Genomic DNA, 230,686 nt, shown 5'->3' on the forward strand with positions numbered 1-230,686 from the left:
CGATCCAGACGGCGCTGTCCCGGCTGGCGGCCGGGCGTACGGTCCTGGTGGTCGCCCACCGGCTGTCGACGGTGACCCGCGCCGATCAGATCGTCGTCCTGGACCGGGGCCGGATCGTCCAGCGGGGCCGCCACGCGGAACTCCTCGCGCGCGGTGGGGTGTACCGGGAGCTGTGGCGGGCTCTTGAGGGCGATCCGCCGGCCGGGCCGGTCCCCGCGGCCGGCCGTCCCGCGTCCGCCGCCGCCACGGGCGGGGTGACCCGGTGATCCGCGACCTGTTCGCCGTCCTCGACGCGCGGACCGTCCGGGCCAACCGCCGCCAGCTGGCGCGGATCACCGTCCTGGCACTGCTGGAGGGCCTGTCGTACGGGCTCGCGCTGCCGGTCCTCGCGGCGCTGCTGCGCGGCGACACGGCCGGGGCCGGCCGCTGGCTGGCCGTGCTCGCGGGAGTGACCGTCCTGACGATGCTGGCACGCCGACGTCAGATCACCTGGGGCGCGGCGACCGCGATCGGGACGATCCACGCGCTCCAGCGGCGGCTCGTCTCGCATCTGGCCGTACTGCCCGTCGACTGGTTCACGGCGCGCCGGTCGGCGGCGCTGCCGCAGATCGTCACGGCCGGGGCCATCGGCGCCGGGCGCGGGGTGCCGTACCAGTTCATCTCGCTGGTGGGCGGGGTGGTGACCCCGGCCGTGGTGCTGGGGGTGGCGGCGCTGGTGGACTGGCGGCCCGCTCTGGTGATGCTGCTGACCGCGCCGCTGCTGTACGCGGTGCACCGGCGGACGACGGCCGTGGTGGACCGGGTCGAGGAGCGGACCCACGCGGCGGACGCCGAGGCGTCGGCGCGGGTGGTGGAGTTCGCCGAGGCGCAGGCCACCTTGCGGGCGTCGGGCAACGAGGGGCTGGGCCGGGCTCTGCTGACCGACGCGCTGGACGCGGCGGGGGCGGCGCGGCGGGCCGATGTGCGGCGGGAGATCACGGCCCGGGTCGGTTTCGGGGTGGCCGTGCATCTCGCGGTCGGCGCGGTGGTCGCGGCGGTGGCGTGGCTGCTGCTGCGTGAGCCGTCGGACAGCGCGCTGCTGGTGGCGCTGCTGGTGCTGGCGGTGCGGTTCGCGGAGCCGGTCTCGGCCCTCGGGGACGTGGCGCGGGACATGCGCTCGGGCCGTAAGCAGGTGGCGCGGATCGGTGAGTTGCTGGCGGCCGGGCCGCTGCCCGTGCCGGACGAGCCGCTCGGGCTGCCGGACGGCGGACTCGATCTGGAGTTCCGGGCCGTCGGTCTCGCCCACGGGGAGCGGAGCGTCCTGGACGGGTTCACCCTGCGGGTCCCAGCGGGGACGACGACGGCGCTGGTGGGGCCGTCGGGCGCGGGCAAGACGACCGCGCTGCGGCTGGCGGCCCGGTTCGCCGACCCGGACACCGGACAGGTTCTCGTCGGCGGCACCGATGTACGCGACCTGGCGCCGGACACGCTGTACGGGGCGTTGTCGGTGGTGCTCCAGGACGTGGCGCTCACCGAGGGCACCGTACGGGAGAACGTGCTCGCGGGGCGGCCGGACGCCGACGCGGAGCAGTTGGCGCGGGCCGCCGCGCTGGCCGGGGTGGACGAGATGGTGGCGCGGCTGCCGCGCGGCTGGGACACCCCGGTCGGGGACCGGGGCGTGGCGCTGTCGGGCGGTGAGCGGCAGCGGGTGGCGCTGGCGCGGGCCGCGCTGCGTCAGGGGCGGGTGGTGCTCCTCGACGAGGCGACGTCCGCGCTGGACCCGGTCAACGAACGGATCGTCGCGCGCTGGGTGGCGGGGCTCGCGGGCCGCGCGACGCTGCTGGTGGTCGCCCATCAGCTGCACACCATCGCGTCCGCCGACCAGATCGTCGTCCTCGGTGACGACCCCGCGGGCCGGGTGGTGGAACGCGGTACGCACGACGAACTGCTGGCTCTCGACGGGCGGTACGCCCGGATGTGGCGGACCCGGTCCGCGGCCGAGGGCTGGCGGCTGGGCCCTGTGGAACAGCCCGATCCCCTGGAAGAGGAAGGTGCACTGTCATGATCTACGCCGAGCTGCGGGTGACCGCCGTGGCCGATGTCACCCCGGCCATGCGGAGGATCACGCTCAGCGGGGAGGGGCTGGCGGACTTCGTGCCGCTCGCCCCGGACCAGCAGATCAAGCTGTTCTTCGCCCGGGACGGCGGGGTGCCCCGGGTGCCGCCGCCGCCCGCCGACGGGGACGTCGCCACCTGGTACCAGCGGTATCTGGCGATCCCCGAGCCCGAACGGCCCTGGATGCGGACCTACTCGGTGCGCCACCACCGGCCGGGTCGGCGGGAGATCGATGTGGACTTCGCGCTGCACGGGCCGGGCGGCGGCGAAGGCCCCGCGTCCCGCTGGGCGTTCACGGCGCGGCCCGGCGCGGTGGTGGGGCTGGTCGGCCCTGCGGCCAGCACCCTGCGCAGAGCGGATGCCCCGGACTGGCGGCTGTTCGCCGGTGACGAGACGGCGCTGCCGGCCATCGGGGCCCTCGTCGAGTCGCTGGAACCGGGCGCGCGGGCGCTGGTCTTCGCGGAGGTCGCGGGGCCCGGTGAGGAGCAGGGCTGGACGAGCGCGGGTCTGGTGGAGACGCACTGGCTGCACCGGGGTCCGGTCGCGCCGGGCCGGTCCACGGCACTGGTGGACGCGTTGCGCGCGGCCCCGTTCCCGTCCGGTGAGGTCTTCGCCTGGGTGGCCGGGGAGGCGTCGGCGGTGCGCGCGGTCCGCCGTCATCTGGTGAACGAGCGGGGCATCGACAAACGTCAGGTCGCCTTCACCGGCTACTGGCGGCTGCGGCTCGCCCAGGACGACGCGCCGACCGCCGAGGACGCGGCCGACCGGACGGAGGCCCTGGCGGATCTCGCCGAGGCCCAGGCCCGGCAGGGCGCCTGACCCGCGTTCCAGGGGCCGGTCCCGGCCCGACCCTGTCAGCTCAGTACACGCACCCGCACACGCACACGCAAGAGATCGAGGAACCGCCATGCCCAGACTCCCCCGTACCCTCGTCGCCGCCGCGCTGGCCGCTGTGACGGGGCTGGCCCTGTCCGGCTGCGGGGGTGGCGGGTCGCCCACGGTGTCGAAGCAGTCGGGGCAGCAGGCCGAGGGCTCCGGCGCGTTCCCGGTGACGGTGACCCACGCGCAGGGGACGGTGACCGTGCCCAGCAAGCCCGAGCGGGTCGTCGTCCTCGGCTTCGCGGACGCCCAGATAGCCGCCGCGCTGGACGCCCCGGTGGTCGGCGCCGCCCGCAACACCTCCTCGCCGGACGGCAACTGGCCGGGGGTGAAGCCCGCGTTCGCGTCGGACATCGTCACGCTGGACTCGCTGAACCCGAATCTGGAGAAGATCGCCGCGCTGGACCCCGATCTGATCCTGATGACGACGGCGCAGCCCGCGTTCGGCAACGCGTACGACAAGCTGTCGGAGTTCGCGCCGGTGATCTCGTACAAGGAGAAGCTCCTGCACGACTCCGGCGACGAGTTGACGACACTGATCGGGGCGGCGCTCGGGAAGAAGGAGAAGGCGGCGGAGCTGATCGCCTCCTCCCGGGCGGCTCTCGCCGGTTTCGCGAAGGAGCATCCGGGGCTGAAGGGCAAGGAGTACGCGTTCGGTCAGCAGTACGACGGCACGGTGTACGCGGTGGTGGCGCCCGGCGGGCCCACGGTGGCGTTCTTCGGGGCGCTGGGGATGCGGCTGCCGAAGGAACTCGCGGCGCTGCCCGTCACCCTGGGCGGTTCCACGGCGATCGCGCCGGAGCGGCTGGATCTGCTGGACAGCGCGGATGTCGCCTTCTTCGGGGTGTACGGCGCGAAGGAGCGCGGTGCCTTCGTGAAGCGGCCCCTGGTGTCCGGGCTCGATCTGACGAAGAGCGGGAACCTGAACTTCCTGGAGATCAACGAGGCGGCCATGCTGCTGGGTCCGAACCCCGCGGTCACCGGTGAACTGCTGGCGCGGCTCGGTCCGGCGCTGAAGAAGATCGCGTCCTGATGGGCCGTCTCACCCTGGATCTGACACCGCTGCGCGGACGCGGCTTCCGCGCGGTGTTCGTGGGCCGGACGGTCGCGGTGTTCGGGATCGGTTTCGCGCTGGTGGCGGTGCCGCTCCAGGTGTACGCGCTGACCGGCTCGACGGCGCGGGTCGCGACGGTCACCGTGGCGGTGGGCGCGGCGGCGTTCACGGGCACCCTGCTCGGCGGGGTGCTCGCGGACCGCTTCGACCGGGGCCGGGTCATCGTGGTGGCGCGGGCGTCCGTGGGGGTGGTGTTCGCCGTCCTCGCCGTGAACGCGGCGGCACCGGAGCCGCGGTTATGGGTCATCCATGTGTGCGGGATGGCCGAGGGCATCGCGGACGGGGTGTCGGGGACGGCGCTGATGGCGGCGACACCGAGCCTGGTGCCGAAGGACCGGCTGGCGGCGGCGGGTGCGCTGATGGCGGTGACCGTCGATCTCGGGTCGGTCGCGGCCCCCGCCCTCGGCGGGCTGCTGGTGACGGCCACCGGGTTCTGGGGCAACTACGCGGTGTGCGCGGCCCTCGCGGTCGTCACCACGGCCGCCCTCAGCAGGCTGCCGCCGCTGCCGCCACCCGGGGCGGTGCCCGGTGAGACGGCCGCCAGGGCGGTCGTGGCGGGCACCCGGTTCGCCGTCCGGGACCGGATCGTGGGGCCCACGCTGCTGGTCGGGCTCGCCGCGATGGTGCTGTCCGGCTGGCATGTCCTGCTGCCGGAGTACGGGAGCCGGGTACTCGGTATCGGGCCCGGCGCCCTGGGGGTGCTGTACGCGGCCCCGGCGGCGGGGGCCTTGCTGACCTCGCTGACCAGCGGCTGGACCGGGCGGGTCCGGCGGCCCGGGGCGGTGGCGATCGGCGCGCTGCTGGTGTCCGGGGCGGGGCTCGCCGTCACGGGGCTCGCGGGCGGGGTGGTCCTCGCGGTCGCCGGTCTGGCGCTGTTCGGGGCGGGCCGGGTCGCCGGTGACGTGCTGCGGTACGCGCTGGTGCAGCGGCACACCCCGGACCGGTTCCGGGGGCGGGTCGCGGCGCTGTGGACGGCGCAGATCACGACGGGGGTCGCGGTCGGCGGGGCGGTGGCGGGCGGGGTGGCCCTGCTGATGTCCCCGGCGGGCGCGTTCCTGGTGTACGGCGCGGTGGGTGTGGTCTGCGCGGTGACTCTCGCGCTGGGCGCGCCGACGTTACGCGGCGTCGGTCCGGACGCCTGAGCCGAGCGGTGCGGCCGGGTCCTCGAAGCGGGGTCCGCCCAGCCGGTGCAGGGTGAAGGTGTCGGCGCCCCAGCGGACGTTGCGGCGGCACTCCAGGCCCTGGCGGGCGAGGTGCGGGGCGAGCCGCTCGACCCGGGCGCGCAGCGCGCGCAGACTCATCGGGCGGGACGGGTCCCCGAGCAGCCAGCGCAGATCGTGGCAGCAGAGCGGGGAGCGGGCGCCGAGCAGGATCTCCAGCAGCAGCGACTGGCTGCGGTAGGGCCGCAGCGGTTCGCCCCCTCGGCCCCGCGCGGGTCCGGGGGCGCGCCGCAGCCAGCGCAGGTCCGCCTCGATCCGGGCGGCGATCGCGCTCTCCGCGGTGTTCCTGCACAGGACGTTGACCGCTCCGGCGGCGAGCAGCGCGGCGCAGTCGACCCGGCCCGGGGTGGACACGGCGACCGGGGCGAGCAGCCGTAACGCGCGTACGCGGCGGACGAGTTCGGCGGTGGGCTCGGGGCGCGGGGTGTCGAGCAGGGCGAGCACTCCGGGGGCGCGGCGCAGATACTCGTAGCCGCGCTGGTCGCCCCAGCGGCGGACGACGAAGCGCGGCGGGCCCGCGCGGTGCAGTCGCTTGGCCCAGGCGACGCTGGCCTCGATGTCCGGCGAGACGATCACCACGAGTGGGCCCGCGCCGCCGCGCGGGGCCCGGGGCCTGCCGCGGGGCGCTGCCGTGGTGCGGGGCTGCTCGATGGTCAGCATCCGGTCGTCCTCCGTTCGGGCCTCGGGCCCGGCTCCCCACGGTCCGCGGTGAGGAACCGCCTCGGAGCGGCCTACCTACATGTTAGGTACCCGTCGCGGAGCACCGTCAAGCCCGGACGGCTCGACTCCCTTGCGGAAGAGCCCGCTTGAAATCCTTCACGCGAGGAAGATCGACGGGCGTCCTCGCAGGTCGGCGGCGTACGGCCGCCGGAAGGCGTTCCGAAGGAAGGCTACTTAACATGTAACTAAGTGATCGTCACGAAGGGGACGGCGGGACGCGAGGGGCGGACGGGTCAGCGGCCGAGGATGTCGCCGAGTTCCCGGTCGAGCCGGAGCAGGGCTTCCTCGGGCGGGACCCGCTGGGTCAACGCGCCGTGCGTCACGGCGGCCACGGCCAGACTGACCTGCTCGTAGTGGACGCTGGTGAGCCGCACCCGGGCCGACCGTACGCCGCGCGCCAGTTCCGGCAGATACGGGAAGCGTCGTACCAGCGCGGGGTCGCTGTACAGCGAGGCGCGTACCGGTGGCAGCGCGCCTTCCGTGAGCACCTGCCGCTGCGCCTTCTCACCGAGGAGGTGGGCGAGCAGGTCGGCGGCGGAACGCGGGTGCGGGGAGCGGGCGTTGACGGCGAGGTTGGAGCCGCCGAGGACGCCCGCGCCGGGGCCGTCCCGGCCGGGCAGCGGCACCGCCCCGACCTTGCCGGCGACCGGGGAGCCGGGCGCGGAGGCCAGTGCGTACACATAGGGCCAGTTCCGCAGGAACAACAGCTCACCGGACTGGAACGCCAGCCGTGAGGTCTCCTCCTTGTAGGTCAGGGCCTGTTCGGGTATCCAGCCCTCGCGCAGCCCGTCGGTGAGGAACCGGAGTCCTTCGAGGGCCGCGGGCGAGGCCACCGTGATCTCACCGTCGGGTCCGGTGAGCGAGCCGCCCGCCGACTGGATCGCCTCGGTGACGTTCACCGTCAGCCCCTCGTACGGCAGGAGCTGGCCCGCGTAGCCCTGCATGCCGTACTCGGCGGACAGGGTGGCGGCCTGGTCGGCGAGTTCGTCCCAGGTGCGCGGCGGGCCGAGCCCTTCCCGGGCGAGGATGTCCTTGCGGTAGTAGAGCAGGCCCGCGTTGGTGACATACGGCGCCGCGTACAGGCGGCCCCGGTAGGTGCCGGTGTCCAGGACGGGCGGCAGCAGGGAGTCGAGGGGCAGTGCGGAGCGGTCGAGGGGGGCGATCCAGCCGTGCCCGGCGAACTCCGCGGTCCACGCCACGTCGATGTTCAGGACGTCGAAACGGGTGCTGCCCGCGCGCAGGCTGTCCCGCATCTGGGCGTGGACCTCGTCGGCGGCCTCGGGCAGTTCGACGAGTTCGACCCGCTCGGCGGGGCGTGCCCGGTTCCAGTCGTCGAGGACGCGGTGGAGGTAGCGGGTCAGGTCGCGGCCGGTGACCATGGTCAGCGGGCCCCGCCCGTCGGACGCGGCGCCGACCGGGTCCCGTTCGGCGCCGGACGCGGTCAGCGCGGTCAGCAGCAGTGCCGTGGCCAGGGCCGCCCGCCCGGTCAGGCGGAGCCGCCGAACCAGGTCGTCACCGACGCCGCGCATCGCTTCCCGCCCTCCCCCGGCCGCCCGGGAGCGGTCCTCCCATGACGGTCACGTCCTTCCGAGTGCCGCACCAGGCATCATGTATACCTGCGGAACGGTGCGACACCCATCGGCACGGATCGTTGTCCGACCGTACGTGTCGAGATACGAACCGGCGGTTCGCGGCGGAGCGTCCGCCCTGTTGTCCTAGGAGGGACCCGGCACCGTGCGTCTTCACCTGCTGGCGCTGCTCGCCGGTGGTCCCGCCCACGGTTACGAGCTGAAACAGGCTCTGGAGAAACTTCTGGGCGGGGCGTACCCTCAGCCGAACATCGGGCAGATCTACGTCACACTCGGCAGGCTGGAGCAGGCGGGGCTCATCGAGGGGAAGCATGTGAGCCAGTCGGACCGGCCCGACAAGAAGATCTACGAGATCACGGCGGCCGGCCGGGAAGCGGTCGACGCCTGGTACGAGACGCCCTCGGAGACCCCGCGGGTGCGCGACGACTTCTTCATGAAGCTCGCTCTCGCCCATCTCACCGGTGCGGCCGACCAGATCAACCTCATCAACAAGCAGCGGCGCCACTACCTCACCCTGATGCGGGCCCTGTCCCGGCTGGAGCGCGGGGACGGCGAGCCCACCGGCCGGATCGCCCGGCTCCTGGCCGAGGGGGCGTCACTGCATCTCCAGGCCGATCTCGACTGGCTGGAGCGCTGCCAGGAGGAACTCGAATGAGTGCCGACCCCACCGCCGCGGACGGCCCGGACACCCCGCCGACCCACGAGGGCGACGGTCCGCTGCTCTCCGTACGCGGTCTGACGAAGAGTCATTCCGGGGACGGGGGTCCCGTGCACGCGGTGCGGGGCATCGATCTCGACGTGGCGCGCGGGCAGTTCGTGGCGATCACCGGTACCTCAGGGGCGGGCAAGTCGACGCTGCTGCATCTGCTGGGCGGTCTGGAGCGGCCCGACAGCGGCACGATCCGGCTGGCGGGACGGCGCGTCGACGGGCTGAGCGAGGCCCGCTGGGCCGTGCTGCGCCGCCGTCGGCTGGGTATCGTCTTCCAGTTCTTCAATCTGGTGTCCACCCTGACCGTCGCCGACAACGTCGAGATGCCCGCGCTGCTCGCGGGGCGCGGCGCCCGCTCCGGCCGGTCCGATGTACGCGAACTGCTCGTCAGGCTCGGGCTGGACGGCAAACGGGACAGTCTGCCGGGCGATCTGTCCGGCGGTGAGCAGCAGCGGGTGGCGCTGGCGCGGGCGCTGGTGAACCGGCCCGACCTGCTGCTGGCCGACGAACCGACGGGCAGCCTCGACAGCCGGGGCACACGTGAGGTGGTCAACCTGCTGAGCGAGTTCCACGCGCGAGGCCAGACGATCGTCCTGGTCACCCATGACGCCCGGGTGGCGAGCGCGGCCGAGCGGGTCCTGACGGTCAGCGACGGCCGGATCGTCGACGACATCGACCTGACCGACGGGAACGGGAGCGCGGCGGGCGCCGCCGGACTCGTCGAACTGGCGGAGTGAGCCGGTGCGGGCCATCCTGCGCTGGGCGCTCGCCGATCTGCGGACCCATCGCGGCCAGGCCGCGTCGCTGGCACTGGCGACGGCGGGGGTGACGGCGGCGCTGCTGTTGTCGGCGGCGCTGTTCCAGTTCGCGGCAAGCCCCTGGCAGCGGGTGTTCACGGAGACCCGGGGCAGTCATGTGTGGCTGCGGGTCACCGCCACCGCCGAGACCGGGGGCCTGCGGGAACTGCCGGGCGTGGCAGGTGTGTCGGGCCCGTACGGCACGGCCCCGCTCACCGCGACGAGCGCCACGTCGACGGCGGCCGTGGATCTGCGGGCGGTGCGCCCCGACGGGCCGACGGCCCGGGAGCGGCGGTTCCTCACCGGCCGCTGGCTGTCCGGCGCGGGCGACGAGGTGGTCCTCGACCGCGCGACCGCGCAGGCCCTGTGGGTGGGCCCCGGTGACGAACTTCCCGTCCGCGCCGCCCCTTCCCGGCGGGGCACCCTGAAGGTGGTCGGGGTACTGGCGACCGCCGAGGCGGGCTACGCGCCCGGTGAGCGTCCGGGCACGGGCTGGGCCGGTGCGGGCACGGTCACCCGGTACGTCACCGGGGACGCCCCGGGCCGGACGGTGGGGCTGCGGCTCGCGAACGCGTCGGACACCGACTTCGTGCTCCAGCAGGCGATCGCGGCCGTGGGTCCCGAGCATGTGGTGCGCGTGTCGACCTGGCGTCAGGCACGGTCGGCGGTCGGCGAGGACGACCGGCTGCTGGGGCGGTTGCTGCGGGTGTTCGGGCTGGGCGCGCTGCTCGCGGCGGCGCTCGCGGTCACCGGCGGGGTGGGCGGCCGGGTCCGGGGCCAGGTACGGGACATCGCGGTGCTCAAGGCGATCGGGATGACCCCGCGCCAGATCGCGGTGATGTTCTTCGCCCAGCACGCGGCCCTCGCGCTCGCCGGGGCGGCGCTCGGCACACTCGTGGTGCGGACGGCGGGCTCGTACGTGCCCGGGTCGATCGGTGAGGCGGTGCCGCACGGGCTCGCCCTGCCGGAGGCGGTCCCGGTCGCCGCGGCGGTCGCGGGGGCGACGGTGGTGGTCATCGCCGCGGCGACCGCGCTGGCCGCGTGGCGGGCGGCGCGGGTCCCGCCGAGCCCGATGGCCCGGGTGGCCCGGCCCCGGGTGCGGCGGATGTCACGGACGGCCCGGTGCGCGCTGCGCTGGGGGGTGCCCCCGCCGCTGGTGCTGGGCTGGCGGGAGGCGACGCACCGGCGCTCACGGTTCGCCGGGGCGGTGGCCAGGCTCGCGGTGCCGGTGCTGATGGCGACGGTGGCGCTGGCCGCGCTCACCACCCTGGGCGTGCTGCGCGGCGGCGACGGCGAGGTGAACCCGGCGGCGCCGCTCACCCTGCGCCAGGACGGCGCGGGACTGGACGCCACGGATCTGGCGCGGGTCGGGGCGGACCCCCGGGTCCGGGCGGTGTACCCGGCGGCGGAGGTCACCGCGCTGATCCCGGGCCAGACCCGGTCGGTCACCCTGCGGGGGCTGGGCTCCCAGGGACACCCGTACCCGTTCGTGGTGGTGGCGGGCCGCACCCCGGCCGCGCCGAACGAGGCGGTGGCCGGGCAGGGGCTGCTCGACGCGACGGGCGTACGGGTCGGCGAGTGGGTGCGCCTCACCGTGGGCGGCACCCCGCACATCCTGCATGTCGTGGGCCGTTCCATCGAGCCGGAGCACGGCGGGCAGGTCGTCACGACGACGCTGGACACGCTGCGCGCGGGCGGCACGGTGAATGGCCCTCCGGCGTACGCGGTGATGCTGCGCCCCGGCGCCGACCAAGGCGTGACGGCGCGGGCCCTGGCGGAGGCGCTGCCGGACGCCGATGTACGCGGCGCCCCGCCGACGGTCGCCTCGGCGGTGCTGGTGAGCCGGGTACTGACGGGACTGATCGGGGTCCTCGCGCTGATCGCGGTCGTGGAGCTGGCCGGGTCGGTGAGTTCCGCCGTACGCCAGCACACCCGTGAGCTGCCGGCGCTGCGGGCCATGGGGCTCACCCCCCGGCAGTGGATCGGGGTGGTGGTGACGCACTGCGCGGTGACGGCCGCGGGGGCGGCGGCCCTGGGGATCGCCGCGGGGCTGCTGGTCGCGCGACCGCTGATCGATCTGGAGGCGCACGGGAGCGGGGTGGGGGCCGGGATAGCGCGGTTGCCTCCGGCGTCGTCGTTGGTGGTGACGGCGGTCGGGCTGGTGCTGGTCGCTGTGGCGCTGGCGGTGGTGCCGTCCGCACGCGCGAAACGTGACCTGACGGTCGTCCGGGGGTGAGGCGGCGGCGGGTCGGTCACCGCCGCCTCGGCTCCCCGCCCGCGCCTGAGCCCCGGCTGTCCCGTACGGGGCGTTCCGGCGGCCCTGCGTGCTCGCCGGTGGGCCTACGGGTGCCCGTGCGGGTCGCTCGCGGGGGTGCGGTTCCCCGCACCCCTGGGTCTCCGCCGTTGGACGTACTTGATCCTGTGCGGGTCGCTCGTGGGTGCGCGGTTCCCCGCGCCCCTGGGTTCGTACCGGTGAGCGAACTTGTTCCTGCGCCCGTATCCCGGGGGCGCGCGGTTCCCCACGCCCCTGGGTCCGTACCCCTCAAGTGGTTGTCCGCAGGACCTGTTCCAACCAATCCCAGAGCACGCCTTCGCGGTCGGTGTCATAGGACTCGGCGGATGACGGCGTGACCTTCGTCCGGTGGATGTAGGCACCGGACGCGGCAGGTGTGACTCCGAGGATGGTGTCGGCGAATTTCCTTCCCGCGGGGACCGGGGTGTCCACGAGAGGTGTGACCGCGAGCAGCGGGATGATTTTGCTCATCAGGAAGGGGAAAGCTCCCCCCGCTTCGCGCGCGAGCCCGGTGCCGACCACAAGGCTGGGGTTGTACGAGACGATGTCGACACCTTCGGGCAGTCGTCGGGCCCATTCGTGGACCAGGTGGACGCCGCCGAGTTTGCTCGTCACGTAAGCACGACGGCCGGCCCGGACATTCCCGGAACGGTCGAATGCTCCGGGTCGGGAGATCTCCGGGATCGCCCAACGGGGTGCGGGCATGGTCCCCCCGGTATGCCGCAGATCACCGAAGTGCGCGTCGCTGACCGTGACGACGATGCGTGCCGGCGCCAGGATGTGGGGGTGCAGTCGCCTGAGAAGCTGGTGGGTGGACATCACGTTCACCGCGAAGGTTCTCTCGTATCCGTCGACCGTGGTCTGCAACGCGTCGGAGAGGTGGACACCCGCGTTGAACACGAGTCCCCGCAACGGAGGCAACTCGCCGGAATCAAGAAGGTCTTCCAACTGCAAACCGGCGGCGTCGACACTCGCCTTGCTCGACAGGTCGATGTCGACGGTCGAGACGTGCGGAGAGATTTTCCGCAGGCCCGGCAGTACCTCGGCGGCAGAGGAGCCCCGGCCGAGAACCACAAGGTGGGTATCGGGGCTGCGTCCGAGGATGTCTCGCGCGGCTTCCAGGCCGATCCCCCGAGTGGCCCCGGTCATGATCAGGGTTCGGTTCGCTGCGTTCACGTGTGGACCTCCTGGTGGGATCGTGCGAGTGCTGGTGTGCGTCGACGTATCGCTCTTCGCCGCCGTCGACGCTGCCGGAGTGCTCGACGACCAGGAAGACTTCGTCGAGCCTGGTATCCGCAGGGCCACGCTCCCGGCCCGGCGACTGCCACCGGTGAGGGACAATGAAGTCATGGCGGGAGACGAGCGGTCAGGTCTGGGCGAGTACCTGCGCCACCATCGCTCGGAAATGGCACCCCGGAACCGACCCGGGGCGTCCCCTCTGTCCCATAGACGTGTGCCGGGCCTGCGACGCCAGGAGCTCGCCGACATCGCGGGTATCTCGGTCGAGTACTACACCCGTCTCGAACAAGGGCGCGCGTCCCGCCCTTCGCGGGAGATCCTCACCGCGCTGGCGCGGGCCTTTCAGCTCTCGAACGCCGAGCGGGACCATTTGTTCCGACTCGCCGACGAGCGGACTCCGCGGCCGCCCGCACCGGCCGCGGACATCCGACCGGGGCTCCAGCACCTGCTCGACAGCCTGGACGACACCATGCCGGTCACCATTCACGACGGCCGGCTCGACATGCTGGCATTCAATGTCGCCGCGGCGGATCTGTTCGGGCCCGTCTTCGACGACGGACCGTACGGCCACAACATCGTCCACCAGGCCTTCACATCGGCGGGACTCCGCGAGGTGCTCGGGAACGAGGGAGCGGAGCAACTGTCCCGGGTGGCCGCCGCCGAACTTCGCAAAGCGCTCGGTCTCTACCCGGAGGACGAGCGTCTTCGTTCTCTGTTCCGCGAACTGTCGGCGAGCGGTACCGAGTTCGGCCGACAGTGGGAGCGGGGAGAGATCGGGACATGGAGGTCCGCGATGAAGCGCGTCAACCATCCGACGAAAGGTCTGCTCGCGTTCGACAGCGAGATGCTGCACGACCCCGAGAACGACCACTGGGTCATGCTCTTCACCCCCCGTCGCGCATGATCTCCCGATCGGGCCGCGGACGCGTCCGCGCCGATGGCGACAGGGAGACCTGCGGCAAGGTGTCCGACGGTACCCACCAGCGTCGGTCCGACCGGGGAACGGCGATCGTGGCTGCGGGCCTCCCGAGGACCGGGAGCAGTGATCTTCTCGGTGGCGGTCACGACAGCATGCGGCTGATGGTTCGGCAACGAACCTCAGGGCGCCGCCAAGGCCGGGTGTGACGGCGTCACTGCCGCAGACCTGTGCTGGATGCCTTTTCGATCCGGGCGATCAGACGGCTGTTGTGCACCGCGTGGGCGAATCCCGGGGTGTGGTGGGTTCCGTGTGTGATGTCGCGTGCCAGGCCGGCGTACACCTCGCCCACGTTGATGGACGCACCGGCCCAGACATCGGCGGCGGTCGGTCCGGCACCGCCCGAGACGGGGCGGTCAGGTGCCGCGAAGTCCACGTTTGAGGTGAGGACGAGATCTCCGACCTGAACGCCCGCGGGGTGATCGCCGGTCAGCCTCAGCCAGCCGTCCGAACCGCGGATCTCCAGAACGAAGCGGGCGTCGGGCGCGGGCACTCCTGCCAGGATCTGCACGCCGACCGGTGCGCCCGACGCGGTCTTGGCGATGGCGTCGAGGTGATCAGGTACCTCCCGGGCCGACAACTCCCCGGTGTCCACCAGGTTCACCCGTGGCCAGAGGAGTTCCGTGCGCGCATCGATCTCGGTGATGTCGCCGAGGACCGCCTCGACCACATCCAGCACATGGCCCGCGGCGATGGGCAGGAAACCGGCTCCCGCGGCCGCCTTGTCGAAGTATGCGTACGCGCTCACCGATTCCGGGCCGTTCCCGAACGTCGTCGCGATGACTCGCGCCGACAGCAGCCGCCCGAGCCTTCCCTGTGCGACGATCTGCGCCGCGCGGCGCACAGAGGGGTTGTGCCGGCCCTGGAGGCCGATCGCCGTGTGCAGTGACCCCGCCGCGGCGGCCATCTCCTCCGCCTGCGCGACACTCACACCCAGCGGAGACTCGGCGTACACGGCCTTGTTCGCCGCGAGGGCCGCCAGCACGAGGTCGCGGTGAGCCGGGACCTTGACGGCCACGGTGACGAGATCGACCGACGGGTCGCGGATCAGCTCGAAGGGATCGGCGAACCAGCGCTCGGCGCCGAAGGTCTCGGCCGCGCTTCGAGCGCTTTCCTCGTGCCGTGTGGCCACCGCCGACAACTGGAACGCCGGCTGCGCGGCCAGCGCGGGGATGTGTGACGCCCCCGCCCAACTCGCCCTCGTGTCCGCGCCGATGATGCCCACACGGATGACGTCGCTTCTCATGAGGTGTACTGCTCCATTCGTTGTGCTTCGATCGCGGTACGCCGCTGCGCACCGGCCGTGCCGACTCCCCGTTCGGAGAGCGGGTCGCCTGCGCCCGGCTCGTCCGGGCACTGACGCCCGGTGCCTGGCGGTGGCCCTTCTCAGTGGTCGATGGACGCCATGTCGGGTTCGGCGTGGCGTTCGCCGGACGCGGGCGGCACCTTGTTCAGCCGGGTGATCTGGTCGGCGCTCAGCCCGATTCCGTCGGCGGCGCAGTTCTCCTCCACCCGGTCGGCCCGCGTGGTCCCGGGAATGGGCGCGACGCCCTCACCCTGTGCGAGCAGCCAGGCGAGGGCGATCTGCGCGGGCGTCGCCCCGGCCTCGTCGGCCACGCCGCGCACCTCGTCGAGGATGCGCAGGTTGCGCGCGAGGTTTCCGCCGGTGAACCGCGGGTTGGTGCGACGCCAGTCGGTGGCGTCCAGGCCGTCCAGGGTGCGGACGCCACCGGCAAGGAATCCGTGCCCCAGCGGCGCGTAGGGGACCAGCCCGATCCCGAGCTCCCGCAGGGTGGGCAGCACCTCGGCCTCCAGGTCACGCGTCCACAGTGAGTACTCGGACTGCACGGCGGACACGGGATGCACCGCGTGTGCCCGGCGGATCGTCCGCGCGGCGGCCTCCGACAGCCCGATGTGGCGCACCTTGCCCGCGGTCACGAGTTCGCTCAGCGCCCCCACCGTCTCCTCGATGGGTACGTCGGGGTCGACCCGGTGCTGGTAGTACAGGTCGACGCGGTCGGTTCCGAGCCGCCGCAAGGACCCTTCGACGGCGGCGCGGACGCCCGCCGGGGTACTGTCCGGCCCCGGTCGGCCGGTAGGAGAGACGAGGCCGAACTTGGTGGCGATGACGACTTCGTCCCGGCGGCCCTTGACCGCGCGGCCCACCAGTTCCTCGTTGACGTAGGGGCCGTACACCTCGGCGGTGTCCAGGTGCGTGACACCGAGGTCCAGGGCGCGCCGAACGGTGCGGATCGACTCGGCGTCGTCCCTGCCGGCTCCCGTGTAGAACGCCGACATCCCCATGGCTCCGAGCCCGATGCGTGAGACCTGAAGTGTCCCCAGTGACGTGATGTGCACGAGGTGTTCCCTTTCTGGACCGACGGGCGAACCTGCTCCGCGCGTCGGGGTGCTCGCCCGGTCCCGTTGTCGGAACAGGGTCGACCAGCACTCCGGCGGTACGGCCGGACGGCGACGGAGCGAACTTGACGCATCAAGAACTACACGGGAGAACTTGACGTGTCAATAAGTGGGTCTAGGGTGGTCCCCATGACTGGGACTGCGACGGGCAGGGACGATCAGCGTCCTCGGCATCCGTCGGACGGAGCGAAGGGCAACGCCTCCGCGCGAGGCGAAGCGGACACCGGTGAGGGGAAACCCTCCGGCCCGGACCGCGGGACGCCGTGGCTGAACGGCGAGGAGCGGGAGGCATGGCTGGCCAACTCGGCGATCATGATCAGCCTGCCGGCCGCCCTGGACGCGCGGATGCAGCGCGAGTCCGGCATGACCTTCTTCGAGTACATGGTGCTCTCGGTCCTGTCCGAACAGCCCGCTCGCACTTTGCAGATGAGCGATCTGGCCGCACGGACATCGGCGTCGCTGTCGCGGCTGTCGCATGTCGCCGGGCGACTGGAGAAGCGGGGACTGCTGTCGCGGTCCCGCATCCCCGGCTCAGGCAGACGCACCAGCGCGACGCTGTCCGAGGCCGGATACGCAGAAGTCGTGCAAGCGGCGCCGGGACACGTCGCGGCGGTCCGGGAATACCTGATCGACGGACTCAAGCCTCACGAGCTGGCAACACTGCGCCGCATCGGCTCCGCGGTCGACGCCGCCATCAAGCGCCAGATGCCCGATACGGGACCCACGGCATCGGATCCGGCCGGCACGCCGACGGACACCGGCCTCCGATCCTGACGACACCCTGCGCGGCCACGGCGGCGTCTGCGTCTGCCATCAGATGAGAATCACGCTCCTGACGCACAGGTCGGCATAGGGCTCCATCGACAAGGACCTCTGGCCATTCCCGTGCGGGCCACTCGTGGGTGCGCAGCTGCGGTCCGGCGAACGCGGGCACAGGAAGCGGTTCCCCGCCCCAAAGGGCGCGGGGAACCGCGCGACACCACCGAGTACCTGTGCGGGGACAAGCGCGCCCACCCGGGGGCACGGGGAACCGCGCACCCCCGGACGCCCCGCACGGGACGACTGCGCCCACCGACACGGACCAGGAGCGCGAGGAACCCCGCGACGAACCGCTACGCGGGGTTCTCCGTGCGCGCCCGCAGGGCGGCGAGCGTTGCCTCCAGCGCACCCGCGTCCGAGCGATTGTGCGGCAGCCGGGACAGCACCTGGGCCATCCCGCAGGTGTTCGTGACGGCGGAGAAGACGAGACCGCCCGCGATCCCGGCGGAGATCCACCGGGCCGCGTTCCACCGCTGCCCCGCGACCAGCCCGGTCAGCACCACGGACCCCGCGGTGAACCGCACCTGCCGCTCCATCGCCCAGACCGCACGACCCCGCGCGGGCGTGTCCAGCGGATGGCCGAGCCGCGCCCACTCGGTCGTACCCCCGGTCAGGGTGGTGGCCGTCACCCCCTGCTCGGCGAGGGTCCCGCACGCCTGCGCGGAGCGGGTCCCCGAGGCGCACACGACCAGCAGGTCCGTGCGCCCGGCGGCGTCCCGCAGCGCGGGCAGCGCGGTGCGGAGCTCGTCCAGCGGGATGTTCAGCGCGTCCGGGAGGTGCCCGGAGGCGAACTCGCCCGGCGTACGGACGTCGATCACGGTCATCGTGGCGAGCCGCTGGGCGGCCTGCTGGGGGGCGAGGGCGGGAGATGTGGTCACAGGATCGTCCTTACTCTTCAGTGGTCCACGCCTCCGGTAGGATACCCGTAGGGGTATACCGAAGGAGTGTGCTGTGGAACTGGCTTTGGCTGCTGAGGAATTGAAGACCGTGGTCAACCGGCTGCGCCGGGCGCAGGGCCAGATCACGGGCGTGATCAAGATGATCGAGGAGGGCCGGGACTGTGGCGACGTGGTCACCCAGCTCGCCGCCGCGTCACGCGCGCTCGACCGGGCGGGTTTCGCGATCATCGCGACGGGCCTGGAGCACTGTCTGACCAGCGAGGACATGGCCGATCCGGAGGACCGGGACCAGATGCGGGCCCGGCTGGAGAAGCTGTTCCTCTCCCTGGCGTAGCCCTTCCCGGGCTGTACTGCCCGGGTCCGGCCCGGACCCCGACAGGTACCGGCGGTGCGCAGGCAGCGCCGGGCGCCGACCGCGGGCGCGTGCTCATCGGACGGCGTCCACGAGCATCAGCACCGCGACGGCGAGCAGCACGCCCGCGAACACCCGCCGGAGCATGGCGTCCGGCATCTTCGCCGCGAGGCGCTTGCCGTCCCAGGCGGCCAGGACCGCGGCGGCCGTGAACGGGGCGACGACCGCCCAGTCGACGCCCGTGCCCGAGCCGCCCCGGACGGCCAGGGACACGACCGAGTTCACCGACACGACGAGCAGTCCCGTGGCGACGGCGGCCCGTAGTTCGAACGCCAGCACACCCACCAGCGCCGGTACGGCGAGGAATCCGCCGCCGACACCGAGCAGCCCGGTCAGCGCACCGAGCCCGGCCCCCGTACCGGCGGCCTTCAGCGGCCGTACGGTGGCGGGCTCCGGGGTGTCCGGACGCAGCATCCGCAGGGCCGCGAGGCCCGCGACCCCGGCGAACGCCGCGGTGAGCAGCGCGCCGGGCAGCCGGTCCGCCAGGCTCGCCGTCGCCGCGGCGGGGAGCACCCCCGCCGCGGCGAAGAGCGCACCGCTCCGCCAGCGGACGGCCCCGGCGCGCGCGTGGGCGTACAGCGCGGTCAGCGAGGTCACGGTGACGATCAGCAGGCTCGCGGTGGTCGCCTCGACGGGTGTGAAGCCGAGCAGGTAGATCAGCGCGGGCACCGCGAGGACTCCCCCGCCACCGCCCAGTGCCCCGAGCGCGAGGCCCACGACGCCTCCGGCGGTGAGGGCGAGTATCAGTTCGCTCATGTCGGGCCACCCGGACCCGACACCCGGGGGCGACATCGCTCCCGGCGGTGACCGGGGGCGCGGCAAGGGCAACACATGGTGCACTCCGTACGGGGACTCCGGCCGGGCCCGGTCACGGGCACGGCGGGGAAAGGGAAGGAAGGAAAGGGAACTGACGGCAGGGCGGCGTGAGCGGACCGGGGCGGTCGCTCGGCGCCGTGTTCGTACGGCTAGACCCGGGCCCCGGCCGGTCCGGCGACGGTGAGCCCGGCGCGTTCCGCCGCGTCGAAGCCGTCGTCGACGGCGACGACCCGCCGCCCCGCCGCGTCCAGCAGCGACGCGGCGATCGCCGCGCGCATCCCGCCCGCGCAGTGCACCCACACCGCCCCGGGCGGCACCTGCGCGATCCGGTCGCGCAGCTCATGGACCGGGATGTGCACCGATCCGGCGACATACCCGGCGGCGCGCTCGGAGTCGCGGCGTACGTCGAGGACGACGACATCCTCGTCCGTGTTCCCGGAGTCCTCCCCGTCCGCCGCGCGTGCGGCGGCGAGGCCGGCGAAGGTCGCGCGGGGGAAGGCGGCCAGGGTCTCGCCCTCGCGGACCCAGGTCCGAGGGTCGCCGGTGGCCGCCGCGGCGGGCCGGTCGATACCGACCCGGGCCAGCTCCCGCTGTGCCCGTGTGATCTGCTCGGGGGTGCTGCCGAGCAGGGTGACGGGCTTGCCCCAGGGGATCAGCCAGGCGAGGTAGGTGGCGAGCTTGCCCTCCTCCTCGAAGTTCAGCGATCCCGCCAGATGCCCCCGCGCGAAGGCGACCCGGTCCCGCAGATCGACCACCCACTCCCCCGCGGCGAGCCGGGCGGCGAGCTCCCCGGCGTCGGCAGGACGCGGCGGGGTGAGGTCCAAGGGTGCGGGACCGGCCGCGTTCGCGGGTCCCATGTGCGCGTAGTACGCGGGTACGTCGTCGAGTCCGGCGAGCAGTTCGGTGACGAAGCTGTCGACGTCCCGGGTCAGCGCGGCGTTCATCAGACGTTCGGCGCCTATCGTGCTCGCCCCGCCGCCCGCACCGGAACCGGACGAGCAGAAGCTTCCGAAGCCGTGCGTCGGGAGGACCGGCACCTCGTCCGCGAGGGTGTCCGCGAGCCGGTGCGCCGAGGCGTGCTGAGCGCGGGCGAGCTGTTCCGTGAGCCGGGGTTCGACCAGGTCGGGGCGGCCGACCCCGCCTATGAGAAGTGATCCGCCGGTGAACGCGGCGACGCCCCGCCCGTCCTCCTCAAGGATGTACGAGGTGTGATGGGGCGTGTGCCCGGGGGTGGCCAGGGCACGCAGGGCCAGACCCTCGTCCACCTGAACGGTGTCACCGTCGGTGACCGGGGTACGCGCGAAGGAGACGGCCGCGGCGGCCGGGACGAGGTAGTGGGCACCGGTGAGGCGCGCCAGCTCCAGTCCGCCGGTGACGTAGTCGTTGTGGAGGTGGGTCTCGGCGACATGGGTGATCCGGACGCCCCGGCGGGCCGCCGCGGCGATGACCTGGTCGATGTCCCGAGGGGGGTCCACGGCTACCGCCGTGGCGTCGCCCCCGGCCAGGTAGCTGCGGTTTCCCAGACCCTCGAACTCCAGGGTGTCGACGAAGAACACGGCTCCACACTCCTCACACGCATGTACCCCCCGGGGTATTTTCAGCCACCCTAACATCTATACCCTGGGGGGTATGGAGAGGAGTCATCCGTACACCCTGGGTCACCACACCCGGGCACTCCGGAGCGGCCTGGGCGACGCAAGAGGTACGCAGGAGGTCACCGCGGGCCGGAGGGGTCGCCGCAGGCCAGAGGGATCGGCGCATGCCAGTGGGTCGGCGCACGCCGGAGGTGGCCGCGGGGGCCGCTACAGCTCGAAGACCACACGCGCGGCCACCCGCCCCGCCATCACGTCCTCGATGGACTCGTTGACGGACCCCAGCGGACGGGCCTCGTGGATCACCCGTGTCCGTCCCGCCGCGTGCAGGCGGAACACCTCGTCCAGGTCCAGCCGCGTACCCACGATCGAGCCGATGACGGACGTCCCGTCGAGCACCGTCCTGAAGATGGGCACCGCGATCGTGCCGCCCGCGGGCATCGCGACCATCACGAGCTTCCCGCCCCGCCGCAGCCCCGCGTACACCGAGGTGAACGCCGCCTCGTTCACGGCGAGGGCGAGTGCCGCGTGCGCGCCGCCGTGCTCCCGCAGCACGGCCGCCGGATCGTCCTTCGCCGCGTTGACGAGGATGTCCGCGCCGAGCGACGCGGCGAGCGCCAGCTTCTCCTCCGTCACGTCGATCGCCGCGACCGTGGCCCCCGCGATCTTCGCGTACTGCACCGCGAGATGACCGAGCCCGCCGACACCCGACACGGCCACGAGCTGCGCGGGCCGCACCCCCGCGACCTTGAGCGCCTTGTACGTGGTGACCCCCGCGCACGTCAGCGGGGCGGCGTCCAGCGGGGTGACCCCGTCCGGCACCGGCCGGGCGAAGTCGGCCCAGGCCAGCATCCTCTCCGCGTACCCGCCGTCCGTGCCGTAGCCGGTGTTGATCTGCCGCTCGCAGAGGGTCTCCCAGCCTGACAGACAGTGCTCGCACCGCCCGCAGGCCCAGCCGAGCCAGGGCACCGCGACCCGCTCCCCCACCGCGAGGTGGGTCACCCCGTCACCCAGCGCCTCCACCAGCCCCACGCCCTCATGGCCCGGGACGAACGGCGGCCGGGGCTTCACCGGCCAGTCGCCGCGCGCCGCGTGGATGTCGGTGTGGCACAGCCCGCACGCCTCGACCCGGATACTGACCTGTCCGGCGCCCGGCTCGGGATCGGGCCGCTCCTCGATCACCAGCGGCTCACGGAACGCGCGGACGACGGCTGCTCTCATGACGGCCTCCCGCCTCCCATGGTGCGCGGCGGACCCCGATCGGGCATCCGGGCCCCTGCCGGGCGGGCCCGCCGAGCGCCCGCCCCACGACCGGGGCGGCCAAGCGCGCGGAACGCCTGACCGGCGGCCCTCCACCCCCGTACGATGCGGTGACCCGGTCCTGACCGGGCGTCACAACTGAATGCGGGGACGACTGGGGGAAGCCGGTGGGAATCCGGCGCTGACCTGCAACCGTGTGCGGCACGAGGCCGCGAGTCGGAGCACCCGGCGTCCCACGCGCGCCGCTTCTCCCTGTCACGGTCCGCAGTGCGAAGCCCCGGGTGCCGGTCCTCACCGCCCCGCCGCACTTGCCCTCCGCACACGGACGGGAAACGGCGGGCGGGCGATGCCCCGGTGCGGGGCCCGTGCCGCGGGCCCCGTAACCGCCAGGAGGCACCCGCCATGAACCGCACCCTGACCAGGGCCGTCGTCACCACGGCCGCCCTCGGACTCGCGCTCACCAGCGCGCCCGCCGTCGCCGGACCGGGCACGCACCCGAGCACGGCCGTGGCCACGGCCACGAACACCAACGCGCCGATCAAGGTCAAGCTCACGGTGCAGGGCCCGGACGGGCTCCTGTTCAAGGGCAAGGTCAGAACGAAGGGCCACCACGTCACCCCGGCGACCGGTGGCTCCTACAAGTGCGACGGCACCAACGGCGGCGCCCACCCCAGCGCGGTGCCCACCCCGACCGCCGCCCTGGACGACGCGGCCCGCAAGCGGGGCTTCAGCTGGGACGGCACCTGGTACCCGTCGTTCGAGGACTACTTCGTGGAGAGCGTCAAGAACGTCAGCGGCGGCGGTGTCGCGTACTGGAACATCTCCGTCAACGGCGTGCCGACCCCGGTCGGCGGCTGCCAGTTCAAGCTGAACGCGGGCGACCAGGTCGCGTTCACCTGGACCGCCTTCTAGGAATGCCCTGCCGACCCCGTCGGATCGTGCGCGGTGACGTGCCCGTTCGGCGGGTCGGTGGACCCGTTCGGGGATCGTGGCCTTGATCCCCCGTCGGCGGAGGTGGGCCGAGCATGCGCGGTCCAAGCAGCCCTCGCCGACGCCCACATGGCGGGTAGCCGGGTCCGGGTCCTCCCGGACCCGGCTGCCCACCGCCGAAGCCGTCCAGCGGTGGGAGGACCGGCCGTGGGCGACGCGGCCGTGCGGGTACCGGTCCCGGCAGACCGCACCCGTGGAGGCCACGCCGAACTCGGCTCGGTCGGCGGCCCTGTTGAGGCACGGGTCTCACGCGGCGGCGGAGACTCGGCGGCGGTAGTAGGCGATCGCGAGGGCGATGGTGATGGGTCCCCATGCGGCGATGGGGGTGACGCACACCGTCGCGAGCGTCTGCCAGGCGGTGTTGGTGTACTCGACGGATTCCGCGATGCCGTACAGGGTGAGATTTCGACCGCCGCCGATCGGGACGGCGGTGAACAGAAGAGTGAGGATCAGCCCGCCGAGGACCGCGGGGGCGACCGCCGCCATCGGCCGGACGCGTCTGCCGCCGATGACCGGTATCCAGGCGGGCGCCACTTCTCCCCAGCCCCGGACCAGCCCGATGGTCAGGATCGCGATCACTTCCGACAACACGCTGAGCCCGAGGACGTACGGGACGCTCACCCAGTAACCCGGCATCCCGGCCTCCTGCATCTGCCCCATGTCGAAGTGCAGGGCGAAGGGCAGCCGCCACAAGCAGCTCGGCAGCAGGAGCAGCGGGAGCGCGTAGGCGAGGCGCGTCGCCCAGCGGGGAACGGGCCGCTCGGTGTCACCGACGGTCGGGGGCCTGTGCAGGATGTTCAGCGTCATGGCTCCACCCTGAGGGAGCGGGGACGACGGGGAATCATCCATGGGAACCGAACCGCTAGCCCTCGCGGGGGAGTCGTACCGAGCAGCCTCCCTCCCGAGAGGTAGCGTTCCGATGCGCGGTCAGCTCCGCTCGCCGTTACCGCGTCCGGGCCGGCCCCGGGCGGAGGAGGGCGCGGTGCCCGTCGGTGCGGCCGGGGGCCCGTAGCGCTCGTAGTAGTCCTGGAGCAGTCCCGATTCCTCCAGCACGGTGTCCGCCCAGGACGGGTCGAGCCGGCCGGGGCGGGATCGGTCGCGACGGCGCACGCTCCGGTGAGCATCCCGGCGTAGACGAGGTCGGAGTGGAGATTGCTGATGCTGTCCGTCTCATGGAAGTTGACGGGACGGCCGTCGGCCAGCACGGTGACCTCGACGCCTCCGCGGAGGGTGTGCGTACGGGAGCAGGCCGGGAGCGCCGGGCGCGTGGCCGCGTCCTGGACGGCGAGCGCTTCGAGGGCGGGAAGGTCGAACTCGCAGACACAGACGCAGCAGAGACGTTCGGGGGATCGAATTCCCTGCTCCCACCGTCGATGATCAGTCGCACGACCGCAGGAGGACACCGTGCTCACGGCACGCTATTGGATCGACGCCCTCGGCCTGGAGGCCCATGTGGAGGGCGGATACTTCCGTCGTACCTTCCAGGCGGACCACCGCCCCACCACCCGTACACCCGACGGTGACCGCTACACCCTGACCTCCATCCACTATCTCCTCACCCATTGGACACCGATCGGGCACTGGCACCTGAACCGTTCCGACGTCCTCCACTTCCACCAGCACGGCGAACCCGTCACCTACCATCTGCTCCACCCCGACGGCCGTCACAGCACCGTCGTCCTCGGCCAGGACCCCCGGCAAGGACACACCCTCACCCTCGCCGTGCCCGGAGGTGTCTGGAAGGCCTCCCATCTCACCGCCGGGGACCACGCCCTCATCGGCGAAGCCGTCGCACCCGGATTCGACTGGGCCGACATGACCCTCGGCCGGTACGAGGAACTCACGGCCCGCTTTCCCGGCCACAGCGAACTCGTCCACCGCTACTGCCGCCCCGACGGCCACCCGTCCCGTCCCACGAGTTCACCGGGCGCCCCGGCCGCCGGAACCCATGCTCATGAGCAACCCTTGACACCTCCGGCTCCGCCCTGACCGGACGGCGTCGCCGCGGGAGCGCCGGACGCGCGCGTACCGGCGCGGGCCGGGGTCGGCCGTCCGCGCGGTGCCCGGTGTCCCGGACCGCGAGGGCCGGGACACCGGTACAGGTGCGGGTCAGACGCCCCAGCGCAGCGCGATCGTGTCGCCGACCTGGACGACCCGGTCACGGGTCGCGGCGGCGGGCGCTGAACCGTCGACGCTCACCTTCCATGTCGAAGTGCCGCTGTTGGCCTTGCCGTTGACGGCCGTGATGGTGCCCGTCGCCCCGCTCGCCGGGGTGACGGACGTGACACAGCCCGCCGGGGTCGCCGCGCCCGTGGCGGCGGTCAGCACCTCGCCGAGGGTGGTCGTGGTGCCGGTCGGGGTGAACGCCACCGAGCACACCGACAGACCGCCCGCGCCGTCATCGACGGACAGGGCGAGTTCGGTGGCCGTCCCCGGGGTGAACGCGCTCTGCGCGACCCACTGCGGAGCACCCGCGGTCACCGGCACCGGAGGCGCGGCGGTGAAACCGCCGCCTGCGACGGCGCGGAGCGCGTCGATCGACGCGTACGCCGACGGAGTGGTGTTGGCGGGCTGGTACTTGAAGCCGCCGCCGGGGTTGAACTGCTGGGCGATCAGGAAGTCGATCGGGGTGCGGCCGGCCGGGGTGAGGAAGTCACCGGTCTGCGGGTTGATCCCGCAGGCGTTCAGCCCGGAGACGGCCCAGCCGTTGGAGTTGGTGTTGACGCCGTACATCGCGTTGAACGCGCCCGACGTGCTGACCAGTTTGCTCTTCAGGAACGCCTTGGCCTGGACGATGTCCGGGTCGGTCGCGGGCACCCCCGCCGAGCAGAGTGCCGCCATGGAGGCTCCCGTCATATCGATGTCGGACGCCGCGCCGAGCTGCGCGGGGTTGCCCTCGGCCTTGCTGTAGTTCCAGCCGCCGTCGTTGTGCTGGTTGGCGCGGACCCGGGTGACGATCCGGTCCAGCAGCGCCTGCGGCACGCGCTGCGCGCCGGACTGGGTGCGCGCGCCCGCGAGGGAGAGCCCCGCGAAGACGGTGCCGTTGTAGTTGGCGGACGGACCGAAGTACCCGGCCTCGGCGGTCTGCCAGTAGCCGTAGATATCGGCGATGAGGTTGCGGGACGCGGATATCCGGGCGGGGTCGATGCCCGCGGCGTACGCGTTGAGCGTGCCGCGCTCGTAGTCGGTGACCACGGGGGTCGCGGACGGCCAGCCGGAGGTGGCGAGCAGATCGCGGTACACCTTGCGGGCGTTCTTGGTGGCATCGCCGCCGGGCGTCACATCGACCGCGGCGGTCCCCGCCGCGGCGAACGCGCTGAACGCCCACTCGTTGGACAGCCCGGAACCGGCGTACGAACCGTCCGCGGCCTGAAGGGACTTGAGGTAGCTGACACCGTTGGTCTTCGAGGTGGCGATCTGCGCGGGGGTCGAGGTCGCCGAGGCGGGCGGCGCGGTGAGCGCGGCGACCGCGCCGAAGGTGGCGAGAGCGGCGGGCACCGTGACGGCGAAACGGGCACGGCGGGAGGTACGGGGTCTGGACATGACCGGCTCCTGGGGGTGGGGGACGCCGGCCCCGCCGCGTCCGGCCGGGTGCGGGCACGCCGGTGGGACGGGTGGCCGCCGTCCCATCGCGTGATACGGCTTCCTGATCGGTGCACCACCGTGCGGGCATTCGGGCTCGGGACGGCCCCCTGCCGTCCCACACCGCTGCGCGTCAGCCCCGGACTCCCACCGGGTTCCCCCACACGGCGGTCCCGGACGCTACCCGAGGCGGCGGGGGCGCGCCAGCGGTCCCGCCATGGAGGCCGCCGCGGGGAAGGGCCGCGGTCCGGGTCACCTTGACGCTCCGTTCGCAGCCGTGTTCCAATCCGGCTGATACACACTCAAGTTCAGGGGAAGCCGGTCGAACTCCGGCGCTGACCCGCAACCGTAGGCCCGTCGCACCGCGGACGGGCGAGCCGGACTGCCTGGACTTGGCTCTACGCAGCGAGAGGCGCCGTCGCGGACTACGGCGTGGTTCGGAACGGCCTCCCCGGCGCACGCCGCCCAGGAGGGGAGCCGCCTGCCACGCACTGCTCCACACGCACGGCACGACCGACGACATGACCGGACGGACACGTCCGGCGACGTGAGGGGCCGTGGTGGGGACCGGAGACAGATCCGAACGGCGGGCGCGGCCGGGGAAGTTGCCCGCGTTGCTGACCGCGCTGCTGCTGGCGGTGGGTACGGGCGTGGCGTTCGTCACGGTGGCGCCCGCCGCCGCCGATCCGGTGGAGGACTGCACGCCGACGCGAGGCGCGGTCGTCGCCGTCGACTTCGCCCCGTTCGGCGGCGGGGTGGTCCGTGGCTGCGACCTGACCCCGACCACGGGCTACGAGCTGCTGCGCGAGGGCGGGTTCACCACCACCGGCACCCAGCACGACGGCCCCGGGTTCCTGTGCCGGATCGGGCACAGGTCGTACGCGTCGGGCACCGAGTACCCGACACCGGACCGTGAGGACTGCGTCCTCACCCCGCAGGCCACCGCCTACTGGTCGTACTGGATCGCCTCACCCGGGCAGAGCCGTTGGCGGTACAGCCCGTTGGGTGCCATGAGCCGTACCCCGAAGGACGGTGACGTGGACGCCTGGGTGTTCGGCGGCACCGATGTCGGCGGTTCCACCGGACGGCCCTCGTTCACCCCGGACGAGGTCCGCGCGGGCGGCGGTGTCACCCCCGGCCCCTCGGTGACACCGTCAGCGACACCATCGGCGTCCCCCTCCCCGACCGGGCCGTCCGGGTCGGTCGATCTGGACGCCGCCGCCGAGTGGGTGCGCGGCAGACTCACCGACGGTGACCACATCGCCGTCGACGGGAGCGACGCGCCGGACCATATGCTCACCACGGAGGCCGCGTTCGCGCTGACCGCCGCCGACGGCCCGGGCACCGCGCTCGACAAGGTCACCGCGTTCATGGCGGGCCGTACCGACGCCTACGCCTATCCGGGCGGCGCCGGCGAGGCACCGGACACCAACGCGGCGGCACGGCTCGCGCTCCTGGCGTCGGCGACCGGCGGCGACCCCCGTGACATGGGCGGGCACGACCTGGTGGGCGATCTCGCGAAGCACGTCTGCGACAAGGGACCCGACGACGGCGCGGGACCCGAATGCACCGCCGTGGGCGACTTCCGCTCCGCCGGGTACGCCGACGGGCAGGCCCTCGCGGTCCTCGCCCTGCTGCGCGCCGGGCTCGAACCGCCCGCCGCGAGCGTGTCCCGGCTGGCCGCGCTCCAGTGCGAGGACGGCGGGGTGACCAGCGTCCTGATCCGGCCCGGTGAGAACTGCGACGGCGATCCCGGGACGACGGGCCTGGTCGCGCTGGTCCTGGACCGGGCGGGCGGCCACACCGGCACCGTCGACCGGGCGAAGCGGTACCTGCTCGGCGCACAACTGGCGTCCGGCGCGTTCCCCGGGTACACGGGGTCGACGACCGGCACGGCGTGGACCACCGGCTACGCGGCGCAGGCGCTGCGCGCGCTGGGCGAGACCGGTCCGGCCGACGCGGCCGTGGGCTGGCTCGGCACCCAGCAGTTGCCGGACGGCGGCTTCGCCTTCGAGGAGGGCGGTACGGACGCCGCCGTGTACGCCACGTCCCCCGCGGTTCTCGCGGGCGCCGGAACGAGTCTGCTGACCCTCACCCGTGAGGCACCGCAGCCGACCGGCACGCCGACGGGCCCCTCACCCACGCCCCCTACAAGTCCCCCGCCGTCGCCCACCGGACCGTCGTCCCCCACCCCGACCGGCCCCACACCCACACCCACCGGACCCTCACCCACACCTCCGACGAGCCCGCCCCCGTCGCCCACGGGTCCGTCACCCACGGGTCCGACGACGACACCGCCGCCCAGGCCGCCCGGTACGACCCCCGATCTGCGCAAGGGCGTCGCGTATCTCACCGGCCGGGCGAACCTCGTGGGCGGCCGCTACTACGAGTCGGCCGGCGGCGGTGGCCGCGCGGACTTCGGGCTCACCATCGACGGTGCGTACGCCCTGGCCGCGACCGGTCTCGACAACGACGCGCTAAGCGGGGTCGTGGACTTCCTCGACACCGGCGAGGACGTCACCGGGCGCGCGGTGCACGACTGGACCGGGGTCGGCCGCGGCGCTGTGGTGGGCGGCGCGCTCGGCAAGACCGCGCTGCTCGCCGTGGCCGTGGGACGGGACCCGAGGGACTTCGGCGGCCAGGACCTGGTCGCGGCGCTGAAGGACGCGGTGTGCAAGGCACCGAGCACGGCACCGGACCGTTCGTGCGCGGCCAAGGGCGCCTACACCTACGCCCAGTCGGTGTTCTCGCAGTCCCTCGGTGTGATCGCGCAGATCAGGGCCGGGGACGAGGAAGCGGCCCGGGAGCCGCTCGGGTATCTGCGGGGCCTCCAGCGGGACTCGGGCGCCTGGCCGAGCCTGATCCCCGCGACCGGCGACGCGGACGTGGACTCCACCGCGATGGCCGCGATGGCGGTGGACACCGCGGACGGCGGCGACCCGGATCGCGTCGTCTCCAAGGCGCTGGCCTGGATCGCGGACCAGCAGCTCCCGGACGGGGGTTTCCCCGGGGCGGCCGGGAACTCGGTCAACTCGGCGGCGCTCGCCGTACAGGGGCTGTCACTGGCTCCCGCGACCTACGAGGCCGAGATCACCAAGGCTCTCAAGTTCCTGGCGTCGCAGCAGAACCGGGACGGCGGATTCAACGTCGCCAAGGGCGGTCAGCCCGGTTCCGATCTGCGGGCCTCGACGCAGGCGGTCGGCGGGGCGACCGGGACGCCCTTCGGGGAGCTGACCCGGGATCTCACCGACACGTCCCCGCAGCCCACCCGGCCCGGTCCCGGGCCCACGTCGTCACCCGGCCCGGACCCCTCGCCCTCCACCCCGGGGATCGTCACCCCGGGCGACCCGGGCGGAGCCACCGGCTCCGGCGGAGCGAACGGCTCGAACGGGACCGGCGGTTCAGGCGGATCGGGGAACGCGGCCGGGTCCACCGGTGCGACGGGCTCCGGCGGCTCCGGCTCCGCTACGGGCGGTGGTTCGGGAACCGACGGCGGCACGGGCGCCCATGGGGCGGCCGGGGACGGCGGGGCGCTCGCGAGCACCGGCGCCCAGGTGGGGCTGTTCGCCCTGCTCGCCACCGGACTCGTCCTCGCGGGATGGCGGACCGTCGTCGTGGCCAGGCGCCGCACGGCGGCGGACGGAGGAACACGATGAACGGCTGGACGACACGGCGTACCGGGCCGGCGGGACCGAGGGCGGCGGGGGTGCCCGCTCCGACCGGGGCCCGCCGGGCGGTACGGGCACTGGCCCGGCTGGGGGGCGCGCTGGCCCTGACGGTCACCGCCCATACGGTCGGCGCCGGTCAGGCGACGGCCGCGCCGAAGCCGATCGGCCACTGCACGACCTCCCAAGGGGTCGTCCTCGCCGTCGACTTCAGCGACTGGGGCGGTCCGGTGTACCGCTCGTGCGGGACCACCCCGACCACGGGGTACGAGCTGCTGAACCAGGGCGGCTGGCGGACCACCGGTACGGGTCATGACGGTCCCGCGTTCATCTGCCGGATCGGGTACAGCGGTCACCAGAGCGGCAAGCAGTTCCCGCCGCCCCGGCAGGAGGACTGCGTCCTCACCCCGCCCGCCTCCGCGTACTGGTCGTACTGGCACGCGGACCCCGGGGAGAACACCTGGGAGTACAGCCAGCTCGGCGCGATGAGCTACCGGCCGAAGCCGGGCAGTGTCGATCTGTGGATCTTCGGCGGCACCGACATCGAGGGCACGCGGGGCCGCCCGACGATCTCCCCCGACCAGCTGCGCGCCCACAACGTCCGTTCCACGGGCAGCAGTTCGGGCGGCGGCTCGGGAAGCTCCTCCGGCGGCGGTTCGGGTGGTCGGGGCGGCTCCGGTGGCGGTTCCGGCTCCAGCGGCGGTTCGGTGGGGAGTCCGGGCGGCGGCTCCGGTGGAGGCGCGCCCGCGCCGGAGCGGACCGGCGGCGGAACGTCCGGCGCCCGGAACGGCGGACAGCCGACCGCGCGGGACGACGGGCCAGGGCAGCCGCGGCGTACGGACGGTACGGAGCGCGGGCGGGAGGCGCAGCCGCGGCCGTCGCGGACCACGAAGCCGCCGAAGTCCCCCCGGTCGGGGTCCCCGTCGGCCGGCCGTCCGGCGAAGCCGAGCCCTACGGCGAGCCCGACCGTGGGCGGCTCACCATCCGCGACCGGTTCGAGCGGTTCGGCCGGCGCTGTGGCCGCCCCGGCGACCAGCAACGAGGTCGTCGACGCGCCGATCGCCAAGGCCGCCCGGCACGACAACGGGTCGGTGCTTCCGGTGGTCGTGACCGTGGTCCTGGTCGTACTGATCGGCGCGGCGGCGATCATCGCGAAACGGCGCCGCGCCGGATAGCGGCGGATGCCGGTGGGCAGCGATACGGTTCGCCGCCCACCGCCATCCCTGAGCACCCGAACCGGACGGGCTGTCCGTCCGGGGCAGGTGGCCGGTCGTGGTCGGGTGGTCAGTCGTGGTCGGGTGGTCAGTCGTGGTCGGTGTGGCTGGAAGTGGTGTCGGCGGGGGGTTCTGCACGGCCTCCGTCGCGGCCGGTGATCAGTACGGCCAGCAGTACGCCGAGGACGGCGACCGCGGTGATCCGTACGGTCAGCCGCAGGGCCCAGACGGTACGGGACCCGGCGGCGCGGGCCGCGGCGAGACGCTCCGAGCGCCGGGCGGGGCTCAGCATCCGGATCAGGAACAGCGCGGCGATGGGGAGTTGGAGCAGCCAGACGGTGGTGCGGAACCAGCCGTCGTACCAGACGTTGGTGCCGTACAGCAGGGTGTGCCAGACGCTCAGCACATAGATGACGAGGATGCAGCGGTGCAGGACGCGCCAGGTCTTCGGGCCGACGCGGTGGCGGACGTAGAAGAGCAGCCCGAGCGGGATCGCGAGATAGAGGGCGGCCTGGCCGACGGGGATGGCCACGGCGCCGGTACCGGAGTCGTAGCCGCCGGGGACGAAGGTCTCCACGAAGGCGGTCCAGGTGCGGCCGTACCAGCTGTCGGTGTCGTGCCGGATCAGCTCGGCGGCGAAGAACAGCGCGTGGGCGGCGATCAGGGCGATCGTGTTGAGGCTGGTGGTGCGGTGCAGCCGTTCGAGACGGGGACCGGTGAGCGGCAGCCATCGGGGCCGGGGTCCGGACATGAGGAGTCCGAGCACGACGGTGCCCCAGGCCCACAGCAGCGCGGACCAGCCGAACGCCTGGCTGACGAAGTACAGCCAGAAGGCGCCCGCGTCGGCCATGAACGGCATGACGGTGAGGGTGGACGAGGTCTTCGCCCTGATCCGGAGGTAGATGACGACGAAGACCACGGCGGTGATGGCGAGGGCGACCAGCCCGTCGTAGAGGCTCGCGCGCAGGTCGGAGCGGAGGGTGATCCGGGGCGGCCCGGTACGGCGCGGGGCGGTTCCCGGACCGCCGGGTCCGCCCGGGGCGGAGGAGGGCTGGGCGGGCGACGGGACCGTGGGGGGCGGTCCTGTCCGGGTGCCGGGGCCTGGGGTGGGTTCCTGGCCTGGCACGGCGGGGTCGGTGGGGGGCTGCATGGCGGGCGGCTCCGCTGCGTTCGGGTGGGACCCCCGCCGGGGGGCGGGGCATGACCTGAAGGTCGTCGGACGCGGGGCCCGGACGGTTCCCGGCACCCCGAGTGACACGAGTCACACCACTTTGCGTAGCGATGTGTCACCGGTACCGGGAGCCTCTTCCCGGCGGCCCCCTGGGGGCGGAACGGACCACCCGTGGCGGGACGACCCCCTCGCGGGCAGGACAGCCCTCGCGGAGGATCATGGCACCCGGACCATCGACACCCTCGGCAGGGAAGTGACCATGAGCGACCAGCCCGAAGGCATCCCCCACGACCGCGGCGCTGCCGACGGCGTGGCCCGGATCACCGTTCCCCTGGCATCGGAACTCATCCGCGGCGCGCTCGAACTGGAGCGGACCGCCCAAGGAGTGCTGCCGCACCGGCTCCCCGCGCGGGCCCGCGCCCAGTGCTCCGACGGACAGCTGGCGATGGCGGAGGCCCAGCCGTCAGGGGTCCGGCTCGTGTTCCGTACCCGGGCCACCACGGTCGAACTGGACACGCTGCCCACGAAGACGCGCTACGTGGGTGCCCCGCCGCGACCCGACGGTGTGTACGACCTGCTCGTCGACGGGCAGCTGACCGATCAGGGCAGTGCGACCGGGGGCAACGCCTTCATCGTGGACATGCTCAAGGGCACCACCGAGTCCAGGTCCGGACCGGTCGGCACGCTCCGGTTCACGGGCCTGCCCGACCGGGTCAAGGAGGTCGAGATCTGGCTCCCGCACAACGAGGTCACCCAGCTGGTCGCCCTGCGCGCCGACGCTCCCGTCGAGGCGGTGCCGTGGGAGGGCCGCCGGGTCTGGCTGCACCACGGCAGTTCGATCAGCCAGGGGTCCGACGCAGCGAGTCCGTCCACGACCTGGCCGGCGCTGGCCGCGTCGCTCGGTGGCGCGGAGCTGGTCAACCTCGGTCTGGGCGGCGGCGCCCTGCTCGATCCGTTCACCGCCCGCGCCCTGCGGGACACCCCCGCGGATCTGATCAGCGTCAAGATCGGCATCAACCTCGTCAACACCGATCTGATGCGTCTGCGTGCCTTCGTCCCGGCGGTGCACGGTTTCCTCGACACCGTCCGCGAAGGGCATCCGACCGCGCCCCTGCTGGTCGTCTCGCCCCTGCTCTGCCCCGTCCACGAGGACACTCCCGGCCCCAGCGTCCCGGACTTCGGCGATCTCGGCGCGGGCAGGCTGCGGTTCCGTGCCGAGGGCGACCCGGCGGAGCGCGCCGAAGGGAAGCTGACGCTCGCCGTCGTCCGGGAGCAGCTCGCCGGTCTGGTGGAGCGGCGGGCCGTCGACGACCCGCATCTGCACTACGTCGACGGCCGCGAGCTCTACGGCACGGCGGACTTCGACGAACTCCCGCTGCCCGACCAGCTCCACCCGGACGCCGCCACGCACCGCCGCGTCGGGGAACGCTTCGCCGCGCTCGCCTTCGGCCCCGGCAGACCCTTTGCCGCCGGACGTACCCGGGCGTCCTGACCCGGGCCGGCCGGTCGCGTCCCCTCCGGATGGCCGCGTGGATCCGGTCCCCCGGCGAAGGGCGTCATGTGAGCAGGCGACGGCGGTAGCCCTCGGCCACCGCCGCGGCTCGATCGCGAACGCCGAGTTTGCCGTAGATATGTTGCAGATGGGTCTTGATGCTCGCTTCGCCGATGAACAACGCGGTAGCGGCCTCCCGGTTCGAGTTGCCGTTCGCGACCAGTTGCAGCACCTGCTTCTCCCGATCGGTCAGTGTGCCGGCGCCGGGCCTGCGCACCTGCCCCATGAGGTGCTGCGTCACCGACGGCGCGAGCACCGACTCCCCGCGCGCGGCAGCGCGGACAGCGCGCATCAGTTCGTCCGGCAGGGCATCCTTCAGGAGATATCCGATCGCGCCCGCCTCGATCGCGGGCAGTACGTCGCTCTCGCTGTCGAAGGTGGTCAGGATCAGCACCCGGACGCTCGGGAGCAGGTCGCGCAGGGCCGCGGTCGCGGCGACGCCGTCCATCCTGGGCATCCGCAGGTCCATGAGCACGACATCCGCCGCCAGCAGCTTCGCACGTTCGACGCCCTCGGCGCCGTCCCCGGCCTCACCGACCACCACGATGTCCTCGGCGTCCGCGAAGGTGTCGCGAAGACCGCCCCGCACGATCGGATGGTCGTCGACAACCACGAGTCGGATCATCGGTCGTCCTCCCCCTTCGCTCTCGTGCCCCCGGGGGCGATCGCCGGAACGCGTGCGCTGACGGATGTCCCTTCACCCGGTGCGCTCTGCACCTCGATGTGACCGCCGACCCCTCTGACGCGCTGGCGCATGCTCGTCAGGCCGAAGCCGGTGCCGACCCCTTCCGTGAACCCGCGTCCATCATCCCGCACGTCCAACAGCACCTCGGTGCCCGTGTACGACAGCGTGACACCGACGCGCGAGGCCCCCGCGTGCTTCGCCACGTTGGTCAGCGATTCCTGCGCGACCCGGAAGAGCGACACCTCGATCGCCGGGCTCAGTGGCTCCCGGCTCCCGGTGACCTCCATCCGCGCGCTGATCCCCTGCTCCCGCGACCAGCGCCCGGTCAAGGTGCGCAGCGCGTCGGGGAGGTGCGCCCGCCCGAGTTCCTGGGGAGCGAGCGCCCGCACGGACCGTCTGGCCTCGGTCAGACTGCCGCGCGCGAGCCGAAGGGCACGCGCGACGTGCTCGTCCGTCTCGCCCCGCGTGCTCGCGGAACGCTCCGCCGCCTGGAGCTGGGTGATGATGCCGGCGAGTCCCTGGGCCAGCGTGTCGTGGATCTCGCCGGCCAGTCGCTGCCGTTCGTCCTGCGCACCGGATTCACGTGCCTGGGCGACCAGTTGCGCATGGAGCCCTGCGTTCTCGTGCAGTGCCGCCTCAAGCCGCTCGACGAGTTCCTCCCGCTTGCGCTCCTCGGGTTCGCTGCGCGCCGTCAGCAGGATGCCCACCCCGATCGCCGCGGTCTGCACGGCGACGATCAGGAGGAATTCCGCGAGCGTGTCCGGGGTCGGGTCGGCCCACACGCGCATAGCCGAGCCGTTGAGGGCCACGGATGTGGCCAGGACTCCGAGCACCCCCAGCGGCCACGGCCTGAGCAGGTACGCGTGGAAGAAGCCCGCGATGGTGAAGACGAGAAAGATGTCGGAGTACGTCATGAGGGTGACGCACAGCGCCAGCAGCCCGAGGAAGAAGATGCCCGCCGGCACGGGCCGGAGCGCCTTTTTCCTGAGGGGCAGCGTATGACCGAACAGCACCCACAGCACCGAGACCGCGACCAGCCCGAGGACGGACGCGCCCCCGGGCCGGAAGCGTTCACCGGAGGCCGGAAGCACCCATGAGAAGTAGACCGCCGTCGAGATCGTCAGCAGCAGCCACGGTGTGATCAGTTGCAGAAGGTCCCAGACCCGTAGCTGCTCCTTCTTCCAGGCCAACCGGGAGCGGTTCGCGCTCCGCGCCTCTTCCGCGACGGCGGATTCGTGCGTCCCGGAACTCGGGCGCTCAGCGGCCCCGGCATCCCGCGTCATCGGCATCTACTCCCAGCGGAAGAACTTGGCGGCGATCGCGCTCGCGGTCACCGCGATACCCGCCATGACGGCGATCTGCAACCAGAAGGGCTGCCCACCGGCGGTGGCGGTGACCTCGCCCGCCTCGGCGGACCACGCCGCGGTGAGGGCCTGGAGGCCGGGCGGTATGAATTCGCCGATCTCGCGCAGCACGTCGGGCATGAGGACACGGGGCAGAAAGGCTCCGCCGAAGAACATCAGCGCGACGAACAGGAGGGTACCGATCTGGTTCGCGGCACTGCTCGTGCGGGCCACGGCAGCGGAGATCATGCCGATCCCGAGAAGTGTCGCATAGCCGACGACGAAGGCGACGGCGAACTCCAGGGGCCGCTCGGGCGGCGCGATGTCCAGCACCGCCCACGCGAAGAAGATCATGAGTGCCGCGGAGACGACCACGGAGGCGAACGCGACGATCATCTGCGCGAGCAGGACACTTCGCGGATGCGCGGGAGTGGTCGACAGCCTGCGCAGGATGCCGCGCTCCCGATACGTCGCGATCACCGCCGGAATGTGCTGCACGGCGATCATCACCATCCCGAACACCAGCGCGGTCGGCGCCCAGATGTCGATGGACCGGAGCCCGCCGGTTTCCGGCGACGGCTCCCTGAGCGCCGGGACGGCACCCAGCCCGAGCAGGAGTCCCGTCGGGAACAGCACACCGAACATTACGGTGGCGGAGTCCCGGAGGAGGAGTTTCGTCTCGATCTTGACCATCTTCGGAAGGGCACGCATCAGTCGACCGTCCTGTCGGAGGGTTCCGGGGTCTGCGGGGCGCGTCCCGTGAAGGCCACGAACGCGTCGTCGAGGTTGCGCTGGTCGACGCGGAGTTCCTCCGCCACGACCTGCGCCCTGGCGAGAGCCCCCGCGACGCTGCTCAGCAGCTGTCCCCTGCCGGTGACCAGCCAGCGGTCGTCGGTGATCTCGACACCGGTCACGTCGGGAAGCCCGGTCAGGACACTCCTGTCCAGCGGTTGACTCACCCGGAACCGGACCTGCTGCTCCGCGCTCGACCGCGCGATCAGCCCCGCGGGCGTATCCACCGCGGCGACCCGGCCACCGTCGATGACGGCGATCCGGTCGCTCAGGCGCTCCGCCTCGTCCATGAAGTGCGTGACGAGGAGGATCGTGACGCCCGTGTCACGGACCTGCTCGACAAGGGTCCAGGTGTCGCGCCTCGCCTGCGGGTCCAGTCCCGTCGTGAGCTCGTCGAGAATCGCGACCTTCGGATTGCCGACCAGGGCGAGCGCGATCGAAAGCCGCTGCTTCTGCCCGCCGGAGAGAGCCTTGTACCGCGTGTCGCGCTTCTCGGTGAGACCAAGGAGCTCCAGGAGCTCACGCCGGTCGGCGGGGTCCCGGTAGAAGGAGCTGTAGAGCTCAAGGGCTTCGGCGACCTTGATCGCGTCCGGGAAGCCGCTCTCCTGCGGTTGCACGCCGAGCCGCTCACGCACCTCCGCCCGGTCCTTGACCGGGTCGAGTCCCAGCACGGAGACCGAGCCCGAGTCGGGCGTCCGCAGCCCGGCGACACACTCGACGGTTGTCGTCTTGCCGGCGCCGTTGGGCCCGATGATGCCGAAGATCTCCCCCTCCTCGACGGTGAAGGAGACATCGTCGACGGCGATGTGCCGTCCGTAACGCTTGTGCAGATTTCGCACTTCCAATGCGGTCATACCGCGAAGTTACGGGCGCACCGCACCCCGCCACATCGACCGTGGCGTCTCAGCTCCGGTTGATTCGCGACTCCACCGTTCGGTGGATGCACAGCACCTGCGGAGCGCCCGAAGCCCTGTCGGTTGGCGCGCTGACTGTTCCGCGGCACGCGGTCGGCCCAGGAAGACGGAGGGCGCCTCGCCCCTCCCCCGCCTCGCCCCTCCCCCACCGAGCGACCCGTAGGCAACCGCCGCACCCCGTCCGCGAAGAACTCCATTGCCGGCGCCGTCCGCCGTTTCTCCCGGGAATCGCCCCTCGGCCCGGCGCCGAACCGGATACCCGCACACACCAGGGCCGGGACACCGGTTTGCGGCAAGGCGCGGATACCGGTACGCGGCGGGGCGCGGTCCGCCTTCACCCCTTTCCGGGGAACGTAGCCACATATACGCGCACACTCAACAGCAAGGCACCCGAGTCGGATTCCGTACACCATGGGCGGAGATTCATCGGTGGCCGGATCGGAACCACTCACGGAATTCCATGAGGATTGCCCGACATGGTGATCATGGGCATGTGCAACTACGTTCTCCGGTGAAGACTGCATTCCTCACAAGGAGAGTAAATGCGCCACACAGTCAGATGGTTACTGTCATTGGCGATGCTTTTCGGCATCGTGGGTGTTTCCGGCTCCCCGGCCGCCGCACTTCCCGACAATCCCATCCCGGACATCAACGCCCGCCTCGCCGCGCTTCCCGGGGTGGTCTCCTCCCGGGAGATCACCAACAGCGAGCACCCCGACCAACGCGCCTACGAGGTCCGGTTCGAACAGCTCAAGGACCACCAGAACCCCGCGGCCGGCACCTTCCAGCAGCTGGTCGTCATCCACCACAGGGACGACCGGCTGCCGACGCTGCTCACTCCCACGCAGCACGGCCTGTCGACACCCACGGGCATCAACTTCCCCAAGAACGACGTATGGGTGGAGCAGCGTTTCTTCGGCACCTCGCAGCCGAGCCCGAAGGACCTGACGAAGCTGGACGCCCGGCAGGCGGCGACCGATCTGCACCGGGTGACGGTCGCGCTGAAGGGAATCTACGGCCAGAAGTGGCTGTCCTCCGGTATGGGGGTGACCGGCCAGATCGCGACCTATCACCGCCGTTTCTTCCCGGCGGACGTGCAAGGGACGTATGTCCTGGGCGCGCGCAACGACGTACGGAACGACGACGATTCGGCGTACGACGCGTTCTTCGCCCAGGTGGGCACTCCCGAGTGCCGGGCCCGTATCGCGGCCTTCCAGCGCGAGGCCCTGCTCCGCCGGGACGAACTGGTGGAGCTCTACCGTCAGCAGGCCCAGCTGGACGGGCTGAGCTTCGAGCTGATCGGCTCGGTGGACCGCGCCTTCGAGCTCTCGATCACGGACTACATGTGGAAGTTCTGGGAGCTCAAGTCCGAGCGGCTGTGCCGGACCGTGCCGCTTCCCTCGGCCACCACGGCCGCTGTCTGGTCCGAACTCCGCTGGACCACCACGAGCTATATCCGGAGCGACCAGCATCTGCGCTGGGACGAGCAGAATCTCTATCTGGCCGGAACCCAGACCGGCTGGCCCACGGTCAGCACTCCGCATTTGGACGACCTGCTGCGTTATCCGGGCATCAACAATCCGCGCACCTTCGTCGACCGCGGCATTCCGCTGCCGTTCGACAACGGGGCGATGGCCGACATCGACAGGTGGGTGCGTGAGGAATCCTCCGAGATGATCTACATCTACGGGAAGACCGACCCGGTGAGCGCCGAGGGCTTCCGGGTCGACGGTGGCAGCCGGGACTCGAAGGTCTATGTCGGGACCAAGGGCGGGCTCGCCTTCCTGACCCCGGCGGAGCAGCAGGAGTTCACCGCAAAGCTGAAGCGGTGGGCCGGGGTGGCGGACCAGCCGCCCGCGACCGGCTGAGACAGCACCGGACCCCCGCGAGCCCCGCCCCGCGTTTCGGGACCGGAGCCGCGTGAGCCCCGCCCCGCGTTCAGGACCGGTGACCCGCGTGAGCCTGTCCTGCGTCAAGGACCGGACCTCGTGAACCCTGCCCGTACCCGGTCCTGAACGCGTGACCCGCGCCCGCCGCGCGCTTCCAGCCCGGCGGGCGCGGCGCCTTTCCCGCGGCGGCGTCCTGCGGGTTCCCCGCGGCGGCATTCCCGCGGACTCCCCCGGCCCCTTCCCGCACGGTCGGATCAGCGGCCCGGGCCGTGGCGGCATTCCGCCAGCCTCGTCCCGGCATTTCGGACCTGCCGGGCGCCGCACGGGTGAGGGGCGGTACCGATCCGGCCACCCGAGGTCACCGTGTCCGCGCTCCGGCCCGAACGACCCTCTTCCCCTGGCGGCGGATCACCCCACGGCCACGCGCTTCACGCCGCCGGGCAGGCCGGCGGTGACGCCTGAAGGGAAGATCAACAACGGTGCCGAGCTGCCATAGAGTGCCCCTGCTCAATGATCACATGTCCATACAGGGAGGGATTGAATGCACCGTTTCCTCAGATCGCTCGCGGCTCTTTGCGCCGCGATGGTCGGGTTCCAGATGTTCCTGGCTCCACCGGCGAGCGCCACGGAGGTGTCGGAGGACGCCGCGGCCATCGCGAAGTCGGCCGGGCAGAAGTGGGCCCTGAAGTCGCTGGCGAACGGCATGTATGTGTCGGTGGGCCTCAACGACGCCGGCGCCCAGGAGTGGCGGATGCGGGCCATGACCGGCACAGCGCCCGGCTCATGGGAGCGCTTCACCCTGCACACGAACCACGCGGCCAAGACGGTCGGTTTCCGGTCCGAGATCACCGGATTCTTCGCCACGGCCGAGTTCTCGGACCCCGGCGACCAGAAGGGGAAGCTCCGGGCCAGGGGTGTCCGGCTCGGGCACTGGCAGCAGTTCACCCCCGGTTACACCGCCGAGGCGCCGCCCGCGGGATCGCCCGCCGGGTCGGTCGTCCTGACCCTGCGGGCCAGCGAGAAGGCCGCGGACGACCCGACCGCCACTCCGGAGCAGCGTGCGCTGAAGTACGTCTCCGCCAATGCGGGCCCCGGCGGCGACGGTCTGCTGCGGGCCCGCGCCGACTCGGCCGGTTCCTGGGAGAAGTTCGTGCTGGAGCCGGTGGTCGGCGCGATCAGCGCCGATCCGCCGACGGCGGGTGCCGCTCCGGCCTCCGGTCTCGACGTGATGTCCTGGAACATGTGCGCGAACAACAAGAACTGCACGAAGTGGAGCGGCGGCCTCGCCGGTTACGAGGAGCTGAACACCGAGCTGAAGGGCCGGCTGGCGAACTCGGCGAGCGGCCATCTGCCCGACGTCGTCTTCCTTCAGGAGTTCTGCGAGAAGCACGCCAAGCGGGTCGAGCTGATGCTGGAGCAGCCGGTGACCCAGGGCGGGACCGGAGTCGAGTGGGACGTCCGGTTCGCTCCCCTCCATCACCGGACGAACGGCCCGCTGATCCAGAAGCAGTGCCAGATCACCGACACCGGCGGCAATACGGTGGCCGACCGAGGCTCCTACGGGGTCGCGATCGCCGTCCCCGAGGAGAACGTCTGGTACGAGCGGCACGATCTGCCCTCCCCCGACGGGAAGGAACAGCGTACGGCGATCTGCGCGGCCGTCCCGTCCCGCGCCGTCATGGCGTGCAACGCGCACTTCAGTTCCGGTGGGGGCGACAACTCCGACGACCAGTCGGGGGCGGCGCGCACGAAGCAGGCCGCTGCGCTGCTGGGCATCGTCGGGCAGTACGAGCAGAAGGGGTACCGGGTGGTCTTCGGCGGTGACCTCAACTCCGTACCGACGGACTCCATGTCCTCGGACACCCCCAAGGACATCCTCACCCAGACCTATACCCGGTACCGCGAGTGCGACGAGGGGTACTGGGCGGCGCGGCCGTTCGACGGGCGGGCGACGAAGCCGTTCGACACCCGGTCCATCAAGATCGACTACATCTTCGCCCCGGACAGCGCGCCGATCGACGCGTGCATGGTCACTCCGGACGCCGGGAAGTCGGACCACTACCCGATCCACGGCCGGGTGAATCTGCCCGCCACCTGACGGGCCGGGGTTCCCGTACGGCGTGGGCCGCGCGGTACGGGAACCCGGGAACCCCGGTCCTTGGGGCGGGCCACGGCTGAGCCGGGCGCCGCCTTCGAGTCGCCCGGTTCAGCGGTCCCCGGCGCCCTGTTCCGTCGCCGGACAGCCCGGGTGGCCCCAGCCCTTGCCGAGCTTCGTGATCTTGCTTCCGGCCGGGTATCCGGTCCCGCAGGGGCATCGCCCTGCAAACTTGGCCGTGATGGTCGGGGCGCCGCCCGTGGAACCGCTGCCGCGCTTGCGCTGGGCGGGGGCCTTGCGCTTGGCGCGGGGCGGCGCACCGGCCCGTTCCGGTGCGGGGACCGGCAGCTCGTGGTGGCCGAGCGCGGTCCCGGCGGGTTCCTGGGTTCCGGCCGCGTCGCTCGCGGCCTGGTCGGCGATGGCGTTCAGAGGATCGCCGTCCTGCTGGTGCGCGGGGACGTACACGAGTTCCACGTCCCGGCCGCTCAGCAGGGTGTCGATCCGCTCCACGAGCTCACGGTTGGCGACCGGGCCGCCGCCCGAGGTCCGCCAGCCGTTGCGCTTCCAGCCGGGCAGCCACTGGGTGACCGCCTTCATGGCGTACTGGGAGTCCATCCGGACCTCCAGCGGGGTGCCGGGAGGGGTGGCCTCCAGAAGGCGTTCCAGGGCGGTGAGCTCGGCGACGTTGTTCGTGGCGGTACCGAGCGGCCCGGACTCCCAGCGCTGCGGGCGCCCTTGCTCATCGGCGGCCACCCAGGCCCATCCGGCTCTGCCCGGGTTCCCCTTCGACGATCCGTCTGCGGCGGCGATGATGCGGTCGTTCATGGCCCCGATCATGCCAGGTACGGAACGTACGGCGTCCCGGGCGCCGACCGGGTACGCAGGGTCGCCGCCCGCCCACGCCCGCGCCGGCCTGCGTACCCGCGCGACCCGCCCTGCTGGTACCCACGCCACCCGCCCTCCCGGTGCCCGCACCCGACTCACCGCCGTACCCACGCGAGCCGCTCCGCCGATACCCGTGCCGCACCGCCCGCCCGGCGCCCGCGTGGCAGTGGCGGGGGCCGGGGGCAGCCGGGCGGCACCCGGTGCGGCCGGTCCGGCTCGCCGGGACGGGCATCATGGACGTCGGACCGGACCCGCCGCTGATCAGCGGCAGCGGGCGACGTGTGCTGGAGGAGCAGATGGCCGACCACCCCGGGTATGCCGGGCCCACCGCCCGTAGCGGCGGTTCCGTACCCCGGTCACCGCGCGGACCCGCCGCTCCGGGACACCGGAGGACGGCCCGATGAGCGCGGCGGCGGAGCCGGACCGTGTGAACCCCGGGGGCGACGGCCCGGCGGACGGCGACGAGGCGAGCGGCGACGTGGATGCCCGTGGCGGGGCGGGTGCGTTGGTGATCCGACGGGCACCGACGGAACCCCGGGCCGCCGTCCTCCTTCTGCACGGCGGCCGGGAGGAGGCGCTGGAGCCACCGCCCCTGATGAACCTTCCCGCCGTGCGCATGCGGCCGTTCGCTTCGGATCTCGTCCGCGCGACCTCCCAGGAGCGGGTCCTGATCGGCCGGGTGCGCTATCGGCACCGCGGCTGGAACGGCCCCCGCGAGGACGCCGTCCACGACGCGCGGCGCGCGCTGCGGGCGCTGCTGGACGCGACCGGACCTGTTCCCGTGGTGCTGGTGGGTCACTCCATGGGAGCCCGCGCCGCCCTGCGGGTGGCGGGCGACGATCCGCAAGTACGCGGAGTGGTGGTGCTGGCCCCTTGGTGCCCGCCGGGCGAGTCCGTCGGGCAGCTCCGCGACCGGATGGTGGCCGCCCTGCACGACCCGGCGGACCGGGTGACCCAGGCCGCGCAGACCTGGGAGCATCTGACGCGCGCGAGCGCGGCGGGCGCCCGGACCCTGGGTATCCGGATGCCCGGAGGGGGTCACGCGATGCTGCGTGACGCCCGCACCTGGCAGCGGATCGCCACCTCGCTCACCCTGGGAATGCTCGGCCTGGCCCCGCTACCGGACCCCCTGGCACGCCAGGACCACTCGAACGCAACGTATATGACGGCCAGTCAGGTACTCGCGGAGACCGGCGACAGGCCCTGACCCTCCCGGCCGGAGACGCGCGGAGGGCCGCTCCGAGGCGGGCCGATGCCTACCGCGTCGCGGCGGCCGGAGCGTGACGTGAGCGGTACCGATCGTCCTCGGCGACCGCCGCACGGCAGCGAGCCAGGTCACCTTGACGCTGTCTTCGTCCGCGTGTTCCAATCCGGCTGATAAGCAGTCAACTTCAGGGAAAGCCGGTCGAAGTCCGGCGCTGACCCGCAACCGTAGGCCCGGCGGCAGCCGGGTGAGCCGGAATGCCTGAGGTGGCAGATTCCAGCGAGAAGCGCCGTCGCGGACTACGGCGTGGTCGACCGGCGTTCCCCTGCGGCACACCCAGGGAGCCGCCCTCCGCCACGTCCTGCCGCTCGGGGAAGCGACGAGGGGCCGGGGTGGAGACGGACAGACGGACACGACGGAAACGGCGGACGGGTCCCGCCGTACGAAGCGCGGCGATGTCCCCTGCCGACGGTACGACCACCACCCCGGTCCGCACCGCCCCCGCCCGTACCACCCGGGTCCGTACCACCCGGGTCAGGGACGCCCGGGTCCGTACCGCCCATGTCGGCACCGCCCGTACGGCGCTCGCCACGGCCGGACCCCGCCGCGGCGAGCGGGACCGATGACCGCATCCTCCGGCCCCGCACCCGACGCGCGTACCCCCGGTGCCCGAAAGCCCGCCGCTCGTAGGCTCGTTGGGGAACCGGACCCGGGCGGGCGCCGGTTGCCCCGTACCCTGCACCCGGTGGCCTGGTGGATCTGGGCCCTCGCGCTCGCCACCGCCGTCAGCCGCACCAACAATCCGCTGTTGCTGTTCCTCGTACTCGCGGTGCTCGGGTACGTGATCACCGCGCGGCGCACCGAGGCGCCGTGGGCCCGCGGCTTCAAGTACTACCTCTATCTCGCGCTGATCGTCGTCGCGATCAGGGTCGTGTTCCGCGCGGTGTTCGCGACCGGCATCACGCCCGACGACCACTTCCTGTTCTCCCTGCCCCGTATCCCGACCCCCGACTGGTACGCAGGGATCGAGATCGGCGGCCCCGTCTCCCTGGAGGCGCTGCTGTCCGCCGCCACCGACGGACTGCGCATCGCCTGCATGCTGTGCTGCATCGGCGCGGCCAACACCCTCGCCAACCCCAAACGCGCGCTGCGCGTGCTGCCCGGGGCCCTGTACGAACTCGGGGTCGCCGTCACCGTGTCGCTCAGTGTCGCCCCGCAGCTCGTGCAGAGCGTGCAGCGTGTGCACCGGGCCAAGCGGTTGCGCGCGGGCCGCGCCAAGGGCCTGGGCGCGCTGCGCGGCATCGTCGTCCCGGTGCTGGAGGACGCGCTGGAACGCTCGCTGCGGCTGGCCGCGGCGATGGATTCCCGCGGCTACGGCCGGGCCGGTACGGCCACCCGGGCGTCCCGGCGGATCACCGGGGGGCTGATGCTGGCGGGTATGTGCGGTCTGTGCGCCGGTGCGTACGGGCTGCTCGACGCGACCGCGCCCCGGGTGCTCGGGCTGCCCGCGATGGCGGCGGGGGCGCTGCTGTGCGTCGCCGGTCTGCGGATGGGCGGGCGGCGGGTCACCCGGACGACCTACCGTCCGGACCCGTGGCGGTTCGCGGAGTGGGCGGTGGCCGGGTGCGGTGTGCTGTCGGCCGTCGTCCTGTTCGGCGGCGCCGGGTTCGACGCCGCCGCGCTGAACCCGTCGATCTATCCGCTGAGCTGGCCCACGCTGCCGCTCGTCCCGGCGGGCGCGATCCTGCTCGCGGGGGCCGCCGGATTCCTGTCACCGCCGCCGAGGGCACCCGTTCCGCCGTCCGTCCCGTCCCCGCGCAGCGAGGCAGTCACGTGATCACCTTCGACGAGGTCAGTGTCCATTACGAGGACATGGCGGAGCCCGTGCTGCGCGATGTCGGTCTGACGGTGGACGAGGGTGAGCTGTGTCTGGTCGTCGGGCACACCGGGGTCGGCAAGTCGACGCTGCTCGGCGCCGTCAACGGCCTGGTGCCGCACTTCACCGGCGGCACCCTGTACGGGCGGGTCACGGTCGACGGCCGTGACACCGCGGACCATCCGCCGCGTGAACTCGCCGATGTGGTGGGCGTGGTGGGCCAGGACCCGCTGGACGGTTTCGTGACCGACACCGTCGAGGAGGAACTGGCCTACGCGATGGAGCAGTTGGCCGTACCGCCCGCCACCATGCGCAAGCGCGTGGAGGAGACCCTGGATCTGCTGGGGCTGGCCGATCTGCGGCATCGCGCCCTGTACGAGCTCTCGGGCGGCCAGCAGCAGCGCGTCGCCATCGGTTCCGTCCTCACCGCGCATCCCCGTGTCCTCGTCCTGGACGAACCCACCTCGGCGCTGGACCCATCGGCGGCGGAAGAGGTGCTTTCGGCGGTCACCCGGCTCGTGCATGACCTCGGGGTGACCGTGCTGATCGCGGAGCACCGTCTCGAACGTGTCATCCAGTACGCGGACCGGGTCATCCATCTCCCGGGCGGGGGCCGGGTGGTGGCCGGGCGGCCCGACGAGGTGTTCCGTACGTCGTCCATCGCGCCGCCGATCGTGGAGCTGGGGCGGACCGCCGGGTGGGACCCGCTGCCGCTGTCCATCCGGGACGCCCGCCGCAAGGCCGCTCCGCTGCGGACCCGGCTCGCCGACGCGCCCCCGCCGCCCGCCCGGCCGGAGGTCCCGGCCGTGGGCCCGCCGCTGCTGACGGCGCGCGGTATCACCGTGAGCTACGACCGGGTGCCCGCCGTCCGGGAGGTCGGCCTCGAACTCCACGGCGGCCGGGTCACCGCCCTGATGGGCCGCAACGGTTCCGGGAAGTCCTCCCTGTTGTGGGCGCTCCAGGGTTCCGGGCCACGGTCGGGCGGGACGGTACGGGTCACGGCGGCCGACGGCGGGAAGGGGGGCGATCCCCGCGATCTGTCCCCGGCCGACGCGCGCCGGCTGGTGGGGCTGGTTCCGCAGACGCCGACCGATCTGCTGTATCTGGAGAGCGTCGAGCAGGAACTCGCCCAGGCCGACCGGGAGTCCTTCACCCTGGGGAAGGATGTCCACGCGCGGGCCGTCCTCGACCGGCTCGCCCCGGGGATCGACGGCGCCACCCATCCGAGGGATCTGTCCGAGGGGCAGAAGCTGGCCCTGGTCCTGGCGATCCAGCTCACCGCGGCCCCCCGGGTGGTGCTGCTGGACGAGCCGACGCGCGGACTCGACTACCGGGCCAAGACCGAGCTGATCCGTGTCGTCGACGCTCTCGCGGCCGAGGGGCGGGCGGTGGTGATCTCCACGCACGACGTGGAGTTCGTCGCCCGCGCCGCCGACCGGGTCGTGGTGATGGCCGAGGGCGACATCGTGGCGGACGGTCCGACCGCCGATGTCATCGTGGCCTCGCCCGTCTTCGCCCCGCAGGTCGCGAAGATCCTCGCGCCGCTCCCCTATCTCACGGTCGCGCAGGTGGCCGCGGCCCTCCCCGACGACGAGGCGGACTCATGACGCTGCCCGCCCGCACGACGGCGATCCGTATCGGCCCGCGCGCCGCGGTCGTCGTCGCCATGGCGGCCTTCCTCGGGGTGGTCGCCTTCTTCTGGCCGTTCCTCGTAGCCCCCGGCAGGTTCGCCTCGCATTACGCGCCGCCGCTGATCTTCGGGGTGCTGCTCGTCCTCGTGCTGTGCGTGGTGATCTCGGAGATCGCCGAGGGCGGTATCAGTTCCAAGGCCCTCGCCATGCTCGGGGTGCTCTCCGCGGTCAACGCGGCGCTGCGTCCGCTCGGCGCGGGGACCGCGGGCGTCGAGACCGTGTTCTTCGTGCTCGTCCTGGCGGGGCGCGTGTTCGGTCCCGGGTTCGGCTTCACCCTGGGCTGCACCTCGCTGTTCGCGTCGGCCCTGATCACCGGGGGTGTCGGCCCGTGGATGCCGTACCAGATGTTCGGCTGCGCGTTCGTGGGGATGCTCGCCGGGTTCCTCCCCCGGGCCACCGGCCGCCGGGAGGTGCTGCTGCTCGCCGGGTACGGTTCGCTGTCCGGCTATCTCTTCGGGTTCCTGCTGAATCTGTCGTTCTGGCCGTTCTCCCTGGACCCGGGCAGCTCGATCGCCTACCTTCCCGGGCTGCCCTTCACCGAGCAGTGGCAGCGCTACATCGCCTTCGACATCGCCACGTCCCTCGGCTGGGACACGGGCCGCGCGGTCACCAACTTCGTGTGCGTCGTCCTCGCGGGACCCGCCGTGCTGACCGTCTTCCGGCGGGCCGCGCGCAAGGCCCGTTTCCAGGCCCCGGTCCGCTTCGCCGCCCGCCACGGCGACGGGGACGCGGGCCCACCGTCCCTGACGAAGTAGGCCCGGAGCGCGGGGGCCGGGTGCCCGGCCCCCGCGCTCCGGTGCGGTCAGGCGTCCCCGGCCGTCAGACCTGAGCGGACCTCACGGGCGGCGGTGACCAGGTTCTCCAGCGAGGCGCGGGTCTCGGGCCAGCCGCGGGTCTTCAGCCCGCAGTCGGGGTTGACCCAGAGCCGTTCGGCCGGGATGGCCTCAAGTCCCTTGCGCAGCAGACCGGCCGCCTCCTCGGCGCTGGGCACGCGCGGGGAGTGGATGTCGTAGACGCCGGGTCCCGCCTCGCGCGGGTAGCCGTGCTCGGCGAGTTCGGTGGCGACCTGCATATGGGAGCGGGCGGCCTCCAGACTGATGACGTCGGCGTCGAGATCGTCGATGGCCTGAACGATGTCGCCGAACTCGGCGTAGCACATATGGGTGTGGATCTGGGTGTCCGGGCGTACGCCGCTGGTGGTGAGACGGAACGACTCGGTGGCCCATTCGAGGTAGCCGGCGTGGTCGGCGGCGCGCAGCGGGAGGGTCTCGCGCAGCGCGGGTTCGTCCACCTGGATGACGGAGGTCCCGGCGGCTTCCAGGTCGTCGACCTCGTCGCGCAGGGCGAGGGCGACCTGGCGGGCGGTGTCACCGAGGGGCTGGTCGTCGCGGACGAAGGACCAGGCGAGCATGGTGACCGGCCCGGTGAGCATGCCCTTGACGGGCCGTTCGGTGAGCGACTGGGCGTACGAGGTCCAGCGGACGGTCATCGGCTCGGGGCGGGAGATGTCCCCGGCGAGGACGGGCGGCCGGACGTAGCGGGTGCCGTACGACTGGACCCAGCCGTGCTGGGTGGCCAGGTAGCCGGTGAGCTGTTCGGCGAAGTACTGCACCATGTCGTTGCGTTCGGGTTCGCCGTGGACGAGGACGTCGATGCCCGCCTTCTCCTGGAAGGCGAGGACGTCGCGGATCTCGTCCTTGATGCGCTCCTCGTACCCGGCGGTGTCGATACGACCGGCGCGCAGATCGGCGCGGGCGGCGCGCAGTTCGTCCGTCTGGGGGAACGATCCGATGGTGGTGGTCGGCAGCAGGGGCAGCCGCAGGTGCGCGCGCTGGGCGACGGTCCGTTCGGCGTAGGGCTGGGAGCGGCGCCCGTCGGCGTCGGTGACGGCGGCGGTACGGGCGCGTACGGCGGGGTCGTGGGTGAGCGCGGACCCGGCGCGGGACGCCAGGTCGGCGCGGTTGGAGGCGAGTTCGGCGGTGATCGCCTCGGTGCCCTGGGCCAGTCCCTTGGCGAGGGTGACGATCTCGGTGGTCTTCTGCTGGGCGAAGGCGAGCCAGCGGGCGATCTGCGGGTCGATGTCGCGTTCGGCGTCGGCGTCGAGCGGGACGTGCAGCAGCGAGCAGGAGGCGGCCACGTCGACCCGGTCGGCGAGGCCGAGCAGGGTGCCGAGGGTGGCGAGCGACTTCTCGTAGTCGTTGATCCAGATGTTGCGGCCGTTGACCACGCCCGCGACCAGTCGCTTGCCGCGCAGTCCGCCGACGGCGGCGAGGTCCTCCAGATTGCCCGCGGCGCGTTCGGTGAAGTCGAGGGCGAGGCCGTCGACGGGTGCCTTCGCCAGGACGGGCAGGGCCTCGCCCAGCCGGTCGAAGTAGGAGGCGACGAGCAGCTTGGGCCGGTCGGTGAGCGCGCCGAGGTCACGGTAGGCGCGGGCGGCGGAGTTCAGTTCGGCGGGGGTGCGGTCCTGGGCGAGGGCGGGTTCGTCGAGCTGTACCCATCCGGCTCCGGCGGCCCGCAGATCGCCGAGGATCTCGGCGTAGACGGGGAGCAGCCGGTCCAGGAGGGTCAGCGGCTCGAAGTCGGCGGGCACCCCGGGGGCGGGCTTGGCCAGCAGGAGGTAGGTGACCGGGCCGACGAGGACCGGCCGGGGGTCGAGACCGAGTGCGAGGGCTTCCTTCAGCTCGGCGACCTGCTTGGCGGGGTCGGCGCCGAAGACGGTGTCGGGGCCGAGTTCGGGGACCAGGTAGTGGTAGTTGGTGTCGAACCACTTGGTCATCTCCAGCGGCGCGACGTCCTGGGTGCCGCGCGCCATGGCGAAGTAGCCGTCGAGCGTGTCGGCGGCGACGGCCGCGCGGTGCCGGGCGGGGACGGCGCCGACCATGACACTGGTGTCCAGCATGTGGTCGTAGTACGAGAAGTCGCCGGTGGGCACCTCGTGGATGCCGGCGTCGGCCAGTCGGCGCCAGTTGGTCCGGCGCAGACCGGCGGCGGTCTCCCGGAGGGCGTCGGCGGTGACGCGGCCCTTCCAGTAGCCCTCGACGGCCTTCTTCAGTTCCCGGTTCGGTCCCTGGCGGGGGTAGCCGTACACGGTGGCCTGTGCTGCCGCGGCTGCGGACTTCGGTGTCACGGAACTCTCCTTCGCGAGATGTCTCCTGAACATCCCGGCGACGGGGCGGGAGCGCGAAGGGGGTGACAGACCGGACGGAACCCGTGCCCGCGCGCGAGGCGCGGCCGTCCGCCGATATGTGCCGCCCGGACGATTGTCCGGGGTTCCTCCGACCCGCCCACGAGGTCACCGGGATCGCCGCGCACGAGGGGTCGTGCGCGGACAGCGGGCAGGTCTTCGGACTCGCGGGCACGTACGCCGGCCTCCCGGCGGACTCCTACTGGCCGTCGCTTCCCAGACCCGGCCGGGCCCAGTGCGTATGACGGCGGTCGTTCCCGCTCACCGCTGCGGGGCAGTCCCGGATTCCCACCGGGTTCCCTCTTGCGACGCTTCTGTCTGGCGGACAGGGCGAACCAGCTGCACCGGCCAGCCTAGAGGGGTCGCCCCGCTTCGGACAGTGGTGTTCACATACCGGACCGTGACATGAGACACGGAGGGAGCAGGGTTGACGCCGTCCGGCACCGACGGGGCACGCCTTCCCGTGGGCGTCCGAGCGGGTACGGGGACCTGGGCGGATACGACGTGTCCGGGCGGGTAGGGCATCGTGGGACCGGTCCGCGCGTCTGCGGGCCCCCGTCAGATCCTGGAAGGAACGGAAGAGATCATGCGCCTCATGTGCCTCGTCGTGGCCGGGTCCCGGACCGGGGCCGTCCGGTGACCGGGGGCGAGGACACCGTCCTGACCCGGGTCGAGGGCCGCTGCGGCATCATCACCCTGAACCGCCCCCGGGCCCTCAACGCCCTCACCCACGCGATGGTCCGCCGGATCGCCGCCGCGCTCGACTTCTGGGAGCACGACCCGGCGGTCCGCACGGTGGTGATCACCGGGGCCGGTGAGCGCGGACTCTGCGCCGGTGGCGACATCCGCGCCATCCACGAGGACGCCCGCGCGGGCGGCACCGCGTCGGCGGCCTTCTGGCGCGACGAGTACCGGCTCAACGCCCGGATCGCCCGCTACCCCAAGCCGTATGTGGCGCTCATGGACGGCATCGTGATGGGCGGCGGGGTCGGTGTCTCGGCGCACGGCGATGTCCGGATCGTCACCGAGCGGTCCCGGGTCGCGATGCCGGAAACGGCGATCGGCTTCGTACCGGATGTCGGAGGGACGTATCTGCTGGCCCGGGCGCCCGACCGGCTCGGTGTCCAACTGGCCCTGACGGGGCAGGCGGTGGGGGCGGCGGACGCCCTGCTGTGCGGGCTCGCGGACCACTTCGTCCCGTCCGGCCGGCTGCCGGACCTCGTCGCGGCGCTGACCGGGGCCGAGGTGTCCGAGGTGCTTCCCGGGTTCGCCGGTGAGGCGCCCGCCGGGGAACTGGACGCCTGCCGGGAGTGGTCCGGGCACTGCTACGCGGCGGACACGGTGGAGGAAATCGTGCGGCGGCTGCTCGGCAGCGGCGCACCGGCCGCGAAAGAGGCCGCGGAGGTGATCCTCACCAGGTCGCCCACCGCGCTGAAGGTCACGCTGGCGGCCCTGCGCCGCGTACCGGGGCTCGGGCCGCTGGAGGCGGTGCTGGCCCAGGAGTACGGGGTGTCCTGCGCCGCCCTGTCCGCACCCGACCTGCTGGAGGGCATCCGTGCCCAGGTGATCGACAAGGACCGCTCCCCCCGGTGGACCCCGCCCTCTCTCGACCAGGTGACGGACGCCGATGTGGCCCGGCACTTCGCCCCGCTCGGCGACCAGGAACTCGTCCTGGCCCCCGGTCCCGGTCCGGGCCCCACCTCCGTTCCCGGTTCCGGCTCCGGCTCCGGCTCCGGTCGGGAGGCGCACGGCTGAGCGTGACGGCGGCCTACGGCCCGGCCGGCGGGTGCTGGACGGGCCGGGCCGGGGTGCCGAGCGGGCGTCAGACCGGCGTGGGCGTCAGACCGGCGTGGGTGTCGTGACGGACGGGGACGTCGTGCCGGGCGGACTTCAGACCGGCGAGGGCTTCGTGGCCGACGGGGGCGACGGGTTGACGGCGGTGGCCTTGAAGAACGTGTAGTGGAAGGTCCCTTCGCGGGCGGTCCGGTGCAGATCGGCGATCCCCCGGTCCCAGTCGGCCGACGTGATGAGGGCGGCGGCCAGCGCGTCGCCCCGGACGGCCTCGACCATGGCGGTGAACGTGTCGCGGGTGAAGCCCTCGGCCAGCGCGGGCCGGGTGCGGTCGGCGTAGACGGTGCGCGGGCGGACCTCGACGTCCTCGTACCCGGCGCCGGTCAGCAGGGGGTGCAGTTCCCGGCCGAGCAGCGGGTTCCCGCCGGCCGCCGTCTGAAGGCTGATCTGGCACTCGATCGCCGCGCGGGCGTACAGGCTGTCCGGGTGGAAGAAGGCCGATCCGTGGTCACCCTCGATGACGGTCAGGGTGCCTCCGGGCCGCAGCACACTCCGCAGTACGGCCAGCGCCTGCCGGGGAGCGGGCAGATGCTCCAGGACGAAGCAGACGAAGACATGGTCGAACTCCCCGTCGGCGAAGGGCAGATCGTACACATCGGCGCGATGCCACTCCATCCGCGCGTCCGGCACGGCGGCCGCGACATGGGCGCGGGCCCGCGCCAGGGACTCCTCGGACCGGTCGGCCGCGACGATGTGCGCGCCGGGACTGGACCTGAGCAGATGGACCGTCTGGGCGCCGACCCCGCAGCCGATCTCCAGTACCCGGCTGCCGGCCGGGTAGGACGTGCCGTCGTGCAGCAACCGCGCCAGGGTGTCCGCCTGGTCGCCCAGTCGGCGGCCCTCGCGCCGGGAGTATCCGTGAACGTAGTCGACTGTCGGGACGGGGCCGGGACGCGCTGTTTCCATGGGTTCACCCTGCTGCCAGCATGGCCCGGTGAACAGATCCAATGACCATGCTTCCGACAGGTCCATAACGGCGGGGTCCGACTTCCTGCATCTGAGCATCGACGAGGCTCCGACGGGCGGGAAGGCGGACTGGCTGACCTCGCAGATCCGGCGCGCGCTGACGGACGGCCGTCTGCCGGTGGGCAGTCGGCTGCCGGCCACCCGGGTCCTGGCCGCCGAACTGGGGGTGTCACGCGGTGTGGTCACCGAGGCGTACCAGCGCCTGATCGAGGACGGACATCTCGCCGGACGGGGGCGGGGCGGCACGATCGCGGTCGGCGCCCCCGCGGCGATCCCGGCGGGTGGACCGGCCACGCCCGCCGGTCCGCCCTCGCCGCGGGACCTGTTCACCGCGGCGCCCGGCCCGGACGTCTTCGATCTGATACGCACCGTCCGCGCGCGGATCGACCTGTCGCCGGGGCTGCCGGACCTCGCGGCGTTCCCACGGGCCGAGTGGCTGCGCGCCGAACGCCGCGTCCTCAACTCCCTCGTGGCGGCCGACCTCGGGTACGGCGACCCGCGCGGGACACCGGCGCTGCGGCTGGCCGTGGCGAACTGGATCGCCCGCAACCGCGGTATCAGGGCCGATCCGGAGGAGATCGTCATCGTCTCCGGCACGGCCCAGACGCTCACCCTGCTCGGGCAGGTGCTGCGTGACGACGGCGTCCCCGCGGTCGCCGTCGAGGACCCCGGTTCACTCGGAGCCCGCCAGCATCTGCGCAACTGCCGGCTGGACACCCCGCCCGTCGCCGTCGACTCCGAGGGCGTCCGCGTCGACGAGCTGCGCGCCATGGGCGCGGCAGCCGTGCTGCTGACACCCGCGCACCAGTTCCCGACCGGTGTGGTCCTGCGCGGCACCCGGCGCGGCGAACTGACGCGCTGGGCCCGGGAGAGCGGCGCGCTGATCATCGAGGACGACTACGACGCCGAGCACCGCTACGACCGGACCCCGGTACCCGCGCTGCGGTCCGTGCTGGCCGAGAACGTCTGCTACGCCGGGAGCGTGTCCAAGCTCCTCGCCCCCGCGCTGCGTATCGGATGGGTCCTCGCCCCGCCGAGGTACCGCGCGGCCCTTGTCGACGCGAAGCGGTTCGCCGACCTCGGCAGCGCCGTCCTCCCCCAGCTGGTGCTGGCCCGGTTCATGGAATCGGGCGAGATGGAGCGCCAGTTGCGCCTGCGCCGCAGACACCATCGCCGCCGCCGGGACGCCATGGTCAAGGCGATCGGCACCCGTCTTCCGGGCGCGACCGTGCACGGCACCGCCGCCGGTCTGTATGTGACGGTCACCTTCGACGCGGGCTTCGCCGACACCGATCTCGCCGCCGCCGCGCTCGCCCGAGGGGTGAAGGCGCAGCCCCTGTCCTGGCACAGTCAGCGTCCGCACCGGCCGGGGCTGGTCCTCGGCTACGCCGCGAGCACGGTCACGGAGATCGAGGAGGGCGTGACGACCTTGGGCGAGGCCCTGCGAAAGCTGCTGTGACCGTGGACCGAGCACAGGAACGGGGACGGGTACGCAGCCACGGACGCGAACCCGTATCCGTACGCCGACACGGACCGGCCTGACGCGGACACCGGCGGACCCTGCCCGGCGGCCGGCGGCACGCTCCGGAGGGCCGGCCCCTCGACCGCCCATGGCGGGAAGCCGCCTGCTTTGCGGGTCTGCGGGGAAGAGCCGCTGGTCACGCGGCTTCGATCGGCGGGGAATCTCATTCCCCGAGATCGCTGTTTAGGCTAGCCTAAGCTTAGTTCGGACTGGTCGGAGTCGCCGTTCCCGGTCGCTCCCGGTCGTCCTGTCGTGCCGTCAGCGAGGAGATTCCCGTGGGTCCGCCTGCCGTCGCGTCCTACCCCATGCCCGCCAGGGCCGAAGTACCTTCCTCGGCGGCGTCATGGACGATCGATCCCGCGCGTGCCGCGCTGCTCGTCCTCGACATGCAGCGGCATCACCTGGGCCGTTTCCCGACGGACGACGCGCCGACGGAACAACTCGTGGGCAATGTGAGCGCGCTGCGGGAACTGGCCGGGGTGCTCGCGATACCGATCGTGTTCGGCGTGGAGCAGGCCGTCCGGCAGCCCGATCAGCGGGGCGTCCTCGGTGACCTCTGGGGTCCTGGGATCACCGATGCCGCCGACGCGGCACTCATCGACACGCTCACGCCGCGCGCGGGAGAGCATGTCGTCGTCCACACCCGGCCGAACGCCTTTCTCGGCAGCCAACTGGAACGGACCCTGCGGGGTTATGGGCGCGACCAGTTGATCGTGTGCGGGCTCTTCGCCGGGCTCGGTGTGCTGCTCACCTCGGCCGATGCCGTGATGCAGGGCATCCAGCCGTTCGTCGTCGCCGACGCCGTGGCGGATCTGACCGCCGAGGAGCACACCGGCGCGCTGCGCTGGATGGCCGTGCACAGCGCGGTGGTCACCCGGACCGAACAACTGCTGCACGCGGGCTGACCTTCACCCGCGAACGGGCTTGAGGCACTGCCTCCCCACAGCCCGACGTCCTCACAGCCCTGCGTCCCCACAATCCGGCGCTCCGCCGCTCCGCCGCTCCGGGGGAGCTCACGATCCGCCGCTCCACCGATCAGGCGCACCCACCGCGCGGTGTTTCCCCCCTGACCCGCGTGTCCCACGACTCCCGATGCCGGTGAGAGCCGACGGACCGGGCCCTGCCCGTCAGGCGGGGGCCGATGGACCGGCCCCCGCCCACCGGGCCGCTCTCAGCCCTCCGCCAGGACCATCCCGTCGTCGAGGCGGACCACCCGGGGAAGCCGTTCGATCGTCGACTCGCGGTGGGCGATGACGATCAGGGTGCGGTCCGCGCGCAGCGTGTCGACGGCGATCTCCAGCCGCCGGGCGGTGTCCGGGTCGAGATCGGCGGTCGCCTCGTCCAGGACCAGGACGGCGGGGTCGACCAGCGCCGCCCGTACCAGACCGATGAGCTGGAGTTCACCCGCGGACAGCGCCTCGGCGCCGCGGCCGACCCTGGTGCGCAGACCGTCCGGGAGACCCCGCGTCCAGTCCTCCAGGTCCAGCCGGGCCACGGCGGCGGCGATCCGCTTCTCGTCCGGGGTGCCGGGCACCAGACCCAGGTTGTCCAGGAGGGAACCGTCGATCAGGTGCACCCGTTGCGGCACGAGGACGACGCGGCGGCGCAGTTCGGCGGCGGAGAGCTCGCGCAGATCCCTGCCGTCGTAGTGGACGCTGCCCGAGTCGGGGGTGTAGAGCCCGGTGACCAGTTTGGCGAGGGTGGTCTTCCCGGCGCCCGTGGGTCCCGCGAGCCCGAGCCGCTCACCGGGCTCGACCCGCAGCGAGAGGCCGTGCAGCACCTCCCTGCCACTCAGGTACGAATAGCGCACCGCGCGGATGTCCAGCACTCCACGGGCGGCGGTCAGCGGCCCACTCCTCCCGGTGTACGGCCCGCGGGGCGGCACCACCACGGACGGACCCGGTCCGGGGTCTTCGCGGGACGCGGTGGTGGCGAGCAGGTCGAGGAGCCGGGCGAGGCCGACCAGGGTGAGCTTGACCTGGCCGACCAGGTTGGACGCCTGGGCCGCCGAGTCGAAGAGCTGGCGCGTGGCCAGGACGAACACGACGACGGTGCCCACGCTCACGCGGCCCTCGGCCACCAGCCGGCCGCCGAGCAGCAGCAGTACCGCGGTCGTCGCCCCCTGCACCACGCGGGCAAGGCTGATGAGGGACAACGACCGCTGGCTCCGGCGGGCCGCTCGGTAGCGCCGCTCGCCGTCGCGCAGGAAACGCGTACGCCAGAAGTCGGTGCCGCCGCCGGTCCGGAGCATCTCGTGGGACTGCACCAGCTCGCGGTAGGTGGTGGCGACCCGGCCCGCCGCGGCCGCCTCGGCGGCGAACGCGGGATCGGCGGCCTTCTTGAACAGCCGCAGCACAACGATGATGGCGGGCACGAACACCACCAGCAGGGCCGATGCCAGCAGGGGCGAGTAGCCGAACAGCACGATCGTGGTGAGGAGCAGTTGTCCGGCGACGGTCAGGACATCGGGCAGCTGGGCCCGGACGAAGTTGGCCAGATCGGCGATCTCGGTCGTGGCGCGCCGCAGCAGATCACCCGAGGGCTGGGCCTCCAGGAACCGCAGCGGGGCCCGGGAGAGCCGTTCGACGACGAGGTCCCGCAGTTCGCGGACCACCCGTTCGCCGACGGTGGTGAGCCGGATCTCCGACTGCCGGAAGAGCAGCAGCCGCAGCAGAGCGAGCGCGGTCAGGACCGCCACCGCGGTCATCAGCCCGGCCCGGTCGCCGTCCAGCAGGCGGTCGACGCCCGCGCCGATGACCGCGGGTACGGCCACGGTGGTCGCGGTGGCAGCCACGCTCAGGGCCAGTGCGGCGAGGACGCCGCGGCGCTGGGTACGCAGATGGGGCCAGGCGCGCCGGAGTACAGCGCGCTGGTCGGGGCTCGCGGACAGCCGTGCCTGTTCAGCCACCGGTGGTCACCCGGGCCTCCGTGCCGGTGATCCCGGCCGGGGTGGCGGGCTCCAGCGTGACGACCTGGTCGGCGGCGGCCAGCGGGGCCGGCCGGTGGGTGGCCCACACCACCGCCGTGCCCTCGGCCCAGGCCCGTAGCCGTGCCACGATGATGCGTTCGGTGGCGGTGTCGACGGCCGAGGTGATGTCGTCGAGGAGCAGGACGGCCGGTCGGCGCAGTACCGCGCGGGCGAGGGCGAGGCGTTGGAGCTGTCCCCCGGAAAGGGTGCTGCCGCGCTCCGCGACCTCGGTCCCCAGTCCGTCGGGCAGCGAGTCGAGGTAGCCGTCCAGGGCGGCGACACGGCAGGCGTCGCGCAGTTCGTCGTCGCTGAAGGTGCCGCCCAGCCGCAGATTGTCGGCGAGTGTGCCGCTGATGGTGCCCGAGCGCTGGGGCACGAATCCGATGCGGGTGTGGACGTGGAGCGGGTCGGCATCCCTCAGCGGGACACCGCCGAACCGGACCTCCCCGTCGCCGGGGTCGACGAGCCGGGCGAGGACACGCAGCAGAACGGTCTTGCCCGAGGCCATGGGTCCGGTGACGGCTGTCAGGGTGCCGGGTGCGGCCGTCAGGGTGACCGGGGCGAGCGCGGTGCGCCCGCCGACGGTGACGGACACGGACTCCGCTTCCAGCAGACCCTCCACCGGCAGGTCACGGGCGGGCCGCTCAGCCGGCCGCTCGTCGGGCCCGGGCAGGAGCACCTCCTGAAGTCTGCGGGCCGCGGTCACGGCCTGGCTGAGCTGGCTCAGCCGCATGGTCAGCACACCCACCCACAGCACCAGCATGCTCATCCAGCTGGTGAACGCGACGATCCCCCCTACCGACATGTCGCCCCGCAGCACGGCGAGTCCGCCGAGGCCGAGCCCGGCGCCGATCGCCAGGGCGGGCACGAACGGGGAGAGCGCGGCCCAGTCCGCCGAGATCCTGGCGGCGGCGAGCGTGTGCTCGGTGACGTCCGCGCTACGGGCCGCATGGCGCCGTACGAGGGCCGGTTCGCCTCCGATGCCGCGTACGGCGGCGCTCGCGGACAGCAGGTCCTCGACGGCGTCGGCGCGGTCGGCGTGCGCCGTGGAGAGCGCGGTGTTCGCCCGGCCGAAGCGCCGGGGGAACCAGTACGTGTTGATCCACACCAGCGGCGGCACACAGGCGAGACCGACGACGGCGAGCAGCGGGTCGAGGCGGACGATCGCGGCGATCATCACGGCGAATCCCACCGCACCGGTGACGAAGGACGGGACTCCCATCAGCCAGGTGCGGACGAGGTCGACGTCGCGGGTGCCGCGCATCCCCAGATCTCCCTCGCCGAACCGTCCCAGCGAGCGGCTGTCGAGCCGGGCGACCCGGTCGGCGAGGGCGAGTTGGAGGCGGTTGCCCTGGAGGGTGCCGACGAGGGTGGAGAACCAGCCGACCGCCATCTCGGCAGCGGCGGCGACGAGTCCGGCGGCCAGGATCAGCAGCGCCCAGTTCCACAGGGCGTCCTCGTCGCCGCCGACGACGCCCCGGTCCACGGCGCGTTCGATGAACCATGGGAGCGCGATCAGGGCCAACTGGTAGAGCAGGCCGCTGAGTACGGCCGAGGTGAGGAGTCCGGCGCCGCTCCGCAGACAGGCGCCGAGCAGTCTCCGTCCGTCCTTGGCCGTAGGACCGGAGCCGGGATCGGGACCAGGACCGGGGTCGGGACCGGAGTCGGGGCCGGAGTCGGGATGGCCGGACCGGTCGCCGTCGGTCGGGGTGGTGTCGTCCGGGGCGGTGTCGTCCGGGGGTGCGGCGGTCATCTGCGGGTCAGACCTCGCTGTCCTGTGTCTCACCCCTGGTCCAGTAGGCGGTCAGATGGGTGTCGGAGCGTTCCATGCCGAGTCCGCGCACGAAGTGGTGGCGCAGGCCGCGGACGACCTCCCGTTCGGCCGCCCCCCATATCCGTCCCCGGCCGGCGGGCAGCTTCAGTGCCGAGGCCCGTTCGTGCAGCAGCAGTCCGGGGGCGCGGCCGTCGCGGTGCAGCCACTGAACGCGGGCGTCGGCGCGGGTCGTGAGTTCCTGTTCCTCGGCGGCGTCGGCCACTTCGATGAGCGCCGACACCCGGTGATCCGGCGGGAGTTGTTCCAGCAGGGCGCCGATCGCCGGGAGCGCGGTCTCGTCGCCGAGCAGGACGGTCCAGTCCGCTTCGGGGTCGAGCGTGTAGGCGGGGGTGGGCCCGAACCAGATGGACTCGTCGCCGGGTGCGGCGTGCTCCGCCCAGCCGGAGGCGAGTTCGTCGGCGCCGTGCAGGACGAAGTCCATGTCCACCTCGCCGAGTTCGGGACGGTGGTGGCGGATCGTGTAGCGGCGCAGCCGTGGCCGGGCGGCGGGGAGCAGGCTTCGCGCGGCGTCGATGGTGAACGGCCTCGGGAGGACGACGTCCGGCGCGTAGAAGTAGAGGGCGACATGCTGGTCGGTGCCGTTGTCCGGGAGGTGCGCCAACTCCTCTCCGGTGAAGGTGATCCGGGCCATCCGGGGGGTGACGCGGCGCACCCGCCGTACCCGCGTCACATGAAGTCCTCCTGGTCGGCTGTGCGCACCTGGACGGTGCTGGGTCGACGCCCCGCTCATCTCCTGGAGCTCCTCGCTCTTGATCCTCAGGCCAACACGTCAGATCTTGCTCGGAACGAGTACGTTAGGCAAGCCTTACCTATTGCCCTCTCGTTCATGGCGAGGGGGCGGCTTCACGCTGCGCAACCGACGGAGGAGCAAGACATCATGACCCGTTCGCACACCATGACCGTTTCCCTGGGCCGCAGGCGGTTCGTCGGAGGACTCACGGGTGCCGCCACGGCCCTGGCCCTGACCGGTTGCGGTGTGAGCGAATCGTCCGGTGATGACAACTCCGGTGCGGACAAGGGCGCCGAAGGCGGTCTGCGCAGCGTCAAGACCGACAACGGCACGGTGAGACTGCCGCGGAACCCCGAGCGGGTCGTCGTCACCGACAACTACGCGGCCCTGATGCTGCTGGAGCTGGGGCTCGTGCCCGTCGGGGTGCCCGACGGAACCGCCAACCCGACCCTGATGCCGAAGCGGGACCACGAGCGGCTGAAGGACGTGAAGACGATAGGCGCGGTCGGCTCGCCCAACTCGCAGGCCGTCGCGGCGCTGAAGCCCGACATGATCCTCGACCAGTTCTACAAGGACAAGTCCGCGCCGTTGAAGTCCGTCGCCCCCGTGGCCCACTTCGACTGGGCCACCAGCGGGGCGCTGTGGCACGACCAGATCGCCAAGGCCGCGCTGGCGGTCAACCGGGAGGACAAGCTCACGGAGATCAAGAAGCGCTACCAGGACCGGCTCGGTGAGGTGAAGGCCGCGTACAGCAAGCAGATCGCGACCTCCACCTGGGCCCCGCTGAGCGGTGGCCAGAGCGGCCAGTTCTTCCTCGGTACGCCGCTCGTCACCGTGATGCGTGATGTGGGGCTCAAGATCGGCGCGGGCATCCCGGCCGACAAGGCCGGTTTCCTGGCGAAGAGTTACGAGGAGATCGATGTGCTCGACGACTGCACGGCGCTGATCTACCCGGTGCAGTTCGACGGCAAGCCCACCCCCACCACCCAGCAGCTGCTGGACAACAAGCTGTGGAAGAAGGTGCCCGCGGTGAAGGCGGGCCGGGCCTTCTCCTCCCAGCACTTCCTCATGGCCAACTACACCTTCGCCATCGGCGCGGTGGACGAGATCGAGGAGATGCTGAGGAAGCTCTGACCGTCACGGTGTGCGGCGCGGCGCCGGTGTCGTTCCCCCGGCCTCGCGCCGCACACCACCCGGCCTCGCGCCGCGCACCCCGCCCCACGCCGCACACCACTCCCCGCACCGCCTCGCCGCACTTCCCCCGCGACGTGCCCCCCCGTCACCGACCGGCGACGGGGGGCCTGCGGCGGCCCGTACGTCAAGCACGCCCCGTTCCACGCCGCTTGAAGAGCACCCAGGCGAGGTACACGCCGCCGAGGACCGCCGTGGTGACCCCCACCGGCAGCTGGTTGTTGCGCTGGGACTCGTCCACCAGCCGCAGCGGTCCCAGCAGGTCGCCCACCCACGCCAGCGTGGTGAACAGCTGGGCGGACGCGAGGTGCGCCGCCGAGAGCAGCGCGGCCCCCACGGTCCCGGCGGACAGCACGCTGACCCCGGGGCCGCGGGTGAGCATCGCGGCGATCTGCGGCGCGGCCAGTGCCACGAAGGGGATCGGTCCCGCGCTGGCCACCGCGACCCCGCACAGCCCGATGCCCAGTACGGTCAGCGCGAGCCGCACCCGGTCGACGCGGACCCCCAGACCGCTCGCGAGGTCGTCACCCAGCTCCAGCATCCGCAGCTGTCTGCCGAGCAGCACGGTGGCCGGGAACAGTACGGCAAGGGCGACGGCCATCATCTGCACCGAGCTCCAGCCCCGGCCGTTCAGGGTGCCGACCAGCCAGATGTGCGCGTTCTGGGCGTTGTCGAGGCTGGAGCGGGTGAGCAGATAGGAGTTGACCGAGCCGAGCATCGCGGTCACCCCCAGCCCGACCAGGACCAGCCGTACCCCGTGCAGTCCGCCCCGGCTGGCCAGCACGAAGACCAGGAACGCGGTCATCAGGCCACCGGCGACCGCGCCCGTGGCGACCGTGGCGGCGCCTCCCCCGAAGGTGACGATCGCGAGGATCGCGCCGGTCGACGCGCCGCTGTTGAAGCCGATCACGTCCGGGCTGGCCAGCGGGTTCCTGGAGATGCTCTGGAAGATCGCGCCGCTGACCCCGAGCGCGGCGCCCACCAGGGCGGCGAGCAGTGCCTGCGGCAGTCTCTCGTGGTTCACGAAGTGCACGGCGAGCCGGTCGCCGGTGCCGTGGAAGAGCGCCTGGGCGACGTCCGGGAGCGGGACCGTGTAGGCGCCCACGCAGAGGCTGACGACCAGCGACAGCAGCGCCAGTACCAGTGCGGCGAGGGACACCACGGCCGTACGCGGGTGCACCCGGAAGGTGACGCGGCCCGACCACAGCCGTACCGGTCGGGTCGTGGAGGTGCGGCGGGGCGTAGCGGTGCTGTCGGAGCTGTCGGTGCCCGGGCGGGTTCTGGTCACGGTCACAGTGAGATCTCCTTGCGCCTGCGCACCATCGCGATGAAGACCGGCGCGCCCACCAGCGCGGTGACCGCTCCGACCTCCAGCTCCCCCTCGGGCAGCACGACGCGGCCCAGGATGTCGGAGGTCAGCAGCAGGATCGGGGCGAGCACCATGGAGTAGGGCAGCACCCAGCGCAGATCAGGTCCGGTCAGCCAGCGCGCGACCAGCGGGACGACGAGCCCGACGAAGCCGATGGGACCGGCGGCGGCGGTTGCCGCGCCGCACAGCAGGGTCACCGCGAGCACGGCCGCCATCCTGGTGCGGGCGATCCGCGCGCCCAGGGCCTTGCCCAGGTCCTCCCCCAGCGCGAGGGCGTTGAGCGGGCGGGCCAGCAGCAGCGCGATCACCAGACCTGCCACCACGAACGGCACCAGGTCCCTCATCAGCTCCGGGTCCCGGCCGGCCAGCGAACCGACCATCCAGAACCTCATGTGGTCGAAGGTCGCGGCGTTGAACACGGTGAGTCCGCCGATGATCCCGCCCAGGCTCGCGCTCACCGCCGCCCCGGCCAGCGCGAGCCGTACGGGCGTGGGCCCGGCACGGCCGGACGCCCCCAGGAGGTAGACGACGACGGTGGCCAGCGCCGCGCCAAGGAAGGCGAACCACACCAGCGAGGTGAAGGTGGTCAGCCCGACGACGCCGATACCGAAGACCACGGCGGCCGAGGCACCGGCGTTCACCCCGAGCAGTCCGGGGTCGGCGAGCGGGTTGCGGGTCATGGCCTGCATCACCGCACCGGCGACCCCGAGTCCCGCGCCGACCATCAGGCCCACCAGGGTTCGCGGCAGCCTGAGTTCACGTATCACTCCGGTGGTGTACGAGTCGTCGCTGCCCAGGAGCGCGGCCCAGACCTGGGCCGGGGAGGTGTCCTTGGCGCCGATCCAGGTGCTGAGCACGACGAGGAGGACCAGTACGCCGGTGAGCGCGAGCAGCGCGGACCCGCGCGGCACCCAGCGGGCGCCGTCCCGCTTCCCGTTCTGCCGGGGGTCGGGCGGGGCGGCCAGGGGGGAACGTCGGGTCACCGCGGCGGCGCTCCCCGTGTACGGCGTCCCCGGGCCCGGTGGCCGGACATCGCAACCCGCATGATGGCGCTTCCCCGTTCTCACGATCGTGTGGCGGCGGCGACCGGAGTCCGACAGCTGTTTCTTTACAGGCAGTTGGCACGCCGGAGCGCCCCGCCCCATTGCAAAGTAAGGCTAACCTTACCTACGATCGCGTCGGTTAGGGAGGCGATGCTGCGGTGAACCGAATCCGCCGCGAACAGGATTCCGACTGCGACGTGCTGGGGATCGGCTTCGGCCCGTCCAATCTGGCACTGGCCATCGCGATCGAGGAGCACAACGGACTCACCACCGGGAACGACGAGTTAAGGACCGGCTTCCTGGAGAAGCAGCCGGGGTTCGGCTGGCACCGGGGGATGCTCATCGACGACGCGACGATGCAGGTGTCGTTCCTCAAGGACCTGGTCACGATGCGTGACCCCACCAGCCGGTACAGCTTCCTGTGTTTTCTGAAGGAGCGCGACCGGCTGGTCGACTTCCTCAACCAGAAGACGCTGTTCCCGCTGCGGATCGAGTTCCACGACTACTTCGCGTGGATCGCGGAGCGACTGTCGCACCTGGTGGACTACGCGCACGAGGTCGTCGGCGTGGAGCCCGTGTTCGACGGTGACGACGTCCGCTGGTTCGATGTGATGAGCCGGGTCGGCGGTCCGCGGGGGAAGCTGGTGACCCGCCGGACCCGCAATCTGTGTGTGGCCACCGGTATGACACCCCGGATACCCGCGGGTGCCGAGATCAACGACCGGATATGGCACAACCGGGATCTGCTGCCCGGGGTGGCGGGCTGGAGCGGCCGTCCGCCCGCGCGGGTGGTGGTGCTCGGCGCCGGACAGAGCGCCGCCGAGACGGTCGCCTATCTGCACCGGGAGTTCCCCACCGCGGAGGTCGTCTCGGTGTTCGCCAAGTACGGCTACACACCGGCGGACGACAGTCCGTTCGCCAACCGGGTCTTCGATCCCGAGGCGGTGGACCTCTACTACCGGTCTCCCCCGGAGGTGAAGAACTCGCTGATGGGCTACCACCGGAGCACCAACTACTCGGCGGTGGACATGGACCTGATCGAGTCGCTGTACCGCACGCAGTACCGGGAACGCGTGCAGGGACGGCAGCGGCTACGGTTCCTCAATGTCTCCAGGCTCCGGGAGGTCACCTCGTACGACGACGGGCTCCGGGTCACCGTCGAGCATCTGCCCACGGGTGAGCGCACGACGCTGGAGGCGGATCTGCTCGTCTACGCCACCGGATACCAGCAGGCGGACCCCGCGGCACTCCTCGGCAAGGTCGGCAAGCTCTGCCTGCGCGACGAGGACAACGAGCTGCGGGTGCGCCGGGACCACCGGGTCGAGACCGTGGACCATGTGTCGGCGGGCATCTATGTGCAGGGCAGCACCGAGCACACCCACGGGATCACCTCGACCCTGCTGTCGCACACGGCCGTCCGGGTCGGCGAGATCCTCGACTCGCTGCTCGCCCACCGGAAGGAAGCCCAGCAGGGGAACGCCCCGCACGAACCCGCCCAGCGGGAGGACGCACACCGGATGGACGCTCCCCGCGACGAGGAGGGATCACTGACCGGCACCGCGCCGCACTGACCCGCCGCCCTCGGCAACCGGCCCCCGACGGGAACACCCGCTCTTCGGGGGCCGGTTCCACGCCCCGAACCTTCGTGGGGGAGGACGGCACGGTCGGGAAGGGAACTCGTGGCGGCTGCGGGCCGACTACTGCTGCGTCCGGCGAACGGTGTCCACCGTTCGCCAACACGACGGAGGTGCGGCGGAGTTGACGACGGAACACGAACGGAGCCGGCGCGGGGTGCTGCGCGGCGCGGCGGCAGTCACCCTGGGCACGGGGTTCGCGGCGGGCGCGACGGCGGGAACGGCGGCGGCCGTCGGGGGGACGGCACGGGCCGACGAGCCGGTGAGCGGTGCATCCGCCCGGGAGCGGAGCGGGCGGCGGCTGGATGTGGCGGTGCTGCTGTACGACGGGTTCACCGCCCTGGACGCGGTCGGCCCGTACGAGACGCTGTGCCGGGTGCCCGGTGTGCGGGTGACCATGGTCGCCCGGAGGGCGGGGCCGGTGCGCACCGACACCGGTGAACTCTCGGTCACCGCCGAGAGGTCGCTGCGCGAGATGCCCCGCGCCGATGTGCTGCTGGTACCGGGCGGCGGGGAGCGGGGCACGACCACGACCATGGCCGACGCGGGCACCCTCGACTGGATACGCCGGGTGCACCGGCGCAGCACCTGGACCACCTCGGTCTGCACCGGTGCGCTGATCCTGGGGGCGGCCGGGCTGCTGCGGGGTCTGCCCGCCACCACGCACTGGGCTTCGGGCCCCTATCTGGGGGAGTTCGGGGCCACGTACACCCCGGGACGGTTCGTCGAGGCCGGGAAGATCATCACGGCGGCCGGTGTCTCCGCCGGTGTCGACATGGCGCTGCATCTCGCCGCGCGGCTGTCCGACGAGAAGGTGGCGCAGGCGACGCAACTGGCGCTGGAGTACGACCCGGACCCGCCGTACGACACCGGAAGCCCGGAGAAGGCCGACGCGGAACTCCGGGCGCTGGCGCTGCGGCTGATCGCCGACGCGGCCGTCTGAGTCCGGCGGGCGCGATCCGCCGTCCCCCGGCGCCCGTCCCCGGAGCCGTCTCCCGTGCCCGTCCCTCCTTGCCCGTCCCTCCTCGCCGCCGGACCGGGGTCGCCCGAACCACCCGGATGTGTGGCTTGCGTCGGGCTGGTGGGGAGCGGGCCGTCCGTCCTACTGTCGAGTGCCGCCGGTGGGGCGGTGTCCGACGCCGCCGGCCGTCCGCGCCGGAGCGGCACAGTCCAGGAGGTCCCCATGACCGTCCGTCGTCTCTCGCTCGCCCTCGTCGGCCTGGTGGCCTCCGCCGCTCTCGTCGGGGCCGCGTCGCAGCTCGCGAAGATGGTCGTCCCCGACGACCGTCCGGCCTCCTCCGTGAGCGCCATGAACAAGGCGGAACTCGTCGGCTGAGCCGGACGCTGCCGGGGGCGCGGTCGCCCGGAGGCCCTGGCGGCGCCGGGTCGGACCGCGCACCCGGGGGCACGCGCGGGCACGCCGCCCATTCCAGGGCTCCTGGGCCGGACAGCGCGGGTCAGGCGGACCTGCGGGCCTCGCGCACCAGCAGCCAGACGAAGTACAGCCCGCCGATCGAGACGGTGACGATACCGACCGGGAGCTGGACCGGGGCGAAGAGCCGCTGGCCGATCAGATCGGCGAGGACGAGCAGGAACGCCCCGAGCACCGCGGACGGCAGCAGGGCGACCGAGGCGGAGCGGGTGACCCGGCGGGCGATCTGGGGTGCCACGAGGGAGATGAAGGCGATGGGCCCCGCCGACGCCGTCACCAGTGCGGTGAGCGCCACCCCGAGGACGACCGCGGTGAGCCGTACGGCGTTGACGCGAATACCGAGCGCCGACGCCGCGTCGTCGCCGAGTTCGAGCTGCCGCAGGGCCGGACCGGTCGCGAGGGTCAGGGGGACGAGCACGGCGAGGATGCCGAGGACGGGCCAGAGCTGGTCGTAGCCGAGGCTGTTGAGGGAGCCACCGCCCCAGACCGCGGCCAGCATCGCCTCCTCGATGTCCGCCCGCAGCACCAGCCAGGTGTTGAACGCGCCGAGCATGGCGGAGATCGCGATACCGACGATGATCAGCTGGAACGCCCGTGTCCCCTGGCGGTAGGCCAGGACGAAGACCAGGAACGCGGTCGCGATCCCGCCGATCAGCGAACCCGCGGCGACCTGGTAGTAGCCGCCGCCGCTGATCAGCATGACGACGAGCGCGCCGGTGTAGGAGCCGGAGGAGAAGCCGATGATGTCCGGTGAGCCGAGGGGGTTCCTGCTGACCGACTGGAAGATCGCCCCGGCGACGGCGAGGGCCGCGCCGAAGAGCACGGCGAGCAGCACCCTGGGGAGCCGCCACTCGACGACGATCTTCCTGGTGCCGCTCTCACCGCCGCCCGTGAGGGTCCGGAGCACCTCGCCCAGGGGGATGTCATAGGTGCCGTACGCGAGGGAGACCAGTACCGCCACCGCGGTGAGCAGCCCGAAGACCGTACAGCTGACGGCGGTACGGACGTCGAGGCGCAGTGACCAGCGGGGGCCCCGGGAGACCAGGACCGTTCTGCCGAAGTCGACGCGGGTGCGCGGACCCGCGGGTGCGCCGCTCACAGTCCGCTCACCTTCCTGCGGCGTACGAGGAGGATGAGCACGGGGGCTCCGATGAACGCGGTCACGATGCCGACCTGGAGTTCCTGGGGGGTGAGGACGATCCTGCCGACGGTGTCGGAGACGATCAGCAGGATCGGCGCGCAGACGATGGTGTACGGGATGATCCAGCGCTGGTCGGGTCCGACGAACCAGCGGGCGACATGGGGGACCATCAGGCCGACGAAGCCGATGGGTCCGGCCGCGGCGGTGGCGGCCCCGGCCAGCAGGGTCACGGCGACGACGACGGTGACGCGGGTGCGGACGATGCCCGCGCCCAGCGACCGGGCGAGGTCGTCGCCGAGGGCGATGGCGTTCAGGGGGCGCGCGGCGAGGAGTGCCAGCACCAGACCCGCCGCGATGAAGGGCAGCACGGTGTGGAAGACGTCCCAGCCGCGTGCGGCGAGCGATCCGGCCGCCCAGCCGCGCATGGCGTCGTACACCTCCGGGTTCAGCAGGGTGACGGCCGCGGAGATCCCGGCCAGTACCGCGCTGAGCGCCACGCCGACGAGGGTCAGTTGCACCGGTGTCGCACCGGCCCGTCCGGCGGACCCGAGGACGTACACCAGGGTCGTGGTGACGACGGCGCCCGCGAAGGACATGGCGAGGTACTGGCCGGTCGAGGAGAGCCCGAGGAAGGCGACGCCGATGATGACGGCGAATCCGGCGCCCGCGTTGACGCCGAGGATGCCGGGGTCGGCCAGCGGGTTGCGGGTGAGGGCCTGGATGAGGGCGCCGGACACCCCGAGTGCCGCGCCGACGGCCAGCGCGAGGAAGGCGCGCGGGACCCGCAGGTCACGCACGATGAAGGCGTCCTCGGACCCGTCGTAGGCGGTCAGCGCGTGCCAGACGTCCGTGACGGGGATGGACTTGGCGCCGAAGGCCAGGCTCAGTACCAGGCAGCCGCCGAGTACGAGAAGGCAGACGAGCAGTCCGAGGGCGCGGCCCGCGTGGGTGCTCACCAGTCCGGGGCGGTGCCGCCCCCTGTCCCCGCCGCCGCGGCCGGTCGGTCCGGACGGCGGGGCCTTGTCCGGTCCGGGCCGCCCGGCCGCGGCGGCCACTGTGGTGCTCATGTTCCGGGACGCTCCCGCTGCGCTTCGCGGGGTCCGTGTCCGGGTGCGCCGCTCATGACCCGGCCTTCGCGTCGAGCTTCGCGAGGATGCCGTCGAGGTGGCCGAGGCTCTCGGTGCCCCATGCGAAGGAGGAGACCACGGCGGCCGGGGTGTTCTCGACGACGAGACCGTTCTTGACGGCCGGGAGGTTGTTCCACACCTTGTTCCCGGAGAGCTTGGTGACGAAGCCGTCGAGGCCGTAGCCGTGGACGAGGATGTCCGCGTTGGACAGCTTCCCGATCTGTTCGAGCGACAGCCACTGGCTCACGGTGCCGGGCTCGCCCTTGTGCTCGCCCTCGGTGAAGGGGCGGAACTTGGCGCCGACGGCGTCCCAGACGGGGACGTAGAAGTGTCCGGCGGGGTAGGTGCCCCAGGTGGACTGGTCCTGGCCGTGGGCGAAGACGGCGATGGTGTTCTTCTTCAGGACGTCCGCGTACTTGGTCTTGAGCTCGTCGGCGCGCTTCTTGAACACCGCCTGCTGCCGCTTGCCCTCCTCGGCCTTGCCGACGGCCGCGGCGATCATCAGTGTCCGGTCCTCCCAGGCGCCGATGCCCGAGGCGTCGAGCTGGACGACGGGGGCGATGCTCTGGAGCCGTTCCAGTTCGCCCTTCCGGAGGAAGCGGGTCTCGGCGAAGATCATGTCGGGGTCCTGCTTGGCGACGGCCTCGACGTTGAGCTCGTAGTAGGTGCCGACGGTCGCGGTCTTCTTGAGTGCTTCGTGGTAGCGCAGGGGCCGCAGGTTCGGGTCGTCGTCCGCGAACCCCTCGACGACCCCGATCGGCTTGACGCCGAGGTCCACCAGGGCGGCGGGCGAGTAGAAGTCGACGGAGACGATGCGCTCGGGCTTCGCCGGGACCTCGACCTCGCCCGCGATGTCGGTGACCGTGCGGGTCTGGGCGCCCGACGACTTCCCGGATTCCGTTCCGCCCGCCGAGCAGGCGCTCATGATCAGCACGGCGGCGGCGCTCGCCGCGGCCGTGGCGAGAAGCCTGGGTCCCCGCGGTCGGGACGCAGGGGTGGTGCGGCGTGTCATCGGACTCCTTCAGGGGCCCCGTACGGCGGTGGAGAACCGCGCCGTTCGGGCTTAGGGCAGGCTTACCTAAGTAAGGTAACCCAGTTCCCATGAGGGTATGGGGACACTCTGTTCCGGTTTCACGACACGGTGGGGCGCGGCACCGCGGATAACGGCGCGGCGTCGTCCAGCCCGCTCACCGACCGGAAGTACGCGGCGGGCGTATGCCCGGTGACCTGGCGGAAGAGGTCGATGAAGGTGCTCGGATTGGCGTATCCCAGCCTGCGGGAGACGGCCACGACCGGGGTGCCCGCCGCGATGTCGATGAGGGCGCGGCGGACCCGGACGAGGATGCGCCACTGGGTGAGGCTGACACCGGTGTCCCGCTGGAACCAGCGCATCAGGGTGCGGCCGCTCAGCCCCAGCTCCCTCGCCCATTCCTCCGTGGTCCGGTCGTCCGCCGGATCGGCGATGATGCGGTCGGCGACCGAGCGCAGCTCCGGGGTCTTCGGCAGCGGGATGTCCAGGGAGGCCGCCTGGACCGGCCGGACGAGGTCCACCCCGACCTGCTGGAGCCGCAGCCGCGCCTCGTCGGGCATCTCCTCCCGCTGGTTGTGGAGCAGGATCTCCCGCAGGAGCCGGCTCATCGGGATACCCGTCACGGTGGGTGAGACCGACGTGGTCAGCCCGGGATTGAGGAAGGTCGCGTACGTGACCGTGCCCGCGCTGGCCTTGACCCGGTGCGGCATCCCGGCGGGCAGCCAGATCCCCAGCGCGGGCGGCACGAGCCAGACGTGTCCGGCGGCCTCGACCGTCACATTGCCCGTACCGGACCACAGGAGCTCGGGCTCGGGGTGGGACACCGTCTCCCACTCCATCGGCTCGGGCGCGCGGAAGGTGCCCGTGGTGAGCAGCCAGGGGTCCTCGACCTGGCGTTCACCGCTCGGGACATACGCGGTCCACTCGTCGGGCTCCAGGGTGGGCGCGCCCCACAGCCGCACCGCGGACGCCCTGTGTCGCTTTACCGTCATGGCGCGAAACCATACCTGGTTGTGTCGCTCTCCCCCGGTGCCGCCGGACGGACGACGGCAGCCGCCGCGGCCGGGCCCGACAATGGAGCCGGACGCACTGTTCGAGCCGGTCGGACCGAGCCGGGCGACGACGCCGGGGACCGCGCGGACGGTCCCGCCCCACAGAGGGAGACACGATGAGCAAGGCCGGCAGAACGGGTACGGGGCCGACCGCGCCGCACACCGCCGACAGTCATGAGCTGATCCGGGTGCACGGCGCGCGCGAGAACAATCTCAAGGACGTCAGCGTCGAGATCCCCAAGCGCAGGCTGACGGTGTTCACCGGGGTCTCCGGCTCGGGCAAGAGCTCACTGGTGTTCGACACGATCGCGGCGGAGTCGCAGCGGCTGATCAACGAGACGTACAGCGCTTTCGTACAGGGTTTCATGCCGACCCTGGCCCGGCCCGAGGTCGATGTGCTCGAAGGACTGACGACCGCGATCATCGTCGACCAGCAGCGGCTGGGGGCCGACCCCCGTTCCACCGTCGGCACCGCGACCGACGCCAACGCGATGCTGCGCATCCTCTTCAGCCGGCTCGGCCGGCCGCACATCGGCCCGCCCGGCGCGTTCGCCTTCAACGTCCCCTCGGTGCGGGCGAGCGGTGCGATCACGATCGAACGCGGTGCCCGCAGAACCGTGAAGCAGACGTTCACCCGCACCGGCGGTATGTGTCCGCGCTGCGAGGGCCGCGGCACGGTCTCCGACATCGACCTCACCCAGCTCTACGACGACTCCAAGTCGATCGCCGAAGGCGCGTTCACCATCCCCGGCTGGAAGTCGGACAGCTGGTGGACGGTGCGGACCTACGCCGAGTCGGGCTTCCTCGACCCGGACAAGCCGATCCGCGACTACACCGCCAAGGAGATGCGGGACTTCCTCCACCGGGAGCCGACCAAGGTCAAGGTCGAGGGGGTGAACATCACCTTCGAGGGGCTGATCCCCAAGATCCAGAAGTCGTTCCTCGCCAAGGACCGGGAGGCGATGCAGCCGCACATCCGGGAGTTCGTCGACCGGGCGGTCACCTTCACCACCTGCCCCGAGTGCGGCGGCAGCCGGCTCAGCGAGGCGGCCCGGTCGTCGATGGTCAAGGGGATCAGCATCGCCGACGCCTGCGCCATGCAGATCAGCGATCTCGCCGCATGGGTACGCGGCCTCGACGAGCCGTCGGTGGCGCCACTGCTCGACGCCCTGGGACACACCCTCGACTCGTTCGTGGAGATCGGCCTGGGCTATCTCTCGCTGGACCGGTCGTCGGGCACGCTGTCGGGCGGCGAGGCACAGCGCGTCAAGATGATCCGCCACCTCGGCTCCTCCCTCACCGACACCACGTATGTGTTCGACGAGCCGACCATCGGGCTGCATCCCCATGACATCCGGCGGATGAACGAACTGCTGCTGCGGCTGCGGGACAAGGGCAACACGGTCCTCGTCGTGGAGCACAAGCCGGAGACGATCGCGATCGCCGACCATGTCATCGACCTGGGCCCCGGCGCCGGTGCGGGCGGCGGCACCGTCTGCTTCGAGGGCACCGTCGAAGGGCTGCGCGCCGCGGGCACCCTGACCGGCCGCCATTTCGACGACCGGGCCGCCCTCAAGGAGACGGTCCGGAAGCCCACCGGGGCACTGGAGATCCGCGGTGCGGCGACGCACAACCTGCGCGATGTCGACGTCGACGTCCCGCTCGGTGTGCTCTGTGTGGTCACCGGGGTCGCCGGTTCCGGGAAGAGTTCGCTCGTGGCCGGGTCGCTCGTCAGGAGCGCGGGGGCCGGGAGCGAGGGCGTGGTGTCGATCGACCAGGGCGCGATCCGCGGCTCCAGACGGAGCAACCCGGCCACGTACACGGGGCTGCTGGAGCCGGTCCGCAAGGCGTTCGCGAAGGCCAACGGCGTCAAGCCGGGGCTGTTCAGCTCCAACTCCGAGGGTGCCTGCCCCACCTGCAACGGCGCCGGTGTCGTCTACACGGATCTGGCGATGATGGCCGGGGTGGCCAGCACCTGCGAGGACTGCGAGGGGAAGCGGTTCCAGGCTGCCGTACTGGAGTACCACCTCGGTGGCCTGGACATCAGCGAGGTCCTGGCGATGCCGGTGACACAGGCGGCGGAGTTCTTCGGCACGGGTGAGGCGCGCATCCCGGCCGCCCAGGCGATCCTGGGGCGGCTGGCGGATGTCGGCCTCGGCTATCTCGGTCTCGGCCAGCCGCTCACCACGCTGTCCGGCGGCGAGCGGCAGCGGCTCAAGCTCGCCACCCGGATGGCGGAGAAGGGCGGTGTCTACGTGCTCGACGAGCCGACCATCGGTCTGCATCCCGCCGATGTCGAGCAACTGCTGGGACTGCTCGACCGGCTGGTCGACTCCGGCAAGTCGGTCGTCGTCGTCGAGCACCACCAGGCGGTCATGGCGCACGCCGACTGGATCATCGACCTGGGCCCCGGCGCCGGCCACGACGGCGGCACCGTCGTCTTCGAGGGCACCCCCGCCGAACTCGTCGCCGCCCGCTCCACCGTGACCGGCGAGCACCTGGCGGCCTACGTCGGCATCTGACCGGACCCGCCCGGTCGCGCTCCGCCCGGCACGAACGCGGCGGCGGGGATCCGCGATACGCGAATCCCCGCCGCCAGGGCCGTGCGGCCCGCGCGTGCTACGCGCCGACGGGCTTCAGGGGCCCGTCCGCGCGTCCCGCTCGCCCCGAGGGGCGGGTGGGTCAGGCCTTCTTGGTGTACTTGGTGGTGCAGTGACCGACCTCGGTGCCCTTCACCATGCATCCCCACCACGTCACGGAGGTGCCCTCTTCGAGGTTGCCGGTGGCCCAGCCGGTGCAGTACGGCGAGTTGTGACCCTGGGTGCTGACAGTACGGTTGACGCTGCCGTTGCTGCCGATGTCCATGTAGGTCTTGATGCCCCAGCCGTCGGCCGCGTCGTCGCACGCCCTGATCGCGTCCCCGGGCTTGTTCCCGCTCGGGTCGGCGTTGAAGATGGCCTTGCCGGCGCCGTTGCTGAACCAGACCACCCCTGACGTCACGTCAGCGCTGGCCGGGCTGACGGCGACAGCGGTGAACAACGCCGCTGCGGACACGGCAAGGATGCTTTTGACGGCAATGCGCACTCGGTAACCCTTTCACTGCGTCACTCCGTGTGAGTGAACGTCTGTTCCGAGAGTGTGTACGACACTTGATCGATGCACAACCCAATTATTCCCTTGATCGCGCGACGGCGGTGGGGGGAACGCGCGGCAACACCGCAGGTACGGGGCGTGGGCCGCACCGGTACGACGGAGCGGGGCAGGGGGCGGCGACCCCGGTTCGGCGACCCGGGTTCGTGACTCCAACGGTTCGGGCGCGGGGCCGAGCGACCGGTGGCCGCGGCGAGCGCGCCCCGGACGGCGACCGTCCGTGTCCGCCCGGCGGAAGGGCCCGGTCCGTCCGGCCTCCGGGACGGCGCCGCGACCTCCATTCCGGTCGCGGGAGTCCCGCTCCCGGAGACCAGCGGGGACAGAAACTCCCCCGGAGCACATCAGGTTAGGCTACCCTCACCAGTCCTTGAGTGGCGTCGGCGGTGAGGGCGGTCGGGATGCGGAAGCGGCTGGGGCGGGGCGGGGAACGCGCGGCGAGGGGAGCGGCACCGGCCGGGCGGAGCACGGGCGGTCCGGCCGCGACGGCGGGCGGCGGCCCGCACAGCCAGGGGAACGCGGCTGTCGCGACGACCCGCGACGGCAGGAAGCTGTTCCATATGCGCCGCGCGGGCCCGGACTCGGCGGCGACGGCGCCCACGGTGGTGTTCGAGGGGGGCCTTGCCGCGAGCCGTTCGTACTGGGCGCTGGTCCAGTCGGCCGTGGCCGCGCGGGCGACGACGGTGGTCTACGACCGGAGCGGCCTCGGCCGCAGCCCCCGGGACCCGGGCGCCCGGACCCTGGGCAGGATGGCCGGGGACCTGGCCGACCTCCTCGGCCATCTCGGGCCGGGCCCGTTCCTCCTCGTCGGCCACAGCTGGGGCGGGCCGCTGGTGCGCCTCACCGCCGCCGCCGCTCCCGAACGGATCGCGGGCGTCGTCCTGGCGGACCCGACCGACGAATCCTGCGATCTGCTCCTCGAACCCTCCATGCGCCGCCAGGAGAGGATCGGCCAGCTGGTCAGCAGTGGCCTCGCCCACGTCGGACTGCTCGCCCACGCCTACCGCGAGGTCCTCGCCGCGCTGCCGTCCGACGCGGCCGCCGATATGCGCGAGGAGGGCTTCACCGTGCGGGCGATGCGCACGCGCGCGGCGGAACTGGTCTCCGTCGTCGCGGACCTGACCGCCCTGCGCGAGAGCCCTCCGCACCTCGCGGACGTCCCCGTGACGGTCATCTCCGCGGGCAGGACATCGGTGGGCATGAACGCCCGGGTCCGTGAACTCGCCACCGCCTCCCATGCCCACCGCGCCGCGCGGTACCCGCGAGGGCGGCACGTCATCGGCCCTCAGGCGGACCACATGATGCCGGTGACCGGGCCGGATGTCATCGCCGCCGAGATCCTGCGACTGATCGACGGCGCCGCCGGGGCCGAGGAGTCCGGCTGAACGGGCGGTCACCGCCACCGGGAGGAAGCACGCCGGAGGCGGCGGGTACTGTCGGCGCACATCGGCCCCGCTCGAAGGGCCGGGCTTGTCTGGAGGGCTTGCCATGACGAAGCTGCGCTGTGCGGTGCTGGACGACTACCAGGGCGTCGCCCGCTCCCTGGGCGACTGGCGGAGGATCGCTCCCCAGGTGGACACGGAGTTCCTGGACACCCATCTCGTCTCCCAGGACGACCTGGTGCACGCCCTTGAGGACCGCGAGATCGTCGTCGTCATGCGTGAGCGGACCCCGTTCCCCGCCGGTCTCCTCGCACGGCTGCCCCGGCTCCGGCTGCTGATCACCTCGGGGATGCGCAACGCCGCCATCGATCTGGAGGCGGCCGGACGCCAAGGGGTCACCGTGTGCGGCACGGTCAGCAACTCCGAGCCGCCGGCCGAACTGACCTGGGCGCTGATCCTCGGTCTGGCCCGCCAGGTGGTGCCCGAGAGCACCGCGCTCCGTTCGGGCGGGCCGTGGCAGCACTCCCTGGGAGCCGATCTCCACGGGCGCCGCCTCGGACTGCTGGGGCTGGGCAAGATCGGCCGCAAGGTGGCACGCGTCGGCGCCGCGTTCGGGATGGACGTGATGGCGTGGAGCCCGCACCTCACCCCCGAACGCGCCGCCGAGGGCGGAGCCGTCGCCGCCGCCTCCAAGGAGGAACTGCTGGAGAGCAGCGACTTCGTGTCGGTTCATCTGGTGCTCGGGGACCGCACCCGGGGACTGATCGGTGAGAAGGAACTGCGCCGGATGCGCGACAGCGCCTATCTGGTCAACACCTCACGTGCGGCGATCGTCGACCAGGCCGCGCTGCTGCGGGCCTTGGAGGAAGGCTGGATCGCGGGGGCGGGCACCGATGTCTTCGAGACGGAACCCCTGCCGCTCGACGACCCGTTGCGCACCGCTCCCCGCCTCCTCGCGCTGCCGCACCTGGGCTATGTGACCCGGAGGAACTACGAGGGGTACTTCGGTCAGGCCGTCGAGGACATCGAGGCGTTCCTGGCGGGCAGCCCGGTACGGGTGCTGGGCTGAACGCGCCGGAGCCGGTGCGGGTGTTGGGCGGAAACACCGCGCGACCGGTACGGGTACCGGGGTGAGCGCGGCAGGTCGGGGCCGCGCCCGTGCGCTCAGGCCGTGAACTCCTCGGCGGGCAGGTCCACCCCGTCGAACGTGACGAGCAGGGAGGTGTATCCGTGGTGCACCTCCGGGTTGGGGTAACTGGTGAGCTCCCAGGGCGCGTCGACCACGGCGGGGCCGCAGGGCAGGGTGCCCGAGCCGGACGGCAGGGCGAGGGGAATGATCTGGAAGCTGGTGAAGTGGACCGGCACGGTGGTACCGGTCGGCGCGGTACAGGTGTACGTCCCGCCGATGGTGAGCGTGCCGTAACCGAACGGGCTGGTGGCGGGCTGGGCGTTCGCCCACCGCACGTCCAGCGACTTGACGGACTGGGGCAGCGCGGCGGCGCCGGGTGCGCCGATACCCAGCACGGCCAGGGCGGTGACGGCGAGGGCGGCGACAGCACGGGGTCCGGTGGCCAGTCTCAAGCGAGGCTCCTCGGGTGGGGGCCGCCCGTGACGCGGGCGGCCCGGTGGTCGGGGCTGTCCCTGTGGACCAGGGAATCCAGGTCTATCGGTGCCCGGGGCGGACGGACAGTCGCACGGCACGGCGCGCGGGGGCAGGGCCGTCACACAGCCGGAAGGGGCCCTGGTCAGCGCCCGCCCCGCTGATCACCCGGCCGCCGACGGCACGCTGATCACCCGCCCGTCAGCAGCATTTCGAGCGCCACGGCCGTGTCCGGGTACCGGCCGACCAGTGCCGCGCCCGGTGGACCGGGGTCAGCCTTCTCCCATGTCCCCTCCCAGCCCAGCAGGTCCGCGAGCGCGTCGCAGGTGTCCGGGTGGGCGGTGAGCAGGACGCAGCCGCGGGCGCCCTCGGCGCGGGGGCCCGGGTCCATGGTGTCCGGCTCCGGTGGCGCCTGCCACGGCGGCACCCAGGCGTCGAGCTCGGTGAGGCGGCCGGGGAAGATCCGTCCGGCCTCACGGATCAGCAGCGGGGCCAGATCGGCGCCGTCCGACCGCAGGGTGGTGATCAGGGTCGGGAGCCAGGGCAGCAGGACCGGGTCCGGCAGGCGGGCGAACGCGTTCGACACCGCTTCGACGACGAAGTCGGCGAGGCCCGGGACGGGCTCCAGGGCGTGCACGAAGCCGCTGAGGTAGCGCGGATAGGCGCTCACCAGCATCGGGTTGGCCAGCAGCTCGTCGCACCTCGCCCGGAGATCCGCCCGGTCGAGCTGCCCCAGGTGCGTCCGGGCCGCCCACAGCAGCGCCGTCCTGGCCGGCTCGGCCGGGTGCGACTGGGCCACCGCCAGCTCCAGCTGGGTCCGGTCGCAGCCCAGGGACAGCGCCAGGCTCTCCATGCCGAACAGGAAGCCCAGCATCGCCGCCACCTGGCGGACCGTGGCGTCCTCGTCGGTGAACGCCGTCGGCAGCAGGGTGCAGTAGTGCGCGTAACCGGTCTTGGCGAAGGACTCGATCCAGGGCGGCAGCACCGGCTCGGTGGTGCGGTAGTACGCCAGCAGTCCGCGCACCCGGCGCAGCACCTCGGGTGCGCCGTCGACGCTGCGCTCGGCCGACAGGACCTCCAGCGCGCGGGTGCCCAGCTCGTCGGCGAGGCGGCGGCTGCGCAGATACAGCAGGGCGTCCTCGACGGCGCCGAGGACGGTCGCGGTGGTGGCCTGCGGGTCGTACGCGCGTCGGCGCAGCCGCTGTTCCAGGACCTGCTCGATGCTGACGCCCTCGTAGCCGAGTTCGATGAGCGCGCGCTGATGGGTGCCCAGTGCCAGGTCCCAGGACTCCTGGATCGACCGCTCCCCCAGCTTGCGCTCACCCATGATCGGCCGGGCGGCGCCATGGGGCATCAGCGCGCGCAGCATCCACAGGACGTCGGAGCAGCGGGCGAGTTCCGGGCGGCCGGCGATGTCGAGCAGTGCCCGGCGCACCCCGCGCTGCTGGAGCTTCAGGTCCAGCGGTGCGAGCCGGTCGTGGACATCACGGGCCAGGGGCGGCAGCGCGTCGTAGCCGACCTGGCCGGTCCGGTCGCCGCCCATCATGATCTCGACGAGGCGGCGCACATCGCGCCTGCCTGGGACGGTGTCCTTCTCGATGCAGGTGACGGCCGCGTCCTGGAAGTCGTACGGCGTGGGCCTGGCCCGGTCGCGCATCCCGGCCAGCAGGATCGACGTCTCGAACACCGCGATGGCGTCGGCGGTCGAGGCGAGGTAGCCGTTACGGCGGGCGGCCCGCACGATCTCCACCGACCAGCCGAGCAGTTCGGCCTCGTCCAGCGGGTCCAGGACGGGTGAGCGCTGGAGGAAACCCGTCAGCCGGTCGGAGGACTCCGCCGCGGGCCCGGGGGTCCCGGTGGGGGCGGTTTTCCCGGCCTTCGGCTTCCGCGTGCCCGTCTGCCCGGCCAGCCGGTACGGCTCCACCCGGGTGCGCCGGAGGTTCTGCGCCCAGACCGTCGCGGCGATCGACACGGAGCCCGCGGCGAGTCCGAACTGTGCCTCGATCGCCGTGTGGCTGGACGGGATCAGACCGTGCTGCCAGGTGGTGGCGGTGCGCGGGGTGATCTCGAAGGTGTCGGTGCCGTCCACACCGAACTCCGCCACCCGGCTGGCCGCGTGGAAGGCGCCGCAGATGTAGAGGCAGTCCGCGGGGTCCGTGCCGGTGGCGGCCAGGTGCTCGCGCATCCGTGTCCACATATAGCGCTCGCGGTACTCGTCCAGCCGGACCCGGTGCGGGTCGCCGGGTGCGAGGCGCCTGAAGAGGCTGCCGATCAGGAGCATCACCTGGCGGTAGGTGTCGTGGTCGCTGTCCCCGAGGGGCAGTTCGACGTACTGGTGCCACCACTCCGACCAGTGCCGCACCCGGCCGTGGCGCAGCAGATGTTCCTCCAGTTCCGCGAAGCGGGGCCGCAGATCGCCGATCTCCACGCCGACGGCGTCCCCGTGCAGGGCCGCCTCCGGCTCGGCGGGCGGTGCGTCCGGCCCTGCCGGGCTCTCCTCGGGCCCGGTGGACCGGGTCGCTCGCGCGTCCCACTGGAAGACATGGTCGGAGGAACGGTCGACCAGGACCAGCTCGACCCCCGGGGTGTCCAGCGCGTAGGCGATCGCCTGGTATTCGGCGGACGCCTCGGTGATCGGCGCCACCACCGACAGCGGGGACCACTCGGCCGGGAAGCCGTCGGTCTCGGTCGCGAACGCCTGTACCGCCACCGGGAGTCGGCAGTTGCGGAGTTCGGTGAGCAGCGGCGCCATGTCCTCGCACAGCTCCAGGTACACGACCTTCGGCTGTTTCTGGCGCAGTCGGCGTGCCATGGCGGTGGCCGACGCGGGCGAGTGGTGGCAGACGGGGAAGATCTCCAGTGGTTCACGCACCGCGCGGTCGACGTCGTCGACGATGCCCAGCAGGATGCCTTCCAGGGCGTCGGTCCCACCGGCGAACTCCGCGGCGGCTTCCTGGAGCTGGGCGCGCAGCGCGGTGAACGTCTCGTCGTGCGTACCGGTCACGGCCGGGCTGCTCTGCGCGGTGCTCATGACAGGGTGGCGATCGCTTCGCGTCCGCCCGCCAGGAACTCCGGCCATGATCCGCCTTCCTCCTTGCTGCGTGGTTCGACGACGCCGTGCAGGTACTTGTTGAGGATGGCGAGGTCCTCGGGCTCGCGCCGGGCCAGCGACCCGACGAGCGAGGAGGCCAGGGTGTGGGCGGTGAGGGCGCGTTCACCGAAGAAGTTGCTGTGCAGGATCGCGTCCTCAAGGACGCCGATCTGCTCGGCGGTGGACAGCGCGGACTCCAGCTTCTCGTCGTCGCTGCCCGCCGCCGCGGCCGAGGCACGCAGATCGGCGAAGCTCTGGAGCAGTACGTCGAGCAGCGTCGGCGGTACGTCGAGCTCGATCTGGTGGCGGCGCAGCAGTTCCTCGGTGCGGAAGCGGACGATCTCCGTCTCGCTCTTCTTGTTCGTCATGACCGGGATACGGACGAAGTTGAAGCGGCGCTTGAGCGCGGAGGACAGGTCGTTGACCCCGCGGTCACGGCTGTTGGCGGTGGCGATGACCGAGAAGCCGGGCTTGGCGAAGACGATCCCGTCGCTGTCCAGTTCGGGGACCGAGATGTACTTCTCGGAGAGGATCGAGATCAGCGCGTCCTGCACATCGCTCGTGGAGCGGGTGAGCTCCTCGAACCGGCCTATCGCGCCGGTCTCCATCGCGGTCATGATCGGTGAGGGGATCATCGACTCGCGCGACTGGCCCTTGGCGATGACCATGGACACGTTCCAGGAGTACTTGATGTGGTCCTCGGTGGTGCCGGCCGTGCCCTGGACGACCAGGGTGGAGTTGCGGCTGATCGCGGCGGACAGCAGCTCGGCCAGCCAGCTCTTGCCGGTGCCGGGGTCGCCGATGAGCAGCAGACCGCGGTCGGAGGCCAGGGTGACGATGGAGCGCTCGACGAAGCTGCGGTCGCCGAACCATTTCTGCGGGATCTTCCGGTCGAGGCCGTCCGCGCGTTCGGAGCCCAGGACGAACAGCCGGACCATCTTGGGTGACAGGCGCCAGGAGAAGGGCTTGGGCCCGGCGTCGACGGACTCCAGCCAGTCCAGCTCCTCGGCGTACTTGAGTTCGGCGGGGGCGCGCAACAGGTCGGACATGGCGGTGGGGCCTTTCTAGGTGAGGAACGTCTTGAGTTCGTGCACGAGCTTGCCGATATGACCGGAGATCACCGGTGTGCCGAGGTCCTTGAACCGCTCCCGGAACCAGGGGTTGACGCTGCCCCGTCCGGAGCTGGTCACGGAGCCCACGGGGATGAGTCTGGCTCCCGAGCGGTGAACGGCGGTCATGCTCTCGAAGAGCGGCCCGGCCTGCCATTCGTAGAAGTCGGATATCCACACGACGGCGGTGTTGCGGGGTTCGGCGATCTTCGGCTGGGCCAGTGCCATGGCGACCGTGCCGTCGGTGCCGCCGCCGAGGTTGGTGCGCAGCAGGGTCTCGAAGGGGTCGTGCGCCCACGGGGTGAGGTCGAGTGCCCGGGTGTCGTACGCGATGAGGTGGACGTCCACCTTCGGGAGCCCGGCGAAGATCGACGCCAGGATGGTGCAGTTCACCATGGAGTCGACCATCGAGCCCGACTGGTCCACGACGACGATCAGCCGCTGGGGAGTCGTCTTGCGCGCGGTGTGCCGGTAGTAGAGGCGGTCGACGTACAGCCGCTCCTCCTCCGGGCTCCAGTTGGTGAGGTTCTTCCAGATCGTGCGGTCGAGATCGAGGTTGCGGTAGACGCGTTTGGGCGGGACGGAGCGGTCCAGGGGGCCCACGGTCGCCTTCTCCACCTGGGTGCGCAGCACGGCGGAGACCTCGTCGACGAATCGGCGGATCAGTGCCTTGGCGTTGGCCAGCGCCACACCGGAGAGGTTGTTCTTGTCCCGGAGCAGCTGTTCGATCAGGGACATGCTGGGGGTGAGGCGTGCGGCGAGATCCGGGTCGGCGAGCACCTCACGCAGTCGCATGCGTTTGACCAGGTCGGCCTCGATGGCGTCGAGTTCCGGTCCGATCGTGGGAATGAGGCGGCTGAGATCGGGCGTCGCACACGGGCCACCGGTGCCGGTCGCGGCCACGCCCGCCCCCGCGGCACCCGTACCTGACCCACCCGCAGCGGCACCCGGTGCGGCGCGGCCACCGCGCAGTTCGCCGGGGCGGCAGCCGAGCGCGCGTTCCAGCCAGCCCGCGTCGGACTGCCAGCGGGTCAGCTGTCCGGCGGTGACCGCGCCGGAGCCGGAGGCGAAGACATTGAGCAGGACCTTCGACACGAGTGCCGCGCGCCGTACCTCGGCTGCCCGGTCGCGGGTGCCGTCGTCGTCGGGGGCGGGTGCCATCAGGCCGTCGAACTCGGAGCCGAGCTCGGGGTGGCGCTGCACGATCGAGTCCACGGAGACCTGCGGGTCCAGCAGCGCCGACGGCAGACCGATGTCCTCGACGACAGCGAGACCGGCGGATTCCAGCGCGGGCTGTTCCTCGGCGTCGAAGAGGCGGGCGAGCAGCCGCCAGTACAGGACCTGGCGGCGGTTGTCATGGGCGTCGGCGGGGGCGGTTCCGTGGCCCCGCCCGGCCGGTGGTTCGCCCGCCGCGCCACCGGTCGGCCGCTCGGTCGCCTGATCCGTGGTGGAGGTGTCCTCGGTCGTATGGCCGGTCGTGCGGCCGGTCGTGCGCTCGGTCATTTCCGCAGCAGCCTTCCCGCGCGCTCGCGCAGCACGGTCACGGCGTCGGTGGCGGCCTTCTCGGCCCGGGCACCGGCCTTGTCGGTCGTGCCCGCGGCCCAGCCACCGGCGTGGATGACGACGGGCTTCTTCCGTACGATCGTCTCCACGGCCAGAGGCTGGACGCGGAACGCTCCGGCGTCCCAGCGCAGCAGCCCGACGCACGCGCGGGACGCCGCGACGGCCTCGGGGGTGAGGGGTCCGGCGGTCGGCACCCGGTCGATGTCGACCGTGAGCGGCTGCCCGGCGACGGTGAACGTCATCGCGTCCCCGTCCTCCTGGACGGCACATCCCTCCAGGAACACGGGCACGGCGATGCGTGCCGGATGGCGGTCCAGCGGGGCGGTCGCCGCGTCGGTGGCGGCGGGCAGGGCGACGCGGGCCGTGGTCAAGGCGTCGGCGGGTTCCCCCGTACGCGCGTGCTCGTCGCTCCAGATCAGATCGCCCTCGGCGGTGACCGGCATGGCGTCGAGGTCCATCGAACGGCCGTCCCGGACGGCCGCGAGCAGCGGCATGTGCGGGCGGAGCAGTTGCCAGAGCCCGGCTCCCACCACGGTGTCGGGCTTCGGCACCGACACACTGGCACGCACCAGCCGGGGCGCGCCGCCGTCCGCGGGTTCGAACACGGCGTGGATCTGTGCCTGCGCGGCGGTCGGGTGTTCCTGGAGGTCGATGCCGAGAGGGAGCAGACGGCCGGTGGCCGTGCCCGTCACAGGCATGTCGGCGGCTCCGGGGAGCGTCAGCAGCATCGCGCGCGACCACAGGTCGGCCCAGCGGCGTGCCGGGACGCGTTCCAGGGCGGCGCCCGGACAGGACGCGGCGAGCTCGGCGGCGAAGCCGTCGAGGAGGGTCGCCAGACGGCGCAGGTCCGGGTCGGGGAGCATCGCGGAGATGATCCGCGCCGACCCGGAGACCAGCTCGTGGTCGATGCCCTGCCAGCCGCGGCCCGCCAGGTCGGACAGCCAGGAGCGGGCGGCGGTCTGGAGATTCGCCGCCTGCCGTCCGCCCGCCGCCGGGGCGAACTCCTTGTCGCGCGGCCGTCCGGTCGCCTCCGCGATCCGGGTGATCAGCGCGTCGTGGACGGAACCGAGGAGGGCGGTGCGGGCGGCGGCCAGCGCGACGAGGTGGTCCTCGCCCGCGGCTCCGGCCGAAGCCTTCTGTGCCGCCTCGCCGACCCCGGCGGCGAGCGGGGTCCCCGCGACGGCGCGGGCGAGTCCGGTCAGGCCCTTGGCCTGGGCGGGCCCGGGACGGAGCAGTCCTCCGGCGAGTGCGAGGTCGAAGGCGTCGACGGCCGTCAGCGCTTCGTCGAGCCCGTCGACGGACGCGGTGAGCAGATCGGCGCGCATCACGCCGCCCTGGTCGGCGGGAACCACTGCATCTCCGGCAAGGGCGCCGTGACCGGGGTGAGCTCCAGATAGGCCAGGTGGTGCAGGAAGCGGCTGAAGACGGACGCGGCGGCGGTGCTGTCCCCCTGCGGCGGACGGACCGCGCCCATGGCGGCGGTGACGGCCTGGGCGTCCGGCTCGCCGTCCGCGACATCGGCCTTCAGATAGCGGGCGACCCGCCCGGCACCGTACTGGAGCACCGACTCAGCGATCAGGGACCGGATGTGGTTGCAGAACGAACCCCGCGCGCCGCCGCAGGGCCGGTTGTTGTTGGTGCTGCATGTGAAGGCGTGGGTACCGGCCGCGACCGACGAGACATAGACCCGTCCGGCGTCGGACCCGCTGGACACCACACCCTGCAACCGCCCGTCGGCCAGCTCCACGAACGGGACCTTCGCGAGTTTGCGCGGCCTCGCGGATGCCGTCACCCGGGCCGTGCTGGACCTCTCCCAATAGGACAACGCGCCATCTCCTCTGCGCCAGGGGGGTGCCCACGCCGGACCGGCGGGACACGACTGAACCTAGCGGCGACCACTGACAACGCCGTCCCGCTGCGCCCGAAGCCCGCCGTGGGCCGGGTGCCCTGTGACCAGGCACCGGTATTGTTCGTAGGGCTGAAGACCCTGTCGTCGTCGAGGAGGGGCGCCGTCGCTGTGGGGACGGGGTCGGTGTCGGTGATTCGGCTCCAGTGCGCGTACACGCCGACCGGCGCGGGGATTCCCGGGCAGGGCCGGTACGGCGGTTGTGGCCACCGTACGAGGGGCCGGCCCGTTCGGGTCCGGCTGTTCGGCCGGGATCACCGCGCGCCGGCCGTCGTCCCAAGGCCCCTCCGTGGCCCCCGCGGACGGCCTTCTCGGACGGCGGTCCCGGACGAACGGGCTCAGCCGTCGATCCTCCAGTGCCAGTTGCCGCCCCGGGCCGAGAGCGCGATGCCGTTCTCGCGTACGTGGAGGATGTCGTCCCGCTGCTCCCACTCCATGCGCAGGGTCTCGTCCCGTGGGTCGCCGCCCAGTACCCGCTTCCACAGCGGGCCCTCGGGGGCGCCGGGTGTGCCGAGCGCGAGGGAGGTCACGTGCTCCAGCACCAGCGTGACGGGGCCGAGTTCGCGGTACGGCTCGGTCCCGGACTCCGTGTACGCGCGGGCGAAGGACAGTTCCGCCCGCAGGGTGGCGCCGGTGGGCGACACGGTGAGTCCGAAGCCCTCGGACTCGATGTCCAGCTCACCGGTGCCCGGGACGCGCCAGCCGGTGATCTCCCGCCCGGAGTGTCCGGGCTCGTCGTCGAGGACCGGGGTACAGCCTTGCCACATCGGGTGTCGACCTTTCGTCGGAACGGAGGAAACGGTTGAGCGGTGGAACGCGGAACGGGGCGTGCGGGCTTGCGGGCGTGTGGGGCGGTGGCGTTCGGGGCCATGGCGAAGGGTGCGGGTGAGGAAGGGGTGTGCCTTCCTCACCCGCACCCGGGCTCACGTCAGCTCACCTCACAGGGAGCGCCACGCACGGTAGATGTGGCGCAGGCCGGGCCGGTAGGCCCACTTCCCGTACCGCTTGCCGCCCCGGTAGTACTGCACATGGGGGAAGCCCATGTACTTCTTCCGGTACCGGATGCGGCGCCAGCTCGCGCCGGCACCCTTGCCCTTGGGTCGCGCGCCCCACTTATTGTAGTGAGGCTTCTTGCCGCGGACGTCGACCCGGTAGCCCCGCTTGGTCTGGATGCTGTTCTTGACCGAACGCTTGGCCAGGTACCGCGAGCCGCCCCGGATCGCGAGGCTGCGCAGGATTCCGCCGCCGGAGACCATCGAGACCGCGCCCGCGATCCTGCGGGTCCGCTTGCCCGGGCACCACCTGGAGCAGGCGTAGGCCGCCGCGCCGACCGCGAACCAGGCCCACCGGCCGTCGAGGTCGTAGCAGTTGAGGGGCTGCCCGTAGCAGTAGTCGTAGGCGTTGGCGTTGCCCCCGAAGTCCGGGTCGGGGGACATGAAGCGGCCGGTGGCCGGGTTGTACAGCCGCGCGCCCATGAGGGTGAGACCGGTGAGGGTCTCGCTGGAGCGCTGCTTGCCGCCGAGCCAGCCGTAGCGGATCTCGGACTGTCCGCCGCGCGGGTTGCCGTACTCGTCGGACTCCACCGCGACGGGTGCCTGGCCCGCGGTCAGCGGGAGTTGCAGGGACACGTCGCCGTGCAGGTTGGTGACCTGGAGGACGACGTCGCCGGTCTTCCCGGTGGTGGCGGCCAGATCGCCGCCCGCCGCGTCCACGTTGCGGGTCAGCGCGCCGGAGCCGTTCTCGGTGATCCAGCGCGGGTTGTCGCCGTCGCCGTCGTAGTGGTTGACCTTGGTGGCCTGGAGCGTCCAGGTGCTGCCGCTGCCGCTCTCCACCTGCCACGAGCGGAACCGCAGCGCGGAGTCGAGGCTCCAGGTCTGGCGCTTGCCGTCGGCGGTCTGCCGGTGGACGAGGTCGTTGGCGTAGTAGCCGATCGTGCCGTTGCCCGGCGCCGTGGCGGTCCGGCCGAAGGCGTCGTACGCGTAGCCGGTGTCGACGACGCGGTCGGCGCTGTCGTAGGTGTGGGTGGTGGTGGTGCCTCCCGTGGTCGGGCAGTCGGCGCCCTCGGTGCCGGTGGCCGCCGTCAGCGTGGTGCGGTTGCTGCGGCTGTCGAAGCCGTAGGCGCGCCGGGTGCACACCGTGCTGGCGGTGTCCTCGACGGTGGTGAGACGGCCGGTCGCGTCGTACCGGTACGTCTGGTCGGACCAGCCGCTGTGGCTGGTGTTCTGGGCGTGGATGGACCGGGTGATGGTGTCGGAGTAGACGAGTGTGCTGTCGCTGTCGCGGGTGTAGGTCCGTTCGAGCGCCGCGCCGGAGGTGTCCTCCCGGGTCTTCACGGTGTATCCGCCGGGCAGCTTCTCGCTGGTCACGGAGCCGTCCGCGTCGTACGCGGCCTCGAAGGCGCCGGCCACCGAGTCGGCAATCCGGGTCGGCAGTCCGCGCGGCTCCGCCGTGTGGTCGTAGGTGTAGGTGACCGTGGAGGGCACGCTGTCGGTGATCTTCACCGGCCGGTCGAGCAGGTCGTACTCGGTGGCCGTGGTGCCTCCGTCGGCGTCGGTGTACGCCATCTGGCGGCCGAGCTTGTCGAAGGACTTGGTGATCGTGCCGCCCTCGGGGGAGGACGTGGTGACGATGTCACCGCCCGCCGGGTCGTACGCGGTGGTCACCGCGGGCAGGGCCTGGCCCGAGCCCCCGGTGACGGTGACCGCGGTCTGCCGGCCTGCCGCGTCGAAGGTCATCTGGGTGGTCCGGGTGGTGCTGCCGGACACCTCGGTGACCTTGGACTCCGCGCCCCACCAGCTGTATTCGTTGGTGGTGGTGGGCAGGGTGGCCGGGTTCGAGCCGCCTCCGGTGACCGGACCGGCGGGGCCGGTGGTGCACACCGCGTCGGCCCATTCGGGGCGCCCGGCGCAGGCGCCGGTACCGGTGCCGGACCAGTAGGTGGTGACCCGGGCCGCCGCGGACGTACCGGTGGCTCCGGCCGGGATCTGCTTGGTGACCCGGCCCTGGGCGTCGTACTCGGTCTCGGTGGTGAGTGCCAGTCCGCCCGGGTCCTGGACGGACTTGACGGGCAGGCCGCGCGCCCAGTCCATGACGGTCTGGGTGGCGCGGGTCTCACCCTGCACGGTGGGGTGCTCGCGGACCTGGGCGCCCACCGTCGCCTTGGTGACCTGGTCGCGGACCTTGGCGGTGCCGTCGGTGGGACGGCCCGCGTCGTACTCGTTGACCGTCCAGGTGCGGGCGATCACCGACGAACCGGCCGGGACCAGGGTGCTGGCGCCGGACTTGAGGTCGGCGGTCAGGTCGACCCGCCGCAGCGAGCCGAACTCCTGGAGTTCGCGGATGCCGCTGTCGTCGTAGACGGAGCGGGTGGCGAGCAGGTCGGCCCGTTCGGCGGGGGCCAGCCGGTCGATGCCGAGGTCCGTCTGCACGGCCCGGTCGGCGGCGCCGGTGCCGATCGCGACGGCCCGGTTCGCGGCGGACAGTTCGCGCACGGTGTTGCCGAACGCGTCGTACTCGGTGGTGGTGATGTGGCCGCCGGGCGAGGCGGTGTTGACCTCGCGCCCGGAGACACCCAGGTAGTGCACCTCGCCGCGCCGGTAGTCGGCGGCGCCGAGCGCGGAACCGGAGTGCGAGGCGGGGACGGAGTCCGCGGGGAAGACCGCGGTCGCGTCGGTCGGGGCGTCGGTCTGGCCCCAGTCCCGCACCTGCGCGGCGCTCATCTGGTGCGGGGCGGCGGCGCCGCTGAGCGGCACGTCGTAGACCACGCTGGTGGTGGCGGTGCCCTGCTCGGTGGCGGCCGTGCCGGGCTGGAGCCCGGAGCGGGACGCCTTCAGCAGCATGCCGTCGGCGGCGGTGGCACTGCCCCCGGCCTGCCCGTAGGTGAAGCTCCAGGGGAGCTCACCCGGTTCGGTGTACGAGGTGACCCGGCCCGCGGTGTCGTAGCCGTACTGGGTCTTCAGCAGCGGGGTGATCAGCGGGTTCCATGCCTCCCGGAGCCTGCCCTGGGAGTCGTAGCGGTAGGTCTGGACCACCTTCGACGTGGCGTTCGCCGCGCCGGGCTCGGTGGACCACAGCCGGATCTCCTTCACCTGGCCGTCGATGTCACCGAGAGCGGTGGCCGTCGCGGTGGTGGCGCTCGCGTATCCGAACTCGAGCGCCCGGCAGCCCTTGGTCGCCGGAGCGGAGGTGCAGGTGGCGGCGGTCACGGCGGAGGTCGGCGCGATCACCCGCGCGGGGCGCGCCAGTTGCTTGCCGCCGACGGTGACCGTCTCGGACACCACGGTCGTCGCCGACTGGGCGAGCCCGTTCAGCAGGGTGCTGGAGACCTGCCAGGTGGTCGCGCCCGTACCGGGCTTGGTGAACTGGGTGACCGTGCCCTCGGTGTCCGCCAGGGTGAACGAGCCGGTGACGCCGCCGGTGAGGGTCAGGTCCTCCGAACCGGGTTCGGCGATCCAGCCGTTACGGGCCGCGTTGGCGGTGAAGTGGACGGCTTCGCCCTCGGCCATGACCACGTCGACCGCGTTGGCGGACACCTCACGGACATGGCTGTACTCGGACTCGGTGAGCTCCGCCGCGGTCCCCGCGACCCACTCCTTGCCGAAGATCGCCGCCTGGCCCTCCTGCTTCACGCCCTGGTCGGGCGTGCGGGAGGACGCGGAACGGGAGATCGACAGGTCGAACGCGGAGGTGTCGGTGGCCGACAGGGTGAAGTCACCGGTCAGCAGGTTCACCGTACCGGGGCCCACCTCCTCGGCGGCGGCACCGGAGGCCGTCCGGTCGACGACGACGGAGAGCGGCTCGCTGCTGCCCGAGGCGCCGCCGGGACCGGTGAAGTCGGCCTTCAGCTGGACCGCGCCGTCGGGGTTGACGGTGTCGGTCGCGTTCCAGACGAGGTTCGCGCTCCTGCCGTTCGTCAGAGCGGCCGGCCAGCCGGTGAGCGCGGTGCCCCCGGCGGTCACGTCACCCGGAGGCAGGGTGCTCCACGGGTCCGCCTCCGAACGGCGCCATGAGAACGACACCTTGTCGTACTTCGAGCCGTCGGCCTCGGCCGCCAGCGGCAGCCGGCGCGCGGTGCGCTCGCCCGGCGCGGGCCGGAGGAAGCCGCCGGGTCCCGCGTGGAAGGTGTGCTCGACGGCCTCGGACTTGTTGTCCGCCTTGTCCGCGGCGCGCACCCGCAGGGTGTGGGTACCGTCCTTCGGCGGGGTGACCTGGATGGCCTTCGGCGCGCTCGCGCCGCCGGTCGGCACCTTGGTCCACGCCACACCGTCGAGCGACCACTCCAGCCAGTTGTGGTCGGTCCCGGCGGGCGGGGTCACGGTGAACGTCCCCGGCTGACCGCCGCCCTTGACCCACTGCCCGGTCGGGTAGTCGGTGGAGGCGATCGAGCCCGGGGCGGACGGCGCGGCGGTGTCGACGGTGAACGTCTTCCACGGGGACCAGCCCGTGTTGTAGTGCGCGCTGTCGTACGGGTTGGTGCGGAACTTGTACGTCTTGCCGTTCGTGAGGACACCGGCCGGCACGGTCACCGAGGCGACCTGGCCCGAGGGCACGTACGGGGAGACGATGACGTTGCCGACCTGGGTGTCGGTGGCACTGTCGAATATCTGGAAGGTGCCGTTGACCTTGTCACCGTCGGAGTCGACGAAGGTGTCCCGCAGGGTCGGCGTGGTGGTGTTCACCGCGTAGGAGCCGCCGTAGGAGAAGTACGGGGGTCCGGCCTCCTGCTTGGTGCCGGTGCGCGGCCGGTAGTTGTAGGTGACGCGCAGCTTCGGCGGGTTCGCGGCGGCGTTCGCGGAGTTGACGCGCTTCCACTGCGCGGTGGCGGTCTCACTGGTGGCACGCAGCCCCATGTGACCGCGGGTGGCCTTGGCGGAGGACCACTCCTGGACCAGGGTGCTGACGTCGGCCTTGACCCAGCCGTCCGGCTGGGTGGTGCAGGCCGGGTTGCCGCGGGTCTCGGTGGAGGTGGCGCGCTTGGCCGTCCACGCCGGCTGGGCGGTCCAGCGGGACGATGTCGAGGCCGCGCCGGTGGACCACACCTCCCACGGATGCGCGTTGCAGTCCGTGTTCGCCGAGTGGAAGTTCCACAGGCTCAGTTCGGCGTCGATGATCAGGGCGTCCCGGACCGGGGTGGTGTTCCAGGTGAGGAACGAACGCGCGGTGCGGGGAGTACCGCCCGGGTTGGTGGTGCCGGGGTTGCCGAGGTCCAGTTCGGTGTCGGCGGACCAGTCGACGGTCTCGCCCTGCTGGACGTAGGTGTCGAAGACGTTCGACAGGGAGGACGTCGAGGGGTCCACCGTGACCGGGTACTTCGTGTCCGGGTCGGCGAGGAACTCCGCGTCCGGGGTGACCACGAGGTCGACTCCCCCGCGGGTCTTGACGACCTTCATGTCGACCTTGGCCCGGTTGGTGTGCTCCCCGGAACGCTTGTCGACGGTCGCGTCCCACATCAGGGGCGCGGGCATCACGGCCCGCTTCTTGCGGCCCGACGCGGCGTCGGTGAACAGCAGGCTGCCGTCCTTGAGCTGACGGACCTTCAGCCCCTTGGTCCGCAGCGGCAGTGTGTACGAGTACGTGTCGGCCGTGGGGCGTTCACGCAGTTCGACGAACTGCTCGAAGCCCGTACGGGTCGCCTCCACCACCAGGTCGGCCCCCGGCAGCGCGCCGGGATACGTCGCGCGGGTGCCGTCCAGCGCCGGGGCGGGCAGTCCGCCCTTCCACTGGAGCGCGATCCGCTCGTCACCCTCGCCGATGGTGACGAGGTCGCGGGCCCGGGTGTCGTTGGCCGCGGCCAGCGACCTCGGGACGGCGCCGGTCTTCCCGGCGAGCGCCAGATCGGCCGGGTGCGCCGCGGACCGCACCGATCCGTCGGCCTGCCGTTCCAGTTCGACGTCGACATCGACCCATCGGCCGTCCCGCACGAACCGCACCGGTCCGGACGACATGTCGGTCGTCAGACTGCCGTCCTTGTTGACCCAGGTCGTGGAGGTACCGCTGCGCTCCGACAGCGCCTCGACCCGCTTGCCCGACAACCGGGCCGCCGCCTTCGCGGACGGGATGTCCGCGGCCTGCGTGACCACGGGCACCGGCTCCTTGACGGGCCCTTCGGACCCGTCGGCCGCGAACGCGCCTTCCGTGAGCGCGACGGACATCAGCAGCGCGATGCCGCAGGCCGTCCAACGTGTCCCTCTGCTGTCGACTCTCCATACATGCCCTCGCTCCTCGGGGGAGGGCATGTGATCCACGACTGTCAAAGCACTTCCTGTCTTTCAGGATGCGGATACTGACAGTCGTTGAACATATCCGGACGGTAAACAGACCAAATGCCGAGTTTTCCGATCTTGGTGAGCGTGCAGCCTGCATATATGTCAGTGACATATGTCACGTACATGCAAAGATTGGAGCCGAAGTCTCCCATGCCGGGCGACTGGGGCCAGGAAGGGCGCCACCGCCCCCTTGCTCCCTTTTCGCCTATGTCGGCGGGCACGCTCCCCGGCCGCGGCAGGCGGACACGCCGACGCCCCCGGCCCTTCGCCACAGGCCGGGGGCGCGACAGAGCTTCCGGGTGGGTCCCTACGCGGACGGCGGCTTCGCGTAGTCGCCGTATCCGGTCCAGTCCACCGCGACGCAGGGTTCGTCCCCGACCACCCAGGCGTCATGTCCGGGCGCGACCCGGATGAAGTCACCGGGCCCCGCCTCCGCGCTCTCGCCGTCGTCCATGACGATCTTGATACGTCCGCTCACCACGTACCCGGTATGGGCTTCCTGGCAGCTGGCGGTGCCCGCCAGTGGCTTGATGTGCTCCGACCAGCGCCAGCCCGGTTCGAAGACCGCCCGGCCGACCGGTCCGCCGGCCGTTTCGAGGAGGTCCAGCCTGCCCTTGCCGTCCCCGAACGGTCTCGTCTCGTCGGCGGAGTCGAAACTCCGGATCACCAGTCCAGTCATGATCAACCGCCTCCCGGCGGGATTCGGCCCCGAGTCCTCCTCCAGCCTAGTCCGATGCCGGGAGGCAGGCGGCGGAGCCGGGTCGCGGGGGCCGCCGGACATGGAGAAGCCCCCGCGGAACGGGGGCTGTCGGGCTCTCTCCGGCTGTGTCCGGGGCCGCGTCCGGCTGACGGCTACGTGCGGTTACGGCCTCGTCCGGCTTCCGGTCTTCCGGCTACGTGCGGCTACGGCTTGAAGACGTCCTTGGCCTTCTCCTTGGCCTCGCGGGCCTGCCCTTCCGTCTCCTTGGCCCCGCCCTTCGCCGCCAGGCGGTCATTGCCCACCGCACGCCCGGCTTCCTTCTGGATCTTGCCCTTGACCTGCTGGCCCTTGGCGCGGGCCTTCTCGTCCTTCGCCATGACTCACCCTTCCACCGCTCGGCCTGCTTCGTCGCTCACCATCCATTAGATGCCCGATGGCGGGGATTGTCCTGCTGAAGACGGGCACGCGAATGTCCGGCGGGGTGTGCGCGTCATGTCCGGCGGGGCGCCGTCGGGACCGATCCCCTCGCGGGCGCGCTCATCGGCTCAGATGAGAGCCGGTTCCTCCTCCAGCTGGCTGCGGGCAGCGGCCATCGCGTCCTCGATGGTGTAGCAGCCGGTCGACATGCACAGCGTGTACTCGGTGTCCAGGAGCTGGCGCCGCACCTGGAGCGGAACGACGTCCCCGGACGCCTTCTCCCGCAGGGAGGCGTGAATGGCCAGCAGGTTCCTCAGTACGGCCGGGTGCGCCTTCAGCATGAAAAGCCTCCACCTCCGGGGGAGCACCGGGGACGGTCCGCTCCCGGTGCGGGCCGCGCCGGGCGGCCACTTGGGCACCGTGTACCCCCGAACAGCCGTTCCACCCCACCTTTCTCGGGTACCGGTCGGATTCTCGACCCGTACCCGAGCGGGAGCGGGGCGGAAGCCACCCCGGCGGCCCGCGCCGGACGGATCGGCGGGGGCGGGTGGCCGTCCGGCGCCGGTGGGAGGCGGGCGGGTCACAGGGGTGTGCGCAGGGAGGTGCGGCCGTCTCGCCAGGCGGCGAGGAGATGGCCGCCCAGCCGGTTCTCCGTCCATTCGGTGGCGTCGGCGCCGAAGGCGATGTCCTCGTCGAGGAAGGGTTCGGCTTCGAGGAGTCCGCCGACGACCTCCCGCCGGACGATCTGCTCATGGACCGCGTCGGCCTCCACGTGCTCGGCGTAGAAGTGGACGGCCGCGGGGCCCGCGCCGACGCGCTCAAGACCGTGGGCGAGGCGTCGCGAACCGGGCGACGAGGTGGTCTCCACGGCCGCGAAGTGGCCCACCAGCGCTCCGCGCAGCGCACGGTGGAGTCCGAACAGGGACATCAGGTTGACGTTGGTCAGCATGGGGGCGGCGGCGCTGTCGACGTACCGTCCGTACGCGGTGTCCAGTCCGAGGTCCGTCATCAGATCGGCGAACAGCCGGGCGTGGACACGCTCGGCCCGTCCGGCGCCGAACTCGTCGTACTCGACGGCGACCATCGCGGCCTTCGCCCGGCCCGTCAGCCTCGGGATGACCCAGGCATGCGGATCGGCCTCCTTGAGGTGATAGAGAGAGCGCTGGGCCGCGTACTCGCGGAACTGCCACAACTTCCCCCGCTCCTTGAGGAAATGGGACGCCCCTTCGCCGTCGGCCGGTTCGGCGACAAGCTCCGCGAGAGCTTCCTCGGCCTTTCTCGGGGGACCGCAGTCGGCCCGGAGCGCGGACAGGAAGCGGCGTTCCATTCCCGCCCTCAGCCCCAGCAGTCCGGGCTCCCACTCCCACTCCGGATCGACACCGGCGAAGCCCCGGTAGTGCAGTTCGTAGCAGAGGTAGAGGGCCAGTTGCAGATCGTCCCCGTACGGGTCCGCGACCGCGACCGCCTCCGCTGTCCGCCCCGGCAGGGCCGTTCCGACAGGCCGGGTCAACACCTCCAGGACGGCGCGTGAGAGTTCCCCCCGGTTCCGCGGCAGCGCGGGTCCCGCGGCGCGGTCGTGGCCGTCGGGCGCGGGGGCGGTCATACGGACCGCCGTTTCGTCCGGCCGCGGTGGCTGGTGTCGCACCAGGGGAAGCTCCTGCTGCGGTGGCAGACGCAGAGCGCGACGGTGAAGCGGTCCGACACCACGCTGCTCCCGTCGTCCAGGACCACCTCGACCGGCCCTTCGACGAGCATCGGTCCGTCCTTCGTGATCGTGACGCGGCGCGGTTGCCGGACGGGGCGGTCCGGCAGCGGTTGTCCGGCGGAGCGGGCCGGGACCGGCTGTCCGGCGGAGCGGTCCGGGACGGGTTCTTCGGCGGGTCGGGCCGGCAGCGGCTGTGCAGCGGCTCCGTTCGAAACCGGCCGCTCCGCGGCTGCGTTCGAAACCGGCTGTTCGACAGGCCGGGCCGGCACCGGCCGTTCAGCGGGTCCGTTCGGCACGGATGATCACCAGCTCTTCCTTCTCCTCGTCGGCGCCGACGAGCCCCCGGTGCCGCAGCCACGCCAGCCGGGAGCGCAGCACCGGGCCGAACGGCACATGCCAGCGGTCGGTGACGTGCGCTTCGAGCCCCGACCGCTCCAGTCCCGCCAGGGTCGGCGCGACGCCGCACAGCGCGGAGTGCACGAGCAGCAGCACACCGCCGGGGCGCAGTGACGTACCCGCGCCGTGGCAGATCCGGTTGAGCAGCGCGCGTCCGTCGGTGCCCGCGTCCCAGGCCACCGCGGCGCGGTGGCGGCGGACGGCCCCGGGCGCCGGGACGTAGGGCGGATTGCTCACGATGAGGTCGAAACGGCGGCCGACGACCGGGGCGAACAGGTCGCCGTGGAGGACTTCGAGGGGCAACCGCGCGAGCCGCGCGTTGAGCCGGGCGGTGAGGACGGCCCGGTAGGTGGTGTCCACGGCGGTGACGCGGGCGCCCCGCCGGGCGGCGGCCAGGGCGAGCGCTCCGCCACCGGTTCCGACATCGAGGACGGCGGTGTCCTCGGCGATGCGCTCCCGGTCCAGGGCCCGGGCCAGCAGTTGGGTGTCCTCCTGCGGGGAGTACACCGTCCACGGAGCCAGCACCGGGCCGTCTCCACTGTCGTTCCGCGTCATCGCACCGACCACGTACACCTCACAGAGTCCGCCCCGAGTCCGTCACCCGGACGGAGCTGTCCGGTGGCAGTGCCGTTCGCTCACCAGTAGTGCCGTCGGCCTCCCACCGCGTGCCCCAGGGCTCCCAGGGCCCACAGCACGACGCCGATCCCGACCAGGACGATCCCGATGGTCCACAGAATGCCGATGCCGGCCACCAGGCCGACGATCAGGAGCACGAGCCCTAGAATGATCATGATTTCTCCGGTCGTGGGGCAGCCCCCCTCACTCCAGGGTTGCTCCGTTCACCCGGCCGCACAACACGGCGGGCTCCTCCGAAGCCGGTACCGACGGGCTCCACCCGAACGTGATACGGGCCGGACCCGCCTCAACGCTCGGTGAGCATCCCCTCGCGGAGCCGGCCGAGGGTGCGGGACAGGAGACGGGAGACATGCATCTGGGACAGGTCCAGCTCGTCCCCGATGGCCGCCTGAGTCATCTCCTGGCCGAAACGCATCTCCAGGATGCGCCGGTCACGGTCCCCCAGCTCCTCCAGCAGCGGACCGAGGGCGTGGAAGTCCTCCACCAGTTCCATCGCCGGGTCGACGTCACCGAGGACATCACCGTACGAACGTCCACCCGCGCCGTGGGCCGGACCGTCCTCCTGGTCGGTGACCGGGAGGTCCAGGGAACCCGCCGTGTAGCCGTTGGAGGCCACCATGCCCTCGACGACCTCTGCCTCGCTCAGCTCCAGCAGTCCGGCCAGCTCACCCACGGTCGGAGCGCGGTCCAGTACCGCGGAGAGTTCGTCACGGGCCTTGGCCAGCTCGGTGCGCAGCTCCTGGAGACGGCGCGGGACATGGACCGCCCAGGAGGAGTCACGGAAGTACCGCTTGATCTCCCCCACGATGTACGGGACGGCGAACGACGCGAACTCCACCTCGCGGCTCAGGTCGAACCGGTCGATCGCCTTGATCAGACCGACCGTGCCGACCTGGACGATGTCCTCCATCTCCCCGGCGCCGCGGTTGCGGAACCGGCCGGCGGCGAATCGCACCAGGGAGACGTTCATCTCGATCAGCGTGTTGCGGGCGTACTGGTACTCCGGCGTTCCCTCCTCCAGGGTACGGAGGCGGTCGAAGAAGACCTTCGACAGGCCCTTCGCGTCCTTGGGGGCCACCTGGCCCGGGCAGCTGACGTGCGGAAGGCCGCTGTCCGGTGAACGGCCGGTCGTGCGCTGGTGCGTGGTGCTGTCCCGGTACGGGGCGGTTCTGACGGTCGTCATCGCGGCCGAGCTCCCTTCGGGCGGAGATGCGGAGGTGTGATGCTGCGCCTTCCCGGGCCGCGGTCATGCACACCTGACGGAGCCGCTTCCTCCGCCTTTGGCCCGAACACACCGCCCCGGTGGCGCGTAATCCCGGGGCTGCCGTTGCCGGATCGGCACCGCCGCTCTCGGGGGGACCGCCGCTCCCGTGCCGGGTGGGGCGGGAGCTGTCCCGATTTGTTGGAGTGCCGTGGACATGGTTCGCCTCTGCCGAGGTACACGCTCCATATGAGCGAACATGTCCCGTCCTTCTTTGTCCTGGCCGCCGGGGGTTCCGGTTCGCCGCTGCTGATCATCATCGGCGTCATCATCGTCGGCGCGCTGCTCGCGGCGTTCTGGATCGGCAGTCGGCGCACCGCCCGCAAGCCGAAGCCGCCGCGTGGCCCGCAGCCCCGCTCCGGCTCCTGGGACACCCCTGACTCCCCCACGGAGCCCCCGCACCGCCATTGACCCCCCGGGCCGCCCCCGGCCCCTGCCCCCCTGACTCCTGACCCCGATGGTCGGCCGCGCAGCGCCGGGACCGGCGTCAGGTGGGTGGCGGTCGGCACGGTCACGTGGTCGGCGGCGTCACGGGGGTCGGCGGCACCCGGCAGTCGGTATCGGCGTCGGGGTCGCCGTCGGCGTCAGTCGCGGCTCGGACCGATCACCGTGTTCCGGTCGAGGACCGTGATGGCCCGGGCCGGGCAGACTTCGGCGGCTGCCAGGACCCGGTCGTCCGGCTCTATCCGGTCCTCCCGCACCCGGGCGTGCTCGCCGTCCAGGGTGAACACCTCGGGGGCGATCCCGGCGCACATGCCCGACGCCAGACAGAGCCGCGGATCGACACGGGTGTCCCACTCCCGGCCGGTCACCAGGCGACCGGCATGACGCGCGGGCCGCGCACCAGCATCTCGGACTTCCAGGTCACGTCACCGGCCAGGCGCAGCCCGGGGAAGCGGGCGAGGAGCGCTCCCAGCGCCTCCTGGAGCTCCATCCGCGCCAGGGAGGCGCCCAGGCAGTGGTGGACCCCGTGGCCGAACCCGAGGTGCTGGTTGCCCGCGCGGGCGATGTCGAGGACACCCGGGGCGGTGAACCGGAGCGCGTCGCGGTTGGCGGCGCCCGCGGCGACCAGGACGGGGGTGCCGGCCCTGACCAGGGTGCCGCCGACCTCGATGTCCTCGGTGGCGTACCGGGGCGCGGCGGCGCCGCTGCCCAGGGGTACGAAGCGCAGCAGTTCCTCCACGGCGTCCGGGACGAGTTCGGGACGGGCCCGCAGCCGGGCGAGCTGGTCCGGGTGGTCCAGCAGGGTGAGGACGAAGTTGGGGATCTGGGACGCGGTGGTCTCGTGCCCCGCGACCAGGACGGCCACGCACAGATCGATCAGTTCCACCTCGGAGAGCCGGTCGCCGCCGTCCCGCGCCTCGATGAGCGTGGTCATCAGGTCGTCCCGCGGCTCCTGGCGGTGCAGCTCGATCAACCCGGCCATGTACGCGCGCAGTTCCTCGCGGTTGGCCTTGAACTCGGCGGCGGTGAGGGAGCTGGTGGAGAGCGCGGCGTCGCTCCAGACCCGGAAGCGCGGACGGTCCTGCGTGGGCACGCCGAGCAGTCGGCAGATCACCGCGACCGGCAGCGGCAGTGCGAAGCGGTCCACCAGGTCGGCGGGCGGTCCGGCCGCCTCCAGATCGTCGAGGAGGCTCGCGGTGAGCTCCCGGACCTGGGGCCGGAGCTTCTCGGCCCGGCGGGCGGTGAACGCCCCGGCCACCAGGGAGCGCAGCCGGGTGTGGTCGGGCGGGTCCATGCTGAGGATGCCGCCGTCCGCCCGGCCCTCCGACTGCCGCGGCTCGTCGCGCGCGGCGGCCGCGGCCCGGCTGAAGCGCTGGTCGCCCAGGACGAGCCGGGCGTCGGCGTAGCGGGTGACGAGCCAGGCGGGTTCGCCGTACGGCATCCGCACGCGTAACAGTCCCGGCTGGTCGCGGACGCGCTCGTACTCCTCGGCGAGCTGGAGTCCGCCGGAGGTGTTGAAGGGGTAGACGAGGGGGGTGAGGTCAGCTGTCGCCACGAGGGGCCTCCCAGTTGTAAGCAGCCGCTTACAACGGTAGGACCGGCCTCCGGAGCGGTCAACGACGCGTTACAGCCGTTATCCTGACGGGCCGTCCGAGAGGAGCCCCGCGTGGAGAAGGCCCCCGGCCCGCCGTCCGGCGAGCGCCGACGGGATGCCGCGGCCACCCGTCTCCGGCTGCTCGAAGCGGCCCGGGACCTGTTCGCCGAGCGGGGGTACGAGGGGGCGACGGTCCGCGACATCGCCGAGCGGGCCGGGGCCAACCAGGCCCTGCTGTTCCGGTACTTCGGGTCGAAACAGGGCCTGCTCACGGAGGTCGTCGCCCGGGGCGGCCTGGAACAACTGCGGGAGACACCGGCCGAGGAGCTCTTCGAGACCTCGCTGCGCTCGCTGCTGACCCGCAGCGCCGACGGAACGGCCGACCGCTCGCTGGAGGTCTATCTCCGCTCCATCGGGCGGGGCGACGAGGCGGCCGGGACACTTCGGGAGCTGGGTGAGGAGTACCAGAAGGCCCTGGCCACGCTCTCCGGGGCCGAGGACGGCGCGCTGCGCGCGGATCTGGCCATGGCCTGGCTCCTCGGCATCGGCCTGATGCGGACCGTCGCCGCCCGCGAGCCCCTGGCCGCCGCCGACCCGGACACCGTCTGCCGTCTGGTGCTCACCACGATCGAACACCTCTGGACCGTGCCCACGGACGGGACGGAGCGGGCCGCCGTGCCGGGACAGGGGGCGACCGGTACGGAGCGGGCCGCCGGTACGGATCAGCGAACCGGTACGGATCAGGGGGCACGTACGGATTAGGAGGCGCGTACGGGTCAGGAGGCACGTACGGGTCAGGGGACGCGTACCTGTTCGGGGGCACGTACGGATCGGGGGCGCGGGAGAACCGGCCGGGGCGTCACCGGCGACGGGGGCCACGGACGGACGGCCGACCGCCTCGCGGCCACCGTCCGTGACCCCCGCCGGGTCAGGTCGGGTCGGTACGGGTCGGGTCGGTACGGGTCAGGTCGGTACAGGTCAGGGGCCGATGTACAGCAGCCGGTTCGGGGAGCCGGGGCCCGGGTTGCCCACCCCGCCGGGGGTGGCGGTGGCGATCAGGGTGGCGGCCACCTGTGCCGGTGATGCGCCGGGGCTGTCCGCGAGATGCAGCGCCGCGACGCCCGCGGCGTGGGGAGCCGCCATCGATGTGCCGGAGAGGGTCGCCGTGGCCTGGTCGCCGGTGTTCCAGAGCGAGGTGATCGACACACCCGGGGCGAAGAGGTCCACGGCGCGGCCGTAGTTGGAGGAACCGGCGCGCGCGTCGGTGATGGTCGCCGCGCCGACGGTAATGGCCTCGGCCACCCGGGCGGGGGAGAATCCCGACGCGTCGGCCGCCGAGCCGCCCGCCGCGACGGTGTAGGTGATGCCGGACGCGATGGAGTTGCGCACGGCCGTGTCGAGGGCGCTGTTGGCCCCGCCACCGAGGCTGAGATTGGCGACGGCGGGCCTGACGGCGTTCGCCGTCACCCAGTCGATACCGGCGATGACCTGCGCGATGGTGCCCGATCCCGCGTCGTTCAGCACCCGTACCCCGACGACCCGCGCCTTCTTGGCGACGCCGTACCGCGTACCGGCGACGATCCCCGCGACATGGGTACCGTGGCCGTTGCCGTCCTGGGCGACGCTGTCGTTGTCGATCGCGTCGTAGCCGTGGGCGGCCCGGCCGCCGAAGTCGCCGTGGGTGGTCCGGACACCGGTGTCGATGACGTACGCGGTCACCCCCTGGCCGGCGCTGTCGGGGTAGGTGTAGCGCTGGTCGAGCGGCAGGGTGCGCTGGTCGATCCGGTCCAGCCCCCAGGACGGCGGGTCGAACTGGGTGGCGGACGCCTTGACCAGGTGGTTCTGCGCGACGGACGCAACGGCCGGGTCGGCGGCGAACTTCTTCGCCCGCGATTCCGGGAGCCGGACGGCGTAGCCGTTCAGCGCGGCACCGTACGTCCTGTCGATCGTCGCGCCGTACGCGGCGGCCAGCCGTCGGCCGGCCTTCGAACCGGCGTCCGCCGCGGACGGATGGAGTGTGACGACATAGCTGCCCTCGATGGCGCCCGGCGCACCGGCGTTCTGGATGACGCCCTGCGCGAAGGTGCCATTGACGGCGGTACCGGTAGCGGTGGCGGTACGGGTGACGGTATCGGCCGTGGCGGGTAACGCGCCGAGCGCGAGTGCCGCGACCACGGCCGTGCACAGCGACACGGTGATTCCGCGGCGGGGGATGTGGGTCGGTGACATGGGGGTCCTCCTCTACGGGAGTGCACAAACAATCAGGTGCATGCCAAGCGAGCGCCCTGGCGGAAGGCTGTCGGATCAGCCGGAATCCCGCAAGTGCCCCCCGTGCCTCCCGGGGTGGATCGGGCCGGAGCTCGGGGGCCACCCGTCACCGTGACGGTCCGGGTCCTGTTCAGGCACCGGTCCGATGAGCGGCGCTCACGAGCCCTGACTCATAAGCGCTGATCACCAACTGCGCGCGGTCCCGGGCCCGCAGCTTGCTCAGCAGTCGGCCGATGTACGTCTTGACGGTGCCGTTGCTCAGGTGAAGGTACTCGCAGATGTCGGCGTTGGAGAGGCCGCGTGCCACGAGCACCAGGACCTCGCGCTCACGTTCCGTCAGCCCGTCCAGCGAGGTGTCCGGCGCCCGGTGCGTATGCGGGAGCCGGGCGAACTCGGCGATCAGACGTCGGGTCACCGAGGGGGCGAGCAGGGATTCACCGGCGGCGACCGTGCGGATGCCCGCCAGCAGGACCCCGGGCGAGGTGTCCTTGAGGAGGAACCCGGCCGCCCCCGCCCGCAACGCGCCGTACACGTACTCGTCGAGGTCGAAGGTGGTGAGGATGAGGACGCGTGTCCCGGCCGTCGCGGGCGAGTCCACTATCGCCCGTGTCGCCTCGATGCCGTCCGTACCGGGCATCCGGATGTCCATCAGCACCACGTCCGGGCGCAGCAGCCGTGTGTGCTCGACGGCCTCGGCGCCGTCGCTCGCCTCACCCACCGCGGTCAGTCCGGGGGCGGTGTCGACGAGTACCCGGAAGCTGCCGCGGAGCAGTGGCTCGTCGTCGGCGACGAGGACCCGGACCGATCCGCTCATACGGCCTTCTCCTTCCGGCCGGCGACCGGCCCGTGCGCCGGTCCGGGCGGGAGACGGGCCGACACCGCGAATCCGCCGCCGGGCCTCGGTCCGGCGGCCAGCGTGCCCCCGTACATCGTCACGCGTTCACGCATCCCCACGAGTCCGTGACCGCCGCCCGGCTCCGCTCTCCCGGACACCGTCGCCTTCCCCGCTCCGTCGTCCACCACCTCGACACACACATCCCCTCGCGAGCCGACCGTGACCGTCACCCGGCAGCTTGCTCCGTCGCCCGCGTGCTTGACCACATTGGTCAGCGCCTCCTGCACGATCCGGTACACGGCCAGCGCCGTCCCGGCGGGCAGGCCCAGGGCGGTCCGGGTGCGGAGGTCGGTACGGACGCCCGCCTGCTCCGTACGCCGGACGAGGGCGGGCAGGTCGTCCAGCCCGGGAGGGGGAGCCGTCCGCGCCGGGCCGGGCTCCCCGGTGCGCCGGCCGACGGATTCACCGCGCAGCATCCCCAGCGCACGCCGCATCTCGGTGAGCGCCTCCCGGCCGGTCCGCTCGATCGTCCGAATGGCGTCGCGCGTCTCCTCGGGGCGTTCCCCGGCCACATGATCGGCGACCGACGCCTTCACGACGATCACGCTCAGGCTGTGCGAGACGATGTCGTGCAACTCTCTCGCGATACGCAGGCGTTCCCCGGCCAGCGCCTCGTCCGCCAGCCGCCGGACCGTACGGGCCGCCCGGGCTCTGCGTTCCCGCACGAGGCGTCCCGCCGACCACGCCGCCCCGACGAGCAGCCAGACGAACAGCGCGGTCGCGACGGCTTCCGGCCAGGGACCGGACGGTGTCACGGCCGCCTCGCCCGTGATCACCACGGCCGCCGCGACCACCAGGGTCACGGCCAGCGCCACCGACGCCCGGCGGACCGGCTCACCGAGCGCCACGACATAGACGGCCAACGCCGTGGAGACGTACGGGTCACGGGTGATGTCGAGGAGTGTCGCCGCCGACGACGCGCTCAGGACCACGGCCAGGACGGGCAGGGGCCACAGCCGCCGGACGGCCAGCGGCGCTCCCACCCAGACGGCCACCAGCAGGCCCAGCCACCAGGGGCCGGAGAACCCGGGCAGGCCGTCGGAGCCGTCCTGGTCGGCCAGTGCCATGTACACAGCTGTCACGACGGCCGCCGCACACACGTCGAGTGCCAGCAGATGCGGGCCCGTTGTCAGGCGCCGGCGGGCCTTGTCCATCGCATGACGATACCGGTGGCCGCTCATCCGGCACGTCCGAAGAGGAACATCGCGGTACCCGCGGCGCCCACCAGGAGAAGCCGTCCGATGACCGTGGCCGTTCGCGGGACCGGTCCGGCACGCAACACGGCGGCACCGAGCGGGAGCAGCGCGACGCACAGTCCCGCCGCGGCGGCGACCGACCAAGGGGTCGTCCCCTTCAGCACCCCCAGCGGCATCACCGCTGTCAGGCCCAGAGCCGTCGCGCGCCATGGTCCGAACACCCCGGAGCGGTAAGCGCCGACGGCCAGCAGGACCCAGCCGCCCATGATGGCGGCGTTCAGCGCGCTGAAGACATGGAACGCGCCATAGGTCTCGCTCACCGCCAGCGTGGCGGACGCCGCGCCCCGTACGGCCACCAGTTGGAAGCCGAGGTGTTCCACACCGGTGTGGAACACCCGGGCGAACAGGCCGAGAACCGTCAAGGTGCCGCCCCATACGGCCAGTTCCCGATGGGTGTCACCGATCCTGGCGGCGAGGAGCACCACCCCCGGCCAGAGCAGCACCCACCCGGCGGCGGCAAGCCCGTACGAGGCCGTCATGAGGTCCGGATGGCGCTCGTACGCGCTCAGTTGCGCGGGGAAGAAGAAGTCGAGGCGCAGCCGGAGCAGTACCCCGGCGAGCAGCAGCGGAGGGCCGATGACAAGGGAGGCACCACCCACCCAGCGGCCCGGCAGGGCGGGTTGCGAAACGGCGGTGGACGCGGTCGTTGCGGTCATGGGGGAACGATGCCGCCGCCGCGCGTACGGCGTCGTCGGAGCACGGTCCACACTTCCGGGTCGGACGGTGGTCGTACCGGCCCGCTCCGCGACGCCGGGGGCGGAGGTGACCGGGGCCGCCACCACGAAAGGGCGGCCGGTTGGGCCCCGGACAGGGTCAGGGGCTGGTTCGGCCCCGGACAGGGTCAGCCGTCGGACATGCCGCTCGCGCGGGCGATGCCCTCCACCGTCTCCTCGTCCTGCTTCCGCTGATGCTGCTGGGTGTCGAGCTTGTCCCGCATCGCGCGCAGTTTCTCCGGGTCGTCGGCGACCTCCGGGGGCACCAGCGACATCGCGTCCTTGACGTGCTCGCCGTCACCGAGACGCGCGACGACACGGTCGGCACGGTCCTCGTGGCCGGGCTCCATCGCGCCGATCAGGCCGAGGAGGTTGAGCAGTTCGTGCTGGACCTCCTCGGTGAACAACTCCTTCTCCTCCGGTTCCAGATCGAGCTGGAACCGGCCGCCACCGGCCTTCACGTACTCACGGATGACCTCCATCAGCAGTCCGAACTGCGCCGGGGGCATCCGGGCCCGGAGCGTCTCCACATAGAGCGCGTACCGTGCCCGGACGAGCGCTGCCGGGTCCTCGGGCACCTCTGCGTCGGCCATGACGGACTCCCTCTCCAGTGGTTCGCGGCAGGCGGTCAGATCCGCCAGGAACGGATACGGTCGGCGGCGCCGTACGCGTCGCTGCGCCCGGCGTCGATGTCGCGGGCGAGGTCGATCAGCGCGCCGTACGGCGCGTCGATGCCCTCACCCGCGGCGTTCATGTACGCGACGACGACGCCCGCGCCGAACAGGGCGTTGCGGGCCGGGAGCGGACGCAGCCGGATGACGCAGTGCATCAGGGCGGCGGCGCGCCACGCGTTGTCGACGACGGCACCGACCTTCGGGGTGTTGACGCGGTGGCGGCCGACCGCCGCCACCAGACAGCTGAAGTCGTGGATGACCGGCGCCTTGGGCATCACTTCCGCCTGGCGCTCCAGCAGCCAGCGGATGTCGACGGAGAACTCCACGGTCAGGCGGCCGGACGCGAGGCGTCCAGCCCGTCGGGATCGTCCGGGTCGTCGTCGGGGAAGGCCGCGTCGAACGCGTCGGCGTTGTCCGCGACGAACGCGCGGAACACCTCGGCGGCACCTTCGAGACGGGGATCGCGCACCGCGTTGGCCGCGGCCTCGGTGATGAGCGCGGTCACCGTGGTGCCCTCGGCCTCTGCGCGCTGCTGGAGCCGCGCGTGGAGTTCCTCGGGCACCCGGATCGTCACTGGTTTCGACGCCATGTCCCGACCGTACAGCAGGGCGTACAGCACGGGTAGGGGCGGCCGGATTCCGCTGGTCACCGCGACGTGCCACCGGTGCCGACAGGAGTCGTGCGGGGCACGGGGCGGCGGCGTCAGCGGCGGGGCTTGTCCGCGAACACCCAGCGGTTGCCCGCCAGCGCGTCGTTCTCCTCGGGCAGCGGGCCGCGTCCGTGGCGGTGGGTGAACTCGAAGGGGGTGTGGACCGAGGTGGACCAGCCCTTGGCCACCAGGTCACCGGCGGAGTCGGGGCGCGGTTCCCGGGCGAACAGGCTGAGCAGGTCGATGCCGATCTGCTGGGCCGTCGAGGTGTAGAGCGGGCTGTCGCGGTACACGAGCAGGTCCTTTTCGAGCTTGACCTCGAACGCCAGGGCGCTGCCTTGCGCGCTCAACCGGTGCACCGTGTCGATGAGATACGTCTCGGCGGCGGGAGGCAGATAGAAGAGCAGTCCTTCCGCCAGCCAGACGCTCGGTGCGGCGGGGTCGAAGCCCGCGGCGGCCAGTGCCGTGACCCAGTCGGCGCGCAGATCGACGGCGACGGGTACGCGCGTCGCCTTCGGGGTGGCCGACAGTCCGTCGAGCACCTTGTGCTTGAACGCCAGCACCCCTTCCCTGTCGATCTCGTGGACCACACAGCCGGGAGGCCAGTCGAGCCGGAACGCCCGTGCGTCCAACCCGGCGCCGAGCAGGACCACTTGGCGGACGCCTCCGGTGTGCGCCGACCGGAGGAGGAAGTCGTCCAGGACCCTGGTCCGCAGCCCGAAATAGCGTGCGAAGCGCCCCCACAGCGGATTGGCGTCACCGCCCTCGACCGTCCCCGGGTGGACGGGCCACTCGGCGCAGGCGGGTGCGGCGCGCACGAAGTGCTCGGCGAAGACGTCGCGCGCCAGGGCGTCATGGCGGTGGGTCTCGATCGCCCGTGCCGCGGCGACCAGGAGGGCGGTCAGTCCGACGCCGCCTTCCACGCCTTCCACTTCGGTGTTCCGGGACGTTGTGCCGACCACGTGTTCTCCCTTGGGCGAGTTGGGTCATGAACAGCGAGGAGCGCGTAGGGCGCGTACGGCGCGCCTATGAGGGGTGGATCGGTGGAACGCGGGTGCGGGATCGTCCGGGGACGCGTGGTGCCTGTGTCGCGGGCGTCCCGCCCCTCGGCTTCTCCCCTACGGCAGCAGGACGGGTTTGACCACGCGGCCCGACTCGCAGTCGCGTTCGGCCTCGTTGATGTCGGCGAGCGGGTAGGTACGGATCAGCTCGTCGAAGGGGAAGCGCCCGGCCTGCCACAGCCCGATCAGCCGTGGGATCAGCAGTCCCGGTACCGCGTCCCCCTCGCAGATATGGGAGATCCGCCTGCCCCGGTCCAGCGTGCCCGGTTCGAGCGGCAGCGCGGTGTGCAGCCGTGCCACCAGACCGAGATGACCGGTCGGGCGCAGGGCCCGCAGGGCGTCGTTGATCAGCTGGGCACTGGCCGTGGTGTCCAGCGCGTACCGCGCGCCGCCGTCGGTGAGTCTCCGGATGCTGCCGGGCAGGTCGGCCGACGAGGCGTGCAGGGGAATCGCGCCGAACCGCTCGGCGAGGGCGAGCCGTTCGGGGTGCCGGTCGACGGCCACGGTCACCGCTCCGGAGGCGGTGGCCGCCATCACCGCGGCCAGGCCCACGGCTCCCGCGCCGAGGACCGCGACGGTGTCGCCGGGCCCGGCCCCGAAGGAATGGAGGACCGCTCCGGCGCCGGTGAGGAAGCCGCAGCCGAGCGGTCCGAGCAGTTCGACGGGCAGCGCGGGGTCGACCCGGACGGCGTTGCGCGCCGGGACCACCGCGTACTCGGCGAACGACGACTGGCCGAACCACCGGGGCGCCAGTTCGCCTCCGGCCGCGTCGGTGAACCGGGCGGCGTTCTCCGCGCGCCCTCCGAAGAGGTTGAGCGAGGCGAAGGAGTCGCAGTAGGCGGGGGCGGCATTCAGGCAACTGCGGCAGTGTCCACAGGAGTCGAAGCTCAGCACGACGTGGTCGCCCACGCCGAGTCCGGTGCGCGGACCGCCCGTCTCCACCACCACCCCGGCCCCTTCATGGCCGAGCACCGCCGGCAGCGGTGAGCGGCCCGCCGAACGCCGGACCGCGAGGTCGGTCCGGCACATCCCGCTGCCCGCGATCCTGACCAGGATCTCATCGTCGGCGGGGCCCGCGCCGAGAATCACCTCCTCGACGGTGAACGGGCTGTCGGGCGAGCGCAGCACCGCCGCGCCGAACCTCGTCGTCACGCTTCCTCCGGACGGTGCACGACGAACGGTCTGAGGTTGCCGTAGAGCCCCCAGGGCCCGCCCGCGACACCGACACCGCTCTCCTTGACGCCCGCGAAGGGCTGGGCGAGGGACAGTTCGGCGTGGTGGTTGATCCACGCCGTCCCGCAGTCCAGCCGGCCGGCCACCGCTTCGGCCAGATCGGTGTCGGTCCCCCATACCGAGCCGCCCAGCCCGAAGCCGGTGCCGTTGGCCGCTTCGACGGCTTCGTCGAGGTTCCCGTACGGCAGTACCGGCAGGACCGGGCCGAACTGCTCCTCCGTCACCACCGGGCTGTCGGGCGGGACATCGGCCAGGATGGTCGGTGCGTGGAAGTAGCCGGGCCGGTCCAGCCGGTGGCCCCCGGCGACGGCGCGGGCTCCGGCCGCCAGGGCCTGGGCGGTACGGCTTTCGACCCGTGCCAGTTGGGGCGCGTTGCTGACCGGGCCCAGCTGGGTGCCCGGGTCGAGCCCGGGTCCGACGACGGTGTCCTTCGCGCGCTGCGCGAGCGCTTCGACGACATCGGAGTAGAGCCGGGCCGGGGCGTAGACGCGCTTGACCGCCATGCAGACCTGCCCGCAGTTGCGGAACGCCGCCCAGAACAGCCGGTCCGCGATCCGCTCCACCTCCACGTCCTCCAGCAGGACGGCCGCGTCGTTGCCGCCCAGCTCCAGGGTGACCCGGGCGAGCGAGGCCGCCGCGCCCGCCGCGACGGCCCGCCCGGTGGGAGCGGAGCCGGTGAAGGTCACATGGCGGATGCCCGGATGGGAGGCCAGCCGGGCGCCGAGGGGTTCATGACCGGTGACGACCGTCAGCACGTCCTCGGGGAGGGCGGTGGAGATGACGGAGGCCAGCAGCCGGGTGGCGAGGGGGGTGAAGGGGGAGGGCTTGAGCACCATCGTGTTGCCCGCGGCGAGCGCGGGCGCGAACTTCGCCGACGCGAGCTGGAGCGGGAAGTTCCACGGGACGATGGCGGCGACGGGGCCGAGCGACCGCCAGCGGATCTCGCTGCGTACCGGCCGTCCGTCCGTGAGGGGCTGGGGCCTGGGGTGGAGCCCGGCGAAGTAGCGCAGCCGGGCCGCGGTCCGGTCGATCTCCGCGTTCGACTCGGCCAGGGGTTTGCCCTGTTCGCGGGTGAGCAGCGGAGCGATGTCGGGCCCGGCCGCCTCCACCGCGTCGGCTGCCGCGAGCAGCGCGGTGGAGCGGGCTACGGGGTCGGTCCGCCAGCCGCGCCAGGCCTCCTGCGCCCTGGCGACGACGGCGTCCAACTCCTCCGGGCGCTGGTCGGGAGCCTCGTCGAAGGGCTCGCCCGTCGCCGGGTCGAGGACGGCGAAGCGTCGGCCGGAGGCCTGGGGAGTGCGACGGGGCCGGTGTGCCGCCATGCCGGCGGTCAGCCCGCGGCGGTGACGGCGGCAGCGTGCTCCTGGGCGTGCCGGTCCATCTCCGCCCGGAAGGCGGCCACCAGGTGCGGCTGGATCCTTCCGGTGGTGCGGTCGCCGCCCTCGCAGACCGCCCCGCGCACCCCCACGATGTCCGTGCCGATACGGGTCAGCTCGGCGAGGTCCCGCGCCTGCACGCTGCCCGCGAGGGCGGCGAGCAGATCGGCCTCATGGGCCCGTCGGACGAACTCCTCGCAGATGTCCGGCGGAAGGTGGTCGAACAGCCGGGTGCCGTCCTTGACCGCCGTGTCGAGCATGGCCGCGTCGGAGCCGGAGCGCAGCGCGATGTCGGGCAGGGCGAGCGGATTGACGCAGCCGATCCGGTGGGCGTCGGCGTAGCCCGAGGCGACGACGAACGCGTCGGGCCGGTAGTCCTTCACCGCCCGGACGACCCCTCGCATGACCTCGACGCCCTGGTCGGGTGTCGTGCATCCGTAGAGGCCGACCTTGATGTACGTGGCTCCGGAGACCGCCGCGCCGAGCGCCGCCTGTGCCACCGTGCCGGGCTTGAACGGCACGTCCCCCACGGTGGCGGACAGCGGCTTGTCCGCGGGGACCGCGTCACGGATCGCTCGGATGACCCACGGGAAGTTCGCGCCGAGCGAGCCCTCGTCGGGCCTTTTGACATCGACGATGTCGAGGTGCTCCGCCGCCTTCGCACAGTCGAGGGCCTCTTCGACGCTGTCCGGCGAGATGAGAAGCAACAAGGGGGAATCCTTCCACCGCGTGTCCACCTGGCCGAGGGCAGGTGTGCGGAGTCGCTGGATCACTTGCGGACAGCTCATCATCACCGGGGCCCGTGGCCGTCGGTAGGGCGCGCGGAGCACGAACGGGTAGTGCGATGGCGCTCCGAGTGCGCCGTGCACGCCGGTCCGAGTCAGCGCCCGCTGGGCACAGGTGAAGGGCCCACGGGTTCCCCTGGAACCTCATGGAACAGCGCCTGCGGCAGTCGATGCACGGTCATGGGCAGCCGCCCCGGACTCACCGTCGCGGTCGGAAGGGCGCGATGCGCGGACAAGCCCCGAGGGCGGCGCGGGATGAGGGCTCACCCCGTCGGGAGGGCCGTGACGCCGAGGAGTGTTTCCAGTTCGGCCACGGCGGCGGACTCGTGCGTCATATGAACGGTGGTGATTCCCAGTTCGGCCGCTGGGGGGAGGTTCACCGCGTGATCGTCCACGAAGACGCATCGCTCGGCGGGCAACCCGAGCCGTTCCAGGGTGAGTTGGTAGATCGCCGGATCAGGCTTGGCCATGCCCACCAGTTCGGACACGACGTGCACGTCGAACAGATCCCAGACGCCGACATGCTCGTACGGATTGAACGGGTCGAGACCGAAGCTGTTGGACAGGAGGGCGAGGCGGTGTCCCGCGGCCCGCGCGGCGTGCGCGAGTGCGATCATCCGGCGGGCCGGTGGCACTTCGGCCCATGCTCGGCCCATCAGGTTCACCGGATCGATGTGTCCACCGAGCAGCGGCGCTGTGCGCTCGTTCCACTCGGCCTGCCCGATCTCCCCGATCTCCAGGGCCGCGTAGAGCCGCCGTCCCATCGGGTGGGCGCCGAGTGCATCGCCCCACGCGCCCGACGCCAGCCCTTCGGACACGCACCACGCGCGCAGAACGGTGCGGGGTCTGGCGGTCAGCACACCGGCGAAGTCGAGAATCAGGCCGCGGGGCTCGCGCCCGCCGACGGTGTTGCTGTGCGACATCAGGTACACGTCCCCTCCGCGGCCGTTCCCAGGTCCGGGGGGACGTTACCGTGCCACGCCATCCGCGTACCGCGCATCGGGGAATCGTCCGAGTTGGGCACCGGAGCCGGGCCGTCGCCCCGTACCGGCGAGAGAATCGGACCGGACGACCCGGCGGCCGAGCATCTGGCCTGGTGCGAGCCAAGTCCGGGGCATGTGCGGGCCGGGTGACGGCCGACCACCTGGCCGGGTCCGGGGAGAGTGCGCGCCGGACGGGTCACCGTGCGGAGCGCCGGTGCTTCGTCGGTGTCTCCGGGAAAGGTCAGGGACAGTTGGGGATTCCGGGGGTCAGCTTTTCGAGCTTGTAGTCGACGATCCATCTGTTCGGCTGACCCGCGAGCTGGTACCAAGTGGTTCCAGCGCCGACGCCCTTGCACGCCAGGCGGACCGTCTCCGTGTTGTAGACCAGGCCCCAGAGCTGGTTGTTCTGGCTCTCGTCCTTCACCTTGCGGACATTCGCGTTGTTCGGGCCCTTGATGACGCCGGTGTAATCCACCCGGGGCTCGGCTTCCTGCTGTGTACCGGTACCGCTGACCTGGCTCTCCGGCTGGATGGCCACGGCGACTCCCGTACCGCCGACCACGATCACCGCGAGGACCGCGAACCCGCCTGCCCTGCTACGAATTCCACGCATGATTCCACCGCTCCCTGTTGTGGGGGATTTCCGCTGGCTCTCCATGACACCGGGACAGACATCCGCCCGACAGAGGGGAGCGGCTCCTTTCATTCGTACGGGTCCGTGACAGCGGTGAAAGGGAAGTACGCTCGGTGGGAAAGCTCCGGCGCACGCCGGGAATCGATAGGAAATTCGGTGAGGGCCGGCCGGTCGTGCGTCCGTACGGTGCCCGCGAGGGGCAGGCGGCCCGAATGTCTTTCTGGTGACCACCGGGGTGCTCCCGGCTACGTGGGCAGGTCCCTCAACAGCCTTCGGTAGACGCGCGCGTAGGCGGTCAACCGGGTCAGCGACAGTTCATCGCGACGCGGGTCGTCGGCGGCCGGTTGCGCCCGCGGGCCGAGGCGCACGGTCTCGACGCCGAGGGCGCGCAGTACCACTCCGTCGGTCGATCCGGTCCAGCCGGTGACCGGTGGCGGCTGCGCGCCGAACTCGTCGTGCCAGGCCGCGCGGGCGGCCGTCACCACCGGGGCGTCGACCGGTGTGGCCGCGGCCGTCGCCAGCGGCTCGGCCTCGACGTCGACCGCGCAGTTGCGCAGCGCCGACCTCGCGCAGCGCGCCCGCAACCGGTCGGCCAGTTCGGCCGCCAACGCCTTCGGCTCCACCGGATCACCGGCGACGACGTACAGGTCGACGCGGAGTTGCGCAGGCAGCAGGTCCGGCTTGTCCGGCCAGCCGCCGCTGATCGCGCCGACGCCGCAGGCCCGACCGGTCTGTCCGGCCCGTGGGTCGGCGGCCAGGTACGCCGTGCGCCAGCGGGACAGCTCGTCCAGTACGACGCCGGCGGAGGCGACCACTCCGCCGGGCGGCGCGGCCGACTCCGCCGCCATCGCCGCCCCGGAGCGGCCGGTCACCCGGACGGTCAGGTAGAACGCGCCCGGCTCGTGCCACAGCAGCGTGGGCGGGCCGCACTTGGCCACGATCGCGGAGCGCGGCAGCGGGTAGGTTCCGGCGTAGGACTCCAGGCCGGTGATCCCGCCGGCGCGGCGGTGTGTCCCGGAGCCGGCGAGCAGGAGCCGCCCGGCGCCCGCCTCGGCGAAGGCGACCAGCGCGGCGGCGGCCGGTGCCCGGGCGACCCCGAGGCCGAAGCCGGTGAGCATGTCGCCGGTGACACGGAGCGGGCCGACCGGCGCGGTGTCGCCGGTGACGAGCCGGATGCCCGCGCCGTCCTCGTCCAGCGAGGTGTCGAGGTGGGAGTAGAGCAGGGGCCCGGCCCCGTGCGTGGCGGCCAGGCTGCCGCCCGCGGGGCCGTGCTCCAGTACCCGCCATTCGATGTGCGGCCAGCGGTCCGCGCACCAGCCGCGCAACCGGTGGGCGGCCGTCCGCTCCTCGCCCCGGGGGGCGGGGGTCGTGTCGAGCAGCCGCAGGACGTCGAGCAGCGGTTGTCTCAAAAGCGTCCCCAGTCGTCGGAGGCCGGACGCCATACGTCGATGTTGCGCGGGTCGGCCGGCATCCTGCGGGGGCGGTGCGTCTCGTGCTCCTCGGGGGTGAACACTCGGTGGTCGTCGCAGAGTTCGTAGCGGGGGCCGAAGCGCGTGTCGTGCATGTAGAACGCGATCGACGTCGACGCCGAGTGGTTGACGATGTCGGAGGCGATCGGTGCGCCCTTGTACAGTGCGCGGGCGCGCATCCGCATGACGTGGTCGAGGCTCTTCATCGCGAAGCACAGGTGCGCGACGTAGTGCTCCGTGTTCTTCTGCACGGCGAGGCTGTGGTGGTAGCGGTCCTCGCAGCGCAGGAACGTGGTCGAGCCGACGACGTGGTCCGAGGGCAGGAACCTCAGGACGTGCTGGTAGAAGTCCAGGGTCTCCTCGAACTTCGCGGTGGCGATGAAGGGGTGCACCAGGTCGAGCGGCCGTATCTCGATGTGCGGGGGCTCGGCGTACTCCTGGAACTCGGTGAAGAGCTCGACGACGAGGCCGTTGGGGTCCTTCACCGCGAAGCCGTTGTCGCAGAGCGCCCGCTGCCGTTCCTGGAGTTCGAGGACTTCGAGGCCGGCGTCGAGGACGTTCTTGTGCAGCTGCTCAAGGATCTCCTCGCTCGCCACGCTGAAGCCGACGGCGGTCGTCCATCCGTCGGTGCGGGCGGGCGAGTGGATCAGCTCGATCGCGTGGTGCTCGATGTCGGCGCGCAGATAGGCGTACTCGTCGGTGCGCTGCTCCAGTTGGAGTCCGACGTGGTACTGGAGGAAGTCGATGGTTTCCTGCATGTCCGGGACCTCGATCCGGGCGTACTCCATGCCGTACGGGCCGTGCGGGCGGGTGCTCACCGGCGGGTTCCTTCCTTCCAGGAGCGGCGCACGCTCGGTGAACTCGAACGAGGTGATGGCCTGCTGGGCGATGACCGGGCGCCAGCGTGTCCGTACGAAGCGCTCGTGGGACTCGCTGCCGAGATAGGCGAGCAGGTCGTCCTGGCCGTCGAAGTCGACGGCCATCGTGTGGGTGAAGGTCCGGTCGCGGGTGCTGATGTTCTCGCCGAGGACGAAGCCGCGCATGGCCGGGTAGCGGTCCGGGAAGGTGCGCAGTTCGTCCAGTACGGACTCGCGGGCCGCCCGGTCGGCGTCGTCGGCGAAGCGGAAGGACAGGGTGTGCCTGATCATCGGGTCACCATCCGTCGTCGGCTAGAGGATGAAGCTGAGCCGGGCGCCCGCCGCCAGCGACTCATGGCCGAGGACGGAGCGGCGCAGACGGAACCGGAGTCCGTCGTCGGTCGGCACCAGCAGATGGTCGTACCACCCGACGTAGGCGTCGAAGTGCCCGTCGCGGGCGCGGTGCACCACGAAGGCGGCCGCCACCCGGAAGGAGTCCGCCGTGTCCTCGGACAGCCGCACGTTGGACACCAGCCGGTGGGTGCGTGAGTGCGGGTTCTCGGCGTGCGCCTTGCGGGACTTGAGTCGCTTGACCCGGGCGCGGAGGAGGTCCCAGTCGTCGTCGACGAACGATCCGGTCTCGTGCGGCGACCAGCCGGGCCGGTGGTCGGTGGTCGGGATCTCGTAGCGGGCGCCGGGCTCGAAGAGCGTCAGCCAGCCGTCGTAGTCCCAGTGGTCGAGGATGTCGGCCTCGGCGTAGAGGAAGTCCTCCACCTCGGGCCGGGTGATGGTGCGGCCCGCGCACCGCACCGTGCCGCTGTTGCTGATCGTGGTCATCGCAGATCCCTCCCCACCAGGAAGGACGCGGGACGTTCGCCGTTGATCTCGGCGCCGCCGTCGAGCCCCACGGCTTCCACCCAGTGGCGCCAGAAGCCCCGCATCGCGCCTTCGTCGATCGACCGGCCCTGGACGCCCTTGACCTCGTCGGCCATACCGCGCGACATATCGCTGAAGTCCAGTTCGGGTCTGCCGTTGCCCGCGGTGGCCTGGATGCCGCGCTGGACCGCTTCGTACGCCTCGATGTCGTCCGGGGTGGCGAGTCCGCCCGGGCCGACGAAGCTGACGACCGTCTTCATCCGCAGGGCGCGGGTCTCCGGGTCCTCGGTGCGCGGGACCAGCTGCCAGGCGCGTACATCGGTCTGGTCGGCCGCCACCGGTTCCAGTTGCCGGATGGACAGGCCCTCTATGTCGAACAGCAGCAGGTTCGGGAAGACGAACAGGATGTGGCTCTCGTCGGCCACATGGTGTGCGCGTTCTTCCCCCAGCCTCTGTGTCATCTCGGCCCGGTGGGCGTCGGTGCGGACGCGTTCGTCCTCGCCGAAGCGCGGTTCCCAGATCATGCTGATCCGTCCGCCGTGCCCGGTCAGGACCAGCAGGCCGTGGCCGTTGCCGAGGTTGTAGGCGTACTGGTCGTCGTCGGTGACGGCGTAGCCGCTCTCCCGCAGATAGCCGACGAACGTGTTGTGCGTGGGTGCGAAGTGGTAGCCGTCCATCGCGTTCTCGACGGCGAGTTTCCAGTTGCCGCGCACGCTGTAGAGCTGGGTTCCGGGCAGTGTGGTCATGCCGCCGGTGTGCTGCTGCTCGATCATCGTCATGTAGTCGGCGGCGTCGCCGAGGTGGTCGAGGAGCGGTGGGACGTCGGGGTCGAAGGAGACGAAGACGAAGCCCTCGTGGATCTCCAGCCGGGCCACACCGCGCAGCCCCATCGAGGCCCGGAACTCGTCGCTCGACTCGTAGGCGCCCGCGTCGGGGATCGCGGCGACCTCACCGTTGTTGCGGAAGGTCCAGGCGTGGTAGAAGCACTGGAAGAGCCGGGTGGAGCCCTCGGTCTCGCGGCACAGCACGGTGCCCCGGTGCGGACACGAGTTGAGGAACGCGTGCACCTCGCCGGCGCTGTCCCGGCAGAAGATGAGCGGCCGGCCGCCGAGGGTGCGGACCTTGAAGTCGTTGGGGTTGGGGATCTCGGTCTCGTGCCCGAGATAGAGCCAGGTGTGCATCCACACCCAGCCGCGTTCCCGGGCGAAGACCTCCGCGCTGCGGTAGGCCTCGCGGTTGACCCGGAAGGTGAGCTGGTCCCAGTCCTCGACGATCATCGGCGCTGGGGCGGTCCGGGGATTGCTTCCCATGGCGAGTTTGCCTCTCACAAGTCCCGACCCGAGTGACGCTACGTGAGACGCCATCTCGTATGTCGAATCAGCGTCTCCCAGCCGATCGGCGGTGTCAAGCATCCGTCCCGAGCGGTTGGCGTCAGCCGTCGGACATCCGCCCCGACCGGCCGGCGCCAGGCGTCGGGCATCCGCCCCCGACCGGCATCCGTCAGGTGTCGGACATCCGTCCCGACCCGTTGACATCAGGGGTGGGCGGAGCCATCATCCTGTATCGCATTGAAATACACCGTCTCGCATTCTGTGCGACCGTGTGAAGGGCAACAAACTCGTGCCGTATGTCATCACTCAGGCCTGCGTTGACGTCATGGACAAGTCGTGCATGGAGGAGTGCCCGGTCGACTGCATCTACGAGGGCGACCGGATGCTCTACATCCAGCCGGACGAATGCGTCGAATGCGGACGCTGCGAACCCGTCTGCCCGCAGATATCGATCTTCCATCACGAGGACCTGCCGGAGGGGAGCCAAGGGGCCGAGCGCGTGAACGCGGAGTTCTTCGCCCTCGGGACCCCGCCGCTCGGATCGCCCGGCGGGGCCCGCAAGGTCGGCCGGGTCGGCCATGACCACCCCGAGGTGGGGACGTGACAGGCCCCGCGACCACGGGCGCCGACGCCGAGGTGTCCGTCGATCTGCTGATCATCGGCGCCGGGCCCACGGGGCTGTACGGCGCGTACTACGCGGGCTTTCGCGGGATGAGCGTCGCGATCGCCGACGCCCTGCCCGAGGTGGGCGGCCAGATCGCCGCGCTGTACCCCGAGAAGCCGATCTTCGACGTGGCCGGATTCCCCGCCGTCCGCGGCCAGGAGCTGGTGGACCGGCTCGCCGAGCAGGCGGGCCGGTGGGACCCCGTCCTCCTGCTCGGCCACGGGGTCACGGAGCTCGACGACACCGGCGGGGGCATCCTCGCCACCACCGACGCCGGTACCCGGATCACCGCGGGCGCGGTGCTCGTCTGCGGCGGGATCGGCAACTTCGTCCCGCGCGAACTCCCGGTGGGCTCCGAGTATCTGGGCCGGGGGCTGCGGTACTTCGTGCCGCGGCTGGGCGAACTCGCGGGGCAGGACGTCGTGGTGGTCGGCGGCGGGGACTCGGCGCTGGACTGGGCGCTGTCGCTGGAGCCGATCGCCTCCTCCGTGACCCTGGTGCACCGGCGCACCCGGTTCCGGGCCCATGAACGCACCGTCGAGCAGGTGCGCGCGTCCTCGGTACGGGTGCTCACGCCCTACGAGGTCCGCAAGGTGTCCGGCGACGGGCCGCTGTCGGAGGTCGTGGTCTCCGGCCCCGACGACGAGCTGGTCACCCTGCCCGCCCAGGCCGTGGTGGCCGCGCTCGGCTTCATCGCCGACCTCGGCCCGGTCGAACGGTGGGGGCTCGATCTGCGCCGCCGCCGTATCCTCGTCGACCCCACGATGCGCACCAGCCGGGAGCGGGTGTTCGCGGCCGGCGACATCGCCGACTACGACGGCAGGGTCGGCCTCATCTCGATCGGCTTCGGCGAAGCCGCCCTCGCCGTCAACCACATCGCCAGCATGCTCGACCCGGCACGCTCGATCACCCCGGGACACTCCACCGACGCGTGATCCCCGCACCGGCGACGCGGTGAACGGGGGGGCGCACGATCGACTTCCGGGCGCCCGGCCCCCGTTCACCGCCGTCGTGCGCCGTGGATGAGCCTCCCGACCCTCTCCGCGCACCCCCTTGCCGTCGCGCTATATAAGATAGCGTTTCATTTGACGTCCTTACTGATGTGACTGAGCACGGACAGGAGCGTGGATATCCATGGCCACGAAGGTGCAGCCCGGCACCGGCGAGCAGGACGGTCCCGACAGGACCGCCCCGACCATCCAGACGGTGCAGCGCGCGGCACTGATCCTCGGCTCGTTCACGGTCGGCAAACCGCATATGAGCCTCAACGAGATCACCGCGCGGCTCGGGGCGAGCAAGGCGACCGCGCACCGCTACACGAAGGCACTGCGGGCGGCGAACCTGCTGCGTTACGACGAGCGCACCTCGCTGTACTCCCTCGGCCCCCAGGTGCTCACGCTCGCCGCGGCGGCGCGGGCCGGTCTGCCGATCGTCGCCGCCGCCGAGCCGTACATGGAGGAACTGGTCCGGCGTATCGACGAGACGATCGTGCTGTCGGTCTGGGACGGCGAGTCCGCGACCGTGGTGCGCTCGGTGGACAACACCGACCATATGGTGCGGATCAGCGTCCGGGTCGGCTCCCGTCTGAACCTCACGTCCTCGGCGCAGGGACGCGTCTTCCTCGCGCTGCTGCCCCCGGAGCAGGTCCCGTCGCTGCCGCGCGCGGTCCGCAGGTCGGCCGAGCTGACCGAGGAGCTCGACGCCATCCGGGAGCACGGGCTGTCGGTCAACTCCCCCACGGTCAACGGGGTCCGCACCATCGCGGCGCCGATCTTCGAGGGCGACGAGATCAGCGGGACGCTCGCGATCGTCGGTACGACGGCGACCGTGCCCGACGACGTCAAGTCGCCCATGGCGCAAGCCCTGTTGGAGACCGCGCGCGCGTTGTCGCAGCGGCTGGGCAACTCCGACGGCTCACCGGGCGGTCGCTGACCCGCTCGCGACGGCAACGGCGGTGGGCCCATCGCGGCGGCGGTGGGCCCACCGCCGCGTCCCGGCACCTCGGGGCTGTGCCGGGACGCGGCGATATCGCGTGCACTGGTGGGCCTGGTGGGCCTGGTGGGCCGCCGTGGTGGGCCTGGTGGGCCGTTCGTCGGTCAGGGAAGCAGGTCGGCGCGCGGCGGGACGAAGAAGTCGATGTTCACACAGGGCGCCTCGGTCGGCTCCACGTAGTGCTCGCTGCCGCGCGGTACGAGGAGGAACGATCCCGCGCGCATATCGTGCGCGACACCGTCCACGTAGTAGTTCGCGCGCCCCTCGGCGATATGGACCAGCTGGTCGAAGTCCTCGTGCCGGTGCGGGTTGAGCGTCATACCGACCTCCAGCTCGTGGTGGCAGATCATCACCTCGTCCGTCGTATAGATACGACGGCGGACCCCCGGCCGCACCTGGGTCACCGGCAACTCGTCCCAGTTGACCACGGCGTTGAACGGTGCCGCGCTGTGTGTGCTCACTGACATTCCTCTCCGGCGGCGGCCCGCAGACCGGCCGCCAACAACTGAAGGTCCGAACCGACCATGAGGTAGCCGGCGTCACCGAGACCCAGGCCCGCCGCGGCGCCACGGCTCGGTGCCCAGCCGCCGAACGCCACCGACGCGGTACGGGCGGCCTCTCCCACCCGGTCCACCGCGGCCCGGAGCATCGCCGGGTCCGCCGGCAGCCCCAGGTCGACCGCGAGGTCGGTGCTGCCGACGAAGCACACGTCGAGCGCGGCGACCAGCTCCGGCAGCGGGTCGGTCCGCGCCGTCTCGATCTGGCCCACGAGCACCGGCGGGTCGTCCCGCTCGCTACGCAGGAACCCGGCGAGTGGCGCCGCGCCGAACCGGGCGGCCCTGTTGGCCAGGCTCACCGACCGGCGGCCGGCCGGAGCGAACCGGGTGGCCGCCACCAGTGCCTCGGTCTGGGCGACACGCGTGAGCATGGAGAGCTGGACGCCGGCCGCCCCGGCCTCCAGGAGCCGGTTGACGGCGGCGGCGTCCACCTCGGGCACGCGGACCAGTGCGGGCAGGCCGCAGAGGTCCGCGTGGCGTACCAGGCCGACGGCGTCCCGCTCGGTGAGGGTGGAGTGTTCGAGGTCGACGACCACGAACACGAACCCGGCCGCGGCGGCCAGTTCCACCACGTCGGGTGACGCCAGCTTGAGGAACGTACCGACGGCGGGTTTCCCCGCGGTGAGGGCCGCGCGCAGTCGGCGGCGCGACAGATGGACGTCACCGGTGGTCATCCGATCCTCTTCCGGGAGTGTGGGGGTCTGGTCCCGGCCAGGAGCGCGGGTGTCAGGTCCCGGCCGGGAGTACGGGTGTCAGGTTCGCCCCCCGGCAGCGCACAGCGTGGGTGTCAGGTCCCCGTCCGGTGCGTGGGTGTCAGGCCGATCGCAGGCCGCGCCACGGCACGATGTCGATCTCGGCGCCGCCGTGCAGCACCACGGTCGGCTCCAGGCGCGGCGCGCGGATCGTGTTGCCCGCGGCGTCGGGCAGGGTGACCTCCTCGGTCTCGGTGACGACCGTGACATCCGCCCGTCCGCCGACCTCCAGCCGCCCGTATCCCTCGGTGTCGAGCCCGAGCAGCCGCGCCGGGGCGACGGTGGCGCGCCGGACGCACTCCTCCAGCGGAGCGCCGAGCGCGACCAGTTTGGAGATGCTGGTGAGCAGGTCGAACACCGGGCCGTGCCAGTTGCGGGCGCTGGTGTCGGAGCTGAGGACATCGGGCAGGAAGCCGTCGGCGATCGCCCGGCGCGCCACCTCGAAGCTGAGGTTGCTCCGGCCGTGGGCGGAGTCGAAGAGCACACCGCGTTCACGGGCGGCGGTCACCGCGGGCTGCACCCGGTCGCCATCGAGTATCCCGTGCGGCTTGCCGGTGTAGCAGTGCGCGACGATGTCGCCGGGGCGCAGATAGTCCAGGACGACGGGCAGCGGCTCCGCGGTCTCGCCGATGTGCAGCATCAGCGGGAGACCGGCCTGTTCGGCCAGGGACACGGACTTCTTCAGCAGCGGTTCCCAGTTCTCGCCGACGACGTCCTCGGAGAGACGGATCTTGAAGCCGCGCACGATGTCGGGGTGGGCCTCGGCGGTCGCGAGCGCGTCCTCGGGGACCAGGGTGTCGGGGTTCAGCAGTTCACCGAACCTGAAGTCGATCAGACCGAGCACCGAGACATTGAGGAAGTTGACGATACGCAGCGGGTTCGCCTCGACCACGAGCTTGCGGAAGGCCGGGAACGTCGAGGCGCCGGCCGTTCCGGCGTCCGCCGCGGCGACCACGCCCCGGCGCAGATGGGCTTCCTCGGCGGGGGCGCCGACGGCGGAGACGTACTGGAAGATATGGGTGTGGCCCTCGACGAGGCCCGGCAGCACGGTGGAGCCGGTGACGTCGATCGTGCGGGCCGCGTTCGCCGCCAGACCCTCGCCGATCGCGGTGATGCGGTCACCGGTGACCGCCACGTCGAGCCGGGCGTTCGTGGCCGATGCCGGGTCGATGACGGTGCCGCCGGCCAGGACGAGGTCGTAGGACGGCACGGAGGAGATGGACATCGGTGTGGTCTCCAGGGTGTGGGGCGGTCAGCTGACCGGTTCGGTCAGCCGGTGGTCGTGCGCCAGGGCGTCCGAGGGACGCACGACGCGGGTGACGAGGGGCAGCACACCGTCCACCTCGACCCGTACCTCGTCGCCGTCGGCGAGGAAGCACGCGCGGTCCTGGCCGGTGCCGGCCGGGGTTCCGGTGAGGACGACATCGCCGGGTTCGAGCGCGGCGAACCATGACAGCCTGCTGAGCAGATCGGGGATCGGGAAGATCATCCCGGCGCTCGTGTCGTCCTGGAGGAGCGTGCCGTTGACCCGGGTCCGTACACGGATCGCGTCGCGGTCGGGCAGGTCGTCGGGGGTGCGCAGCGACGGGCCGATCGGGGTGAATCCCGGGTAGCTCTTGGCCAGGGCGGGGATTCCCGTGGTGCGCATGACATCGCGGGCCGTCATGTCGTTGGCGGCGGTGACAGCGGCGATCGCGGGCCAGATGTCCGCCTCGGCCGCCTGGTAGAGCCGGCGCCCGACGACGACCGCGATCTCCCCCTCGTAGTCGGGTTCGGTCGCGGTCCCCGGGATCACCACCCGCGCGCCGGGTGCCGGCACGCCTGAGGACGCGGCCAGGTACAGGATCGGCTCCCCGGGCAGTGCCCGGCCGGTCCGGGCTGCCTTGGACGTGTAGTTGAGCCCGACGCCCCATACCGCGCGGGGCCGGCCGAGCGGCGCCATGAGCGTGGCGGTGTCGAGCGGGATACGCCGGCGCACCGTGCGGGACGCCAGGCTCCGTAGCGAGCCCTCCTCTGCGAGGACCGCGCCGACGTGCGGATATGCAGTGTCCAGCAGGGCGACGGCCCCGTCCTCGATCCGGCCCAGGCCGGATTGTGTCGTCACTACATGCATGGCAAGCATCTTTCAATGCGAGACGGCATCATGTCAAGCGATACGCAAAGCCAGGCCGGGGACGCGCGGAACCCCGTCCGCGCAGCAGGCGGACGGGGATTCCGGAGAGTCAACGCGCGTCGTCACGGGCGCAGTCGGCGCGGGAGGGGACAGGGCGGGGCGGTCGGCGACGGCGGCCCGGCGGTGCACCGGACCCGGTACGGCGTGATCACCTTCAGCGCCTGTACGGCACCCCCGCCACCGTCGTCCCAGGTGTCACGGTGTGCGCGTCGATGGCCGTGTTCTTCCCGCCGCCCCGGCCCAGTTCGAGGGGATTTGTATTGGCCATTGACAACCGTCGGCGGGCGCCCATAGCGTTCGGCCGACCTGATCGGGGGGCAACAAACCGGTCAGGGGGAGCGCCTGCGGCGCTTCGCGGAGACCGTTGCATGCCGACCAGGTGTGCGACGCGCTGGCCGGCGACCGAAGTCCCACAGCCAGCGGAGGGTCTCTCCCATGAAGGTTGTACTCCATCGAACGCACGGCGGCCCGGATGTGCTCCAGGTGGCCGACGTACCCATGCCCGATCCAGGGGCGGACGAGGTGCTCGTCCGCGTCGAAGCCTGTGGGCTCAACCACCTCGACGTCCTGCAAAGACGCGGGCCCTCATTGATCCCCGGATTCACCCTACCGCACGTCAGTGGCATGGACATCGCAGGCACCATCGCGGCGGTCGGCCCGGCGGGCGACGGGCGGCCGGACACCGATCCCGCGAGCAACGGCCACGCGGGCAAGGGCCGGACGGGCGGCGCGAGCCCGCTCGCCGAGGGCGCGCGCGTCGTCGTGAACCCGGCCGTGCCGTGCGGGAACTGCGCGGACTGTGTCGCCGGAGCCGACGGCAGATGCGCGACCGCGGGGGTCATCGGCGCCAACCTGGCCGGTGGCTACGCCGAGTACGTACTCGTCCCGACGGCCAATGTGCACCAGGTGCCGGACGAGGTCGACCTGGTCGACGCGGCCGTCGTGCCGACGATCTGGATGACGGCCTGGCACGCGCTCGTCGAGATCGGCAAGGTCCGCCTCGGTGAGACGGTGCTGATCCACGCGGCCGGCAGCGGTGTCAGCACCGCGCTGATCCAGCTGGCCAAGGCCGCCGGTGCCCGTGTGGTCACCACGGTCGGTTCGGACGCGAAGACCGAGTACGCACGCGGGCTGGGCGCCGATGTGGTGGTCAACTCCACGACCGAGGACGTCGTGGCGGCCGTCCGCGAGGTCACCGGCGGGCGCGGCGCCGACCTGGTGCTCGACCATGTCGGCCCGGCCACCTGGAACACCGGCGTGTACAGCCTCGCGCCGCGCGGGCGGCTGGTGTTCTTCGGCAACACGACCGGCAACCGGGCCGAGTTCGACCTGGTGTACGCCTACCACTTCGGGCTCCAGCTGCTCGGCTCGGACCCTTACGACCGCCGTGAGTTCGCCGCGATGCTCGACGCCTACTGGGCCTCGACGTTCCGCACGCCGATCGACAGCGAGTTCCCGCTGGTCGACGCCGCGGCGGCGCAGGAGCGGATGGAGTCGCGCCGCGCCACCGGCAAGATCGTGCTGCGCCCATGAACACGGCGCCCGCCGCCCCGGTCGGCCCGGCGCCGGTGTGGGACGTGATCAACGGCTTCACCTCCTACTGGGCGTTGTCGGCCGCGCTCGACCTCGGTCTGTTCGACGCCCTGGCGGAGGAGGACACCCGTACCGGACTGGACTCCGCAAGGCTGGCGGACGCGATCGGGGCGGCCGGGCCCGGCCCGGTGACCGTGCTGGCGGAGACCCTGGTCGCGCTCGGACTGCTCGACGCCGACGCGGACCGCTTCCGGCTCACACCCGTGGCCGAGCGCTATCTGGTGTCGGCGTCCCCGGCCTCGATGGCCGCACTCGTGCGGTACTCGCCCGGACCGCCCGCGGCCTGGCCCGGTCTGGCCGAAGCCGTGCGCAGCGGCGCACCCGATCCGGCCGTGACAGCCGGTCTCACCGAGCTGTACCCGGCGCTCGTCCGCGCGACCGGCCCGACCCAGGCCGGGGTGGCGACAGCCGTCTCCGCCGAGCTGGAGCGCCGCGGATGGTGGCCGGAGCGGCCGACGGTCGTGGACCTCGGCTGCGGCTCGGGAGCATGGCTGACCGCGCTGCTGCGCACCCGGCCGAACGGCACGGTCGTCGCGGTCGACCGGCCGGACGTGCTGCCGATCGCCGAGCGGGCGGCCACCGACGCCGGACTGCGGGAGCGGGTGATCCCCGTCGCGGGTGACTACCTCGACGTCGTGCTTCCGGTCGCCGCGGCCGATGTCGTCGTCCTGGCGCATGTCCTGCGCGCCGAACCGGCCGACCGGGCACGGCGGTTGCTCGCCCGGGCGGTCCGACTGGCCGGTGCGGACGGGGTCGTCGTGGTTGTCGACTACCCCCGTCCCGACCCGGCCGACGCCCGGCGCGACGGCGAGGACCGCGGTGCCGTCTGCGCCGCCGCCCGTCATGAACTGCTGCTGTCACTGACGATGCTGGCCTCGACCGCGGGGCTCGGGGTCACGGACGCGGACCTGCGCGCGTGGGCCGGAGCGGCCGGAGCCGAACTGGTCGACTCGTTCGAGCCGGTGCCGCGCCAGCACGTCAGCCTCATCCGCTCCCGCTCCCGCACTCCGGAGGCCACCTCGTGAATTCCCCGAACGCCACGGCACCCGCCGACACCCTGATCGTCAACACCCTCGTCGTGACGATGGACGACTCGCGCCGTGTGATCAGCGACGGCGCGGTCGCCATCCGGGACGACCTGATCGTGGCCGTCGGCAAGACCGCCGACGTGACCGCCCGGTGGCACAGCGACACCGTCATCGCGGGCGAACGGTTCGTCGTCACCCCGGGACTGATCAATACGCATGTCCACATCACCGGCGAACCGCTCACCCGCGGCTTCGTCCCGGACGACACCCCGTTCCTGGAGAACGTCTTCGAGTGGCTCACCCCGATCCACACCCACTACACCGAGGAGGACGAACACATATCGGCCCAGCTCGCGTCGCTGGAGATGCTCAAGAGCGGGACGACCTCGTTCCTGGAAGCCGGGACGATCCGGTTCATCGACCCGGTGGTCGAGGCCCTCACCGAGATCGGCATCCGCGCCCGTGTCGGACCGTGGGCGTGGGATCTCGTACCCGAGCCAGAGGTGCTGCGGCTGTCGACCAAGCAGGCGATCGCGCGTCTGAACGACACGATGGACCGGTACGCCTCGGTGGCCGACGGCCGTATCCAGGCCTGGCCGATCATCATCGGCCACACCTGTTGCAGCGACGAGCTGTGGCGGGCCGCGAAGGGGCTGTCGGTCGAGTGCGGCACCGGGTTCAGCGCCCATATGTCCCCGGCGGCGATGGACCCCGAAGGGTTCCTCGCGGCCTTCGGGCAACGGCCGATGGTGCACCTGGACGAGATCGGCGTGCTGGGCCCGAACGTGACCCTGACCCACGCCGTCCATGTGGACGACGACGAGGTGGCGGTGCTCGCCAGGACCCGGACGAATGTGTCGCACTGCCCGACCACGGCGCTCAAGGTGTCCTACGGCGTCACACAGATCGGCAAGTTCCCCGAGATGGTGGCCGCCGGAGTGAACGTGGCGATCGGCACCGACGGCAACAACGCCTCGAACTACCACGACCTGATGCGCGCGACGTATCTGGTCGCCGGGCTGTTCAAGGACGCCCGGCGTGACGCCAGGATCTTCCCGGCCGAGGACGCGTTCGCGATGGCGACCCGGGCCGGCGCGCGTGCCTTGCAGGCCGACCACGAGATCGGCTCGGTCGAGACGGGCAAAAAGGCCGACCTGGTCCTGCACGACACCCACCGGCCCGAGTGGCGGCCACTGCACAACGTCGCCAACCAGCTCGTGTGGTCGGCCGACGGACGCGGTGTGCACACCGTGTTCGTCGACGGGCGGCGCGTGGTGGACGACTACCGCTGCACGACGGTCGACGAGGACGACCTGCTGCGCCGCGCCCAGAAGGCCGGTGAGGGAATCGTGGCCCGCTCCGGTCTGCCCGACCGGGCCAAGTGGCCCACCGTCTGACCGCACGGCCGGACGGCCACACAGCCGGACGGCCGGTCGGCGCGACAGCCACGCGCCGCGGTCGGGCCGCACGAAGCGCACCACGCACATTCCGCACATGAAGAAGCGCACCACGCGCGTCACGCACATGTATCCGACGCATGAGATGAACGAGGAGAGCCGAACCATGGCAGAACTGACCGAACCCCGCTGGACCCATGTCGCCCTGCCGGTCAGCGACCTGGACCGGTCGATCGAGTTCTACGAGCGCATCACCCCGTTGGTGCTGGTCACCAAGAACGACGACGACAACGGGCGCGGCGCCTGGCTGTCGAACAAGGGCCAGGTCGACTCACCGCTGGTCCTGGTCCTGGCCGAGTTCATTCCCGAGGTCGGGGCGCGCTTCGGTATCGAGCCGGGCAAGAAGGTGACGACGCTGGCGCCGTTCGCGCACATCGGTATCGAGCTGCCCAACCGTGAGGACGTCGACGCGGTCGCGGCCAAGGCGCGTGAGACGGGCAATCTGCGGTGGGAGCCGGTGGAGATGGCCGCCCACATCGGGTACATCTGCGCCGTGAACGACCCCGACGGCAACACCATCGAGTTCTCGCACAACCAGAAGGTGTTCTCGACCATCCAGGAGCTGTGGGGCTGAGCTTCGGGCACAAGGACGCCGGTTCCGCGTGATCGCGGGACCGGCGTCCTCCGTCGTGTGCCCCCGTGCCGTCAGGTCGAACCGCGCAGGAAGGGGCGGCCGAGGGCGGCGGGTTCCCGGTGCTGACCGGCGAACAGCAGCATGGCGAGGAGCGCGAGCAGATACGGGGCCGCGACGAGCAGTTGCGGATTGAGGGTGACGCCGAGCGCGGGGAGCGCCAGGCGCATCGCGTCGGCGAGGCCGAAGACCAGACAGCCGAGCAGGGTACGGCCGAGCCGCCACGCTCCGAAGATCACCGCGGCGATGACGAGGTACCCGCGTCCGGCGGTCATGTTCTGGTTGAACGATCCGACCTCGCCGACCGCGAGATAGGCGCCGCCGAGTCCGGCCAGCGCGCCGCACCAGAGCAGGGCCTGCCGGCGCCGTGCGTTGACCTTGATGCCCGCGACATCGGCGGCCTGCGGGTTCTCCCCCACCGCCCGCAGTTCCAGGCCCCAGCGGCTGCGCTGCACCAGCCACCAGGTGAGCGGCACCAGCAGGATCAGCAGATAGGCGGGCCAGCGTACGGAGAACAGCGGTGCGCCGATGAGCGGGATGTCCCGCAGCAGCGGGATCGACAGCGTCCCGACCTGGTGCGAGGCGAACTGCTTCGTCGTGATCAGGTAGCTCGTCAGTCCGAGCGCCAGCGCGCTGAGCACCAGGCCGACGACGAAGGTGTTGATCTGGGCCCGGTGGGAGAGATTGCCGTGCACGAAGCCGATGACCAGGCCGGTCAGGACGCCGACGGCGAGGCCCGTCGTGGCGCTGCCCGTGGCGCTCGCGGTGGCGACCGAGGTGAACGCGGCGCCGAGCATCATCGCCTCGACGGAGATGTTCATCGCTCCGGCGCGCTGGGCCAGGTACTCCCCACAGGCGGCGAACGCCAGCGGCACGGTCAGCCGGACCCCGCTCGCCAGAATGGTGCTGGTGCTGTCCAGGACACTCACGCGGCCGCCTTCGTCTTGATCGGGACAACGGACAGGGGGGACGGCGTCGGCGGTGCGGCGCCGCGACGCCCGCGGAAGAGACCGACGAGGACGGGCGGCGCGACGAACGCGAGGACGAGCAGCGCCTTGACGATGTCCACGAGGTAGTAGGGCACCCCGGTGGCGGAGAGGAAGTCGCCGCCCGCGCGCAGCACGGCGAACCCGAACGCCACCGGGATCGCGATCAGGGGCCGGTTGCGCGCGACGAGCGCGACGAGCAGGCCGTCCCAGCCGACGTTGTCCGAGAGTCCGGGCTGGAGCCGGTTGGGGCTGACCGGGCTGGCGAGCAGCAGTCCTCCGGCCAGGCCCGCGAAGGCGCCCGACAGTGCCAGGGTGAAGCCGCCGAGCGCGGCCACCCGGACACCGGTGTGCTTGGCCGTCAGCGGGTTGAGTCCGACCATCCGGACCCGGAAGCCCCACCGGCTGCGGGTCAGGACCAGCGCGACACCGACCGCGGCGAGGAGTGCGAGGAACAGTCCCGCGTTGAGCTGGAGCGACGGGTACTGCCCGAAGCCGGAGAGCAGGGCGCCCGCGGGCAGGGGGTTGGACTGCGCGTCGGCGATGCCCGAGGAGCCCTGGGCGCTCTCCTGGAGCCATGGGGTGCTGACGGCGAACGTGACGAGTTGGATGGCGAGGAACGTCATCAGCAGGGTGCTCACCACGACGTTGACGCCGCGGAAGCGGTACATCAGGGCGCTGAGCGCGGCCCAGGCGCCACCGCCGACCGCCGCGGCGGCCATCACCACGACGACGAGCGCCGGTCCGGGCACGGCCAGCCGCAGCCCGACCCAGGCGCCGACCAGGCCGCCGACGAGTACCTGGCCCTCCTGTCCGATGCTGAACGTTCCGGCGGACGCGCAGATGCACGCGCCGACCGCCACCAGCAGCAGCGGGGCGGCGTTGAGCAGCGTCGTCGTCCATCCGGCGGTGTTGGCCAGGCTCCCGGTCCAGATGGCGGACAGCGAGGCGCTCGGGGAGGCGCCGTTCATCGTGAGCAGCAGCGCGGACACCCCGAGGGCGACGGCGACGAGGGCGAGGGTGACGCCCGCCGTCAGCCGGTCGTCGGGCCCCGGGCGGAGCCGGGCGAGGAGGCGCCGGGCGAGGTCGTCCGGTGCCGTCGGTGAGGCGGCCTTCACGCGGCCTCACCGCCCACGAGCATGCCGAGGCGTTCGGGGGTCGCCTCGGAGGCGGGGAGCGCTCCGGTGATCCGCCCCGCGGAGATCACCACGATCCAGCCGGCAAGGGCCATGACTTCCTCCAGTTCGGTGGAGACCAGCAGCACCCCGACGCCTTCCTCGGCGGCCCCGCGCAGTCGGGAGTACATGTCCTCGATGGCACCGACGTCGAGCCCGTGGGTGGGCTGCGCGGCCACCAGGACGCGGGTGCCGCCGGACAGTTCCCGGGCGAGCACGACCCGTTGCTGGTTGCCGCCGGAGAGGCTGCGCACCGGCGCGTCCAGCGAGGGCGTGACGATATGGAACTCGTCCGCGAGGCGCCGGGCGCGGGCGAGCATCGCGCGCCGCCGCAGCAGGAACCGGCCGCTGACCTTGTCCAGCGACTTCATCGTCAGGTTCTCGGCGACGCTCATGTCGAGGACGACGCCGCTGTGGTGCCGGTCCTCCGGCACGATGCCGAGTCCGGCCTTCGACAGCGCGCCGGGCCGGGACAGGTCGACCCGGCTCCCGGCGACCTCGACGGTGCCGCCGGTCGGTACGACCAGCCCGGCGAGGACTTCGCCGAGCGCCGCCTGGCCGTTGCCCTCGACTCCGTAGAGGGCGACGATCTCGCCCGCGCCCACGGTCAGCTCGACCTCGTCGAGAACCCTGACCCCGCCCTGGACGACGGTGAGTCCGGCGAGGCGCAGTACGGGCCGAAGTTCCTCCCGCGGTCCTCCCCCGCCTGTTTCGGCGGCCCGCGGCACCGGCAGCAGGCCGAGGGCCGCGCCTTCCTCGCCCAGCGACACCTCACGGCCCACCATCCGCCGGGCGAGCAACTGCGGGGTGGTCTCGGCGGTGACCGCCCGGAAGGCGACCGCGCCCTTGCGCAGGACGGTCACCCGGTCCGTCGCCTGGGCGATCTCGGCGAGTTTGTGGCTGATGAGGATGACGGCGCGGCCCTCCTCCCGCACCACGCGGCCGAGCACGTCGAACAGCTCCCGCGACTCGGCCTGGGTCAGTACCGAGGTGGGTTCGTCCAGGATCAGGATCTGGGGGTCGCGCCGCAGGCACTTGACCAGCTCGACCCGCTGCCGCTCGCCGGCCGAGAGTCCGTCGACGCGTGCCTCGGGGTCGATCGGCAGTCCGTACCGCGCGGAGACCTCGGCGATACCGGCGCAGACGGCCTGTTTGTTGACCTTGCCGGTGTCGCCGAGCGCCACGTTCTCCCATACGGTCAGCCCGTTGATGAGGCTGAAGTGCTGGTGGACCATGCCGATGCCGCGTTCGGCCGCTTCCTGCGGGCTGTCCAGCGCGATCTCCTCACCGCGCACCAGGACGGTGCCGGTGTCGCGCCGGACGAGCCCGAGCAGGACCTTCATGAGGCTGGACTTGCCGGCCCCGTTCTCGCCCAGGAGTCCATGGATCTCGCCGGCGTCGACCCTGAGGTCCACGGCGTCGCAGGCCGTGACCGGCCCGTAGGACTTGGTGATGCCACGCAGTTCGAGAAGCGGAACCGCTGAGGTCGTCGGTGTCATCGCTGATCTTCCTCGTGGGTGTCGGCACGTCAGCCGAGTCGCTCGACCTCGGCCGCCGCGTCGATCTCCTTGCTGCCGATCTTCTTGATGAACTGGGCCAGCCGCTGGTCCTCGTCGCCCTGGGCGTCGCATATCTTGACGGTGGGATAGGGGTCGACGCCCAGCTGCCATACGCGGGTCGTGCCCATCTTCAGGTTGTTCGCGGCGAACTCCTCCAGCCCGGCGCGGAAGTAGTCGCCGGGGCTGAACAGCACCGAGATGTCGAACTTCGGGCTCGCCGAGGCGCACCGGTCGGTGCCCGGGGTGAGGGTCAGCGCACCGCCGGAGTTCGCCAGCTTCGCCGAGGCGTCGGTCGCGCCGCCGAGGTAGGGGTAGATGACCTTGACGCCCTGGTTGAGCTGCGCCTGGGTGGCTTCCTTGGCCTTCGCGGAGTCGTTGAAGTCGCCGGTGTAGGTGGTCGTCAGGGTGGCCTTCGGGACGATCTCCCGGACTCCGGCGAGGAAGGCGGTGGCGGCGGCGACGCTGTAGTCGGCCTTGATGCCGGTGATGAAGCCCGCCTTGGTGTGTCCGGCCGCCTTCATCCGCAGGCCCGCGGCGTAACCGGCGACGAGCATGGACTGCTCGGGGTCGTCGGTGGACAGCAGGATCTTCGGGGTCTGATCGATGTTGGCCTGCATCGGGACGTACCAGGCGCTCTTCCCGCAGACCGGCTCCTCCGAGGCGGGGATGGCGGTCTTGAGCTCGCTCGCGCCGATCGCGACCAGGTCGACCTTCTGCTGGCACAGCGCGCGTGCCGCGGTGAGCGCGTCACTCGGCGGTACGCTGCCGCGTTTGACGACCGTCCAGCCCTGCTCCTTGGCGAAGGCGTCCGCCGAGTCGACGAAACTCTGGTAGTAGCCGCGGTCGTTGATGTCGCCGGGGCTGAGGACACCGATGACGACCTTGCCGTCGCCGTTGACATCGGGCTGCTTGAGGCCGGGGGCGCTGCCGCCCTTCGCCGCGGGGGTCGCGCCGGGCGCGGTCGCCGCGTTGTCGGCGCAGCCGGACAGCGCGAGGGCCGTCGTCAGGGCGAGGCCGGCCGCGGCCCCGCGACGCAGGAGCGTGCTGTGTCGGGTCATGTGCGTGGTTCCTTCGCTGGGTGGCACCGCCCTGTCGAGGCGGTCGTGGCGGCGGGGACGGGACGGTGGTCGGTCGACGGGTTCGGTGCTTCGTCGGGCTCGGCGCGGTGGACGCGCTTCCGGCGAAGGCGACGGTGTCGCGCGGTCCGCTCATCGGTTCCGGGACATCCAGCGGGAACACGGCCTCGGGCCGCCGGAATCGGGCTGCGCCATGGCTCGCACCGCGCAGCCTCCCACCCTTGGGTGTCTCGCATTGTGAGGCGATGGAACGTATTGCGAGGTACTCTGACCGTCGCCGCCCAGTGCTGTCAACGCTCCTGCGCCACATCTTCGATTCGCCGGCGCTTCGTCCGTCCGCAGGCGGACGGGCCGGGTGACGGCGGTCGGGGACGGTCCCGGCGGGCCGTGTCCGCCGGGCCGCGCGGCGGCCACCACGACGGGCGGGCGGGACGGTGGTCCGCGTCCGGCCGGCGGGTGCGGAGCGGCGAACGGATGCCGGTTCGTCGTCCGGCCCGCCCGCGCGAGGGTGGCCGGGGGTTCAGCGCGCGGCCGGGGAGGGGGGTACCGGGTCAGTGGTCGGTCGGCGTCGGCTCGTCATCGCCGTACGGGGGCCGTCCGTCATCGCCGCGCGGGTGCCGACAGCCGGTCGTTCAGCGGCGAGCGGGTGACGGGTCGGTCGGCGTCGGCTCGTCATCGCCGCGCGGCGGGCGGCCGTTCGGCGGCGAGCGGGCGCCGGCCGACGGCCCGCGAGCAGGTCGCGGGGCCGGGAACGCCGGATTCGGTTCCGTCGAGGTGGCGGGAGGCCCAGCGACCGCGCCCAGGAGGCATTCGACGGTGGCGTCGGCCGTACGCGCGAATCACCGTACGCGCGGACTACCGGGGCCGCCGGTCAGCGGCACACCGGGCGCTGTCGTCACCGAGCGCTGTCGTCACCGGGAGGTGTGATCGCCATGCGCTGTCGTCACCGGCCGCCGTGGTCACCCCGCGCAAGGGCAACGCCGAGGCGCCGAGGCGCACCAGGGGCGCGCCTCGGCGGACAGGGGGCACCTACCGGTCGGCCCGTGAGGTGTGCGGAGCGCGGCCGGGCGCGCGGCGCCGCAGCGCAACGACTCCGGCCGATGCCGACGGTGTCCGGTCTCAACGGTCCAGCAGTCGGATGGCCACGCCCTTCTCCTGGGTGTACTCGCGCAGTGCCGCGTACCCGCCGCCCCTGCTGAAGCCGCTGTCCTTCTGCATGTTGAAGGGGAAGCCGATCACTCCCGCGTCGTGGAACTGGTTGACCGTCACCTGCCCGGAGCGGACGTCCTTCGCGAGCCGCAGCGCCCGGGAGATGTCGTTGGTCCAGATGCAGGCCAGCAGACCGAAGTCCGTCGCGTTCATCAGCGCGGTCGCCTCGGCGGTGTCGCGGAACGACTGCACGGCGAGGACCGGCCCGAAGACCTCCTCGCGGGCGACGCGCATGTTCGCGTCGACACGGTCGTACACGGTCGGCCGGACGAACCACCCCTCCCCGGTGGGCGCGCCACCGGTGACGAGGCGGGCGCCCTCGCGGGGCGCTTCTTCGAGGAAGCCGCTGACGCGGGCGAACTGCGCGGCGCTGACCAGCGGCCCCATGTCCGGATCGGCGTCCCAGGGACCGGATTTGACAGCGGCCATGGCAGCGGCGACCCGCTCCACGACCTCGTCGTGCACCGAGGCGTCCACGAGCAGCCGGGCACCGGCGTAGCAGTTCTGGCCCGCGTTCTCCGTGATGGAGGTGACGATCGCGGGGATCGCCGTGTCGAGGTCGGCGTCGGCGAGGAGCACGTTCGGTGACTTGCCGCCGAGTTCCAGTTTCACCGGGACGAGGTTCCGCGCCGCGGCCGTCATGATCGCCCGTCCGGTGGCGGTGGAGCCGACAAAGCTGATGTGGTCGACGCCCGGATGCGAGGTGAGCGCGACGCCCGCCTCGGGGCCGAGGCCCGTCACGACGTTGACCACCCCCGGCGGGAAGCCCGCGCGGTGGGCGAGCGCGGCGAGCGCGAACGGGGCCAGCGGCGCGATCTCGGACGGCTTGAGGACGACCGTGTTGCCCGCGGCGAGCGCGGGCGCGACGTTCGCGGCGGTGAGCACGGCGGGGACGTTCCAGGGGATGATCACCGCGCACACGCCGTACGGCTCGGGGACCGTGTAGCCCAGGTAGTCGGGGCCGCGGGTGGGCAGGGTGACGCCGGTGAGCTTGTCGGCCGCGCCCGCGAAGTAGTCGACGATGCCGTGGGCGATGTACATGTTCGTCCGGCCCCCGGACAGTGGTTTGCCCACGTCCCGTGCCTCGACGGCCGCGAGGGCCTCGACCTCGGCGATGATCAGGTCGGCCCAGCGCCGGAGCAGCGCCCCGCGTTCGCTCGGGTTGGTCGCCGCCCAGCCGGGGAAGGCGCGGCGCGCCGCGGTGACCGCGTCGTCGACGTCGTCGCCGCCCGCCCGGGCCACCTCGGTGATCACCTGCCGGGTGGCCGGATCGAGGACGTCCAGGGTGCCCCCGTCGCGGGCCGCGACCCACTCGCCGTCGATGAAGTGCTGGGAAGGAGGGAAGTCAACAGCCGCCATGGAGGGAACATTGACCGACCCCGTCACGCATGTCAATATGCAGTCTCGCTTTGTGAGGTACTGAGGAGGCACTGTGCGCGCCACCGCCGCTCTGCTGGAGCAGCCCGGAGAGCCCTTCGTCCTGACCGATGTGGACCTGGACGAGCCCCGCCCGGACGAGGTGCTCGTCCGGGTCGCCGCCGTCGGCGTCTGCGGTACCGACCTGGAGTTCGCGGGCTTCTTCCCCACGCCCGCGCTGCTCGGGCACGAGGGGGCGGGCGTCGTCGAGAAGGTCGGCGCGCATGTCACCTCCGTACGGCCGGGCGACCATGTCGCGATGTCCTTCGCGTCCTGCGGCAGCTGCGCGCTGTGCCGCACGGGCTCGCCCGCCTACTGCCGTGGCTTCGACGCGCTGAACTTCTCCGGCCGCCGGCCCGACGGCTCCACCGCGGTGACCCACGGGGGACGGGAGGTCAACGCCCACTTCCTCGGGCAGTCGTCGTTCGCCGACCATGTCGTCGCGCCGGAGCGGGCGGTCGTCAGGATCGACGCGTCGTACGACCTGCTGCGCGCCGGACCTTTCGGCTGCGGCTTCCAGACCGGGGCCGGCGGTGTGTTCAATGTGCTGCGACCGCGTCCCGGCGCGTCGATCGCGGTCTTCGGGGCGGGGGCCGTCGGGGTGTCCGCCGTCATCGCCGCCTCGCTGAGCGGCTGCAAGGTCGTCGCCGCCGTCGATGTGAACCCGGCCAAGCTGGAGGCGGCCCGCGGCTTCGGCGCCACGCACGGCGTCGACTCCTCGGCCGGGGGGACCGCCGAGCAACTGGCCGCCCTGGTCCCGGAGGGGTTCGACTTCGTGATCGACACGACCGGGCGCGAGGACGTCCTGCGCACCGCGGTGGAGGCGCTGGGGCCGCTCGGCCGCGCCGGTGTCATCGGCGTCGGCCCGAGCGAGTCGATGAGCTTCGACTGGCGCAGCATCCTCAACGGGCGCACGGTCACCGGCATCGTCGCCGGGTCCAGTGTGCCGCAGCTGTTCCTGCCGGAGCTGCTGGAGCTCAACGCCGAGGGCCGGTTCCCGGTCGAGAAGATGATCACCTACTTCCCGTTCGAGCAGATCAACGAGGCCGTCGCGGCGGTCCGGTCCGGCTCGGTCGGCAAGGCCGTACTGACCTTCTGAACCGTCTTCCACGAACCGTTGTCAAGCTCGGCGGCCGCGCCTTAGGGTGACCGACACCGCTGAGGCAGCTGACATCCGGTGGCGCGGCCGGACAACACCGCGCACAGTCACGAGCACGTGGAGCGTGCCACCATGTCCGCCGACTTCGACACCGCTTTCGACCATCACTCCGACGAGGCCAACGCCGATCCGGTCGCCTACTACGCGGGCTTCCGCGAGAGCTGCCCGGTGGGCCGCTCGGCCGCCCACGGCGGCTTCCACTACACGACGCGCTACGCCGATGTGGCCCGGATCGCCCGCGACGACGCGACGTTCTCGTCGGCCCGCGGCGACCACGGCGGGCAGGGCGTCGGCATCGTCATCCCCAAGGGACCGGGGCTCGAACAGTTCCCGATCGAGCTCGACCCGCCGCGTTCGACCGAGTACCGGCAACTGATCAACCCGCTGCTGACACCGGAGGCGGTCGGGCAACTGGTGCCCATGATCGAGCGGCACGCCGCCCGTGTCGTGGACGACTTCATCGAGCTCGGCTCCTGTGACCTCGTCCGTGACCTCACCAATCCGCTGCCGGCCGCGGTCACCCTGGACTGGCTCGGCTTCCCCGAGGAGGACTGGGCGAGGCTCGCCGGACCGGTTCACGACATCTTCGCCGCACCGGCGGGCAGCGAACGCGCCGCGCGCGGGGCCGCGGGGCTGGCCTATATGGACCGCCGCATCCGCGAGCTGATCACCGAACGGCGAGCCGCGCCAAGAGCCGACGCGGTCAGCGCCCTGCTGGCCGGCCGCCGTGCCGACGGCGCCGGGTTCGACGACGACGAACTCGTGTCGGTGATCGGCCTGCTCATCGCGGGCGGCGTCGACACCACCACCTCCCTGACCGGCTCGACGCTCGTCCACCTCGCCCGCCACCCCGAACAGCGCAGGCGGCTGATCGACTCCCCCGATCTGCTGGACGGCGCGACCGAGGAGTTCCTGCGCGCGTTCGCCCCGTCGCAGTCGATGGCGCGCACGGTCACCGGGGATGTCGAGGTCGGCGGCTGCCCGATGCGCGCGGGCGACCGGATGCTGATCCCCTGGGTCGCCGCCAACCATGACCCCGCCGTGTTCCCCGAGCCGGAGCAGATACGGCTCGACCGCGACGCCAGCCGGCACCTCAGCTTCGGGATCGGCTCGCACCGGTGCGCCGGAGCCCACCTCGCGCGGGCCATGTTCCGCGCGATGATGACGCAGGTCCTGACCCGGCTGCCCGACTACCGGGTGATCGAGGAAGGGCTGGTCCCCTACCCGACACGCGGCAACCAGTCCGGCTGGGACGCGGTCCCGGCGCTCTTCACACCCGGCCCCCCGGCGACCACGGCGGCGGGCGCGGTCCGTGCGCTGAGCACGCCCACCCCGCTGCGGGTGACCGCGGTGCGCACCGCGGCCGAGGGTGTCGTCGCCGTCGGCCTCGGTCTGCCGGACGGCGGTGAACTCCCCGCGTGGCGGCCCGGCGCGCACATCGAGCTGCGGCTGCCCTCGGGACGGCTGCGCCAGTACTCGCTGTGCGGAGACCCCGCCGACGCCACGACATGGCGTATCGGGGTGCTGCGGGAACCCCTGGGCCGGGGCGGTTCGGCCGAGCTCCACGAACTCGCGCGCCCCGGAGCCGTGTTCGCGGTGCGCGGGCCGCGCAACCACTTCCCGCTCGCGGACGCGCCGTCCTATCTGTTCCTCGCGGGCGGCATCGGCGTCACACCGATCCTCAGCATGGTCCGCGAGGCCGCCCGGCGCGGCACGCCGTTCACCGTCGTGTACGGCGGACGCACCCGCGCGACGATGGCGTTCGCCGACGAGCTCGCCGCCGTCGCGGGCGACGCGCTCACCCTGCTCCCCCAGGACGAGGCCGGGCTGCCGGACCTCCCCCGGCTGCTGGGCGCGCTGGACGCGGACACCGCCGTCCACGCGTGCGGGCCGACGCCGATGCTGGCGGCCGTCGAGCGCGAGTGCGCCCGGCTGGACCGTACCGACCGGCTGCATCTGGAGCGCTTCAGCGCCGGGGACGACCTCGAAGCGGCGTTCGACGCCACGGCGAACCGGACCTTCGAGGTCCGGCTCGCCCGCACCGGGGGCACCCTCACCGTGCCGCCCGACCGACGGCTCATCGAGGTCCTGCGCGACGCCGTGAGCGGCCTGTCCTACGACTGCGAGAAGGGATACTGCGGCGCCTGCGAGACCCGGGTCCTCGCCGGGACACCGGAGCACCGGGATTCCGTGCTCAGCGAGGAGGAACGTCTGGCCGGGCGCACGATGATGATCTGCGTCGGGCGCTGCCGGAGCGACCGGCTCGTCCTGGACCTCTGAGAACGGCCGACGGACGGACCTCCTGACACCGGTCGGCTCCCGCGGGGTTCTGGGTCAGGTGAGGGTGATGGCGAGGGTGGCCATGTCGTCGTCGCGGGGGCCGCCGGTCCAGTGGTGGATGTCGTCGGCGAGGGCGTCGAGCGTGGCCGCGGGGGTGTCGGTACCGCTGGCGGGGACGGTGAGCCCGGCGGGGTCGTAGAAGGCTCCGCCGGGATCGCGGGCCTCGGTCACGCCGTCGGTGACGAAGAGCAGGGTGTCGCCGGACGCGAGGGTGAAGGAGTCCGGGGTGGTGGGCTGGTCGGTGAGGCCGCCCATGCCCAGCGGGAGGCCGGGCGCGGTGGCGGTGAGTTCGGTGGTGCGGCCGTCCCGGATGAGATAGGGGGCGGGGTGACCCCGGTTGAGGATACGGAGGGTATGTCCCCGCTGGTCGATCTCGGCGATGAGGGCGGTGGTGAACTCCTCGTCGCGGTCGCTGTGCGGGTTCTGGGCACGGTCGCGTTCGAGGGACTGCTCCAGCCGGTCCGCGAGGTCCCCGATACCGGGCACATGATGGGCGGCCTCGCGGAACGCGCCGATCAGGGTGGCGGTGGTGGAGACGGCCCCGACCCCTTTGCCACGGACATCGCCCATGAGGACACGGATGCCGTGCGGGGTGTCCTGAATGGCATAGGCGTCCCCGCCGATCCTGGCCTCGGCGTCGGCGGCCTCGTAACGGGCCGCCACGAGGAGCGACCCGATCCGGGCGGGCGGGGAGGGCAGTACCGCGCCCTGCATGACACCGGCCACGGACCGGGCGGTGGCCAGACGTCTGCCGTGCCGGTCGAGCATACGGTTGACGTCGAGGGCGATGGCCGTGGCGAGTACGACGTTGAGCGCCTCCCCCCAACCGGTCGCGGAGCTCAGCAGTCCCAGATGCCAGTTCGCCAGCAACGTGACGACCAGGGCGAACACCCCGGTCCACGCCGTACCCCGGAAGGTCAGCGTCGCACCGGCCAGCACACACGCGGAGGCGACCAGCGGGACCGACGTGTACTCGGGGGGTGTCGCGGAGTCCGCGGCGGTGGCCGCGACGATCAGGCCCACGGGAAGCCAGCGCACATACGGCCACCGAGCGGTCAGGCGGTCCATGCCACGCCTCCTGGAGGTCCGGGAACCCTGGCCCGGGTCCGTCGAACCCGGTCAGACCGGAGCCGCAAGGGAGACCTCGACGTTTCTGCGGGTGCCCCAGCCGTTGTCCCTGAGCGTGGCGAGCGAGTACAGCCGCACCCGGAGCAGCGCGACCGGCCACCCGGGCGGGACCACGGAGTCGGTGACGAGCGCCCCGGAGCCCGTGTCGGTGGGATGGCTGTCGTACACGAGATCCTCCGCGGGCCCTCGGGAAGCAGGACGGTTCGGCTCGGCCGAGCGGGCCACATCTTTACATGATCATCAGCTGTTCAGCTCCTGGTACCGCCGCTCCCCCGCCGAACTACGCCACCCGGGTGCGGCCATCGGGTCCACCACGCCCATCCGGGGGTCCCCGCGCCGCTGACTGACGCGCCTTCCGATCCGACGGCACTTCAGCCAGGCGATCGGCCTCCCAGTTGACCGGGGCTCCGCAAGCCGGTCGGGCATCGAGTGCCGTTCCGCTGCGGAACTCGGTGATCATGGCGACCGCCCACAGCGGGAAGCGAAGCACCTTCGATGTGCGCCGGGGCCCCTTTGCGGTCTGCGGCCACGACGCCAGGACCAGCACGGTCCACACCTTCGACGCGGGCAAGCCCGCCGACATCTGGTGCACCGTCGCCGCGCCGTGGTCCGCTCGGCCCTCCAGGTGCCGCCGGGGTGACCGGCGGCACCTGACGGGCCGGACCCCACGCGTGTGCGGCCCTGGCCGTGGGGTCACACGGCCAGGTAACCCCCGTCGACGGGGATGGCCGCGCCGGTGACGAACTCGGAGTTGTCGGACAGCAGCCAGGCGACGGCTTCACCGATCTCGTTCGCCTTGGCGAAGCGTCCCAGGGGATGCCGCTGACGCATGGCGTCGAACTTGCCGGAGAACGTGGGGTCCTCGGAGAGCCGTGCTATCAGCGGGGTCTCCACGATGCCGGGCAGTACGGCGTTGACACGGATGCCGTGCTGACCGTAGTCGGCGGCGGCGGCGCGGGTGAGGCCGATGACACCGTGCTTGGCGGCCACGTACTCGGCGGCGTCGGTCACGGCGATCTGGCCGAGGGACGAGGCCGTGTTGACGATCGAGCCGCGGGTGCCTGACTCCAGCATGGCCGCGATCTCGTACTTGAGGGAGTGGAAGACCCCGGTCAGATCGACGCGGATCGCCCGGTCCCACTGCGCGGCGGTGAGCTGGTGGAGCGGGACACCGGCCTGCTCGACACCGGCGTTGTTGAAGGCCCCGTCGAGTCTGCCGTAGCGCTCCAGGGTCTTGGCCACCAGCGCTTCGGCCTCTTCCTCGGCGCTGATGTCCGCCCTGATGAACGTGGCTTCCCCGCCCGCCTGGCGGATGCCCTTGGCGATCTCCTCGCCCGTCTCGCTGATGTCCGTGACGACGATCTTCGCGCCCCGCCCGGCCAGCAGCCGCGAGGTCTCCGCGCCGATCCCGCTGCCGCCGCCGGTCACGATGACCACTCGGTCGTTGATGTCCATGGTTCTGTGCTCCTGTGCTCGGTGACAGATCGATGAAGAAACGTTTCAGCACTGACGGGCGGACCGCTTCGGACGCTTGCGGACCTGACGGGGATCCGGACGAGGCGGGCGGTGGTCCGAGGGCTGCTGTGCGGCCATGGGCGCTCTGCCGTGACCGCTCCGCCGCTGAGTCCCCATCCCACCTCCCGCCTCCTTCCCGTTCCCGTATACGCGACAATTCCTGTCCGGGCCGGAAAATTCCCTCCACAGCCATCGCACACACGGTTACCGCAGGTAGCGTGGATCTCGGCCGAGGGACGGCGGTGCGCAGCCGGGCCCGTTCGCCCCGTTCCGCACCCTTTCGGGGCGCGTGACAGGCACGGAGATCCTTGAGTGACCGCCGCACATCGGGCGGCGGCGCAGATGCCCGATGTCCGCCCGGTGTCACCACGAAAGCGGTCAGGCCACCGAAATACTTGTCCGATCAGTTTGTGCGGGGCACGCTTCCCCTCCGGGCCCGTCAGCGTTCGGCCGCCGCCCACCGGGTGAGCTGCTGCTCCAGTCGTTCCATCACGCACAGGGCCGCGGCCCGCTCCTCAGCGGTGGCATCACCGGCGGTGATCCCTTCGAGCTCGACCCAGACCTGCTCGACCTCCCGCCGCAGGGCGAGGCTGGCGGCGGTCGGCTCCACGATGACCGCGCGCTTGTCGGTGTCCGAGGGGCGGCGGCGGACGAAACCCGCCTGTTCCAGACGCCGGACACTGCGGGTCATGGTGGCGGCGTCGGAGTCCAGCAGACGGATCAGGTCGATCTGACGCTGCGGCCCCCGCTCCCAGAGGTGCATCATCACCAGCTCCTGGCCCGGATGCAGTCCGACCCGGCGCAGAAGCTGCCCGGCGATCATGCGGTGCAGCCGCGCCACCCGGAAGATCCCGTGACTGATCGGCGCCGCGTGCGCGAACGCGGGCACCGGCACCATCCCGGCGTCGTCCGTGGTCGGCGCGGGCCCCGGACCCTCGGCAGGAGATGTCGACCGCGTCATGATCGGTGCGCCTTTCTGTACATATTGCTCGAACAGTTAAATGCCCCTGTCTCTCCATCCTAGCCCGCCGCGACAGACGAGAAGAGCTCCCACCAAGGACACCACTTTCCCTGGCCGGGGCTTGCAGCGTGCACTCAGAGGCTCCCTGGGAACACACTAGAGAAAATTACCTGTCCGGACAGGAATTGCGGAATCCTCTCGCCAGCACCTGCGACGACATCACCGGCCCTCACCCCGGCCTCGGCCACGGTTCAGGGGCAGATCCGGCGGTACGCGACTCCGTCGGGGAGGTAGCGGCGCCATTCCCGTTCGGTCAGGGAGCGGCCCGCGATCGCGCAGGCCTCGCCGGTGAGGGTGGCGAGGTCGCCGAAGGCGGCGGTGTCCCACACCCGCGCGGTCCTGTCGGCGCCGCTGGTGGTGGTGAGGGTCTTCCCGTCCGGGGCGAAGACAGCAGAGCGCGTGGCACCGGTGTGGCCGGTGAGCAGGGCCAGTTGTCTGTGGGTCCGGAGGTCCCACAGGCGTACCGTCCGGTCGTCGCCGGTGGTGGCCAGGGTCCTGCCGTCCGGGCTGACGACGGCCGACCGGACGGCGCCGACGTGCCCGTTGAGGGTGGCGAGGCGGCGCAGTGTACGTACGTCCCACAGTCGCACCGCGGCGTCCCGGCCGATGCTGGCGAGGGTCTTCCCGTCCGGGGTGAAGGCCACCGACTCCGCGGCGTCGGCGTGCCCCTTGACCGTCGCGGTGAGACGGCGGTGCCGGATGTCCCACAGCCACAGCCTGCCGCCCGAGCCGGCCGCTGCCAGGGTCCTGCCGTCCGGGCTGAACACCACGAGGCCGACCATGCCGGTCGGCCCGTCGAGGTCACCGAGGTGCTGGTGGGTCCGCGCGTCCCACAGCCGCACGGACGAGGACTCACGGCCGCCGGTCACGAAGGTCCCGCTGTCCGGGCTGAAGGCCGACCAAGTGACCGCGCTGGGGAAGGACGCCAGTTGCTGATAGGTCCGCAGGCTCCACAGGCGGGTTGTCCTGTCGATGTAGCTGCTGGTGGCGAGGGTGTGGCCGTCCGGGCTGAAGAGGACGCGCTGCACGGGGCTGCGATGGCCGTCGAGGGAGGCGAGACGGCGGCGGGTGCGTACGTCCCACAGCAGGACCGCCGTACCGTCGTCGCCGCTCGCGGCGACGAGGCGGCCGTCTGGGCTGAACCGCACCCAGTTCACCTCGCCGGTGTGCCCGGTCAGACGGCCCAGGGTGCGGCGTGTCCGGGCGTCGCGCAGGTGCACGGTCCCGTCGCCGTCGCCGGTCGCGAGCACCTGCCCGTCCGGGCTGTAGGCCGCCGGGCTTCCCGAACCGCCCGGCCCGGCGAAGGCGGCGCGCGGCCGGCCGGCCCGCATGTCCCAGAGCCGGACGGTGGCGTCCTCCGACCCGCTGGCCAGCACGGTGCCGTCCGGACTGAACGCGAGCGCGTTCACGGGGCCGGTATGGCTGGTCAGCATGACCATGGCCGTGCGTGCCCGCACGTCCCAGAGCCGTACGGAGCGGTCCTGGCCCCCGCTCGCCAGGGTCCGGCCGTCCGGGCTGAAGGCCAGGGCGGACCCGGTGCCGTTGTAGTCGCTGAGCCTGACCGGGGGACGCTGCCCGCGCGGGTCCCACAGAAGCGTCACGCCGTCGCTCGCCCTCGTGGCCAGCGTCTCACCGTCCGGGCTGAACGCCAGCGAGCGGATCTGACCCGTATGGCCCTTCAGCGTGGCGGTGCGGCGCTTCTGCCCCACGTCCCAGAGCTGCACCGCGGCCTTGTCGTCGGCGCTGGTGCCAAGACCGTTGACGATGACGGCGACCGTCCTGCCGTCGGGGCTGAACGCGAGCGGGGCGGCCCACGAGCCGTCGTCGCCGTGGGCCTGGAGTTCACCGGTCCTGCGGTGGGTACGGGCGTCCCAGAGCAGCACCTTGCCCTGCCGGGCGCCGGTGGCGATCGTGTCCCCGTCCGGACTGAAGACCGCCGGTCTCCCGGCGCCGGTCAGGACAGCGGTCCGCTTGCGTGTGCGGGTGTCCCACAGCTGTGCCTTCCAGCCGTCATGGCTGGTGACGAGTGTCCTGCCGTCAGGGCTGAACGCCGCCGTGTGCACCTGGCTGCTGCGGCCGTCGAGCGAGGCCGACTGCCGCCGTCCCGCGACGTCCCACAGCCGTGCCGTGCCGTCGTTCCCGCTGGACGCGAGGGTCCTGCCGTCCGGGCTGAAGGCGACCGACCGCACCTCTCCCGTGTGGCCCGGGAGCGTGGCCCGCAGAGGTGAGGAGACCGTGGACAGGAGCTGGGCGCGGGTCTCCGGGGTCGGGGAGACGCGCTGGGCGGCCAGGGCCAGCCGGGCCGCCAGGGCAGGATCGGAGCCGGCGTACCGGCGGCTCTGCTCCGTCAGGCTCCGGGTGGCGGCCAGGGCCCGCTGCTCGCTGCCGCTGCGGGCGTTGAACATGGCGAGCCCGGCCGCGACGAGACCGAGGACGGTGAGCACGGCGAAGCCCGCCAGGACCGTACGGCGGCGGCGGACCAGACGCTGCTGGATCTGGTCGCTGGCCTCGACGAACCCGGTCTCCTCGGCGGGGATCTCGGCGCCGCGTACGCCGATCCACCGCCGCGCCCGCGCGATCTGCTCCCCGCCCAGGGCCAGTTCGGGCGGGTGGCCCAGCTCCTGCCAGGCCCGCAGGGACCGGCGCAGACCCTCCTGCCAGCCGCGGAACTCACGGTTCTCCTCGACCCAGCCCCGCAGCCGCGGCCACTTCTCCACGAGTGCCTGGTGGGCGAGCTCGGCGGTGTCGCGCCCGGTCGGGCGGCGCGTCACCACGACCAGCCGGGTGCTGGCCAGCCGGTGGATCAGCGCCCAGTCGCCCGCGGAGAACTGGGTGCGGGCGGCGACCCGGCGGGTGTCCGGGCCGCGCTCCCCGGCGTCCAGCTCCTCGCCGGGACGTACGAGCTGGATGAAGATCCGTTCCAGCGCCTGCCGCTCGGCCCCGTCCGCCCAGCCCCACAGCCGGTGCTCCGCGTTTCTCGTCAGCGCTCCCTCCACACCGCCGAGCTCCTGGTACGCGGTGGTGGTCAGCAGTCCGCGTTCCTGTCGCTCCCAGAGCAGGCTCAGGGCGTACTCCAGCATCGGCAGCGCGGCCGGACCGGGCGGGGTGTCGCGCAGCAGCAGCTCGACCAGGCCGTCGGCGAACCGGACCCCGCCGTGCCCGTCCAGCGGACGGACGATCGCCTCGCGCAGCTGCGTCCGCATCATCGGCTGCACCACCACGGAAGTGGTGTCCCACGCGGTACGGAGGTGGGGCAGCTGCTCGATCTGCCGCAGGAAGTCGATCCGGGTGACGACCACGGCCTGGGCGGGACGGCTGCCGTCCGTGCGGCGGGCCGTCAGCACTCCGAGCATGGCGTCCAGCCGGCGGGCCGTGCCGGGCGCGTCCGCGAGCAGCGTCTCGAACTGGTCGGCCACCAGCACCAGCCGGGACCGTCCGCCGTGGCGGGCCAGTGTCCGCTCCACGGCGGTACGGATGCCCTGCTCGTCGGTGAGCTGCCGGGCCAGCGCCGACCAGCGGTCGTGCCAGCCCGCCCGCATGGTGTCCGTGTCCCCCGCCGAGGCCAGGGCCCAGGCCAGCAGTTCCTCGGCGGTGAGGCGCAGCCCGTGGGGCAGTCGGGCGATCACGTACCGCTCGCTGTCGAGGTGTGCGAGCAGACCGGCGCCGACCAGCGAGGACTTGCCGACGCCGGAGGGGCCGAACACCGGCAGGACGGGTACCCGCTGGTGTTCGAGTAGTTCGGTGAGCCGTTGGGTCTCCAGCGTACGGCCGTGGAAGACGGCGCGGTCCTGCTCGGTGAACGGCAGCAGTTCGCGGTAGGGGCTGTCCGCCAGCAGCCTTCCGCGCAGTTGCGGCCACTCGCGGGTGAGGGACTCGACGGTGAGCGCGTAGCCGGTCCGGCGTCGCTGGTCCCCCTCCACGGCGACGACGACGCCGATGACTCCGCCGTACTCGTCGTCCCACACCGGCGCCCCGCTGAAGCCGCCCGCCAGCGGGAACGGGGCGTCCTCGTCGCAGGTCAGCTGCCACCAGCCGGTGCCCTCGCGGCCCTCCACGGTGCCGCGGGTCCAGATCCCGGCGTCCTTGCCGCCGCCCCGTCCCGGGAACTTCGGGAAGCCGAACGCCCGCCAGCGGTGCCCGGCCAGGTTCTCCGCCGCCACGATCCGCAGGGGCAGCGCACCCGGCGGGGGCTCGCCGTCCAGCCGCAGGACGGCGACGTCGCCACTGCTGTCGGCGGCCACGGGAACGCTGAAGTGCACGGAGGCCGTGGCCTCGGGGCGACCGCGCAGCAGCGGGAAGTCGAGGGTGACCGGAAGGGATTCCGGCAGGGGTGCGTCGTCCCGGAGACCCGCGGTGGAGGCGACGACATGGGCGCAGGTGAGCAGCAGCCGGTCGGGGATCAGGAACGCCACCCCGACCGGGCGGCCGTCGTGCAGCACCCGGGCCGTCCCGCGTTCCCACGCGGATTCCGGCTCGCCCGGGGGCGTCACGCGCCGCTCTCGGGGCGGTCCCACTCCAGCTCCAGCTTGATGTGCGCCTCCCCGGACCCCTTCGCCACGACCAGGCCCGCCTCCGCCGTGAGCCGCAGTCCGAACTCCGCACGGATGTGATCAGGACTGCGCGGCAGGTCCGCCAGCCGTGTCAGCATCGTCGCGGCCACCCGCTGCACCCGGGCCATGCCCGACTCGAACGTCTCGGCGGACGCCCCGAAGAGTTCGTCACCGCGGCTCGCCCGGATCACTCCGGCGCCCTGCTCGGCGGGCAACTCGACGACGAAGACCTCACCGTCTTCGAAAGGGACATTCAGATACACGTGACGACCTCACCATTGCTTCATCAACTCTCCTCTCACATAGGGGAGTTGCGCTTGTACGCCTTCGGAGCCAGTCATGGTAGCCGCGATCCCCGGCCGCGAACCCTTTTCCGGCATTCCCGAGCTAGGTGTGACGAATCCATGCGGATCCCGTGAAGGGTGAAGGCGCTTGCCGCGCGGGTGGCGTGAGCGGTCGGGACCGTCCGGGACCGCGTTCGGCGTGGCCTCGCGCCGGGGCCTCAGCCCCAGGGGTCGATCTCCTGGAGGCACAGATTGATCGCCTCCTGCTTGTCGTCGCTCGTCCAGCCCAGCGCCACGCCGCCGACACAGCCCGGCGCGTCGACCGACAGCACCTTGTACGTCTTGTCCCACGGAACGGGGAAGTCGCAGGGCTCGACGTAGGCGGTGCCCTTGCCACCGTCCTCGATACGGACGCAGTCGCCCGCCTCGGCCGTGAAGATGTCCTGCGAGTGGACCGTCGAGTAGAGGACGAACCCGGCGATCAGGACGAGGGCGATCCAGCCGAGGCACCCCGCCCCGTCGCCGCCGCTCTGCGGGGCCGTGGTCGCGGACGGGGGCGTCGGCTTCGGGGGCGCCGTCGGCCCGGGTTTCGGGGTCGGCTTCGCGTGCGGCCCCTGGGTGGGCTTCGGGCCCTTCGCCGCTCCGGACTTCGCCGGTGCCTTGGTCGCCGCCTTGGCCTGCGGCTTCGGCTTGGCCTTCGCCCTGAGGTCCTTGGGGCCCTTGGAGCTCTTGAGGTCCTTGGCGGCGGACGCGGCGGCCTTCGGCCGTCTCAGCACCGCCACCGGGTCGCCGACCCGTACGGTCCCCCCGGCCACCGGGCCGGTCTCCCGCAGTTCACCCGCCGCCGGGGAGACGACCCGCGCGCGCTGCCGCCCGTCGGTCACGGACAGAAGCGTCTCGCCCGCCGCGACCGTGTCCCCCGGCCGCCTGTGCCAGCGGACCACCGTCACCCGGTCCGCCCGCGCCAGTTCCCCCGGTAACGCGGGCAGCGCCACCGGTACGATCCGGTCCGCGCTCGCCCTCCTCGCGTACAGCGCGCCCATCGCGTCGGCGGCCTCGGCCAGCAGCGCCCCTCGCAACCGCTCGTCCACCGGGTCCGGGTCCACCACGGGTTCGCCCACCGGGACCGGGTCCCGTCCCGGCTCGTCCACCGGAGACCGGCCCGCACCCGGTCCGTCGACCTCGGCCCGGCCCGCACCCGGCTCGTCCGCCCTGGCCCGGTCCACGACCGGCTCGTCCATGATCCAGGTCGCGGCCAGCGCACCCCGTTCCATGATCATCGTGGCGATCCGATCGGGGTTGCGGCGCGCGGCGGGGGTGTACGACTCCGTCGCCGCCGCGAACCGCTCCAGCAGTTGGGCCGCCGTGGGCCGTTGCGCCGGGTCCTTGAGCAGGCACGGCACCAGCAGGTCGGCGAGCGTGGGCGGGACATCGGTCAGGTCGGGTTCTTCGTGGATGAGGCGGTGCAGGACAGCGAACGTCGTACCGCCGCCGAACGGGGCGCGTCCGGTCACGGCGTGGACCAGCAGGCTCGCCAGGCTGAACACATCGGACTCCGTGCCCGCTTCACCGTCCGTGACCTGTTCCGGCGACATGAACGCGGGGGTGCCGATCACGCCTTGCGCGGTGAGGCGGGTGGCCGCGTCGAGGGCCCGGGCGATCCCGAAGTCGATGATGCGGGGGCCGTCCTCGGCGAAGATGACGTTCCCGGGCTTGAGGTCGCGGTGGACCAGGCCGTGGGAGTGGATCGCGGTGAGCCCCTCGGCGAGTCCGGCGCCGAGCGCGGCCACCGTCCCGACCGGCAACGGCCCATGGGCGTCCACCGCCTCCTGCAACGACGGTCCGGGTACGTACGCCGTCGCCAGCCACGGCGCGTCGGCCGTCGTGTCGGCGTCGACCACCATCGCCGTGTAGAAGCCGCCGACCTGCCGCGCCGCCGCCACCTCGACGGCGAACCGGCGCCGGAACTCCGGGTCCTTCGCGAGATGCGGCCGTACGACCTTGACGGCGACCAGCCGCCCGCCCCGCGAGCGACCCAGATACACATCCCCCATGCCCCCGCCGCCCAGTTGTCCCAGCAGGACGTACGGGCCTATCCGGGAGTCCGACCACAGCGCTTCGGGCATGAGGGCAGTCTGATCGGTAGGGGCGGCCTCGGCACGCCCTTCCGGAAAACGGACCGGGTTCCTGGAACACGGTTTCGGCTTGCCGAACACAGGTCCAGGGACACCCGGACGCACGTCCGCCGGGGACCATCGCCATCCGTGGGCGGAGCCCGCCGGGCCCGCCGAGCCCGGCAGGTCCACGACCGCCGCTGTCCGCCGGTGGTCCGGGAGCCTCCGCCCCCGGGTCGGCCGGTCACCCGTCCCGTACCAGGGCCCCCGCCCCGGGCCCTGGATCGGTACGGCGCTTACGTCCGCGGCACCGCCCGGCCGCGTTCCGTCAGCCGAACGGGGAGAACGCGCGCTCCTCCCGCGCGGACTGCGAGCGTTGCAGTCCGCTCCAGTCCAGGGCGTCGCGTGCTACGCGCTGGGTGAGCTCAGCCGCCTTGCGGGACTCGGACACGACGTCGCCGCGTTCCTGGATCAATCGCTCGTAGATCGGTGAGTGGCCTGATGTTTCCACGGTGTTCATAGGGATGATCCTCCCCCGTCCACCGGTGGCCTGTGAAGGCGGGCTGGTACGAGGTGCTCCGCCCGTCGTCCCCGGCCGCCCCGGCGGGGCGCGCCAGCCCCGTGACCGCACGGCCGCCGGGCAGGCGTTTCCCGCCCGGTGCCTCCCGGTCCGGACGGGCACCCCGGTCGCCGCTCGCATCGCAGGTGGGCGGGCGCACCGTCATCCGTTCGTGCCCCGCGCGGGAGATCCCCCGACACGGGAGGGGACGACCGCCGCCCTGGCACCCCGGTCCACCGGTCACGGCTCACGGCAAGCCCGGGCCGGGCCGGGGCAGCGGTCGCGGTTCGACCGGCTCCGCTAGGTTGTCCGACATGAGCAATCTTGACCGCGCACCGGTGCCCGCGCTCTGCGGCGGGCGGGGCTTCGTCGTCGCCGAGCCCGTCCGCGAGCTGCTGAGCCCCCGCCGTGTGAAGCTCGGTGAGTCCACCGAGGTCCGCCGTCTGCTGCCCAACCTGGGCAGGCGCATGGTCGGCGCGTGGGCATTCGTCGATCATTACGGCCCCGACGACATCGCGGACGAGCCGGGTATGCAGGTTCCCCCGCACCCCCACATCGGGCTCCAGACCGTGAGCTGGCTGCATGAGGGCGAGGTGCTGCACCGGGACAGCACCGGCAGCCTCCAGACGATCCGGCCGCGTGAGCTGGGCCTGATGACCTCCGGCCGGGCGATCGCCCACTCGGAGGAGTCCCCGAAGTCGCACGCCCGGTTCCTGCACGGCGCGCAGCTGTGGGTCGCGCTGCCGGACGGCGACCGCCATGTCGAGCCGCACTTCGAGCATCACTCGGTCCTCCCGACCGTCACGGCCCCGGGCCTGACCGCGACCGTGATCCTGGGCGACCTCGACGGCTCCCGCTCCCCGGGCACGGTGTACACCCCGATCGTGGGCGCGGATCTCGCCCTGACCCGGGGCGCCGATGTCCGGCTCCCGCTGGAGCCGGACTTCGAGTACGCCGTCCTGTCGATGTCCGGTGAGGCGAGCGTGGACGGCGTTCCGGTGCTGCCGGGCTCGATGCTGTACCTGGGCTGCGGCCGCACGGAACTCCCCCTGCGCGCCGGGTCCGACGCGGGCCTGATGCTCCTCGGCGGCGAGCCGTTCGCCGAGGAGCTGGTCATGTGGTGGAACTTCGTCGCACGGACCAACGAGGAGATCGTCCAGGCCCGCTCGGACTGGATGAACGGCGACAGCTTCGGTGAGGTGAAGGGGTACGACGGGGGGCCGCTGGCCGCTCCGGAGCTGCCGCCGGGGCCGCTGAAGAAGCGTGGGCGCGTGCGCTGAACCGGGGTCATGGCCCCGCTCCGGCGCCGTTACGACGCCCGGCGCGGGCTCCCTTCGCCGCCGCCCAGGTACGCGGGGTCGCTCCGGCGGCGGCGCCCGTGGATCTGGAGGTACAGCAGGGCCACGGATTCCTCCGCTCCGTGGTCGAAGCGCTTCAGAACCTTGCCGAGCGGGTTCCAGAGCCGGCCGTCGGGCATCCGGACGCCCAGCGGCTGGCCGAACACCTCGCGCTGGTCGCGGTCCAGCTCGACCCAGACCGCGCCGGCCTTCCGGACCAGGACTTCCCCCGCGTACGCGCCGAACCCGAAGAGCGCCTCCAGCGGGCGGGCTCCCGCCCCTCCCGCACCACCTCTCCGGAGGCCGTCCACCACGAGATCCACGACGCGCAGACTGCCGACCGAGTAGTCGAGGGGTAATCGCGCCCGTGCGTTGACGCGCTCGACGAACTCCGCCACGTAGTGCCGCATCTGGGACGCGGCGGGTTCCGGATCGACAGCCGGACGCATCACGACTCACCTTCTCCATCGGGACCGGGCCGGGGAACCGACCCGTAGAACCAAGCGGAAGGAGGCTGCCTGGCGTCACGGCGTGATTGCGCCGCGATTGCGTGATGACCCCGGTGGGGAGGAAACATCCGGCACATGCGGCACACCACGTCCCGCTCGTGATGCGGGCCACCGACCCGGCCGGCCTTCAGCCCACGGCACCCGCCGCTCCGCGTGCGACCGGTACGCGGAGCGGCGGCGGGACGGGGGCGCCGCTCGGAGGAGGGGAACCGGATGAGCGCACGGAGCCGCGGGCAGGGCGCCGCCGCGGGCGAGAAGGAACTCGGAAGAGCGATCGTCAGGGCGCAACAGGGGGACGAGCGGGCGTTCGCCGCGGCGTACGCACTCGTACAGCCGTCCCTGCTGAGCTATCTGTACGGACTGGTCGGGTCGGACGCGGAGGACGTGGCCTCCGACGCCTGGCTGGAGATCGCGCGCGATCTGGACCGGTTCAGCGGCCACGGGGCGGGCTTCCGCGCCTGGGCCACCAGCATCGCGCGGAACAGGGCGGTCGACCATCTGCGCCGCCAGCGGAGCAGACCCCGCGCCACGCTGCTGAACGAGGACATGCACGAACTGCCGAACGGTCAGGACACCGCCCGGGAGGCCCTGGAGAGCATCTCCACGCAGCGCGTCCTCTCCTTGATAGCGCTGTTGCCCGGCCGTCAGGCGCAGGCCGTACTGCTCCGTACGGTCATGGGCCTGGACGGGGTGACGGCGGCCCGGATGCTGGGTCGCCGCCCCGGCGCGGTGCGATCGGCCGCGCACCGGGGTCTGACCCGGCTGGGCCGCCGGCTCGACCCGGGCGGCCAGGGTCCGGCCGGGCGCCGCGGCCCGGACCGGGAGCGCCGCGTGGGCGCCGGGCCCTGGGGAGGGGGCTCCACGGCGTGGGCCGCGCGAGGGACGTCCGGTACGGCGGGGCCTGCGGCCTCCGGTGGCGCGGGCCCGGGCGTTCCGGGCGGGGCCAGGAGACCCTGAGCGGGCCCCCGCGCGAGATACGCGGGTGCGTGGCGTTCGAGCGGTGACATCACCTGGTGCTCCCCGGTGCGCCGCGCACTTCGATCGGAACGGAAGCGGGTGCCCCGGCGCACAAGCGCCGGGGCACCCGCCCTCCTTGGCATTTCAGCGGACCGTCAGAAGTCCTCGTCCGCGGCACTCACGAACTCGGCCTCGCTCAGTCCCCACAGCGAAGTGTCCCGCAGGGGGCATTCGTCGAAGTCCGCCCGAAGGGTCCGGTGGAGGAACTCCACCATTCCGACGTCATATCGGGACCACTTCCCGGTACCGCGGTCCCAGACCACGACGGGCCACTCGTCCGGGTTGTCCGCCGATGCGTCCCAGCACAGGATATCGGCGGCGGAGTCGACTCCCCAGGCGATCAGAAGGGGCTCGGGAGGAACGTCGAAGTTCCTGTCGGGCTCCATCCGCCAGGTGAGGCGCGCGGTCTTGGTCTCCGCCGAGAAACCGTCGCCGACCTGCTGCTCGTCCCAGGGCTGCGGTTCCAGGATCTCCAGGAAGTCCTCGACGGCACCGGGGCCGTAGACCTCCATGAACTGCCGGAAATCCGAAGGGAAGGAGGAATTCAGGCCCCATGAAGCGGAGATCAGGTCCCAATTGATTCCCTCGGGGGATTCCCCCTCGGGTGCGGGGAGCAACGAGCGGAGACTCTCCAGATGTGTCACTTCATCCCTCCGACTGGCACGGCATCACCGGTTTCGGGATCATTGTATGTGCCCAGGTTTCTCCCGTTGATGAGTTCATTGGTGACGGTGGCCTGGAACATCAGCCCCGTGACTCCATTGGCGTTCGTTCCTATGGCCTGCATATGGAACGACTCCGCCACGGTCCGACTCCCCTTGTACTGGGGTGTGACCTTGTAGTACACCGTCATGCCCGCCTCCAGGGCCTGCTGCACCTCCCTCTCGTACTGGCGCATGTTCTGGGAGCCCTGGGTCGAGCCGTCCTGCCAGGTGTTGGCGCCGCGTGAGCAGGTGGCGATGTTCTTCAGGTCGGTGCCCGAACCGCTGAGCTTGTCCCCCAGCAGATGGCAGGCGTTGATGTTCGTCCTCATGCTCAGATTGTGGAACGCGGCTGTCCGCCTCGCCCAGTCGTACCCGGGCGGCTTGACCTCCTTGACCTTGGGTGCACTCCCTCGGGACTTGTTGTCCTCCACATATTTCTGGGTCAGGCAGGCTTCCATCCCGGTGGCCCGTCCGCCGTTCGCCTTGTCCGTCTCGCCGAGATTGAGCCAGCCGCCCGAGCCGGCGTCGCAGCCGCCGGGACCACGGGGCGAGAAGGGTTTCGGTGTCACCGCGTCGAAGAGCCGGTCGATCGCGGTGTCCACCGGGTTCTCGTAGCCGAAGACCCAGCTTCCGGCCTCGATCCCCAGACCCACGGGGGTGCGCTTGGTTCCGAACTTGGCCGCCTTGCGGCCCCAGTCCCTCGCGGTGTCCAGGAATTGGTCGAAACCGAAGTCATGGCCGTCGAGTTCGACGAAGGTCGTCGGATTGCCGCCGGTGAAGGCGTAGCGGCTGCCTGTGTAGGGGTCGGACCCCAGGTTCATGTCCGCCAGGGCCCCGTTGTACATGTCCCGGCTGGTGAACCTGTTCAGACCCGGGTTGTAGTCACGGAAGCCCATGTCGTACGTCCCCGTCGAGGCGTCCCAGCGCTTCGCGTTGTACCGGTAGGGGTTGTACGCCTCCTGTGCCGGGTTGGCGGCGTCCGGCCGGTCTATTCCGGTGAAGTCCTGGACGTCGTCGGAACCGTAGGCGGTGTATCCGTAGGTGGCCTTGGAGTTGCCGTTCCCGTCGGTGAGGATCTCCACGTCCGTGTGGCTGTTGTAGCCGTAGTAGCCGTCCTCGGTGGTGCCGTCGGTGTTGTGCTTCACCTGCGACAGCCGTTCACCCCAGGGGCTGTACTGGTAGGACTTGCGGAGCGCTCCCGCGACCTCCTCGTTGAGCACCTCGTCGGCCAGACCGAGGTAGGTGAAGTCGGTGGTCCTGGAGCCTTCCGTCTTCGAGGCCGTGCGGTCGAGCGGGTCGAAGGAGTACGCGGTGGTCTCCATCGTTCCGGCCTGGTTCCGCTTCTGCGACTGGACGACATGGTCGAAGCCGTCGTAGACGCTGCGTTCGACGACCTGGCCGCCCCGGGTGACGGTGCCCTGCCGGCCGAAGGGGTCGTAGGCGTAGACCGAGGTGCTGCCCGCGGAGGTGGCGGAGACGAGCCGGTTGCGGTCGTAGGCGAAGGTCGTGGACGCGCCCTTGACCGTCTGGCTGACGACGTTCGCGTTGTCGTCGTGCACATAGACGTCGGTGCTCGCCGCGTGGCCGGTCCGCGTCGAACGGGTCAGCCGGTCGGCCGGGTCGTAGGTGTAGTCCGTGGTGGATTCCAGGTAGGACGTGTGGGCCTCGGCGTTCATCTTCTTCGCCACGTCCCGCGCCTTGTTGCCGTTGGCGTCGTAGCCGTAGGTGTGCGAGGCGACGAGGGTGCCGTTGGCCTTCTTCTCGGTCTGGCCGCTGACGGAACCGTTGAGGTGGTAGGTGCGGTCGACCGTGTTCTGGTTGGCCTTGGTCTCCTTGAGCTTGAGCCCTCGGGCCGTGTAGGTGTACGAGGACAGCTTCGGCGCGGTGTCCGCGGCGGAGCGGCCCACCGAGACGGTCGACACCAGATCCCGCAGATCGTAGGTGTAGGCGGAGTGCTGGTCGGGATGGCTGACGGTGACGGGGCGGCCGTTGGCGTCGTACGTGTACGCCGTCGACTTCCGCTCCTGGCCCGCGAGCGCCTCGGTCACCTTCGACACCCTGTTCAGGGAGTTGTAGACCACGGTGTAGGCGTCGACCTTGGTGCCGGTCGAGGTGTCGTCGATCGACGTCATGTTGCCGTTGACGTCGTAGGCGTACGCGAAGGAGCGCCTCTCGTCGTCCGTCTCACCCGCGGTGTCGCGGACCAGCTTCACGCCGTCGGCGACGACCGTGCCCGCGCTGTCGCGGAACAGCTGGAGCTTGGCCTGGTTGCCATGGGTCAGCGGGAACGAGCCGAGCGAGACCCAGGTCCCGGCACCCGTGGCCTGGTTCCGGGTGATGTCGGCCGTCGTACCGTCGGTCTTGGTGAAGGTGTACTTCGCGGTCGTGGCCGCCCCGCTGACCGGCGGGTACTTCACATAGGCGGTGTACGTGCCGCTCTTGGGGACGTCGAGGTTCCAGGTGAACGCCTCGGTGCCCGTCCCCGCCGCCTGCGTCTGGTGGTCGTAGCCGTGCTGGCCGGTGGCGGTGGCCTTCGGCCAGGTGCCTGTCGCGGAGGTGCTCTGCGTGTCGGAGTTGTCCACGACGACGACCGCGCTGCCGACCGGCACTCCGTCGTCCGTCTTGGTCCTCAGCTTCCCGTCCGGGAAGAACGACCAGCCCATGGTCCGCGTCGCGGTGCCGTTGGCCGAGGTGATCGTCCGGGCGGTCTGCTGTCCCAGTTCGTTGTAGTCGTACGAGGTGGAGATGGACCAGGGATCGGTGGACTTCTTCGCCCAGCCGTTGTCGTAGTACTCGTGGTCGGTGTCGTTGCGGACCGTCTGCCCCTCCGACGGCGGCAGCGAGGTCCGCTTCACCCGGCCCACGGCGTCGTAGACGGTCTCCGTGTAGATCCGCTGGTTGTGCCGGGGGTCGGCCGGGTCGTACGGCTGGTACTGGCGCACCGGCCGGTTCAGCGCGTCGTAGACGGTTTCCGAGGCGAAGTCGTCCGGCGCGGCGGTGTTCACCCCGCGCGGGCTGATCTTCCTGGTGTTGTTGCCCACCCGGTCGTACTCGAACCTGGTCGTCCGGTAGGTGGTGCCCTCGTAGGGAACGCGGACCTCCGTCCGGGCACCGCGCTCGTCATGGACGGTGTGGGTGGTGTTGTTCTCCTTGTCGGTGGCGGACGTGACCAGGGAGTCCTTGTCGTAGGTCTGCGAGGTGGTGTGCCCCGCGGCGTCCGTCGTCCCGACGACCCGGTGGTTGAGGTCGTAGGCCGTCTTCGTGGTGAAGTCGTCGGGGTCAGGTGTGGCGGTCTTCTTCGGGTCGCGCATCGTGACGAGGTTGCCGACGTTGTCGTAGACGTACGAGACCGTGTCACCGGCGTGGTTGGCGACGCTCGTCAACTGGTCGATGCCGTCGTAGGTGTTGACGGTCCGGTAGTCACCCGGGTCCGTCGTGGTCAGGGCGCCCTTGGGCTCGGTGGTGACGAGCAGATTGCCGACCTTGTCGTAGGTGTACAGGGACCGGCGGATCGGGGCGGTCGGGGTGTCCTGGGGAGCCGCGGCCTCGGTGATCTGGTCGGCGGCGTCGTAGACCGCGGTGGAGACCGCGCCCGTGGGTGAGGTCGAGGTGGTGACGTTGTCGTTCGCGTCGTAGACCGGTGCGAGGGTGGTGATCACCACTCCGCCCTGCTGGTCCTTCGGCGCCCTGTGCACCAGCGGGCGGCCGTAGACGTCATAGGTCTGGGTGGTCCTGATGCCCAGCGCGTCGGTGACCTCCCGGGTGCGGCCCCGCTCGTCGTAGACGAAGTTCCTGGCCTTGTTGAGCGCGTCGGTGACGGTGGCCGGGAGCCCGTGCGGACCGAAGCCGCTGTTGGAGGAGACGTTGCCGTTGGCGTCGGTCACCTTGGTCATCAGACCGTGGGCGTTGTACTCGTACTTCGTGGTGTAGTCGTCCGGTATGGACGGGGTGGCGACGCCCTTGGGGTCGGTGACCGTGGTCAGATTGCCGAAGGAGTCGTAGTCGAACTGCCAGCCGCGGCCCTCCGGTGACGTCTTACGGAAGAGGTCGGCCGAGAAGCCGTCGACCCGCGTCTGGTACTCGTACTTCGACGCGTTCGCCGGATAGGCGCCCGGGGCGCACTCGGCGGCGGAGGGGACACCGGTCCGGTTCTGCTCCGGATCCCGCTTCCACTGCGGATAGCCGGTCTTCTGGTCGTAGCAGTAGGCCGTCCTCGCTCCGTTGGCCTCTTCCAGGAGGACGACGTTGTTGTCGGCGTCCCATGTCGACTTCGTGAGCTGGGACTTGGCGTTGGTGTGCCGGACGCCGCGACCATGACCGTCCGTCAGATAGCTGGAGACGCGCTGCTCGGAGTCGGTGACGGTGGTGTCGGTGCGGGTGGCGTCGGTGGTGTCGACCGCGTAGGTGAAGCCGGTCGTGCCCTGGAGCCGGTCCGTGAGCGTCTTCGTACGCCAGTTGTCCTTGACAGCGGTGCCCGCGCCCGGCACGTGGTAGGCGAGTGCGGTGCCGTTGCCGCGCGGGTCCTCGGCCCTGACCAATTTGACGTTCCGGTCGCTCTGGGCCGTGTCGTAGGAGAAGGAGAACACCTTGGGCTGGCCGGACCCGTCACCGTCGGTGATCCGGCCGAGCAGCCCCTTGGTGGTGTAGTGGAAGGAGACCTTACGGCCGGCGATGTCCGTCATGGACTTCACATGGTCGTGGATCCGGGGATTGTCGAGATCGGTGCCCGGGACCTTCGCACCCGCGTCGTTGATGTACTCGTAGGCCGCGTCGCCCTTCTCCCAGTAGTCGACGGTGAGTGACTGCCGGTTGGCCGGGTCGGTGACATAGGTGAGGAACTTGATGGTCCGGTTGTTGGAGACCCGCTCCTCGTAGGTGAACTCCTGGGTGTTGCCGTTGTTGTCGACGGTCTCGGTGAGATAGCCGTCGCAGCCGAACCGGAAGCGGGTGCCGTCGGGCCGGGTGAACGTCCACGCGTCGGAGACGGTGTCCTGGTCGGGTGTGCAGGTCACACCGGTCTTCCTGGCCAGCCGGTAGTGAACGCCCGGCGGTGCCTTCCAGGTGCCGTCGGACTGCTTCGTGAAGAGAAGCGTGGTGCCGTCGCCGTCCGTCAGCCGTATCTCGGTGGGGTTGTCGCGCGGATGGAAGTCGAGCGGTGTGCCCAGCCTGACGGGTCCGGCGAGCTGCGCGGACCAGCCGTGCCCCAGGACGGTGTCCGAGGTGTCCTGGGAGTTGTAGGAGAAACGGGCGAAGGTGGTCAGACCCCGGCCCGGGTTCGTGAAGGCGTTGTAGGACCAGACGCTGTTGCCCGCGCCGATATTGTTCATGACCGTCGAGCCGGCGCCGGTGTTCTTCCCGGTGTACGAGTAGAACTTCTCCATACCCAGGTGGTGCGCCTTCAGGTCCTCGACCGCCACGTCCTGCTTGAGCGGCGGGATACCACCCGCGCCCGCCGAGAGCCAGGTACCGTCCGAGACCTTGCGGATGTCCCAGTTGATGTAGTGCTCGGCGCGTTCGTTGCCGGTGGTGGTGATGTCGGGCGAGCGGATGGCCGCGTTGACCGTGGCCGACTTGCCCGGCAGCAGCGCCGGTATCGCGGTTCTCTTCTGGTTGGCGGGCGTGGTGACGTCGCTGCCGTCGGGCAGCTTCCAGGTGTACGAGAGTTCCCGCTCACCGGCGGCCCACGCCGTCGACGTGGTGTTGGTGATGGTGACCGCGCCCGTGTAGTCGGTGTTCGTCGTCATCCGGTGCGGGGTGCCGGGCGCGTAGTAGGTGTTCTCCGCGGTGGCGTCCACATAGATCACCCGCAGCAGCGGGCGCAGTTGGGCGTCGGGCGCGCCCGCGGAGAGGAACATCGAGCGCTCCTGTGCCCCGGCGGCCGTCTCGTTGTTCAGTTTGACCAGGGCGCCCTTGTTGCTGCCCGGGGTCTTCACCCAGTTCTGGGTGAGGCCGGTGGCGTCCCACCAGTGGCGGCCCAGATCGGTTCCGAAGGACGGCACGTGGTCGGCGACGGCGGCCGAGTGGTCACCGCCGGGCGAGGTCCACGCGGTGGTGGCGTTGGCGTTGTTCCAGGTGGCGGTGGTGTCGGTGAACTCCCGGGTGAGACCGTGCAGGTCGTACCGGGCTTTCGCGGTGCCGCCGCGTTCGGTCAGTGTCGACCAGAGGAACATCCGGCTTTCGAGGACGGTCGCCGTGCTCGGGATGGCGGTGGTGGGGAAGTCGACCACGGCGCGGGTCCTGCCGTACGTCCCCGAGTTGTTGCCCACGCTCAGCCACTGCTGGCCGACCGTGCCCTGCTCGATGGTGTTGAGGTTGGTGGTCGGCTTCAGGGACGACAGGGTGGTGTCGGTCTGTCCCGCCTGGATGAGCCGCATGGTGCGGCCCGCCTTGGGGATGGCGACCAGCCGGGTCGGTGAGCCGAGGACCTGGTTGTCCCTGGTTCTGACCGCGATCTGGTAGTAGTACACCTTCCCGATCTCCTCCGGACTGCTGTCCGGGGTGGGTACCGCGGTGGTGTCGGTGTACCTGGTGACCGTCCTTGCGATCGGCGCGATCCGCGTCGCGGAGGACGGGGTGAACACCTGCTGGGTGGAGCGGTGGAGCTGGTACTCGACGATGTCGAGGGACGCGTCACCGCTGGTGTTCGTGTAGGCGGGCCAGGACAGCTCGGGGCCGGTGGAATGGATGACCGTCGGCGAGCGCAGCGAGGTGCCGACCTTGCCGAAGGTGACGGTCAGCCGCGGGATGGTGGAGGTCTCACCACCGTAGTCGTAGTCCGCGGCCTCGTAGGCGGGCCCGCCGAGCGGCGCGGTGGCGCTCTCGTTGACGGCCTTGACGACGAAGCCGTGGTTCGGCGAAGTGCCGTTGACCCACTTCTGCACGGTGTCGGCGACGGCGAAGTTGTGCCAGGAGTTGTACTCGCCGATGTCCTTGCGGATCTGCCCCGGGTTGACGAGCCGTACGGCGTCGGCCATGGTCCGCCGGGAGGCGTCGCCGGTGTCCCCGAGGACGATGGAGCCGGTGCTGCCCTTGGCGAAGCTGATCTGACCGGTGCCGAGCATCCGCCAGCCCGCGGTGCCGGTCGACTGGTCGACCGTGTCGTTCTGCGCGGGTACGGCCGAGTTGATCGTGTAGGGGGCGGCGGTGGCGCCGTCCGCGAGCGGAGTGGTGTACGCCTCGACGCGGTAGTCCGTCGGGTCGTGGACCTGCGGCCGGTAGGTGTAGCTCTCGCCCGTGGCCGCGTTCTTGTTGTACGAGTAGTCGCCGCCGGAGCCGGTACCGGCGACCCTCGGCCACTCACCGACGGCGGCCGTCCCGGGGTCACCGTCGTCCAGCTGCACGGTGGTGGAGGACTGCTCCCCGGCCAGTGCGCTGGTGTTGTTCCAGTTGGCCGTCGCCTCGTCCCAGGCTCCGGTGGCCCGGCGGATCTCGACGTCCACATTGGTGGTGCCGGTGGTGTGGACCTGGTCGTAGTACAGGCCCAGCCGGGCCGCGTCGATCTTGGCGCCGGCCGGTATCGCGGTCAGCGGGAACTTGATGAGGGACCGGGCGATACCGGTGGCGCTGGTCTTGCCCGCCGCCATCTCCCAGGTGCCGTTGAAGTTGGTCGTGGGCTGGTCCGAGCGGACCATCACGTCCTGGGAGACCGACGCGGAGGGCGCGATGGTGATCGTCGGGTCGACGACCACCGGGTACTTCCGCCCGGGCGCGGCGAGCCAGTCCGCGTCCGGGGTGAGGGTGAGCCGCCAGCCCTTGCCGTGGCGGGTGAGCTTCTGCGTGACCTTCGGGCTGAAGGACTTCCCGTACGGGGAGGTGCGGTCCTTCCTGCTGTCGGTCATGAACGCGGGCGGGATCACCAGCACGGGGGTGGCCGGGTTCTCGCCGAACAGCGCGATCGAGCCGTCCGGCCGCTCCTTGGGCCGCAGGGCGCCCGCGTCGAGGGTGAAGACGTACGTCACCGGGTTCACGGGCCGCCGGGCGAGGGTGATGTTCTCCTTCACCCGGCCCGCGCCGACCTGGTACGACACATCGGCGCCGTCGGCCAGGCCCTTGTAGGTGACCGTGTCCCCCTTGGCGGTGGGCTTGACGCCCTTGGCCGCGCCCAGGAGACCGAGGCTGACGGCCTGGCCCTCCGGGGTCTCGAAGCGCAGCAGCCTTCGGGGGTCCGTACCGAACCAGCTACGGCTGGTGTTCGCGGTGTTGGCGAAGGCGAAGTCCTGGCCCGTGACGGCCTTTACCGTGGTGTCGACTGGCTTCCATGCCTTGCCCGACCGATAAGAGACTGGGCTGGCCGATAATTCAGCCTCGACCCGTCCGTCGGAGAGCTGCCAGAACCGGGCCTGAGGCGTACGCCTTTCGGCCAGTTCCCTGATCCGCTTGGCCGGGGGAGCCTTCTTCCCCTTGGCCAGTTTCTCCCGGCTGGGTATCTCCAGCTTTGCGCCTGCCGGAGGTTTGGCGAGCCCGGGGCCTTTCTTGTCCTCATCGCCCGAGAGCCAGCCCTTGACGGTCTCGACGACTCCCTTGTCGTCACCCTTGCCCGTCGGCGACTTCGGTTCGGCGTAGGCGATCTGCGGCAGCATCGTGCCCGCGATCGCTGCCGCGACCAGGCATGACACGTACTTCGCGTACGGAGATCTCACCTCGGTGTCCTTCCGTTCCGGCGCCCCCGAACCCTTCACAGAAAGGCGGAAAGGGCACGCCGAATGTGCTGGAACGGAGTTTTCCGTCCAGCCGGAACCATGTGCCTGCCGGGCTTGAGAGTTCGGGGATGTTTCCCCTCCTGGGCACGGCAGCGAAAGTATCGACCGTACGACTGACACCATGTCAACCCTGCGGACATATAGGGCGGCAGAGAGCCCATGGTGGCGCCAATTGGTCCGCTTTTTCCGGCTGCTTTCACAGCCGCCACGGAATGGTGTATAACCCTGCCGGTCAGCTGTCCGTCCACTCGGAGGAAGGCGGTGCGGGTCATTTCAGCCAGCAAAGAGGGGGAATCGACGGAGCCCGGAGCGGGCTCGGCCGCGGGTGCCGGGCCGAGTACGGTGACCGAGGCGGAGGCCGGTGCGGAGGCCGGGCAGGGCGCGGACCCGGGGCAGGACAAGGCGGCGGGCCGGGGTGCCAGGAGCCGACGGTGGATGTGGGTGACCGCCGGGGCGCTGGCGCTGGTCTGTGCGGGCATCGCGGGACTCGCGGTCCACGAGCCGTCCGGCGGGGGCGGTTCCGGGGAGCGGCGTCCCGCGCGGGCCGTGCCCACGGCGGAAGTGACGTACGTGGTCACCGGGCGGGGCACGGCGGAGATCACCTACCGCCCGGAGGGCGGAACGGGCGCGGCGACGGTTGTCCGGGAGGCCGCCCTGCCCTGGAGGAAGTCGATCCGGCTCCCCGTCGGCAAGTCACCGACCGTCGCCGTCGTCCTCGGCGAGAGCGGCGGCCGGGCCGCCTGCACGGTCGCGGTGCGCGGCGAGCATGTCCAGCGGGCCACCGCGACGGGCAGCTACGGGCGGGCGACGTGCGGCGGGGAGCGTCTGGGGTGAGACGCGGGCTGGACGATCGGGCCTTGGCGCCCGAGGGTGCGGTGAAGCGGCCGGGGGGCGGCCCCCGCGCGGCCGGGGCACCGCCCTTGACCGGATCTCTTCGTACCCGGTGTGACCGAGGACCGGATCTCTACGTACCCGGTGTGACCGACGGGGGTGATCGCGTCATTGTGCCGATCCGGCCGCTCACCTCCACCGCACGATCAAGGTCGCGCGAACCCGCCACCCCGAACGCGGCGCCCTCCTCCCGTCAGCCCCGTCAGCCCCGTCAGCCCCGTCAGCCCCGTCACCCACACGGAATATTCACGTGTACCGCCCCGTTGCCGCGATCGAAGGAGGTTCGAGTGAACACGTACTACGAGTTCGGGACGGCCGCGGAGCGCTGGGAGCGCGCGCAGATGTTCTTCGACGCCAAGGAGTACCTGACGGCGGCGCGCATCCTCGACGGTCTGGTGGCCGAGGCGCCGGAGCAGGTCGCCCCGCGGCTGCTGCTGGCCCGTGCGTACTACCACTCGGCCCGGCTCGGCCGCGCCGAGGAGCAGCTGAAGGCCGTGCTGGAGCGGGACCCCGTCGAGAGCTACGCCCGGCTGATGCTCGGCCGCACCCTGGAGCGCCAGGGGCGGGACGCCGAGGCCGCCGGACATCTGCGGATGGCCGCGGCCTTCGCCGGGGACTTCGGCCCGACGGACAACGGATGATCCGTCGACCGGATGATCCGACCGGCTCGGCGGCTCCAGGGCTGTAGGGCCGTGGGCTCACGGTCGGCGCCGGTCCGTGCCCGGGTGGGTGCGGACCGGCGCCGCCGCGCGGCAGGCGTGCCTCTGCCTGACCCCAGGTGATCACCCAGCGTGGCCACGGATACGACGCGCCCCGGGTAGCGCGGCCCGGTCCCGCGCTGTACGAGTGGTGGGTACCGTCCCGGCACCCGGTACGGGGGTACCGGGCCGCTCCGGGAGAAAGGCGGCACCCTTGCGTGCGACGCATCGGTCACCCGACGTCCTGGTCGTGGGCGCGGGGCTCGCCGGGCTCGTCTGCGCCCATGACCTGCTCCGGTCCGGTCTCGACGTGTGGGTGGTCGAGGGGTCGGACGGGGTCGGGGGCCGGATGCGTTCCGACCGTCACGAGGGCTTCGTCATCGACCGGGGCTTCCAGGTCCTGAACACCTCGTACCCCCAGGTGCGCGCCCGGCTGCCCCTGCGTGACCTGCGCCTTCGGCCCTTCACCCCCGGTGTGCTGGTGCACACGGAACGCGGTCGGCTGCGCTTCGGCGACCCGACCAGGGAACCCCGCCGACTGGCCGGGATGCTGCCGGGGCGGCTCGCACCGGTCCGTGACGTGCTGGCCCTCGGGCTGATGTCGGCCCGTGACATGCTCGGGCCCGTCCGGGCGCTGAAGCGCGCCGAGGACCGTACGACCAGGACCGCGCTCGCGGCGGCGGGCTTCTCGGAGCGATTCGTCGAGGAGTTCTTCCGCCCCTTCCTCTCGGGTGTCTTCCTGGAGGACGAGCTGGAGACGTCCAGCCGGTTCTTCCATCTCGTCTGGCGCAGCATGCTGCGCGGCACCCTCTGTCTGCCCGCGCGTGGGATCGGCGCGGTGCCCGCCCGGCTCGACGACGCGCTGCCGACCGGCACCGTCCTGCTGGAGACACCCGTGGAGCGGCTCACCGACAGCGGTGTCCTGCTCGTCTCAGGCCGTGAGATCGCCGCCCGTGCCGTGGTCGTCGCGACGGGCCCGGCGGCGGCCGGCACGCTGCTGCCCGGTCTCGGGGTGCCGCCGTACCGCGTCGTCACCACGTACTTCCATGTGTGCGGTTCCTCGCCGCTCACCGAGCCGACCCTGCTGACGGACTCCCGGCGGCGGTTCCTCAACACCTGTGTGCTCAGCGAGGTCGTTCCCGGGTACGCGCCCGAGGGCCACTGCCTGGTCGAGACGTCGGCGCTCGGCCCCGACATCCCCGGCCGGGAGGCGCTGGTACGCAAGGCTCTCGCGGAGGTGTACGCGACGGACACCGGCGGCTGGGACCTGCTGACCGTGCGGACCGTTCCGCAGGCGCTGCCCGCCATGCCTCCTCCGCAGCCCCTCAGCCGTACGACCCGGCTGGGCGCGGGCCGCTATGTGTGCGGCGACCACCGGGCCACGGGCTCGGTCCAGGGCGCGATGGCCTCCGGGGCGCGAGCGGCCCGGGAGCTGCTGTCCGACCTCGGACGGTAGCGGTGCCGTACCGACCCGCCTGACGCACTTCGGTGTGGGGGGCCCGGCATCGATACGGCTGCGGGTACGCGTCCCGGACCCCGGCGTACCGTGGGTCCGTGGACACGACCGTACGAGGAGCCGAGCGGACGACCGGGCCGCAGCGGACCGCCGACTTCTGGTTCGACCCCGTCTGCCCCTACACCTGGATCGCCTCGCGGTGGCTGGTGGAGGTGACCCGGGTACGGCCGGTGACCGTGCGCTGGCGGGTGATGAGTCTGTCGGTGCTCAACGAGCACCGGGACGACGACCCCGAGGGCGAGTGGGGGGAGTACATGTGGGCGCCGGTGCGGGTGTGCGCCGCGGTGGAGCGGCGGCTGGGTCCGCGGGCGCTCGGTGAGCTCTTCACCACGATGGGCACCCGCTTCCACCTCCGGGGCGACTGGGGGGATCTCGTGGGGGCGCTCGACGACGCCGGGTTGCCGAGGGAGTTCGCCGACGCCGCCGGTTCCACGGCGTACGACGGGGTGATCCGCGCGTCGCACGCGCGGGCCGTCGCCCTGTCGGGCCCTGATGTCGGCACCCCGGTGCTCTCGGTCACCGGGGCGGACGGGGAGAGGGTCGGCTTCTTCGGCCCGGTCGTCTCCCCCGCGCCCACCGGGGAGGCGGCGGGACGGCTGTGGGACGGCTTCCTGCTGCTGGCGGACACCCCCGGGTTCCATGAACTCACCCGCGCCGCCACCGCGGAACCCGACGTCGGCCGGGCGGACCCGACCGCGCGCTGAGCGAGGCATGACGACCGACCGGGGCTGGGGCACCCGGTAGGGCACCCCGTCCGGGCCCGACGCATCGTCCGGGCCCGACATCCCGTCCGACGGTGACCCCCGTCCGGCGGTGACGCACCGGCGCATTCCGGAGACCGGAGCGCCCGCCCATGCCGGGTACGCCAGCCAATCGTTTTACATGAGCCATTGGTCCTCTGTTCGATATGCAGGGACTCGTCCGGCATGCTCGACTGTTCCCCGCACATCCCCCGCTCCCCTTTCCACCGGCTTCGTGCTGCTGCGCTGCGGCGGCCGGTTGGTTCTGTCCGCATGCCCAGCCGCGCCCCTGAGCGGGCGCGTCCGAACAGAGACGGGATGACCGATGACGACCACCGACCAAAGCGTGCTGAAGATCTACAGCGACCGGGCATACGAACACACGACGATGGTGCGCCACCAGGGCACCGCCCTGGCCTTCGCCATGGACGACAAGCGCCGCCTCGTCTACACCGTGCTGGACCTCTCCGCGTACGACGCCGAGCGCGGCGAGCTGGACGCCGCGTACTGGTCCGAGAACCCGGTGGAATTACCGTTCCCGAACGAGATCGTGAAGGTCGGCTACGCCCTGGTGGGCGCGACCGCCATGCCCGTCGTCAAGAAGGGCGGGCGGACCGAGGCGCGGCCCCAGGACGAGCTGGAGCCGGAGGAGACCGACCGCTTCCTTCTCCACCACCGCGCGGCTGACCGTCAGTCCCGGACGACCGTAACGAGTGACGCCACCGGGTGCGCTGGGTGCGGCCCTGGCGGGCCGGGCGCCGCACACCCGGTGCGGTGCGGTTCCGGCTCGTCTCACCGGGCGCCGAGGACCTTCGCGGTGAAGCCCGCGCGGGTCGCGAGCGACACCAGCTCCTTGGCCCGCGCCCCGCGCAGGCACACCACCGGATAGCAGTCCGAGTCGATGTCGAGGACGACGAGGGCGGCACCGATCTCGCGGTAGTGCCGACCGCAGGCACGCAGGAACCGGGCCGTCGGCAGAAGCATCTCATCGGCATCGAACAGCACCCAGGGATCGATGGACGGACGGGAGGCGAGCCCTCGCAGCCCGCTCCGGATCTCCTCCGGCGCCTCCTTCCAGTCGAACTCCGCGAGCAGCCGGTGCTCTTCGAGCGCGTCGACGAGCGCTATCCAGGGCAGGGCCGGGAAGGGTGCGTCGATGCCCCGGTCCGCCAACCGCGCCGCGTGCAGGCGGACATACCCCTCGGGGTCGTCGTGCGCGTGCAGCACCTGCTCGGCGACGGCCGCAAGGGCGGGCGCCAGGAGCGCCGCGACGGCTGCCAGGGAAGTACGCTCGGCGTCGGTTTCGGGCATGCTGCGGCACTCCTTCGACAGCCGTACGGCTGCGGATCGGCACGGAGGACGGGCGCGCTGTTCGACACCCACGAACACCATGACACGGGGGTCTGACACCGGCCGTCGGGCCGCCCATCGTCCGCGTCGCCCCGGACTCGGCTTCCAGAGCGCCCACTTCAGCGTCGCCGCCCTCGGTGCGCACACGCGGCGCGAACGCGGGCTCACCGTCCCGGCGGACAGCGGGGGCCGGACCCGTACAGGTCCGGCCCCCGCCATGTGCACCCCGCCATGTGCACCCCGTCAGGCCCTCACCGGCGAGGACCTGGCCGAAGTGCGCAACAGTCAGCCCGCGAAGCGGGCCATCCACGCCTCGACATCGGCCGACGAACGCGGCAGGCCCGCCGACAGGTTCTCGTGGCCGTCCTCGGTGACGACCAGGTCGTCCTCGATCCGGACGCCGATGCCGCGCCACTCCTGCGGCACGGTGAGATCGTCCGGCTGGAAGTACAGGCCGGGCTCGACGGTGAGCACCATGCCCGGCTCCAGGACACCGTCCACGTACTCCTCGTTGCGGGCCTGCGCGCAGTCGTGGACGTCCAGACCGAGCATATGACCGGTGCCGGCCATGGTGAAGCGGCGCTGGAGGCCCAGTTCGTACGCGCGCTCCGCCGGGCCCTCGATGAAGCCCCACTCGACCAGCCTGGCCGCGAGACTGCGCTGGGACGCCTCGTGGAAGTCGCGGTACGGGGCGCCCGGCTTGACGGCGGCCATGCCGGCCTCCTGGGCCTCGTACACCGCGTCGTAGACCTCGCGCTGGAGAGGAGTGAAGGTCCCGCTGATGGGGAGGGTGCGGGTGACGTCGGCGGTGTAGAGGGTGTGCGTCTCCACGCCCGCGTCCAGCAGGAGCAGGTCCCCTTGGCGCACCGGACCGTCGTTGTCCGTCCAGTGCATGATCGTGGCGTGGTCGCCCGCGGCGCAGATCGAGCCGTAGCCGACGGAGTTGCCCTCCAGACGGGCGCGGCGGAAGAAGGTGCCCTCGATCCAGCGCTCGGACGACGCGACCGCCCGGGAGAGCTCACCGATCACATCGGTGAATCCGCGCACGGTGGAGTCCACGGCCTTGCGGAGCTCGCCTATCTCCCAGTCGTCCTTGACGAGTCGGAGATCGCTGAGCACCCCTTCCAGCTCTTCGTCGCGGTCCTCGTCGGAGGTGACGGCGGCTTCCAGGGCCGGGGCGAGGCCACGGACGATCCGGGTCGGCGCCCCGGAGGCGGCGGCCAGGTCGGCGGCCGCCGTACGGACATCACGGCAGGGCAGACCGAGGACGGTCCGCGACTCGGCGAGGGAGCGGCGGCGGCCCATCCACAGCTCCGCCGCGGGGCCGGTCCAGAACTCGTCGTCCTCCCGGCTGTCCCGGGGCAGCTGGTAGCAGTAGGCGTCATGGCCGCCGTCCGCACGGGGTTCGAGGACGAGGGCGCCGTCCCGGGCCTGGTCCCCGGTCATGTGCACATAGCCCGAGTACGGGCGGAACGGGTAGGTGTCGTCGTTGGAGCGGACCTTGAGACTCCCCGAGGGAATCACGAGGCGTTCGCCCGGGAAGCGCGCGGAGAGCGCGGCGCGGCGGCGGGCCGCGTGGGGCGCCTGTTCGCCGGGCCGCAGATCGTGCCGCTCGGTGTCCGCCCATCCCGTCCGCATCAGTGCGGACAGTTCCTCGGAGATCTCCGAGTAGAGACCGTTCTTGCGGCCCTTCGCCATGTCGTACGCCTTCCCCTGAGTGGTCCGTCACCGGCGAGGGACAAGGGGAGCCGCCCGCACCGGCTGCCTCCCCGTCGCGGCCGCGGCTCGCGCGCCCTCGCTGCCGCCGGTCGTCGGCGGCCCTCGGACGGTATCCCGCGCCGCGCCCGCCCGGTGCCGAACCCCGCCACTGGCACAGATCGGCCACGGGGTGGGCCGGGGGCTGTCGATAATGGGGCCCATGACGAACGCGAAACTCGGCGAGGCCCTTCGGCTGCTGGGGCTGGACCGCACGGCGGCCCGGGTCTATCTGACGCTCCTCGAACTGGCCCCCGCCCCGCTGGACGCGGTCGCGGCGGCGGCCGGGGTGGGCGGTGCGGAGCTCGCCACGGCGTACGGCACGCTGGTCGACGCGGGGCTCGCCAGTGCCGCCGGGAAGGGCGGGGACGTGGTCGCCCCGGTGCCGCCCACCGCCGGTCTGGAGATCCTCGCCCGGCACCGGGCGGCCGAGGTCGAGGAGTCGCGTATCGCCGTCGGGGGCGCGTTCGACTCGTTCCGGCGGCAGCGGCTCGCCGCGTACAACGAGGATCTCGTCGAGGTCGTCACCGGTGACGCCATCGGCCCCAGGATCCGGCAGGCCTGGGCGAGCGCCCGCGAGCAGATCCGGCAGTTCGAGTCGCCGCCGTACTTCCCGCTGTCCGGTTCCACGGACGACGCGCTGGCCACGCTCGCCCGCGGGGTGACACAGCGTGTCGTGTACTCACGGGAGTCGCTGGAGCATCCGGGTCATCTGAGGGAGGTGATCGAACCGTGTGTGCGGGCCGGCGAGCAGGCCCGGGTGCTGTCGTCGGTGCCGGTCAAACTGGTGATCATCGACGACGCGTACGCACTCGTCTCGTTGTCGATCAAGGAAGCCGACGTGCACAACACCATGCTGGTCGTGCAGCCGTGCGGCCTGCTCTCGGCGCTCATGGCACTGTTCGAGCAGTCCTGGCACAACGCCCTGCCCTTCCAGGGCCGCACCACCCGTCCGGGCGGCCTGCCACCCGCGGACCGACGGCTGCTGTGGCTTCTCGCGGGCGGCGCGGGCGACGACGTCATCGCCCGCGAGATGGGGATCAGCCGCCGCACGCTGTACCGGCGCCTCCAGGTGCTGATGGCCCAGCTGGGCGCCGCGAACCGCTTCCAGATGGCCTTGCAGGCGCAGCGCAGCGGGTGGTTGTGACCGGCGTGTCCGTGGCCCGGACGCGTCCCGCACCGGGCTGTGTCCGTCGGCTGGCCCGTTCGCCCAGGTGTGTTCCTCGCCCGTCCGGGGGCGGTACAGCCACTGCGGCGGCCGGGCGGCCTGACGATCCGCTCTGCCGGGCGCCCGCGCCGGTCAGCCCTGGCCGAGCCCGGCGAGTTCGGCGCCGATGGCGCCGCGCAGCAGTTCCCGCGCGTGCGGGATCGTGATGCCACCGCTGAGCCATCGCATGCTGAGCCCTTCCAGCAGGGCGGTGAGCCGTTCGGCGGCGGCGGCGAGCGACGAGGCCGACGCCGTGGGCCGGGCGTCACCCAGCAGCGCGGCGACCTCCCGCACCCAGACCAGGGTGGCCCTGGCGAGATCGTCGCGCAGCACCTCGTCGAAGACGGCGCTCGCCCGCAGCTCGCCCCAGGCCGAGCTGTTCTCCCGTACCTCCGCGGTGTCCTGGAGTTCGCGCAGGAGAGCGTTCTCCAGCTCCTGGCGGGGGGTGAGCGGCGGATCGTCCGGATCGCGGTCGGTGGTGTAGCGCGCGGCGCGGTCGCTGATGAATTCGAGGGTCTGGCGCAGGACCCCCGTACGGTCCTTGAAGTGGTAGTAGATCAGGGCGGTGGAGACTCCGGCCTCGGCCGCGAGTTCGTCCACACGCAGCCCTCGGACCCCGCGCCGGGCGATCACCCGGGCGGCCGCTTCGAGGATCTGAGTGCTGCGAGCCGCCATGATCCGCAGTTTACCGGGGCGTTCCGGGGCGGATGCGTGCGGCCTGTCGCCGGGTGTGCGGACCGATGGCGGGGCGGATGTGCACCATCCGCCGCCGGGTGTACGGACCGGTGACGGGGCGGATACGCACCGTCCGCCGCCGGATGTACGGACACGGCGACGGGCGACCGGCCGGGCTCGGGAGGGGCTGAACCGGCGCCGGGCTCGCGCGGTCCGCCGCCCGGGCAGGGTTTGACTGAATTTTCAGTCAGTGTCACAGTGGCGACACGTGGCCGTACCACTCATCCGTGGTCCGGCCGTTCACCGGGTCGAGCGCGCACCCTTGTCCCAGGGCCGATGCCGCGCCTCCCGCGCTCGCCAGGGCCGGAACGCGCGCGTTCCGGCCGGTCCCACGATCGGAGTCCCATGCCGAACCCTTCCACCACCCGCCGGACCACCCTCCGCGCGCTCGCCGGGCTCGGCACCTTCGCCTTCGGCGCCGCGGCCTGCGGCCCTGCCGGGGCGCCCGTCCGGTCCAGCGCTCCCGCCGACTCCCCGCGGCAGGCTTCGCCGGGCCGGGAACGCCGCCTCGGCGCCGAGTGGGAGAGCCACACCCGCACGTTCATGTCGTGGCCGGCCCTCTCCTCGGTCTGGGAGGAGGACCTGCCCTATGTGCGCGAGGACATCGCCCGGATCGCCCGGGCCGTCGGCGAGTACGAAGCGGTCGTCATGATGGCCCGGCCCGCCCAGGTGAAGGCCGCGCAGCGGGCCTGCGGCGCACAGGTCGAGGTCGTCCCGCTGGCCGTCGACGACCTCTGGGCGCGCGACACCGTGCCCGTCTTCGTCGAGGAGGACGGCGAGGTCGTCGGCGTCGACCTCAACTTCAACGGCTGGGGCGACAAGCAGGAACACCCGAACGACGCGCTGGTCGGCCGCGCCCTGCTGCGGAAGTACCGGATTCCGCGGGTCCAGGCGCCGTTCGTCTCGGAGGGCGGCTCCTTCGAGACCGACGGGGAGGGCACCTTGTTGATCACCGAGAGCTCGATCGTCAACGACAACCGGAACAGAGGCAAGAGCCGGGAGACGATCGAGGCGGAGCTCAAGGAGGTCCTGGGCGTCACGAAGGTGGTCTGGCTGGCGGGCGTGCGCGGGCAGGACATCACCGACGCCCATGTGGACAGCCTCGTGCGCTTCACCGCACCCGGTGTGGTCCTGCTGGACCGGGCGCATCCGAGCACTCCGCGGGACTCCTGGTCGCGCTCCGCCGACCAGGCGAAGTCCGTCCTGTCGAAGGCGGCCGACGCCCGCGGCCGGCGCTTCGAGGTCATCGACCTGCCCCAGCCCGACCTGAACAGGATCACCGGCGAGGGCGACGACTTCCTCGCGACGTACGCCAACTTCTACCTCGCCAACGACGCCGTCCTCATGCCGAGGTTCGGTGACCGCAAAGCCGACGACCGCGCCCGCGGCATCCTCCAGGAGCACTTCCCCGAGCGGGACATCGTGCCGGTCGGGATCGACACGGTCGCCTCGGGCGGCGGCGGAATCCACTGCGCGACCCACGACCAGCCCGGCAAGCCCGCCGCGTGAGCGGGACAACGCGCACCGTGGGGGTGACCGGGTGAACCGGGTGGGCGGGCAGGGCGGGTGACCCGGTGGTCGGTTGGTCGGGGGCGCGGGGCCGGGTTGTCGGGGGGTCGGGTTTGCCAGGGGTCGTGGTTCAGCCGGTGGGGGCTGCGGGGGCGGTCGGGGCTGTCAGGCCGTCGGTCCAGGTGCGGACCGCCTGGGCCGTGGTGGCGGCGTGTTCCTCCACGATCGTGAAGTGGTCGCCCGGGACCTCCGAGGTGTCGCACGGGCCGGGCCAGGCCGCCTGGCCCGCACGGTCGGCGGAGGTGCCGCCGGGGGTGTCCGCCTCGGGTGGCCGGTCGGCGGCGCGGACCAGCAGGACGGGCACGCCCGGCGGTTCGGGACGCCATCCCCGGAGCATCCGCGTGTAGGCGCCGAACGCGACCAGTGCCATGTCGTCCACCGCTGTCTCGAACTCCGGTCCCATGGCCAGGGCCGCGCGGGCGGGCATGGCGAGCAGCCAGGGCTCGGCCTCGCGTTCGGGGGTCACGTGGTAGGTGTCCAGGAGAACCAGTCCGGCGGGCGGTGTGCCGGTGGCCGCGAGCCGCGCGGCTACCGCGTGGGCCGGGCAGCCGCCCATCGACCACCCCACCAGGACGGGGCGGCGTCCGCCCAGCCGTTCGCGCAGGGTGGCCGCGTGCAGGTCCACCAGCGTCGCCCAGTCGCGCGTCGGCGCGTCGCCCGAGGCGACCGCCGGGTGCCGCATCTCCAGTACGTCCCGCTCGTCCTCGAAGTGGCGGGCCAGGGTGGCGTACCAGGGCCTGCCGAGGGCCGGCGAGAAGCCGGGGAAACACACCAGCGGCGGACGGTCGGCCTGCCCCCTGGCCAATTGGATCGGGTCCAGGGCATGCGCGGCGGATTCCTCGGGTCCGAAGCCGGGGGCCGCCAGCGACGCCGTCACGAGCAGATGCATCGCCGAGACGACGTCACCCGTCGCGCACACCCGGCGGTAGAGGGAGGCGAGGGTCTGGCGGGACCGGGACTTCGCGGTACCCGTCGGCCCGGCGGTACCCCCCGGCCCGGCGGCGGCCTTCTCCCGGTGCGGCGCACGCGTAGGCGCTGCTTCGGGCCCTGCCGTACGCGCTGCCTCGGGTGCTGCCGTAGGCGCTGCCTCGGGTGCTGCCCCGGGTGCTGCCTCGGGTGCCGCCTCGGACAGCCGGGTCAGTAGATGCTCCGTCAGCTGCTCGCAGGTGGGGACCTCGAAGAGGAGGGTGACCGGTAGCTCCAGACCGGTGAACAGGCCCATCCGGTTGCGCAGTTGGACGGCGGCCAGCGAGTCGAGGCCGAGTTCGGTGAGGTCGCGGTCGGCTGGTACGGCGGCCGCGCCGGTGTGCCCGAGCACGTCGGCGACCGTCTCGCGGACCAGGTCGAGCAGAGTGGGGGCGCGGTCGGCGACGGGCAACCGTGTCAGCTGTTCTTGCCACGCGCCCGGCGTTTCATGCCATGCGCCCGGTGTCCCGTCCGGCATCCGGTCGGCGCCGGACAGGACCGGCCCTCCCCCGCCCTCACCGGATGCTCGGCCGTCAGCAGGCTCCACGGCGGTGGTCGGCGGAAGGCCGGACGGACCGGGCAGCAGGTCCCGCAACAGCAGCGGGAGGGGCTGTCGGGCCCGGGGGACCAGCGGGAGCGGCGCGAGAACGGGCCCGCCAACTGCCAGGGCGGCGTCGAACAGCGCCAGGCCCTCGGCCGCGGTGACGGCCCGGAGCACGCCGTCATCCGTCCGGCCGGTGCGGGCGGCCATCCCCTCGCCGCCCGCCCATGGTCCCCACACCAGCGAGAGCGCGGGCAGCCCCCGGGCCGTCCGGTGCAGCGCGAGGGCGTCGAGGAAGGCGTTCGCGGCGGCGTACCCCGCCTGGCCGGGGTTCCCGAGCAGGCCCGCCGCCGAGGAGAAGAGCACGAACCGTGACAGGGGCAGATCCTCCGTCAGCTCGTGCAGATGCCAGGCCGCGTCCACCTTCGGCCGCAGCACGGCGGCGATCCGCTCGGGTGTCTGGCCCTCCAGCACCCCGTCGTCGAGTGTCCCCGCCGCGTGCACCACCGCGGTCAGGTCGGCGGAGCATCCGGCGATCACCCCGGCCAGCGCGGAGCGGTCGGCGGCGTCGCAGGCGACGATGTCGACCCGGCAGCCGGTCCGCTCGATCCGCTCCCGCAGCAGCCGCGCGCCGGGCGCGTCCGGGCCGCCGCGGCTGGTGAGCACCAGTCGGCGTACCCCGTGACGCTCCGCCAGATGACCGGCCAGCAGGGCGCCGAGCGCCCCCGTCCCACCGGTGACCAGCACCGTACCGTCCGCGTCGAAACCGGCCGCCCGAGCGGGCTCGACGGCCACCGGGCGGATCAGTCGCGGCACATGCACCCGGCCCGCGCGCACGGCGAGCTGGGGTTCGCCGGTCGCCAGGGCGGCCGGCAGCCGGTGCACCGAATCCGGGTGGCCGTCGAGGTCGACGAGGGTGAGGCGGCCGGGGTACTCGGACTGGGCGCTGCGCGCCAGCCCCCAGACCGCGGCGGCGGCCAGGTCGGGGTCCGCGCCGGTGGCACCCCGGGTCACCAGGACCAGGCGTGTTCCCGGGGCCGACGCGGGCAGCCGGTCCCGCAGCAGCTCCAGGGCCCGCGCCATCAGCCCGTGCGTGGCGGCGACCGGTCCCCGGGGCGGGCCTGACGGATCGGCCGGACCAGCCTGACCGGGCGAGTCTGCCGGATCTGCCGGACCGGACGGACCGGACGGAGCAGACGGACCAGGCGGAGCAGACGGACTGGACGGAGCAGACGGAGCAGACGGAGCAGACGGAGCAGACGGAGCTGACGGACCGGGCAGTCCCGGCGGGCCTGACGGGCCGTTCAGCGCTGGGCTGGACGGGGTTGACGGACGGGACCGGCCGAGTCGACGGGGCAGGTCGGGCGCGTCTGCCCGGTCCGACTGACCGGGCACGCCTGACGAGGCTGCCGGGCCGAGCGGGGCCAGGGAGACGACGAGGGCAGGGGCGGACGGTGCCGTCCAAGAACCGGCGGCGGGCGACCAGGGCTCCGGCTCGCCCGGAACGGACACACCGTCGTACGGGGTCCTGCCCCCGACCGACGCGGGACGCCCAGCGCCGGACAGCGTCGCGGCCAGCCCGAGGCCGTCCGGCGCGCCCACCTCCCAGACGGGCGGGGCCGAGCGGGCCGGTTCGGCGGGCGTCCAGTGCGGCCGGTACAGCGGTTCGGGGCGGGGGGTGCCGCCGTCGGGGGCGGGTACCGGGCGGGGGGTGCCGCCGTCGGGGGGTACCGGGCGGGTGGTCAGTTCCGTCACCCGCAGCACCGGCCGCCCCGCCGGGTCGGTGAGGTCCGCCGCGACGGTGTGGTCACCGGTGGGGCGCAGCCGGACCCGCAGGGCGGTGGCCCCGGTGGCGTGACCGCTGACACCCCGCCAGGCGAACGGCAGCCGACCGGTCCCGGCGGGCCGTCCCGGGCTCACGGGGAGCAGCAGCGACGCGTGGAGGGCCGCGTCGAACAGCGCGGGATGAAGGCCGTACCTCTGCGCCTCGGCCACGGCCTCGTCCGGAAGCCGTACGTCGGCCAGCAGGTCGTCGCCCTGGCGCCACATCGCCCGTACGCAGCGGAACGCGGGACCGTACGCGTGACCCGCCGCCGCCAGACGCTCGTAGGCTCCGGTGAGGTCGACGGGCACCGCGTCCGGGGGTGGCCAGGACGCCTCGTCGGCGTGCGCCGGGGCGGGCGGGTCGGCCCGCGGCCCGAGACGGCCGGTGGCGTGGTGGGTCCATGCCCCGAGGGGGTCGCCGTCCGCGGGGCGCGCGTGCAGGTCGACGGTCCTGCGGCCGGACGGGTCCGGTGCGCCGAGCGTTACCCGCGTCTCGACGCGCCCGCCGGAAGCGGGCAGGTACAGCGGGAGCAGCAGTGTCAGCTCCTCCAGTTCCGCCAGATCACAGGCGGCGCCGGTGTGGAGCGCCAGATCGGCGAGAACGGTGGCGGGGACCAGTACCCGGCCGTGCACGACGTGGTCCCGCAGCCAGGGCTGTCCGGCCTCCGAGAGGTGTCCGGTGCTCAGCAGGCGGTCCGTGTCCGGCAGGCTCGTCGTCGCGGAGAGCACCGGGTGGCCCGTGGTGTGCGGGGGCGCGGCCGTGTCGACGGTTCCCGTAGCGGTGGGGGCGGGCTCGGCCAGCCAGTGGCGTTCGCGCTGGAAGGGGTAGGTGGGCAGGGCGATCCGCCGGGCGGGCGGGCCCGGGGACGCCTGCCGGACGGCCTCCCAGTCGACCGGGAGGCCGTGCACATGCAGCCGGGCGAGCGCCGCCAGAAGCGTGCCGGGCTCCGGGTGGCCGGTCCTGGTCGTGGCGGTGAACACCCGGTCCCCCGGTTCCCCGACGGTGCTCAGCGCGGCCGAGGTGAGCTGGGTGCCGGGGCCGACCTCGGCGAAGGCGGTCACCCCCGCCTCGTCCGCGAGGTGGCGTACGGCTTCGGCGAAGCGCACGGTGCCACGGGCGTGGCGGACCCAGTAGTCCGGTGACCGCAGGTCGTCGCCGGTGGCCGGGCGTCCGGTGAGGGTCGGGACGACCGGGATCCGGGGCTCATGGAAGGTGGCACGCGACACGGCCCGGGCGAATTCCGCCAGCACCGGTTCGACCAGCGGGGAGTGGAACGCGTGACTGGTCCGCAGCCGGTCGGTACGGCGTCCGCGGGCCTCGAAGCGCGCCGCCACCGCCGCCACCGCCCGCTCCTGCCCGGAGACGACCACCGACCGGGGGCTGTTCACCGCGGCGATCGCCACCGGCCCGGCGGCGGCCGGGGTCCTCGCGAGTTCCGCCGTCGCCTCCTCCTCCGTGGCCTCCAGGACGACCATGGCGCCACCCGCCGGAAGGCTGCGCATCAACCGGCCTCGTGTGGCGACCAGTTCGACGGCGTCGTCCTCGGTGAGGATTCCGGCGGCGTGCGCCGCGGCCAGCTCACCGACGGAGTGTCCGGCCAGCAGGTCGGGCCGCACGCCCCAGGAGGTGAGCAGCCTGAACAGCGCGACCTCGAACGTGAACAGCCCGGCTTGGGCGACATCGGTCCGGTCGAGGGCGCCGGTGGCGTCGCCGGGTTCGGGCCACAGGCTCTCGCGCAGCGGCCGGTTCCCCGTCATGACGGCGTCGAAGCGGTCGCACAGCGCGTCGAAGGCGTCGGCGAAGACCGGGTAGGCGGTGTGGAGTTCCCGGCCGAGGCCCGGCCGTGCGGCGCCCTGGCCGGTGAAGAGCAGGGCCAGCCGTGGGCGGGAGCGGACCGGTACCGGGTCCGCCGTCCGGGCGGCGAGCCGGTCCAGTCCGTCGAGCAGGCCGGCGCGGTCGTCCGCGGCCACCGCGGCCCGACAGCGGAGCGCGGCGCGTGAGGTCGCGGCGGAGAACACCACGTCTCGCAGGGGCTGTTCGGGCCGCTCCCGGAGGAACGCGGCCGTACGCCGTGCCTGGGCCCGCAGCGCGCCCGCGTCGGCGCCGGACAGCAGGAGCGACGGGTACGGCGGCTGCCACGGGGGTGACGGGTGCGGCGAGTCCGGGGTGCCGTCGGGTTCTCCCGCGTCCCGCTCGGCGACGAACTCCTCAAGGATCACATGGGCGTTGGTGCCGCCGATGCCGAAGGCCGACACGGCGGCGCGGCGGGGCCGACCGGGGACGGGCCGCCACGGCTGTTCCCGGGTGAGGGGCTTCACCGCGCCCGAGGACCAGTCGACGCCGTGGGAGGGCTCGTCGAGGTGCAGCGTGCGCGGCAGCACTCCGTGCCGCATCGCCAGCACGGTCTTGATGACCCCGGCGACACCGGCCGCGGCCTGGGTGTGCCCGAGGTTCGACTTGAGCGATCCGAGCCACAGGGGCCGGTCGGCCGGGCGGTCGTGTCCGTAGGCGGCGAGGAGCGCGCGGGCCTCCACGGGATCGCCGAGCGGGGTCCCGGTGCCGTGCGCCTCGACGGCGTCGATGTCCGCCGGGGTGAGTCCGGCGGCGGCGAGGGCCTGGCCGATCAGCCGCTCCTGGGCGGGTCCGCTGGGCGCGGTCAGGCCGTTGGACGCGCCGTCCGAGTTGACGGCGGAGCCGCGGAGCACGGCGAGCACCGGATGGTTGTTGCGCCGTGCGTCGGCGAGCCGTTCCAGCAGGACCAGTCCGACACCCTCGCCCCAGGCGGTTCCGTCGGCCGCGGCGGAGAACGGCTTGCAGCGGCCGTCCGGGGAGAGCGCGCGCAGCCTGCTGAACGCGGTGAACGGCACCGGACCGGCCATGACGGTGGCGCCGCCGGCCACGGCGAGGGAGCAGTCCCCCGAGCGCAGCGCCCGCGCCGCCCAGTCCATGGCCACCAGCGACGAGGAGCAGGCCGTGTCGACGGTGACCGCGGGCCCCTCCAGACCGAGGGTGTAGGCGATGCGCCCGGAGGCCACGCTGCCGGCGGAGCCGAGCGCGAGATGGGCCTCCTGCGGGTGGCCCCCTCGGTGCAGCAGACGGCCGCCGTAGTCGCCGTGCATCACCCCGACGAAGACGCCGGTGTCGCTGCCGCGCAGGGTGGTGGGGGCGAGGCCCGCGCGCTCCACGACCTCCCAGGCGGTCTCCAGCAGCAGCCGCTGCTGGGGGTCGGTGGCCAGCGCCTCCCTGGGGGACATACCGAAGAAGGCGGCGTCGAAGTCGGCGGCCCGGCGCAGGAACCCGCCGCGCCGGGTGACGGAGGTGCCCGGCTTGTCGGGGTCGGGGTCGTGGAGGGCGGCCAGGTCCCAGCCCCGGTCGGCGGGGAACGCGGAGGTGGCGTCCGCTCCGTCGGCGAGCAGCCGCCACAGCTCCTCCGGGGTGCGGACGTCGTCCACGGGGCCCGGGAAGCGGCAGGCCATCGCGACGACGGCCACCGGCTCGTCGGCCGCCTGGGTGTCACCGCGGGTGCCGGACCGGGCCGGACGTGCCGCCCGGGGCGGGGCACCGAACAGCGCGTCGTACAGGAAGCCCGCCACCGCGTCGGGTGTCGGACGGTCGAAGACCAGGGTCGCGGGCAGGTCGAGGCCGGTGGCCGACCTCAGCCGGTCGCGCAGCAACACGCCCTGGAGGGAGCCGAGTCCCAGGTCGGCGAAGGTCTGGCCGGGGTCGGGGGCGGTGCCGGTGCCCTCGGCCGACCCGGCCGTGGCGTCGAGGACGAGTCGCAGCAACGCGCGGCGCCGCTCCGGGGCGGGGGACGCGAGCAGCCTGGCGCGCAGTCCGGCCCGGGTCCTCGCACCGTCCCGCGCGAAGGTCCCGGTCAGCCGGGCGGCGAGCACGGTCCGCCGGATCTTGCCGGAGGAGGTGCGGGGCAGGGTGTCGCTCGGCCGGATCTCGTCCGGCACCTTGAACGCGGACAGCCGTTCGCGGCACGCGGCACGCAGCCCGGCGAGGACGGTGTCCCGCGCGACGGGATCGGGGTCCTGCCCGGCGAGGCTGGTCTCCTGCCCGGCGAAGCTGCTGTCCTGCCCGGGGCGGTCGACGCCCTGCTGGGCGAGGTCGGCGTCCTGCCCGGCGAAGCCCGAGTCCTGCCCGGCGAGGCCCGTGTCCTGCCCGGCGAGGCCGGGGTCCCGCGCGACGAAATCGGGGTCCTGCCCGCCGAGGTCGGTGTCCTGTGCCGCGAGGACGACGAACGCCACCGGGACCTCCCCCAGTACGTCGTGGGGGCGGCCGACGACCGCCGCGTCCGCGACTCCGGGGCAGGACAGCAGTACCTGCTCCACCTCCACCGGGTTGATGTTCTGGCCGCCGCGAATGATCAGGTCACCCACCCGGCCGGTGACCCGCAGGCCGCCCTCCGGTGTGCGGTGGCCGAGGTCACCCGTGCGGTACCAGCCGTCCCGTAGGACCCGGGCCGTGTCGTCGGGGCGGTTGTGGTAGCCGGTCATCAGGCCGGGACCACGCACCCAGAGCTCGCCCTCGCCGCCGTCCGCGAGGGTGTCCGTGGAGACCGGGTGGGCGATCCGGACATCGATGCCGGGCAGCGGCCGGGGCACGCGGTCCGGGCCGGGTGCACCGGGCCGGGCGAGCGCGATCTTGCCGCTGGTCTCGGTGGCGCCGTAGCCGTCCAGCAGGGGCGCGCCCAGCAACTCCTCCACCGAGGCGCGTAGTTCCGTGGGGCAGGGCGCTCCGGCGGTGACGCACACCCGGAGGCCGCCGGGTACGGGCCCGGTGCGTCGTATCGCGCTCACGAGCAGGTGGTAGGTGGCCGGGACCCCGGCCAGCATCGTGAAGGGCTCGCCGGACGGACAGCTCCGCAGGGTCTCGGCGATGTCAACGCCCCGGTCCAGCAGGCGGGCGCTCGCGCCGGTGGCGACCACCGCGACGACGCACAGCGAATGCGCGTAGGCGTGGTGCGTCGGCAGCGGCCACAGCAGCCGGTCCCGGTCGGACATGCCGAGGAGCGGCGCGTAGCCCGCGGCGGTCGACCACAGCGCCGCCCGCTGACTCGTCACCGCGCCCTTGCGCGCGCCGGTGGTGCCGGAGGTGTAGAGGATCCACGCCGGTTCGTCCAGACCGAGGTCGTCGCGCGGCGGGTCCTGCGCGTCGGTCCCGTCGCTCCCGGCGAGTTCCTCGTACGGCACGGCGCTGTCGGGTCCCCCGGCGGCCCCACTGTCGGATGCCCCGGACGGCGGTGCCACCGGGCCGACGACGACGCGCGTCCGCAGCGGGTGCCGCCCGGCCGCCATCCGCGTCAGCCGTTCGAGCAGCGGCGCCTCGGCGACGACCGCCACCGCGCCGCTGTCGGCGAGGACATGGGCCAGTTCGTCGTCGGACGCTCCCGGGTCCAGCGGTACTCCGACGGCGGCGGCCCGCAGGGCCGCCAGCGAGCTCTCCACCATTTCCACCCGGCTGGGCAGACAGAGCAGCACCCGGTCCCCGCGGTGTACGCCCAGCCGGGCCAGATGCCCCGCGAGGCGTGCCGTCCGGAGCTCCAACTGCGCCCAGGTCAGCGAACGTCGTCCGTCACGGAAGGCGGTCCTCCCACCCGTGCGCGCGGCGTGCTCCCGCAGCGCCTCGGCCAAGGGGCGTACCAGTTCCGCGCGAACTTCCGTCATGCGTACCCCTCTTGTGCACCCGGGTCCTCGGACGTCCGACGACTATAGATCAACTACGTGCCGGGGCCATCCGGTTGCCCCGAGCATGGCGTGCCGAGCCGCTTCGGACGGGGGCGTGGCCCGCGCTGGGGCTCGGGGTACCGGCCGGGCCGGCCGCGCCTGGACCTCGCGCGTCGCCAGGATGCGGGCCCCGCGCCCGCCGGCGGACCAGGGACCCGGCGGCTCACCAGGGAGCGGCCCGTCGCCGGTGCGGCAGGGCACCCGGCCCTACGCACCCTCCGCCCGCCACCTCCGGCCACCCGCGGTCCACCCACCGCCTCCACCCGCGAGCGGACCGCGACCAGGGCGCGCGGACGGCGACCAGCGCGCGGACCGCGACCCCCGCGCGTGCCCTACGGGCTCGCGCCCTACGCCTCGCGCCCGGCGCCGTCCTCGTCCGCCGCCTCGTGGAGCCGTTGCAGGAAGTCCGCCACGGGCCCGGCCTCCGCCGGGAGGAGGTGCCGGGCGAAATGGTGCTCGATCCCGGCCAGGTGGACGCGGGACGCCTCCGCGAGGCGTTCCCGGCCCCGCTCGGTGAGGACCGCGTGCACCACCCGCCGGTCGTCGGGGGAAGGCACCCGTTCGACAAGTCCGGCCCGGTCCATCCGCGCCAGCAGGCGGGTCAGCCCCCCGGTGCTGTAGACGACGGACGTGGCGAGATCACTCATCCTCATCCGGCCGCCGGGGGCCTCGGCCAGCCGCAGCAGTACGTCGTACTGGGAGAGCGTGAGGCCGGTGCTCCGGTTCATCTCCCGCTCCATGGCCTGAGTGATCCGCCCATAGGCGAGAACGAGATCGGTCCAGGCATCCAGCGCCTTCTGCTCCATCGGGTCTCCACCGGTCCCTCGTCCCAGGAAATATATCTGCACCGACAATAGTTGCAGCAGAAGACACTTTACGACGCCGGGTCCATGGGACCGGTGCCATTTCCCAGAGGAGAGCGATCATGGGCATCCCCGCCGGTTCCGTCGGTATCAACATCGATCCGTCCGCCGCGGGCTCGGCGGCGGCGCTGCGTCTGGCCCGGCTCGCGGACGACTCCGGGCTGGACTTCGCCGGTGTGCAGGACCACCTCTACCATCCGGAGTTCCTGGACGCCTGGACGCTGGTCACCACCCTCGCCGGGGCGACCAGCCGGCTGACCCTGCTGCCGAACGTCGCCAACACCGTTCTCCGGCTCCCGGCACCGCTGATGAAGGCCGCCAACACGCTCGGCCACCTCAGCGGCGGCCGGGTCGTCCTCGGCGTCGGCGCGGGAGCCTCCGCCCCCGCCATCGCCGCCTACGGCGGTCCCCAGCACACCCCCGGCCAGGCCGTCAGCGCCTTCGAGGAGGCCCTGACCGTCATGCGGGCCATGAGCGACCCCGCCCGGCGGTCCGTCCGCTTCGACGGCGAGCACCACCGCGTCCAGGGCGCCCGCCCCGGGCCGTTCCCTGAGCGGCCCGTGCCGCTGATGGTCGGCGCGTACGGGCCGAGGATGCTGCGGATCACCGGCCGTCTCGGCGACGGCTGGCTCCCCAGCAACGGCTACGCGCCACCGGAGCGCGTCCCCGGCATGCAGCGGATGATCGACGAGGCCGCCGTCGCCGCCGGGCGGGACCCCGGGGCCGTCCAGCGGATCTACAACGTCATGGGCACCATCACCGCCGAGGGCGCACCCGCGTCCGACAGCAAGGGCGTCGTCGGCCCGCCCGGCTTCTGGGTGGACACCCTCCTCCGCTACCGCGAGGAGCTGGGCTTCGACTCCTTCCTCTTCTGGCCCGTCGACGGCGACAGCGAGACACAGGCCGCGCTCTTCGCCGAGCACGTCGCCCCCCGTATCCGTACGGCCACTCCGCGAGGACCTCAGCAGTCATGAACGCCACCCCCGCCGCCACCGCTCCGGCGGAGCGGACCCTCAGCACCCCGCCCCCGGGCACCTGGCACCTCGACCCCCTGCACTCCAGCATCGGCTTCGTCGCCCGCCATCTCGGCTTCGTCCGCGTCCACGGCCGCTTCACCGACGCCGAAGGCACCCTCACCATCACCGACCCCGTCGAGGCGACGACCGCCGAGGTAAGGGTCGCCACCGCCACCATCGACACCGGCGTGCCCGTCCGGGACAACCATCTGCGCTCGCCGGAGTTCCTCGACGCCGACCGGCACCCCCTGATCGGGTTCCGCGGCCACCGGGTCCACCGCACCGGCGACGGCTGGGCCATGGACGGCGACCTCACCGTCGCGGGCGTCACCCGCCCCCTGACCCTCACCGGACAGTTCCTCGGCCAGGACGTCTACCCTTTCACCGGGGGCCGCCGCCTCGGCTTCACCGGCCGCGCCACCGTCGACCGCCGCGACTTCGGCGTCTCGGGACTGCCCCCGCTCCCCGGAGCCCGGATCTTCGTCGGCGCGGGTGTCGACATCGAACTGGACATCAGCATGATCGACCACGACATCCAGCCCTTCAACCAGCAGCTCCTCGGACGCCCCCAGGCTCTCTGAGCAGTGCGGGACGGGCCCGTCACCGTGGGGCGCCGGACATCCCCGACGGCCACGAGGACGCGCCCCCGTCCCATCCCCAGCGGAGGAATCAGATGAGCAGAAGGAAGACCGGCGGCCGCGGGCGCGACCCGTACGCCGGAAGCGGCCGGGCGCGGGGGCAGGCGCCGACGCGCGGCGGCCGGCCGCAGGGACCGGCGCCGACCCCCGCGCCGAAGCAGCGCCACAGCACGAAACGCGCACTCCAGGAGTCCACCCGCCCCACCGCCCCGAAGCCCGCCCGGGACACCGGGACCACCCGCCAGGGCCACGACGAGGCCCGCCGTCTGATCGACGTACACAATCACTACCGGCGGGAGCTCGCACAGGTACGGGACCTGCTGCGCCAGGTCAGGAAGGGCGGCGCCACCATCGACCGGGCCCGCGGCCGGGTCAACGCCCTGGCCCTCGCCACCGCCGACGGCGGCTTCAGCGAGATATGCCGCGCCGCGTGTCGTTCGCTGACCGAGCACCACCGGCTGGAGGACCGCGGCGTCTTCCCCCACCTGCGGCGCAGCCGGCGCGACCTCCAGCCGGTCCTCGACCGGCTGGACGAGGAGCACCGCACCATCCACTCCCTGCTCACGGACGTGGACCGGGCCCTGGTCCACCTCGCCCGCAACCCCGGCGACCACGGCCCCGTCACCAAGGCGATCGACCTGCTCACCGATACCGTCCTGTCCCACTTCGCCTACGAGGAACGTGAGCTCCTCGGCCCTCTCGCCCGCTACGGCTTCGCCCCCGGACGCCGTCGCTGAGCCGTCGGGCAGGGCGAGGGCGCGCCCGCTAAGGCAGGGCGAGGGACTGCGAGGCACGGCAAATCGAGGGCAAGGGCGAGGGCAAGGGGGCAGCAGCTTCAGTGCCAGCCGCGGTCGACGCCCGTCGGGTTGTCGCCCTGGACGGGGCCGATGAAGTCCTCCATGATCCCGCGCAGACGTTCCACCCGGGCGCGGTCGAGCATGAAGTCCCGAAAGCCCCTCGGGTCGGTGTTGGGGTACTGGTCGATGGGCTCCCAGCCCGGTACCCGCACATCGCGGCGCGCGGGCCACTGCGCCGACGCCTCCTGGGCCTGCCGCGAGAGGCGGTAGCTCATATAGAGCTTCGCGGCATCGGGGTGCGGGGCGTCCTTGAGGATCGCCCCGGTCAAGAGGCACCCACCCGGCCGGTTCGGCGTCATGGTGGATCGTGCTGGAGAAGGCGCTCCATGGTGGCCAGGTCCTCGGTGAGGGGGTCTTGCCGCCGGCGGGGTCCGCAGCCCTGGACGAGGCGGGCGTAGTCGGCCGCCGCCCGGTCGACCCGTTCGCCCAGGGCGGCGCCGCTCTCGTGGGAGCCGAAGTCGTCGGTGGCGGCGTAGACGCCCCGGGGCGAGACGATGGCGTGCAGATAGGAGAACATCGGCCGCAGCGCGTGTTCCAGGACCAGGGAGTGCCGCTCCGTGCCGCCGGACGCCCCGATGAGCACGGGCATGTCCGCGAAGGTGTCCTCCGGCAGCACGTCGAAGAACGACTTGAACAGCCCGCTGAAGGACGCGTTGAACGCGGGGGTGACCGCGATGACGCCGTCGGCGTCCGCGACCGTGCCGAACGCCTCCTCCAAGGGCGCGGTGGGGAAGCCGCTCAGCATCGCGTCGATGATCGCGCGGCCCAGTGGGCGCAGTTCGACGAACGAGGACTCCACCGTGTCGCCCGCGCGGGTGAGTTCCGCGCGCACGGACGCCTCCAGCCGGTCGGCCAGCAGGCGCGTCGAGGAAGGATCCCGCAGCCCGGCGGTGATGATCGCGATCTTGGTGGTCATCCCCTCACGCTCCTCTCAACTCCCCGTGGTCTGCGGTGACTGCGGTGACTGCGACGCTGCTTCCGCGTCCCGCGCCCGCAGCAGCGACTGATGCGTGGGGGCGTCCGGGGCGTCGGGGGACCTGCCGACGGCGAACTCCTTGCGGAGCACCGGCACGACCTCGCCGCCCAGGAGATCGAGCTGTTCCAGCACCGTCTTCAGCGGCAGTCCGGCGTGGTCGACGAGGAAGAGCTGGCGCTGGTAGTCCCCCGCGTACTCACGGAAGCCGAGGGTCTTCTCGATCACCTGCTGGGGAGAACCGACCGTCAGAGGTGTGAGCGAGCTGAACTCCTCCAGCGACGGCCCGTGCCCGTACACCGGCGCGTTGTCGAAGTAGGGACGGAACTCCCGTACCGCGTCCTGGCTGTTGGGCCGGATGAAGACATGTCCGCCCAGTCCGACGATGGCCGCCTCCGGGGTGCCGTGACCGTGGTGCTCGAAGCGCTGCCGGTAGAGCTCGATCATCGTGCGGGTGTGGGAGGCGGGCCAGAAGATGTGGTTGGCGAAGTACCCGTCCCCGTAGTAGGCGGCCAGTTCGGCGATCTCGGGGCTGCGGATGGAGCCGTGCCACACGAAGGGCGGAATGCCGTCCAGCGGACGGGGGGCCAGGGTGAAGCTCTGCAACGGGGTGCGCAGCTTGCCGTCCCAGTCGACCACCTCCTCACGCCACAGACGGCGCAGCAGCCCGTAGTGCTCGACGGTCAGCGGGAGCGCCTGGCGGATGTCCTGGCCGAACCACGGGTACACCGGCCCGGTGTTCCCCCTCCCCAGCATCACATCGGTCCGTCCCTCGGCCAGGTGCTGGAGCACGCTGAAGTCCTCGGCTATCTTCACCGGGTCGTTCGTGGTGATCAGCGTGGTGGACGTCGACAGGATGATCCGCTCGGTCACCGCGGCGATGTAGCCGAGCAGGGTGGTCGGCGAGGACGGTACGAAGGGCGGGTTGTGGTGCTCGCCGGTGGCGAAGACGTCCAGCCCGACCTCCTCCACCTTCCTCGCGATGGCCACGGTGTCCCGGATGCGCTCCGCCTCGGTCGGCGTACGGCCCGTGGTCGGGTCGGGGGTCACGTCACCCACGGTGAAGATGCCGAACTGCGTACCGGTCATAGCGCTGTCACTCTCCCTGCCTGTGTGACGCACACCCCTGTTCGCGGTTGCCGTCCTTCCCGCTGAACGGGCGGGTGGCGAGATCCTTGACGACCTCCTGGCGGCCTCCGCGGGGCGTCCTCGCTCCCGTACGGTGCGGAGCCGGTGCGGGCCCACCGCGTCCGGCCGGCCACGGCGAGCTACCGCCGCATCCGCCCCACCGGCCTCACCGCACCCCTAGCTATTCCCCCACGGCCGGAAGCCGAACCACTCTCCCGCGAACCAGGTCAAAGATGCACCAATGGGAAAAGGTGGTAGAGGTCTGCCGGAATCCGGTCCAGGGAGCACGGTCCCGGGAGCACGGCCCGGTGCTCAGGAGGTACGGGATCTCATGAGCGGCTGGATACGGGTGCCGAAGTTCTCCATGCCTTCGAGGAAGTCGTCGAAGACCAGGATGACGCCTGTGACGCCGTCGATCCCGCTGATCCGGTCGAGCATCCCCGCGACGGTCGCGAAGGACCCGACGAGCGTTCCCATGTTGAGGTTCACCGCGCCCTCGGGGAGCGCCACGGTCTTCGCGGTCGAGGACGCGTCGGCGTCCTTGTCCGTCGCGGTCTGTTCCGTCAGATATCCGAGCGCGGCGAGGTCGGCGTTGTCGTGGTAGTCCTTCCATTTCGCCCGCGCGGCGTGGTCCGTCTCGTCCGCGATGACCATGAACAGCGCGAGTGCGCCGACGTCACGGCCGGTCGTACGTACTTGTTCGGCGAGTGCGGCGGTGGCGTCGGAGAGTGCGAGCGGAGTGTTGACCCCACTGCCCAGGATGAAGTTCCCGTCGGCGTGCTCGGCGGCGAACCTCATACCCGTACCGCTCTGTCCGGCGGCGAGGATGTCGATGTGTCCGTTCACCGGGCGCGGCGACAGCACACAGTCGTCCATCCGGTAGAACTCGCCCTGGAAGTCACTCGTGCCCTCGCCCCACAACTGCCTCAGCACGGTGACGTATTCGGCGGCGCGCCGGTATCGATCGGCGAAGTGCCCGTCCCCGGGCCAGAGATCCATCTGCGCGTACTCGGCGGGCGACCAGCCGGTGACGATGTTGACCCCGGCCCGGCCGGGGGCGATCGCGTCGATGGTCACCGCCATCCGGGCGGCGATCGCCGGGGGCAGGGCGAGGACCGGCGCGGACGCGTACAGCCTGATCCGTTCCGTCACGGCGGCCAGGGCCGCCGTCAGGGTGAACGACTCAAGACAGTGGTCCCAGAACTCCGTCTCGCCACCGAAACCCCTGAGCTTGATCATCGACAGCGCGAAGTCCAGTCCGTACTCCTCGGCACTCCGCACGACGGCCTTGTTCAGTTCGAACGTCGGCATGTACTGCGGAGAGCTTTTCGAGATGAGCCAGCCGTTGTTGCCGATGGGGAGAAAGACCCCGATCTCCATACCGCTCCTCAGTCGCCGGGCCTGACGATCCCCGCACCGCTTCCCGCCCCCACCGCCGCCCCGCCGGGGCGGCCCTGCCCGGGTACGCCGATCCTGCCCATGGCGCGGCGCGGTACACAACGGCACGCGGTCGCGGTCCATCCGCCCGTCCGCCGACGGGTGGCGACCGGGGTACGGGTACGGGTACGGGGTCGCCCACCGCGCGGCGGACGACCCCGTACCCGTTTCCGCTCCGTCCGGTCAGCCGGTCCGCATGGGGCGGGTCCCGGCGGTGGTGGGAGTACCGAGGGCGGGGCGGTCCGAGGTGAGGGCGGCGAGGCCCACCAGGTCATCCGCCTGCGCGTCCGGGACCTCCCGGTCGAACCGGGCCAGCACCCGCACCCGCAGCGAGACCGCTCCCAGCAGCAGGATCGCGACCCCGAGGAGGATGTACAGCAGCCCGATCCCCCGCCCGTCGCCCGCGCCCAGGACGGCGCCCACGGTATCGGCGAGCGCGCCGTCCGAGGTCATCAGCGGCTCCAGGTACCGGCTGCCGAACGGCGCGATCAGCAGGAAGCCCACCGGCAGGGTGGACCACGCGACAAGCTGGTTGAGCGCCATCACCCGGCCGTGGAACCGCTGCGGCACCTTTACCTGAATGATCGTCAGATAGATGCCGTTGAGTATCGACAGCGACGCCGACATCCCGAACACCCCGGCGCAGACCATCAGCAGCTCGGGCCGCAGCCCGGTCAGGACGGAGAAGAACGCCAGCACCGGCAGCACGAGCAGCATCCCGCGCATCCGGCGGTGGCGCGGCCCGCCCCAGACACCCATCGCCAGGCCGCCGACGATCGCGCCGATCCCGCCCGCGAGGGAGACCGTGGCCACCGTGCCGAGCCCGGAGAAGCCGAGCACCAGCGGCGGGACGAGCTGGAAGAGGACCGGCAGGAAGAGGTTGAGGACGGCGAAGAAGAGCAGCATCGCCCGGAACCCGGGCCTGCGCCAGACCAGCCGGAACCCGGCCGTGATCTCCTGCTTCAGGGTCTCGCGCCGCCGCGCGGCCAGCGTGCGCGGGAACCGGACGGCCAGCAGGATCAGCGCCGCCACCACATAGCTGACCACGTCGATCAGCAGCACACCGCCCAGACCGATACCGGCGAGCAGACCGACCGCCGCGAGCGGGGCGACCACCTGGGCCATACCGCCGGATATCTGTACGACGCCGTTGGCGTGGCCGAGATAGCGCTTCGGCACGAGCTGCGGGATCGCCGACTGGAAGGCGAGCCGCTGCCCGGTGAGGGAGACCGAGAGGATCGCCATCAGCACCCCGACATGCCAGGGCCGCAGGGTCCCGAGCACATGGAGCAGCGCGAGGACCGCTTCGGACGTACCGCAGACCAGGGTCGACACCAGCATCACCCGGCGGCGGTCGACACGGTCGACCAGGCCGCCGAGGAGCGGGGCGGCCAGCAGCCCCGGCACGATACCGAGGACGGCGAAGAGGCCGAACCAGGCGACCGAGTCCGTCGAGAGGTAGATCCACAGCGGCAGGGCGAACTCGGTCAGCGCCGAGCCGGTCTGCGAGATCATCTGGGAGGCGGCGACGGCCACGAACCGACGGGTGTCCCGGCGGGTCGCCGGGGTGGCGGACCGCTCACCGGCGGCCGACGCGTGGTGAACACCGTCCAGCCACCAAGTGGCACGCCCGGGGCGGTGGGCGCGGGTGAGGGCGACGACATCGGCGTGTTCCAGGCCGTCGGACTCCGTGTCGCCCGGTCCCGTGCTGTCGTTCTCCGGGCTGACGGGTTCCGTGCGGTCGCGCTCTGCGTTGTCGGGTTCCGTGGTCCGTGTGGTGTCCGTGACGCCGGTGGCTCCGGCGACCTCGGTGGCCTTGGTGGCTACCCGGGCTTTGGTGAACGCGGAGTGCTCCGGTTCGGTGTCGGGCGCGCTCCCCGGGCCGGGCCCCGTGCGCGACGCCGCGACCGCCGGGTGGACCGTGGTGACGATCTCGGCGAGTTCCGTGGCGCGGTGCTTGAGGAAGTAGTGGCCGCCCTCGTCGAGCACGGCGACGGCGGTGGTGGGGCCGACGAAGCCCCACTCCCGGAACCGCTCGCGGTGGAAGTCGGTCCCCGGGTCGGCGGAGCCGATCACCGAGACCACCGGGGACGCCAGCGCGGGCGCGGGCCGGGCGAGTTGCTCGGTGAAGTACGCCTCGGCCGCGCGGGAGTCCTCCCGTACGTTCCGTACGATCGTGGCCAACTGCTCCGGTTCCAGGCCCTCCAGGTCGGCGCCCATGGAGCGGAGCCAGTTCAGGTGGAGCCGTCCGCTGCGTCGCCGGTCCAGCACGGAGAAGCGGGCGAGCAGCCCGAGCAGGCCCTCGGTGGGCCGGGCGAAGGGGAAGATCCCGCCCAGATAGACGGCGGCGGGCTCCCGTCCGGCGGCGGACAGCTGGTGGGCCAGTTCGACGGCGAGTGCGGCGCCCACCCCGCAGTGCCCGTACACGGCGACCGGTCCGGTCACCCCGCTCAGCACCTCCTCGGCGCAGCGGCGGGCCACCTCCTCCAGCGGCAGCGACTCCTCGGACATGCCGAGGTCGTGGCCGGGGACGGCGACAGCGTGCAGGGCGACACCGGGCGGCAGGGCGTCCGCGAGCGGCTGGTAGACGACGGCACTGCCACCGCCGTACGGCAGACAGACCAGGGAGAGCGTGACCCGGTCGAGTGATTGACGGGGCGTCAGTTCGTGCAGGAAGCGGCTCGGTCCGCGCTCGGAGTCGGAGCGGTCGGCGAGGGCCGCGAGCGCGGCGACGGTCCGCTCCCGGAAGACGTCCATGAGGGTGATCCGGGCCTCGGGGCCCAGCAGCCCGCGCAGGGCGGCCACCATCCGCATGGCCAGCAGGGAGTGTCCGCCGAGGTCGAAGAAGTCGTCGTGCGCGCCGACGCGTTCCAGTCCGAGCAGAGCGGCCCAGCAACCGGCGACCGCCTCCTCGGTGGGGGTGGCCGGGGCCGTCCAGACGGCGGCCTCGCCGGGGCCGGGCGTGCCGGGCTCGGGCAGCGCCCGGCGGTCGACCTTGCCGTGGGCCTGCCGGGGCAGGTCGGGCAGGACGACGAAGCGGGAGGGGACGAGGTAGTCGGGCAGCTTCTCGGCCAGCAGTCGGCGCAGTTCGGCGACCGGCGGCGGGGCCTCGTCGGCGGTGGGGACGAGGTAGCCGACGAGGACGAGTTCACCGGCGGGGCCCCGGGCGGCGGCGACGGCCTGGGCGACCCCGGGGAGCCGGGCGAGATGGGCCTCCACCTCACCGAGTTCGACCCGGTAGCCACGGATCTTGACCTGGTGGTCGTCGCGGCCGAGGAATTCGATCGTGCCGTCGGAACGGTGGCGGGCGAGGTCCCCGGTGCGGTACATGCGCGGCGCGGCGGCAGCCTGCACGATCTCGCCGTCATCGGCATCCCCGGAGCCTTCGGGTCTGTCCGGTCTCCCAGGTCTCCCAGGTCTCTCCGGTCTCGCGGATCTGTCAGGTCTCCTGGGTTCCTCGGTGACCGGGGCGGTGGCCGAAGCCGTGACCGAGGCCGTGACCGGGGCGGGGTCCGTGCGTGGGTCGTCGGCGAAGGGGTCGGCGCGGAAGCGTTCGGCGGTCAGGTCCGGCAGGCCGAGATAGCCGCGCGCCAGCCGGTCGCCGCCGATCCACAGCTCCCCCGGTACTCCGGCGGGCACCGGCTGCCGGCGGGCGTCGAGCAGATAGACCCGTGCGCCCGGCAGTGGGTGCCCGATGGGGGTGGTGGGTCCCGCCGCGGGCAGGTCCGGGTCCACGAGATGGGTGGTGGCGCCCACGGTGGCCTCGGTCGGTCCGTAGTGGTTGATCACCCGGCAGCCGGTACGGGCTCCCGCCACCGCGAGCCGGCGTGCCCACTCCCAGCCGGACGCCTCGCCGCCGAGGACGAGCAGCCGTCGGGGCAGCAGCTCCGCCGGGTCGTCCACCTCGGCGCACAGCGCGGCCAGATGGGAGGGGGTCAGCTTGACGCAGTCGATGCGCCACTCGGCGAGATGGGCGGCCAGCTCCGGGCCGGGGGTGCGCGGGGGCAGCAGATGCAGGGTGCCGCCGGTGGTGAGCGCGAGATACAGGGTGGTGAGGCCGAAGTCGAAGGCGAGCGACTGGAGCAGGACATAACGGGCGCCGTCCGCGAGCCCGGCCTCGCCGAAGCGCTGTCTCACTCCGGCGAGGTAGGTGAGCACCTGGCGGTGCTGCACGGCGACGCCCTTGGGGGTGCCGGTGGAGCCCGAGGTGTAGATGACGTACGCGAGGTGGTCGGGTCCCGCGCCGGCGCCGTCGCCGGGCGGGGTGTCGGGGACGGCGGCGAGCCGGTCCGCGAGTCCGTCGAGCAGCAGGACCGGGGCGTCGGACGCGGTCAGCAGGGACCGCCGGACGGAGGTGGTGACGAGGGCGACCGGCGCGGAGTCGGTCAGCATATGGGCGAGACGTTCGCGGGGCTGCTCGGGGTCGAGCGGTACGTACGCGGCCCCGGACTTCAGCACGGCGAGCAGGCAGACGGCCTGGTCGAGGCCCTGGTCGAGACAGACGCCGACGAGCCGGTCGGGTCCGGCGCCGGTGCCGCGCAGCAGTCGGGCCAGCCGGTTGGCCCGGCGGTCGAGTTCGGCGTACGTGAGGGTGCGGCCCTCATGGACGAGGGCGATCGCGTCGGGGGTGCGGGCGGCCTGCGCGGTGACGGCGGCGGCGAGGGTCGCGGCGGCCGGGCGGGCGGCGCCGGAGTCGTTCCACTCGTACAGCACCCGGTCGCGTTCGCCGGGGGTGAGGAGGTCGAGGGCGCCGACGGGGGTGTGCGGGTCGGCGGCGGCCCCGGCGAGGACGCGTTGCCAGTGCCCGGCGAGGCGGGCGACGGTGGCGGCGTCCCAGAGGTCGGTGCGGTAGGTGACGAAGGCGTCGAGGCCGTCCTCGGTCTCGGTGCAGTACAGCCCAAGGTCGAGATGGACGCCGGTGCCCTCGAAGGGGAAGGTCCGCCACTGGAGGTCGCGCGGCTGGACGGTCTGGGCACGGTGGTTCTGGAGGGCGAAGGAGACCTGGAAGAGGGGCGGCCGGCCGAGGTTGCGCGGCAGGTTCAGCGCCTCGACCAGCCGCTCGAACGGCGCCTCGCGGTGCTGCTGGGCGCCGAGGGCGGCGGTGCGGACGCGGTCGAGGACGACCGCGAAACCGGGCCCGGCGTCGTCGCCGTCGCCGTCGACCGCGTCGTCCTCCGGCCCCGGCTCGGACGTGCCGAGGTCGGCGCGGATCGGCAGCATCGTGCTGAACAGACCGATCAGGCCCTCGGTGGCCTCGTCGGGACGGCCCGCGAACGGTGTGCCGACGGCGAAGTCCCGCTGCCCCGACCAGCGGCCGAGCACCACCTGGAAGGCGGCGAGCAGAGTCATGTAGAGGGTGGCGCCCCGGGCCCGGGAGAGCGCGCGGACGGCCTGGTACGTGTCGGCGTCGAGCCGGAAGGCGTGGGTCGCTCCGCCGGGGCCGGGCACGGCGGGGCGCGGCCGGTCGGTGGGCAGGTCCAGCGGCGGGACCCCGGTCATGGCCTCGCACCAGTACCGCAGGTCGGCGGCGGCCCCCGGCAGGCTCTGGCGCTCGCGCTGCCAGTGGGCGAAGTCGCCGTAGCGGATGGGCAGCGGCGGCGGGGAGGGGGTGGCGCCCCGGGCCAGTTCCTCGTAGCCGGTGAGGAGTTCGTCCAGGAGCACACCGGCGGACCAGCCGTCACCGACGAGATGGTGCTGGCAGATCACGAGCACGTGGTCGTCGTCGGCGAGGCGCAGCAGCAGGGCCCGCAGCAGGGGCCCGTCCACGAGGCCGAAGGGCAGCGCGACCTCGTCCTCGACGGCGGCGCGGGCGGCGGTCTCGCGTTCCCCGGCCGGGAGTCCGGTGAGGTCGCGGGTACGCCAGGGCACGGTGAAGCCGTCAGCGGGCGTGACACGTACCCGGGGCATGCCGTCCTCGTCGGCGGGGAAGGTGCTGCGCAGCGTGTCGTGGCGGACGGCGATCAGACGCAGCGCCTCGGCGAGGGCTTCGTCCCGGAGCGGGCCGCGCAGCCGTCCGGCGGTGGGCAGGACGTAGGCGGCGGTGCCGGGGGTCAGTTGCTCGACGAACCAGAGACGTTCCTGCGCGAGCGACAGCGGCTGCGGTTCGTCGTCCGGGCGGGCCGGAATGCCGGTGGGCCGGGCGGCCGCGGCGGCGGCGCGTTCGCGCAGTCGCCGGGCGAGCAGGGCACGCTGATCACCGCTGAGCGCCCGCCGGGGCGGACGGTCGGTGGGCGTGGGTGGCGCCACGACGGGGTCGGGCGGCGCGGCGGCGGTGGGGGCGGGGTCCGTGGGGACGGTACGCGCCGGGGCGGTGGCCACCGACGCGGCGGCGCTGGGCATGGCGTCCACCGATGCGGAACGTGTCACCGTGACACCCGTCGGCGCGGGCACGGCCTGCGCCGGGGCGGCCTGCGCGGGGGCGGACGGTGCAGGCGCCGCCGGTACGGAGACCGTGAGCGCGGCAACCTTGGGCGTGAGGGCTTCCGGGGAGCCCAGGGAGTGGGGCGAGCCCGGCGAGTGGGGCGGGTTCAAGGGGTCCATCACGCCTCCTCCGCCAGCAGTTCGAGCACGACAGCGTCGGTCACCGTGGCCACCGTGGTGGACTCCTCGTAGAAGACATGCAGGGGTACGTCGACCCCCAGGCGGTCCCGGATTCGGGCCGCGACCTGGGTGATGGTCAGGGAGTGCGCGCCGAGGTCGACGACATCGTCGTGGTGGCCGATGGCGGGCAGGTCCAGCACCTCGCACCAGATAGCGGCTATCCCGGCGGCCAGCTCGTCCCATCCGTCGTCCGGGCCCGGGTCGTCGTCCGGGGACACGGTGTCCGGCGCGAACTCCGTTGTGCCCCGGGCCGGTTCGGGCAGGGCCGCGCGGTCCGTCTTGCCGTTGGGGGTGAGCGGGAGGGCCGGGAGCGGGTGGACGACACCGGGGACCATCGCGTCCGGCAGTACCAGGGTGAGGAAGGAGCGCAGTTCGGCGCTGGTCGGTACGGGGGCCTCCGGGCGCCAGACCGGGTACGCGACGAGCATCCGGCCGACCGGGTCGCCGTCGTCGCCCCGGACCGCGACGGCCGCCGCCGCGACGGCGGGATGGTCCTGGAGACGGGCCTCGATCTCGCCGAGTTCGATCCGGTGGCCGCGCAGCTTGATCTGGTCGTCGCGGCGGCCGAGGCAGACGAGCGCACCGTCGGGCCGGACCCTCGCGAGGTCGCCGGTGCGGTAGTGGCGGGCGCCGGTGACCGGGTCGGTGACGAAGCGTTCGGCGGTCTGCTCGGGCCGGCCCCGGTAGCCCCGGGCCAGTCCGGCGCCGCCCAGGGCCAGTTCGCCGGTGACACCGTGCGGTACGGGGTGCCCGGCCGGGTCGACGACGAGGGCGGTGGTACCGGCGATGGGGCGGCCGATGGTGATCCCGTCGGGTACGGGCGGCACCTCGGCGGCGGTGGACCAGATGGTGGTCTCGGTCGGCCCGTACACGTTCCAGAGCCGTGCGACACGTGTCCGCAGCCGGCGGGCGAGCGCGAGGGGCAGGGCCTCGCCGCCGCTGAGGGCGACGAGGGCGGGGGCGTCGAGCCCGCCGTCCAGCAGGAGCCGCCAGCCCGACGGGGTGGCCTGCGCGTGGGTGACGCCGTGCCGCCCGACCAGGGCGGCGAGGGCGCGGCCGTCGCGGGTGTCCGTCTCGCGCGCGATCACCACCCGGCCGCCGGTGATCAGCGGCAGCAGCAGTTCGAGGGCGGAGATGTCGAAGGAGAGCGAGGTGACGGCGAGCCAGACGTCGTCGGGACCGGCTGCCAGGGTGTCGCGGAAGGCCAGCAGGAGATGGGCGAGGGCGCCATGGGGAACCTCGACGCCCTTGGGGCGTCCGGTGGAGCCGGAGGTGTAGATGAGGTAGGCGAGGTCGTCGGGGGTGGGGGACGGCAGCGGTGGGCCGTCGGCGCCGCCGGTCACGTCCCCGGTGAAGAGGTCGTCGAGCAGGATGGTGCTGCCGTGTCCTTCGACCAGGCGGGCGGTGCTCCGCTGGGCGAGTGCGAGGGGAGTACCGGCGTCGGCCAGCACCAGGGCGACGCGCTCCGCCGGATAGGACGGGTCGACGGGCAGGTACGCGCCCCCGGCGAGGGTGACGGCGAGCACGGCGGCCACCATCTCGGCGGAACGCTCCGCGCAGACGGCGACCACGGTGCCGGGGGTGACCCCGGCGGCGGTGAGCCGCCGGGCGAGGCCGGTGGCGGCGGTGGCCAGTTCCGCGTAGGTCAGGGTCTGTTCGCCGACCGATACGGCGGGGCGTGCGGCATGCGCGGCGAAGGAGCGGGTGAGCAGCGCGGGCAGGGTGGCGCCGGACGCGTCGGGGGCGGGTTCGGGTCCGCGCAAGGGGGCGCGTTCCGTCTCGTCCAGGATCGGCAGGTCGGCCAGCGGGGTGCCGGGGGCGGCGGCGATCGAGGCGAGCAGTCGGCGCAGATGTGCGCCGACCCGGTCGGCCCGGACGGGGGACGGCAGGTCCGTACGGTGCATGAGCAGGACGCGGAGCCGGTCCGGGCCGTCGAGGAGGTGGAACCGCAGGGCGCCGCGCGCGGTGCCGGGGAAGAGCGTCCAGTCGATGGTGGCGCGTACCCCGGCGAAGGTGACGGGGGCGATCCGGCGGCGGTAGGTGAGGATGACGGGCGCGAGGGCGGAACCGGGCTGTACTCCCCGGACGGCGCGGGGCAGGGGGACGCGGCGGTGCGGGTAGCAGCCGCGCAGCTCGGCGCGGACCGCGTGGGCGAACTCGCTGAAGGGGGTACCCGGTTCGGGGGTGGTGACCACGGGCAGCTCGTTGGCATGCATGCCGATCCGGTCGGCGGCGTCGGGGGTGCGGGTGCCGAGGCCGACGGTGACGGCGGGGCGCTCGTTCCCGTACCGCAGCAGGAGGGTGTGCACGGCGGCGAGGAGCAGTTCGAAGAAGGTGACGCCGAGCTTCTCGGCGGTGTCGGCGAGGCCGGTACGGAGCGCCGGGTCGATGTCGAAGTCGACGGCCGCGCCCGGACCGACGCCGACGGCGTCGCCCGCGCCGGTGTCGAGGCCCGGCAGCAGCACCGTGGGACCGGGCAAGGGGCGGTCGGCCCAATAGGCGGACGCCTCGGCGATCGTCCGGGCGTCGGGCTCGGGGAGGTCGGCGGTGTGGGCGAGCGAGCCGTCGGTGGCGGCCGGGGCCGGTGCGCCGCCCGTGCGGTGGGCGTAGCAGGCCGCCAGGTCGGTCAGGAACACATCGGTGGAGGTGCCGTCGAAGGCGATGTGGTGCGCGACGACCAGCAGGGTGGCGTGGGCCGGGTCGGTGCGCAGCAGGGTGAACCGTACGGGGGGTCCGGCCGCGAGGTCGAACGGCTCCGCGCTCGCGGCGGCCAGCTCGCCGGGCAGCCGTTCCGGTGTGGTGTCACGAACGGTCAGCGCGGGCGGCGGACCGGGGGTGAGCAGGGGAACTCCGTCCCGCTCACGGACGGTCAGGGCCAGGGCGGGGTGGCGGTCGGCCACATCGGCGCAGGCGGCGGCGAGTGCGGCGGAGTCCAAGGGGCCGTCGAAGCGGACGGCGAAGGGCATGTGGTGGACGGAGCCGAGCGGCGCGATCCGCTCGTTGATCCAGATGCCCTGCTGGGCAGCGCTGGCCGGGGTGCTGGTCACAGGTCTTCCTCGGTCTGTTCGGCGTCGGGACGCGTGGCAGGAGTGGGGCGGGGGGCAAGCGGACGGGGCGGGCGTAGCGAGGGGACAGGGGGAATGCGGGTGCGGTGGGGTGGTTCGGGTGGAGCCGTGGGGTGCGCGCGGAAGCGTGGTCGAACTCCCGCTGCTGCCCGGCACGGGTCGACGCGGAGGCGGGAGCGGGCAGAGCGGTGCGGGGACGGGGGCGGAGCGGAGGCGCGGAGACATGTGCCCGGCGTCGGCGCTGACGGCGGGGCGGGGTGCGACAGGGGCGGGCGGCGGCCGTCGGCGAGCGACGGTGCTCGGTGGGCCGGTGCCGGGGCGGGGGACGCGGTCGGGGCGGGGGACGTCGGAGCCGGGGTCGTGGCGGTGGGGGCGGGTGCCGTCGGAGGCAGGTGGTGGTGCCGGAGCAGGTCGGCCGTCGGTGGAGCAACGGTCGGGACGGGTGCCCGCGAGGACGTGTCGACGATCAGGGCGGGCGACGCCCGGAGGGGGACGCCGGTCGAAGCGGGACAGGGGTCAGGACAGGCGATGCCCGGGACAGGACGCCGGTCGAAGCGGGGGACAAGGGTCTGAACAGGCCGATGGTCAGGACAGGGTGGCGGTCAGGACGGGCCGGTGGTCACGGCGGTTGTCAGGAACCGGCGGCCGTGGTCAGGGCCGCGTGGAAGTCGTCGGCGAGCGCGGTGATGACCGGCTCGTCGAAGGCGAGCGCGTTGTACTGGATCCAGCAGTTCAGCGACCCGTCCGGCTGTTCCACCACGGTCAGTTCGGGGACCCCGAGGTCCCCGCCGGGCAGCGGCCAGGGCACGGTGGTGCCCCGCGGCAGCTCCCACGGTTCGCAGCGCAGGCCGGGCAGATGGGCGTCGGCGGCCCAGCTCTCGTACCGCAGCCAGGCCGGGAACGCCACCACATGCGGCTTGAACTCGGCGTACGGGTACATCTGGTGGTCGAGCGCGCCGGTGGCGGCCCGTCGGACCCGCTCGGCGAGTTCGGCGAAGCCGGGGCCGCCGGAGCAGTCCACCCGCACCAGCAGGGACTGCACCAGACAGCCGACGGCCTGCTGCGCCTCGGCCCTTGTCCGGCCGGGGACCGGGGTCATGAGCACCAGGTCGGGGCTGTCGGCGCGGGCCGTGAGCAGTCCGCTCCACAGGGCGGCGACGGCCATGAACGGGGTCACACCGAGTGCGCCCGCCCGTTCCCGCAGCCGTCCGGCGGGGCCGGACCCGACGGTGAAGGGGTGCGCGACGGTGTGCACACGGTCGACAGCGCGCCGCCCGGGGAAGGGATCGAGCGCGGACGGGGCGCCCGCGAGCGCCGTCGCGAAGTGCCTCCGGCCGCTCCCCCAGCGGTCGTTGGCCCAGCGCACCAGCTCCGGATAGGACAGTCCGGGGTCGGGCAGCCGGGGGGTGCGGCCCCTGCGCAGGGCGTCGTAGGCGAGGCCGAGTTCGCGCAGCAGGACGCCGATCGACCAGCCGTCGGCGACCATATGGTGCACGGCGAGCAGGACGATGTGCTCCTCGGGGCCCCGGGAGACGACGAGCAGCCGGGCCGTCGGGTCGGCCGACAGGTCGGTGAGGCGGTCCCGTTCGGCGATGAGCAGGGCGTTCACCTCGTCGTCGGTGGCGCCGGGGGCGTCCTTCAGCGTGACGCGGGGGTGGGCCTTCTCGTCCAGCACGGTCCGGACCAGCCCGTGCACGCCGCCGGGCACGGGGACGAACCGTGTCCGCAGGGCGGGGTGGCGTTCCACGAGCGCGGACAGGGCGCGGCCGAGCGCGGGGCGGTCGAGCGGGCCGGTGACACGGAAGAGGGCGGTGACGGCGCCGACATCGCGGCCGTCCTCCTCGGCCATCCAGTCGAGGAAGTTCTCCTGCTGGCTGGTGAGCGGGATCTCGTGGTGCTGGGCCCGCAGGGCGCGCAGATAGGGCGGGAGCTGCGGGTCGGGTGCGCGGTGCCCGGGGATGCCCTCGGAGGCGTGGGCGTCCGGGGTGTGTTCCCGGGCCGTCTCCTCGTCCAGCCAGGCGGCCTGGGCGCGCAGGGACGGCCGGCCGAAGACGAGGTCGGCGCCGGTGTCGACGCCGAACCGGTCGGCGACGGCGGTGGCGAGGTGCACGGCGCGGAAGGAGTCGCCGCCGAGGGCGAAGAACTCGTCGGCCGCGTCCCGTACCGGGCGGCCCAGCACCTCCAGCCAGATCGCGGCGAGGCGGAGTTCGGTGGGGGTGCCGGGTGGTCGGGCGGCGGCCGGGGCCATGGCGGCGACGGAGCCCACGCCCGCAGGGGCCGCCGCGCCGGTGTCCGTGGCGCCAGCCGCGCTCGTCACACGGTCCCCGTCCGTCACGAAGAGCGGGCGCAGTCGCCGCTTGACCACTTTGCCGGAGGCGTTGCGCGGCAGGTCGTCGGCGAGCAGGACGCGTACGGGCAGTTCGGCGCGGGCGAGCCGGGTGCTGAGGAAGAGCCGGAGCGCGTCGAGGTCCAGACCACTGGCGGCGGGTACCACGACGGCGACCGGTACGGACCCCATGACCGGGTGCGGTACGCCCAGTGCCGCCGCGTCCGCGACGTCCGGGTGCTCGTGCAGCGCGTCCTCGATCCGGAGGGTGGAGACCTTGAGCGCACCGGACTTGATGACGTCGCTCTCGCGGTCCACCAGGTACAGATAGCCGTCCTCGTCCAGCCGCCCGAGGTCGCCCATTCGTACCCATCCGTCGCGGAAGACCGTGGCACCGGCGGCCGGGTCACCGGCGTACGAGCGCGGGGGGCCGGGCTGGCGCAGCCAGATCTCGCCCGTCCGGCCGGGCGGTACGGGGGTGCCGTCCGGATCGAGGACGCGCAGGTCCCCGGGGTCGGTGGGGCGGCCCACCGCACCGGGCGGGGCCTGGCCGACGACGGCGGAGAGCTGCGCGGGAGCGGCTTCGGACGAGGTGTAGACGTTGACGACGGTGGCTTTCGGCAGGGCCTCGGCGAGGGCCCGGGCGACGGGAGCGGGGAGAGCGGCGGCGGAGGAGCTGAGCAGCAGGACGCTGGAGAGGTCGTGCCGGTCGGCCGCACCGGAGTTGAGCAGTTCGATCGCCATCGACGGCACGAGGAAGACGGTGCCGACGCGGCGTTCCTCGATGGTCCGGCCGAACTCCTCGGCGTCGAAGCGCGGGAGGACCACGGTGGTGGGCGCGCCGGTGAGGGCGCTGATGAGCATCACCTGACCGGCGTTGGTGCCGATGGGGAAGGAGTGCAGGGCATGGCGCGAGTGGGCGTAGGGCCGGGGGCGGGGGTGGAGCCGCAGGCCCGCCGTGAGGTTGGCGTGGGAGGCGCGTACGCCCTTGGAGTCGCCGGTGGTTCCCGAGGTGCCGACGACCTGCGCGAGGTCGCCGGGGTCGGGACCCGTACGCCTGCGGCCGTGCGGTGAGCCGGAGCCGGTGAGGGCGTCGGGGGCGGGGTCCGTGCCCTCCCGGCGGAGCGGTGAGTCCGCTCCGGCCAGGGTGGCTCCGGCCGCCTCGATCTCGGACAGCGACAGGTCGGCGCCGCCCAGGGCGGCTCCCAGCGGCGGCAGTTCGGCCCCGCGCAGGACCGTCGTGGCACCGCAGATCCCGGCGAGCCGTACGGCCTCCGGTTCGGTGAGGTCGGCGCGGAGCGGCAGCGCCGCCGCCCCGGCGTGGTGGACGGCGAGGTTCGCGACCGCGTAGCCGTCCCACTCCCGGTCGGTGAAGCGCAGGGCGACGAGTTCGCCGGGCCGGACACCCGCGTCCGCCAGCCCCCGGGCGGCCCGGACGGCCCGTTCACGCCAGTTCCCGTAGGTCAGCGAGCCGCCGCCGCGTACCTCGATCGCGACCCGGTCGGGCTGTTTCGCGGCCCGGGCGTCGAGAAGGTCGGGAACGGTCAACGGTGCGGGCTTGGCGTTGATGACGTCCTCCAAGAGCGAACTCCCCGGGAGAATTTGTTCCGGGGATGCGAGGGCACAGGAGATGTTCACGGGCATGGCGCGCGGTTGTTGCCCTTGGATATGGTCTGGACCTTCGGCAGGGCATGCGAACAATAGCGTGCCTGTGTCGTAGTTGTGTCGCAATGATGGAGAGTTCATGGACATCGGTGGGCATCGGGTGCGTTGGCCGAACCTCGCCAGCACCTGAGCACAGCAACAAATCCCCTCGTCAGAGGGGGTGTATCAGCCAACTCCGCAGCAAGCCGGAGCCAGGGATCCTGGATCGCTCCGTCCCACGTCCACCCGCGTCACAGGTCCCCGTCCCACCGGAAAACGGGCTCCCCAACCGGGTTCACCCGCAACGACGTTCCGCGTCCGTCCGCACGTACCGGCAGCTCCGACCCCGCCCGCCGCCGTACCCGCGCCCGCCCGTCGGAACGTCCCCCGCCAACCCGCACCACCCGTCGGAACGGACGGGAGCCGAGGCGGACGCGTCCCTCGGTCCCCAGCCCCGTCCTCACCCCACGCCCCCACCCCAAGGAGGAAGAACGCATGCTGTACGCGGGAATCGCCTGGTCAGCCGACGGTTACGACGTGGAGGTCATCGATTCCGACGGGCACCGCGCAACTGCCCCCACCCACTGGGGCGCCGAGCGCACAGCCGAGCTGACCGACTGGCTCGGAGCGCCCGGCTCGTCGTCCGAACCTCCCCGCGCCGTGGTCGTCGAGAGCACCAACGGCCTCGTGGACGGGCTCTTCACAGCGGCCGGTCTGACGGTCTACCGCGCCGACCCCTGGGTACTTCCCGATCGGCCCGACTTCGGCTCCGTCCCGGCCCTGGCCCTCGCCGAACGGGCCCGGACCGACCTCGCGTCCCTCTCCCCGCTGACGGCGGAGGGCGGCGGCCAGACCGGCCGGGACGACGACTACCACGGCGGCATCCGGCGCAGCGCGGCGATCGAGGACGAACTCACCAGGGCGGGCCGCTGGTTCCGCCACGGAGCACGCGACCGCCACGAGATCGCCCTGACCTTCGACGACGGCCCCGACCCGGTCCACACCGGTCAGGTGCTCGACATCCTCGCCCGCTACGGCGTGCACGCCACCTTCTTCTGCGTGGGCCTCCATGTGAACGCGCTCCCCGACGAGGTGCGGCGGATCGTGGACGCGGGTCACAGCCTCGGCAACCACACCTGGTCGCACCCGTTCATGCCGGACCTGAGTCCCCGCCAGTTCCGGCTCCAACTGGAGCGGACCGACGACGCGTTCGACCGCGCGGTGGGCCGGGTGCCGACGGTCTTCCGCCCCCCGTACGGCTCGCGCACCCCGGAGACCCTGGGCGAACTCCTGCCCGGTGGACCCGCCCTGGCCCTGTGGGACGTCGACTCCTGGGACTGGGCCCGTCCCGGCCCGGAGAAGATCGCCAGTACGGTGCTGGACCACGCCGGGCCGGGCTCCCTGATCCTGATGCACGACGGCGGCGGTGACCGCCGCCAGAGCGTGGCGGCCCTGCCGGCCGTGATCGAGGGGCTGCTGGAGCGGGATCTGCGCTTCGTGGCGGCGGACGCGCTGCTGGCCGGGGCGCGGGCACGGAGCACGGTGGCACACCTCGGGGAGTGACACCCGCAGCGACGAAGCCCGCCCGCCGGTCCCCGCCGACCGGCGGCGCGGGGACACCGCCGATCAGGACAGCGAGGCGAGGAGCCCGAGCCCCGGAGCCAGCACACCGGGCTGCCCGAGAGCGCGGAAGTCCGCCTCGACGGCCGCCAGGTCGAGGACTCCGGCGCGCACGGCGTGGTACCGGACGACCGACCAGAGGAAGACGTCGAGGTTGTCGAACTGTGTCCCGGCCTCGACGACTTCCTCCTCGTGGAACCACACCGCGACCCGGCCGCTGGTGAGCACGACGTAGTAGTTGCCTCCCCCGTCGGCGCCGATGGACCACACGTCGTCGTCGGAAAGCTCCGTCCGGTAGTCGGAGCCGAGTATCCGGCAGTCGTTGGCCTCGAAGTCGAAGGCGTACGACCAGTCGTGTATGTCGAGGCGCTGCGGCAGGGTCCCCGCGCGGACCCTGCGGTCGAAGCCGGACAACGCGGTCGCGGCGTCGGGCGGAAGCTTCGCGAGGAACGGTTCGACGGGGCGGGTCGACGCCGGGATGCCGACCCGCGCGTCGCCGGGGAACCAGCGCGCCAGGTCGCTGTCCAGATCCCGATCCACGTATCCGGCCAGCCGGTCAACGGTGAGAGGCATGCGGTGAGGCTAGACCGAGGGGTCCTGCCGTGCCAAAGGGGGTCGGGGCGGGGGGCCTTGGCCTTGCGGCAGACCTGCCGCGGATCCCGGCTGGCGCCCGGGGTACGGGAAGCGGTGCCGTGGGACCAGGAGGTCCGAAGCCCGGCACGGATGTCCGCAGCGGTGCCCGCGTGAGACGCCTGCGGGCAGTGTCCGTACCGGTCTTGCGCCGATCCGTCCGAGCGGATCCTCGCCGGAACCGACTCGTCTCATGCCCAAGTACACGAAGGAGCAGAGGTGGCGTTCACCATGAGACTCACCCCCGACAACGACTGGACGGTGACGGTGACGGGCGATCCTCTGCGGATCAGCCCACGTTTCGACTTCCGGGACTTCCGTGTGCGCGTCGCGCCGTACGCGAACGTCGAGGAACGCGGACAGTTCCTTCTGGACACCTTCGGCAGTCAGCCCTGGTTGTGGGACACGCCGGACGAGCTCCGGTTCGATCAGGCGGGCCGGGAACTGATCGGCGCCGAGTTCCAGATCGCCGGTGAGGCCGCCGATGCCGAGGACTCCGCCCGCGTCCCCGTCACGCCCCTCGTCCGCCCGGGCGGGCTCCGCGCGGACGAGGCCCGGGACTTCCGCCTGGACGTGACCACAGAACTCTGCCGTTCCCCCGGGGATGCCGTGCTCACCGGCCTGCGCGACCTTGATGTTCTCGACGAGCCGCTGGAGGCCCGGATCGGCATCGCACCCGGCTTGGCGCTCCTGCTCCAGCACAACACCGTGGTCGGATGGAGCCTCACCGACCCCGTGCGGTACCTGACCACCGGCTTCGCCGCCCCGGACCCGGCTCCGCCGCTCCCGGTGACCCGAGTCCTGTTCACCACGTGCATGGACCTCGTCACCTCACCGCTGCTCGACCACGTGCGGGACCGCGAACCGGCCGCCCTGACCCGGCTCCGGGCACTCGACCGCGCCCTGCGCGACCAGCGCGAGGACCGGCACCGCGCCGACGCCCTGCTCAGCCTGATCGCCACCTACGTCGAGGACTACGCAACGTGAAGGTGAACCGGCCGGGACGACGGACACACCGGCCTGGCCCGGCTCCGGGGTGTTCATGGGCTTCGCCTGTCGCCCGATGAATCGTCGGAGGCCGGAGTTAACCACCGCTCGGCGTGCCCGAGGAAATTCGCTGTCGCGGTGACCGGAAAGGGCAGAGGATCGCACCATGACAGACATGGGGGCGTTCCGGGACGCGGTCACCGCGTGGGCAGCCGACCGCGTGGACGGCGACCGTGCGAGCGAGCTCGCCGCGCGGCTGCCCGTGCGGACGGTCGTCCTGCTGGAGGGCTTGAGCGACGCGGCGGCGGTCAACGCGCTGGCCGCGCGCCGCGGGCGGGATCTGGCGGCCGAAGGAGTCTGCGTCCTGTCGATGGGCGGTGCGACGAACGTCGGGCGCTTCGCCGGTCTCCTCGGGCCGTCCGGCCTCGGCCTTGACCTCACGGGGCTGTGCGACGAGGCGGAACGCCCGTACTACGACCGCGGTCTGGAGCGGGCCGGAGCGGCGCAGCGGGAGTTCTTCGTCTGTGCGGCGGATCTGGAGGACGAACTGATCCGCGCGCTGGGTGTGCCACGGGTGGAGGAACTGGTCCGGGAGGAGGGCGACCTGCGCGCTTGGCGGACCTTCCTGCGGCAGCCTGCACAACGGGGTCGCGCCCCGCAGCAGCAGTTGCGACGCTTCCTCGGCACGAAGAAGGGACGCAAGATCCGCTACGGCCACGTCCTCGTCGAGGGCCTCGACCCCGACCGCACCCCCGCCCCGCTCGACCGCCTGCTCACCAGCCTCTGACCCGCCTCTGACCAGCGGTGGGGCAGCCTCTGACCACAATCGGTCGGCAGTATCCGACCACAACCGGTCGGCGGCCTCTGAACACCGGTCGACGCCGATCGTCCTCCCGGCCTCGCCAAGAGCACCGTCCACCCCACCGCACGGGCCGGGCGGACCCGACCACCGCGGCTCGCCCACACACATCAGACGGCTGATGGCGCACGGCACCAAGGTCGGTACGGATGTTGACGATTTGGCCCCGGCGCGCGGCATGGCGGTGCCATGCTGAGCGCGCTGACGCGGGGCCTTGCGCCGCGTCGGCTGTCGGGCATCATCAGACCGTCGCGGACCCGTCCCAGGGCGCTGATCAGGTCGCGGCCGTGTGGCCCGCGTCCTGGCCGTCGGCCCCACGGTCCGGTCCGTGGCTGTCGGCCGCCCCGCCACGGTTTCCCGAGGGGCCGGCCGGTCCCCGCCGTCGCGGCGCGGACCAGGGAAGGGGAACACCATCCTCATGTCTTCACGCTCCGCGTTACGCCCGGTGCCACGTGTCGGGTCGCGCCGACGGTCGACCGCGTTGTTGGCCACCGGTGCGCTGCTCTGCTCCGGGTTCGTCGCGGTGGCAGTTCCGGCCGCGACCGCCGCCCCGGCGGTCGCGGGCGCACCGGCGGCGTACATCGCCAACAGCGAGTCGGACAACGTGTCGGTCGTGGACACGGCCACCGATACGGTGACCTCGACCGTAGCCGTCGGTGACAGACCGTCCGGAGTGGCGGTGACCCCCGACGGCGGCAGGGCCTATGTCGCCAACCGCGGCTCCGGTTCGGTGTCGGTGATCGACACCGCCACCGGCGCGGTCACCGCGACCGTCGCCGTCGGCGACGGACCGTTCGGCGTGGCCGCCGCTCCCGACGGCGACAGTGTCTATGTCACCAACTTCCAGTCCGACTCGGTCTCGGTGATCGGCACCGCGACGAACACCGTCACCGCGACCGTGCCCGTCGGAGCGCAGCCGAACAGCGTCGCGGTCGCCCCGGGCGGGGACCGCTTCTACGTCAGCAGCGCCGCCGCGGTCTCGGTGATCGACACCGCCACCCAGACCCTCATCGGCACGGTCCCCGTCTCCAGGCCCAACGGCCTGACGGTCACCCCCGACGGCGCCCGGCTCCACGTCAGCTCGCAGAACGCGGGCGTGGTCACCGTGATCGACACCGCCACCCGCACCGTCACCGGAACCGTCCCCGTCGGGAACAGCCCCTTCGGCGCCGCGGGGTCCCCGGACGGGTCCCGCGTCTATGTGACCAACATCGGTGGTAACAGCACGTCGGTCATCGACACCGCCACCGGCACGGTCGTGGACACCGTCGGTGTCGGCTCCACCCCGATCGGCGTCGCGGTGACCCCTGATGGCGGCGAGGTCTACGTCGCCGACAGCAACAGCGGCACCGCCTCGGTGATCGACACGGCCACCAACACCGTCACCGCCACCGTGCCCGTCGGCAGCGGTCCGTACGCCGTGGCGTTCGCCCCGGCACTCACGTCCTCCTCGGACATCGACGTCGATGTCACCGCGCGGCCGAACCTGGGCATCCTGGTCCCCTATCTCACCTACACCGTGACCGCCCGCGCGCTGGGCCCGGACGCGGTCACCACGGGTACCGTCACCGCCACCCTGCCGCCCGGTGCCACCGCCACCAGCCTGTCCCCCGGCTGCACCACCGCGACCGGCACCGTCACCTGCTCGTACGGCACCATCGCGACGGGAGCCGCGGCGAGCAAGACGTTCCGCGTCCCCCTGCACCTGCTGTCCCTCGGCACCGTGAAGGTCACCGGCACCCGGACCGCCTCCTCACCCACCGACCCCAACCCGGCCAACGACCGCGCCACCGCGACCTGCACCGTCGTCTCCATCCTCCTGGCCACCTGCACCTGACCGTCCCGGCCCCGGCGGGCAGCCGAAACCCGCTGGGGCACCATCCGGGGAGCATGGCCGGCCGCCATCCCCCGCCCGGGCAGGCAGCGGGACTGCCGACAGCCCGGTCAAGGGTCGACGGTACGGCGCCCGTCCGCTCAGGCGGGGCGGAGGCCCTTGGTCAGTGACTCGACCACCATGTCGGCTCCCTGGGCGTTCGTCAGCTCCGGCATCTCGTGCGCGGCCATGGCGGTGAGCTGGACGAGCAGCGAGCGGGCCCAGCGGTCGGGAAGTCCGGGGCGGATGACACCTTCGCGCACCGCGCGGTCCATGAAGCCGTCGAGCCGCTCCATCAGCCGGCGGAGACGATCGGCCCCCGCCTCGTCCCGCACCTGCCGCACGTCCACCGGCAACCGTCTGCTGACGGCGATGATGCCTTCCGCATAGCGGTGCAGGGCGACCAGCACGGGCGCCTCGGTCAGCCGCGCCTCGGTGACGACCTGCTCGCAGGCATCGAGCTTGGCGGTATGGACCGCGGCCAGGAGCTCCTCGCGCGTGGTGAAGCGGCGGTAGACGGTACGCCGGTCGACCCCCGCCGCCACCGCGATCGCCGCGATGCTCGCGCCGGGGTCGGCCGCCAGCAGGCGCGCGCCGGTCCGGAGGACCGCGTCCAGGTTGCGTTCCGCGTCAGCTCTCATCGTGACCCGGAGTCTACGCGGAACAGCAGATGAGCCATCAATGATCCCAGCACTGTTGCGCATCATCGATCAAATGTCCCATAGTTGTGGCACTTGATTCATTCGACGTGTCTTTCGCAGCGTCCGCACTCAGTCAGGAGTCACGCGTGAGCCCGGTCCGCCTGTCCGTGAAACTCAAGGAGGCCCTCGATGCCCGGATCTTCGTCACTGTGGCGACCCTGCGGCCCGACGGGAGTCCGCACCAGTCGGTGGTCTGGATCGGGAGGGAGGACGACGAGCTCTTCTTCGTGACCGGTGTCGACAAGCTCAAAGTCCGCAATCTGCGGCACGATCCACGGCTGGGCGTCATGGTGAACCCGCCGGACGAGCCGTACGGATACGCGTCGATCAGCGGCACAGCCCGGCTCGAAGGCCCGGGCAGCGGCGAGCGTATGGACCGACTGGCCGTCAAGTACACCGGCGTGACCTGGGCCGAGCACAACGCGGAATCCCACGCGGCCCTCCCGGAACTGGTGACCGTCCTCATCACTCCCGAGAAGATCGCGGCACGGTTCCTGTGAGCCGGGGGCACGAGCGAGGAGTACCGCGGTGAAGACCTACGTCATCACCGGCGGCACGGACGGCATCGGCGGGGCCATCGCCCGCACCTACCTGGACAGGGGACAGGAGGTGGTGGTGGTCGGACGCGACACGGCGAAGGGCGAGGCATGGCTGGAGACCGCGCGACGACGCGACGCGGCCTCCCGGGCGCACTTCCTCCGCGCCGACCTGAGCCTGCTGTCCGAGACCGGAGCCCTGCTCGACACGCTCCGTGCGTCCTTCACGAAGGTCGATTCCCTGGTGCTGTGCGCCCGGCACTTCCGTACCACCCGCCTGGTCACCGCCGAGGGTTTCGAGAACACCTTCGCCCACTTCTATCTGAGCCGATTCGTCCTGAGCCATGGGCTGACCGGCCTCCTCGACTCCGCCGACGCCCCGGTCATCGTCAATGTCGCGGGACCCGGCGGCGCAGGGAAGATCCACTGGAACGACCTCCAGCTCACCCGGGACTACGACGGGCACACAGCCCTCACACAGGGCGGGCGGCTCAACGACCTGCTCGGCGTCTCCTACGCGGACCGCCGGCCAGGGACGAAAGTGCGGTACGTCCTGTTCCACCCGGGAACGGTCAGCACCGGATTCTCCGGGGAGTACACCCCGGACACCCAGGCCCGGATCGCCGACATCCGCCGAACCGCCCAACCGGTGGAGGAAGCCGTGCTCCCGATCATCCGCGTGCTCGACAGCCCACCCGACTCCGCACTCAGCGCCTTCGTCCGGGACACCCCCCTCCTCCCCCAAGGCCCCGCGTTCTCGGTCGAGCAGGCCCGCCGACTGCGTCTGCGTACCGAAGGGATACTGGCGGACCACGCCACAGCCATGAAGAGCGACTGACACGGCCCACCGTGCGGGTGGCTTGAGCGGCGGTCAGCCCTGCCGGTACGCCTCCAGCAGCAGCCGTGAATGGTCAGCCGGACCTGGTGGGACAGGCACCTCCGTGTGGTGGGGCCGGCGGCATTCCGCAGTACGCGCTGTGCGGCCTGAGTCACTGACGCTTCATCAAGTCTCAAGAGGGCCGGGCCACTTCGTGTGGTCCGGTCTCTTGTGTGCACCCCCTGACATGGGCTAGATCTCTTCTCGCGATTGGTACAGACCATCTGACCCCACTCAGACAAGGCCACCAGTATGTTCAGACGCATCTCCGCGTTCCTGGCGACGGCTCTGCTCGCCTCGCTCGTCGCGGTCCCCGCGACCGCTCACGCCGATGACGACGACAGCCGCCGGCTGCCCGGCCACCGCGTGGCCTACTTCACCGGGTGGAGCGTCTACAGCGGCTTCTCCGCCAAGAAGGTCCAGGACTCGGGCCAGGCGGCGAAGCTGACCGTGATCAACTACGCCTTCGGCAACATCTCCCCCGAGGGCACCTGCTTCGCGGACAACCTGGCCGACCAGGCCGACGCCTGGGCCGACTACCAGCGCCCGATCGGCGCGGCCGACTCGGTGGACGGCGTCGCCGACACCTGGGACCAGCCGCTGAAAGGCAGCTTCAACCAGCTGCGGAAGCTGAAGGCGAAGAATCCCCATCTGAAGGCCGTCATCTCGATCGGCGGCTGGGGCTGGTCCAAGTACTTCTCGGACGTGGCCGCCACTGAATCCGCGCGCAAGAAGTTCGTGACCTCCTGCGTCGACCTCTACATCAAGGGCAACCTGCCGCAGCTGGGCTCGCTGGAGGGCGGCCCGGGCAGCGGCGCGGGCGTCTTCGACGGCATCGACCTCGACTGGGAGCACCCGGGCGGCGACGGTCTGCCGGACAACTCGGTGCGTCCCGAGGACGGCCGCAACTTCACCCTGCTGCTGGCCGAGTTCCGGCGGCAGCTGGACGCGCTGGGCGGCGGCGGGCGGGGGCGCCACCTGCTGACGGCGGCCGTCGCCGCCAACACCGACGTGGCGGACCGGCTGGAGCTGCGGAAGGTCGCCCGCCAGGTGGACTACCTGAACCTGATGACCTACACCATGCACGGCTCCTGGGAGCCGCAGGGCCCGACCAACCACCAGGCGAACCTCTACACCGACCCGGCCGACCCCTCCGGCATCGACCACAGCTACAGCGCGGACCGGGTGGTGCGGCACTACCTGGCCGGCGGCCTGCCGGCCCGCAAGGCGGTGCTCGGGGTGCCGTCCTGGGGCTACGGTTGGACAGGAGTGCCCGCCGGGGCGAAGAACGGCCTCTACCAGCCCGCCACCGGCATGTCCCCGCGCGGCGGCGGCCAGCTGCCCTACAAGGCCGTCAAGGACCTGCCGGGCGCCGTGCACACCGACCGCGAGCACGGCGCGGCCTGGAAGTACGACGGCACCGAGTTCTGGACGTACGACACCCCGGCCACCGCCGCCCAGAAGGCCCGCTACACCCAGCGGAACGGTCTCGGCGGCGTGATGGTCTGGTCCCTGGACGGGGATGACGCCCAGGGCTCGCTGATCACCGCGCTGGACCGCGGTCTGCGGCGCTGACCCGCGGTCGCGACCCGGTGGCGGGCGGGGCGACCCGGCCGCCACCGGACGCGGCGGCCGAATACACAGACTCCCCACGGTCGTGGCGCTGGACGGCGCGCAGCTCCATCTGCGCGCCCCATGCCTCCATGGTGAGGCGGTTCTCGTCGCACCAGAACCGCCGTGGAGCACACAAGCGGGGTCCGGTGACATTCCGGTACTCCGCCGCCGACGTCGGCGATGACGCGTCTCACGCAGCGATGCGGTGCGACCGTCACGGACGCCTCGGTCGATCAGTCGCACCCCTGCCGCACCACTCTCACCATCAGGTGTGGCTTCGACGGCGGTTCCTAACCCCGGTACGCCTCCAGCAGCCGCAGCCACACCTCGCTGATCGTCGGGTACGACGGGACCGCGTGCCAGAGGCGGTCGAGCGGGACCTCCGCCGCGACGGCGATCGTGGCCGAGTGGATGAGTTCGCCGACGCCGGGGCCGACGAAGGTGACGCCCAGGACGATCTCGCGGTCGAGGTCGACCACCATGCGGGCGCGGCCGCGGTAGCCGTCGACGTAGAGGGACGCTCCCGCCACCGCCGCGATGTCGTGGTCGACGGCGCGTACGCGGTGGCCGGCGGCCTCCGCTTCGGCGAGGCTCAGGCCGACGGCCGCGGCCTCCGGGTCGGTGAAGACGACCTGGGGCACCGCCGCGTGGTCGGCGGTCGCCGCGTGGGCGCCCCAGCGGTCCGTCTCCAGGAGCGGTACGCCCTGGGCGCGGGCGGTGATCGCCGCCGCCGCGATCCGGGCCTGGTACTTGCCCTGGTGGGTGAGGAGCGCGCGGTGGTTGACGTCCCCGACGGCGTACAGCCAGGGGTGGCCCTCGACCCGCAGGCTGTCGTCCACGGACAGCCAGCCACCGGGTTCCAGCCCGACCGTGCCGAGCCCGATGTCCTCGGTGCGCGGTGCCCGTCCGGTGGCGACGAGGATCTCGTCCGCCTCGATCCGTTCGCCGTTGTCGAGTTCGACCGTCACGGTCGGACCGTCGCGGCGCACCGAGGCGACCGAGGTGCCCGTACGGACATCGGCGCCCGCCGCACGCAGCGAGTCCGCGACCAGTTCGCCGACGAAGGGCTCCATCCGGGGCAGCAGCCCGTCGCCGCGGACCAGCAGGGTGACCTGGGAGCCGAGGCCCTGCCAGGCGGTCGCCATCTCGACGCCGACGACACCCCCGCCGACGACCACGAGCCGTCCGGGGGCGTGATCGGCGCTGGTCGCCTCGCGGCTCGTCCAGGGCCGGGCGTCGGCGAGCCCGGGCAGCGGGGGGACGATCGCACGGCTGCCGGTGCACACCGCGACCGCGTGCCGCGCGGTGAGCGTACGGGTGACCCCGTCGGGGTCCGTCACCGTGACCCGGCGGGGTCCGTCGAGGCGGCCCTGCCCGCGGTAGAGGTCGGCGCCCGTCGAATCCACCCAGGCGACCTGGCCGTCGTCCTTCCAGTGGGACGTCATGTCGTCGCGGTGCGCCAGGACCGCGGCGGTGTCCAGCGGCCCGCCCACGGCGCCGCTCAGGCCCGGGGTGCGGCGGGCGTCCGCACGGGCGATCACCGGCCGCAGCAGTGCCTTGCTGGGCATGCACGCCCAGTACGAGCACTCGCCGCCGACCAGTTCGCTCTCCACCACCGCCGTGCTCAGCCCCGCCGCACGGGTCCGGTCGGCGACGTTCTCCCCCACCGGGCCCGCGCCCAGCACCACCACGTCGTACTCGGTCGTTTCCGTCATGGGGCCAGTCTGGCCTCAGGTGTGGTCCGAAGCCACACGGGTACGCGGCCGATGGGCCGCCCCGGGGACACCGGCCGCCCGGTCACCGCGAGGGACCGGGTGACCGCCCGGAGCGACCATGACATCGGAATACGCCGGGGGCCGTCACCGTTGTGCCGAGCGGTGCCTACGGCCCCGTACCGTCACCCCGGCCCCCGTACCAGGAAGAAGGCAGTGGACATGACCAGCACCATGGAATTGACCAAGGAGAACTTCGACCAGACCGTCTCCGAGAACTCGTTCGTGGTGATCGATTTCTGGGCGGAGTGGTGCGGGCCCTGCCGTCAGTTCGCACCGGTCTACGAGAAGACCGCCGAGGCCAACCCGGACCTGGTGTTCGCCAAGGTCGACACGGAGGCGCAGCCGGAGCTGGCGCAGGCCTTCGAGATCCAGTCGATCCCCACGCTGATGATCGTGCGTGACCAGGTCGCGGTGTTCGCACAGCCCGGCGCGCTGCCGGAGGCGGTGTTCACGGACGTGCTCCGTCAGGCGCGGGAGCTGGACATGGACGAGGTCCGCAAGTCCATCGCGGAGGAGAAGCAGGGCGAGAAGCAGGGCGGGGAGCAGTCGGTCTGATCCACGCGCGTCCACGGCCGGTGTCCGACGGACACCGGCCGTACGCATGCCCTGTCCGGGACCGGGGAGGCGGAGCGGTGCCCGGGCGGCGGATCAGGGGCGGCACCCGGTTCCGCCCGGACGGGTGACACCTGGCCCGTGCCCCGCTCCGGAGCGGGGCGGCGCCCGGCCGGGGCGCGCCCTCGATCGCACATGCTCACCCCCCGGTCAGATCACACATGCTCACCCCCCGGTCAGAACGGGTACCCCGGTACCGCACCGCGTACCGTCGTCCAGCGCAGCTCGGTGAACGCGTCCGCGTTGGCGTCGCCGCCGAACCTGGCCCCGTTCCCCGACGCGCCGGTCCCGCCGAAGGGCGCCACCGCCTCGTCGCCGATCGTCTGGTCGTTGATGTGGGCGACCCCGCTCGGGACCCGTTCGGCGAACGCGAGACCCCGTGCGGTGTCCCGGGTGACCACGCCGAGGGACAGCCCGTACTCGCTCGCGGACGCGAGCGCCGCGGCCTCCTCCCAGCTGCCGAAGGCCCGGACCGGCGCCACCGGACCGAAGACCTCGGCGGCGTACGCGGGGGTGCCGTCGTCCACGCCCGCGAGCACCGTGGGGCGGTAGAACAGGTCCTCGTACGTGCCGCCCGCCACCAGTTTCGCCCCGGCCGCGGTACTGGCCGTGACGAGTTCATGGACCTTGTCGCGCTGACGCCGGTCGATGAGCGGGCCGAGATGGACCGGCGCGCGGAAGGGGTCCCCGACCGTCAGCGACTCGGCCTTGGCCGCGAGCCGTTCCACGTACTCCCCGTACAGGGAGGTGTGCACGAGGTGACGGCCGGTCGTCATGCATATCTGGCCCTGGTGGAAGAACGAGCCCCAGGCCGCCGCGGAGATCACGGCGTCCAGGTCGGCGTCCTCCAGGACCACCAGCGCGGAGTTCCCGCCCAGTTCGAGGTGGGCCCGCTTGAGCAGCCGTCCGGCGCTCTCCCCGACCTCGCGGCCGGCGGCGGTGGACCCGGTGAACGAGATGACGGGCGTGCGGGGATCGTCGACCAGCGCGCGGCCGGTGTCCGGGCCGCCGGGCAGGACGTGCAGCAGGTCGTCGGGGAGTCCGGCGGCGGCGAGGACGGCGGCGAGCGCGAGTCCGCCGCAGACGGCGGTGCGCGCGTCGGGCTTGAGGACGACGGCGTTGCCCAGGGCGAGGGCGGGCGCGACGGAGCGGATGGACAGGATCAGCGGCGCGTTGAACGGCGCGACGACCCCGACCACGCCGACGGGCACCCGGCGGCTGTACGAGAGCCGGTCGCTCCCGGTGGCGAGGACCTGGCCGGTGGGTCGGGAGGCCAGGGCGGCGGCCTCGTAGCACTCCTGCGCGGCGACGCGCAGCTCGAAGTCGGCCATGCCCGGTACGGCGCCGGCCTCCCGGACGAGCCAGTCCCGCAGCTCGTCGGTGTGGGCGGCGAACAGATCGCCCGCGCGGCGCAGGACGGCGGCCCGCCGGGTGTGGGGCGCCGCGGCCCAGCCGGGCTGTGCGGCGAGGGCCCGTGCCGTGGCGCCGGGCACGTCCCCGGGTGCGGCGAGCCGGAGTGTGGCCAGTGGGGCGCCGGTGGCCGGTTCGACGACCTGGTGGTCCGGACCGGTCAGGCGCGGGGACCGGGAGGCGAGCGGGTCGAGCGGGGTCATGTGTGTGTCGCTTCCGTCTCTTCGGTTCGGGGTGGACGCCCCGTCCCGGGTGGCGGGGCGGGGCGCGGGGGCGGCCGGACGGCGTTCGGCCGTCCGGCCGCCTCCGGTCACCGCGTCAGGACGGGGTGGCCACCGGGTGGAACGGGGGCGGGGTCATCCGCTCTCGCGCTCCACCAGTTCCGCGCCGAGCAACTGCCGCGCGGGCGGTTCGGCGCTGGGGTCGCTGACCATCCGGTCGACCAGCTCGGCCAGTTCCTGGCCCGAGGGCAGTTCGACGCGCACCGTGCTGAGCCGGGGCCGCAGCAGCCGTCCCAGCATCAGATCGTCGGCACCCACCATCCCGGTGCCGTCGGGGACGGCGATGCCCTCGTCCTGGAGGGCCCGCATCAGCAGCATCGCGTACTCGTCGTTGTACGCGAAGACGCCGTCCAGTCCGAGGGAGCGCCAGCGTGCGGCGAGCCGCGCCGCCGCGCCCTCGTCGTAGGGGAGCGCCACCTCCACCACCTGGGCACCGGTTCCCTCCGCACTCTCACGGACACCGTCGGCACGTGGCCGTGAGAAGGCTTCGAGGCCGGGCTCCTGGGGGATGATCACACCGATCCGGCGGCGGCCCCGGGCCAGCAGATGGGCGCCCGCGGCGCGGCCCACCGAGCGCTGGTCCATCAGCAGCGCGTGCGCGCCGTCGACCTGGTAGGGGCCGAAGGTGATGACGGCTCGCGCGCCGGAGCGTTTGAGCAGGGCGACGCCCTGCGGGCCCAGATCGTGGGCGCCGGGGGCGAGGACGGCGACGGGCCGCAGTTCGGCCCAGGCGCGGGCCGCCTCCTCACCGGTCAGTCCGACCCGGCCGTACTGGACGACCGTGTAGTCCAACCGGCTGAGGGACCACTGGAGTTCACTGAGGAAGCGGTTGTAGAGCGGTCCGACGGAGACCGCCGGGGTGGGCATGAGGACCATCCGGCTGTGCCCGGCGCGCAGACTGCGGGCCGCGGCGTGCGGGACGTAGCCGAGTTCCTTGGCGGCTTCATGGACGCGCCGCCGGGTGGGTTCGCTGATCCGCACGGCGTTGGTGTTGTTGAGGACATAGGAGACGGTGGCCCGGGAGACGCCCGCGAGGCGTGCCACATCGGCGCTGGTGGGCACTGCGCGGGTCAGGGGCCGTGGAGACGAACGGGACTGCGGGACGACCTGGTCGGATGAGGACCTGGTGACATTGACGGACCTCGTCGGAGGGGAGTCCTGGCGGGAGGCAAGCGCACGCCGTGGAACGGGCTCCCGTGCGGCGGACTGTTCGGGTACACGCACTAAGGGCTGCTCGGGTATCTGCACCATGACGCTCCGCATCCTTCCATGGGTCCGAGCGATGATTTCGGCCTACCCGGAACCAGCCAACTGCCCCTGCCCCCAAGGCATTCGTTGCATGACACACGCTCCGGTCCGCTCGCCGGGCGAGGGACACCGTCCCGCGCACGAGGACCCCAGTTCACACGCGCGAGGGCCCCGTTCCCGTGTGCGAGGACCCCGTCCCGTGCGAGGCGCGCCGTACGCCGCACACCACCGCACCGCCACCCGGCCGCTGCCCCCGAAGCGGCACGCCCGCCCATGAGCCCGGCGCCCGGCGGACCCCGGGCGCCGCCAAGCCCTACCGTGGCCCTCATGACCGCTCATCACGAGGACCCCGCGGCCCCGGGCCGCTCCGGCCCGCACGCCACCGCCGACGCCGCGCCCGACTCCGTGCGCCGGGTCCGTACCGAGTACGCGCCCGACCACGACGGCGACCCGGACCCCGGGGAGATCGTGTGGACCTGGGTGCCGTACGAGGAGAACGACGGACGGGGCAAGGACCGTCCGGTGCTGGTCGTCGCCCGGGAGGCGGGCGGCACCCTGCTGGCCGTACCGCTGTCGAGCAGACGTCATGACCGGGACCGGGAGTGGGTGCCGATCGGCAGCGGGCCGTGGGACCGGGAGGGCCGGGACTCCTGGGCGGGTCTCGACCGGGTGCTGAGGGTCCACGAGGACGGGATGCGCCGTGAGGCGTGCGCGCTGGACCCGACACTTTTCGGCCAGGTGGCCGCACGGCTGCGGGAGCGCTACGGCTGGTCCTGAGCGGCCCGCGGCGCCCGCTGGTGCCCTGACCGGGGCCCGATGGCGTCGGCGCGGGGGATTCTCCCCGCGGCGGCGCCCGCGGTCGCGCGCTCCCGCGCGCTCACCCATGCTGGTGCTCGGTTCCCGCACCGGGGTCGCGCCCCGGCCGCAGGTTCATGGTGGACGGTCCGTGCACATATGTCCCGGGCACCATTGCCGCGGCCGAGGTGCGCTCTTGTGCGGGCGGCCTTGAGCGTCTTGGGTGGGACGAGTACCGCCGAACCGGGCCATCCCCGGCCCGGTCGGCCCATGGTTCTCCACCCGAGGATCTGGAGGGTCCCCAGCATGACCGAGGGAGACTGTACGCCGTCCGCCGTGCTGGTCGCGGACGCGGATGTCGAGGCGCTGGTGCGCGGCATCTGCTTCAAGACCGGCCCACCCCGCGCGATCGGGGTCGAACTGGAATGGCTGGTCCAACCGGCCGGACGACCGCACGAACCGGTAGCACCCGACCGTCTGGACGCCGCCTACGCGGCGCTGCGCGACCTGTCCCTGAGTTCGGCGCTGACCGTCGAACCGGGCGGACAGCTGGAGCTGAGTTCCGCGCCCGCCCGTTCGCTCATGGAATGCGTGACGGCCGTCTCGGCCGACCTGGCCGCCGTCCGCGCGGCACTGGGCCCCCTGGGCCTGGCTCTCGCCGGTATCGGCACGGACCCCTGGCGCAAGCCGACCCGCTGGCTGCGCCATCCCCGCTACGACGCGATGGAGACGTATCTCGACCGGACCGGGCCCGCCGGCCGGGCGATGATGTGCTCGTCCGCCTCGGTGCAGGTGTGTCTGGACGCCGGGTACGAGGAGCCGGGTCCGCTGGGGCTCGGCCGGCGCTGGCGGCTGGCCCATCTGCTGGGTCCGGTGCTGGTGGCCGTCTTCGCGAACTCGCCGCTGGCCGAGGGGCACCCGACGGGCTGGCGTTCCACCCGGCAGGCGATGTGGGCGGGCATCGAACCGGGACGTTCCGCCGCTCCCCCGCTGGACGCGGACCCCCGTTCCGGCTGGGCGCGGCGGGTGCTGGACGCGCCGGTGATGTGTGTGCGCACCGACGACGGCCCCTGGCTGGTCCCCGACGCGCTGTCGTTCCGGGAGTGGATACGCGGCGGGCTGCCGCGCCCGCCGACCCGCGCCGATCTCGACTACCACGTGAGCACGCTGTTCCCGCCGGTCCGGCCGCGCGGTCATCTGGAGCTGCGGATGATCGACGCCCAGCCGGGTGACGACGGGTGGATCGTGCCGCTCGCGGTGACGGCCGCCCTGTTCGACGACCCGCAGGCCGCGGAGACGGCGTACCGCTGTGTGAAGTCCCTGGCCGAGCGGACGCGGGGGCTGCCCGCCCCGGGCAACGAGCTGTGGCTGACGGCCGCCCGGCGGGGTCTGGGTGATCCGGAGCTGCACGACGCCGCCCTGGTGTGTTTCGCCGCGGCGTGCGAGGCGCTGCCCCGGCTCGGCGCGTCCCCGGAGGTGATGCGGGCCGCGGCGGAGTACCGCGACCGGCACACGGCCCGGCGGCGCAGTCCGGCCGACGACCTGATCGACGGTTTCACCCAGCACGGGAAGGACCTGCTCGTATGACCGAGTCCGCCGGCCCCGTCGAGGACACCGGGGCGCTGAGGGAACGCGCGCGGGACGCCCTGCTGGCCGCCCGGGACCGCACCGCGCGGCTCACGGACTGCGTCGAGGACGGGGAGCTGACCACGCAGGTGTCACCGCTGATGTCGCCCCTGGTGTGGGATCTCGCGCACATCGGCAACCAGGAGGAGCAGTGGCTGCTGCGGGCGGTGGCCGGGCGGGAGGCGATGCGCCCGGAGATCGACCCGCTGTACGACGCGTTCGAGCATCCCCGCGCGTCCCGGCCGGCGCTGCCGCTGCTGCCCCCGGCCGAGGCCCGTTCGTACGCGGCCGAGGTGCGCGGCCGGGCGATGGACGTGCTGGACAGCGCGCCGCTGGCCGGTTCGCCGCTGACGGACGCGGGGTTCGCGTTCGGGATGATCGCGCAGCACGAACAGCAGCATGACGAGACGATGCTGATCACCCATCAGCTGCGCACCGGCCGACCGGTGCTGAGCGCGCCCGACCCGGAGCCGGTGTCCGGCTTCACCGGTCCGGCCGAGGTGCTGGTGCCGGGCGGGCCGTTCACCATGGGGACGTCGACCGAGCCATGGGCGCTGGACAACGAACGGCCCGCGCATCACCGGCTGGTGCCGTCGTTCTTCCTGGACACGACCCCGGTCACCAACGCGGCGTACCAGGTGTTCCTCGCGGACGGTGGTTACGACGACCCGCGCTGGTGGGACCCGCGCGGCTGGGAGCACATCCGCTCGCGGGCGATCGCGGCGCCGCTGTTCTGGCGCCGGGAGGGCGGTGGCTGGCTGCGCCGCCGGTTCGCGGTGACCGAGCCCGTCCCGCCGGACGAGCCGGTGCTGCACGTCAGCTGGTTCGAGGCCGACGCGTACGCGCGCTGGGCGGGACGGCGGCTGCCGACGGAGACGGAGTGGGAGAAGGCCGCCCGGCTCGACCCGGCGACCGGCCGCTCCCGCCGCTATCCGTGGGGCGACGACGATCCGGCGCCCGGGCACGCCAACCTCGGGCAGCGCCATCTGCGGCCCGCCCCCGCCGGTTCCTATCCGGCCGGACAGTCCCCGCTGGGCGTCAGGCAGTTGATCGGGGACGTATGGGAGTGGACGTCGAGCGGGTTCCTGCCGTACCCGGGGTTCACCGCGTTCCCGTACCGGGAGTACTCGGAGGTGTTCTTCGGCGGTGACCACAAGGTGCTGCGCGGCGGCTCGTTCGCGGTGGGGCCGGTGGCGTGCCGGGGCACCTTCCGCAACTGGGACCATCCGATACGGCGGCAGATCTTCTCCGGATTCCGCACCGCCCGCGATGTGACGCCCGCCGACGGTGTGCCCATGGGGGTCGGCTGATGTGCCGTCATGTGGCTTATCTGGGTGAACCGGTGGCGCTGGGCGAGATCCTGCTGACCCCGCCGTACGCGCTGTACCGACAGTCATGGGCGCCGCGCGAGCAGCGGCACGGCACGGTCAACGCGGACGGTTTCGGCGTCGGCTGGTACGCGGACGGCGATCCGGTGCCCGCGCGCTACCGGCGGGCCGGGCCGCTGTGGGGCGATCTGTCGTTCGCGGACCTCGCGCGGGTGGTGCGTTCCGCCGCGCTGCTCGGGGCGGTGCGTGACGCGACGGAGCCGGGCGCCGACGGGGAGGCCGCGGCGGCGCCGTTCGCGTCGGGGCCGTGGCTGTTCAGCCACAACGGCGCGGTGAAGGGGTGGCCGCACTCCCTGGCGGGGCTCGCCGCCGGGCTGCCGCCCGCCGAGCTGCTGTCGCTGGAGTCGCGCTGCGACTCGGCCCTGGTGTGGGCGCTGCTGCTGCGGCGCCTCACCTTCGGCGACCCGCCCGGCCAGGCCCTCGCCGACACGGTCGCGGAGGTCGCCGAGGCGGCCCCCGGGTCCCGGCTGAACCTGCTGCTCACCAGCGGCGACACGATCGCCGCGACCGCCTGGGGCGACTCCCTGTACGTCCGGGCGGTCGCCGGGGGCGGTACGGTCGTCGCCTCCGAGCCGTACGACGACGACCCCCGCTGGCACCAGGTACCCGATCGCACCCTGCTGACCGTCACCCGCACCGAAGTCCGGTCGACCCCGCTCAAGGAGCCCGTCGCGTGAGCCCGTTCCGCGTCACCCGTACGCTGCCCGAGGACGCCGCAGGCGCCGCGCTGCGCGCCGATGTGCTGGCCGGTCTGACCGGCACCCCGAAGACGCTGCCGCCGAAGTGGTTCTACGACGCGCGGGGCAGTGAGCTGTTCGACGAGATCACCACCCTGCCGGAGTACTACCCGACGCGCGCCGAGCGGGAGATCCTGCTGGAGCGGTCGGCGGAGATCGCCGCGGCGACCGGCGCCCGGACCCTGGTCGAGCTGGGTTCCGGCTCGTCGGACAAGACCCGTCATCTGCTGGACGAGCTCACGGACCTCGCGGTGTACGTCCCGGTGGACGTCAGCGCGAGCGCCCTGGAACAGGCGGGGGCGGCGCTGCTCGCGGAGCGTCCCGGACTGGACGTGCACGCCCTGATCGCGGACTTCACCCGCCCGGTGGCCCTGCCGCGGACCCCGGGTCCCCGGCTGGTCGCGTTCCTCGGCGGCACCATCGGCAACCTGCTCCCCGGGGAGCGGGCCGCCTTCCTGGCGTCGGTACGGTCCCTGATGTCCCCGGGGGACGCGCTGCTGCTCGGCACCGATCTGGTGAAGGACGAGCGGACGCTGGTGGCGGCCTACGACGACGCGGCGGGGGTGACGGCAGCGTTCGACAAGAACGTGCTGTCCGTCGTCAACCGTGAGCTGGGCGCCGACTTCGACCTGGACCGCTTCGACCATGTGGCGCACTGGGACCGCGAGCGGGAGTGGATCGAGATGCGGCTGCGGGCGCGGACCGCGATGACGGTGAAGGTCCCCGCGCTGGACCTCGCCGTCCACTTCGCGGCCGGTGAGGAGCTGCGGACCGAGGTGTCGGCGAAGTTCCGTGCGGCGGGTGTGCGCGAGGAGCTGGCGGCGGCGGGACTGGAACGCACCCACTGGTGGACGGACGGGGGTGACCGGTTCGCGCTGTCGTTGAGCGTGGCGCGCTGACCCCTGCCCGCTGAACATGGCGCGCGCTGAGCCTGGCGCGCGCTGAGCCCTCGGCGGCGTCCGCCCGGTTGGTGGACGCCGGCGGCGGACCGCGTCCCCGCCCCGGGGCCCCCGGGCGTACCTCGGCGGGCCCCCGGAGCCGATGGCCGGGCGCCCTCCGGGGTACCGCGAGGGATCAGGCGGGATCAGGTGAGCGCGCGGGTGATCCGCTCGGACGCCTTGCGTGCCTCGGTCTCCATGTCGCGGCCGTTGAGCACCGCCGACATGTACTCCTTGATCGGGTTGTCGGCCTCGACGTTCGCCCAGTCGGGCGAGTTCGGGGTGGCCCGGCCGCGCGCGGCGCCCTCGGCCATCGCGGCGACACCCGGCTCCCCCGCGACGACCCGGGCGAGGGTGGTCTTGTTGGGCACGTAGTCCATGGTCCGGGCGAGCTCGGTCTGCCATTCCTCGCCCGCGAGGGCCTTGATGACGGCGAGGGCGGAGCGGCGGTCCGGGGTGCTGTCGGGGACGACGAGGACGGAGCCGCCGGTGAAGACGGCGGCGCGGCGGCTCGCCAGCTTGCCCGGTATGGCGAAGTAGCCGAGCTTGTCCACGATCGCGGGGTTGGCCTTCTCGATGGCGCGGGCGGCGCCGGGGACCGCGACGATCTGCGCGATGTTCCCCTTGGCGAACTCGTCCGCCTGCGGCGGGTGCTCCTCGTCGGCGTTCTTCGGACCCTTGCCGAGGGCCTGGAGCTCCGCGTAGAACTCCATCGCGCGCATGGCCTCGGCGGAGTGCAGGGTGCCTTCCCAGCCACCGGAGCGGTCGCTCGCGAGCTCGCCGCCCTCGTCCCAGACGAAGCCGGAGAAGGTGTACCAGTCCTGACCGGCGAGGTAGATGCCCTGCTTGTTGTCGCTGTTGAGCGTCTGGGTCATCGACAGCCACTCCGCGCGGGTCCGCGGTGTCTTCTTGAGACCGGCGTCGGCCCAGATCTCCTTGTTGTAGATCACGACACGGTTGGCGGCGTACCAGGGGATGCCGTACTGACGGTTGTTGAACCGCCCCGGCTCGGCGAGACCGGGAACCCAGTCGTCCATCCCGAGGTCGCGGGCCGACTCCAGGGTGAGCTCCATCAGCCCGCCCTGGTCGACGTACTGGGCGACCTGGGTGTTGCCGACCTCGATGACATCGGGGCTGTTGCCGTCGTTCGCGCCGAGGACGTTCATGACCTTCTCGCCGATCCCGACCCATTCCTGGATCTGGATGTCGAGCTCGATGTCGTCGTGCTCCTTGCCGAAGGCGTCGGAGAACTTCTTGATGAACGCGTCGGACGCGCTGTCCTTCATCAGCCACACGGTGACCTTGCGGCGATCCGCGGTCCGGCCCGGCAGCACGCTGCAACCCGCGGCGAGGGCCGCGGTGGATGAGGCCAGGGCCAAGGACAGGACGGTACGTCGGCGGGGCATCGCGTGTGTCGCTTTCTTCCAACATCAGGGGGAACGTGAACCCGATGTGGGGGAAGAGCTTAAAGCTCATACGGGTGCGACCGAAGTTTGGTATGCGTCAAGACGCAGGTCAAGAGGCTGAGCCAGGTCTCTGAGTTTACCGTGAGGAAGGACATCAAAATGAGGCGAAGAGGAGAACTCCCATGTCGGACCACACCTACCGCGTCACCGAGATCGTCGGCACCTCGCACGAGGGCATCGACCAAGCGATCCGCAACGGCGTAGGGCGGGCCTCACAGACCTTGCGCAACCTGGACTGGTTCGAGGTCACACAGGTACGTGGCCAGATCGAGGACGGTCAGGTGGCGCATTACCAGGTGGGACTGAAGGTGGGCTTCCGTATCGAGGAATGACCGGCTCCTCTTCGGTGTGCGCGGCCCCCGGGCACTCCCCCGGCCGGAACTCGATGAGGGAAGTCTCACGGAACGCAACACCCGTGCGGCGGCGGCCCCCGGCGGGCGGGAAGCGCGGCATGCTCCTGGTGCCCAGTGCCCGGTGCCCGGTGCCCGGTGGCCGGTGCCCGGTGGCCGGACCCGGTCAGGTGCGTCCCGTCCGCCCCTGCGCGTCACGCAGCGCCGCCGGGGTCACCGCCCAGCCCGCCCGCACCACCCGGATGCCCGCGCGCCGCGCGGCGTCGCACACGAGTTCGTCGTCGTCCACGAACACCCGGATGTCCCGGGTGCGCCTCAGCCGCTCCAGCGCCTCCAGCTTGGTGCGCCGCGCCGGGCGGCGGTCGTCGTTGCGGCGCATCAGCAGCCGGCCGTCGGGGAGTCCCTGCGCGGCGAGCCAGTCCACGGTGTCCCGTCTGCACCGCTCGGGACGGCCCGTGAGATACAGCACCTCGCACTCGCCGGCGCTCTCACGGGCCAGTGCCACGCCCTCCGCGAGCGGCGGATCGTCGGGGGCCGCGGCGAAGAAGGCGGACCAGTCCCGGGGACGGCTCTCCAGGAAGTGTGCCCGGTGGGCGGTGTCCGCGAGGGTTCCGTCGAGGTCGAAGACGGCCAGAGGCCTGCTGTGTTCCCGCATCCCCCCACCGTAGGGCCCGGCGTCCGGTGGCGCGGCGAGCGCGGGGCGGGGGCCGCGGGACGCGCGGGGACCGGCCGGGCCCGGTGGGAATCATGAGGCCGCCGGTGCGTTGAACAGGGTGTGAGTTCCGTACTGGCGTCCACCCGATTCTCCGTCCTCGACCGCTCGCGCATCCGCGAGGGGGAGGACGCTCCGCAGGCGTTGCGCGACACGGTCGCGTTCGCGCGGGAGGCCGAGCGGCTCGGCTACCACCGCTTCTGGGTGTCCGAGCACCACGGGGTGCCCGGGGTCGCGGGGTCCGCGCCGACCGTGCTCGCCGCGGCCGTCGCCGCCGCGACGGCCACCATCCGGGTGGGGACCGGTGGGGTGATGCTCCCCAACCATCAGCCACTGGTCGTCGCGGAGCAGTTCGGGGTGCTGGAGTCCCTCTTCCCCGGCCGGATCGACATGGGCCTCGGCCGTTCGGTCGGCTTCACCGACGGGGTGCGCAAGGCACTCGGCCGGGACAAGGACGCGGCCGGGTCGGACGATTTCGCCGGACAGCTCGCCGAGCTCCTCGGCTGGTTCGCGGGCACCTCCCCCACCGGGGTACGGGCCCGGCCGGCCGAGGGGCTGCGGGTGCCGCCGTTCGTCCTCGCCATGGGTGAGGGCGCCGATATCGCCGCCGCCGCGGGACTGCCCCTGGTGATCGGTGATCTGCGGGACGCCGAGCGGATGCTCCGGGGCGTGGAGCGGTACCGGGCCGCGTTCCGTCCGTCGGTGTGGTCGCCCGAGCCGTACGTCGTCATCTCGGGTGCGGTGGCCGTCGCCGCCACGGAGCGCGAGGCGCGGCGGCTGCTGGTCCCGGAGGCGTGGGCGATGGCGTACTCGCGCACCCATGGGAGCTTTCCGCCGCTGGCGCCCGTGGAGCGGATCGAGGCCCGGACGATGACCGCGCGGGAGCGCGGATTCCATGACGCGGCTCTCGCGGGCCGGCTCCACGGGACCCCGGAGCGGGTCGCGGCGGAGCTGGAGTCGCTGGTCGTGCGCAGTGGCGCGCAGGAGGTGCTGGTGACGACGAGCGGCTACGACCGTGTGGCGATGCTGGACTCCTACCGGGAGCTGGCCCGGCTGGCGGGACTGGGCACCGCCTAGCATCGTGGGGCCGACCCCTGTCATGCCTTGTCCCACCTCGTACGGAGATACCGCGATGTCCCACCCCCACGATCCGTATGTCCGTGTCCGGGGCGCCGGTGAGCACAATCTGCGCGGGGTGGACGTGGACATCCCGCGCGAGGTGCTGGTGGTGTTCACCGGGGTGTCGGGGTCGGGCAAGTCGTCGCTGGCGTTCGGGACGGTCTACGCGGAGGCCCAGCGCCGGTACTTCGAGTCGGTCGCGCCGTACGCGCGGCGGCTGATCCATCAGGTCGGGGCGCCGCGGGTCACGGAGATCACGGGGCTGCCCCCGGCCGTCTCGCTCCAGCAGCGGCGTTCCACCCCGACCGCCCGGTCGTCGGTGGGCACGGTGACGACCCTGTCGAACTCGCTGCGGATGCTGCTGTCCCGCGCGGGGACCTATCCGCCGGGTGCCGCCCGGCTCGACTCGGACGCCTTCTCCCCGAACACGGCCGCCGGGGCCTGCCCCGAGTGCCATGGGCTGGGCCGGGTCCACCGCACCACCGAGGAACTGCTCGTCCCGGACGGCTCGCTGTCGATCCGGGAGGGCGCGATCGCCGGCTGGCCGGGCGCCTGGCAGGGCAAGAACCTGCGGGACGTCCTGGACGCGCTCGGCCATGACGTCGACCGTCCGTGGCGGGAGCTGCCCGCGCGGGAGCGGGGCTGGATCCTGTTCACGGACGAGCAGCCCGTGGTGACGGTGCATCCGGTACGGGACGCGGACCGTATCCAGCGTCCGTACCAGGGGACGTACATGAGTGCCCGGCGCTATGTGCTGAAGACGTTCGCGGACTCCAGGAGCGCCACCCTGCGGGCGAAGGCGGAACGCTTCCTGGAGAGCGCGCCCTGTCCGGTGTGCCGGGGCGGGCGGCTGCGGGCCGAGTCGCTGGCGGTGACGTTCGCGGGGCGTACCGTCGCGGAGCTGGCGGCGCTCGCCCTCACCGAGCTGGCGCCGGTCCTGGCCGCGCACCGCGACGACTCACCGACCGCGCGGGTCCTGACCGATGATCTGCTGGCCCGGATCGCACCCGTCGTGGAGCTGGGTCTGGGCTATCTGAGCACCGACCGGGCCGCGCCGTCCCTGTCCCCGGGGGAGCTCCAGCGGCTGCGGCTGGCGACGCAGTTGCGGTCGGGTCTGTTCGGGGTGGTGTACGTGCTGGACGAGCCGTCGGCCGGGCTGCATCCCGCGGACACGGAGGCGCTGCTCGGGGTGCTCGACCGGCTGAAGGCGGCGGGGAACTCGGTGTTCGTGGTGGAGCACCATCTGGATGTGGTCCGGCACGCGGACTGGCTGGTGGAGGTGGGTCCGGGCGCGGGCGAGCACGGGGGCCGGGTGCTGCACAGCGGGCCGGTCGCGGAGCTGGCGTCGGTCCCGGACTCGGCGACCGGCCGTTTCCTGTTCGGTACGGGCGGTTCCGGGACGCGGGAGCGGGGGTCCGTCCCGGTGCCCGGGGCGCGGGGGTGGGTCGAGGTCGGTCCGGTCACCCGGCACAATCTGCGCGGGGCGGTGGCGCGGGTGCCGGTGGGGGCGTTCACGGCGGTCACCGGGGTGTCGGGGTCGGGGAAGTCGACGTTCATCGGCGCGATCACCGGGGAACTCGACGGTGTGGGACGGCTCGTGAGTGTCGATCAGAAACCGATCGGACGTACTCCGCGCTCCAACCTGGCGACGTACACCGGCCTGTTCGACACGGTACGCAAGGTGTTCGCGGGGACCGAGGAGGCGGGCAGGCTCGGTTACGGGGTCGGGCGGTTCTCCTTCAACGTACCGGGCGGGAGGTGCGAGACCTGCCAGGGCGAGGGGTTCGTCTCGGTGGAGCTGCTGTTCCTGCCGAGTACGTACGCGCCCTGCCCCGACTGCGGCGGCGCCCGCTACAACCCGGGCACCCTCGGGGTGCGGTACCGGGGGCGGAACATCGCCGAGGTGCTGGACCTCACGGTGGAGTCGGCCGCCGCGTTCTTCGCGGACACCCCGCCCGTACTGCGCAGTCTCACGACGCTGCTCGACGTGGGCCTCGGCTATCTGCGGCTCGGGCAGCCCGCGACGGAGCTGTCGGGGGGCGAGGCGCAGCGCATCAAGCTCGCCTCGGAGCTCCAGCGGGTGCGGCGCGGGCACACCCTGTATCTGCTGGACGAGCCGACGACCGGGTTGCACCCCGCCGATGTGGAGGTGCTGATGCGGCAGTTGCGGTCGCTCGTCGGCGCGGGGCATTCGGTGGTGGTCGTCGAGCACGACATGACGGTGGTGGCGGACGCCGACTGGGTGATCGATCTGGGTCCGGGCGGCGGAGCCGAGGGCGGGCGGATCGTCGCGGCGGGACCGCCGGGCGAGGTGGCGCGGGCGGCGGGCAGCCGTACCGGCCCGTATCTCGCGCGGGCCCTCGGGGAGCGCTGACGCGCGGCGGGCTCGGCGCGGCGGCGGGTCGACATCCTGCGGCTCGGGGGGTGTTCGGGGTCGAGGCTGACGGGGCCGGGGATGAGCACCACTCCCGGCCCCGTCCGTTCGCGTAGGGGGCGAACGGTCCTCGGGGGGCGAACGCTCAGCGCTTGCCGGACTTGCGGGTGGCGCGCAGCCACTCGCGGTTCATGCTGGTGATCGACACCAGGGGGATGCCCTTGGGGCACGCGGTCGCGCACTCACCGGCCAGGGTGCAGCCGCCGAAGCCCTCCGAGTCCATCTGGGCGACCATGTCGAGGACCCGGGTCTCCCGTTCGGGCGCGCCCTGCGGGAGCACACCGAGATGGTTGACCTTGGCCGAGGTGAACAGCATCGCCGCGCCGTTGGGGCAGGCGGCGACGCACGCGCCGCAGCCGATGCACTCGGCGTGCTCGAAGGCGAAGTCGGCGTCGGGCTTCGGGACGGGGGTCGCGTGGGCCTCGGGCGCGGCGCCGGTGGGGACGCTGATGTAGCCGCCGGCCTGGATGATCCGGTCGAACGCGGAGCGGTCCACGACCAGGTCCTTGACCACGGGGAACGCGGCTGCCCGCCAGGGTTCGATGTCGATGGTGTCGCCGTCCTGGAAGGACCGCATATGGAGCTGGCAGGTGGTGGTCCGCTCGGGTCCGTGGGCGTCGCCGTTGATGACGAGGCTGCACGCGCCGCAGATGCCCTCGCGGCAGTCGTGGTCGAAGGCCACGGGGTCGTCGCCCGCGAGGATGAGTTCCTCGTTGAGGGTGTCGAGCATCTCCAGGAACGACATGTCGGCGGAGATCCCGTCCACCTCGTAGGTGGACATGGCGCCTTCGGCCCCGGTGTTCTTCTGGCGCCAGACGCGCAGGGTGAGCCTCATGCGTAGCTCCGCTGGGTGGGGTGGACGTAGGCGAAGACGAGGTCTTCCTTGTGCAGGGTGGGCGCGGCGCCGGTGGTGGTGAACTCCCAGGCCGCGGCGTACGAGAAGCGTTCGTCGTCGCGTTCGGCCTCGCCGTCGGGGGTCTGGGACTCCTCCCGGAAGTGGCCGCCGCAGGACTCCTCGCGGTGCAGGGCGTCGAGGCACATCAGCTCGGCGAGTTCGAGGTAGTCGACGACGCGGTTGGCCTTCTCCAGCGACTGGTTGAACTCCTCGCCGGTGCCGGGGACCTTGATCCGGCGCCAGAACTCCTCGCGGATCTGCGGGATGCGTTCGAGGGCCTTGCGCAGTCCGGTGGCGTCGCGGGCCATGCCGCAGAACTCCCACATGAGTTCGCCGAGTTCGCGGTGGAAGGAGTCGGGGGTGCGGTCGCCGTCGACGGCGAGGAGCAGGTTCAGCCGGTCCTCGGTCTCCGCGAGCACCTCCTGGACGGCCGGGTGGTCGGGGGTGAGGCTGTCGGCCGCGCTGTGGGGGTGGCGGGCGAGGTAGTCGTTGATGGTGGACGGCAGGACGAAGTAGCCGTCGGCGAGTCCCTGCATCAGCGCGGAGGCGCCGAGCCGGTTGGCGCCGTGGTCGGAGAAGTTGGCCTCGCCGATCGCGAAGAGTCCGGGGACGGTGGTCTGGAGGTCGTAGTCGACCCAGAGTCCGCCCATCGTGTAGTGGACGGCCGGGTAGATCCGCATGGGTGTCTCGTACGGGTTCTCCGCGGTGATCCGCGCGTACATGTCGAAGAGGTTGCCGTACTTCTCCTCGACCTTGCCGCGGCCCATCCGCTGGATGGCGTCGGCGAAGTCGAGGTAGACGCCCTGGCCGCCGGGGCCGACCCCGCGGCCCTCGTCGCAGACGTTCTTGGCGGCGCGGGAGGCGATGTCGCGGGGGACGAGGTTGCCGAAAGACGGGTAGACGCGCTCCAGGTAGTAGTCGCGCTCGTCCTCGGGGATCTCGGCGGCGGGGCGGGTGTCGCCCTTGGCCTTGGGGACCCAGATACGGCCGTCGTTGCGCAGCGACTCGCTCATCAGGGTGAGCTTGGACTGGTGGTCGCCGGTGCGGGGGATGCAGGTGGGGTGGATCTGGGTGAAGCACGGGTTCGCGAAGTACGCGCCCCGGCGGTGGGCCCGCCAGACGGCCGTCGCGTTGGAGTTCATCGCGTTGGTGGAGAGATAGAAGACATTGCCGTAGCCGCCGGAGG

Annotated in this window: 177 protein-coding genes, 1 pseudogene and 1 riboswitch (2 of these 179 cut by a window edge); of the genes and pseudogenes, 72 read left to right on the top strand and 106 right to left on the bottom strand. The window is 72.4% G+C overall.

The annotated features are described in order from the left end of the window. The 5 genes from AB852_RS10585 to entS all read left to right on the top strand — a co-directional run. A protein-coding gene (locus AB852_RS10585) for an ABC transporter ATP-binding protein (RefSeq protein WP_073786358.1) crosses the window boundary here: on the top strand, positions 1-266 show its 3' portion. 1,576 nt of this gene lie to the left of the window's left edge; only the last 266 of its 1,842 coding nucleotides appear in the window; the start codon falls outside the window, past its left edge; the stop codon is at positions 264-266. After that, positions 263-2,044, top strand: a complete 1,782-nt coding sequence (locus AB852_RS10590; protein WP_073786361.1) for an ABC transporter ATP-binding protein — start codon at positions 263-265, stop codon at positions 2,042-2,044. Before AB852_RS10585 ends, AB852_RS10590 begins: the two co-directional genes overlap by 4 nt. After that, complete coding sequence (locus tag AB852_RS10595; protein ID WP_073786363.1) at positions 2,041-2,913, top strand: siderophore-interacting protein; 873 nt, start codon at positions 2,041-2,043, stop codon at positions 2,911-2,913. Before AB852_RS10590 ends, AB852_RS10595 begins: the two co-directional genes overlap by 4 nt. Positions 2,914-3,001: 88 nt before the next feature. Next, the gene (locus AB852_RS10600; RefSeq protein ID WP_073786365.1) at positions 3,002-4,006 is read left to right on the top strand and encodes an ABC transporter substrate-binding protein; all 1,005 of its coding nucleotides are present in this window, start codon (positions 3,002-3,004) and stop codon (positions 4,004-4,006) included. After that, complete coding sequence (gene entS, locus AB852_RS10605; protein ID WP_073786367.1) at positions 4,006-5,229, top strand: enterobactin transporter EntS; 1,224 nt, start codon at positions 4,006-4,008, stop codon at positions 5,227-5,229. The genes AB852_RS10600 and entS overlap by 1 nt, the downstream gene beginning before the upstream one ends. Here the strand turns inward: entS and AB852_RS10610 are convergent. Both AB852_RS10610 and AB852_RS10615 read right to left on the bottom strand, forming a co-directional pair. Beyond that, positions 5,203-5,967 carry a hypothetical protein gene (locus tag AB852_RS10610; RefSeq protein ID WP_073786369.1) on the bottom strand — a complete coding sequence of 255 codons (765 nt, stop codon included), beginning with the start codon at positions 5,965-5,967 and terminating at the stop codon, positions 5,203-5,205. The genes entS and AB852_RS10610 overlap by 27 nt on opposite strands. A gap of 293 nt (positions 5,968-6,260) precedes the next feature. After that, positions 6,261-7,556: an ABC transporter substrate-binding protein gene (locus AB852_RS10615; protein WP_073786371.1), complete on the bottom strand. Its 1,296-nt coding sequence runs from the start codon at positions 7,554-7,556 to the stop codon at positions 6,261-6,263. Positions 7,557-7,761: 205 nt separating this feature from the next. On the opposite strand from AB852_RS10615, the gene AB852_RS10620 reads away from it, so the two are divergent. From AB852_RS10620 to AB852_RS10630, 3 genes are read left to right on the top strand one after another with little or no spacing between them, the layout of a single operon-like run. Next, positions 7,762-8,271: a PadR family transcriptional regulator gene (locus AB852_RS10620; RefSeq protein WP_073786373.1), complete on the top strand. Its 510-nt coding sequence runs from the start codon at positions 7,762-7,764 to the stop codon at positions 8,269-8,271. Continuing rightward, on the top strand, positions 8,268-9,062 hold the full coding sequence (locus AB852_RS10625; RefSeq protein ID WP_073786375.1) for an ABC transporter ATP-binding protein: 795 nt from the start codon (positions 8,268-8,270) through the stop codon (positions 9,060-9,062). Before AB852_RS10620 ends, AB852_RS10625 begins: the two co-directional genes overlap by 4 nt. Before the next feature lie 4 nt (positions 9,063-9,066). After that, positions 9,067-11,358, top strand: coding sequence for an FtsX-like permease family protein (locus AB852_RS10630; protein ID WP_073786377.1), 2,292 nt, complete (start codon positions 9,067-9,069; stop codon positions 11,356-11,358). A 306-nt stretch (positions 11,359-11,664) separates the two neighbouring features. Here the strand turns inward: AB852_RS10630 and AB852_RS10635 are convergent, their stop codons facing one another. Continuing rightward, a complete protein-coding gene (locus AB852_RS10635; RefSeq protein ID WP_245876711.1) occupies positions 11,665-12,591 on the bottom strand; it encodes an SDR family NAD(P)-dependent oxidoreductase in 927 nt (308 codons plus the stop codon). A gap of 172 nt (positions 12,592-12,763) precedes the next feature. Between AB852_RS10635 and AB852_RS10640 the strand changes: the two genes are divergently transcribed. Next, on the top strand, positions 12,764-13,558 hold the full coding sequence (locus AB852_RS10640) for a helix-turn-helix domain-containing protein (RefSeq protein ID WP_073787676.1): 795 nt from the start codon (positions 12,764-12,766) through the stop codon (positions 13,556-13,558). Between the two features lie 226 nt (positions 13,559-13,784). On the opposite strand, the gene AB852_RS10645 is transcribed toward AB852_RS10640, so the two are convergent. Both AB852_RS10645 and AB852_RS10650 read right to left on the bottom strand, forming a co-directional pair. Then, a complete protein-coding gene (locus AB852_RS10645; RefSeq protein ID WP_073786379.1) occupies positions 13,785-14,876 on the bottom strand; it encodes a Gfo/Idh/MocA family protein in 1,092 nt (363 codons plus the stop codon). Positions 14,877-15,016: 140 nt separating this feature from the next. After that, positions 15,017-15,988: an aldo/keto reductase gene (locus AB852_RS10650; RefSeq protein WP_107499198.1), complete on the bottom strand. Its 972-nt coding sequence runs from the start codon at positions 15,986-15,988 to the stop codon at positions 15,017-15,019. Positions 15,989-16,177: 189 nt separating this feature from the next. Between AB852_RS10650 and AB852_RS10655 the strand changes: the two genes are divergently transcribed. Next, positions 16,178-16,822 carry a MarR family winged helix-turn-helix transcriptional regulator gene (locus AB852_RS10655; RefSeq protein WP_073786381.1) on the top strand — a complete coding sequence of 215 codons (645 nt, stop codon included), beginning with the start codon at positions 16,178-16,180 and terminating at the stop codon, positions 16,820-16,822. Positions 16,823-17,160: 338 nt separating this feature from the next. Here the strand turns inward: AB852_RS10655 and AB852_RS10660 are convergent, their stop codons facing one another. Beyond that, positions 17,161-17,745, bottom strand: a complete 585-nt coding sequence (locus tag AB852_RS10660; RefSeq protein WP_073786383.1) for a rhodanese-like domain-containing protein — start codon at positions 17,743-17,745, stop codon at positions 17,161-17,163. A gap of 73 nt (positions 17,746-17,818) precedes the next feature. Here AB852_RS10660 and AB852_RS10665 point away from each other — a divergent pair, with 73 nt between their 5' ends. Beyond that, on the top strand, positions 17,819-18,100 hold the full coding sequence (locus AB852_RS10665) for a metal-sensitive transcriptional regulator (protein ID WP_073786386.1): 282 nt from the start codon (positions 17,819-17,821) through the stop codon (positions 18,098-18,100). A gap of 93 nt (positions 18,101-18,193) precedes the next feature. On the opposite strand, the gene AB852_RS10670 is transcribed toward AB852_RS10665, so the two are convergent. The 3 genes from AB852_RS10670 to AB852_RS10680 all read right to left on the bottom strand — a co-directional run bounded on the left by AB852_RS10670 (position 18,194) and on the right by AB852_RS10680 (position 21,807). Beyond that, positions 18,194-18,934 carry a sulfite exporter TauE/SafE family protein gene (locus tag AB852_RS10670; RefSeq protein WP_073787678.1) on the bottom strand — a complete coding sequence of 247 codons (741 nt, stop codon included), beginning with the start codon at positions 18,932-18,934 and terminating at the stop codon, positions 18,194-18,196. Between the two features lie 209 nt (positions 18,935-19,143). After that, positions 19,144-20,550 carry an MBL fold metallo-hydrolase gene (locus AB852_RS10675; RefSeq protein ID WP_073786389.1) on the bottom strand — a complete coding sequence of 469 codons (1,407 nt, stop codon included), beginning with the start codon at positions 20,548-20,550 and terminating at the stop codon, positions 19,144-19,146. Positions 20,551-20,796: 246 nt separating this feature from the next. After that, positions 20,797-21,807, bottom strand: coding sequence for an alcohol dehydrogenase catalytic domain-containing protein (locus AB852_RS10680; protein WP_073786391.1), 1,011 nt, complete (start codon positions 21,805-21,807; stop codon positions 20,797-20,799). Between the two features lie 441 nt (positions 21,808-22,248). Between AB852_RS10680 and AB852_RS10685 the strand changes: the two genes are divergently transcribed. After that, positions 22,249-22,758, top strand: a complete 510-nt coding sequence (locus tag AB852_RS10685; RefSeq protein WP_073786393.1) for a DUF4430 domain-containing protein — start codon at positions 22,249-22,251, stop codon at positions 22,756-22,758. Positions 22,759-23,082: 324 nt separating this feature from the next. Here AB852_RS10685 and AB852_RS10690 read toward each other — a convergent pair whose 3' ends face one another. Both AB852_RS10690 and AB852_RS10695 read right to left on the bottom strand, forming a co-directional pair. Continuing rightward, on the bottom strand, positions 23,083-23,643 hold the full coding sequence (locus tag AB852_RS10690; protein WP_073786395.1) for a hypothetical protein: 561 nt from the start codon (positions 23,641-23,643) through the stop codon (positions 23,083-23,085). Between the two features lie 120 nt (positions 23,644-23,763). Beyond that, positions 23,764-23,946 carry a hypothetical protein gene (locus tag AB852_RS10695; RefSeq protein WP_073786397.1) on the bottom strand — a complete coding sequence of 61 codons (183 nt, stop codon included), beginning with the start codon at positions 23,944-23,946 and terminating at the stop codon, positions 23,764-23,766. 294 nt (positions 23,947-24,240) lie between these two features. On the opposite strand from AB852_RS10695, the gene AB852_RS10700 reads away from it, so the two are divergent. Beyond that, a complete protein-coding gene (locus AB852_RS10700) occupies positions 24,241-24,825 on the top strand; it encodes a cupin domain-containing protein (protein ID WP_079184497.1) in 585 nt (194 codons plus the stop codon). A gap of 120 nt (positions 24,826-24,945) precedes the next feature. On the opposite strand, the gene AB852_RS10705 is transcribed toward AB852_RS10700, so the two are convergent. Continuing rightward, a complete protein-coding gene (locus AB852_RS10705; protein WP_073786399.1) occupies positions 24,946-26,379 on the bottom strand; it encodes a prenyltransferase/squalene oxidase repeat-containing protein in 1,434 nt (477 codons plus the stop codon). Between the two features lie 599 nt (positions 26,380-26,978). Here AB852_RS10705 and AB852_RS10710 point away from each other — a divergent pair. Further along, positions 26,979-30,074 (top strand): prenyltransferase/squalene oxidase repeat-containing protein, encoded by a 3,096-nt coding sequence (locus AB852_RS10710; protein WP_073787679.1) that lies wholly within the window; start codon positions 26,979-26,981, stop codon positions 30,072-30,074. Between the two features lie 50 nt (positions 30,075-30,124). Continuing rightward, positions 30,125-31,258: a hypothetical protein gene (locus tag AB852_RS10715; protein ID WP_107499226.1), complete on the top strand. Its 1,134-nt coding sequence runs from the start codon at positions 30,125-30,127 to the stop codon at positions 31,256-31,258. Positions 31,259-31,385: 127 nt separating this feature from the next. Here AB852_RS10715 and AB852_RS10720 read toward each other — a convergent pair whose 3' ends face one another. Continuing rightward, a complete protein-coding gene (locus AB852_RS10720) occupies positions 31,386-32,447 on the bottom strand; it encodes a ferric reductase-like transmembrane domain-containing protein (RefSeq protein ID WP_079184498.1) in 1,062 nt (353 codons plus the stop codon). Positions 32,448-32,727: 280 nt separating this feature from the next. Here AB852_RS10720 and AB852_RS10725 point away from each other — a divergent pair, with 280 nt between their 5' ends. After that, positions 32,728-33,960 (top strand): SGNH/GDSL hydrolase family protein, encoded by a 1,233-nt coding sequence (locus AB852_RS10725; RefSeq protein ID WP_073786401.1) that lies wholly within the window; start codon positions 32,728-32,730, stop codon positions 33,958-33,960. A 64-nt stretch (positions 33,961-34,024) separates the two neighbouring features. Here the strand turns inward: AB852_RS10725 and AB852_RS10730 are convergent, their stop codons facing one another. From AB852_RS10730 to AB852_RS10745, 4 genes are all read right to left on the bottom strand, one after another. Beyond that, positions 34,025-34,645, bottom strand: coding sequence for a response regulator (locus AB852_RS10730; protein ID WP_073786403.1), 621 nt, complete (start codon positions 34,643-34,645; stop codon positions 34,025-34,027). Beyond that, the gene (locus AB852_RS10735; RefSeq protein ID WP_073787682.1) at positions 34,642-35,895 is read right to left on the bottom strand and encodes a sensor histidine kinase; all 1,254 of its coding nucleotides are present in this window, start codon (positions 35,893-35,895) and stop codon (positions 34,642-34,644) included. Before AB852_RS10735 ends, AB852_RS10730 begins: the two co-directional genes overlap by 4 nt. A gap of 99 nt (positions 35,896-35,994) precedes the next feature. Then, entirely contained in the window at positions 35,995-36,759 is a 765-nt protein-coding gene (locus tag AB852_RS10740) for an ABC transporter permease (protein ID WP_073786405.1), read from the bottom strand. Continuing rightward, the gene (locus AB852_RS10745) at positions 36,759-37,694 is read right to left on the bottom strand and encodes an ABC transporter ATP-binding protein (protein WP_073786407.1); all 936 of its coding nucleotides are present in this window, start codon (positions 37,692-37,694) and stop codon (positions 36,759-36,761) included. Before AB852_RS10745 ends, AB852_RS10740 begins: the two co-directional genes overlap by 1 nt. Before the next feature lie 638 nt (positions 37,695-38,332). Here AB852_RS10745 and AB852_RS10750 point away from each other — a divergent pair. Together AB852_RS10750 and AB852_RS10755 are read left to right on the top strand one after the other, a co-directional pair. Beyond that, positions 38,333-39,622, top strand: a complete 1,290-nt coding sequence (locus AB852_RS10750; RefSeq protein WP_178390981.1) for a S28 family serine protease — start codon at positions 38,333-38,335, stop codon at positions 39,620-39,622. A gap of 562 nt (positions 39,623-40,184) precedes the next feature. Next, complete coding sequence (locus AB852_RS10755; RefSeq protein WP_073786411.1) at positions 40,185-41,741, top strand: endonuclease/exonuclease/phosphatase family protein; 1,557 nt, start codon at positions 40,185-40,187, stop codon at positions 41,739-41,741. Positions 41,742-41,849: 108 nt separating this feature from the next. On the opposite strand, the gene AB852_RS10760 is transcribed toward AB852_RS10755, so the two are convergent. After that, positions 41,850-42,575 carry a ribonuclease H family protein gene (locus tag AB852_RS10760; RefSeq protein WP_073786413.1) on the bottom strand — a complete coding sequence of 242 codons (726 nt, stop codon included), beginning with the start codon at positions 42,573-42,575 and terminating at the stop codon, positions 41,850-41,852. Between the two features lie 448 nt (positions 42,576-43,023). On the opposite strand from AB852_RS10760, the gene AB852_RS10765 reads away from it, so the two are divergent. The 5 genes from AB852_RS10765 (at position 43,024) to AB852_RS10780 (ending at position 48,149) form a co-directional block, all read left to right on the top strand. Further along, a complete protein-coding gene (locus AB852_RS10765) occupies positions 43,024-43,830 on the top strand; it encodes an alpha/beta fold hydrolase (protein WP_073786414.1) in 807 nt (268 codons plus the stop codon). A gap of 452 nt (positions 43,831-44,282) precedes the next feature. Further along, on the top strand, positions 44,283-44,453 hold the full coding sequence (locus AB852_RS39635; protein WP_178390982.1) for a hypothetical protein: 171 nt from the start codon (positions 44,283-44,285) through the stop codon (positions 44,451-44,453). Then, positions 44,450-45,664: an energy-coupling factor transporter transmembrane component T gene (locus AB852_RS10770; RefSeq protein ID WP_079184499.1), complete on the top strand. Its 1,215-nt coding sequence runs from the start codon at positions 44,450-44,452 to the stop codon at positions 45,662-45,664. Before AB852_RS39635 ends, AB852_RS10770 begins: the two co-directional genes overlap by 4 nt. Further along, positions 45,661-47,310 (top strand): ABC transporter ATP-binding protein, encoded by a 1,650-nt coding sequence (locus AB852_RS10775; RefSeq protein ID WP_073786418.1) that lies wholly within the window; start codon positions 45,661-45,663, stop codon positions 47,308-47,310. The genes AB852_RS10770 and AB852_RS10775 overlap by 4 nt, the downstream gene beginning before the upstream one ends. Next, positions 47,307-48,149 (top strand): ECF transporter S component family protein, encoded by an 843-nt coding sequence (locus tag AB852_RS10780; protein ID WP_073786420.1) that lies wholly within the window; start codon positions 47,307-47,309, stop codon positions 48,147-48,149. Before AB852_RS10775 ends, AB852_RS10780 begins: the two co-directional genes overlap by 4 nt. A 47-nt stretch (positions 48,150-48,196) precedes the next feature. Here the strand turns inward: AB852_RS10780 and metE are convergent, their stop codons facing one another. Further along, on the bottom strand, positions 48,197-50,521 hold the full coding sequence (metE, locus tag AB852_RS10785; RefSeq protein WP_073786423.1) for a 5-methyltetrahydropteroyltriglutamate--homocysteine S-methyltransferase: 2,325 nt from the start codon (positions 50,519-50,521) through the stop codon (positions 48,197-48,199). A gap of 190 nt (positions 50,522-50,711) precedes the next feature. Continuing rightward, positions 50,712-50,933: riboswitch (cobalamin riboswitch) on the bottom strand. Positions 50,934-51,214: 281 nt separating this feature from the next. Here metE and AB852_RS10790 point away from each other — a divergent pair. Further along, complete coding sequence (locus AB852_RS10790; protein ID WP_245876752.1) at positions 51,215-52,333, top strand: enoyl-CoA hydratase/isomerase family protein; 1,119 nt, start codon at positions 51,215-51,217, stop codon at positions 52,331-52,333. Between the two features lie 135 nt (positions 52,334-52,468). On the opposite strand, the gene AB852_RS10795 is transcribed toward AB852_RS10790, so the two are convergent. Next, positions 52,469-53,335 (bottom strand): methyltransferase domain-containing protein, encoded by an 867-nt coding sequence (locus AB852_RS10795; RefSeq protein ID WP_073786426.1) that lies wholly within the window; start codon positions 53,333-53,335, stop codon positions 52,469-52,471. A 28-nt stretch (positions 53,336-53,363) separates the two neighbouring features. Between AB852_RS10795 and pdxR the strand changes: the two genes are divergently transcribed. Both pdxR and AB852_RS10805 read left to right on the top strand, forming a co-directional pair. After that, positions 53,364-54,854 carry a MocR-like pyridoxine biosynthesis transcription factor PdxR gene (gene pdxR, locus AB852_RS10800; RefSeq protein WP_178390983.1) on the top strand — a complete coding sequence of 497 codons (1,491 nt, stop codon included), beginning with the start codon at positions 53,364-53,366 and terminating at the stop codon, positions 54,852-54,854. 338 nt (positions 54,855-55,192) lie between these two features. Next, positions 55,193-55,822 (top strand): isochorismatase family protein, encoded by a 630-nt coding sequence (locus tag AB852_RS10805; RefSeq protein ID WP_245876713.1) that lies wholly within the window; start codon positions 55,193-55,195, stop codon positions 55,820-55,822. A gap of 266 nt (positions 55,823-56,088) precedes the next feature. On the opposite strand, the gene AB852_RS10810 is transcribed toward AB852_RS10805, so the two are convergent. From AB852_RS10810 to AB852_RS10820, 3 genes are read right to left on the bottom strand one after another with little or no spacing between them, the layout of a single operon-like run. Beyond that, entirely contained in the window at positions 56,089-57,825 is a 1,737-nt protein-coding gene (locus AB852_RS10810; protein ID WP_073786428.1) for an ABC transporter ATP-binding protein, read from the bottom strand. Further along, positions 57,818-59,638, bottom strand: a complete 1,821-nt coding sequence (locus AB852_RS10815; protein ID WP_079184501.1) for an ABC transporter ATP-binding protein — start codon at positions 59,636-59,638, stop codon at positions 57,818-57,820. The genes AB852_RS10810 and AB852_RS10815 overlap by 8 nt, the downstream gene beginning before the upstream one ends. 7 nt (positions 59,639-59,645) lie before the next feature. After that, positions 59,646-60,389 carry a siderophore-interacting protein gene (locus tag AB852_RS10820; RefSeq protein ID WP_245876714.1) on the bottom strand — a complete coding sequence of 248 codons (744 nt, stop codon included), beginning with the start codon at positions 60,387-60,389 and terminating at the stop codon, positions 59,646-59,648. Between the two features lie 207 nt (positions 60,390-60,596). Here AB852_RS10820 and AB852_RS10825 point away from each other — a divergent pair, with 207 nt between their 5' ends. Beyond that, entirely contained in the window at positions 60,597-61,583 is a 987-nt protein-coding gene (locus tag AB852_RS10825; protein WP_079184502.1) for an ABC transporter substrate-binding protein, read from the top strand. Between the two features lie 184 nt (positions 61,584-61,767). On the opposite strand, the gene AB852_RS10830 is transcribed toward AB852_RS10825, so the two are convergent. After that, entirely contained in the window at positions 61,768-62,934 is a 1,167-nt protein-coding gene (locus AB852_RS10830) for a FecCD family ABC transporter permease (RefSeq protein WP_245876715.1), read from the bottom strand. Then, positions 62,931-63,992 (bottom strand): FecCD family ABC transporter permease, encoded by a 1,062-nt coding sequence (locus tag AB852_RS10835; protein WP_079184503.1) that lies wholly within the window; start codon positions 63,990-63,992, stop codon positions 62,931-62,933. Before AB852_RS10835 ends, AB852_RS10830 begins: the two co-directional genes overlap by 4 nt. Before the next feature lie 218 nt (positions 63,993-64,210). Between AB852_RS10835 and AB852_RS10840 the strand changes: the two genes are divergently transcribed. The 3 genes from AB852_RS10840 to AB852_RS39640 all read left to right on the top strand — a co-directional run bounded on the left by AB852_RS10840 (position 64,211) and on the right by AB852_RS39640 (position 67,022). Beyond that, a complete protein-coding gene (locus AB852_RS10840; protein WP_073786433.1) occupies positions 64,211-65,623 on the top strand; it encodes a lysine N(6)-hydroxylase/L-ornithine N(5)-oxygenase family protein in 1,413 nt (470 codons plus the stop codon). Between the two features lie 187 nt (positions 65,624-65,810). Continuing rightward, positions 65,811-66,629: a DJ-1/PfpI family protein gene (locus tag AB852_RS10845; protein ID WP_073786436.1), complete on the top strand. Its 819-nt coding sequence runs from the start codon at positions 65,811-65,813 to the stop codon at positions 66,627-66,629. A gap of 240 nt (positions 66,630-66,869) precedes the next feature. Next, a complete protein-coding gene (locus tag AB852_RS39640) occupies positions 66,870-67,022 on the top strand; it encodes a hypothetical protein (protein ID WP_178390984.1) in 153 nt (50 codons plus the stop codon). Between the two features lie 121 nt (positions 67,023-67,143). On the opposite strand, the gene AB852_RS10850 is transcribed toward AB852_RS39640, so the two are convergent. The 4 genes from AB852_RS10850 to AB852_RS10865 all read right to left on the bottom strand — a co-directional run bounded on the left by AB852_RS10850 (position 67,144) and on the right by AB852_RS10865 (position 71,408). Next, positions 67,144-68,217 carry a FecCD family ABC transporter permease gene (locus AB852_RS10850; protein WP_073786438.1) on the bottom strand — a complete coding sequence of 358 codons (1,074 nt, stop codon included), beginning with the start codon at positions 68,215-68,217 and terminating at the stop codon, positions 67,144-67,146. Beyond that, positions 68,214-69,326, bottom strand: coding sequence for an iron chelate uptake ABC transporter family permease subunit (locus tag AB852_RS10855; RefSeq protein WP_079184504.1), 1,113 nt, complete (start codon positions 69,324-69,326; stop codon positions 68,214-68,216). The genes AB852_RS10850 and AB852_RS10855 overlap by 4 nt, the downstream gene beginning before the upstream one ends. Before the next feature lie 52 nt (positions 69,327-69,378). Beyond that, positions 69,379-70,398, bottom strand: coding sequence for an ABC transporter substrate-binding protein (locus tag AB852_RS10860; protein WP_073786440.1), 1,020 nt, complete (start codon positions 70,396-70,398; stop codon positions 69,379-69,381). 119 nt (positions 70,399-70,517) lie between these two features. Next, the gene (locus AB852_RS10865; RefSeq protein ID WP_073786442.1) at positions 70,518-71,408 is read right to left on the bottom strand and encodes an AraC family transcriptional regulator; all 891 of its coding nucleotides are present in this window, start codon (positions 71,406-71,408) and stop codon (positions 70,518-70,520) included. Positions 71,409-71,584: 176 nt separating this feature from the next. On the opposite strand from AB852_RS10865, the gene AB852_RS10870 reads away from it, so the two are divergent. Next, a complete protein-coding gene (locus tag AB852_RS10870; RefSeq protein WP_073786444.1) occupies positions 71,585-73,990 on the top strand; it encodes an ATP-binding cassette domain-containing protein in 2,406 nt (801 codons plus the stop codon). Positions 73,991-74,150: 160 nt separating this feature from the next. Here the strand turns inward: AB852_RS10870 and AB852_RS10875 are convergent, their stop codons facing one another. After that, complete coding sequence (locus AB852_RS10875) at positions 74,151-74,522, bottom strand: hypothetical protein (protein ID WP_143201210.1); 372 nt, start codon at positions 74,520-74,522, stop codon at positions 74,151-74,153. 494 nt (positions 74,523-75,016) lie between these two features. On the opposite strand from AB852_RS10875, the gene AB852_RS10880 reads away from it, so the two are divergent. After that, positions 75,017-76,000: an alpha/beta fold hydrolase gene (locus AB852_RS10880; protein WP_079184505.1), complete on the top strand. Its 984-nt coding sequence runs from the start codon at positions 75,017-75,019 to the stop codon at positions 75,998-76,000. A gap of 103 nt (positions 76,001-76,103) precedes the next feature. Further along, on the top strand, positions 76,104-77,066 hold the full coding sequence (locus AB852_RS10885) for a D-2-hydroxyacid dehydrogenase family protein (protein WP_073786448.1): 963 nt from the start codon (positions 76,104-76,106) through the stop codon (positions 77,064-77,066). A gap of 95 nt (positions 77,067-77,161) precedes the next feature. Here AB852_RS10885 and AB852_RS10890 read toward each other — a convergent pair whose 3' ends face one another. The 16 genes from AB852_RS10890 to AB852_RS10960 form a co-directional block, all read right to left on the bottom strand. Continuing rightward, positions 77,162-77,578: a hypothetical protein gene (locus AB852_RS10890; protein WP_073786451.1), complete on the bottom strand. Its 417-nt coding sequence runs from the start codon at positions 77,576-77,578 to the stop codon at positions 77,162-77,164. A gap of 209 nt (positions 77,579-77,787) precedes the next feature. Continuing rightward, positions 77,788-80,628 (bottom strand): DUF5682 family protein, encoded by a 2,841-nt coding sequence (locus AB852_RS10895; RefSeq protein WP_073786454.1) that lies wholly within the window; start codon positions 80,626-80,628, stop codon positions 77,788-77,790. After that, the gene (locus tag AB852_RS10900; protein ID WP_073786457.1) at positions 80,625-81,737 is read right to left on the bottom strand and encodes an ATP-binding protein; all 1,113 of its coding nucleotides are present in this window, start codon (positions 81,735-81,737) and stop codon (positions 80,625-80,627) included. Before AB852_RS10900 ends, AB852_RS10895 begins: the two co-directional genes overlap by 4 nt. 15 nt (positions 81,738-81,752) lie before the next feature. Then, on the bottom strand, positions 81,753-83,300 hold the full coding sequence (locus tag AB852_RS10905; protein ID WP_079184506.1) for a VWA domain-containing protein: 1,548 nt from the start codon (positions 83,298-83,300) through the stop codon (positions 81,753-81,755). Further along, positions 83,297-84,685: a hypothetical protein gene (locus AB852_RS10910; protein ID WP_178391009.1), complete on the bottom strand. Its 1,389-nt coding sequence runs from the start codon at positions 84,683-84,685 to the stop codon at positions 83,297-83,299. The genes AB852_RS10905 and AB852_RS10910 overlap by 4 nt, the downstream gene beginning before the upstream one ends. Next, a complete protein-coding gene (locus AB852_RS10915) occupies positions 84,685-85,185 on the bottom strand; it encodes a hypothetical protein (RefSeq protein WP_073786463.1) in 501 nt (166 codons plus the stop codon). The genes AB852_RS10910 and AB852_RS10915 overlap by 1 nt, the downstream gene beginning before the upstream one ends. Before the next feature lie 419 nt (positions 85,186-85,604). Continuing rightward, the gene (locus tag AB852_RS10920; protein WP_073786466.1) at positions 85,605-86,033 is read right to left on the bottom strand and encodes a hypothetical protein; all 429 of its coding nucleotides are present in this window, start codon (positions 86,031-86,033) and stop codon (positions 85,605-85,607) included. A 171-nt stretch (positions 86,034-86,204) separates the two neighbouring features. Beyond that, entirely contained in the window at positions 86,205-92,417 is a 6,213-nt protein-coding gene (locus AB852_RS10925) for a DNRLRE domain-containing protein (protein ID WP_079184507.1), read from the bottom strand. A 421-nt stretch (positions 92,418-92,838) separates the two neighbouring features. Beyond that, entirely contained in the window at positions 92,839-93,210 is a 372-nt protein-coding gene (locus tag AB852_RS10930; RefSeq protein WP_073786469.1) for a cupin domain-containing protein, read from the bottom strand. Between the two features lie 224 nt (positions 93,211-93,434). Then, positions 93,435-93,608: a CsbD family protein gene (locus AB852_RS10935; protein WP_073786472.1), complete on the bottom strand. Its 174-nt coding sequence runs from the start codon at positions 93,606-93,608 to the stop codon at positions 93,435-93,437. Between the two features lie 168 nt (positions 93,609-93,776). Further along, complete coding sequence (locus AB852_RS10940) at positions 93,777-93,989, bottom strand: DUF5133 domain-containing protein (RefSeq protein ID WP_073786475.1); 213 nt, start codon at positions 93,987-93,989, stop codon at positions 93,777-93,779. Positions 93,990-94,228: 239 nt separating this feature from the next. Then, positions 94,229-95,251, bottom strand: coding sequence for an iron-containing redox enzyme family protein (locus AB852_RS10945; RefSeq protein WP_073786478.1), 1,023 nt, complete (start codon positions 95,249-95,251; stop codon positions 94,229-94,231). Further along, entirely contained in the window at positions 95,248-95,403 is a 156-nt protein-coding gene (locus AB852_RS10950) for a CDGSH iron-sulfur domain-containing protein (RefSeq protein WP_107499228.1), read from the bottom strand. The genes AB852_RS10945 and AB852_RS10950 overlap by 4 nt, the downstream gene beginning before the upstream one ends. 226 nt (positions 95,404-95,629) lie before the next feature. Next, the gene (locus tag AB852_RS10955) at positions 95,630-96,304 is read right to left on the bottom strand and encodes a HemK2/MTQ2 family protein methyltransferase (RefSeq protein ID WP_073787704.1); all 675 of its coding nucleotides are present in this window, start codon (positions 96,302-96,304) and stop codon (positions 95,630-95,632) included. A gap of 80 nt (positions 96,305-96,384) precedes the next feature. Next, positions 96,385-96,540 carry a DUF6131 family protein gene (locus AB852_RS39645; protein ID WP_099280811.1) on the bottom strand — a complete coding sequence of 52 codons (156 nt, stop codon included), beginning with the start codon at positions 96,538-96,540 and terminating at the stop codon, positions 96,385-96,387. A 131-nt stretch (positions 96,541-96,671) separates the two neighbouring features. Next, on the bottom strand, positions 96,672-97,568 hold the full coding sequence (locus tag AB852_RS10960) for an RNA polymerase sigma factor SigF (protein WP_073786481.1): 897 nt from the start codon (positions 97,566-97,568) through the stop codon (positions 96,672-96,674). Between the two features lie 267 nt (positions 97,569-97,835). Between AB852_RS10960 and AB852_RS10965 the strand changes: the two genes are divergently transcribed. After that, positions 97,836-98,057, top strand: a complete 222-nt coding sequence (locus AB852_RS10965; protein ID WP_073786484.1) for a DUF6479 family protein — start codon at positions 97,836-97,838, stop codon at positions 98,055-98,057. 173 nt (positions 98,058-98,230) lie between these two features. On the opposite strand, the gene AB852_RS10970 is transcribed toward AB852_RS10965, so the two are convergent. Further along, a complete protein-coding gene (locus AB852_RS10970) occupies positions 98,231-98,458 on the bottom strand; it encodes a ferredoxin (protein ID WP_206606907.1) in 228 nt (75 codons plus the stop codon). Continuing rightward, on the bottom strand, positions 98,455-99,645 hold the full coding sequence (locus tag AB852_RS10975) for a cytochrome P450 (protein WP_073786490.1): 1,191 nt from the start codon (positions 99,643-99,645) through the stop codon (positions 98,455-98,457). Before AB852_RS10975 ends, AB852_RS10970 begins: the two co-directional genes overlap by 4 nt. Positions 99,646-99,756: 111 nt before the next feature. Between AB852_RS10975 and AB852_RS10980 the strand changes: the two genes are divergently transcribed. Continuing rightward, positions 99,757-100,446, top strand: coding sequence for a TetR/AcrR family transcriptional regulator (locus AB852_RS10980; RefSeq protein WP_073786492.1), 690 nt, complete (start codon positions 99,757-99,759; stop codon positions 100,444-100,446). Between the two features lie 222 nt (positions 100,447-100,668). On the opposite strand, the pseudogene AB852_RS10985 reads toward AB852_RS10980, so the two are convergent. From AB852_RS10985 to AB852_RS11065, 17 genes and pseudogenes are all read right to left on the bottom strand, one after another. Further along, a pseudogene (locus AB852_RS10985) lies at positions 100,669-101,913 on the bottom strand (S8 family peptidase); the annotation flags it as partial. Between the two features lie 169 nt (positions 101,914-102,082). Then, on the bottom strand, positions 102,083-102,766 hold the full coding sequence (locus tag AB852_RS10990) for a response regulator (RefSeq protein WP_073786494.1): 684 nt from the start codon (positions 102,764-102,766) through the stop codon (positions 102,083-102,085). Beyond that, positions 102,763-104,001 (bottom strand): sensor histidine kinase, encoded by a 1,239-nt coding sequence (locus AB852_RS10995; RefSeq protein WP_073786496.1) that lies wholly within the window; start codon positions 103,999-104,001, stop codon positions 102,763-102,765. The genes AB852_RS10990 and AB852_RS10995 overlap by 4 nt, the downstream gene beginning before the upstream one ends. Positions 104,002-104,024: 23 nt before the next feature. Continuing rightward, a complete protein-coding gene (locus AB852_RS11000; RefSeq protein WP_073787706.1) occupies positions 104,025-104,759 on the bottom strand; it encodes a hypothetical protein in 735 nt (244 codons plus the stop codon). Between the two features lie 185 nt (positions 104,760-104,944). Then, positions 104,945-105,409 (bottom strand): hypothetical protein, encoded by a 465-nt coding sequence (locus AB852_RS11005; protein WP_073786498.1) that lies wholly within the window; start codon positions 105,407-105,409, stop codon positions 104,945-104,947. Between the two features lie 35 nt (positions 105,410-105,444). After that, positions 105,445-105,765, bottom strand: coding sequence for a toxin Doc (locus AB852_RS11010; RefSeq protein WP_073787708.1), 321 nt, complete (start codon positions 105,763-105,765; stop codon positions 105,445-105,447). Between the two features lie 53 nt (positions 105,766-105,818). Beyond that, entirely contained in the window at positions 105,819-106,079 is a 261-nt protein-coding gene (locus AB852_RS11015) for a ribbon-helix-helix protein, CopG family (protein ID WP_073787710.1), read from the bottom strand. A gap of 113 nt (positions 106,080-106,192) precedes the next feature. Further along, the gene (locus AB852_RS11020; RefSeq protein WP_073786500.1) at positions 106,193-107,101 is read right to left on the bottom strand and encodes a class I SAM-dependent methyltransferase; all 909 of its coding nucleotides are present in this window, start codon (positions 107,099-107,101) and stop codon (positions 106,193-106,195) included. Positions 107,102-107,257: 156 nt separating this feature from the next. Then, the gene (locus AB852_RS11025) at positions 107,258-108,352 is read right to left on the bottom strand and encodes an NAD(P)-dependent alcohol dehydrogenase (RefSeq protein WP_073786502.1); all 1,095 of its coding nucleotides are present in this window, start codon (positions 108,350-108,352) and stop codon (positions 107,258-107,260) included. Beyond that, entirely contained in the window at positions 108,349-109,752 is a 1,404-nt protein-coding gene (locus tag AB852_RS11030) for an aldehyde dehydrogenase family protein (protein WP_073786504.1), read from the bottom strand. The genes AB852_RS11025 and AB852_RS11030 overlap by 4 nt, the downstream gene beginning before the upstream one ends. Positions 109,753-109,760: 8 nt before the next feature. Beyond that, a complete protein-coding gene (locus AB852_RS11035; RefSeq protein ID WP_073786506.1) occupies positions 109,761-110,516 on the bottom strand; it encodes a (5-formylfuran-3-yl)methyl phosphate synthase in 756 nt (251 codons plus the stop codon). Between the two features lie 338 nt (positions 110,517-110,854). Beyond that, positions 110,855-111,514, bottom strand: a complete 660-nt coding sequence (locus AB852_RS11040) for an HAD-IA family hydrolase (protein WP_073787712.1) — start codon at positions 111,512-111,514, stop codon at positions 110,855-110,857. 301 nt (positions 111,515-111,815) lie between these two features. Further along, on the bottom strand, positions 111,816-112,187 hold the full coding sequence (locus AB852_RS11045) for a hypothetical protein (protein ID WP_143201211.1): 372 nt from the start codon (positions 112,185-112,187) through the stop codon (positions 111,816-111,818). A 266-nt stretch (positions 112,188-112,453) separates the two neighbouring features. Then, on the bottom strand, positions 112,454-113,650 hold the full coding sequence (locus AB852_RS11050) for a hypothetical protein (protein WP_143201212.1): 1,197 nt from the start codon (positions 113,648-113,650) through the stop codon (positions 112,454-112,456). After that, the gene (locus AB852_RS11055; protein WP_073786512.1) at positions 113,614-114,825 is read right to left on the bottom strand and encodes a Dabb family protein; all 1,212 of its coding nucleotides are present in this window, start codon (positions 114,823-114,825) and stop codon (positions 113,614-113,616) included. The genes AB852_RS11050 and AB852_RS11055 overlap by 37 nt, the downstream gene beginning before the upstream one ends. Before the next feature lie 21 nt (positions 114,826-114,846). Further along, a complete protein-coding gene (locus tag AB852_RS11060; RefSeq protein WP_073786514.1) occupies positions 114,847-115,371 on the bottom strand; it encodes an aromatic-ring-hydroxylating dioxygenase subunit beta in 525 nt (174 codons plus the stop codon). Then, entirely contained in the window at positions 115,368-116,720 is a 1,353-nt protein-coding gene (locus AB852_RS11065; protein WP_178390985.1) for an aromatic ring-hydroxylating oxygenase subunit alpha, read from the bottom strand. Before AB852_RS11065 ends, AB852_RS11060 begins: the two co-directional genes overlap by 4 nt. Positions 116,721-117,030: 310 nt before the next feature. Here AB852_RS11065 and fdxA point away from each other — a divergent pair, with 310 nt between their 5' ends. The 3 genes from fdxA (at position 117,031) to AB852_RS11080 (ending at position 119,337) form a co-directional block, all read left to right on the top strand. Next, on the top strand, positions 117,031-117,345 hold the full coding sequence (gene fdxA, locus AB852_RS11070) for a ferredoxin (protein WP_073787716.1): 315 nt from the start codon (positions 117,031-117,033) through the stop codon (positions 117,343-117,345). Then, complete coding sequence (locus AB852_RS11075) at positions 117,342-118,340, top strand: NAD(P)/FAD-dependent oxidoreductase (protein WP_079184510.1); 999 nt, start codon at positions 117,342-117,344, stop codon at positions 118,338-118,340. Before fdxA ends, AB852_RS11075 begins: the two co-directional genes overlap by 4 nt. Positions 118,341-118,539: 199 nt before the next feature. Then, positions 118,540-119,337: an IclR family transcriptional regulator gene (locus tag AB852_RS11080; protein WP_073786518.1), complete on the top strand. Its 798-nt coding sequence runs from the start codon at positions 118,540-118,542 to the stop codon at positions 119,335-119,337. A gap of 164 nt (positions 119,338-119,501) precedes the next feature. On the opposite strand, the gene AB852_RS11085 is transcribed toward AB852_RS11080, so the two are convergent. From AB852_RS11085 to AB852_RS11100, 4 genes are all read right to left on the bottom strand, one after another. After that, the gene (locus AB852_RS11085) at positions 119,502-119,858 is read right to left on the bottom strand and encodes a cupin domain-containing protein (protein WP_073786520.1); all 357 of its coding nucleotides are present in this window, start codon (positions 119,856-119,858) and stop codon (positions 119,502-119,504) included. Beyond that, entirely contained in the window at positions 119,855-120,628 is a 774-nt protein-coding gene (locus AB852_RS11090) for an HpcH/HpaI aldolase family protein (RefSeq protein WP_073786522.1), read from the bottom strand. The genes AB852_RS11085 and AB852_RS11090 overlap by 4 nt, the downstream gene beginning before the upstream one ends. Positions 120,629-120,767: 139 nt before the next feature. Further along, positions 120,768-121,931 (bottom strand): amidohydrolase family protein, encoded by a 1,164-nt coding sequence (locus AB852_RS11095; RefSeq protein WP_073786524.1) that lies wholly within the window; start codon positions 121,929-121,931, stop codon positions 120,768-120,770. A 27-nt stretch (positions 121,932-121,958) separates the two neighbouring features. Then, a complete protein-coding gene (locus AB852_RS11100; protein WP_073786526.1) occupies positions 121,959-122,810 on the bottom strand; it encodes a fumarylacetoacetate hydrolase family protein in 852 nt (283 codons plus the stop codon). Between the two features lie 504 nt (positions 122,811-123,314). Between AB852_RS11100 and AB852_RS11105 the strand changes: the two genes are divergently transcribed. From AB852_RS11105 to AB852_RS11120, 4 genes are all read left to right on the top strand, one after another. Next, positions 123,315-124,412 carry a zinc-binding dehydrogenase gene (locus AB852_RS11105; RefSeq protein WP_073786528.1) on the top strand — a complete coding sequence of 366 codons (1,098 nt, stop codon included), beginning with the start codon at positions 123,315-123,317 and terminating at the stop codon, positions 124,410-124,412. Next, positions 124,409-125,497: a methyltransferase gene (locus tag AB852_RS11110; protein WP_073786530.1), complete on the top strand. Its 1,089-nt coding sequence runs from the start codon at positions 124,409-124,411 to the stop codon at positions 125,495-125,497. Before AB852_RS11105 ends, AB852_RS11110 begins: the two co-directional genes overlap by 4 nt. Further along, on the top strand, positions 125,494-126,897 hold the full coding sequence (locus AB852_RS11115) for an amidohydrolase family protein (protein ID WP_218623249.1): 1,404 nt from the start codon (positions 125,494-125,496) through the stop codon (positions 126,895-126,897). The genes AB852_RS11110 and AB852_RS11115 overlap by 4 nt, the downstream gene beginning before the upstream one ends. A 166-nt stretch (positions 126,898-127,063) precedes the next feature. Next, a complete protein-coding gene (locus AB852_RS11120) occupies positions 127,064-127,531 on the top strand; it encodes a VOC family protein (RefSeq protein ID WP_079184591.1) in 468 nt (155 codons plus the stop codon). 71 nt (positions 127,532-127,602) lie between these two features. Here the strand turns inward: AB852_RS11120 and AB852_RS11125 are convergent, their stop codons facing one another. From AB852_RS11125 to AB852_RS11145, 5 genes are all read right to left on the bottom strand, one after another. After that, entirely contained in the window at positions 127,603-128,517 is a 915-nt protein-coding gene (locus AB852_RS11125; RefSeq protein WP_073786532.1) for an ABC transporter permease, read from the bottom strand. Next, positions 128,514-129,692, bottom strand: coding sequence for an ABC transporter permease (locus AB852_RS11130; RefSeq protein ID WP_073786534.1), 1,179 nt, complete (start codon positions 129,690-129,692; stop codon positions 128,514-128,516). Before AB852_RS11130 ends, AB852_RS11125 begins: the two co-directional genes overlap by 4 nt. Further along, positions 129,689-131,248, bottom strand: a complete 1,560-nt coding sequence (locus AB852_RS11135; protein WP_073786536.1) for an ABC transporter ATP-binding protein — start codon at positions 131,246-131,248, stop codon at positions 129,689-129,691. The genes AB852_RS11130 and AB852_RS11135 overlap by 4 nt, the downstream gene beginning before the upstream one ends. Before the next feature lie 29 nt (positions 131,249-131,277). Next, positions 131,278-132,366: a BMP family ABC transporter substrate-binding protein gene (locus tag AB852_RS11140; protein WP_073786538.1), complete on the bottom strand. Its 1,089-nt coding sequence runs from the start codon at positions 132,364-132,366 to the stop codon at positions 131,278-131,280. A gap of 1,137 nt (positions 132,367-133,503) precedes the next feature. Further along, the gene (locus AB852_RS11145; protein ID WP_073786553.1) at positions 133,504-134,952 is read right to left on the bottom strand and encodes an aldehyde dehydrogenase family protein; all 1,449 of its coding nucleotides are present in this window, start codon (positions 134,950-134,952) and stop codon (positions 133,504-133,506) included. Between the two features lie 73 nt (positions 134,953-135,025). Here AB852_RS11145 and AB852_RS11150 point away from each other — a divergent pair, with 73 nt between their 5' ends. Together AB852_RS11150 and AB852_RS11155 are read left to right on the top strand one after the other, a co-directional pair. Further along, on the top strand, positions 135,026-136,108 hold the full coding sequence (locus tag AB852_RS11150; RefSeq protein WP_073786555.1) for an NAD(P)-dependent alcohol dehydrogenase: 1,083 nt from the start codon (positions 135,026-135,028) through the stop codon (positions 136,106-136,108). A 117-nt stretch (positions 136,109-136,225) separates the two neighbouring features. After that, complete coding sequence (locus AB852_RS11155) at positions 136,226-138,448, top strand: cytochrome P450/oxidoreductase (protein ID WP_218623250.1); 2,223 nt, start codon at positions 136,226-136,228, stop codon at positions 138,446-138,448. A gap of 54 nt (positions 138,449-138,502) precedes the next feature. Here the strand turns inward: AB852_RS11155 and AB852_RS11160 are convergent, their stop codons facing one another. The 8 genes from AB852_RS11160 to AB852_RS11190 all read right to left on the bottom strand — a co-directional run bounded on the left by AB852_RS11160 (position 138,503) and on the right by AB852_RS11190 (position 149,640). Then, complete coding sequence (locus tag AB852_RS11160) at positions 138,503-139,576, bottom strand: PP2C family protein-serine/threonine phosphatase (protein WP_073786559.1); 1,074 nt, start codon at positions 139,574-139,576, stop codon at positions 138,503-138,505. A gap of 51 nt (positions 139,577-139,627) precedes the next feature. After that, positions 139,628-139,804 (bottom strand): hypothetical protein, encoded by a 177-nt coding sequence (locus tag AB852_RS39650; protein WP_178390986.1) that lies wholly within the window; start codon positions 139,802-139,804, stop codon positions 139,628-139,630. 525 nt (positions 139,805-140,329) lie between these two features. After that, positions 140,330-141,091: an SDR family NAD(P)-dependent oxidoreductase gene (locus tag AB852_RS11165; protein ID WP_073786561.1), complete on the bottom strand. Its 762-nt coding sequence runs from the start codon at positions 141,089-141,091 to the stop codon at positions 140,330-140,332. Positions 141,092-141,590: 499 nt separating this feature from the next. Beyond that, positions 141,591-142,112 (bottom strand): MarR family winged helix-turn-helix transcriptional regulator, encoded by a 522-nt coding sequence (locus AB852_RS11170; RefSeq protein ID WP_073786563.1) that lies wholly within the window; start codon positions 142,110-142,112, stop codon positions 141,591-141,593. Positions 142,113-142,363: 251 nt separating this feature from the next. Next, on the bottom strand, positions 142,364-146,662 hold the full coding sequence (locus AB852_RS11175; RefSeq protein WP_073786565.1) for an nSTAND1 domain-containing NTPase: 4,299 nt from the start codon (positions 146,660-146,662) through the stop codon (positions 142,364-142,366). Then, complete coding sequence (locus AB852_RS11180; protein WP_073786580.1) at positions 146,659-146,985, bottom strand: CU044_2847 family protein; 327 nt, start codon at positions 146,983-146,985, stop codon at positions 146,659-146,661. The genes AB852_RS11175 and AB852_RS11180 overlap by 4 nt, the downstream gene beginning before the upstream one ends. A 239-nt stretch (positions 146,986-147,224) precedes the next feature. Next, on the bottom strand, positions 147,225-149,132 hold the full coding sequence (locus tag AB852_RS38500; RefSeq protein ID WP_073786582.1) for a serine/threonine protein kinase: 1,908 nt from the start codon (positions 149,130-149,132) through the stop codon (positions 147,225-147,227). A 316-nt stretch (positions 149,133-149,448) separates the two neighbouring features. Beyond that, positions 149,449-149,640, bottom strand: a complete 192-nt coding sequence (locus AB852_RS11190; RefSeq protein WP_073786584.1) for a hypothetical protein — start codon at positions 149,638-149,640, stop codon at positions 149,449-149,451. 353 nt (positions 149,641-149,993) lie between these two features. On the opposite strand from AB852_RS11190, the gene AB852_RS11195 reads away from it, so the two are divergent. Continuing rightward, positions 149,994-150,959 (top strand): pirin family protein, encoded by a 966-nt coding sequence (locus tag AB852_RS11195; protein WP_073786587.1) that lies wholly within the window; start codon positions 149,994-149,996, stop codon positions 150,957-150,959. A gap of 29 nt (positions 150,960-150,988) precedes the next feature. On the opposite strand, the gene AB852_RS11200 is transcribed toward AB852_RS11195, so the two are convergent. Next, positions 150,989-151,465 (bottom strand): hypothetical protein, encoded by a 477-nt coding sequence (locus AB852_RS11200; RefSeq protein WP_073786589.1) that lies wholly within the window; start codon positions 151,463-151,465, stop codon positions 150,989-150,991. A gap of 273 nt (positions 151,466-151,738) precedes the next feature. Here AB852_RS11200 and AB852_RS11205 point away from each other — a divergent pair, with 273 nt between their 5' ends. After that, entirely contained in the window at positions 151,739-152,482 is a 744-nt protein-coding gene (locus tag AB852_RS11205) for an RNA polymerase sigma factor (RefSeq protein ID WP_073786591.1), read from the top strand. A 155-nt stretch (positions 152,483-152,637) separates the two neighbouring features. On the opposite strand, the gene AB852_RS11210 is transcribed toward AB852_RS11205, so the two are convergent. Further along, entirely contained in the window at positions 152,638-153,186 is a 549-nt protein-coding gene (locus tag AB852_RS11210; protein ID WP_073786593.1) for an SMI1/KNR4 family protein, read from the bottom strand. Continuing rightward, positions 153,183-161,825, bottom strand: coding sequence for a DNRLRE domain-containing protein (locus tag AB852_RS41320; RefSeq protein ID WP_281257789.1), 8,643 nt, complete (start codon positions 161,823-161,825; stop codon positions 153,183-153,185). Before AB852_RS41320 ends, AB852_RS11210 begins: the two co-directional genes overlap by 4 nt. Before the next feature lie 462 nt (positions 161,826-162,287). Between AB852_RS41320 and AB852_RS40640 the strand changes: the two genes are divergently transcribed. The 5 genes from AB852_RS40640 to AB852_RS11245 all read left to right on the top strand — a co-directional run bounded on the left by AB852_RS40640 (position 162,288) and on the right by AB852_RS11245 (position 166,679). Beyond that, positions 162,288-162,779 carry a hypothetical protein gene (locus AB852_RS40640; RefSeq protein WP_245876716.1) on the top strand — a complete coding sequence of 164 codons (492 nt, stop codon included), beginning with the start codon at positions 162,288-162,290 and terminating at the stop codon, positions 162,777-162,779. A gap of 398 nt (positions 162,780-163,177) precedes the next feature. Continuing rightward, positions 163,178-163,477 (top strand): tetratricopeptide repeat protein, encoded by a 300-nt coding sequence (locus AB852_RS11230; protein WP_073787725.1) that lies wholly within the window; start codon positions 163,178-163,180, stop codon positions 163,475-163,477. A 271-nt stretch (positions 163,478-163,748) separates the two neighbouring features. After that, on the top strand, positions 163,749-164,990 hold the full coding sequence (locus tag AB852_RS11235) for an NAD(P)/FAD-dependent oxidoreductase (protein WP_073786595.1): 1,242 nt from the start codon (positions 163,749-163,751) through the stop codon (positions 164,988-164,990). 98 nt (positions 164,991-165,088) lie between these two features. After that, positions 165,089-165,754: a mycothiol-dependent nitroreductase Rv2466c family protein gene (locus AB852_RS11240; RefSeq protein WP_073786597.1), complete on the top strand. Its 666-nt coding sequence runs from the start codon at positions 165,089-165,091 to the stop codon at positions 165,752-165,754. 361 nt (positions 165,755-166,115) lie between these two features. Beyond that, positions 166,116-166,679: a hypothetical protein gene (locus AB852_RS11245; RefSeq protein ID WP_073786599.1), complete on the top strand. Its 564-nt coding sequence runs from the start codon at positions 166,116-166,118 to the stop codon at positions 166,677-166,679. Here the strand turns inward: AB852_RS11245 and AB852_RS11250 are convergent. Both AB852_RS11250 and AB852_RS11255 read right to left on the bottom strand, forming a co-directional pair. After that, positions 166,583-167,101, bottom strand: coding sequence for a DUF6630 family protein (locus AB852_RS11250; protein WP_073786601.1), 519 nt, complete (start codon positions 167,099-167,101; stop codon positions 166,583-166,585). The two genes, AB852_RS11245 and AB852_RS11250, sit on opposite strands and share 97 nt — an antisense overlap. A 324-nt stretch (positions 167,102-167,425) precedes the next feature. Then, a complete protein-coding gene (locus AB852_RS11255) occupies positions 167,426-168,838 on the bottom strand; it encodes an aminopeptidase P family protein (protein WP_073786603.1) in 1,413 nt (470 codons plus the stop codon). A 220-nt stretch (positions 168,839-169,058) separates the two neighbouring features. On the opposite strand from AB852_RS11255, the gene AB852_RS11260 reads away from it, so the two are divergent. Further along, entirely contained in the window at positions 169,059-170,042 is a 984-nt protein-coding gene (locus tag AB852_RS11260; protein ID WP_178390987.1) for a helix-turn-helix domain-containing protein, read from the top strand. Between the two features lie 153 nt (positions 170,043-170,195). Here the strand turns inward: AB852_RS11260 and AB852_RS11265 are convergent, their stop codons facing one another. Beyond that, positions 170,196-170,777: a TetR/AcrR family transcriptional regulator gene (locus AB852_RS11265; RefSeq protein ID WP_073786607.1), complete on the bottom strand. Its 582-nt coding sequence runs from the start codon at positions 170,775-170,777 to the stop codon at positions 170,196-170,198. A gap of 405 nt (positions 170,778-171,182) precedes the next feature. Between AB852_RS11265 and AB852_RS11270 the strand changes: the two genes are divergently transcribed. Then, positions 171,183-172,346, top strand: coding sequence for an agmatine deiminase family protein (locus AB852_RS11270; protein WP_073786609.1), 1,164 nt, complete (start codon positions 171,183-171,185; stop codon positions 172,344-172,346). A 130-nt stretch (positions 172,347-172,476) separates the two neighbouring features. Here AB852_RS11270 and AB852_RS11275 read toward each other — a convergent pair whose 3' ends face one another. Next, the gene (locus AB852_RS11275; protein ID WP_107499201.1) at positions 172,477-181,410 is read right to left on the bottom strand and encodes a type I polyketide synthase; all 8,934 of its coding nucleotides are present in this window, start codon (positions 181,408-181,410) and stop codon (positions 172,477-172,479) included. Positions 181,411-181,817: 407 nt separating this feature from the next. Continuing rightward, on the bottom strand, positions 181,818-182,276 hold the full coding sequence (locus AB852_RS11285) for a MarR family winged helix-turn-helix transcriptional regulator (RefSeq protein ID WP_073786611.1): 459 nt from the start codon (positions 182,274-182,276) through the stop codon (positions 181,818-181,820). Between the two features lie 119 nt (positions 182,277-182,395). On the opposite strand from AB852_RS11285, the gene AB852_RS11290 reads away from it, so the two are divergent. The 3 genes from AB852_RS11290 (at position 182,396) to AB852_RS11300 (ending at position 184,724) form a co-directional block, all read left to right on the top strand. Further along, on the top strand, positions 182,396-183,307 hold the full coding sequence (locus AB852_RS11290) for an LLM class flavin-dependent oxidoreductase (RefSeq protein WP_073786613.1): 912 nt from the start codon (positions 182,396-182,398) through the stop codon (positions 183,305-183,307). After that, entirely contained in the window at positions 183,304-183,930 is a 627-nt protein-coding gene (locus tag AB852_RS11295; RefSeq protein ID WP_073786615.1) for a YceI family protein, read from the top strand. The genes AB852_RS11290 and AB852_RS11295 overlap by 4 nt, the downstream gene beginning before the upstream one ends. 92 nt (positions 183,931-184,022) lie before the next feature. Further along, positions 184,023-184,724, top strand: a complete 702-nt coding sequence (locus tag AB852_RS11300) for a hemerythrin domain-containing protein (RefSeq protein ID WP_073786617.1) — start codon at positions 184,023-184,025, stop codon at positions 184,722-184,724. Between the two features lie 98 nt (positions 184,725-184,822). On the opposite strand, the gene AB852_RS11305 is transcribed toward AB852_RS11300, so the two are convergent. From AB852_RS11305 to AB852_RS11360, 7 genes are all read right to left on the bottom strand, one after another. Then, a complete protein-coding gene (locus tag AB852_RS11305) occupies positions 184,823-185,113 on the bottom strand; it encodes a hypothetical protein (protein ID WP_143201215.1) in 291 nt (96 codons plus the stop codon). 26 nt (positions 185,114-185,139) lie between these two features. Next, entirely contained in the window at positions 185,140-185,760 is a 621-nt protein-coding gene (locus tag AB852_RS11310) for an FMN reductase (RefSeq protein ID WP_073786621.1), read from the bottom strand. Positions 185,761-185,775: 15 nt separating this feature from the next. Further along, positions 185,776-186,906: an LLM class flavin-dependent oxidoreductase gene (locus tag AB852_RS11315; protein WP_073786623.1), complete on the bottom strand. Its 1,131-nt coding sequence runs from the start codon at positions 186,904-186,906 to the stop codon at positions 185,776-185,778. A gap of 351 nt (positions 186,907-187,257) precedes the next feature. Beyond that, a complete protein-coding gene (rutA, locus tag AB852_RS11320) occupies positions 187,258-188,325 on the bottom strand; it encodes a pyrimidine utilization protein A (protein WP_073786625.1) in 1,068 nt (355 codons plus the stop codon). 240 nt (positions 188,326-188,565) lie between these two features. Beyond that, positions 188,566-194,922, bottom strand: a complete 6,357-nt coding sequence (locus AB852_RS40645) for a non-ribosomal peptide synthetase/MFS transporter (protein WP_079184516.1) — start codon at positions 194,920-194,922, stop codon at positions 188,566-188,568. Continuing rightward, on the bottom strand, positions 194,922-198,029 hold the full coding sequence (locus tag AB852_RS11355) for a non-ribosomal peptide synthetase (RefSeq protein WP_073786627.1): 3,108 nt from the start codon (positions 198,027-198,029) through the stop codon (positions 194,922-194,924). The genes AB852_RS40645 and AB852_RS11355 overlap by 1 nt, the downstream gene beginning before the upstream one ends. A 649-nt stretch (positions 198,030-198,678) precedes the next feature. Further along, complete coding sequence (locus AB852_RS11360) at positions 198,679-201,954, bottom strand: class I adenylate-forming enzyme family protein (protein WP_425444160.1); 3,276 nt, start codon at positions 201,952-201,954, stop codon at positions 198,679-198,681. A 558-nt stretch (positions 201,955-202,512) separates the two neighbouring features. Here AB852_RS11360 and AB852_RS11365 point away from each other — a divergent pair. After that, the gene (locus tag AB852_RS11365) at positions 202,513-203,580 is read left to right on the top strand and encodes a polysaccharide deacetylase family protein (protein ID WP_073786631.1); all 1,068 of its coding nucleotides are present in this window, start codon (positions 202,513-202,515) and stop codon (positions 203,578-203,580) included. A 63-nt stretch (positions 203,581-203,643) separates the two neighbouring features. Here AB852_RS11365 and AB852_RS11370 read toward each other — a convergent pair whose 3' ends face one another. After that, entirely contained in the window at positions 203,644-204,210 is a 567-nt protein-coding gene (locus tag AB852_RS11370) for a hypothetical protein (protein WP_073786633.1), read from the bottom strand. Positions 204,211-204,486: 276 nt separating this feature from the next. Here AB852_RS11370 and AB852_RS11375 point away from each other — a divergent pair, with 276 nt between their 5' ends. The 3 genes from AB852_RS11375 (at position 204,487) to AB852_RS11385 (ending at position 207,950) form a co-directional block, all read left to right on the top strand. Then, complete coding sequence (locus tag AB852_RS11375) at positions 204,487-205,254, top strand: hypothetical protein (RefSeq protein WP_245876717.1); 768 nt, start codon at positions 204,487-204,489, stop codon at positions 205,252-205,254. A gap of 166 nt (positions 205,255-205,420) precedes the next feature. Further along, the gene (locus AB852_RS11380) at positions 205,421-206,041 is read left to right on the top strand and encodes a TOPRIM nucleotidyl transferase/hydrolase domain-containing protein (protein ID WP_073786635.1); all 621 of its coding nucleotides are present in this window, start codon (positions 205,421-205,423) and stop codon (positions 206,039-206,041) included. A gap of 553 nt (positions 206,042-206,594) precedes the next feature. Beyond that, positions 206,595-207,950: a YVTN family beta-propeller repeat protein gene (locus AB852_RS11385; RefSeq protein ID WP_079184517.1), complete on the top strand. Its 1,356-nt coding sequence runs from the start codon at positions 206,595-206,597 to the stop codon at positions 207,948-207,950. A gap of 137 nt (positions 207,951-208,087) precedes the next feature. Here AB852_RS11385 and AB852_RS11390 read toward each other — a convergent pair whose 3' ends face one another. Next, positions 208,088-208,627, bottom strand: a complete 540-nt coding sequence (locus tag AB852_RS11390) for a TetR family transcriptional regulator (protein WP_073786639.1) — start codon at positions 208,625-208,627, stop codon at positions 208,088-208,090. Between the two features lie 146 nt (positions 208,628-208,773). On the opposite strand from AB852_RS11390, the gene AB852_RS11395 reads away from it, so the two are divergent. From AB852_RS11395 to AB852_RS11405, 3 genes are all read left to right on the top strand, one after another. Further along, positions 208,774-209,187, top strand: coding sequence for a PPOX class F420-dependent oxidoreductase (locus tag AB852_RS11395; protein WP_073786641.1), 414 nt, complete (start codon positions 208,774-208,776; stop codon positions 209,185-209,187). A 28-nt stretch (positions 209,188-209,215) separates the two neighbouring features. Next, on the top strand, positions 209,216-210,061 hold the full coding sequence (locus AB852_RS11400) for an SDR family NAD(P)-dependent oxidoreductase (protein WP_073786643.1): 846 nt from the start codon (positions 209,216-209,218) through the stop codon (positions 210,059-210,061). Between the two features lie 291 nt (positions 210,062-210,352). After that, positions 210,353-211,675, top strand: coding sequence for a glycoside hydrolase family 18 protein (locus tag AB852_RS11405; RefSeq protein ID WP_073786645.1), 1,323 nt, complete (start codon positions 210,353-210,355; stop codon positions 211,673-211,675). A 329-nt stretch (positions 211,676-212,004) separates the two neighbouring features. Here the strand turns inward: AB852_RS11405 and AB852_RS11410 are convergent, their stop codons facing one another. Next, entirely contained in the window at positions 212,005-213,429 is a 1,425-nt protein-coding gene (locus tag AB852_RS11410; protein ID WP_073786647.1) for a dihydrolipoyl dehydrogenase family protein, read from the bottom strand. A 219-nt stretch (positions 213,430-213,648) separates the two neighbouring features. Between AB852_RS11410 and trxA the strand changes: the two genes are divergently transcribed. Continuing rightward, the gene (gene trxA / locus AB852_RS11415; RefSeq protein ID WP_073787729.1) at positions 213,649-214,044 is read left to right on the top strand and encodes a thioredoxin; all 396 of its coding nucleotides are present in this window, start codon (positions 213,649-213,651) and stop codon (positions 214,042-214,044) included. Positions 214,045-214,277: 233 nt separating this feature from the next. On the opposite strand, the gene AB852_RS11420 is transcribed toward trxA, so the two are convergent. Together AB852_RS11420 and AB852_RS11425 are read right to left on the bottom strand one after the other, a co-directional pair. Further along, positions 214,278-215,714, bottom strand: a complete 1,437-nt coding sequence (locus AB852_RS11420) for an aldehyde dehydrogenase family protein (protein ID WP_073786649.1) — start codon at positions 215,712-215,714, stop codon at positions 214,278-214,280. Between the two features lie 153 nt (positions 215,715-215,867). After that, a complete protein-coding gene (locus AB852_RS11425) occupies positions 215,868-216,854 on the bottom strand; it encodes a LacI family DNA-binding transcriptional regulator (RefSeq protein WP_399501960.1) in 987 nt (328 codons plus the stop codon). 513 nt (positions 216,855-217,367) lie between these two features. Between AB852_RS11425 and AB852_RS11430 the strand changes: the two genes are divergently transcribed. The 5 genes from AB852_RS11430 (at position 217,368) to egtD (ending at position 222,485) form a co-directional block, all read left to right on the top strand. Next, positions 217,368-217,817, top strand: a complete 450-nt coding sequence (locus AB852_RS11430) for a type II toxin-antitoxin system PemK/MazF family toxin (protein ID WP_073786651.1) — start codon at positions 217,368-217,370, stop codon at positions 217,815-217,817. 324 nt (positions 217,818-218,141) lie between these two features. Continuing rightward, complete coding sequence (gene egtA / locus AB852_RS11435; RefSeq protein WP_079184519.1) at positions 218,142-219,422, top strand: ergothioneine biosynthesis glutamate--cysteine ligase EgtA; 1,281 nt, start codon at positions 218,142-218,144, stop codon at positions 219,420-219,422. Beyond that, complete coding sequence (egtB, locus tag AB852_RS11440) at positions 219,419-220,771, top strand: ergothioneine biosynthesis protein EgtB (protein WP_073786655.1); 1,353 nt, start codon at positions 219,419-219,421, stop codon at positions 220,769-220,771. Before egtA ends, egtB begins: the two co-directional genes overlap by 4 nt. Next, positions 220,771-221,526, top strand: coding sequence for an ergothioneine biosynthesis protein EgtC (gene egtC / locus AB852_RS11445; RefSeq protein WP_073786658.1), 756 nt, complete (start codon positions 220,771-220,773; stop codon positions 221,524-221,526). The genes egtB and egtC overlap by 1 nt, the downstream gene beginning before the upstream one ends. Beyond that, on the top strand, positions 221,523-222,485 hold the full coding sequence (gene egtD / locus AB852_RS11450) for an L-histidine N(alpha)-methyltransferase (RefSeq protein ID WP_073786660.1): 963 nt from the start codon (positions 221,523-221,525) through the stop codon (positions 222,483-222,485). Before egtC ends, egtD begins: the two co-directional genes overlap by 4 nt. A 185-nt stretch (positions 222,486-222,670) precedes the next feature. Here egtD and AB852_RS11455 read toward each other — a convergent pair whose 3' ends face one another. Further along, on the bottom strand, positions 222,671-223,930 hold the full coding sequence (locus AB852_RS11455; protein ID WP_073786662.1) for an extracellular solute-binding protein: 1,260 nt from the start codon (positions 223,928-223,930) through the stop codon (positions 222,671-222,673). A gap of 182 nt (positions 223,931-224,112) precedes the next feature. On the opposite strand from AB852_RS11455, the gene AB852_RS11460 reads away from it, so the two are divergent. Then, complete coding sequence (locus AB852_RS11460; RefSeq protein ID WP_073786664.1) at positions 224,113-224,322, top strand: dodecin; 210 nt, start codon at positions 224,113-224,115, stop codon at positions 224,320-224,322. A 184-nt stretch (positions 224,323-224,506) separates the two neighbouring features. Here AB852_RS11460 and AB852_RS11465 read toward each other — a convergent pair whose 3' ends face one another. Next, entirely contained in the window at positions 224,507-224,995 is a 489-nt protein-coding gene (locus AB852_RS11465; protein ID WP_073786666.1) for a phosphatase domain-containing protein, read from the bottom strand. A gap of 120 nt (positions 224,996-225,115) precedes the next feature. Here AB852_RS11465 and AB852_RS11470 point away from each other — a divergent pair, with 120 nt between their 5' ends. Then, complete coding sequence (locus AB852_RS11470) at positions 225,116-226,129, top strand: LLM class flavin-dependent oxidoreductase (protein WP_073786667.1); 1,014 nt, start codon at positions 225,116-225,118, stop codon at positions 226,127-226,129. 55 nt (positions 226,130-226,184) lie between these two features. Then, positions 226,185-228,545: an ATP-binding cassette domain-containing protein gene (locus AB852_RS11475; RefSeq protein WP_073786669.1), complete on the top strand. Its 2,361-nt coding sequence runs from the start codon at positions 226,185-226,187 to the stop codon at positions 228,543-228,545. A 145-nt stretch (positions 228,546-228,690) separates the two neighbouring features. Here AB852_RS11475 and AB852_RS11480 read toward each other — a convergent pair whose 3' ends face one another. Both AB852_RS11480 and AB852_RS11485 read right to left on the bottom strand, forming a co-directional pair. Continuing rightward, entirely contained in the window at positions 228,691-229,440 is a 750-nt protein-coding gene (locus AB852_RS11480) for a succinate dehydrogenase/fumarate reductase iron-sulfur subunit (protein ID WP_073786671.1), read from the bottom strand. Continuing rightward, a protein-coding gene (locus tag AB852_RS11485; protein WP_073786673.1) for a fumarate reductase/succinate dehydrogenase flavoprotein subunit crosses the window boundary here: on the bottom strand, positions 229,437-230,686 show its 3' portion. 739 nt of this gene lie beyond the right edge of the window; 1,250 of the gene's 1,989 nt are visible here — the last part of the coding sequence; the start codon falls outside the window, past its right edge; the stop codon is at positions 229,437-229,439. Before AB852_RS11485 ends, AB852_RS11480 begins: the two co-directional genes overlap by 4 nt.

The organism is Streptomyces uncialis (assembly GCF_001905345.1).
Lineage (GTDB): Bacteria > Actinomycetota > Actinomycetes > Streptomycetales > Streptomycetaceae > Streptomyces > Streptomyces uncialis.

Coding starts and splice junctions, on each gene's coding strand:
- AB852_RS11250 (WP_073786601.1), bottom strand. CDS start 167,101: ATGCCCGAAACCGACGCCGAGCGTACTTCCCTGGCAGCCGTCGCGGCG.
- AB852_RS11200 (WP_073786589.1), bottom strand. CDS start 151,465: ATGCGTCCGGCTGTCGATCCGGAACCCGCCGCGTCCCAGATGCGGCAC.
- AB852_RS10685 (WP_073786393.1), top strand. CDS start 22,249: ATGAACCGCACCCTGACCAGGGCCGTCGTCACCACGGCCGCCCTCGGA.
- AB852_RS10720 (WP_079184498.1), bottom strand. CDS start 32,447: ATGCAGCCCCCCACCGACCCCGCCGTGCCAGGCCAGGAACCCACCCCA.
- AB852_RS10815 (WP_079184501.1), bottom strand. CDS start 59,638: ATGACCGCCGCACCCCCGGACGACACCGCCCCGGACGACACCACCCCG.
- AB852_RS10780 (WP_073786420.1), top strand. CDS start 47,307: ATGACGCTGCCCGCCCGCACGACGGCGATCCGTATCGGCCCGCGCGCC.
- AB852_RS11380 (WP_073786635.1), top strand. CDS start 205,421: ATGACAGACATGGGGGCGTTCCGGGACGCGGTCACCGCGTGGGCAGCC.
- AB852_RS41320 (WP_281257789.1), bottom strand. CDS start 161,825: ATGCTGCCGCAGATCGCCTACGCCGAACCGAAGTCGCCGACGGGCAAG.
- AB852_RS11145 (WP_073786553.1), bottom strand. CDS start 134,952: ATGGCGGCTGTTGACTTCCCTCCTTCCCAGCACTTCATCGACGGCGAG.
- AB852_RS11285 (WP_073786611.1), bottom strand. CDS start 182,276: ATGGAGCAGAAGGCGCTGGATGCCTGGACCGATCTCGTTCTCGCCTAT.
- AB852_RS11080 (WP_073786518.1), top strand. CDS start 118,540: ATGGCCACGAAGGTGCAGCCCGGCACCGGCGAGCAGGACGGTCCCGAC.
- AB852_RS10895 (WP_073786454.1), bottom strand. CDS start 80,628: ATGAGCACCGCGCAGAGCAGCCCGGCCGTGACCGGTACGCACGACGAG.
- AB852_RS10680 (WP_073786391.1), bottom strand. CDS start 21,807: ATGAGAGCAGCCGTCGTCCGCGCGTTCCGTGAGCCGCTGGTGATCGAG.
- AB852_RS10910 (WP_178391009.1), bottom strand. CDS start 84,685: ATGCGCGCCGATCTGCTCACCGCGTCCGTCGACGGGCTCGACGAAGCG.
- AB852_RS10705 (WP_073786399.1), bottom strand. CDS start 26,379: ATGTCCAGACCCCGTACCTCCCGCCGTGCCCGTTTCGCCGTCACGGTG.
- AB852_RS10940 (WP_073786475.1), bottom strand. CDS start 93,989: ATGCTGAAGGCGCACCCGGCCGTACTGAGGAACCTGCTGGCCATTCAC.
- egtC (WP_073786658.1), top strand. CDS start 220,771: ATGTGCCGTCATGTGGCTTATCTGGGTGAACCGGTGGCGCTGGGCGAG.
- AB852_RS10930 (WP_073786469.1), bottom strand. CDS start 93,210: ATGACTGGACTGGTGATCCGGAGTTTCGACTCCGCCGACGAGACGAGA.
- AB852_RS11015 (WP_073787710.1), bottom strand. CDS start 106,079: ATGGCGTCGAAACCAGTGACGATCCGGGTGCCCGAGGAACTCCACGCG.
- AB852_RS11060 (WP_073786514.1), bottom strand. CDS start 115,371: ATGACCACGATCAGCAACAGCGGCACGGTGCGGTGCGCGGGCCGCACC.
- AB852_RS11055 (WP_073786512.1), bottom strand. CDS start 114,825: ATGATCAGGCACACCCTGTCCTTCCGCTTCGCCGACGACGCCGACCGG.
- AB852_RS10745 (WP_073786407.1), bottom strand. CDS start 37,694: ATGACCGCATTGGAAGTGCGAAATCTGCACAAGCGTTACGGACGGCAC.
- AB852_RS10795 (WP_073786426.1), bottom strand. CDS start 53,335: ATGGAAACAGCGCGTCCCGGCCCCGTCCCGACAGTCGACTACGTTCAC.
- AB852_RS11465 (WP_073786666.1), bottom strand. CDS start 224,995: ATGCGGGAACACAGCAGGCCTCTGGCCGTCTTCGACCTCGACGGAACC.
- AB852_RS10965 (WP_073786484.1), top strand. CDS start 97,836: ATGAGCGAACATGTCCCGTCCTTCTTTGTCCTGGCCGCCGGGGGTTCC.
- AB852_RS10925 (WP_079184507.1), bottom strand. CDS start 92,417: ATGTCCGTCGCGCTCACGGAAGGCGCGTTCGCGGCCGACGGGTCCGAA.
- AB852_RS11140 (WP_073786538.1), bottom strand. CDS start 132,366: ATGACCCGACACAGCACGCTCCTGCGTCGCGGGGCCGCGGCCGGCCTC.
- AB852_RS10960 (WP_073786481.1), bottom strand. CDS start 97,568: ATGACGACCGTCAGAACCGCCCCGTACCGGGACAGCACCACGCACCAG.
- AB852_RS10740 (WP_073786405.1), bottom strand. CDS start 36,759: ATGCGTGCCCTTCCGAAGATGGTCAAGATCGAGACGAAACTCCTCCTC.
- rutA (WP_073786625.1), bottom strand. CDS start 188,325: ATGGAGATCGGGGTCTTTCTCCCCATCGGCAACAACGGCTGGCTCATC.
- AB852_RS11120 (WP_079184591.1), top strand. CDS start 127,064: ATGGCAGAACTGACCGAACCCCGCTGGACCCATGTCGCCCTGCCGGTC.
- AB852_RS11190 (WP_073786584.1), bottom strand. CDS start 149,640: ATGAACACCGTGGAAACATCAGGCCACTCACCGATCTACGAGCGATTG.
- AB852_RS10730 (WP_073786403.1), bottom strand. CDS start 34,645: ATGATCCGACTCGTGGTTGTCGACGACCATCCGATCGTGCGGGGCGGT.
- AB852_RS11090 (WP_073786522.1), bottom strand. CDS start 120,628: ATGACCACCGGTGACGTCCATCTGTCGCGCCGCCGACTGCGCGCGGCC.
- AB852_RS11160 (WP_073786559.1), bottom strand. CDS start 139,576: ATGGACCGCCTGACCGCTCGGTGGCCGTATGTGCGCTGGCTTCCCGTG.
- AB852_RS10880 (WP_079184505.1), top strand. CDS start 75,017: ATGCGGAAGCGGCTGGGGCGGGGCGGGGAACGCGCGGCGAGGGGAGCG.
- AB852_RS11165 (WP_073786561.1), bottom strand. CDS start 141,091: ATGGACATCAACGACCGAGTGGTCATCGTGACCGGCGGCGGCAGCGGG.
- AB852_RS11265 (WP_073786607.1), bottom strand. CDS start 170,777: ATGGCGGCTCGCAGCACTCAGATCCTCGAAGCGGCCGCCCGGGTGATC.
- AB852_RS11480 (WP_073786671.1), bottom strand. CDS start 229,440: ATGAGGCTCACCCTGCGCGTCTGGCGCCAGAAGAACACCGGGGCCGAA.
- AB852_RS10760 (WP_073786413.1), bottom strand. CDS start 42,575: ATGATCGGGGCCATGAACGACCGCATCATCGCCGCCGCAGACGGATCG.
- AB852_RS11170 (WP_073786563.1), bottom strand. CDS start 142,112: ATGACGCGGTCGACATCTCCTGCCGAGGGTCCGGGGCCCGCGCCGACC.
- AB852_RS11010 (WP_073787708.1), bottom strand. CDS start 105,765: ATGCCCAAGGCGCCGGTCATCCACGACTTCAGCTGTCTGGTGGCGGCG.
- AB852_RS11065 (WP_178390985.1), bottom strand. CDS start 116,720: ATGGGAAGCAATCCCCGGACCGCCCCAGCGCCGATGATCGTCGAGGAC.
- AB852_RS10900 (WP_073786457.1), bottom strand. CDS start 81,737: ATGTCCGACCTGTTGCGCGCCCCCGCCGAACTCAAGTACGCCGAGGAG.
- AB852_RS11230 (WP_073787725.1), top strand. CDS start 163,178: ATGTTCTTCGACGCCAAGGAGTACCTGACGGCGGCGCGCATCCTCGAC.
- AB852_RS10625 (WP_073786375.1), top strand. CDS start 8,268: ATGAGTGCCGACCCCACCGCCGCGGACGGCCCGGACACCCCGCCGACC.
- AB852_RS11460 (WP_073786664.1), top strand. CDS start 224,113: ATGTCGGACCACACCTACCGCGTCACCGAGATCGTCGGCACCTCGCAC.
- AB852_RS11270 (WP_073786609.1), top strand. CDS start 171,183: ATGCCGAACCCTTCCACCACCCGCCGGACCACCCTCCGCGCGCTCGCC.
- AB852_RS10945 (WP_073786478.1), bottom strand. CDS start 95,251: ATGACCGCCCCCGCGCCCGACGGCCACGACCGCGCCGCGGGACCCGCG.
- AB852_RS11245 (WP_073786599.1), top strand. CDS start 166,116: ATGACGACCACCGACCAAAGCGTGCTGAAGATCTACAGCGACCGGGCA.
- egtA (WP_079184519.1), top strand. CDS start 218,142: ATGACCGAGGGAGACTGTACGCCGTCCGCCGTGCTGGTCGCGGACGCG.
- AB852_RS11005 (WP_073786498.1), bottom strand. CDS start 105,409: ATGGCCGACGCAGAGGTGCCCGAGGACCCGGCAGCGCTCGTCCGGGCA.
- entS (WP_073786367.1), top strand. CDS start 4,006: ATGGGCCGTCTCACCCTGGATCTGACACCGCTGCGCGGACGCGGCTTC.
- AB852_RS10955 (WP_073787704.1), bottom strand. CDS start 96,304: ATGACGCGGAACGACAGTGGAGACGGCCCGGTGCTGGCTCCGTGGACG.
- trxA (WP_073787729.1), top strand. CDS start 213,649: ATGACCAGCACCATGGAATTGACCAAGGAGAACTTCGACCAGACCGTC.
- AB852_RS38500 (WP_073786582.1), bottom strand. CDS start 149,132: ATGCCCGAAGCGCTGTGGTCGGACTCCCGGATAGGCCCGTACGTCCTG.
- AB852_RS10950 (WP_107499228.1), bottom strand. CDS start 95,403: ATGCTCGTCGAAGGGCCGGTCGAGGTGGTCCTGGACGACGGGAGCAGC.
- AB852_RS11300 (WP_073786617.1), top strand. CDS start 184,023: ATGAGCAGAAGGAAGACCGGCGGCCGCGGGCGCGACCCGTACGCCGGA.
- AB852_RS10990 (WP_073786494.1), bottom strand. CDS start 102,766: ATGAGCGGATCGGTCCGGGTCCTCGTCGCCGACGACGAGCCACTGCTC.
- AB852_RS10600 (WP_073786365.1), top strand. CDS start 3,002: ATGCCCAGACTCCCCCGTACCCTCGTCGCCGCCGCGCTGGCCGCTGTG.
- AB852_RS10905 (WP_079184506.1), bottom strand. CDS start 83,300: ATGACCGAGCGCACGACCGGCCGCACGACCGGCCATACGACCGAGGAC.
- AB852_RS11290 (WP_073786613.1), top strand. CDS start 182,396: ATGGGCATCCCCGCCGGTTCCGTCGGTATCAACATCGATCCGTCCGCC.
- AB852_RS11030 (WP_073786504.1), bottom strand. CDS start 109,752: ATGGCGGCACACCGGCCCCGTCGCACTCCCCAGGCCTCCGGCCGACGC.
- AB852_RS10595 (WP_073786363.1), top strand. CDS start 2,041: ATGATCTACGCCGAGCTGCGGGTGACCGCCGTGGCCGATGTCACCCCG.
- AB852_RS10670 (WP_073787678.1), bottom strand. CDS start 18,934: ATGAGCGAACTGATACTCGCCCTCACCGCCGGAGGCGTCGTGGGCCTC.
- AB852_RS11315 (WP_073786623.1), bottom strand. CDS start 186,906: ATGACCGGTACGCAGTTCGGCATCTTCACCGTGGGTGACGTGACCCCC.
- AB852_RS10750 (WP_178390981.1), top strand. CDS start 38,333: ATGCTTTTCGGCATCGTGGGTGTTTCCGGCTCCCCGGCCGCCGCACTT.
- AB852_RS11110 (WP_073786530.1), top strand. CDS start 124,409: ATGAACACGGCGCCCGCCGCCCCGGTCGGCCCGGCGCCGGTGTGGGAC.
- AB852_RS11135 (WP_073786536.1), bottom strand. CDS start 131,248: ATGACACCGACGACCTCAGCGGTTCCGCTTCTCGAACTGCGTGGCATC.
- AB852_RS11430 (WP_073786651.1), top strand. CDS start 217,368: ATGACCGCTCATCACGAGGACCCCGCGGCCCCGGGCCGCTCCGGCCCG.
- AB852_RS11205 (WP_073786591.1), top strand. CDS start 151,739: ATGAGCGCACGGAGCCGCGGGCAGGGCGCCGCCGCGGGCGAGAAGGAA.
- AB852_RS11390 (WP_073786639.1), bottom strand. CDS start 208,627: ATGAGAGCTGACGCGGAACGCAACCTGGACGCGGTCCTCCGGACCGGC.
- AB852_RS11370 (WP_073786633.1), bottom strand. CDS start 204,210: ATGCCTCTCACCGTTGACCGGCTGGCCGGATACGTGGATCGGGATCTG.
- AB852_RS10645 (WP_073786379.1), bottom strand. CDS start 14,876: ATGAGAAGCGACGTCATCCGTGTGGGCATCATCGGCGCGGACACGAGG.
- AB852_RS39635 (WP_178390982.1), top strand. CDS start 44,283: ATGTCCCCTGCCGACGGTACGACCACCACCCCGGTCCGCACCGCCCCC.
- AB852_RS11260 (WP_178390987.1), top strand. CDS start 169,059: ATGACGAACGCGAAACTCGGCGAGGCCCTTCGGCTGCTGGGGCTGGAC.
- AB852_RS10920 (WP_073786466.1), bottom strand. CDS start 86,033: ATGTGGCAAGGCTGTACCCCGGTCCTCGACGACGAGCCCGGACACTCC.
- AB852_RS11365 (WP_073786631.1), top strand. CDS start 202,513: ATGCTGTACGCGGGAATCGCCTGGTCAGCCGACGGTTACGACGTGGAG.
- AB852_RS10855 (WP_079184504.1), bottom strand. CDS start 69,326: ATGAGCACCACAGTGGCCGCCGCGGCCGGGCGGCCCGGACCGGACAAG.
- AB852_RS10935 (WP_073786472.1), bottom strand. CDS start 93,608: ATGGCGAAGGACGAGAAGGCCCGCGCCAAGGGCCAGCAGGTCAAGGGC.
- AB852_RS10825 (WP_079184502.1), top strand. CDS start 60,597: ATGACCCGTTCGCACACCATGACCGTTTCCCTGGGCCGCAGGCGGTTC.
- AB852_RS10865 (WP_073786442.1), bottom strand. CDS start 71,408: ATGACGGTAAAGCGACACAGGGCGTCCGCGGTGCGGCTGTGGGGCGCG.
- AB852_RS10725 (WP_073786401.1), top strand. CDS start 32,728: ATGAGCGACCAGCCCGAAGGCATCCCCCACGACCGCGGCGCTGCCGAC.
- AB852_RS10870 (WP_073786444.1), top strand. CDS start 71,585: ATGAGCAAGGCCGGCAGAACGGGTACGGGGCCGACCGCGCCGCACACC.
- AB852_RS11255 (WP_073786603.1), bottom strand. CDS start 168,838: ATGGCGAAGGGCCGCAAGAACGGTCTCTACTCGGAGATCTCCGAGGAA.
- AB852_RS10655 (WP_073786381.1), top strand. CDS start 16,178: ATGACTGGGACTGCGACGGGCAGGGACGATCAGCGTCCTCGGCATCCG.
- AB852_RS11405 (WP_073786645.1), top strand. CDS start 210,353: ATGTTCAGACGCATCTCCGCGTTCCTGGCGACGGCTCTGCTCGCCTCG.
- AB852_RS11195 (WP_073786587.1), top strand. CDS start 149,994: ATGAGCAATCTTGACCGCGCACCGGTGCCCGCGCTCTGCGGCGGGCGG.
- AB852_RS11295 (WP_073786615.1), top strand. CDS start 183,304: ATGAACGCCACCCCCGCCGCCACCGCTCCGGCGGAGCGGACCCTCAGC.
- AB852_RS11000 (WP_073787706.1), bottom strand. CDS start 104,759: ATGACCGCAACGACCGCGTCCACCGCCGTTTCGCAACCCGCCCTGCCG.
- AB852_RS10610 (WP_073786369.1), bottom strand. CDS start 5,967: ATGCTGACCATCGAGCAGCCCCGCACCACGGCAGCGCCCCGCGGCAGG.
- AB852_RS11275 (WP_107499201.1), bottom strand. CDS start 181,410: ATGACGGAAGTTCGCGCGGAACTGGTACGCCCCTTGGCCGAGGCGCTG.
- AB852_RS11050 (WP_143201212.1), bottom strand. CDS start 113,650: ATGGCGTCCGGCCTCCGACGACTGGGGACGCTTTTGAGACAACCGCTG.
- AB852_RS10770 (WP_079184499.1), top strand. CDS start 44,450: ATGACCGCATCCTCCGGCCCCGCACCCGACGCGCGTACCCCCGGTGCC.
- AB852_RS10995 (WP_073786496.1), bottom strand. CDS start 104,001: ATGGACAAGGCCCGCCGGCGCCTGACAACGGGCCCGCATCTGCTGGCA.
- AB852_RS10885 (WP_073786448.1), top strand. CDS start 76,104: ATGACGAAGCTGCGCTGTGCGGTGCTGGACGACTACCAGGGCGTCGCC.
- egtB (WP_073786655.1), top strand. CDS start 219,419: ATGACCGAGTCCGCCGGCCCCGTCGAGGACACCGGGGCGCTGAGGGAA.
- AB852_RS39640 (WP_178390984.1), top strand. CDS start 66,870: ATGACCGTCCGTCGTCTCTCGCTCGCCCTCGTCGGCCTGGTGGCCTCC.
- AB852_RS11040 (WP_073787712.1), bottom strand. CDS start 111,514: ATGTCGCACAGCAACACCGTCGGCGGGCGCGAGCCCCGCGGCCTGATT.
- AB852_RS10765 (WP_073786414.1), top strand. CDS start 43,024: ATGAGCGCGGCGGCGGAGCCGGACCGTGTGAACCCCGGGGGCGACGGC.
- AB852_RS11095 (WP_073786524.1), bottom strand. CDS start 121,931: ATGTCCATCTCCTCCGTGCCGTCCTACGACCTCGTCCTGGCCGGCGGC.
- AB852_RS11105 (WP_073786528.1), top strand. CDS start 123,315: ATGAAGGTTGTACTCCATCGAACGCACGGCGGCCCGGATGTGCTCCAG.
- AB852_RS10615 (WP_073786371.1), bottom strand. CDS start 7,556: ATGCGCGGCGTCGGTGACGACCTGGTTCGGCGGCTCCGCCTGACCGGG.
- AB852_RS10860 (WP_073786440.1), bottom strand. CDS start 70,398: ATGACACGCCGCACCACCCCTGCGTCCCGACCGCGGGGACCCAGGCTT.
- AB852_RS11420 (WP_073786649.1), bottom strand. CDS start 215,714: ATGACCCCGCTCGACCCGCTCGCCTCCCGGTCCCCGCGCCTGACCGGT.
- AB852_RS11455 (WP_073786662.1), bottom strand. CDS start 223,930: ATGCCCCGCCGACGTACCGTCCTGTCCTTGGCCCTGGCCTCATCCACC.
- AB852_RS11310 (WP_073786621.1), bottom strand. CDS start 185,760: ATGACCACCAAGATCGCGATCATCACCGCCGGGCTGCGGGATCCTTCC.
- AB852_RS11475 (WP_073786669.1), top strand. CDS start 226,185: ATGTCCCACCCCCACGATCCGTATGTCCGTGTCCGGGGCGCCGGTGAG.
- AB852_RS10755 (WP_073786411.1), top strand. CDS start 40,185: ATGCACCGTTTCCTCAGATCGCTCGCGGCTCTTTGCGCCGCGATGGTC.
- AB852_RS10640 (WP_073787676.1), top strand. CDS start 12,764: ATGGCGGGAGACGAGCGGTCAGGTCTGGGCGAGTACCTGCGCCACCAT.
- AB852_RS40645 (WP_079184516.1), bottom strand. CDS start 194,922: ATGGACCCCTTGAACCCGCCCCACTCGCCGGGCTCGCCCCACTCCCTG.
- AB852_RS11410 (WP_073786647.1), bottom strand. CDS start 213,429: ATGACGGAAACGACCGAGTACGACGTGGTGGTGCTGGGCGCGGGCCCG.
- AB852_RS39645 (WP_099280811.1), bottom strand. CDS start 96,540: ATGATCATTCTAGGGCTCGTGCTCCTGATCGTCGGCCTGGTGGCCGGC.
- AB852_RS11045 (WP_143201211.1), bottom strand. CDS start 112,187: ATGCGTGGAATTCGTAGCAGGGCAGGCGGGTTCGCGGTCCTCGCGGTG.
- AB852_RS10690 (WP_073786395.1), bottom strand. CDS start 23,643: ATGACGCTGAACATCCTGCACAGGCCCCCGACCGTCGGTGACACCGAG.